The sequence below is a fragment of the Rhizobium sp. N122 genome (assembly GCF_002211295.1).
Taxonomy (GTDB): Bacteria; Pseudomonadota; Alphaproteobacteria; order Rhizobiales; family Rhizobiaceae; genus Rhizobium.
On the sequence record NZ_LOKU01000012.1, the window covers coordinates 55893 to 286578 of the forward strand.

The 230686-nt window shown below is 62.3% G+C and carries 204 protein-coding genes, 1 tRNA gene, 1 other RNA gene and 2 pseudogenes (2 of these 208 only partly in view); 91 read left to right on the forward strand and 117 right to left on the reverse strand.

Annotated elements, in window-relative coordinates:
* Window positions 1-359, forward strand: the 3' portion of a protein-coding gene (locus tag ATY75_RS10675) for a DUF1345 domain-containing protein (protein WP_088937524.1). Its footprint begins 307 nt before the window's first position; only the last 359 of its 666 coding nucleotides appear in the window; its start codon lies off the left edge, out of view; its stop codon occupies window positions 357-359.
* A 90-nt stretch (window positions 360-449) separates the two neighbouring features.
* A complete protein-coding gene (locus ATY75_RS10680; RefSeq protein WP_088937525.1) occupies window positions 450-896 on the forward strand; it encodes a DoxX family protein in 447 nt (148 codons plus the stop codon).
* Between the two features lie 69 nt (window positions 897-965).
* Here ATY75_RS10680 and ATY75_RS10685 read toward each other — a convergent pair whose 3' ends face one another.
* The 7 genes from ATY75_RS10685 to ATY75_RS10715 all read right to left on the reverse strand — a co-directional run bounded on the left by ATY75_RS10685 (window position 966) and on the right by ATY75_RS10715 (window position 7910).
* Entirely contained in the window at window positions 966-1139 is a 174-nt protein-coding gene (locus ATY75_RS10685; protein WP_003566688.1) for a DUF1328 domain-containing protein, read from the reverse strand.
* Between the two features lie 175 nt (window positions 1140-1314).
* Window positions 1315-2742 carry a gamma-aminobutyraldehyde dehydrogenase gene (locus ATY75_RS10690; RefSeq protein WP_088937526.1) on the reverse strand — a complete coding sequence of 476 codons (1428 nt, stop codon included), beginning with the start codon at window positions 2740-2742 and terminating at the stop codon, window positions 1315-1317.
* Between the two features lie 13 nt (window positions 2743-2755).
* Window positions 2756-3568, reverse strand: coding sequence for an ABC transporter permease (locus ATY75_RS10695; protein ID WP_088937527.1), 813 nt, complete (start codon window positions 3566-3568; stop codon window positions 2756-2758).
* Complete coding sequence (locus ATY75_RS10700) at window positions 3558-4520, reverse strand: ABC transporter permease (RefSeq protein ID WP_088937528.1); 963 nt, start codon at window positions 4518-4520, stop codon at window positions 3558-3560. The genes ATY75_RS10695 and ATY75_RS10700 overlap by 11 nt, the downstream gene beginning before the upstream one ends.
* Window positions 4517-5503 carry an ABC transporter ATP-binding protein gene (locus ATY75_RS10705; protein WP_088937529.1) on the reverse strand — a complete coding sequence of 329 codons (987 nt, stop codon included), beginning with the start codon at window positions 5501-5503 and terminating at the stop codon, window positions 4517-4519. The genes ATY75_RS10700 and ATY75_RS10705 overlap by 4 nt, the downstream gene beginning before the upstream one ends.
* Before the next feature lie 219 nt (window positions 5504-5722).
* On the reverse strand, window positions 5723-6883 hold the full coding sequence (locus tag ATY75_RS10710) for an ABC transporter substrate-binding protein (protein ID WP_088937744.1): 1161 nt from the start codon (window positions 6881-6883) through the stop codon (window positions 5723-5725).
* A 118-nt stretch (window positions 6884-7001) separates the two neighbouring features.
* Complete coding sequence (locus ATY75_RS10715; protein ID WP_064840780.1) at window positions 7002-7910, reverse strand: LysR family transcriptional regulator; 909 nt, start codon at window positions 7908-7910, stop codon at window positions 7002-7004.
* Window positions 7911-8089: 179 nt separating this feature from the next.
* On the opposite strand from ATY75_RS10715, the gene ATY75_RS10720 reads away from it, so the two are divergent.
* On the forward strand, window positions 8090-8839 hold the full coding sequence (locus ATY75_RS10720) for a hypothetical protein (RefSeq protein ID WP_088937530.1): 750 nt from the start codon (window positions 8090-8092) through the stop codon (window positions 8837-8839).
* Between the two features lie 64 nt (window positions 8840-8903).
* Here ATY75_RS10720 and lysS read toward each other — a convergent pair whose 3' ends face one another.
* From lysS to ATY75_RS10745, 5 genes are all read right to left on the reverse strand, one after another.
* Window positions 8904-10397: a lysine--tRNA ligase gene (gene lysS / locus ATY75_RS10725; RefSeq protein WP_088937531.1), complete on the reverse strand. Its 1494-nt coding sequence runs from the start codon at window positions 10395-10397 to the stop codon at window positions 8904-8906.
* 182 nt (window positions 10398-10579) lie between these two features.
* The gene (gltX, locus tag ATY75_RS10730) at window positions 10580-12034 is read right to left on the reverse strand and encodes a glutamate--tRNA ligase (protein ID WP_088937532.1); all 1455 of its coding nucleotides are present in this window, start codon (window positions 12032-12034) and stop codon (window positions 10580-10582) included.
* Between the two features lie 241 nt (window positions 12035-12275).
* Complete coding sequence (locus ATY75_RS10735; RefSeq protein ID WP_088937533.1) at window positions 12276-13025, reverse strand: TerC family protein; 750 nt, start codon at window positions 13023-13025, stop codon at window positions 12276-12278.
* Between the two features lie 213 nt (window positions 13026-13238).
* Window positions 13239-14078, reverse strand: coding sequence for an AraC family transcriptional regulator (locus ATY75_RS10740; RefSeq protein WP_088937534.1), 840 nt, complete (start codon window positions 14076-14078; stop codon window positions 13239-13241).
* A gap of 104 nt (window positions 14079-14182) precedes the next feature.
* Window positions 14183-14863 carry a TetR/AcrR family transcriptional regulator gene (locus ATY75_RS10745; RefSeq protein ID WP_088937535.1) on the reverse strand — a complete coding sequence of 227 codons (681 nt, stop codon included), beginning with the start codon at window positions 14861-14863 and terminating at the stop codon, window positions 14183-14185.
* Between the two features lie 151 nt (window positions 14864-15014).
* On the opposite strand from ATY75_RS10745, the gene ATY75_RS10750 reads away from it, so the two are divergent.
* The 5 genes from ATY75_RS10750 to xylA all read left to right on the forward strand — a co-directional run bounded on the left by ATY75_RS10750 (window position 15015) and on the right by xylA (window position 22073).
* Window positions 15015-16229, forward strand: coding sequence for an HlyD family secretion protein (locus ATY75_RS10750; RefSeq protein ID WP_088937536.1), 1215 nt, complete (start codon window positions 15015-15017; stop codon window positions 16227-16229).
* Between the two features lie 27 nt (window positions 16230-16256).
* Entirely contained in the window at window positions 16257-17855 is a 1599-nt protein-coding gene (locus tag ATY75_RS10755; RefSeq protein WP_064840772.1) for a DHA2 family efflux MFS transporter permease subunit, read from the forward strand.
* A gap of 206 nt (window positions 17856-18061) precedes the next feature.
* Entirely contained in the window at window positions 18062-19084 is a 1023-nt protein-coding gene (locus tag ATY75_RS10760; protein ID WP_088937537.1) for a LacI family DNA-binding transcriptional regulator, read from the forward strand.
* Window positions 19085-19103: 19 nt separating this feature from the next.
* On the forward strand, window positions 19104-20558 hold the full coding sequence (gene xylB, locus ATY75_RS10765; protein WP_088937538.1) for a xylulokinase: 1455 nt from the start codon (window positions 19104-19106) through the stop codon (window positions 20556-20558).
* Window positions 20559-20762: 204 nt separating this feature from the next.
* Window positions 20763-22073 (forward strand): xylose isomerase, encoded by a 1311-nt coding sequence (gene xylA, locus ATY75_RS10770; protein WP_088937539.1) that lies wholly within the window; start codon window positions 20763-20765, stop codon window positions 22071-22073.
* 75 nt (window positions 22074-22148) lie between these two features.
* On the opposite strand, the gene ATY75_RS10775 is transcribed toward xylA, so the two are convergent.
* Window positions 22149-23180, reverse strand: coding sequence for a LacI family DNA-binding transcriptional regulator (locus ATY75_RS10775; RefSeq protein ID WP_064840768.1), 1032 nt, complete (start codon window positions 23178-23180; stop codon window positions 22149-22151).
* Window positions 23181-23348: 168 nt separating this feature from the next.
* Between ATY75_RS10775 and ATY75_RS10780 the strand changes: the two genes are divergently transcribed.
* From ATY75_RS10780 to ATY75_RS10800, 5 genes are all read left to right on the forward strand, one after another.
* Window positions 23349-24875, forward strand: a complete 1527-nt coding sequence (locus tag ATY75_RS10780; RefSeq protein WP_064840767.1) for a sugar ABC transporter ATP-binding protein — start codon at window positions 23349-23351, stop codon at window positions 24873-24875.
* Window positions 24876-24934: 59 nt separating this feature from the next.
* Entirely contained in the window at window positions 24935-25939 is a 1005-nt protein-coding gene (locus ATY75_RS10785) for an ABC transporter permease (RefSeq protein WP_064840766.1), read from the forward strand.
* A gap of 113 nt (window positions 25940-26052) precedes the next feature.
* Window positions 26053-27000, forward strand: coding sequence for a substrate-binding domain-containing protein (locus ATY75_RS10790; RefSeq protein ID WP_064840765.1), 948 nt, complete (start codon window positions 26053-26055; stop codon window positions 26998-27000).
* 248 nt (window positions 27001-27248) lie between these two features.
* On the forward strand, window positions 27249-28304 hold the full coding sequence (locus ATY75_RS10795) for a sugar phosphate isomerase/epimerase (RefSeq protein ID WP_088937540.1): 1056 nt from the start codon (window positions 27249-27251) through the stop codon (window positions 28302-28304).
* Window positions 28305-28496: 192 nt separating this feature from the next.
* On the forward strand, window positions 28497-29684 hold the full coding sequence (locus tag ATY75_RS10800; RefSeq protein ID WP_088937541.1) for a Gfo/Idh/MocA family oxidoreductase: 1188 nt from the start codon (window positions 28497-28499) through the stop codon (window positions 29682-29684).
* Between the two features lie 76 nt (window positions 29685-29760).
* On the opposite strand, the gene ATY75_RS10805 is transcribed toward ATY75_RS10800, so the two are convergent.
* Window positions 29761-30165, reverse strand: coding sequence for a DoxX family protein (locus ATY75_RS10805; RefSeq protein WP_088937542.1), 405 nt, complete (start codon window positions 30163-30165; stop codon window positions 29761-29763).
* A 262-nt stretch (window positions 30166-30427) separates the two neighbouring features.
* Here ATY75_RS10805 and ATY75_RS10810 point away from each other — a divergent pair, with 262 nt between their 5' ends.
* Window positions 30428-31801, forward strand: a complete 1374-nt coding sequence (locus ATY75_RS10810; protein ID WP_065092524.1) for a GH1 family beta-glucosidase — start codon at window positions 30428-30430, stop codon at window positions 31799-31801.
* Window positions 31802-31979: 178 nt separating this feature from the next.
* Window positions 31980-34190, forward strand: coding sequence for an EAL domain-containing protein (locus ATY75_RS10815; RefSeq protein ID WP_088937543.1), 2211 nt, complete (start codon window positions 31980-31982; stop codon window positions 34188-34190).
* 42 nt (window positions 34191-34232) lie between these two features.
* On the opposite strand, the gene ATY75_RS10820 is transcribed toward ATY75_RS10815, so the two are convergent.
* The 3 genes from ATY75_RS10820 to ATY75_RS10830 all read right to left on the reverse strand — a co-directional run bounded on the left by ATY75_RS10820 (window position 34233) and on the right by ATY75_RS10830 (window position 36621).
* The gene (locus ATY75_RS10820) at window positions 34233-35162 is read right to left on the reverse strand and encodes a rhodanese-related sulfurtransferase (protein WP_088937745.1); all 930 of its coding nucleotides are present in this window, start codon (window positions 35160-35162) and stop codon (window positions 34233-34235) included.
* A gap of 84 nt (window positions 35163-35246) precedes the next feature.
* Complete coding sequence (locus ATY75_RS10825; protein ID WP_088937544.1) at window positions 35247-36155, reverse strand: CHAD domain-containing protein; 909 nt, start codon at window positions 36153-36155, stop codon at window positions 35247-35249.
* The gene (locus tag ATY75_RS10830) at window positions 36133-36621 is read right to left on the reverse strand and encodes a CYTH domain-containing protein (protein WP_064840758.1); all 489 of its coding nucleotides are present in this window, start codon (window positions 36619-36621) and stop codon (window positions 36133-36135) included. Before ATY75_RS10830 ends, ATY75_RS10825 begins: the two co-directional genes overlap by 23 nt.
* 165 nt (window positions 36622-36786) lie before the next feature.
* On the opposite strand from ATY75_RS10830, the gene ATY75_RS10835 reads away from it, so the two are divergent.
* The 4 genes from ATY75_RS10835 to ATY75_RS10850 all read left to right on the forward strand — a co-directional run bounded on the left by ATY75_RS10835 (window position 36787) and on the right by ATY75_RS10850 (window position 39219).
* Window positions 36787-37425, forward strand: coding sequence for a 2-dehydro-3-deoxy-phosphogluconate aldolase (locus ATY75_RS10835; protein ID WP_088937545.1), 639 nt, complete (start codon window positions 36787-36789; stop codon window positions 37423-37425).
* Window positions 37426-37538: 113 nt separating this feature from the next.
* Window positions 37539-38258, forward strand: a complete 720-nt coding sequence (locus ATY75_RS10840) for a tellurite resistance TerB family protein (protein ID WP_088937546.1) — start codon at window positions 37539-37541, stop codon at window positions 38256-38258.
* A 62-nt stretch (window positions 38259-38320) separates the two neighbouring features.
* The gene (locus ATY75_RS10845) at window positions 38321-39016 is read left to right on the forward strand and encodes a GNAT family protein (protein ID WP_088937547.1); all 696 of its coding nucleotides are present in this window, start codon (window positions 38321-38323) and stop codon (window positions 39014-39016) included.
* The gene (locus tag ATY75_RS10850) at window positions 39013-39219 is read left to right on the forward strand and encodes a hypothetical protein (protein ID WP_064840755.1); all 207 of its coding nucleotides are present in this window, start codon (window positions 39013-39015) and stop codon (window positions 39217-39219) included. Before ATY75_RS10845 ends, ATY75_RS10850 begins: the two co-directional genes overlap by 4 nt.
* 2 nt (window positions 39220-39221) lie before the next feature.
* On the opposite strand, the gene ATY75_RS10855 is transcribed toward ATY75_RS10850, so the two are convergent.
* From ATY75_RS10855 to ATY75_RS10865, 3 genes are all read right to left on the reverse strand, one after another.
* Complete coding sequence (locus tag ATY75_RS10855; protein ID WP_088937548.1) at window positions 39222-40298, reverse strand: nickel/cobalt transporter; 1077 nt, start codon at window positions 40296-40298, stop codon at window positions 39222-39224.
* Window positions 40292-40933: a DUF1007 family protein gene (locus ATY75_RS10860; RefSeq protein ID WP_088937549.1), complete on the reverse strand. Its 642-nt coding sequence runs from the start codon at window positions 40931-40933 to the stop codon at window positions 40292-40294. Before ATY75_RS10860 ends, ATY75_RS10855 begins: the two co-directional genes overlap by 7 nt.
* A 130-nt stretch (window positions 40934-41063) precedes the next feature.
* Window positions 41064-41957, reverse strand: coding sequence for a LysR family transcriptional regulator (locus tag ATY75_RS10865; RefSeq protein WP_088937550.1), 894 nt, complete (start codon window positions 41955-41957; stop codon window positions 41064-41066).
* Window positions 41958-42485: 528 nt separating this feature from the next.
* Between ATY75_RS10865 and odc2 the strand changes: the two genes are divergently transcribed.
* The 3 genes from odc2 to ATY75_RS10880 all read left to right on the forward strand — a co-directional run bounded on the left by odc2 (window position 42486) and on the right by ATY75_RS10880 (window position 45559).
* Entirely contained in the window at window positions 42486-43619 is a 1134-nt protein-coding gene (gene odc2 / locus ATY75_RS10870; RefSeq protein WP_088937551.1) for an ornithine/lysine decarboxylase, read from the forward strand.
* Window positions 43620-43713: 94 nt separating this feature from the next.
* Window positions 43714-44304, forward strand: coding sequence for an N-acetyltransferase (locus ATY75_RS10875; RefSeq protein ID WP_088937552.1), 591 nt, complete (start codon window positions 43714-43716; stop codon window positions 44302-44304).
* Between the two features lie 226 nt (window positions 44305-44530).
* Window positions 44531-45559, forward strand: a complete 1029-nt coding sequence (locus ATY75_RS10880; RefSeq protein WP_088937746.1) for a serine hydrolase — start codon at window positions 44531-44533, stop codon at window positions 45557-45559.
* Window positions 45560-45630: 71 nt separating this feature from the next.
* Here ATY75_RS10880 and cysE read toward each other — a convergent pair whose 3' ends face one another.
* The 5 genes from cysE to ATY75_RS10905 form a co-directional block, all read right to left on the reverse strand.
* Entirely contained in the window at window positions 45631-46449 is an 819-nt protein-coding gene (gene cysE, locus ATY75_RS10885; RefSeq protein WP_088937553.1) for a serine O-acetyltransferase, read from the reverse strand.
* An 86-nt stretch (window positions 46450-46535) separates the two neighbouring features.
* Window positions 46536-46982: a GNAT family N-acetyltransferase gene (locus ATY75_RS10890; RefSeq protein WP_088937747.1), complete on the reverse strand. Its 447-nt coding sequence runs from the start codon at window positions 46980-46982 to the stop codon at window positions 46536-46538.
* Window positions 46983-47160: 178 nt separating this feature from the next.
* Window positions 47161-48150 carry a WD40 repeat domain-containing protein gene (locus ATY75_RS10895; protein WP_088937554.1) on the reverse strand — a complete coding sequence of 330 codons (990 nt, stop codon included), beginning with the start codon at window positions 48148-48150 and terminating at the stop codon, window positions 47161-47163.
* Window positions 48150-49241, reverse strand: coding sequence for a GTP-binding protein (locus ATY75_RS10900; protein ID WP_088937555.1), 1092 nt, complete (start codon window positions 49239-49241; stop codon window positions 48150-48152). The genes ATY75_RS10895 and ATY75_RS10900 overlap by 1 nt, the downstream gene beginning before the upstream one ends.
* Window positions 49242-49388: 147 nt before the next feature.
* Window positions 49389-50174 (reverse strand): creatininase family protein, encoded by a 786-nt coding sequence (locus ATY75_RS10905; RefSeq protein WP_088937556.1) that lies wholly within the window; start codon window positions 50172-50174, stop codon window positions 49389-49391.
* A gap of 85 nt (window positions 50175-50259) precedes the next feature.
* On the opposite strand from ATY75_RS10905, the gene ATY75_RS10910 reads away from it, so the two are divergent.
* The 3 genes from ATY75_RS10910 to ATY75_RS10920 all read left to right on the forward strand — a co-directional run bounded on the left by ATY75_RS10910 (window position 50260) and on the right by ATY75_RS10920 (window position 52899).
* Window positions 50260-50772 carry a MarR family transcriptional regulator gene (locus tag ATY75_RS10910; protein WP_064841452.1) on the forward strand — a complete coding sequence of 171 codons (513 nt, stop codon included), beginning with the start codon at window positions 50260-50262 and terminating at the stop codon, window positions 50770-50772.
* Between the two features lie 119 nt (window positions 50773-50891).
* Window positions 50892-51914 carry a LacI family DNA-binding transcriptional regulator gene (locus ATY75_RS10915; protein ID WP_003590238.1) on the forward strand — a complete coding sequence of 341 codons (1023 nt, stop codon included), beginning with the start codon at window positions 50892-50894 and terminating at the stop codon, window positions 51912-51914.
* A gap of 28 nt (window positions 51915-51942) precedes the next feature.
* Window positions 51943-52899, forward strand: coding sequence for a 2-hydroxyacid dehydrogenase (locus tag ATY75_RS10920; RefSeq protein ID WP_088937557.1), 957 nt, complete (start codon window positions 51943-51945; stop codon window positions 52897-52899).
* A gap of 36 nt (window positions 52900-52935) precedes the next feature.
* On the opposite strand, the gene ATY75_RS10925 is transcribed toward ATY75_RS10920, so the two are convergent.
* Window positions 52936-53715, reverse strand: a complete 780-nt coding sequence (locus ATY75_RS10925) for a gamma-glutamyl-gamma-aminobutyrate hydrolase family protein (protein WP_088937558.1) — start codon at window positions 53713-53715, stop codon at window positions 52936-52938.
* 292 nt (window positions 53716-54007) lie between these two features.
* Between ATY75_RS10925 and ATY75_RS10930 the strand changes: the two genes are divergently transcribed.
* On the forward strand, window positions 54008-55114 hold the full coding sequence (locus tag ATY75_RS10930; protein WP_064840744.1) for a TRAP transporter substrate-binding protein: 1107 nt from the start codon (window positions 54008-54010) through the stop codon (window positions 55112-55114).
* Window positions 55115-55201: 87 nt separating this feature from the next.
* On the opposite strand, the gene ATY75_RS10935 is transcribed toward ATY75_RS10930, so the two are convergent.
* Both ATY75_RS10935 and ATY75_RS10940 read right to left on the reverse strand, forming a co-directional pair.
* Window positions 55202-56692, reverse strand: a complete 1491-nt coding sequence (locus tag ATY75_RS10935; RefSeq protein WP_088937559.1) for a TRAP transporter large permease subunit — start codon at window positions 56690-56692, stop codon at window positions 55202-55204.
* 19 nt (window positions 56693-56711) lie between these two features.
* Window positions 56712-57251, reverse strand: a complete 540-nt coding sequence (locus ATY75_RS10940; protein ID WP_064840742.1) for a TRAP transporter small permease subunit — start codon at window positions 57249-57251, stop codon at window positions 56712-56714.
* Window positions 57252-57578: 327 nt separating this feature from the next.
* On the opposite strand from ATY75_RS10940, the gene ATY75_RS10945 reads away from it, so the two are divergent.
* The 6 genes from ATY75_RS10945 to ATY75_RS10970 all read left to right on the forward strand — a co-directional run bounded on the left by ATY75_RS10945 (window position 57579) and on the right by ATY75_RS10970 (window position 64408).
* The gene (locus ATY75_RS10945; protein WP_065092518.1) at window positions 57579-59882 is read left to right on the forward strand and encodes an EAL domain-containing protein; all 2304 of its coding nucleotides are present in this window, start codon (window positions 57579-57581) and stop codon (window positions 59880-59882) included.
* A gap of 143 nt (window positions 59883-60025) precedes the next feature.
* Window positions 60026-60778 (forward strand): hypothetical protein, encoded by a 753-nt coding sequence (locus tag ATY75_RS10950; RefSeq protein ID WP_007631761.1) that lies wholly within the window; start codon window positions 60026-60028, stop codon window positions 60776-60778.
* A gap of 252 nt (window positions 60779-61030) precedes the next feature.
* Complete coding sequence (locus ATY75_RS10955) at window positions 61031-61255, forward strand: aa3-type cytochrome c oxidase subunit IV (RefSeq protein WP_049734747.1); 225 nt, start codon at window positions 61031-61033, stop codon at window positions 61253-61255.
* Between the two features lie 201 nt (window positions 61256-61456).
* Window positions 61457-62605, forward strand: coding sequence for a Re/Si-specific NAD(P)(+) transhydrogenase subunit alpha (locus tag ATY75_RS10960; protein WP_088937560.1), 1149 nt, complete (start codon window positions 61457-61459; stop codon window positions 62603-62605).
* Window positions 62605-63003, forward strand: coding sequence for a proton-translocating transhydrogenase family protein (locus ATY75_RS10965; RefSeq protein ID WP_065092516.1), 399 nt, complete (start codon window positions 62605-62607; stop codon window positions 63001-63003). The genes ATY75_RS10960 and ATY75_RS10965 overlap by 1 nt, the downstream gene beginning before the upstream one ends.
* Before the next feature lie 7 nt (window positions 63004-63010).
* Window positions 63011-64408 carry an NAD(P)(+) transhydrogenase (Re/Si-specific) subunit beta gene (locus tag ATY75_RS10970; RefSeq protein ID WP_071091020.1) on the forward strand — a complete coding sequence of 466 codons (1398 nt, stop codon included), beginning with the start codon at window positions 63011-63013 and terminating at the stop codon, window positions 64406-64408.
* A 57-nt stretch (window positions 64409-64465) separates the two neighbouring features.
* Here ATY75_RS10970 and ATY75_RS10975 read toward each other — a convergent pair whose 3' ends face one another.
* The 5 genes from ATY75_RS10975 to ATY75_RS10995 all read right to left on the reverse strand — a co-directional run bounded on the left by ATY75_RS10975 (window position 64466) and on the right by ATY75_RS10995 (window position 69929).
* Window positions 64466-64948 (reverse strand): DUF992 domain-containing protein, encoded by a 483-nt coding sequence (locus tag ATY75_RS10975; RefSeq protein ID WP_064840737.1) that lies wholly within the window; start codon window positions 64946-64948, stop codon window positions 64466-64468.
* 60 nt (window positions 64949-65008) lie between these two features.
* Window positions 65009-66661 (reverse strand): sensor histidine kinase, encoded by a 1653-nt coding sequence (locus tag ATY75_RS10980; protein ID WP_088937561.1) that lies wholly within the window; start codon window positions 66659-66661, stop codon window positions 65009-65011.
* 258 nt (window positions 66662-66919) lie between these two features.
* Window positions 66920-67786 carry a tetratricopeptide repeat protein gene (locus ATY75_RS10985; protein WP_064840735.1) on the reverse strand — a complete coding sequence of 289 codons (867 nt, stop codon included), beginning with the start codon at window positions 67784-67786 and terminating at the stop codon, window positions 66920-66922.
* A 135-nt stretch (window positions 67787-67921) separates the two neighbouring features.
* On the reverse strand, window positions 67922-68134 hold the full coding sequence (gene rpsU / locus ATY75_RS10990) for a 30S ribosomal protein S21 (protein ID WP_003585885.1): 213 nt from the start codon (window positions 68132-68134) through the stop codon (window positions 67922-67924).
* Window positions 68135-68309: 175 nt separating this feature from the next.
* Window positions 68310-69929 carry an adenylate/guanylate cyclase domain-containing protein gene (locus ATY75_RS10995; RefSeq protein ID WP_088937562.1) on the reverse strand — a complete coding sequence of 540 codons (1620 nt, stop codon included), beginning with the start codon at window positions 69927-69929 and terminating at the stop codon, window positions 68310-68312.
* 218 nt (window positions 69930-70147) lie between these two features.
* On the opposite strand from ATY75_RS10995, the gene ATY75_RS11000 reads away from it, so the two are divergent.
* Entirely contained in the window at window positions 70148-72319 is a 2172-nt protein-coding gene (locus ATY75_RS11000) for an adenylate/guanylate cyclase domain-containing protein (protein WP_088937563.1), read from the forward strand.
* Between the two features lie 6 nt (window positions 72320-72325).
* On the opposite strand, the gene ATY75_RS11005 is transcribed toward ATY75_RS11000, so the two are convergent.
* The gene (locus ATY75_RS11005; RefSeq protein WP_088937564.1) at window positions 72326-73363 is read right to left on the reverse strand and encodes a FecR domain-containing protein; all 1038 of its coding nucleotides are present in this window, start codon (window positions 73361-73363) and stop codon (window positions 72326-72328) included.
* Window positions 73364-73658: 295 nt separating this feature from the next.
* On the opposite strand from ATY75_RS11005, the gene ATY75_RS11010 reads away from it, so the two are divergent.
* The 5 genes from ATY75_RS11010 (at window position 73659) to ATY75_RS11030 (ending at window position 79340) form a co-directional block, all read left to right on the forward strand.
* The gene (locus tag ATY75_RS11010; protein ID WP_064840731.1) at window positions 73659-74912 is read left to right on the forward strand and encodes a sarcosine oxidase subunit beta family protein; all 1254 of its coding nucleotides are present in this window, start codon (window positions 73659-73661) and stop codon (window positions 74910-74912) included.
* 109 nt (window positions 74913-75021) lie between these two features.
* Window positions 75022-75363 (forward strand): sarcosine oxidase subunit delta, encoded by a 342-nt coding sequence (locus ATY75_RS11015; RefSeq protein WP_064840730.1) that lies wholly within the window; start codon window positions 75022-75024, stop codon window positions 75361-75363.
* Window positions 75360-78353, forward strand: a complete 2994-nt coding sequence (locus ATY75_RS11020) for a sarcosine oxidase subunit alpha (RefSeq protein WP_088937565.1) — start codon at window positions 75360-75362, stop codon at window positions 78351-78353. The genes ATY75_RS11015 and ATY75_RS11020 overlap by 4 nt, the downstream gene beginning before the upstream one ends.
* Window positions 78346-78894 carry a sarcosine oxidase subunit gamma gene (locus tag ATY75_RS11025; RefSeq protein ID WP_088937566.1) on the forward strand — a complete coding sequence of 183 codons (549 nt, stop codon included), beginning with the start codon at window positions 78346-78348 and terminating at the stop codon, window positions 78892-78894. Before ATY75_RS11020 ends, ATY75_RS11025 begins: the two co-directional genes overlap by 8 nt.
* A 47-nt stretch (window positions 78895-78941) precedes the next feature.
* Window positions 78942-79340 carry a VOC family protein gene (locus ATY75_RS11030; RefSeq protein ID WP_088937567.1) on the forward strand — a complete coding sequence of 133 codons (399 nt, stop codon included), beginning with the start codon at window positions 78942-78944 and terminating at the stop codon, window positions 79338-79340.
* A 15-nt stretch (window positions 79341-79355) separates the two neighbouring features.
* Here the strand turns inward: ATY75_RS11030 and ATY75_RS11035 are convergent, their stop codons facing one another.
* From ATY75_RS11035 to ATY75_RS11100, 14 genes are all read right to left on the reverse strand, one after another.
* Window positions 79356-79844, reverse strand: a complete 489-nt coding sequence (locus ATY75_RS11035; protein ID WP_064841451.1) for a MaoC family dehydratase — start codon at window positions 79842-79844, stop codon at window positions 79356-79358.
* 89 nt (window positions 79845-79933) lie between these two features.
* A complete protein-coding gene (glgX, locus tag ATY75_RS11040; RefSeq protein WP_088937568.1) occupies window positions 79934-81913 on the reverse strand; it encodes a glycogen debranching protein GlgX in 1980 nt (659 codons plus the stop codon).
* Between the two features lie 12 nt (window positions 81914-81925).
* A complete protein-coding gene (locus tag ATY75_RS11045) occupies window positions 81926-83557 on the reverse strand; it encodes an alpha-D-glucose phosphate-specific phosphoglucomutase (protein ID WP_064840726.1) in 1632 nt (543 codons plus the stop codon).
* 6 nt (window positions 83558-83563) lie between these two features.
* Window positions 83564-85006, reverse strand: a complete 1443-nt coding sequence (gene glgA / locus ATY75_RS11050) for a glycogen synthase GlgA (protein ID WP_088937569.1) — start codon at window positions 85004-85006, stop codon at window positions 83564-83566.
* A gap of 3 nt (window positions 85007-85009) precedes the next feature.
* On the reverse strand, window positions 85010-86272 hold the full coding sequence (glgC, locus tag ATY75_RS11055) for a glucose-1-phosphate adenylyltransferase (protein ID WP_088937570.1): 1263 nt from the start codon (window positions 86270-86272) through the stop codon (window positions 85010-85012).
* 18 nt (window positions 86273-86290) lie between these two features.
* Window positions 86291-88498 carry a 1,4-alpha-glucan branching protein GlgB gene (gene glgB / locus ATY75_RS11060; protein ID WP_088937571.1) on the reverse strand — a complete coding sequence of 736 codons (2208 nt, stop codon included), beginning with the start codon at window positions 88496-88498 and terminating at the stop codon, window positions 86291-86293.
* Window positions 88495-90957, reverse strand: coding sequence for a glycogen/starch/alpha-glucan phosphorylase (locus tag ATY75_RS11065; RefSeq protein ID WP_088937572.1), 2463 nt, complete (start codon window positions 90955-90957; stop codon window positions 88495-88497). Before ATY75_RS11065 ends, glgB begins: the two co-directional genes overlap by 4 nt.
* A gap of 276 nt (window positions 90958-91233) precedes the next feature.
* The gene (locus ATY75_RS11070) at window positions 91234-92463 is read right to left on the reverse strand and encodes a TadE/TadG family type IV pilus assembly protein (RefSeq protein ID WP_088937573.1); all 1230 of its coding nucleotides are present in this window, start codon (window positions 92461-92463) and stop codon (window positions 91234-91236) included.
* Between the two features lie 111 nt (window positions 92464-92574).
* Window positions 92575-93453 (reverse strand): transglutaminase family protein, encoded by an 879-nt coding sequence (locus ATY75_RS11075; RefSeq protein ID WP_088937748.1) that lies wholly within the window; start codon window positions 93451-93453, stop codon window positions 92575-92577.
* Between the two features lie 5 nt (window positions 93454-93458).
* Window positions 93459-95876 carry a circularly permuted type 2 ATP-grasp protein gene (locus tag ATY75_RS11080; RefSeq protein ID WP_088937574.1) on the reverse strand — a complete coding sequence of 806 codons (2418 nt, stop codon included), beginning with the start codon at window positions 95874-95876 and terminating at the stop codon, window positions 93459-93461.
* 29 nt (window positions 95877-95905) lie between these two features.
* Complete coding sequence (locus ATY75_RS11085; RefSeq protein WP_088937575.1) at window positions 95906-99232, reverse strand: transglutaminase family protein; 3327 nt, start codon at window positions 99230-99232, stop codon at window positions 95906-95908.
* Window positions 99233-99330: 98 nt separating this feature from the next.
* On the reverse strand, window positions 99331-100713 hold the full coding sequence (locus ATY75_RS11090; protein ID WP_088937576.1) for a sensor histidine kinase: 1383 nt from the start codon (window positions 100711-100713) through the stop codon (window positions 99331-99333).
* Window positions 100710-101387 (reverse strand): response regulator transcription factor, encoded by a 678-nt coding sequence (locus tag ATY75_RS11095; protein ID WP_064840717.1) that lies wholly within the window; start codon window positions 101385-101387, stop codon window positions 100710-100712. The genes ATY75_RS11090 and ATY75_RS11095 overlap by 4 nt, the downstream gene beginning before the upstream one ends.
* A 94-nt stretch (window positions 101388-101481) precedes the next feature.
* Window positions 101482-103350, reverse strand: coding sequence for an adenylate/guanylate cyclase domain-containing protein (locus ATY75_RS11100; RefSeq protein WP_088937577.1), 1869 nt, complete (start codon window positions 103348-103350; stop codon window positions 101482-101484).
* Window positions 103351-103807: 457 nt separating this feature from the next.
* Between ATY75_RS11100 and ATY75_RS11105 the strand changes: the two genes are divergently transcribed.
* The 5 genes from ATY75_RS11105 (at window position 103808) to ATY75_RS34570 (ending at window position 108492) form a co-directional block, all read left to right on the forward strand.
* Window positions 103808-104854, forward strand: coding sequence for an ABC transporter substrate-binding protein (locus tag ATY75_RS11105; RefSeq protein WP_088937578.1), 1047 nt, complete (start codon window positions 103808-103810; stop codon window positions 104852-104854).
* A gap of 280 nt (window positions 104855-105134) precedes the next feature.
* Entirely contained in the window at window positions 105135-106079 is a 945-nt protein-coding gene (locus tag ATY75_RS11110; RefSeq protein ID WP_088937579.1) for a tripartite tricarboxylate transporter substrate binding protein, read from the forward strand.
* Window positions 106076-106567 carry a tripartite tricarboxylate transporter TctB family protein gene (locus ATY75_RS11115; RefSeq protein ID WP_088937580.1) on the forward strand — a complete coding sequence of 164 codons (492 nt, stop codon included), beginning with the start codon at window positions 106076-106078 and terminating at the stop codon, window positions 106565-106567. Before ATY75_RS11110 ends, ATY75_RS11115 begins: the two co-directional genes overlap by 4 nt.
* Before the next feature lie 86 nt (window positions 106568-106653).
* On the forward strand, window positions 106654-108171 hold the full coding sequence (locus tag ATY75_RS11120) for a tripartite tricarboxylate transporter permease (RefSeq protein WP_088937749.1): 1518 nt from the start codon (window positions 106654-106656) through the stop codon (window positions 108169-108171).
* A gap of 150 nt (window positions 108172-108321) precedes the next feature.
* A complete protein-coding gene (locus ATY75_RS34570) occupies window positions 108322-108492 on the forward strand; it encodes a hypothetical protein (RefSeq protein ID WP_088937581.1) in 171 nt (56 codons plus the stop codon).
* A 164-nt stretch (window positions 108493-108656) separates the two neighbouring features.
* Here the strand turns inward: ATY75_RS34570 and ATY75_RS11130 are convergent, their stop codons facing one another.
* The gene (locus tag ATY75_RS11130) at window positions 108657-109748 is read right to left on the reverse strand and encodes a DUF475 domain-containing protein (protein ID WP_088937582.1); all 1092 of its coding nucleotides are present in this window, start codon (window positions 109746-109748) and stop codon (window positions 108657-108659) included.
* Between the two features lie 345 nt (window positions 109749-110093).
* On the opposite strand from ATY75_RS11130, the gene ATY75_RS11135 reads away from it, so the two are divergent.
* Together ATY75_RS11135 and ATY75_RS11140 are read left to right on the forward strand one after the other, a co-directional pair.
* Entirely contained in the window at window positions 110094-110339 is a 246-nt protein-coding gene (locus ATY75_RS11135; RefSeq protein WP_190241343.1) for a hypothetical protein, read from the forward strand.
* Between the two features lie 59 nt (window positions 110340-110398).
* Entirely contained in the window at window positions 110399-110578 is a 180-nt protein-coding gene (locus tag ATY75_RS11140; RefSeq protein ID WP_064840710.1) for a hypothetical protein, read from the forward strand.
* Window positions 110579-110633: 55 nt separating this feature from the next.
* Here ATY75_RS11140 and ATY75_RS11145 read toward each other — a convergent pair whose 3' ends face one another.
* Window positions 110634-111146 carry an MgtC/SapB family protein gene (locus tag ATY75_RS11145; protein WP_088937583.1) on the reverse strand — a complete coding sequence of 171 codons (513 nt, stop codon included), beginning with the start codon at window positions 111144-111146 and terminating at the stop codon, window positions 110634-110636.
* A 231-nt stretch (window positions 111147-111377) separates the two neighbouring features.
* Here ATY75_RS11145 and ATY75_RS11150 point away from each other — a divergent pair, with 231 nt between their 5' ends.
* On the forward strand, window positions 111378-112100 hold the full coding sequence (locus ATY75_RS11150) for a hypothetical protein (protein ID WP_088937584.1): 723 nt from the start codon (window positions 111378-111380) through the stop codon (window positions 112098-112100).
* 65 nt (window positions 112101-112165) lie between these two features.
* Here the strand turns inward: ATY75_RS11150 and ATY75_RS11155 are convergent, their stop codons facing one another.
* The 3 genes from ATY75_RS11155 to cpdR1 form a co-directional block, all read right to left on the reverse strand.
* Window positions 112166-112657 carry a hypothetical protein gene (locus ATY75_RS11155; RefSeq protein WP_245317556.1) on the reverse strand — a complete coding sequence of 164 codons (492 nt, stop codon included), beginning with the start codon at window positions 112655-112657 and terminating at the stop codon, window positions 112166-112168.
* Between the two features lie 317 nt (window positions 112658-112974).
* Window positions 112975-113049: transfer RNA gene (locus tag ATY75_RS11160), tRNA-Val, on the reverse strand.
* Window positions 113050-113133: 84 nt separating this feature from the next.
* A complete protein-coding gene (gene cpdR1, locus ATY75_RS11165; protein ID WP_003542883.1) occupies window positions 113134-113496 on the reverse strand; it encodes a response regulator CpdR1 in 363 nt (120 codons plus the stop codon).
* A gap of 187 nt (window positions 113497-113683) precedes the next feature.
* Here cpdR1 and ATY75_RS11170 point away from each other — a divergent pair, with 187 nt between their 5' ends.
* Complete coding sequence (locus tag ATY75_RS11170; protein WP_088937586.1) at window positions 113684-114565, forward strand: N-formylglutamate amidohydrolase; 882 nt, start codon at window positions 113684-113686, stop codon at window positions 114563-114565.
* A 154-nt stretch (window positions 114566-114719) separates the two neighbouring features.
* On the opposite strand, the gene ATY75_RS33860 is transcribed toward ATY75_RS11170, so the two are convergent.
* Complete coding sequence (locus ATY75_RS33860) at window positions 114720-114908, reverse strand: hypothetical protein (protein WP_143535289.1); 189 nt, start codon at window positions 114906-114908, stop codon at window positions 114720-114722.
* A 53-nt stretch (window positions 114909-114961) separates the two neighbouring features.
* Between ATY75_RS33860 and hisN the strand changes: the two genes are divergently transcribed.
* Window positions 114962-115735 carry a histidinol-phosphatase gene (gene hisN, locus ATY75_RS11175; RefSeq protein ID WP_088937751.1) on the forward strand — a complete coding sequence of 258 codons (774 nt, stop codon included), beginning with the start codon at window positions 114962-114964 and terminating at the stop codon, window positions 115733-115735.
* Window positions 115736-115762: 27 nt separating this feature from the next.
* Here the strand turns inward: hisN and ATY75_RS11180 are convergent, their stop codons facing one another.
* Window positions 115763-116737 carry an alpha/beta hydrolase gene (locus ATY75_RS11180; RefSeq protein WP_088937587.1) on the reverse strand — a complete coding sequence of 325 codons (975 nt, stop codon included), beginning with the start codon at window positions 116735-116737 and terminating at the stop codon, window positions 115763-115765.
* A 425-nt stretch (window positions 116738-117162) separates the two neighbouring features.
* Here ATY75_RS11180 and ATY75_RS11185 point away from each other — a divergent pair, with 425 nt between their 5' ends.
* On the forward strand, window positions 117163-117633 hold the full coding sequence (locus ATY75_RS11185; protein ID WP_064841446.1) for an Hsp20 family protein: 471 nt from the start codon (window positions 117163-117165) through the stop codon (window positions 117631-117633).
* Between the two features lie 63 nt (window positions 117634-117696).
* Here ATY75_RS11185 and ATY75_RS11190 read toward each other — a convergent pair whose 3' ends face one another.
* Window positions 117697-118701 carry a bile acid:sodium symporter family protein gene (locus ATY75_RS11190; protein ID WP_088937588.1) on the reverse strand — a complete coding sequence of 335 codons (1005 nt, stop codon included), beginning with the start codon at window positions 118699-118701 and terminating at the stop codon, window positions 117697-117699.
* Window positions 118702-118793: 92 nt separating this feature from the next.
* Between ATY75_RS11190 and ATY75_RS11195 the strand changes: the two genes are divergently transcribed.
* On the forward strand, window positions 118794-119648 hold the full coding sequence (locus ATY75_RS11195) for a LysR substrate-binding domain-containing protein (protein WP_088937589.1): 855 nt from the start codon (window positions 118794-118796) through the stop codon (window positions 119646-119648).
* 13 nt (window positions 119649-119661) lie between these two features.
* On the opposite strand, the gene ATY75_RS11200 is transcribed toward ATY75_RS11195, so the two are convergent.
* Window positions 119662-120714 carry a low specificity L-threonine aldolase gene (locus tag ATY75_RS11200; protein WP_088937590.1) on the reverse strand — a complete coding sequence of 351 codons (1053 nt, stop codon included), beginning with the start codon at window positions 120712-120714 and terminating at the stop codon, window positions 119662-119664.
* A 539-nt stretch (window positions 120715-121253) separates the two neighbouring features.
* On the opposite strand from ATY75_RS11200, the gene gltB reads away from it, so the two are divergent.
* From gltB to ATY75_RS11215, 3 genes are all read left to right on the forward strand, one after another.
* A complete protein-coding gene (gltB, locus tag ATY75_RS11205) occupies window positions 121254-125978 on the forward strand; it encodes a glutamate synthase large subunit (protein ID WP_190241344.1) in 4725 nt (1574 codons plus the stop codon).
* Between the two features lie 226 nt (window positions 125979-126204).
* Window positions 126205-127659: a glutamate synthase subunit beta gene (locus ATY75_RS11210; protein WP_088937591.1), complete on the forward strand. Its 1455-nt coding sequence runs from the start codon at window positions 126205-126207 to the stop codon at window positions 127657-127659.
* Window positions 127660-127879: 220 nt separating this feature from the next.
* A complete protein-coding gene (locus tag ATY75_RS11215; RefSeq protein ID WP_088937592.1) occupies window positions 127880-128515 on the forward strand; it encodes a hypothetical protein in 636 nt (211 codons plus the stop codon).
* A 34-nt stretch (window positions 128516-128549) separates the two neighbouring features.
* Here the strand turns inward: ATY75_RS11215 and ATY75_RS11220 are convergent, their stop codons facing one another.
* Entirely contained in the window at window positions 128550-129794 is a 1245-nt protein-coding gene (locus tag ATY75_RS11220; RefSeq protein ID WP_190241345.1) for a DUF459 domain-containing protein, read from the reverse strand.
* A 62-nt stretch (window positions 129795-129856) separates the two neighbouring features.
* On the reverse strand, window positions 129857-131080 hold the full coding sequence (locus ATY75_RS11225; protein ID WP_088937593.1) for a lytic murein transglycosylase: 1224 nt from the start codon (window positions 131078-131080) through the stop codon (window positions 129857-129859).
* Between the two features lie 205 nt (window positions 131081-131285).
* Between ATY75_RS11225 and galU the strand changes: the two genes are divergently transcribed.
* Window positions 131286-132173 (forward strand): UTP--glucose-1-phosphate uridylyltransferase GalU, encoded by an 888-nt coding sequence (gene galU, locus ATY75_RS11230; protein WP_064840699.1) that lies wholly within the window; start codon window positions 131286-131288, stop codon window positions 132171-132173.
* Between the two features lie 131 nt (window positions 132174-132304).
* Here galU and ATY75_RS11235 read toward each other — a convergent pair whose 3' ends face one another.
* Genes ATY75_RS11235 through ATY75_RS11245 form a run of 3 tightly spaced genes read right to left on the reverse strand, consistent with a single transcriptional unit; the run spans window position 132305 to window position 138475 of the window.
* Window positions 132305-133540, reverse strand: coding sequence for an aromatic ring-hydroxylating dioxygenase subunit alpha (locus ATY75_RS11235; protein WP_088937594.1), 1236 nt, complete (start codon window positions 133538-133540; stop codon window positions 132305-132307).
* Between the two features lie 34 nt (window positions 133541-133574).
* Window positions 133575-136028 (reverse strand): FAD-dependent oxidoreductase, encoded by a 2454-nt coding sequence (locus tag ATY75_RS11240; RefSeq protein WP_088937595.1) that lies wholly within the window; start codon window positions 136026-136028, stop codon window positions 133575-133577.
* Complete coding sequence (locus tag ATY75_RS11245; protein WP_088937596.1) at window positions 136025-138475, reverse strand: FAD-dependent oxidoreductase; 2451 nt, start codon at window positions 138473-138475, stop codon at window positions 136025-136027. The genes ATY75_RS11240 and ATY75_RS11245 overlap by 4 nt, the downstream gene beginning before the upstream one ends.
* 133 nt (window positions 138476-138608) lie before the next feature.
* Here ATY75_RS11245 and ATY75_RS11250 point away from each other — a divergent pair, with 133 nt between their 5' ends.
* Complete coding sequence (locus ATY75_RS11250) at window positions 138609-139460, forward strand: LysR family transcriptional regulator (protein WP_064840695.1); 852 nt, start codon at window positions 138609-138611, stop codon at window positions 139458-139460.
* A gap of 185 nt (window positions 139461-139645) precedes the next feature.
* Here the strand turns inward: ATY75_RS11250 and ATY75_RS11255 are convergent, their stop codons facing one another.
* Complete coding sequence (locus ATY75_RS11255) at window positions 139646-141184, reverse strand: outer membrane beta-barrel protein (RefSeq protein ID WP_088937597.1); 1539 nt, start codon at window positions 141182-141184, stop codon at window positions 139646-139648.
* Between the two features lie 143 nt (window positions 141185-141327).
* On the opposite strand from ATY75_RS11255, the gene ATY75_RS11260 reads away from it, so the two are divergent.
* Window positions 141328-142323: a KpsF/GutQ family sugar-phosphate isomerase gene (locus ATY75_RS11260; protein WP_088937598.1), complete on the forward strand. Its 996-nt coding sequence runs from the start codon at window positions 141328-141330 to the stop codon at window positions 142321-142323.
* 10 nt (window positions 142324-142333) lie between these two features.
* On the opposite strand, the gene ATY75_RS11265 is transcribed toward ATY75_RS11260, so the two are convergent.
* The 11 genes from ATY75_RS11265 to ATY75_RS11320 all read right to left on the reverse strand — a co-directional run bounded on the left by ATY75_RS11265 (window position 142334) and on the right by ATY75_RS11320 (window position 154214).
* Entirely contained in the window at window positions 142334-142789 is a 456-nt protein-coding gene (locus ATY75_RS11265; RefSeq protein WP_064840692.1) for an NfeD family protein, read from the reverse strand.
* A gap of 3 nt (window positions 142790-142792) precedes the next feature.
* Window positions 142793-143833 carry an SPFH domain-containing protein gene (locus ATY75_RS11270; protein ID WP_088937599.1) on the reverse strand — a complete coding sequence of 347 codons (1041 nt, stop codon included), beginning with the start codon at window positions 143831-143833 and terminating at the stop codon, window positions 142793-142795.
* A 147-nt stretch (window positions 143834-143980) separates the two neighbouring features.
* Entirely contained in the window at window positions 143981-145015 is a 1035-nt protein-coding gene (hemH, locus tag ATY75_RS11275) for a ferrochelatase (RefSeq protein WP_088937600.1), read from the reverse strand.
* 124 nt (window positions 145016-145139) lie between these two features.
* The gene (locus tag ATY75_RS11280; RefSeq protein WP_088937601.1) at window positions 145140-147128 is read right to left on the reverse strand and encodes a bifunctional UDP-sugar hydrolase/5'-nucleotidase; all 1989 of its coding nucleotides are present in this window, start codon (window positions 147126-147128) and stop codon (window positions 145140-145142) included.
* A 279-nt stretch (window positions 147129-147407) separates the two neighbouring features.
* Window positions 147408-147725, reverse strand: coding sequence for a hypothetical protein (locus tag ATY75_RS11285; RefSeq protein ID WP_088937602.1), 318 nt, complete (start codon window positions 147723-147725; stop codon window positions 147408-147410).
* Between the two features lie 26 nt (window positions 147726-147751).
* Window positions 147752-148120: an outer membrane lipoprotein Omp10 gene (omp10, locus tag ATY75_RS11290; protein WP_088937603.1), complete on the reverse strand. Its 369-nt coding sequence runs from the start codon at window positions 148118-148120 to the stop codon at window positions 147752-147754.
* Window positions 148121-148291: 171 nt separating this feature from the next.
* On the reverse strand, window positions 148292-149743 hold the full coding sequence (locus tag ATY75_RS11295; RefSeq protein ID WP_088937604.1) for a homospermidine synthase: 1452 nt from the start codon (window positions 149741-149743) through the stop codon (window positions 148292-148294).
* Window positions 149744-149929: 186 nt separating this feature from the next.
* Window positions 149930-150214: a YciI family protein gene (locus ATY75_RS11300; RefSeq protein ID WP_088937605.1), complete on the reverse strand. Its 285-nt coding sequence runs from the start codon at window positions 150212-150214 to the stop codon at window positions 149930-149932.
* A 2-nt stretch (window positions 150215-150216) separates the two neighbouring features.
* The gene (locus ATY75_RS11305; RefSeq protein ID WP_088937754.1) at window positions 150217-150846 is read right to left on the reverse strand and encodes an aminotransferase class IV family protein; all 630 of its coding nucleotides are present in this window, start codon (window positions 150844-150846) and stop codon (window positions 150217-150219) included.
* The gene (locus ATY75_RS11310) at window positions 150843-151997 is read right to left on the reverse strand and encodes an aminodeoxychorismate synthase component I (RefSeq protein WP_088937606.1); all 1155 of its coding nucleotides are present in this window, start codon (window positions 151995-151997) and stop codon (window positions 150843-150845) included. The genes ATY75_RS11305 and ATY75_RS11310 overlap by 4 nt, the downstream gene beginning before the upstream one ends.
* Window positions 151998-152360: 363 nt before the next feature.
* On the reverse strand, window positions 152361-154214 hold the full coding sequence (locus ATY75_RS11320) for a M3 family oligoendopeptidase (protein ID WP_064840684.1): 1854 nt from the start codon (window positions 154212-154214) through the stop codon (window positions 152361-152363).
* A 207-nt stretch (window positions 154215-154421) separates the two neighbouring features.
* Between ATY75_RS11320 and ATY75_RS11325 the strand changes: the two genes are divergently transcribed.
* Both ATY75_RS11325 and ATY75_RS11330 read left to right on the forward strand, forming a co-directional pair.
* Entirely contained in the window at window positions 154422-155966 is a 1545-nt protein-coding gene (locus ATY75_RS11325) for a sigma-54 dependent transcriptional regulator (RefSeq protein ID WP_088937608.1), read from the forward strand.
* A gap of 178 nt (window positions 155967-156144) precedes the next feature.
* The gene (locus ATY75_RS11330; RefSeq protein ID WP_088937609.1) at window positions 156145-157983 is read left to right on the forward strand and encodes a DUF882 domain-containing protein; all 1839 of its coding nucleotides are present in this window, start codon (window positions 156145-156147) and stop codon (window positions 157981-157983) included.
* Between the two features lie 161 nt (window positions 157984-158144).
* Here the strand turns inward: ATY75_RS11330 and ATY75_RS11335 are convergent, their stop codons facing one another.
* The 3 genes from ATY75_RS11335 to ATY75_RS11345 all read right to left on the reverse strand — a co-directional run bounded on the left by ATY75_RS11335 (window position 158145) and on the right by ATY75_RS11345 (window position 159622).
* Window positions 158145-158408, reverse strand: a complete 264-nt coding sequence (locus ATY75_RS11335; RefSeq protein ID WP_003585771.1) for a DUF2312 domain-containing protein — start codon at window positions 158406-158408, stop codon at window positions 158145-158147.
* Window positions 158409-158498: 90 nt separating this feature from the next.
* Window positions 158499-158804 (reverse strand): DUF1244 domain-containing protein, encoded by a 306-nt coding sequence (locus tag ATY75_RS11340; RefSeq protein WP_064840681.1) that lies wholly within the window; start codon window positions 158802-158804, stop codon window positions 158499-158501.
* 29 nt (window positions 158805-158833) lie between these two features.
* Window positions 158834-159622, reverse strand: a complete 789-nt coding sequence (locus ATY75_RS11345; RefSeq protein WP_088937610.1) for an N-formylglutamate amidohydrolase — start codon at window positions 159620-159622, stop codon at window positions 158834-158836.
* Between the two features lie 211 nt (window positions 159623-159833).
* Here ATY75_RS11345 and ATY75_RS11350 point away from each other — a divergent pair, with 211 nt between their 5' ends.
* From ATY75_RS11350 to ATY75_RS11360, 3 genes are all read left to right on the forward strand, one after another.
* Entirely contained in the window at window positions 159834-160319 is a 486-nt protein-coding gene (locus tag ATY75_RS11350; RefSeq protein ID WP_088937611.1) for a DUF1036 domain-containing protein, read from the forward strand.
* Entirely contained in the window at window positions 160319-161758 is a 1440-nt protein-coding gene (gene pyk / locus ATY75_RS11355) for a pyruvate kinase (RefSeq protein ID WP_064840679.1), read from the forward strand. Before ATY75_RS11350 ends, pyk begins: the two co-directional genes overlap by 1 nt.
* A 129-nt stretch (window positions 161759-161887) precedes the next feature.
* Entirely contained in the window at window positions 161888-162523 is a 636-nt protein-coding gene (locus tag ATY75_RS11360; protein WP_088937612.1) for a LysE family translocator, read from the forward strand.
* A 2-nt stretch (window positions 162524-162525) separates the two neighbouring features.
* Here ATY75_RS11360 and ATY75_RS11365 read toward each other — a convergent pair whose 3' ends face one another.
* From ATY75_RS11365 to ATY75_RS11375, 3 genes are read right to left on the reverse strand one after another with little or no spacing between them, the layout of a single operon-like run.
* Entirely contained in the window at window positions 162526-163083 is a 558-nt protein-coding gene (locus ATY75_RS11365) for a DUF4865 family protein (RefSeq protein ID WP_088937613.1), read from the reverse strand.
* The gene (locus ATY75_RS11370) at window positions 163080-163484 is read right to left on the reverse strand and encodes a cupin domain-containing protein (protein WP_088937614.1); all 405 of its coding nucleotides are present in this window, start codon (window positions 163482-163484) and stop codon (window positions 163080-163082) included. The genes ATY75_RS11365 and ATY75_RS11370 overlap by 4 nt, the downstream gene beginning before the upstream one ends.
* Window positions 163481-163900 (reverse strand): tautomerase family protein, encoded by a 420-nt coding sequence (locus ATY75_RS11375; protein ID WP_088937615.1) that lies wholly within the window; start codon window positions 163898-163900, stop codon window positions 163481-163483. The genes ATY75_RS11370 and ATY75_RS11375 overlap by 4 nt, the downstream gene beginning before the upstream one ends.
* Window positions 163901-164016: 116 nt before the next feature.
* Between ATY75_RS11375 and ATY75_RS11380 the strand changes: the two genes are divergently transcribed.
* A complete protein-coding gene (locus tag ATY75_RS11380; RefSeq protein ID WP_088937616.1) occupies window positions 164017-164910 on the forward strand; it encodes a LysR substrate-binding domain-containing protein in 894 nt (297 codons plus the stop codon).
* 229 nt (window positions 164911-165139) lie between these two features.
* Complete coding sequence (locus tag ATY75_RS11385) at window positions 165140-165946, forward strand: phytanoyl-CoA dioxygenase family protein (RefSeq protein WP_088937617.1); 807 nt, start codon at window positions 165140-165142, stop codon at window positions 165944-165946.
* Window positions 165947-166033: 87 nt separating this feature from the next.
* Here the strand turns inward: ATY75_RS11385 and ATY75_RS11390 are convergent, their stop codons facing one another.
* The 8 genes from ATY75_RS11390 to ATY75_RS11425 all read right to left on the reverse strand — a co-directional run bounded on the left by ATY75_RS11390 (window position 166034) and on the right by ATY75_RS11425 (window position 172944).
* A complete protein-coding gene (locus ATY75_RS11390; protein WP_088937618.1) occupies window positions 166034-167008 on the reverse strand; it encodes a threonine/serine dehydratase in 975 nt (324 codons plus the stop codon).
* 123 nt (window positions 167009-167131) lie between these two features.
* Complete coding sequence (gene ggt / locus ATY75_RS11395; protein ID WP_088937619.1) at window positions 167132-168868, reverse strand: gamma-glutamyltransferase; 1737 nt, start codon at window positions 168866-168868, stop codon at window positions 167132-167134.
* Between the two features lie 102 nt (window positions 168869-168970).
* Window positions 168971-170026 (reverse strand): alpha/beta hydrolase, encoded by a 1056-nt coding sequence (locus ATY75_RS11400; protein ID WP_088937620.1) that lies wholly within the window; start codon window positions 170024-170026, stop codon window positions 168971-168973.
* Window positions 170027-170142: 116 nt separating this feature from the next.
* Window positions 170143-170757 carry a hypothetical protein gene (locus ATY75_RS11405; RefSeq protein WP_088937621.1) on the reverse strand — a complete coding sequence of 205 codons (615 nt, stop codon included), beginning with the start codon at window positions 170755-170757 and terminating at the stop codon, window positions 170143-170145.
* A gap of 110 nt (window positions 170758-170867) precedes the next feature.
* Window positions 170868-170993: a type B 50S ribosomal protein L36 gene (ykgO, locus tag ATY75_RS11410; RefSeq protein WP_003582204.1), complete on the reverse strand. Its 126-nt coding sequence runs from the start codon at window positions 170991-170993 to the stop codon at window positions 170868-170870.
* Window positions 170994-171158: 165 nt separating this feature from the next.
* Entirely contained in the window at window positions 171159-172235 is a 1077-nt protein-coding gene (locus ATY75_RS11415) for a 5-(carboxyamino)imidazole ribonucleotide synthase (protein ID WP_088937622.1), read from the reverse strand.
* The gene (purE, locus tag ATY75_RS11420) at window positions 172232-172726 is read right to left on the reverse strand and encodes a 5-(carboxyamino)imidazole ribonucleotide mutase (protein WP_037078966.1); all 495 of its coding nucleotides are present in this window, start codon (window positions 172724-172726) and stop codon (window positions 172232-172234) included. Before purE ends, ATY75_RS11415 begins: the two co-directional genes overlap by 4 nt.
* 14 nt (window positions 172727-172740) lie before the next feature.
* Window positions 172741-172944 carry a YdcH family protein gene (locus ATY75_RS11425; protein WP_003566445.1) on the reverse strand — a complete coding sequence of 68 codons (204 nt, stop codon included), beginning with the start codon at window positions 172942-172944 and terminating at the stop codon, window positions 172741-172743.
* A 228-nt stretch (window positions 172945-173172) separates the two neighbouring features.
* Here ATY75_RS11425 and ATY75_RS11430 point away from each other — a divergent pair, with 228 nt between their 5' ends.
* Entirely contained in the window at window positions 173173-173346 is a 174-nt protein-coding gene (locus ATY75_RS11430; RefSeq protein WP_003566443.1) for a DUF465 domain-containing protein, read from the forward strand.
* Window positions 173347-173542: 196 nt separating this feature from the next.
* Here ATY75_RS11430 and ATY75_RS11435 read toward each other — a convergent pair whose 3' ends face one another.
* Window positions 173543-173803, reverse strand: coding sequence for a metalloregulator ArsR/SmtB family transcription factor (locus ATY75_RS11435; RefSeq protein WP_003542830.1), 261 nt, complete (start codon window positions 173801-173803; stop codon window positions 173543-173545).
* 128 nt (window positions 173804-173931) lie between these two features.
* A complete protein-coding gene (locus tag ATY75_RS11440) occupies window positions 173932-174696 on the reverse strand; it encodes a sulfite exporter TauE/SafE family protein (RefSeq protein ID WP_088937623.1) in 765 nt (254 codons plus the stop codon).
* 107 nt (window positions 174697-174803) lie between these two features.
* Here ATY75_RS11440 and ATY75_RS11445 point away from each other — a divergent pair, with 107 nt between their 5' ends.
* Together ATY75_RS11445 and ATY75_RS11450 are read left to right on the forward strand one after the other, a co-directional pair.
* Window positions 174804-175457: a thiamine phosphate synthase gene (locus ATY75_RS11445; protein WP_064840657.1), complete on the forward strand. Its 654-nt coding sequence runs from the start codon at window positions 174804-174806 to the stop codon at window positions 175455-175457.
* A gap of 10 nt (window positions 175458-175467) precedes the next feature.
* Entirely contained in the window at window positions 175468-176550 is a 1083-nt protein-coding gene (locus tag ATY75_RS11450; RefSeq protein ID WP_088937624.1) for a tetratricopeptide repeat protein, read from the forward strand.
* A gap of 32 nt (window positions 176551-176582) precedes the next feature.
* Here the strand turns inward: ATY75_RS11450 and ATY75_RS11455 are convergent, their stop codons facing one another.
* On the reverse strand, window positions 176583-178325 hold the full coding sequence (locus ATY75_RS11455) for a chemotaxis protein (RefSeq protein WP_190241348.1): 1743 nt from the start codon (window positions 178323-178325) through the stop codon (window positions 176583-176585).
* Between the two features lie 343 nt (window positions 178326-178668).
* Between ATY75_RS11455 and ATY75_RS11460 the strand changes: the two genes are divergently transcribed.
* The 13 genes and pseudogenes from ATY75_RS11460 to ATY75_RS11520 all read left to right on the forward strand — a co-directional run bounded on the left by ATY75_RS11460 (window position 178669) and on the right by ATY75_RS11520 (window position 193550).
* A complete protein-coding gene (locus ATY75_RS11460) occupies window positions 178669-178992 on the forward strand; it encodes an STAS domain-containing protein (RefSeq protein ID WP_088937626.1) in 324 nt (107 codons plus the stop codon).
* A gap of 4 nt (window positions 178993-178996) precedes the next feature.
* Window positions 178997-179365, forward strand: a complete 369-nt coding sequence (locus tag ATY75_RS11465) for a response regulator (protein WP_064840653.1) — start codon at window positions 178997-178999, stop codon at window positions 179363-179365.
* Window positions 179362-181407 (forward strand): chemotaxis protein CheA, encoded by a 2046-nt coding sequence (locus ATY75_RS11470; RefSeq protein WP_088937627.1) that lies wholly within the window; start codon window positions 179362-179364, stop codon window positions 181405-181407. Before ATY75_RS11465 ends, ATY75_RS11470 begins: the two co-directional genes overlap by 4 nt.
* On the forward strand, window positions 181404-181916 hold the full coding sequence (locus ATY75_RS11475) for a chemotaxis protein CheW (RefSeq protein WP_064840651.1): 513 nt from the start codon (window positions 181404-181406) through the stop codon (window positions 181914-181916). Before ATY75_RS11470 ends, ATY75_RS11475 begins: the two co-directional genes overlap by 4 nt.
* Window positions 181917-181948: 32 nt before the next feature.
* On the forward strand, window positions 181949-183646 hold the full coding sequence (locus ATY75_RS11480; RefSeq protein ID WP_088937628.1) for a methyl-accepting chemotaxis protein: 1698 nt from the start codon (window positions 181949-181951) through the stop codon (window positions 183644-183646).
* 241 nt (window positions 183647-183887) lie between these two features.
* Window positions 183888-185810, forward strand: a complete 1923-nt coding sequence (locus ATY75_RS11485) for a methyl-accepting chemotaxis protein (RefSeq protein ID WP_088937629.1) — start codon at window positions 183888-183890, stop codon at window positions 185808-185810.
* Window positions 185811-186021: 211 nt separating this feature from the next.
* Window positions 186022-187829: pseudogene (locus ATY75_RS11490) on the forward strand (methyl-accepting chemotaxis protein).
* Window positions 187826-188308 (forward strand): chemotaxis protein CheW, encoded by a 483-nt coding sequence (locus tag ATY75_RS11495; RefSeq protein ID WP_171899804.1) that lies wholly within the window; start codon window positions 187826-187828, stop codon window positions 188306-188308. The pseudogene ATY75_RS11490 and the gene ATY75_RS11495 overlap by 4 nt, the downstream one beginning before the upstream one ends.
* 29 nt (window positions 188309-188337) lie before the next feature.
* Window positions 188338-189195, forward strand: coding sequence for a CheR family methyltransferase (locus tag ATY75_RS11500; RefSeq protein ID WP_088937630.1), 858 nt, complete (start codon window positions 188338-188340; stop codon window positions 189193-189195).
* Window positions 189196-189202: 7 nt separating this feature from the next.
* Window positions 189203-190300 (forward strand): chemotaxis response regulator protein-glutamate methylesterase, encoded by a 1098-nt coding sequence (locus ATY75_RS11505; RefSeq protein WP_088937631.1) that lies wholly within the window; start codon window positions 189203-189205, stop codon window positions 190298-190300.
* 198 nt (window positions 190301-190498) lie between these two features.
* Window positions 190499-191299 (forward strand): inositol monophosphatase family protein, encoded by an 801-nt coding sequence (locus ATY75_RS11510; RefSeq protein ID WP_088937632.1) that lies wholly within the window; start codon window positions 190499-190501, stop codon window positions 191297-191299.
* A gap of 112 nt (window positions 191300-191411) precedes the next feature.
* Window positions 191412-192515, forward strand: coding sequence for a MotA/TolQ/ExbB proton channel family protein (locus tag ATY75_RS11515; protein ID WP_064840644.1), 1104 nt, complete (start codon window positions 191412-191414; stop codon window positions 192513-192515).
* Window positions 192516-192518: 3 nt separating this feature from the next.
* Window positions 192519-193550, forward strand: coding sequence for a peptidoglycan -binding protein (locus ATY75_RS11520; RefSeq protein WP_064840643.1), 1032 nt, complete (start codon window positions 192519-192521; stop codon window positions 193548-193550).
* Here ATY75_RS11520 and ATY75_RS11525 read toward each other — a convergent pair.
* The 5 genes and pseudogenes from ATY75_RS11525 to ATY75_RS11545 form a co-directional block, all read right to left on the reverse strand.
* A pseudogene (locus ATY75_RS11525) lies at window positions 193551-194800 on the reverse strand (DUF6596 domain-containing protein).
* Window positions 194801-194807: 7 nt separating this feature from the next.
* The gene (locus ATY75_RS11530; protein WP_088937633.1) at window positions 194808-195146 is read right to left on the reverse strand and encodes a YciI family protein; all 339 of its coding nucleotides are present in this window, start codon (window positions 195144-195146) and stop codon (window positions 194808-194810) included.
* 266 nt (window positions 195147-195412) lie between these two features.
* Window positions 195413-195601 (reverse strand): YegP family protein, encoded by a 189-nt coding sequence (locus ATY75_RS11535; RefSeq protein WP_012485137.1) that lies wholly within the window; start codon window positions 195599-195601, stop codon window positions 195413-195415.
* A gap of 266 nt (window positions 195602-195867) precedes the next feature.
* Window positions 195868-196860 carry a tripartite tricarboxylate transporter substrate binding protein gene (locus ATY75_RS11540; protein ID WP_088937634.1) on the reverse strand — a complete coding sequence of 331 codons (993 nt, stop codon included), beginning with the start codon at window positions 196858-196860 and terminating at the stop codon, window positions 195868-195870.
* A gap of 142 nt (window positions 196861-197002) precedes the next feature.
* A complete protein-coding gene (locus tag ATY75_RS11545; RefSeq protein WP_088937635.1) occupies window positions 197003-198805 on the reverse strand; it encodes an ABC transporter transmembrane domain-containing protein in 1803 nt (600 codons plus the stop codon).
* 193 nt (window positions 198806-198998) lie between these two features.
* On the opposite strand from ATY75_RS11545, the gene rpmE reads away from it, so the two are divergent.
* Entirely contained in the window at window positions 198999-199220 is a 222-nt protein-coding gene (rpmE, locus tag ATY75_RS11550; RefSeq protein WP_008533100.1) for a 50S ribosomal protein L31, read from the forward strand.
* Between the two features lie 137 nt (window positions 199221-199357).
* On the opposite strand, the gene ATY75_RS11555 is transcribed toward rpmE, so the two are convergent.
* The 3 genes from ATY75_RS11555 to ATY75_RS11565 form a co-directional block, all read right to left on the reverse strand.
* On the reverse strand, window positions 199358-199873 hold the full coding sequence (locus ATY75_RS11555; protein WP_003542804.1) for a DUF1465 family protein: 516 nt from the start codon (window positions 199871-199873) through the stop codon (window positions 199358-199360).
* Window positions 199874-200262: 389 nt separating this feature from the next.
* A complete protein-coding gene (locus tag ATY75_RS11560) occupies window positions 200263-200454 on the reverse strand; it encodes a DUF1192 domain-containing protein (RefSeq protein ID WP_003542803.1) in 192 nt (63 codons plus the stop codon).
* Between the two features lie 73 nt (window positions 200455-200527).
* Window positions 200528-201844, reverse strand: a complete 1317-nt coding sequence (locus ATY75_RS11565) for an MFS transporter (RefSeq protein ID WP_088937636.1) — start codon at window positions 201842-201844, stop codon at window positions 200528-200530.
* 171 nt (window positions 201845-202015) lie between these two features.
* Here ATY75_RS11565 and ATY75_RS34575 point away from each other — a divergent pair, with 171 nt between their 5' ends.
* Window positions 202016-202180 (forward strand): hypothetical protein, encoded by a 165-nt coding sequence (locus ATY75_RS34575; RefSeq protein ID WP_088937637.1) that lies wholly within the window; start codon window positions 202016-202018, stop codon window positions 202178-202180.
* Between the two features lie 15 nt (window positions 202181-202195).
* Here the strand turns inward: ATY75_RS34575 and ATY75_RS11575 are convergent, their stop codons facing one another.
* From ATY75_RS11575 to tkt, 8 genes are all read right to left on the reverse strand, one after another.
* Window positions 202196-203119 (reverse strand): PhzF family phenazine biosynthesis protein, encoded by a 924-nt coding sequence (locus tag ATY75_RS11575; RefSeq protein WP_088937638.1) that lies wholly within the window; start codon window positions 203117-203119, stop codon window positions 202196-202198.
* Between the two features lie 144 nt (window positions 203120-203263).
* The gene (locus ATY75_RS11580; RefSeq protein WP_088937639.1) at window positions 203264-204286 is read right to left on the reverse strand and encodes a class I fructose-bisphosphate aldolase; all 1023 of its coding nucleotides are present in this window, start codon (window positions 204284-204286) and stop codon (window positions 203264-203266) included.
* A 310-nt stretch (window positions 204287-204596) separates the two neighbouring features.
* The gene (locus ATY75_RS11585) at window positions 204597-205799 is read right to left on the reverse strand and encodes a phosphoglycerate kinase (protein ID WP_088937640.1); all 1203 of its coding nucleotides are present in this window, start codon (window positions 205797-205799) and stop codon (window positions 204597-204599) included.
* Between the two features lie 68 nt (window positions 205800-205867).
* Entirely contained in the window at window positions 205868-207742 is a 1875-nt protein-coding gene (locus tag ATY75_RS11590; protein WP_088937641.1) for a potassium/proton antiporter, read from the reverse strand.
* A 294-nt stretch (window positions 207743-208036) separates the two neighbouring features.
* Complete coding sequence (locus ATY75_RS11595; RefSeq protein ID WP_088937642.1) at window positions 208037-208216, reverse strand: hypothetical protein; 180 nt, start codon at window positions 208214-208216, stop codon at window positions 208037-208039.
* A gap of 161 nt (window positions 208217-208377) precedes the next feature.
* A complete protein-coding gene (locus ATY75_RS11600; RefSeq protein ID WP_064840633.1) occupies window positions 208378-208692 on the reverse strand; it encodes a hypothetical protein in 315 nt (104 codons plus the stop codon).
* A gap of 241 nt (window positions 208693-208933) precedes the next feature.
* Window positions 208934-209944, reverse strand: coding sequence for a type I glyceraldehyde-3-phosphate dehydrogenase (gap, locus tag ATY75_RS11605; RefSeq protein ID WP_049734847.1), 1011 nt, complete (start codon window positions 209942-209944; stop codon window positions 208934-208936).
* 81 nt (window positions 209945-210025) lie between these two features.
* On the reverse strand, window positions 210026-211999 hold the full coding sequence (gene tkt / locus ATY75_RS11610; protein ID WP_088937643.1) for a transketolase: 1974 nt from the start codon (window positions 211997-211999) through the stop codon (window positions 210026-210028).
* A gap of 335 nt (window positions 212000-212334) precedes the next feature.
* On the opposite strand from tkt, the gene ATY75_RS11615 reads away from it, so the two are divergent.
* From ATY75_RS11615 to ssrS, 3 genes are all read left to right on the forward strand, one after another.
* Window positions 212335-212610, forward strand: a complete 276-nt coding sequence (locus tag ATY75_RS11615) for a DUF4164 domain-containing protein (protein ID WP_037094330.1) — start codon at window positions 212335-212337, stop codon at window positions 212608-212610.
* Between the two features lie 15 nt (window positions 212611-212625).
* Complete coding sequence (locus tag ATY75_RS11620) at window positions 212626-213003, forward strand: cell division protein ZapA (RefSeq protein ID WP_049734628.1); 378 nt, start codon at window positions 212626-212628, stop codon at window positions 213001-213003.
* A gap of 70 nt (window positions 213004-213073) precedes the next feature.
* Window positions 213074-213232, forward strand: a non-coding RNA gene (ssrS, locus tag ATY75_RS11625) — 6S RNA.
* A 30-nt stretch (window positions 213233-213262) separates the two neighbouring features.
* Here the strand turns inward: ssrS and ATY75_RS11630 are convergent.
* Together ATY75_RS11630 and ATY75_RS11635 are read right to left on the reverse strand one after the other, a co-directional pair.
* Window positions 213263-214234: an NAD(P)-dependent oxidoreductase gene (locus tag ATY75_RS11630; RefSeq protein WP_088937644.1), complete on the reverse strand. Its 972-nt coding sequence runs from the start codon at window positions 214232-214234 to the stop codon at window positions 213263-213265.
* Window positions 214235-214377: 143 nt separating this feature from the next.
* A complete protein-coding gene (locus tag ATY75_RS11635; RefSeq protein ID WP_088937645.1) occupies window positions 214378-214710 on the reverse strand; it encodes a metalloregulator ArsR/SmtB family transcription factor in 333 nt (110 codons plus the stop codon).
* A gap of 84 nt (window positions 214711-214794) precedes the next feature.
* Between ATY75_RS11635 and ATY75_RS11640 the strand changes: the two genes are divergently transcribed.
* The 5 genes from ATY75_RS11640 (at window position 214795) to ATY75_RS11660 (ending at window position 222937) form a co-directional block, all read left to right on the forward strand.
* Window positions 214795-215277: an SRPBCC domain-containing protein gene (locus tag ATY75_RS11640; RefSeq protein ID WP_088937646.1), complete on the forward strand. Its 483-nt coding sequence runs from the start codon at window positions 214795-214797 to the stop codon at window positions 215275-215277.
* Window positions 215278-215409: 132 nt separating this feature from the next.
* Window positions 215410-216441 carry a phosphogluconate dehydrogenase (NAD(+)-dependent, decarboxylating) gene (gene gnd, locus ATY75_RS11645; RefSeq protein WP_064840629.1) on the forward strand — a complete coding sequence of 344 codons (1032 nt, stop codon included), beginning with the start codon at window positions 215410-215412 and terminating at the stop codon, window positions 216439-216441.
* Window positions 216442-216611: 170 nt separating this feature from the next.
* The gene (locus tag ATY75_RS11650; protein ID WP_088937647.1) at window positions 216612-218726 is read left to right on the forward strand and encodes a mechanosensitive ion channel family protein; all 2115 of its coding nucleotides are present in this window, start codon (window positions 216612-216614) and stop codon (window positions 218724-218726) included.
* Between the two features lie 228 nt (window positions 218727-218954).
* Complete coding sequence (gene mprF, locus ATY75_RS11655; protein ID WP_088937648.1) at window positions 218955-221558, forward strand: bifunctional lysylphosphatidylglycerol flippase/synthetase MprF; 2604 nt, start codon at window positions 218955-218957, stop codon at window positions 221556-221558.
* Window positions 221555-222937 (forward strand): AcvB/VirJ family lysyl-phosphatidylglycerol hydrolase, encoded by a 1383-nt coding sequence (locus tag ATY75_RS11660; RefSeq protein ID WP_088937649.1) that lies wholly within the window; start codon window positions 221555-221557, stop codon window positions 222935-222937. The genes mprF and ATY75_RS11660 overlap by 4 nt, the downstream gene beginning before the upstream one ends.
* On the opposite strand, the gene ATY75_RS11665 is transcribed toward ATY75_RS11660, so the two are convergent.
* The 8 genes from ATY75_RS11665 to ruvC form a co-directional block, all read right to left on the reverse strand.
* Window positions 222934-223497 (reverse strand): DinB family protein, encoded by a 564-nt coding sequence (locus tag ATY75_RS11665; RefSeq protein WP_088937650.1) that lies wholly within the window; start codon window positions 223495-223497, stop codon window positions 222934-222936. The genes ATY75_RS11660 and ATY75_RS11665 overlap by 4 nt on opposite strands.
* Before the next feature lie 93 nt (window positions 223498-223590).
* Entirely contained in the window at window positions 223591-224103 is a 513-nt protein-coding gene (locus ATY75_RS11670; RefSeq protein ID WP_088937651.1) for an NUDIX hydrolase, read from the reverse strand.
* 6 nt (window positions 224104-224109) lie between these two features.
* Window positions 224110-225012, reverse strand: a complete 903-nt coding sequence (locus tag ATY75_RS11675) for a metallophosphoesterase (protein ID WP_088937652.1) — start codon at window positions 225010-225012, stop codon at window positions 224110-224112.
* Window positions 225013-226053: a Holliday junction branch migration DNA helicase RuvB gene (ruvB, locus tag ATY75_RS11680; protein WP_037141201.1), complete on the reverse strand. Its 1041-nt coding sequence runs from the start codon at window positions 226051-226053 to the stop codon at window positions 225013-225015. It abuts the gene before it with no gap.
* Window positions 226054-226135: 82 nt separating this feature from the next.
* Window positions 226136-226750, reverse strand: coding sequence for a Holliday junction branch migration protein RuvA (gene ruvA / locus ATY75_RS11685; protein WP_064840621.1), 615 nt, complete (start codon window positions 226748-226750; stop codon window positions 226136-226138).
* Between the two features lie 13 nt (window positions 226751-226763).
* On the reverse strand, window positions 226764-227177 hold the full coding sequence (locus ATY75_RS11690; RefSeq protein ID WP_088937653.1) for a type II toxin-antitoxin system VapC family toxin: 414 nt from the start codon (window positions 227175-227177) through the stop codon (window positions 226764-226766).
* Window positions 227177-227428, reverse strand: coding sequence for an AbrB/MazE/SpoVT family DNA-binding domain-containing protein (locus ATY75_RS11695; protein WP_064840619.1), 252 nt, complete (start codon window positions 227426-227428; stop codon window positions 227177-227179). Before ATY75_RS11695 ends, ATY75_RS11690 begins: the two co-directional genes overlap by 1 nt.
* Window positions 227429-227485: 57 nt before the next feature.
* A complete protein-coding gene (gene ruvC, locus ATY75_RS11700) occupies window positions 227486-227995 on the reverse strand; it encodes a crossover junction endodeoxyribonuclease RuvC (RefSeq protein ID WP_064840618.1) in 510 nt (169 codons plus the stop codon).
* A gap of 242 nt (window positions 227996-228237) precedes the next feature.
* Between ruvC and ATY75_RS11705 the strand changes: the two genes are divergently transcribed.
* Window positions 228238-230553: a methyl-accepting chemotaxis protein gene (locus tag ATY75_RS11705; RefSeq protein ID WP_088937654.1), complete on the forward strand. Its 2316-nt coding sequence runs from the start codon at window positions 228238-228240 to the stop codon at window positions 230551-230553.
* Window positions 230554-230679: 126 nt separating this feature from the next.
* A protein-coding gene (locus ATY75_RS11710) for an LLM class flavin-dependent oxidoreductase (RefSeq protein ID WP_088937655.1) crosses the window boundary here: on the forward strand, window positions 230680-230686 show its 5' portion. 995 nt of this gene lie beyond the right edge of the window; only the first 7 of its 1002 coding nucleotides appear in the window; its start codon is at window positions 230680-230682; its stop codon lies beyond the right edge, outside the window.

Here is a 230686-nt window from a genome sequence, read left to right on the forward strand (position 1 = left end):
AGCTTCATTCGATCAAGGAAGCAACATCTGACGTCGCGCTGGCGCGCGCAGGGGCCGCGGTGCTGACGATCCTGATCTCCTGGATCTTTCTGCACACGCTCTTCACCATCCACTATGCCCATTATTTTTATGGCGGTGCGGACGAGGGCGGCCTCAAGTTTCCTGACGGGATCGAAGAGCCCGGCTACTGGGATTTTCTCTATTTCTCCTTCACCATCGGCGTTGCCGCGCAGACGGCGGATATTGCGGTCAGTTCGACCAGCATGCGCAAGCTGACGCTGCTGCATGCCGTGCTGTCGTTCCTGTTCAATACGACGATCCTGGCGCTGGCGATCAATGTCGGGGCGAGCCTGCTATAATGCGCGCTATCGCAGCGCCGCGGGGTCAGGGCCAGAGAGCCATCACAATCGAAAAGCGGCAGGGACGATAGTTGAACGCAGGAGGGTACGATGGAAAGCGCCTCAAGCCGGCCCGGGCCGGCCGATGTCATTCTTCTCCTGGGCAGGCTTCTGCTGTCGCTGATCTTCCTGCATGAAGGCTGGTCGCTGGCGACGAATATCACCGCGACCATCGACACTTTCGCAGAACTGGGGCTTTCGGCGCCGGTTGCCTTTGCCACCATTGCCCTTCAGATCGGCGCCGGCCTTTCACTCGCGACGGGTTTCCTCAGCCGGCTGGGTGCATTCGCATTGGCACTCTTCTGCCTGGCGACCGCCTTGCTCTTTCACACGAATTTCGCGAGCCAGAACGAACTCCTGCATTTCGAGAAAGACCTGGCGATTGCCGGGGGCATGTTCGTGCTGGCGGCGTCCGGCGCCGGATCGATATCGATCGACAATCTGCTTCAAAAGCGAACAAACAGACTGCATCCCTGGCTGCGGGCGGTGCTCTCCTGAAAAGCCAGGATATCCGGCCGATTGCGGCTAGCGCTTCCGCCGATCTCACCTTCTGTTAGAAGCACCTGCTCATAGGATCGCCTGTCCGGCCATCAGCGCAAGGACGAGGAAGATCAGGAAGATCACCAGCGCGATGCCGAAGAGAACCCGGGCAATGGTCGCGGTGGCCGCGGAGACGCCGGAAAAACCGAAGAAGCCGGCGACGATCGAAATGACGAAAAATATCAGAGCCCATTTCAGCATGACATCATCCTTTGCTTTTGCCTGAGAAGACGCAGCAACCGGGAAATTGTTCCGGATCGCTTCGGATGAGACGGCATTACGGGCTCTGCCAACGAGGCCAATGATCCGGAGCGGCTGTGGGCATTTCCCCTTGGTCTCCCCGACGGCGCCTCCCCGGATCATTCTTTCTCGCCGCTCAGCCGTGATTGATCATCACGTGGCGCACCGCGGTGTAATCCTCGAGCGCATAGGCCGACATGTCCTTGCCGTAGCCGGACTGTTTGAGGCCGCCATGCGGCATCTCGTTGGCCAGCATGAAATGCGTGTTGATCCAGGTGCAGCCATATTGCAGCCGCGCGGCGGTCTTCATGCCGCGGCCGATATCCTTGGTCCAGACGGAGGAGGCCAGGCCGTAATCGCTGTCGTTTGCCCAGGCAACGGCATCGTCGGCATCGGAGAAGCGAGTGACCGAGACGACCGGTCCGAAGACCTCGCGGCGGACGATCTCGTCGTCCTGCAGCGCGCCTGCTATGACGGTCGGCGTGAAGAAGAAACCCTTGTCGCCGGAGACCTTGCCGCCGGTGGTGACCTCCATGTGCTTGTGTTCCGAGGCGCGGGCGACGAAGCTTTCGACGCGGTCGCGCTGGCGCCTGGAGATCAACGGGCCAATTTCGTTTTCGGTGTCGTCGGCCTGGTTGAAGCGGATGCTTGCGACGGCCGAGGAGAGATCGGCGACAAAATTGTCGTAGACCCTGGCGTCGGCGTAGATCCGGCAGGCGGCGGTGCAGTCCTGGCCGGCATTGTAATAGCCGAAGGTGCGGATGCCCGAGACGACGGCGTCGACATCGGCATCGTCGAAGACGATGACCGGGGCCTTGCCGCCGAGTTCCAGATGGGTGCGCTTGACCGTCTTGGCGGCGGCCTGCAGCACCTTCTTGCCGGTGGCAACATCGCCGGTGATCGAGATCATGCCGATCTTGGCATGATTGATGAGCGCGTTGCCGACGCTTTCGCCGCGGCCGAGGATGACGTTGACGACGCCTTCAGGCAGGATGTCGGAAAGCAGCTTCGCCATCTTCAGCGCCGTCAGCGGCGTCTGCTCCGACGGCTTGAAGACGACGGTATTGCCGCCGGCGATTGCCGGCGCCAGCTTCCAGGCCATCATCATCAGCGGATAGTTCCACGGCGCGATCGAGCCGACTACGCCGATCGGATCGCGGCGGATCATCGAGGTGTGGCCGGGCAGATATTCGCCGGCGGCCGGTGCGTGCAGGTTGCGCACGGCGCCGGCGAAGAAGCGATAACAATCGACGATCGCCGGGATTTCGTCGTTCAGCACGGCATTGATCGGCTTGCCGCAATTCAAAGCCTCGAGCGTGGCGAAGCTTGCGGCATCCTTCTCGATGGCATCGGCGATCTTCAGCAGGTAACCGGAGCGTTCGCCCGGCGTCGTCTGCGACCAGCCTGCGAAGGCTTTTTCGGCGGCATCGACGGCGGCGTCGATCTGGGACAGCGAGGCTTCGGGAAGGTCGATCACCGTCTCGCCGGTCTTCGGGTTCAGGATGTGCTCTTCCGTCTCCGTGCCCTTTTCGAAGCGCGAACCGATCAGCATCTGGGTATCCATGATGTTCTCCCTGTTATTTGCCGCCGCCGGCGATCTGGTCGCCGTCGCGGGTGAGGTAATAGGCTGCCAGAATCGGCAGGAAGGTGACGAGCACCACGACCATGGCAACCACATTGGTGACCGGGCGCTGGCGCGGGCGGATGAGTTCTTCGAGCATCCAGATCGGCAAGGTCGATTGCTGGCCGCCGGTGAAGGTGGTGACGATGACCTCGTCGAAGGACAGCGCGAAAGCCAGCATGCCGCCGGCGAGAAGGGCGGTGCCGATATTCGGCAGGATGACATGACGGAAGGTCTGGAAGCCGTCGGCGCCGAGATCCATCGACGCCTCGATCAGCGAACCGGAGGTGCGGCGGAAGCGCGCGACCGCATTGTTGTAGACGACGACGACGCAGAAGGTGGCGTGGCCGAGCACGATGGTCCAGACCGAAAACGGGACGTCGAACAGGCTGAAGGCAGAGCGCAGCGCAATGCCGGTGATGATGCCGGGAAGGGCAATCGGCAGGATGACCAGCAGCGAGATCGCCTCGCGGCCGAAGAATTTCGTCTGGCTGACGGCCGCCGCGCAGAGCGTGCCGAGAATGAGCGCGATCGCCGTGGCAATGACGGCCACCTGCACGGACAGGCCAAGCGCCGACCAGACATCCGGCCGGTCCCAGGCGACGGCGAACCATTGCAGCGTCAGGCCGGGCGGCGGCCATTGATAGCTCTTTTCCTCGGTGGTGAAGGCATAGACGAAGATCAGCAGGATCGGCAGGTGCAGGAAGAGCAGCCCACCGGCGGCGGCGATCTTCAACGGCAGCTGCGATCTCTTGAGGTCAGAGCGCATCGAAGGCCCCCAGTTTTTTGGCGAGCGACAGATAAAGCGCCATGATGACGATCGGCACGACGGAGAAGGCGGCGGCCAGCGGCACGTTGCCGGCGGTTCCCTGCTGGGCGTAGACGGCCTGGCCGATGAAGAGCCTCGACGAGCCGATGATCTGCGGGATGATGTAATCGCCCAATGTCAGCGAGAAGGTGAAGATCGAACCGGCAACGATGCCGGGCAGCGCCAGAGGCAGAAGCACGGTGCGGAAGGTCTGGCGCGGCGTGGCGCCGAGATCGGCCGAGGCCTCGATGAGGTTGCCGGGCACCCGCTCGAGGGCCGCCTGGGTCGGCAGGATCATGTAGGGCAGCCAGATATAGACGAAGACGATGAAGGTGCCGAGATAGCTGACGGACAGCGAATTGCCGCCGACGACGGGCAGATTGAGGATTCCGTCGAGCAGCCAGGCGAGATGGAGCTTCTCGAAAATCCAGGTCAGGATGCCTTCCTTGGCGAGGATCAGCTTCCAGGCGTAGATCTTGACGAGGTAGCTCGACCAGAGCGGCAGCATGACGCCGAGGTAGAAGAGCGCCTTCCATTTGCCCTGTGCATAGCGCGCCGCGTAATAGGCGATCGGAAAGGCAATCAGCGCGGAAGCCACCGTGACCAGCGCGGCCATGACGACGGTGCGGATGATGATGTCGAAATTCGTCGGGCTCAGCAGCTGGGCGTAGGTCGCAAGGGTGAATTCGTAATTCACCAGCCCGGAAAAATCGTCGATCGAGAAGAAACTCTGCAGCAGCAGGGCGATCAGCGAGCCGATATAGATGATGCCGAGCCAGAGCAGCGGCGGCGTCAGCATCAGGAAGAGCAAGAGCTTCGGGTGCCGCCAGAACGTATCCGACAGCCGGCCGAAGAACCCGCCGCGCCCCGGACGGATCGATGTCTTGCCGCTGGACAGGGTGAGCGTCGTCATGCCGCATCGTCCATGTAGTGGATATCGGCCGGCTGCCAGGCGAGGCGGATGCCGGCGCCGAGGTCAGGCACCGGCGCGCCGGCCGGCAGCATGACATGCAGCCGGCTGCCCTTGAGATCGACGCTGAGACGGGTGGCGGCGCCGAGGAAGCTTGCATTTTCGATCGTTGCCTCGACGCCGTCGCTTACCAGGCGGATCGCCTCGGGGCGCAGGCTCGCCCAGCGTTTCTCGCCGCCGAGCGAGGCCATCAGATCCGGCGCGATCACATTCGACGAGCCGACGAAATCGGCGACGAAACGGGTCTTCGGGCGGCGGTAAATATCTTGCGGCGTGCCTTCCTGGACGATGTTGCCATTGTTGAAGACGGCGACACGATCGGCCATGGACAGCGCCTCGCCCTGATCATGCGTGACGAAGACGAAGGTGATGCCGAGCGCGCGTTGCAGGCTCTTCAATTCCTCCTGCATCTGCTCGCGCAGCTTCAGGTCCAGCGCGCCGAGCGGCTCGTCGAGCAGCAACACTTTCGGTTTGTTGACGAGGGCGCGGGCGAGCGCCACACGCTGCCGCTGGCCGCCGGACAGCTGACCGGGGCGGCGGGCGCCGTAGCCCGGCAGCTTGACAAGGTCGAGCGCCTCGCCGGCCGCCTTCATCCGTTCCGCCTTGCCGACGCCCTTGACCATCAGCCCGTAGGCGACATTGTCGAGGATGTTGAGATGTGGGAAGAGCGCGTAGTCCTGGAACACGGTGTTGACGTTGCGGCGATAGGGCGGGATGCCGTCGGCCGTCTCGCCGAAGATCTGGATATGGCCGGCACTCGGCTGCTCGAAGCCGGCGATCAATCTCAGACATGTCGTCTTGCCGGAGCCGGATGGACCGAGCATGGCGAAGAATTCGCCCGGCGCGATCTCGAGATCGACGCCATCGACGGCGCGAACCTGGCCGAAATGGCGCGATACCTGCTGGAAACGGACGGCTGATGTCATTGGGGGACTCCGGGTCTTGCATGTTCACAGAGGGCTTCGGTCCGGGCTTAAAAGAGACCCCGCCCCAGACCCCTCCCCACAAGGGGAGGGGCTTAACCTGCCGCACCCTCGCGAAGAATTCGGCGTTCGGAGAGGGAGTGAGACGGTGCCATTTATAGCCCCTCCCCCTTGTGGGGAGGGGTTGGGGCGGGGTCTTCAACCACACAAGCCGACTTGCAATTACCGCCCGCCGATCACGCCGATATAGTCCGACACCCAGCGATGGTACGGCACGCATTCGCTCTGCGTTGTGCATTTGGCGACCGGGGTCTTCCAGAACTTGATCTTATCGAAGTGATCGAAGCCGTTGGTGGCGCAGCCGGCATCACCCATGAGTTCGTTGCCCTTGCAGGCGGCGGGAACGGAGGGCACGGCGCCGAACCAGGCGGCGGCGTCGCCCTGGACCTTGGGCTGTAGCGAATGTTCCATCCACATATAGGCGCAGTTCGGATGTTCGCTGTCGGCGTGCAGCATGGTAGTGTCGGCCCAGCCGGTTACGCCCTCCTCAGGGAAGGTGGAGGCGATCTTCTGCTTGTCGGCCTGCAGCAGATTGACCTGGAACGGCCAGGAGCCGGAGGCGACAACGCCCTCGTTCTTGAAGTCGTCGATCTGGATCATCGCGTCGTGCCAATAGCGCGAGACCAGCTTGCGCTGGCCGCGCAGCAGGTCGAGGGCGGCCTTGTACTGATCTTCGGTCAGTTCATAGGGGTCCTTGATGCCGAGATCCGGCTTGTGGGCCATCAGATAGAGGGCGGCGTCGGCAATATAGATCGCACCGTCATAGGCCTGGACGCGGCCCTTGTTCGACTTGCCGTCGGGCAGGGTCTGCTCCTCAAAGACGACGTTCCAGCTGGTCGGCGCCTTGTCCTTGAAGGCGTCGGTGTTGTACATCAGTACATTCGGCCCCCAGAGGTAGGGCACGCCATAATGCACGTCGCCGACCGTATACCACGGGCCTTTCTGCAGCCGCTCGTCGACCGTCTTGAAGCTCGGGATCAGATCGGTGTTGATCGGCTGGACACGCTTGCCGGCGATGAGGCGAAGCGAGGCGTCGCCCGATGCCGTGACGAGATCGAAGCCGCCCTCGTTCATCAGCGAGACCATTTCATCCGAGGTGGCGGCGGTCTTGACGGAAACCTTGCAGCCGGTCTCCTTTTCGAAGCCGGTGACCCAGTCGTAATTCTTGTCGGTTTCGCCGCGTTCGATATAGCCGGCCCAGGCGACGATGCTGACCGCTCCTTCGCCCTTGCCGAGCGCCTTCAGCGGTTCGGCGGCGATCACCTGTGTCGCGAAGCTCAGGCAGGCGAGTCCTGCCGTGCAGGATTTCAAGAGATGCGTCATCATCCGTCTCCCGGTCTTGCCACTTTCCGTGGCGGTTTGTTCCCGGATGAAAAGGTGACGCGAAAAGCCCGCTTTCGCAAATTCATTTATCAGAAAGGCGTTATCGGAAATTCCGATATCAGCGGATGCGGCCTGAGCGCAGACTTTCGGCAATGCCGACGAAATCGCGGGCCGCCTGCGGCAGGCTGGAGCCCTTGCGCCAGACCATGCCGACCTGGACGACCGGCAGTGAGCCGGAAACGTCGCGGCTCTCGATGCGGTCGCCTTCCAGCGACCACGGGCGGTAGACGAGATCGGGCAGCAGCGCCACGCCAGCGCCTGTCGCCACCAGGCTGCGTACCGCTTCCACCGAGCGGGTGCGGAAGGCGACATGCGGGCGGGCGCCGAGCGCCGAGAGCAGTTTGCCGGTATTCTCCTCGATTTCGTCGACCGTCAGCATGATCAGCGGCTCGCGGGCGATGTCGGCGACCGAGATGATGTCGGCCGACACCAGTGGATGGCCCATCGGCAGCCAGAGCCGATAGGGCGAGGTTTCGAGGATCTCGGCCTGCAGCGCCATGCGGTCGCGCAGGTTCGAGATTACCATGACAGCGACGTCGAGTTCGCCGCCGACCAGGAGATGCTCGAGATAACCGCCATTGTCCTCGATGGCGCTGACCTCGATTCCAGGGCAGGCGCGCCGGTATCGCGCCAGGAGATCGGAGAGCACGTAGCCGGCGACGAGCGAGGTGACGCCGATGTTGAGTGTGCCGGAAAGCGCGCTTTGCTGGCCGGAGAAGCTGGTGCGCGCATCGGAGACGGAGGCGAGGATCTTCGTCGCGTGACGAAGGAATTGATGGCCATTGTGAGTGATGCTCAGGCCGCGCGGATGGCGCTCGAACAGCGCCACGCCGAGGTCGGTTTCGAGCTCTTTCAGCGCTTCCGTCACCGAGGATTGCGAGATCGACAGGTTCTGTGCAGCGCGCGTTACCGATCCTTGTTCGGCGACGGCGACAAAATATTGAACCTGGCGAAGGGTGAAGGCCATCAGCGTTTAGAGCATGGCGGAACAGGCCGTGGCAAGCGCTCGGAAAATGCGGACCTTTTTTGGTGTTTTTTCAAAATGGTGCAGGCTTCGCACGCCCACTTAAACTTTCAGAAACGTCATTTCCTTAGCATTATCAGCACTTGTCCTGCGTTGGAGTTTCAGATGGCGGAGCAGTTGGCGTGAAGGCCTTACTGCGCATGTTCCGGCCTTCCCGGAAATTGGCAATCATCATCGGTGGAGTCGCTCTTCTGGCGGGCGTTTCCGGCGGCGCGGCCGTTTATGTCGGCAAGGACAGGCTGATGGGTGCCGCCGGTGGCGGTTCCGGGCTCGAATGCAGCGATGTTAATCTGGTGACGATCCGCAAGCAGAACCACATCTGGGTGCGCAAATACATCAAGACCGAACCGACCGACGGGATGACGCGCGTCAGGACCGCGCTTCGTGTCGCCCAGGCCGTTTATGCCGCGCAGAAGCCGGATCTGGTTCAGGTGGTGGTGCTCGACGAGAACGGCCCGACATTGCGCGCCGACATTCGCGGCCGGGCGATCGGCGCCGATGTCGTCTATATCCCGCATCCCGACAAGACCGTTCCCGGCCTCGACGACAAGTCCTACACGGCGCGCTACTATGACGGCAAGGCCAGCGAAAACGGGCTGTTCTTCGGCGAGCGGATCGATCTGCCGGTGGACGAGATCGCCATGATCAGCGCCGGTTTCGAGGATCCAGAGGATTGCGTCGACCCGGTCGCGGTCGGCTCGACGACAAACGCGGCAAAGGGCAAGGAAAAGAAGCCCGCCGGCGGCGCCCATGGCGCAGCGCCGGCGGCTGAAGGTGAGCCCGCGCCCGCCGCCGAGAGCGCCGGCGCCGATGTCGTGGCCGAATCGCCGGCCGAAGAGCCGCCGGAAACTGCGCCCACCAAGACACATTGACCAGACAGCATAAAAAAAGCGGAGCGCCGGGCACTCCGCTTTCGTTTTCCTGCGTCTCTTCCCCTCAGTCGGCCTTGTTGCGGCGGGCCGGGAAGAGGATGACGTCGCGGATGGACGGCGCGTTGGTCAGCAGCATGATCAGACGGTCGACGCCGATGCCGAGGCCGCCTGCGGGTGGCATGCCCTGGTCGATCGCATCGAGGAATTCCTCGTCCAGCTGCTTTTCCTTTTCGCCGCGGGCATGCGCCTGTTCGAGCTGCTCGACCATACGGCGGCGCTGCTCTTCGGGATCGTTAAGCTCCGAGAAGGCGTTGCCGAGTTCCCAGGCGTTGCAATAGGTCTCGAAGCGCTCGACCAGCCGCGGCTCGCCCGGCACTTCCTTGGCGAAAGGTGAGATGTCCTTCGGGAAATGCGTGACGTGAGACGGCTGGATCAGCGTCGATTCAACCTTTTCCTCGAAGATGAAGGCAAGGCACTCGCCCCAGGTCCAATCCTTCTCAACCGCGAAGCCGGCAGCCTTGGCGGCGGTGCGTGCTTCCTCGTCGGTCTTGATCGCCAGGAAATCGATGCCGGTGGCTTCCTTGACGGCGTCGGGCATCGGCACGCGCTTGAACGGCCCCTTGAAGGACAGGCGCTTGTCGCCGAAGTCGAATTCGGCGGTGCCGTGAATGGAGAGCGCCAGGGTCTCGAACAGGCGCTCGACGAGGTCCATCATGTCCTCGTAATCGGCATAGGCCCAGTAGCACTCCATCATGGTGAATTCGGGGTTGTGCCGGGTGGAGACGCCTTCGTTGCGGAAGTTCCGGTTGACCTCGAAGACCTTGTCGGTGAGGCCCGAGACTAGCGTGCGCTTGAGGAACAGTTCCGGCGCGATGCGCAGATACATGTCGAGCTTCAGCGTGTTGTGATGCGTCTTGAAAGGCTCGGCGGTGGCACCGCCATAGATCGATTGCAGCATCGGCGTCTCGACTTCCATGAAGCCGTCATTTTCCATGAAGCGGCGGATGCCGGAGACGATCTTCGAGCGCTGCTGGAAGCGCAGCTTCGAATCCTCATTGGTCAGGATGTCGAGATGGCGCTTGCGATAGCGCAGCTCGATGTCGGAGAGGCCATGCCACTTCTCGGGCATCGGCAGCAGCGACTTGGTCAGCATCTCGATCTTCTGGGCATTGATCGTCAGCTCGCCGCGCTTGGTGCGGCGCACGATGCCGGTGATGCCGATGATGTCGCCGATGTCGATCATCGGCAGCAGAGCGCGGGCCTCTTCCGGCGTCGTATCCTTATGGCTGAAGATCTGGATCTTGCCGCCGGCGTCGTGGATGTCCATGAACATGCCGGAGTTGCGCGAGGAATAAACGCGGCCGGCGACGGTGACGACATCCTGCGTCTCGACATCCGGTTCCAGCGATTCGTATTTGGCGCCGAGCTCGGCATTGGTCATCGTCCGGTGGAAATGCGCCGGGTAGACGTCGCCGATCTGCTCGCGCAGCAGCTTCAGCTTCTGGGCGCGCACCTCAGTCGCGTCGGAGGAAAGGGTGTTTTCGGTCTTGTCGTTCATGTTTTTTGCCTCATCGATGCGGCATGAATTCTAAACCAACGTTCGTTTTACCCGAAGCGTGGCGACTGGCTCGACGCTAACCCTCCCCCTTGTGGGGAGGGTCGGAGCGAAGCGGAGGGGAGGGGTTTTCTGGAAAAAGGCACTCCCCAACCCCTCCCCACAAGGGGGAGGGGCTTCCACTTTCATTTCGAGTCGACGAGGGCGGCGACCGCCTGCGCGGCGAGCTTCAGGCGCTGGCGCACGACGGAGCGGCCGAGGATCGCCATGGAATCGAAGAGCGGCAGCGAACGCGACGAGCCGGAGACGGCGACGAAGAGCGGCGAGACCACGACCTTCAGCTTCTTGCCCATGCGGTCGGAGATTGCGCGCAGCTCCGCCTCGATCGTCTCGACATTCCATTCCAGGATCTTTTCCAGATCCGGCTGAACGGTGTTGAGGATCTCCAGAATCTCTTCCGGCGGCGACTTGATCTTGGCGAAGTCCGACGGCTGCAGGCCGAGATCGGACTTTAGCAGGAAGCCGGCGAGGTCGGGCAGCTCGCCGAGCTTGGAGATGCGCGTCTGCGACAGGCGCAGGCCCGCCTTCAGGCGGTCGTTTTCCATGGCCCAGGTCAGCACCCGCGCCTGGAATTCCTCTTCCGACAGTTTCTCGCGGATCCAGCGGCCGTTCAGCCAATCGAGCTTCTGGATATCGAAGATCGCGCCGGCCTTGGAGAGGTTTTCGGGGTCGAACTTTTCGGAGAGCTCCTCGATCGTCAGCAATTCCTCGCCTTCGGCGATCTGAATGAAGAACAGGCCGAGGAAGTTCATCAGCGCTTCGGGGATATAGCCGAGCGCGGAATAATAGGAGATCGAGGTCGGGTTCTTGCGCTTCGACAGTTTCGACTTGTCGGCATTGCGCATCAGCGACAGATGCATGAAGACCGGCTGGTCCCAGCCGAAATAGCGATAGAGCAGAATGTGCTTCGGCACCGAAGCCAGCCATTCCTCGCCGCGCGCCACATGGGTGATCTTCATCAGATGGTCGTCGATGACGTTGGCCATGTGATAGGTCGGCATGCCGTCAGCCTTGATCAGCACCTGCATGTCGACGGAATCCCACGGGATGGAGACATCGCCGTAGACGCCGTCGGTGAAGTCGCAGGAGCCCTCGGTCGGGATTTTCATGCGGATGACGGTCGTCTCGCCGGCTGCCATGCGCGAGGTCACTTCCTCGGCCGTCAGGCTGAGGCAGAGACCGTCATACTTCGGCGGCTTGCCGGCGGCGCGCTGTGCCTCACGCATCTGTTCGAGGCGCGCGGGCGTGCAGAAACAGCGGAAGGCATGCCCCTTCTCCAGCAGCTCCTCGGCGTAAGGCTGGTACATCGGCTTGCGGTCGGACTGGCGATAGGGCCCGTAAGGGCCGCCGATATCGGGGCCTTCCTTCCATTCCAGCCCGCACCATTTCAGCGCGTCCAATACCTTGGTCTCGAATTCCGGGGTCGAGCGCGTGGCATCGGTATCTTCGATGCGCAGGATGAACTCGCCGCCATGCTTCTTGGCGAAAAGATAGTTGAAGAGAGCGATGTAAGCGGTGCCGACATGCGGCTCGCCGGTCGGCGAGGGAGCGATGCGGACGCGGACGCCGGAAGTTGTCATTGGTATGGCCCGTCAATGAACGCCGGACGGCTTTCCAGAAAAAGCGACGTTCGGCCGAAGGATGCAGATATCTTCATCGGCAAACCGGCCGAAAAAGGGCATGCGCCCGCACTATCCGCCGATCGTCCGTTCGGCTGGCCTTAGGCCATATTCAACCGGGCGCGTCAAGAAAAACCACGTCTGCAAGGCCCGGGGCAGTGAGGACGGCGCGCCGGTTGCGACGTGCCGTCCCGCTTCAGTCTCAGTGGGCGCTCTCGCGTTTCCGCTTGCGGGCATTGCGTGCGAACATGTTCAGCACCTCGACCAACGCCGAGAAGGCCATGGCGGCGTAGATGTAGCCCTTCGGCACGTGGAAGCCCATGCCTTCGGCGATCAGCGTCGTGCCGATCATCAGCAGGAAGGCGAGCGCCAGCATGACGATCGTCGGGTTCCGCTCGATGAAGTTGGCAAGCGGGTTTGCGGCCACCAGCATGACGGTGACGGCGGCGATGACGGCGATCACCATGATCGGCAGATGCGGCGTCATGCCGACGGCGGTGATGATGCTGTCGACGGAGAAGACGAGATCGAGCAGCAGGATCTGACCAATTGCCGATGCGAAGCCGGTCGTGGTGGATTTCGCGATGAAATCCTCCTGATGGTCCACGGGATCGACGGTGTGGTGAATTTCCTTGGTGGCTTTCCAGACGAGGAACAGGCCGCCGGCGATCAGGATCAGATCCTTCCAGGAGAAGCCGTGGCCGAAGGCCTCAAACAGCGGTTCGGTCAGCTGAACGATCCAGGCGACGGTGCCGAGCAGTCCCAGGCGCATGACGAGCGCCAGACCGATGCCGATCTTGCGGGCCTTCTCCCGGTGCTCGGGCGGCAGTTTGTTGGTGAGAATGGAAATGAAGATCAGGTTGTCGATCCCGAGAACGACTTCCATCACCACCAGCGTGATGAGCGCCACCCAGGCGGCCGGATCCTGAATGAGCGTCATGATTTCCTGCATCAGCGTATATCCCTCTTGCGTCACATGCGTGAATGACGCGCGCAATGTAGTGTCGGCAGCCTGCTACGCAAGCGCCGCAAGGGGGTATACGAAATTGATGTGACTTTTATTCCCTGGAACAGGATGATTTAAAGCCGGGCCGGCCTTAAATCATCCTCTAAATTAAAGAGTTAGAGCATGATTTCGTCCGAAAACCGGTCACACTTTTCGGCATCATGCTCTGATGGGCAGCCAGATTTCGGTGACGCCCATGCCGGTATAGGGGTCGAAGCGCTCGTCGTAGCGTTCGAACATGTCGGGCATGGCGCCGTGCTCCAGGCCGGAAGTCGGCCACCACGTGCCGAAAATCCGGTTCATCGTCGCGGAAATGCCGGAGACATGGCCGCGATGGGCAAAGACGACGTAGCGCTGGCCCGGTAGCTTGAGTGTCGTAAAATCCGCCGGCAGATCGCCGGCATCGGAAATTTCGACCGCGGCCATATAGCGGAATTTCTCCGCTTCGCCGTCGATATGCGTGCAGATGCCATAGGCGACGTTGCCTTTCTGGCCTGATATATGGCCGAAATGGGCATTGAACTTCTGCCAGAGAGAGGGAATGGCGGCATTGCCGCCATAGGGATAGATCTCCTGAAGACCGGCCAAGAGCATCGGCGGCAGGATTTCGAAACGGGGCGGTTCGAGGTCGTTGAGGTGGGCGGGGTCCATTCTGATCGGCTCCAGCAAGACAAGGTTACGGGCGTGTCCCTGCCGGCGCACCGCATCCGGCGTCATGCCGAACTGGTCGCGGAAGGCACGGGTGAAAGCCTCGTGCGAGCCGTAGCCGGCACAAAGCGCAACCTCGAGAATGGTGGATGAACCGCCGACCAATGCAGGCACGGCGCGGCTGAGGCGCCGCCCTCTTAGATAACCGCTGATCGAGTGGCCGGTGATGAGTCCGAAGACGCGCGACAGATGATAACGCGACAATCCGGCCGCTTCCGATATCTCTTCCAGCGACAGATCGCTTTCGGAATGGCTCTCTATGAACCATATAGCCCGTGCGATGGCGTTCATCCCTACTCCCCTGGTTGCTCTTCTTCTCTAGAGAAAAGCCGGCAGCCGGGTTTGATCGTTGTTGCGGAGTTTCAGCCGACGGGAAGCGGCAGTCAAGGATGCGGTCAGGCGGTCTCGTGCCGGCGCGCGCCGTAAGCGGCCATGAAGACGCGGATGGCGCCGCGGATGACGCGGTCGATTTCCTCGCGGGACGGCGGTTCTTCCATGCTTCCGAACAGACGGAGCTTGAAGAAACTGCCGCTGGCGAGATCGAGGAACTGGCCGGCGGCCAGATCGATGTCGTCGATCTTCAGCGCGCCTTCGGCGACATGCCGATCGAGGAAGTCGCGCATGATGGTGCGCAGGTTTACCGGACCCTTGAAAAAGCGCTGACAGAGCACCGGCATGCGGTCGCGCACGCCGAGAACGGTGCGCATCGCATTGATGACCTTTTCATCGGTCATATGGGTGACGAAGCTTATCCCGAATTCGTACAGGCCGGCTTCAGGATCGTCATGTTCGGCAAGAGCGGTGCGCACGGCGGCGACGAAGGCGGCGCGCTCGTCCTCGATCATCGCCGAAAACAATTCTTCCTTGTTGGTGAAGTAGACATAGAGCGTGCCCTTGGAGACGCCGGCCTCACGCGTCACGTCGTTCATGCTGGCGGCGTCGAAACCCATCTTCATAAAGACGCGTTTGGCACCGGCGAGGATCTGCTGGCGCTTGGCCGGATCTTCGCCCGCAGCAAACCGGCCTCCGCCAACGGGAGGGCTGAAGACGGCGGCATGGTCGGGTTTCAGCGTCATTTTTCCTTAACCGTGTTCACGGTTTCGTATTTTCTTTAAAGAAATCGAACCGATTGGTTCTATACACCTTGATATGACGGTAAAACAGGTTTAAGTCAACTGAACCGAACCGTTCAGTTCGATTATTTACTCCAAGATCGGTAAAGTGGTCATGTCGAGCAACCAGAAAAGCAACGTCGCGCGGATCGTCAGCGAAAATACCGGAGCCGAAGAGGCAAAGGCTGAAGCCGCAAGCGTTGCAGAAGCTCCGACGGCGGAAGTCCGCGAGAAGCCATCTGCGCCTGCGCAATCGGCGCCGGCTTCGGTCGCCGCACCCACGGCTGCCAAGAAGCGCCGCAGCCCGGTGCTGCCGATCGTCGTGCTCGCCATTCTCGCGGGCGGCGGCTGGTATGGCTACGAATGGTGGACGAACGGCCGCTTCATGGTGTCGACAGACGACGCCTATATCGAGGGCGATATCGCAACGATTTCGCCGAAGGTCACGGGCTACGTCGCTAGGGTGAATGTGGTCGCCAACCAGGAAGTCAAAGCCGGCGACGTGCTCGCCACGCTTGATAACGGCGACTATCAGAACGCCCTCGATCAGGCGCAGGCCCAGATCGCCACCGAACAGCTTTCGCTGCAGCGCATCGACGCGCAGATCGAAGGCGCCGATGCCAGCCTTGCGCAGGCGCAGGCGCAGAAGGTGGCACTCGAAGCGGCCGTTCGCGGTGCCGAGATCACCCAGAAGCGCCAGAGCGAGTTGCAGGCGAAGTCGGTCGGCACGGCTGCCGATCTCGACAATGCCAATATCGCGCTCGACCAGGCCAAGGCCAATCTTGCCGGCGGCGACGCCAACATCACTGCCGCGCAGGCCAACATCACCATTCTGCGGGCTCAGCGCAAAGAGGCCGAAGGCTCGGTGCGGGCGCTGGAAATCTCGCGCGACAAGGCCGCCCGCGATCTGTCCTTCACCGTGCTCAAGGCACCCTATGACGGCATCGTCGGCAATCGCTCGGTCCAGGAAGGCGATCTCGTTTCACCCGGCCAGCGGCTGATGGCGCTGGTGCCGGTGCATGAGCTCTATATCGACGCCAACTTCAAGGAAACGCAGATCCAGCATCTGGTTGCCGGCTCGAAGGTCAACGTCCATGTCGACGCCTATAGCGACCATCCGGTCGTCGGCACTGTCGAATCGATCTCGCCGGCGTCCGGCTCGGTCTTCTCGCTGCTGCCGCCGGAAAATGCGACGGGCAATTTCACCAAGGTGATCCAGCGCGTGCCGGTGCGCATCGCGTTGCCGCAGGATGCGCTCGACAGCGGGCGCCTGCGCGCCGGTCTCAGCGTCGTCGTCGACGTCGATACCCGTACGGCGCCGGGCAAGTAAGCCCTTAGACAAGGCGGAGGTTCTCCGATGGCCGGAAGCGCGACAGCAACAGCGGGGACGATTCCGGCGGTACCTGCCCACGCCGACGAGCGCATGGATCCGAGGAAACTCATCGCCTTCTTCGCGATGGTGCTCGGCATGTTCATGTCGATCCTCGACATCCAGATCGTTTCGGCCTCGCTCGCCGAAATCCAGGCCGGCCTTTCGGCGGGCAGCGACGAAGTCGGCTGGGTGCAGACGGCCTATCTGATCGCCGAAGTGATCATGATCCCGCTTTCGGGCACGCTGGCGCGCATCATCTCGACGCGTTATCTCTTCGCGATCTCGGCGGCCGGTTTCACTATGGCGAGCGCGCTTGCCGCGACGGCGACGAATATCGACCAGATGATCGTCTACCGCGCCATTCAGGGTTTTATCGGCGGCGGCATGATCCCGTCGGTGTTCGCGGCCGCCTTCACCATCTTCCCGGCGTCGAAGCGCAGCATCGTTTCGCCGATCATCGGCCTGATCGCGACGCTGGCGCCGACCATCGGCCCGACCGTCGGCGGCTATCTCAGCCACGCCTTCTCCTGGCACTGGCTGTTCCTCGTCAACATCGTTCCCGGCATCATCGTTACGATCGTCACCTGGAACTTCATCGATTTCGACAAGCCGGAACTGTCGCTCTTCAAGAAGTTCGACTGGTGGGGACTGATCTCGATGGGCGTCTTCCTCGGCACGATGGAATATGTGCTCGAAGAGGGCAATTCGAACGACTGGTTCAACGACAGCTCCATCGCCATTGCCGCTGTCGCCTCCCTCGTTGGTGCCATCGTCTTCTTCTATCGCGCCTTCACGGTGGAGTTCCCCGTCGTCGATCTCAAGGCCTTTGCGAACCGGAATTTCTCCTTCGGCTCGATCTTTTCCTTCGTCATGGGCATCGGCCTTTACGGCCTCACCTATATCTATCCGGTCTATCTCGGCCGCATCCGCGGCTATGATTCACTGATGATCGGCGAGACGATGTTCGTCTCCGGGCTGGCGATGTTCTTTACCGCGCCGATCGCCGGCAAGCTGTCGACCAAGATGGACCTGCGCCTGATGATGGTGATCGGTTTCGCCAGCTTCGCCGCCGGCACATACATCATGATACACTTGACGGCGGATTGGGATTTCTACGAGCTGTTCATTCCGCAGGTCCTGCGCGGTTTCGGGCTGATGATGTGCATGGTCCCGATCAACAATATCGCGCTCGGCACGATGCCGCCCTCACGCATCCGCGGCGCGTCCGGCCTGTTCAACCTGACCAGAAACCTCGGCGGCGCCGTCGGCCTTGCGGTCATCAACACCGTGCTCACCAACCGCCAGGACGTGCATTACGAGCGGCTGCGGGAGAATATGGACTGGGGTAATCCGGCGGCGATCGACCAGATGAACAACATGACCGCCAATTTCAACACCTACGGCATGGATGGCGCTTCGGTCGCGATCAAACAGATGGTCGGCCTTGCCACCAAGCAGGCGGTGATCCTCTCCTTCAGCGACGTCTTCCTGATCTTGACCGGGCTTTTCGTTGCGATGATCTTCGGCGTCGCCATGATCAAGAAACCTGCGCCGCAAGGCGGGGGAGGCGGCGGCGGCCACTGACCTCCGGCCTGCCGCCCCTTGAAAAGGCCCTCTCCGGAGGGCCTTTTTGCTTGCTGCCTTCCGGCCGTTATGTCATCAGCGTGTAATCCTCGGTCGTCGGTCCGAAGCGGGCTGGCCGTGTTGGAAAACAGTGTGCCAATCGGCCTTTTCGATTTTTTGATTTACGTACATCAAATTTGGCGCTAAGGGTCTCGTCAGGAGGAATGATGAGGCCAACTGTTCACGATATCGCCGCCGCTGCCGGGGTCAGTCTTGCGACTGTCGACCGGGTTCTCAACCAGCGTCCGGGCGTGCGCCATGTCACGCGGGCGAAGGTCGAGACCGCAATCCGCGAGCTCGGTTATATCAGGGACGTCGCCGCCGCCAATCTTGCCAAGGGGCGCACCTATCCGCTGGTCTTCATCCTGCCGGCCAGCGACAATTCCTTCATGCATGGGCTGAATGCCGAGATCCGGCAGGCGGTGCTGCGCTCGCCGGCCGAGCGCACCGATATCCGCATCATCGAGGTGCCGGCCTTCGATCCGGCCGCCCTGGTCGCCGTGCTCGAAGGGCTTTCCCGGGAAAGACCTTGCGGCATCGCGATGGTCGCGACCGATGCGCCTGAGGTGCGCGCCGTCGTCGACAAGCTGGTGCGCGAGCGCTTTCCCATCGTCACCCTGGTGTCCGATCTCACCGGGTCGCTGCGCCATCATTATGCCGGTGTCGACAATATCGCGGCCGGCCGCACGGCGGCGCGTCTGCTCGGCCGCTTTCTCGGGCCGCGAAAGGGTGAGATCGCCGTGCTTGCCGGCTCCATGCTGGTGCGCGACCATCGCGAGCGGCTGGAAGGTTTTGCCTCTGTCATGGCCGCGGAATTTCCCGATCTTGCCGTCCTGCCGGTTCTCGAAGGCCGCGACGACCCCGAAGTCGCCCATAGGCTCGTTGTCGATGCGCTCGGGAATGCCGGCATCGTCGGCGTCTACAGCCTCGGTGCCGGCAATCGCGGTCTCATCCGGGCGCTGAAGGAGAAGGCCGTCGATCGGACGCTGACGGTGATTGCCCACGAACTGACCGCCTACACGCGCGCGGCGCTCATCGACAACACCATCGATGCGATCCTCAATCAGGACGCCGGCCATGAGGTGCGCAGCGCCATACGCATATTGAAAGCCAAGGCGGACGGGCTTGCCGTCATCGACGCGCAGGAGCGCATCCGCCTCGACATATTTGTGAAAGACAATCTGCCGTAACGGCAAAGGAGAAGACCCCATGTATCTCGGTCTCGATCTCGGAACCTCCGGCGTCAAGGCGATGCTGATCGACGGCGATCAGACGATCATCGGCTCGGCCAATGGTTCGCTCGACGTTTCCCGCCCCCATTCCGGTTGGTCGGAGCAGGAACCGTCCCACTGGGTACGTGCCACCGAAGAGGCCGTCGCCGGGCTGAAGGCGAAACACCCGAAGGAGCTTGCCGCGGTCAAGGGTATCGGTCTCTCCGGCCAGATGCATGGCGCGACACTGATCGATGCCGCCGACAAGGTGCTGCGCCCCTGCATCCTCTGGAACGACACGCGCAGCCACGTCGAGGCTGCGGTCCTCGACGCCGATCCGCGCTTCCGTGCGCTGACCGGCAATATCGTCTTCCCGGGCTTCACCGCGCCGAAACTCGCCTGGGTCGAGAAGCATGAGCCCGATGTCTTCGCCAGGATCGCCAAGGTGCTCTTGCCGAAGGACTATCTGCGCCTTTGGCTGACCGGCGACTATGTCTCGGAAATGTCGGATTCGGCCGGTACCTCCTGGCTCGACACCGGCAAGCGCGCCTGGTCGTCCGATCTGCTTGCCGCCACCCATCTTTCCAGGGAGCAGATGCCGGCGCTTGTCGAAGGCACCGAGCAGGCCGGTACGCTGCGGCCCGAACTTGCGGCGCAATGGGGCATATCCTGCAATGTCGTCGTGGCCGGCGGCGCCGGCGACAATGCGGCCTCGGCCTGCGGCATGGGGACCGTCAGCGATGGCGCCGCCTTTGTCTCGCTCGGCACCTCGGGCGTGCTTTTTGCCGCCAACGGTTCCTATCTGCCGAAGCCGGAAAGCGCCGTGCATGCTTTCTGCCACGCACTGCCGAACACCTGGCACCAGATGGGCGTCATCCTCTCGGCCACCGACGCGCTCAACTGGCATTCCGGCGTCACCGGCAAGTCGGCCGCCGATCTCACCGGTGAGCTCGGCGAGACGCTGAAGGCGCCGACCGGCGTCACCTTCCTTCCTTATCTCTCCGGCGAGCGCACGCCGCACAATGATGCCGTCATCCGCGGCGCTTTCATCGGCCTCGAACATGAAAGCAGCCGCGTTGTGCTCACCCAGGCGGTGCTCGAAGGCGTCGCCTTCGCCATCCGCGACAATCTCGAAGCGCTGCGCTCGGCCGGCACCGGCATCTCCCGCGTCACCGCAATCGGCGGCGGTTCACGCTCGCATTACTGGCTGGCGTCGATCGCCACTGCCCTCGGCGTTCCGGTCGACCTGCCGGCCGACGGCGATTTCGGCGCGGCCTTCGGCGCCGCCCGCCTCGGTCTGATCGCCGCTTCGGGGGCCGATCCGATTGCCGTCTGCACGCCGCCGGTGACCTCAGGCACGATCGAGCCGGTGTCGGGGCTGAGCGCTGCATACGAGGATGCCTATAGGCGCTATCGCGCACTCTATCCGGCGATCAAGTCGCTGGCGCATTGAGAACTGGAGCCGGCGGCCCCCTCATCCGCCTGTCGGCACTGACCGGGGTCGAGCCACGCGTCTCGACCCGTCCTTCGGACCCCCGCTGGGGAGAAGAGATTCGCGGCGGCGCCTCAGTTCCCTTCGCCCCTGGGGTGAAGGGTCGGATGAGAGGCCGGATGGCACAAACGATAAGACTGAATTACGAACCCCAAGGAGACCAACATGAGCACCGGATTTTTCGGCGATATCCAGAAAGTAAAATACGAAGGCCCCGACAGCACCAATCCGCTGGCCTTCCGCTACTACCAGCCTGATGAAATCGTCATGGGCAAGCGCATGGAAGACCATCTGCGCTTTGCGGTGGCCTATTGGCACACTTTCACCTGGCCGGGCGGCGACCCCTTCGGCGGCCAGACCTTCCTGCGTCCCTGGTTCGAGGACACGATGAAGGCCGCCAAGCTCAAGGCGGACGTCGCTTTCGAATTCTTCTCGCTGCTCGGCGCGCCCTATTATTGCTTCCATGACGCCGATGTGCGCCCCGAGGGCAAGAATTTCGCTGAGAACACCAAAAACCTCAACGAGATCGTCGATTACTTTGCCGAGAAGCAGGCCGCGACCGGCACCAAGCTGCTCTGGGGCACGGCGAACCTGTTCTCTCACCGCCGCTATATGTCGGGTGCCGCAACCAACCCCGATCCCGATGTCTTTGCTTTTGCGGCAGCGACGGTGAAGACCTGCATCGACGCCACGCAGAAGTTGGGCGGTGAGAATTACGTGCTCTGGGGCGGCCGCGAAGGTTATGAGACGCTGCTCAACACCGATATCGGCCGTGAGCTCGACCAGCTCGGCCGCTTCCTCAACCTCGTCGTCGAATACAAGCACAAGATCGGCTACAAGGGCACGATCCTGATCGAGCCGAAGCCGCAGGAGCCGACCAAGCACCAGTACGACTACGACGTCGCGACCGTTTACGGCTTCCTCAAGAAGCACGGACTTGAAAACGAGGTGAAGCTCAATATCGAGCAGGGCCACGCGATCCTGGCCGGCCACTCCCTCGAGCATGAGCTGGCGCTTGCCAATGCGCTCGGCATTTTCGGCTCGATCGACATGAACCGCAACGACTACCAGTCCGGCTGGGATACCGACCAGTTCCCGAACAATGTTCCGGAAATGGCGCTCGCCTATTATCACGTTCTGGCAGGCGGCGGCTTCAAGACCGGCGGCACCAACTTCGACTCGAAGCTGCGCCGCCAGTCTCTCGACCCGGCGGATCTACTGATCGGTCATATCGGCGGCATGGATTGCTGCGCCCGCGGCCTGAAGGCCGCAGCCAGGATGATCGAGGACAAGGCCCTGTCGCAGCCGCTCGCCGATCGTTATGCCGGCTGGGAAACCGCCGAGGCGCAGAAGCTGTTCCGCGGCGAGTATTCGCTGGATGAGATCACCAGCTGGGTCGAGACCAAGGACGTCAACCCGCAGCCGAGATCCGGCAAGCAGGAACTGCTCGAAAACGTCGTCAACCGTTACGTCTGATCAAATACGCCGGCGGCCATCGGCCGCCGGCGTAACTCTTTCCGACCGGGGTGGAAGTCCTCAGCCTCTATTGGCTCAGCGCTTCGACCAGGCGCGCGACGGTGCGGAGACGGAGTTTCGAACCACCAGATCCGGCCTCAGCAGGATCTCGGTTTCGGTCGGCCGGCCATCGGACAGGAGCTCCAGCAGCAGCGCCATCGCCTGTTTGCCGATTGCCGTTCGCGGCTGGCGGATCGTCGTCAGCGGCGGGGATATGAAGACGGCCTGCGGCACGTCGTCGAAACCGGTCACCGAGAAATCCCTTGGAATGTCATAACCTCGCGCGCCGAGGCCGACCATGACGCCGATCGCCGTCTGATCGTTGACGCACATGAAGGCTGTGGGAAGCGTGTCCCGCATGAAAAGCTGTTCAACCGCATGCCGGCCGCTTTCGATCGTGCCGTCGCCTTCGAGCACGATTCTCAAATCGGGCGGGACGCCGGCAGCATCGAGGCCGGCATCATAACCCATGCGGCGTCTGGTATAGGCAAGCCGGGTGCGCGAATCGCCGATGAAGGCGATCTTGCGATGGCCTTCGGCCAGCAGCAGGTCCACCGCCTTCCTGGCGCCCTCGGTATCGTCGACGCCGACATAGGGAATACCGCCATTGAAGACCGGCTCGAACACGCCGACACTGGGTGGCAGCCGCGCCGTCATCGTCTGATGCCCGAAGGGCAGGATGCCGGTGAACAGGATCAACCCGGCCGCCTGGTTGGAATTCAGGAATTTCAGATATTCGAGGCCGCGCTGGGCGTCGTTCTGCGTATGGCCGATCAGGATGCCGTAGCCATGCGCGCGTGCCTCGTTTTCCAGCCCGACGAGAATGTTGGAGAAATTGGGGTCGCCAATATCGGGCGCGACGACGAGGATCATGTTCGAGCGGCCGAGCCTCAGGCTGCGGGCCATGGCATTGGTGGTGTAACCGGTGATGGCGATCGCCTGGTTGACCTTGAGCCGGGTGGAATTGGCGACCTTCTCCGGCATGTGAATTGCCCGGGACACCGTCGCGATGGAGACCTCGGCGATCCGGGCGACGTCTTCGATTGTAGCGGGCGTGGAATTCGACACTGAGTTCTGCCTTGGGGCTGTCTTCGCCGCGACACTACACAGACTTGTCGAGAGGTCAAAGGCGGGCTTCAACTGATCTGTGTAAATCAACGATGTAAACCTTTACACGATGTATGTAAAGGTTTACATAAGTGTTCAGCGGACGGAGAACCGCTTGGGGAGGATCTGATGACCGTGGAGGCTACCGACACTGCACCCGTGGTGCTGTCCGCAAGGCGCATATGCAAATCCTTCAGTGGGGTGCAGGTCCTCTTCAGTGTCAACTTCGATCTCCGTGCCGGCGAAATCCATGCGCTGATGGGGGAAAATGGCGCCGGCAAATCCACGCTCGTCAAGATATTGTCCGGCTTCGAGCAGCCGACTTCCGGCGAGATCTTGCTCGACGGCCAGCCTGTCGTCCTGCCGCCCAACGGTGCTGCCGAGGCGCTCGGCATCGTCATCATTCACCAGGAATTCAACCTTGCCGAACATCTGACGGTGACCGAGAGCCTCTTCCTCGGGCGCGAAGTCACGCGCTTCGGCGTGCTCGACCGCAAATATATGCGCTCGGAGACCCGCAAGGTTCTCGACGTGCTCGGTTCGCATGTCGATGAGAATGCGCTGATCAGCACGCTTTCCATCGCCGACAAACAGATGGTCGAAATCGCCAAGGCGATCAGCCGCGACGCGCGGGTGGTGTTCATGGACGAGCCGACCGCGGTCTTGTCGCGGGAAGAGACCAATATGCTCTTCAGGCAGGTTCGCAAGCTGCGCGATCAGGGCACCAGCTTCGTCTTCGTCTCGCACAAGCTCGACGAAGTGATGGAACTGACCGATCGGGTGACGGTGCTGCGCGACGGCCAGTGGATCAAGACGTCGCCGACGTCCATTCTCGACGGGGAATCGATCGCCCAGCTGATGGTCGGTCGCGAACTGTCCAGTCTCTATCCCGCCAAGGTCGAGCCCGATGTCGACGAGGAGGTCGTGCTCCGCGTCGCCTCGGTGTCGACGGGCTATGTGAGGGATGCGAGCTTCGAGGTGCGCAAGGGTGAGATCATCGGTTTCTCAGGCATGATCGGCTCCGGCCGCACCGAGCTGATGGAGGCGATTGCCGGGTTGCGGACGCGTCTCGAGGGTGAGGTTGTGATCAAGGGGGAAACTGTTCCTCCCGGCGACGTGCATGCCGCCAATCGCTGCGGGCTTGCCTATATGACCAAAGACCGCAAATCGAAGGGGCTGCTGCTGCGCTCGGGCATGATCACCAATCTGACGCTGCAGTCGCTTGGAAGGCATTCTCGCCGAGGCTATCTCAGCCCCGGCAGCGAGGCGGCCGCCATGACAAAGGCCAAGCGCCGGTTCGACATCCGGGTTCGCGACGGCAACATCGTCGCCGGCCGGATGTCGGGCGGAAACCAGCAGAAGCTGTTGCTCGCCAAGGTGATGGAGACCGAGCCGGACATCATCATCATCGACGAGCCGACGCGCGGCATCGATGTCGGCACCAAGCAACAGATCTATCATTTCATCTCGGCGCTCGCCCGCGACGGCCGGTCGATCATTGTCGTCTCCTCGGAGATGCCGGAGGTCATCGGTCTCTGCACGCGGGTGGTGGTGATGCGCGAAGGCCATATCGTCGGCGTGCTCGAAGGTGATGAGATCTCCGAGCAGGAGATCATGCGTTACGCCGCCGGGCTGAAGAAGAAGGCGGCGGCCTGAGGGCCGAAGCGAACAGATAAGATGCCCAAAAAAGATGGGGCGGGAGGTTGGTTTTGGAAATGAGTGTCAACGAGGAGACCAGGGAAATCCGGCGCCGGTCCTGGCGGGATGTCGATCTGCGCGCGGTCGCGCCTTTCGTCGCCCTGGCGCTGCTTCTGATCGTCGGAGCCCTGGTCAATCCCAATTTCATCGGCATCACCAACCTTGCCAATGTCGCGACGCGCAGCGCCTTCATCGCCATTATCGCGGTCGGCGCGACCTTCGTGATCTCGGCCGGCGATCTCGACCTGTCGGTGGGCTCGATGGTGGCCTTCGTCGCCAGCCTGATGATCCTGCTGATGAATTCGGGCGCCATCGAGAACCCGGCGCTGATGCTGACGGTTGCCGTCGTCTTCACCATGGTCGCCGGCTCGCTTTGCGGCCTGGCGAATGGCCTGATCACCACGGTGGGCAAGATCGAACCCTTCATCGCCACGCTCGGCACGATGGGCATCTATCGCGGCCTGACGACATGGCTATCGCAGGGCGGCGCGATCACGCTGCGCTCGGCCGATATCCAGACGCTCTATCGTCCGGCTTATTTCGGCAATATCGCCGGCGTGCCGGTGCCGATTGCGGTGATTCTCGCGGTGACGGCGGTTGCGGCCTTCATCCTCTACCGCACTCGCTACGGGCGCCACGTCGTCGCCGTCGGATCAAACAGCGACGTCGCCCGCTATTCCGGCATCGCGGTCAATCGTGTGCGGACGATCGCCTTCGTAATCCAGGGCCTGTGCGTCGCCATTGCCGTGCTGCTCTATGTTCCCCGTCTCGGCTCGACTTCGGCGACGACAGGCATCCTGTGGGAGTTGCAGGCGATCACGGCGGTCGTCGTTGGTGGCACGGCGCTGAAGGGCGGCGCCGGCAGGGTCTGGGGCACGATCTGCGGCGCCTTCATTCTCGAGCTCGTCGGCAACATCATGCTGCTTTCGAATTTCATCAGCGAGTATCTGATCGGCGCCATCCAGGGTGCGATCATCATCATCGCCATGTTCGTGCAGCGCTCGCTGGTGCGCAAATCATGAAGTGACCGGCTGCTTTTGGGCCGGCCTGAAATTAATCGGGCTTGAAATTGATCGGGCTTACAGGGCGTCCGGTCCCGATATGGAAAAGTCCCTGAATATTGGGAGGAAACAGCATGCGTAAATTGATGTTGGGCCTGGCGGTTGCGGCGGTGACATTCGCCGGCGCCGCTCACGCCCAGGATAAGAAATTCACGATCGGCGTGTCCATTCCGGCCGCCGACCACGGCTGGACGTCGGGTGTGGTCTTTCATGCCGAACGCGTCGCCAAGCTGCTGATGGCCGAACATCCCGGTCTCAACGTCATCGTCAAGACCTCGCCGGATGCCGCCAGCCAGGCAAATGCCGTGCAGGATCTCGACACGCAGGGCATCGACGCGCTGGTCATCCTGCCGTCGGATCCCGATCCGCTCGTCAACGCCATCAAGGAGGTCAAGGGCAAGGGCAAGTTCGTCGCTCTCGTCGACCGCGCGCCGTCGAGCAACGACAATTCCGTGCGCGACCTCTATGTCGCCGGCAACAACCCGGCTCTCGGCGAAGTCGCCGGCAAGTACATCAAGGACACCACGCCGGACGCCGAAGTCGTGATCATCCGCGGTCTGCCGATTCCGATCGACCAGCAGCGCCAGGACGGCTTCGACAAGGGCATTGCCGGCTCGAAGGTCAAGGTTCTCGACCGCCAGTACGGCAACTGGAACCGCGACGATGCCTTCAAGGTCATGCAGGACTACCTGACCAAGTACCAGAAGATCGACGTCGTGTGGTGCCAGGACGACGACATGGCGGTCGGCGTTCTGCAGGCGATCGAGCAGGCCAAGCGCACCGACATCAAGTATGTCGTCGCCGGCGCCGGTTCCAAGGACATGGTCAAGAAGGTCATGGACGGCGACAAGATGATCCCGGTCGACGTTCTCTACCCGCCGGCAATGGTCGGCACGGCCATGGAGCTGACGGCCGCCGCCCTCTACGATCAGGTTCCGGTTCACGGCAGCTACATCCTCGACGCGACGCTCGTCACCAAGGACAATGCCAAGGACTTCTACTTCCCGGATTCTCCGTTCTGATCCATCGTTTGACGACATGCGCCCATTCGAAAGGATGGGCGCATTTTTATGCTCCCATACAGCGTGCAGGTGATAATGCTGCACGTACCTCTTGCCCGCCAAAGCCCATCATGATTAGCTCGCAGCCACATCGCATCCGGCCTTGCGCCAAAATGCTGGTAAGGGCGAGGAGGCGCCTTGCGCCCGTCAAATTGCGTGCTACAACACTTCAGAAACGTTTACGGTCGATATTCAGGGAGGAATCTGACATGAAGACGATCAAGGGCCCCGGCCTTTTCCTTGGCCAGTTCGCGGGCGACGCCGCGCCTTTCAATTCCTGGGACGCGATCACCAAATGGGCGGCCGACATCGGCTACAAGGGTGTCCAGGTGCCGACCTGGGCGAGTCAGTTGATCGATCTGAAGAAGGCTGCGACCTCCAAGGATTATTGCGACGAATTCGCTGGCAAGGCCCGCGAAAACGGCATCGAGATCACCGAACTTTCCACCCATCTGCAGGGTCAGCTCGTCGCCGTTCACCCGGCCTATGACGAAGCCTTCGACGGGTTCGCCGCCCCCGAGGTGCGCGGCAATCCGAAGGCGCGCCAGGAATGGGCGGTCGAGCAGGTCAAGATGGCGTTGACGGCATCGAAGAACCTTGGTCTCAAGGCGCATGCGACCTTTTCCGGCGCGCTCGCCTGGCCGTTCATCTATCCTTGGCCGCAGCGTCCCGCCGGCCTGGTCGAAACAGCCTTCGACGAACTTGCCCGCCGCTGGACGCCGATTCTCAACCATGCCGACGAGAACGGCATCGACGTCTGCTACGAGATCCATCCGGGTGAAGATCTGCATGACGGCATCACCTTCGAGATGTTCCTGGAGCGGGTGAAGAACCATCCGCGCGCCAACATGCTCTACGATCCCTCGCACTATGTCCTGCAGTGCCTCGATTATCTCGACAACATCGACATCTACAAGGACCGCATCAAGATGTTCCACGTCAAGGATGCGGAGTTCAATCCGAGTGGGCGCCAGGGCGTCTATGGCGGCTATCAGGGCTGGGTGGAACGCGCCGGCCGCTTCCGCTCGCTCGGCGATGGTCAGGTGGATTTCGGCGCGGTGTTCTCGAAGATGACCGCCAATAATTTCGACGGCTGGGCCGTGGTCGAATGGGAATGCGCGCTGAAGCATCCGGAAGACGGCGCCCGCGAAGGGGCCGAGTTCGTTGCTGCACACATCATCCGCGTCACCGAAAAAGCCTTCGACGATTTCGCCGGCAGCGGCACCGATCAGGCGGCGAACCGGCGGATGCTGGGGCTTTCCTAAACAGGGCATCTGGTGGGGTGCCCCTCACCCTAACCCTCTCCCCGTAAACGGGGAGAGGGGACTTGCCCGACCAAACGTTGAGAGCGGAAAAGACGCTGCGGCATATCCCCTTCGCCCCGCTTGCGGGGAGAAGGTGGCGGCAGCCGGATGAGGGGCGCGCATCCGCACCAGGCTAAATTTCAGGAGGAATCAATGGCAATCGAAGCATCATCCGAACAGACCCGTGAGCCGCGCATCCGGCTCGGCATGGTGGGCGGCGGCGCCGGCGCGTTCATCGGCGCGGTGCACCGGATCGCGGCGCGCATCGACGATCAATACGATCTCATCGCCGGCGCGCTGTCGTCGACGCCTGACAAGGCGGTTCAGTCCGGCCGCGACCTCGGCCTCGATCCATCGCGGACCTATTCCAGCTACCGTGAAATGGCGATCCGCGAGGCGAAGCTGAAGAACGGTATAGAAGCGGTAGCGATCGTCACGCCGAACCATGTGCACTACGACGCGGCCAAGGAATTCCTGAAGCGCGGCATCCATGTCATCTGCGACAAGCCGCTGACGTCGAACCTTGCCGATGCAAAGAAGTTGAAGAAGATCGCCGACGAGAGCGGTGCGCTCTTCGTGCTGACGCATAATTACACCGGTTATCCGATGGTCCGCCAGGCGCGTGAGATGATCGCCAACGGCGAACTCGGCGACATAAGAGTCGTTCAGGCCGAATATCCGCAGGACTGGCTGACCGAGGCGGTCGAACAAACCGGCCAGAAACAGGCCGCCTGGCGCACCGATCCGGCCCAATCCGGCGTCGGCGGCTCCACAGGCGATATCGGCACGCATGCCTATAATCTCGCCGCCTTCATATCGGGACTGGAACTCGACAGCCTGGCCGCCGATCTCGACAGTTTCGTTCCCGGCCGACGGCTGGATGACAATGCGCATGTGATGCTGCGCTTCAAGGCGAAGGGCTCGGAGAAGCCGGCTAAGGGCATGCTCTGGTGCAGCCAGGTGGCGCCCGGCCATGAAAATGGCCTGATGGTGCGTGTCTACGGCAGCAAGGGCGGGCTGGAATGGACCCAGAAGGATCCGAACTATCTCTGGTACACGCCATTCGGCGAGCCGAAGCGGCTGATTACACGGGGCGGCGCCGGTTCGGGCGCGGCCGCCGGCCGCGTCACGCGCGTGCCGTCGGGACATCCGGAGGGCTATCTCGAGGCCTTTGCGACGATTTACACGGAAACCGCGCATGCGATCAATGCCCGCAAGAAGGGCAAGGCCGTCGACAAGGCGGTGGTCTACCCCACCGTTGATGACGGCGTGAAGGGCGTGGCCTTCGTCGAAGCGTGCGTCGCGTCCTCCAAGAAGAACGGCGCCTGGGTCAAGGTTTGAATTTACCGATCGGCATTGCCCAATGAAAAACGCCGGGGCGGCTCGAAGTCGCCTCGGCGTTTTCCATCTATGATGATCAGGCTGCAGCAGAGCGGTCGCGCTTCAGCAGATTGTCGACGCTGAGCGGTCCCGCACCCGCCGCCACCAGATACAGAAACACGAAGCAGAACAGGATGGCCGCGACGCCGCCGTTCTGTGCGGGGTAGATGCCCTTCGGGGCGTGCCCGATGAAATAGGCGAAGGCCATCAGGCCGGAGAGCACGAAGGCTGCGATCCGGGTCTGGAATCCGACCAGAACCAGGAAGCCGAGGGTGAGTTCGATCAGCCCGGCAATCCAGGAGAGCGAGCCCGCGGGCGGCACGCTGGCCGCCGCCGGAAAATGCAGGATCTTCTGCGTTCCGTAGCTGAACAGCACAAGTGACGAAACGATGCGCAGCAGGCTCAGCAGATGCGGCTGCAGCAGATGGATCGAAGGCAGCATTGGGTTCCTTTCATGTTTGCGATGTCCCGGACGTGTCCGCGATCACCGGTGCGAGGGCAAGTCACGACTGCTGACATTCGCGTTATGAGGGCAGTCAGAGCGGAAAACGCCGCCAGTCAGGGTGATGGAACGGCGCAATCACCGCCGCTCCGCGTCGCTCCTGTAACGTTGCAGTTTTTCTCCTTCCCGGCCTGTACTTTGCTTTTCGGCTTGGCTAAATCCGAACTCAAACGCTCCATTCACGCTGAGACGGGGTTTACAGATGATCGATGCGAAAACGCTTGCAGGCCGCCTTCCCGGCGATTTCACCTTCGGCGTCGCCACCGCCGCCTTCCAGATCGAAGGCGCCGGCAAAGCCGATGGCCGCAAGCCATCCATTTGGGACGCCTTCTGCAACATGCCCGGCCGCGTCCATAATCGCGACAATGGCGACGTCGCCTGCGACCACTATAACCGGCTGGAGCAAGACCTCGATCTCATCAAGGAGATGGGTGTCGACGCCTACCGCTTCTCGATTGCCTGGCCGCGCATCATCCCCGACGGCAGCGGTCCGGTGAACGAGGCCGGCCTCGATTTCTACGACCGGCTGGTCGACGGCTGCAAGGCGCGCGGGATCAAGACCTTCGCGACACTCTATCACTGGGACCTGCCGCTGCTGCTTGCCGGCGACGGCGGCTGGACGGCGCGCTCGACCGCTTACGCCTATCAGCGTTATGCCAAGACGGTGATGAACCGTCTCGGCGATCGTCTCGACGCTGTCGCAACCTTCAACGAGCCGTGGTGCATCGTCTGGCTCAGCCACCTCTACGGTATCCATGCTCCGGGTGAGCGCAATATGCAGGCTGCCCTTCACGCCATGCATTATATGAACCTTGCCCACGGTCTCGGAGTCGAGGCGATCCGCTCCGAAGCGCCTGCTGTGCCCGTCGGGCTGGTGCTTAACGCCGCCTCGGTCATCCCCGGCTCCGGCAGCCCGGCCGATCTTGCCGCCGCTGAGCGGGCGCATCAGTTCCACAACGGCGCTTTCTTCGATCCCGTCTTCAAGGGCGAATATCCGACAGAATTCGTCGAGGCGCTCGGCGACCGCATGCCGGTTATCGAAGACGGCGACATGACGCTGATCAGCCAGAAGCTCGATTGGTGGGGCCTGAATTACTACACGCCCGAGCGGGTTGCCGACGATGCCGAACGCAAAGGCGATTTCCCCTGGACGGTGAAAGCGCCGCCGGCGAGCGACGTCAAAACCGATATCGGCTGGGAAATCTATGCGCCGGGGTTGAAGCTCCTCGTCGAGAACCTCTACCGCCGGTACGAATTGCCGGAATGCTACATCACCGAGAACGGCGCCTGCGAGAACACCGGTGTCGTCGACGGCGAGGTCGACGATACGATGCGTCTCGACTATCTCGGCGACCATCTCGATGTCGTGGCCGATCTCATCAGGGACGGCTATCCCATGCGCGGCTATTTCGCCTGGAGCCTGATGGACAATTTCGAATGGGCGGAGGGCTACCGCATGCGTTTCGGTCTCGTCCATGTCGATTATCAGACCCAGGTTCGTACGGTGAAGAAGAGCGGCAAGTGGTATAGCGAACTCGCGGCACAATTCCCCAAGGGCAATCACAAGGCGGGTTAGCGGGGCATCGACACGCTCCTTGTTTTAATGCCCGTCGCCCGAACCGCTGCCCGGACGACAGGCCTTTAACTTTGCATTGACGGCAAGCGCAAAAATAGATTGCCGGAAATTTCAACAATCGGTTGCTTAAACGTTTTTGAACCCTTGGCTGCCAAAGTCGGACGGTCAGGGAGCTGTAATGCAGAACGTCGGAAAATCGCAGAGCAAGGGGTTGGGAATAGGCCGTCACATCGCCGTCACCGGTGTGCTTTTTTCCTTCGCGGTCATCGTCGCGGTGGCCACCTTCATGGTGTTGACGGCGCTGGAACGCGTGGCCGAAAATGCCAATCTTCTCGATGACGAGCGCTCGCGCGAGACGACGATCGGGGCGCTGCAGACCTTCGAGGACCAACTTGGCGCAACGCTCGACGACTACGCCGCCTGGGACGACGCCGCCGTCAATGTCTATGCGCCCGATGGCATGGCCTGGACGGTGAGCAATTACGGCGAGATGTCGGTCAACAGCGCGCTTTTCGACATGGCGATCGTCATTGATGACGCGAAGAAGCCGATCATGGCCTATCGCGACGGCAAGCCGATGGAGGAGCCGCTCGAAGACTACTTCGCGCCGTCGCTGTGGACCCTGCTCGAGACGGTGAAGGCGGCCGGCCCGGCCGATCGTCCTCAGGCGGTCGGTTTCGTCACAACAAAAAGGGGCATCGCCGCCGTCGGCGTGGCGTTGGTGCGGACAAAATCCGGTTCGCTCGACGTGCCCGCCGGCCGGCACCGCTATCTCGTTTTCGCCCGCCACCTCGACAATGACAGGGTGGCTGCGCTCGGCCAGACCTATGTCGTCAACGGGTTGAAGCTGGCGCCGCCGAGCGTCGAGGCTGATTATCTGGTGCCGATCGTAGATCCCGTGGGCGCGACACTCGGCAAGCTCGTCTGGACCTCGCGTTCGCCTGGCGACATCAGTTATGCCCAGGTATGGCCGATGGTCATCCAGGCGCTCGGCCTTGTCGGGCTGTTCTTCGTGGTGCTGCTGGTCATCGGCTGGCTTGCTGGCCGCCGCTTGAAGGCCGAGGAAAACAGCGCCCGCGAGGAGGCGCTGCGTGACCGGCTGAGCGGACTATCCAATCGCGACGGTCTCGGGCTTGCCGTCGACCGCTTCGTTGTCGAGGCGCGCCAGTCCAGGCGCAACGTGCTGCTCCTCTATCTCGATCTCGATGGCTTCAAGGAGGTCAATGACAGCTATGGCCACGGCACCGGCGACCAGTTGATCCGCGCGGTTGCGGCCGGGCTCGACGTGCTCATCCCGCAAGGCGCGGTTCTCGCCCGCATCGGCGGCGATGAATTTGCCATCGCCTTTCTCTCGGACGGCGAGAATGCCGCAGCCCTGCAACTTTCCGAGCAGATCCTCGATTTTCTCGTCGAGCCGCTGGAGATCGGCCGTCGCGTCGTTGTCGTCGGGGCCAGCATCGGCATCGCCATGTCGCCTGCCGGCACGATCGGGCGCGAGGAGCTGGTGCGCCGCTCCGACCTTGCCATGTACAAGGCGAAGGAAGCCGGCCGCGCGCGCATGACACTCTACGATCCGTCGATGGATGCCGATCGGGAGCAGCGCAATGCGCTGGAACTCGATTTGAGGATCGCCATCGAAAGCGGCGACCTGACGCTCGCCTACCAGCCGCTGATCGATGCGGGCTCCTATGCGCCGACCGGCGTCGAGGCGCTCGTACGCTGGAACCGTCCGGGTCACGGACCGGTCTCACCCGAGGTGTTCATCCCGATCGCCGAGACCAGCGGCCTGATCGAATCGCTCGGGCTGTTCGTGTTGCGCAAGGCCTGTGAGACAGCCAAGCAATGGCCGGAACTCAACGTCTCGGTCAACGTCTCGCCCGGCCAGTTCCGCAATCCCGCCTTCGCCGATTATGTCCGCTACGTGCTGAAGCAGACGAAGATCGAAGCCGGCCGCATCACGCTGGAGATCACCGAAGGTTACATGATCCAGAATCCGCAGCGCACCCGTCAGTCGATCGAACGGCTGAAGGCGCTGGGGGTCAAGGTAGCGCTCGACGATTTCGGCTCCGGCTTCTCCTCGATCGGGTATCTCAGGCAGTTCGGCTTCGACCGGATCAAGATCGACCGCTCGCTGGTCATGGGGGTCAGCGAGGACAAGCGCCAACGCGAGATGCTGCAGGCGACCGTGGCGCTCGCCCGCTCGCTCGACATTCCGGTGACGGCCGAGGGCATCGAGACAGAGGAGCAGGCTATCGCCATGCGCCTCTTCGGCTGCGATTGCCTGCAGGGTTATCTGTTCGGAAAGCCGATGACGGCCGATCGGATTACCGAGATGCTGCACGAGCGGCATGCAGCCGAGCCAAGCCGGCGCCGTCTCGGCGCAGCCTGACGGGCAGATACCTGCAAATACGTCTGATCCGGAAAGGATCTCTCAGCTGCCGATATGCCGTTGGCCGCGTTTCCGGGCGAGGGCGATCTGGTGCTGCCGCTGACGGTAGCGCAGCCGATCCTCTTCCGTGCGCGAGTGGTAGCAATGGCTGCAGGAAACGCCTTCCTCGTAGAGCGGCGAGGTGATTTCCTCTGAAGTGATCGGGTTGCGGCAGGCATGGCACAGCCTGTGTTCGCCTTCCTTCAGCCCGTGCTCGACGGAGACGCGCTCGTCGAAAACGAAACAGGCGCCGTCCCAGAGACTTTCCTCCTGCGGCACTTCCTCGAGATATTTCAGGATGCCGCCCTTCAGATGATAGACCTCGTCGAAGCCCTCGGCCTTCATGAAAGCGGTGGCCTTCTCGCAGCGTATGCCGCCGGTGCAGTACATGGCGATCCTGGGCTTGTTGTGCAGGTCGGAATTCTGGCGCACCCAATCGGGAAATTCGCGGAAGGTCTTCGTCTTCGGGTCGAGCGCGCCGCGGAAAGTGCCGATCGCCGTTTCGTAATCGTTGCGGGTGTCGATGACGATCGTATCGGGATCCGAGATCAGCGCGTTCCAGTCCTGAGGCGCCACATAGGTGCCGACCACCTTGTTGGGGTCGATATCCTCGACGCCCATGGTGACGATTTCCTTTTTCAGCTTCACCTTCATGCGCAGGAAGGGCATTTTCGAGGCGCGGCTCTCCTTATGCTCGAGCCCCGCAAATTCCGGCTGGGCGCGCAGCAAGGAAAGCACGGCACCAATGCCGGCGTCCGGGCCGGCGATCGTGCCGTTGATGCCTTCATGCGCCAGAAGCAGCGTTCCCTTGACGCCGTTCTCCTCGCACAGCGCCTGCAGCGGGCCTTGCAGGCTGGCAAAGCGCGGCACCGAAGCGAAATGGTAGAGTGCGGCCACGAGGAACGGGCCGGTGTGTGTCAGGCTGTCGGTCATGCGGCGGAAATACAGAAAATCGGCGGTTCGCGCAATTGCCTTCACCGGTGGGCGGCCTGGACGGGCGAGCGATTAGGCCACATCTCAACTGCCGGCTGTCAGCCAGAGAAGCTCGATGCGCTGCGCTTCCTCGTCGGGATCGTCGGCAAAGACGGTTTCGGCGTTGACAAGCGCTTGCCGCCGATCCTCCTGCTGGCGGAAGATGATGGCGTCGAGCAGGTGGGCCAGGTCGTCGTTGCGGGTGAAGAGCTGCGGCTCGGCCTCGACCAGTTCGGAGAGCACGGCAAGATCGTGGATATGGCCGAGATCCTCGACCAGTTCCTTGGCCGCATCGCGTTTGGCCTTCATCGCGCCCGGCCAGATATCTTCTAAAAGGCCGTGATAAAGCCGGTAGTCGTAGGTGCGTTTGCGCAGATTGTGGAAATCGTCGGCCGATGCCTCGCCGTGGCAGGCCGCAAGCGCTGCCTTGGCCCTTCGTGCGGTGCGGCGCCAGCTCTTTGCGAGCTTGCGGGCATTCTTGCGGTGGCCGCCGCTAAATGAGACGGCATCCACGGCGGCGATCGCCTCCTTCAAAACGTCCGAGGTTTCCGCCAGCCGCTGTTCCAGGCCGCTTTCGGCGTCCACCATCCAATCACGGCGTCCTTCGAGAATGGCGACGATGCGGCCGAGCGCCTCGCTCTCCTCCGGGTCGCGGGCCGATTGCTGCAGATATTGCGCGGTGCCGATCAGGGCGTTGGCGTCGCGGATCGCCGAAAGGGAGCGTGCGGCATCGCGTAGCCTGGCATTTTCGCAGTCCTGGAAATCCGGCACCTCACGGGCGACGAGCCGGTAAAGCGAGCGCAGTCGCTTCAGATTCTTGCGGAAGGAATGGATCGCCTCGTGCGTGCCGTCCGGCCGCTCCTCGAGAACCGCGATGGCGCGTTCCAGTTGCTCGGTCGCGACGCTGCGGAACTCCCTGGTGAAATCGGCGTCAGGCCGAATGCGATAGGCCATGCCTGTCGTGCCCGTATTCGGTGGCAAGGGCTTGGTTGGAATAGCGGAAATCGCCGGTCACTTCGCGGCCGAGCCAGGCGGGCAGAGCTGGATTGTCGGTTTCCGCCATCATCTCGACTTCGGCAATCACCAACCCGCGATGCTCGCCGGCAAAGACGTCGACCTCCCAGACGAAACCTTCATGCGGAACGCGGTAGCGCGTCTTCTCGATGACGATGCCGATCGCGTTCTGCAATAGTTCCTCGGCATCGGCCACAGGGATGTCGTATTCGAATTCGTCGCGGGTGATGGCGCTGCGGCCGATCTTGATCGTCAGTCTCGCTTTTCTGCCGTCGAGGGTGCGTACCCGGACGGAACGATCGTCCATCGAGGCGATGTAACCCTGTCTCAGGACAGACTTGGTCTCGACGGCGGAGCGCCATCCATCGCTGCGTACGAGAAACTTCCGCTCGATCTCTTTCGCCATATCGGTGAACCTTTTGTGACGATCGGGTCACGGTAGCCCAATTCCCATGGATTTCCTACCCATCTTGTCATGTGAATTGGTTTTGCCTCGACAAGGTTCCGCCGGGGCGTTATTCGGGACCAATTCAATCGTTTCAAACAATCGTTTCAAGGAGGTCGCGCGACCATGGACGAGAAAACAGAGAAGCTCCTTTCCATCCTGAAACTCCAGCCGGTCGTCCCGGTGCTGATCGTCGAGGATGCCAAGTCGGCCGTGCTGCTCGCCCGCGCGCTTGTCGCCGGCGGCCTGAAGGCGATCGAGATCACCATGCGCACGCCGGCGGCACTCGATGCCGTGCGGGCCGTCGCCGCCGAGGTCGAGGGCGCCGAAGTCGGCGCCGGCACGATCCTCAATGCCGCCCATTGGGAAGCCGCCGTCGAGGCCGGTTCGAAGTTCATCGTCAGCCCAGGTACGACGCAGGAACTGCTCGATGCCGCCGCCGATTCCGATGTGCCGCTGCTTCCCGGCGCTGCGACCGCCAGCGAAGTCATGGCTTTGCGCGAGGAAGGCTACCAGGTGCTGAAGTTCTTTCCGGCAGAGCAGGCCGGTGGCGCCGCTCTTCTCAAGGCGCTCTCCTCGCCGCTTGCCGGTACGCTGTTCTGCCCGACCGGCGGCATTTCGCTGAAGAACGCCAATGACTATCTGTCGCTGCCGAACGTGATCTGCGTCGGCGGCTCCTGGGTGGCGCCGAAGGAACTGGTCGCAGCCGGCGACTGGGCGGGAATTACCCGGCTTGCGGCAGAAGCGGCGGCGCTGAAGGCCTGAGTTTCGGCAGGGGGAGGGGTGAGCCTCACGGCACAATTCCCTCTCCTCTGTTTGTATTCCAACCGTCGCAAACCTATGTACTCCTCCAGCTTCAAACAGGGAGATGACAAGGAATGTTCGACGCGAAGAAGCTTCTCGACCAGTTCTTGGGTTCGCAGGTGCCGGGTCTCGGCGGTTCGGTCCGCGACAGGGCGGGCGAGGCCATGCAGACGGCAAAGAACAATCCGATGAAGACCGGTGCGATCGCAGCCGCGCTTCTCGGCACCAAGACCGGCCGGAGTATTGCCGGCAACGCCCTGGCGATCGGCGGTCTGGCTGCCATCGCCGGCCTTGGCTACCAGGCCTACAAGAATTACCAGGCGGGGCAAGCGCCCGCAGCCCCTTCGGACGCACCCTCGGTAAACAATCCGGTTCTCCTTCCGCCGCCGGTCGAATCCGGTTTCGGGCCGGCATCGCCTGCCGGCAGCAATGAATTCGTGCTGATGCTGATCCGCGCGATGATCGCCGCCGCCAAGGCCGATGGCCATATCGATGATGCCGAACGGGCTCTGATCATGGACAAGGTCAAGGCTGCCGATGTCAGCGGAGAAGCTGCGGCCTTCATCGAGCGCGAACTCGCTTCGCCGACGGATATCGATGCGCTCGTCGCTGCGGCGGTGACGGAAGAACAGCGCGTCGAACTCTATACCGCCTCGCGGCTTACCATCGAGCCGGATTCGCGCGCCGAGCGCGGCTATCTCGATCTGCTCGCCGGCAGGCTCGGCCTTGCCGACCAGCTGGTCGACCATATCGAGGCGACGGTGTCGTCCGCCAAGACGACCTTGTCACAGTAACATCTGGGCCGGTTGCCTTTGTCGGGCGGCTGGCCTATCCACTCCTCAGAAAGAGGTGTGACATGCGCGATCTTGCAAATTTCAAGGGCTGCCCGGCGCCGAAGCCGGTGACGCTGAAGGGCCGTTTCGTCACCGTCGAACCTTATCGGCGCGCCGAACATCTCGAGGCGCTGTGGGACGGGCTTGGCGGCATGGCCATCAACCCGCTGCTGCTCTATTTCGCGCAGGACGATTTTTCCGGGATTGACGATTTCGCCAACTGGCTTGAGGCCGTCTACACCAAGTCCGGCTGGCTCACCCATATCTTCCGCGACAATGCCACCGGCAAGATTGTCGGCATGGCGAACTATATGCGCGCCGATCCGGCAAACGGCGTCGTCGAGATCGGTGGGGTGGCGCATGGCGCCGAGATGAAGCGATCGCCGCTGTCGACCGAAGTGCATTATCTGATGGCCAAGCATGTGTTCGAGGAGCTCGGCTACCGCCGCTACGAATGGAAATGCGACAATAACAACGAGGCGAGCAAGACGACAGCCGCACGCTACGGCTTCAGCTTCGAGGGCGTCTTTCGCCAGCACATGATTTCCAAACACCGTAACCGCGACACCGCCTGGTTCTCGATGATCGACAGTGAATGGCCTCTGCTCAACGATGCCTTCGAGGCCTGGCTTTCGCCGGAGAATTTCGACGCCGCCGGCAACCAGATCCGCCGTCTGCAGGATATTCGCGCCGATCTGGAAAAGGAAAGGCTCGTATGAGCCCCGAGAGCCGCTCGCAGGCAACCGCCGCCGCCATCATCTTGCTGGGCGCCGGCCTCGTCCTCTATTTCCTGCCGACCATCGTTCTGTGGATCGGCAATTTCTCGCCGGCGCTGGGTATCGCCGTCGGCGTCTGCCTGATCATGGCATTTTTCGCGGTCTTCTGGCTGCGGGCGCGCTATCAGCGCAGCAAAGGGAAGTAGACCTATCCCTGCAGCGACGCTCCGAGCAGCAGGGCGCCCATCATGATAACCAGCACGGCGCCGAGGATTTCGATGGCGTTGCCGATCCAGACCGAGGCGGCTGAGCCGCGCCCGGAGAGACGGACGGCGGCACTCTTGGCGGTCACGGCAAGGGTGGCAAGCAGCGAAACGGTGATCGCCGTGCCGAGCGACATGGCGGCGACCGACAGCACGCCGCCGAGATAGAGCCCGTTCAGCAGCGAGAAGGTCATGACCAGCAAAGCGCCGGAGCAGGGGCGAAGGCCGACGGCGACGATCGCCGACCATGCCTCGCGGGCGCTGAACTTGTCGCCGGCGAGCAAGGCGGGATCCGGCACATGGGCATTGCCGCAGGTCTCGCAGGCCATGCCGGGAACGAAAGTATGGCCGGCTTCGACGGATTGCGCCTTGCCGTTGAAGGCATAGGCCTGACGTTCGGCGGCATTGTCCTTCCAGTCGAGCATCATGCTGACCGGACCGGCTGACGTCGCCATCAGCCGGCGGCGCGGCATGTTGCCCACCATCGCGCGCAGTTTGCGGAACAGCAGCCAGCCGCCGAAGAGGATGACCATGACGAAGCTAGCGATCTCCATCGCATGGGTCGCAGCCGTCAGCGTGATACCGGTGCCTCGCAGCACCAGCCAGGCGCCGCCGACCAGCGCCACGGCCACCACGCCCTGGATGAAGGCGGAAATGAAGGAAATCACCACGCCGCGTTTCAGCTCGACCTCGTTGGCGATCATGTAGGAGGAGATGACCGCCTTGCCGTGACCGGGACCGGCGGCATGGAAGACGCCATAGGCGAAGGAAAGGCCGATCAGCGAGGCCAACTGCCACGGGTCCTGGCGCATGGCTTTCAGGGCATCGGTCAGCGCCCGGTAGAAGGCCTGCTGCTCGTAATTCACATAGAGCAAAAGCGGCGCGAGCGGTCCGCCGGTCGGCTGGAAGCTCGGTTCCGCCGTGCCGATGCCGAGCGGCGATTGCGCATGGGCGAGGCTTGCCGCCGTCAGAAGCGCCAAGACCGAGGCGGCAAGGATGAACCGCAGGCGTTTCGTCAGCATGTGACCTCCAGCCGGGTGGCGAAGAGTTTGGACATGTTGGTGCCGGTGGGATCATTGAAGAAGGCGTCGGTCAGCGACTGCTTGTTCTGCGAGATCACCTGGTCGGCATCCGGCCGCACCACCTGATGCTTGCAGGCCTTGAAGCCGTCGCCGACGATCGCCAGTTCGTTGTCGCTGGGAAAGTCGATCGAGGTATAGAGCGTCGGATCGTAGACGCCGAAGCTGAGCCTGCCTTTCAGCGGCATCTTCTCCACCGGTTTGACCGCGAAGAACATCAGCAGCTGGCCGTCCTTGTAATCGACATGGATGATGTCGGGCTTCTGAACGGTGATGTTCCTCCCGTCGATCGTCAGGTTCATGTAGTAATCATATTCGGCAAGCGATTGCTTCACCGTTTTCCCGACCTCGGCGAGCTCGTTCGGCTCCAGCTTCAGATCGGTGTTCTTGTCGAAATCCATAACGACCGAGGAGGAGAAAACCTCGTCGAAGCGCCAGACATTGCGCAGTTCCTCGACGCTGCCATCCTTGCCGGCCACGACCTCGAGGCGGGCCTCCACGAAAATATGCGGATGGGCAAGAGCGGCGGCCGGCGCCAGTGAAACAAGCGCGGCCATCAGTATTGTCGAATATCTCATCTAATCCGCTGCCTGTTCGTGATCCTGACTTCTTGCCAGAAATTGGGACGGAATTGGGACCGGATTCCGTGCCGGATTCAGATAGCCGCAGGTTGGGCCGGGGCGCGATGTCGCAGCCGCAGCGGCGGCGCTACGGATGTTTCTTGAACCAGCTGTTGAGGTAATCGACGAAGATCCTGACCTTGGCCGGCAGGTAGCGCCGGTGCGGATAGACGGCGTAGATGCCGCGGTCGGTCGGGAGATAATCGTTGAACAGCGTCACCAGTTCGCCGCTCTCGATCGGCTTGCGGGCGATGAAGTCGGGGATGAGGGCGATGCCGATGCCGGCAAGGGCGGCGCGTAATGTCGCATGCGGGCTGTTGACCTCCATCGGGCCGGAGACGGCGACGGCGAAGAAGGTGTTGTCGGGATTGTGGAAGCGGATGCTCGCCTGGGTGCGCGAATTGGTATCGACGATGAAGGGAACGTTGGAAATGTCGCTCGGATGGGCCAGATCGGGATGGCGCTCGAGGAAATCGGGGGTGGCGCAGAGATGGACGCGGAAATCGGAGATCTTGCGGGCGATCATGCCGGAATCTTCGAGCTTGCTGATGCGGATCGCCACGTCGAAGCCCTCTTCGATCAGGTCGACAAACCGGTCGTCGGCGGCGATCTCCAGCGAAAGATCCGGGTTCTCCCTGGAGAAATCGATCAGCGACTGGCCGACATCGGCATCGACGAAGGTGCGGGGCACGGATATGCGCAGCCGTCCCTTCAGCTGCGCATTGTTTTCGCGCACGAGGTCGGCGAGGTTGTCGATCTCCTTGAGGATATCCGAGGCGCTGCGGTAATAGGTGTGGCCGGCCTCGGTCATGGAGAACTGCCGGGTGGTGCGGTTGAGCAGCAAGGCGCCGAGCTCGTCTTCCAGCTCGCGCACATATTTGGAGAGCAGCGCCTTCGAGCGGCCGGTGCGCCTGGCGGCAGCGGAAAAGCCCTCGGCCTCCACGACATCGATGAAGGCGCGTATGCGGGTCAAGGTATCCATGAATATCCCTCAAGCTGTTTGGGAATGTTGAACAAATCGGCTCTTCCTGTTCAATTATTTTTTTGACCCCGAGATCAAAAAAACGCTTGATTATGAAGGCGAATATTCTTATCTCCACCTCAGCCCAAAGTCGCACGTGCCCATGGGTGTCCGCCGAACCCTCGAATTGGTGAGGAAATCGGTAAGGTACCTGGAATTAACCCCTCCAGTCGCTATTCCGGCCAACCGGAAAATGCGAGGACGCCTGAAGCAACGACGGTGCGGGCCTTTTTGTTCTCTCCCTGCTTTCCATCAGCGGGGGTTACTGAAGAGGCACACCATCATTGCCGGAAGTGCGGTTGGGATTCTCCCTCCAATCCATGGCAGACAAAGCCGAACTTACACCGCATCGCGGCGTTGGTTCACTATCCGCGCATCGAGCGCTTGCTATGGTTCCGGGGTCTCCACCGGCTGGTTCCAATGCGAGTTCTCGTATGCCCTTTGTCCTCCGGCTGATGCCGGAGCTCTGGAACTGGAAGAGGGAACGATATGACCACCCAGCGCATCCGCGACTTTCTCGCAACCCGACGTCCCGACGGTCCCTGCCTTGTGGTTGACCTCGATGTCATCAGCGACAATTTCCACGCCTTTCGTCACGCCATGCCGGACAGCGCCATCTACTACGCCGTCAAGGCCAACCCGGCCCCTGAAGTGCTGAAGCTGCTCGCAGGCCTCGGCTCCAATTTCGATTGCGCATCCGTTGCCGAAATCGAAATGGCGCTCGAAGCCGGTGCGACCGCCGCCCGCATCTCCTACGGCAACACGATCAAGAAGGAACGTGACGTGGCCCGCGCCCATGCGCTCGGCGTCAGCCTCTTTGCGGTCGACAGCCACGAGGAAGTCGAGAAGATCTCGCGCGCCGCTCCCGGCGCCCGTGTCTTCTGCCGCGTGTTGACGGATGGCGAAGGCGCCGAATGGCCGCTGTCGCGCAAGTTCGGCTGCGTTCCGCAGATGGCTGTCGACGTTCTCGTCTATGCCCATCAGCTCGGCCTGCACTCCTACGGCGTCTCGTTCCATGTCGGCTCGCAGATGACCAAGGTCGATGCCTGGGATTCCGCACTCGCCGATGCTAAGCGCGTCTTCGTCTCGCTTGCCAAGCAGGGCATCCACCTGCAGATGGTCAACATGGGCGGCGGCTTCCCGACCAAGTATCTGCGCGACGTTCCGTCCGCAGAAGCTTACGGCAAGTCGATCTACCAGGCGCTGCGCACGCATTTCGGCAACCAGATCCCGCAGACGATCATCGAGCCGGGCCGCGGCATGGTCGGCAATGCCGGTGTCATCAAGGCTGAGGTCGTGCTGATTTCGAAAAAGTCGGACAATGACGATGCGCGCTGGGTCTTTCTCGACATCGGCAAGTTCGGCGGTCTCGCCGAGACGATGGACGAAGCCATTCGTTATCCGATCCGCACGGAGCACGACGGCGACGAGATGGAGCCCTGCGTCATCGCCGGCCCGACCTGCGATTCGGCCGACGTGCTCTACGAAAAGAACCTCTATCCGCTGCCGATCTCCCTTTCGATCGGCGACGAGGTCCTGATCGAAGGCACCGGTGCCTATACGACGACCTATTCGGCGGTCGCTTTCAACGGCTTCGAGCCGCTGAAGGCCTACGTCATCTAGGGCCGTTTCCGCCGGCCCCGTAACCAACCGGGGCGGCAACTTCACAATTTTCCTTCATCGCCGCTGATAACGGTATTGGGTACGGGAGGCCAAGATGGCCGCTGTTCTTGATTCTGTCCGCGCATTCTTTGCGCCCACCACTTTCGCCATCGACGCCGAAAATCCGTCGGATGTCGTCGCCCGTGAAAACCTGCTCGACCGGGTCATGGGCGCCGACCGCCGCAAGAAGTCGTCGGAGAAGATCCGCCGCAACCGTGTTCCGGCCGAGGGCCTGGCGCTGGTCGCGCGCGATCGCGACGGCCATGTCATCGGCTCGGTGCGGCTCTGGAACATCGAAGCCGGCGTCAACGACGAGGGCACGCCGATCAATGGGCTGCTGCTTGGCCCGCTCGCCGTCGATTCCCGTCACGGCGGCAAGGGCATCGGCTCGGCGCTGATGCGCGCGGCGATCCTCGAAGCCAAGAAGCGCGGGCATGGCGCCGTCCTGCTTGTCGGCGATGCCGCCTATTACGAGCGTTTCGGCTTTTTTGCCGAGAAAGCTCGGCATCTTGTCATGCCGGGTCCGTTCGAACGCTCGCGCTTTCTGGCGCTTGAGCTCACGGAAGGCTGGCTTGACGGTGCGGCGGGCATGATCGTCCCCTCGGGGCGCATCCTGGCCGGCGCGCCGGTGCGCCGCGCCGCCTGAGGCTATGCCGATCGGCTGGCCGGGGTTGAACGTCCTTACCCCGGCCGGCAATATCCGCGCCGCTTGACCATGGGGGCAGGCGGGCCTGCCATGGTTGCGGCGCGGATTGTTCTTCGGATGCCACGGTGCGCGGTAACCGGGATGCTCGGCAACCCTGGCAACACAATCGCGTGAAAAGCGCCGCCGCCCCGCGAACATGGCGCCGCGATATCCTATCTTGCGCTGCATGATCCGCGTTGTCTCCCTGCTGCTTCTCTTTTGTCTGCCGCTTGCCGCAACGACGCCGGCCGCTGCCCAGAGCGTGGCCCGCGCCGGCATCGGGCTTGATCCGCGTCTCGATCAGGCCGCTGCTGACCCGGCGATGCGGCCACTCAAAGTGGTGATCGTCGCGCGCGGCGGACGGGTGCTTGCCGAACGCGGTTTCCACGGTCATTCGCCGTCGGAACCGACCAATATCAAATCCGCCTCGAAGTCGATCATTTCGGCATTGGTCGGCATCGCCATCGGCAAAGGCCTGTTGAAAGGGCCGGATCAGAAGATCGCCGCGATCCTGACGGCCGATCTCCCAGCGACGCCGGACCCGCGCATCAACGATGTCACCATCGGTCACCTGCTCTCCATGCAGGCTGGGCTCGACCGCATGTCGGGGCCGAATTACGGCCGCTGGGTCTCCTCGCGCAACTGGGTGCGTTTTGCGCTCTCGCAGCCTTTCGTCGATCAGCCCGGCGGGGAGATGCTCTATTCGACCGCGTCCACGCATCTGCTGTCGGCTATTCTGACCAAGGTCGGCCGGCGGTCGACACTGGCCTTGGCACAGGAATGGCTCGGCCCTGTCGACGGTTTCCGCATCGGCGCATGGGAGCGCGATCCGCAGGGCATCTATCTCGGCGGCAATCAGATGGCGATGAGCGCCCGGTCCCTGCTTGCCTTCGGCGAACTCTATCGTAATGGAGGGCGCACGCGGGAAGGCGCGCAGGTGGTGCCTGCCGACTGGATCTCGCAGTCGTGGCAGCATCGCACCAAGTCGCGTTTCTCGGGCGACGAATATGGCTATGGCTGGTTCACTCGGCAGATCGCCGGCGAGCAGGTGCATTTCGCCTGGGGTTATGGCGGGCAGATGCTCTATATCGTGCCGTCGCTCGATCTGACTGTCGTCATGACCTCGGAGGAAAACGGTCCCTCCGCGAGAAACGGATACCGGGATTTGCTGCACGGCCTGCTGGCGGACATTATCGGCGCAGTGCGGGCCGCCTGATTACGGCGCCGGTGCATCACGGAAATCGGCAGGCCGCGTAACGACCGGGCGAAACCTATCTCGGAAAGGTTCTAGATGTTCTGATCCATGGTCTCGGCCGGGATTTCGTCGGCGCGGTGGACGCGCACAAGCGTTGCCGGCACGCCGGCGACCGTGCAATGTTCGGGAACCGGCTTCAGCACGACGCTGCCGGCGGCAATCTTGCTGAAGGCGCCGATTTCGATATTGCCGAGAACCTTGGCGCCGGCGCCGATCATCACGCCATGACGGATCTTCGGGTGGCGGTCGCCGGTTTCCTTGCCGGTACCGCCAAGCGTGACATTCTGCAGGATCGATACTTCATCCTCGATGACGGCCGTTTCGCCGATGACGATGCCCGAGCCGTGGTCGAGCATGATGGAAGCGCCGATCCGCGCGGCCGGATGGATATCCGGGCCGAAGACCAGCGAGGCGAGATTGGCGAGCCAGGTGGCGATTTCCGGCCGGCCGGCGTTCCAAAGCGCATGCGCAATGCGGTGCGTCAGCAGCGCATGAAACCCCTTCAGGTTGAGGAGGGCGTGCAGGAATGTCGTGCAGGCCGGGTCGCGTTGGCGCACGGCGACGAGATCGGCCTCGATCTTGCGCATGATATCGTCGTTGAGGGTGGACAGGATCAGATCCAACAAATCGCCGGTTTCAACCTGCGCCGCAGCAAGGCGGGCGGCGAGCACGCCGGCGATGATCTCGTTGCTGCTGGAGGTGGCCGTGACCTGCGCGGCGAGCAGCCGCTGCAGGATCGGTTCGCGCGCGGCAAGCTCGAGTGCCTCGGCGCGGATCACCGCCCAGACGAATGCATTGTCCAAGGGCTGCGGCTGTTGCGCGGCCAGACCAAGGCCGGTCGATTTCGGCATTCCCGTTTCCTCTGCCTGCGACTGCGCAGACCAAGCCTGCGTGGACTGATGTTTTGCCCGGGCAAGGCGTTTGGCAAGCCCTGATTTTAGCCGCCGGACGGTCGCAGGCCAGGCGTCAGCTCCGGGAGCCGACGCCAATGATAGCGCACATCAGGTTCTTTTTCCTCATTGTCGGCGCCGTCGGTCTCTTCCTCGATGGAAAAACCGTGCCGCTCGTAGAAAGCGCGGGCGCCGATATTGCGTTGGAACGTCCAGAGCCTGATTTCATCCATCTCCTCCTTGGCGCAGCCGAGAAGCAGGGAGCCGATGCCCATGCCCTGGAAGTCGGGCAGAACGTAAAGCTGCTCTACCCAGTCGTCGCCATAGGCGATGACGCCGATCAAACGGTTTCTCGTGGCGGCGCCGAGGATCGTGCAATTCGGCAACAGATGCCTGCGCCAGTAATGCTCTTCTTCACCAGGCGTATGCAGATCCGGCAGCCAGGGCAGCCGCTGCCACAGCGCCACGCGTCTGATCTTTGCGGCTGCCTGCATGTGGTCGGCGCCGAGTGCCACGATTTCCGCTTCCGTCACGATGTCGTCCTAGAGCATGATGCCGAAAAGTGTGAGCGGTTTTCGGACGACATCATGCTCTAACTCTTTAATTGAGAACAGGATTCAGATTTTAGGCCAAACGGGCCTAAAATCGTCCTGTTCTAGCCGGCAATAGGGCTCAAGCCGAAATATCGATGACGCCGCAATCGCCGGCTTCGGAGGCGAAGGCGAGCAGCTTGCCGTTCTTGCTCCAGCTCATCGCCGTGATCGCGCCCTTGCCGGGGCGGCGCAGCAGCGCCTCCTTGCTGTCGGCGATGCGTACGGCGAGAATCATGCCGTCGATGAAGCCGATGGCGAGGATATCTTCGAGCGGATGGAATTTCACCGCGGTTGCCATGATGTTGGCGCGGGTGCCGAGCTCGAGCGGCGCCTTGCCCATCGGCCCGTCCTTGCCCTGGAAGGGCCAGACGATCGCCGCCGGCGCGCCTGACGAAGCGAGCCATTTGCCCTTGATCGACCAGGAGAGCGATTTCACCTTGGCGGGATAACCGGTCATGCGCATGTGGCGGGCTTCGGAGCCGGGCTTGCTGTCTAGCTTCCAGCCGTGCAGCGCGTTTTCCTGCATCGAGGTGACGAGGAAATTGCCATCGGGCGAGAAAGTGACGCCGGTGTGCGCACCCTTCCATTCGAGGTCGACCGGCTTGGCGGTCATGCCGATCCAGTGCAGCGACACGCCGTTATAGCGCGCGGCCGCGATGCGCAGGCCCTTCGGCGCGAAGGCAAGGCCCTCGACCGTGCGCTCCTCGGCAAATTCCTTGGTCGTCCCGTCGGCAAGGCGCACGAGGAAACTCTTGCCGTAGGAGTAGGCAATGGCGCCTTGCGGGCCGGCCGCGACCTGCGAGATCCACTTGCGCGGCGCAGTGGCGAGCTCGCTGACGCTGCCATCGGCAGTAATGCGCAGCACCTTACCATCCTCGCCGCCCGAAATCAGGCTCTCGCTATAGGGATCGCGGATGGCGGTGAGCATGCCCTGGTGGGCTTCGCAAACCCTGTCGCCGCCATCCAGCCGGTGAAACGTGCCGTTGGCGCTGGCGAAGAAGGGGACATCACCTAAAAATTCGACGGCCAGAACGTGGCCGTCGAGATCAAGCGGTGCAACTGTCGGCATCAGGCGGCTGCCTCGCAGGCCTTGAAGGAAGCTTCGAGCTTCTCGCGGTCGAGATCGCGGCCGATGAAGACGAGACGGCTCTCATGCTTTTCGCCTTCCTTCCACGGCCGCTGGTGATCGCCCTCGATGATCATGTGCACGCCTTGGACGACATAACGCTCGGGATCGTCCTTGAAGGCGATGATGCCCTTGAGGCGGAGAATGTTCGGTCCCTGCGTCTGGGTGACCTTTTGGATCCAGGGGAAGAAGCGCTCGGCGTTCATCTGGCCGCCGCGCAGCGATACCGACTGCACCGTCACATCGTGGATCGCCGACATGGCACCATGTTGATGGGCACCATGGTGATGATGCTCGTGCCCGTGGTGGTCATGGTCGTGATGGTGGTGGTCGTGATCGCAGTCCGGGCCGCAGACATGGTCGTCATGACCCTGCTCGAGGAAATGCGGGTCGTTTTCGAGCGCGCGCTCCAGGTTGAAGGCGCCCTGATCGAGCACGCGGGCGAGGTCGACGCCGGAGCGGCTGGTCTTGTAGACGCGGGCGGCCGGGTTGATGGCGCGGACGATGTCCTCGATCACATCGAGTTCTTCCGGGGTCACCAGGTCGCTCTTGTTGATGACGACGACGTCGGCGAAGGCGATCTGGTCTTCGGCCTCGCGGCTGTCCTTCAGCCGCAGCGGCAGGTGCTTGGCGTCGACGAGGGCGATGACGGCGTCGAGCTCGGTTTTGGCGCGCACGTCATCGTCCATGAAGAAGGTCTGGGCGACAGGCACCGGATCGGCAAGGCCGGTGGTTTCGACGATGATGCCGTCAAAGCGGCCGGGACGGCGCATCAGGCCTTCGACGACGCGGATCAGGTCGCCGCGCACCGTGCAACAGACGCAGCCATTGTTCATCTCGTAGATTTCTTCGTCAGACTCGACGATCAGGTCGTTGTCGATGCCGATTTCGCCGAACTCGTTGACGATGACCGCATATTTCTTGCCGTGATTTTCGGACAGGATGCGGTTGAGCAACGTCGTCTTGCCGGCGCCGAGATAACCGGTGAGCACGGTGACGGGAATGGGCTTCTGGGTGGAGATCGCGTCGGTCATGAGAACCTCTAGGATTAGGCGTGCGGCCGAGCGGTTTCAGATCGGCTGCTTCAAACGGTTGGTCTCATATAATGGCATGGGCGCGGCAGTTCAAAGGGTTTTATAATGTTATAAGATCACACCATTGGCCCGGTGCAGATCACCCTTTCATTTCAGTTGCGTGACGTCGAAGGCATCGACATCCTCCAGCAGTTCCACCAGCCCCTTCACCGCATGCGCAATCAGCGCTTCGCCCTTTTCAGCCGTCGCAGCTGCGGCGTTGCCCGCCGCGCCTTGCGGGTTAAGATCCGACATCTTCCAGCCGAAGGCGTGCGGCCCGTAGGCGCGCAGATGTTTGAAGCGCCCGGCAAATTCGCTCTGTCGCGAGGGGAAATCCGCCGCCTTCGCCATATCGACCTTGCCGGGATGAAGCGCCAGCATCACCGACGTCTCGATATCGCCGCCATGGATGCCGATCGCCTTTTCCTCCGGCGATATCACGCCATCCGGCAGGCCGAAGCGGGTCCAGCTCGTCGCCACCGCCAGCATGGCGAAGCGGATCCGCGCCTCGGTGGCGACGATCGTCATTAGAGGCGAATTGCCGCCATGGGCGTTCAGCATCACCAATTTGCGGATTCCCTGCTTCGCCAAACTTTCGGCGATGCCGAGCCAGCGGTTGACCGCTTCGTCGAAGGCGAGTGTCTTCGTTCCTTCAACATCCATATGCTCTATGGAATAGCCGACGGATTCGGCGGGCAGGAAGGTGACCGGCAGGCCGGCCGGCAAGGCCACCTGCAATCGTCCGGCAATGCCTTCGGCAATCAGCGTGTCGGTTTCGAAGGGCAGGTGCGGTCCGTGCTGTTCGTGAGCGCCGAGCGGCAGCACGGCGATCGGGCGGCCGCCGCGGGCAGAGGCCGGGCCGCTGTCGTCGAAGCGGGGCGAAGGCGTCATCATCCGGTCGTTGCCTCTTGTTTATGACGAGATCCTGGGCAATGTCATAACGCAGCGGCGCCGGCGCTTAAAGATCAAAGGGATGGCTATGGGAAAGAAGCATAAGGACGGCAAGAAGAACAAGTCCAAGAAGAAGGACCAGACGGAGTATACGCTCGTCGACCTCTCCCCGGCACTCACCCAGGCGGCTCGTTCCATGCGCACGGTGCTGTCGCGCAACCTGCTCGAAAGCGGTCTCTATGCCGGCCAGGACGGCGTCATTCTCTCGCTGGCCGAGAGCGACGGCATGACGGCCGGCGGCCTTGCCCAGAAGCTCGGCGTCAAGGCGCCGACGATGACGCGCACGATCGGCCGCATGGAGGCGCAGGGTTTCCTCGAGCGTAAGCCCGATGCCGAGGATGCGCGTCTCACCAAGGTCTATCTCACCGAGCTTGGCCGCGGCAGCGTGCAGGCGATCGAGATGGCGGCGTCCGCCTGCGACAGGTTGGCGACGCAGGAATTCTCCGAAAAGGAAATCCGCAATCTCGTCCGGCTGCTGAAGGCGATCGACGGCAATCTCCAGGCCGAAGCCCTCCATGTCGAAGAACCGGACGAAGAGTGAAATTTCCCTGAAAGACGAATTGCCTCCGCCGGTTAAATCTTTTAATTAAACATTTTAAGGGGCCGAGCCGGTTTTCCGGCGGGGGCTTGCTGTCTTGCGTGCTGCCTGGAGGAGGACACGTGGTCCAGAAGATCAAGCTTTCGACGATCGCCGAAACGCTCGGCATTTCAACGGCGACCGTATCGCTTGCCTTACGCGACAGTCCGCTCGTCGCCGGCAATACCCGGGAAAAGATCAAGGAACAGGCGCGCGCGCTCGGCTATATCTACAATCGCCGCGCCGCCAGCCTTCGCACCTCGCGCTCCGGTATCATCGGCGTCGTCGTGCACGACATCATGAACCCCTTCTATGGGGAAATCCTGAAGGCGATCGAAAGCGAACTCGATCGCAGCCGCCACACTTTCATCCTTTCCAACCACTACGACAATGTCGAGAAGCAGCGCACCTTCATCGAGACGCTCCTGCAGCTCGGCGGCGACGGCGTCATCATGTCGCCGGCGATCGGCACGCCGCCTGAGGACGTGCAGCTGGCGGAAGAAAACGGCATGCCGGCGATCCTGGTCGCCCGTTCGATGGAAGGCCAGGACCTGCCGACCTATCGCGGCGACGACAGCTACGGCATTTCGCTCGCCACCAACCATCTGATCGGCCTCGGCCACCGCTCGATCGCGATGATCGGCGGCACCGACCAGACCTCCACCGGCCGCGACCGCTACCAGGGTTATGTCAACGCGCTGCGTAAGGCCGGCATCGAGGTCGACCCGAACCTGCGCATTCCCGGCCCGCGCTCGAAACAGGGCGGCTTCGAGGCGGCGGTGCATTTCCTGTCGCTGCCGCAGAAGCCGACGGCGGCCGTCTGCTGGAACGATCTCGTGGCAATCGGATTGATGAACGGTATTGCCCGTGCTGGCCTGGTGCCCGGACGCGACATTTCCGTCACCGGTTATGACGATCTCGAGGAGGCGTCGATCGCGACGCCGGCGCTGACGACCGTCTGGAACGGCCAGACCGAGGTCGGTCGCCTGGCGGCGCGGGCGCTGCTCGACCGGCTTGCCGGCAGCCACGAGCCTGACGGCATGCATCTGATCAAACCGGAAATGCGCATCCGCCAGTCCACCAGCCCCCATCGGCCCCGCGCCTGAACCAAGACCGCATCCAAGAGGAAAAGCCATGTCCCGCATCGCCATTCTCGTTCCCGGGAAGATACACGAGCGCGTTCTCGAAAGGCTGAAGGATCGTTTTGACATTATCGCCGTTGCGCGCGAGCATAAACTTGCGCTCGACGCCGAGACCGTCGGCCGCATCCGCGGCGTTGCGGTCTCCGGTGCTTTCCCGGGTGCGTGGATGGACCAGCTGCCTGGCGTCGAGGTGATTGCCAGTTTCGGCGTCGGCTATGACGGCATGGACGTGAAGCGTGCCGCCGAAAAGGGCATCGTCGTCACCAATACGCCCGATGTGCTGAACGACGAAGTTGCCGATACGGCGATCGGTCTGCTGCTGAACACCGTCCGCGAATTGCCGCGGGCCGAAGTCTGGCTGCGGGCGGGCAAATGGAAGCCGGGCACGGCCTATCCGTTGTCGCGCTTCTCGCTCAAGGGCCGCCATGTCGGGCTCTATGGCCTTGGCCGTATCGGGCTTGAGATCGCCAGGCGGCTGGAGCCGTTCAAGGTGAAGATCAGCTATCACACGCGGTCGCGCCATGCCGATGCACCTTATGATTATCACCCGACGCTGAAGGGGTTGGCGGAAGCGGTGGATACGCTGGTCGCCATCGTTCCGAAGACGCCGCAGACGCACAAGACGATCGATGCCGATATTCTGGCAGCCCTCGGCCCGAACGGCATTCTCGTAAATGTCGGCCGCGGCTGGACGGTGGACGAGGAGGCGCTGAGCGCAGCGCTTGCCTCCGGCGCGCTCGGAGCGGCCGGCCTCGATGTCTTCTATGACGAGCCGACCGTGCCGGCCGGTCTGCTGGAACCGGCCAATGCGGTGCTCTTGCCGCATGTCGCCTCGGCTTCGGTGCCGACCCGCAACGCGATGGCCGATCTCGTTGCCGACAATCTCATCGCCTGGTTCGAGAAAGGTGCTGCGCTGACGCCGGTGCCGGAGACGCCGCAAAAGCGTTAAAATAGGCCTGATTTCAGCTTCGCCGGTGTCGCACCGTCAGGCGATCGCCTGCACGGGGGTGACCGGCAGCTTGCCGGCGGCGTAGGCGCGGACCGCGTCGCCGAAAGCTTGAAACAGCTGGTTCGAAGGCTTGTCGGTTTCGGCCCAATATTCCGGATGCCACTGCACGCCGACGGCGAAGGCCTTGGCGTCGATGACGGAGACCGCCTCCACCGTGCCGTCTTCGGCGATCGCTTCCACCTGCAGGCGCGGCGCGGTCCTGGCGATCGCCTGCCGATGCAGGGAATTCACCCGAACCTCACCGGGGCCGAGGATGCCTGCGATGCACGAGCCTTCCTTGACGTGAACGCTCTGGCGGATGGCGTACATGCCGTCGCGGTCGACGCCTTCCGGCCGGCGGTGGTCCGAGATGCCGGGCTGTTCCTGGATCTCGCTTGCCAGTGAGCCGCCGAGCGCGACGTTCAATTCCTGGATGCCGCGGCAGATGGCGAGCAGCGGGATGGCGCGATCGATGGCGCGGCGGATGAGCGGCAGGCTGGTGGCATCGCGGGCAGGGTCGAAGGGACCGTCCCGGTCATTGACCTCGGCACCGTAAAGCGAGGGATGCACATTGCTGGCCGAGCCGGAAACCAGGAGGCCGTCGACGCGGTCGAGGATCGCGTCGGTATCGTAGCCTGCCTCGAAAGTGGGGATGATGAAGGCCATGACACCGGCCGCATTCAAGGCGGCACTCAAATATTGATGCTGCACGGCATGCCAGGTCGCGCCGTCGAAGCTGCGGATATCGGCAGGAATGGCAACGATCGGTTTTGTCATATCAACCCCGGTAAAAATCTTCGTGCTTGCTGTTTTTGGCGCCAGAACGGTCTTGAAGTCAACGCTTGGCTGCGCCGGGTGGCCAAAATACGACGGACGCGGCCCGGTGGCTCCGGGATCGCCGCTAAGCCGCTGATTTTGATAGGCGCACCCGCATTGCCTTATTACCGTCCTGATGCCAAAGGCTAATAGACTAAAGCTTGAATCGCGGCCCCCGCCATGCTTAGGTTTGCGCCGGCTGCGGGTGGGGTGAAGATTGGCCGCGCAGTGCCATCCATACGGGAGGTTTTTGATGGATCGTCGTTCGTTTTTCAAGAAGGCGGGAACCGCCAGCGCCGGCGCGGTCGCCGCAACGGCATTGGCAGCGCCTGCGATCGCGCAGGAGAATCCGAAGATCGCGTGGCGCATGACGTCGTCGTTTCCGAAGAGCTTGGATACGATCTATGGCGGTGCCGAGGATATCGCCAAGCATGTCGCCGCGGCGACAGACGGCAATTTCACGATCCAGCCTTTTGCGGCCGGTGAAATCGTGCCCGGCCTGCAGGCCGTCGATGCGGTCGCCGCCGGCACGGTCGAGGCAGCCCATACCACCTCCTATTATTTCGTCGGCAAGGACCCGACCTATGCCATCGGAACGGCCATTCCGTTCGGCCTGAACAGCCGCCTGACCAATGCCTGGTACTACGAGGGCAACGGCAACAAGCTGATGAATGAATTTTATGCCACACAGGGCATGTATGCTCTGCCTGCCGGCAATACCGGCGCGCAGATGGGCGGCTGGTTCCGCAAGGAAATCAATACGCTCGACGACCTCAAGGGCGTCAAGATGCGCATTGCCGGCCTTGCCGGTCGTGTCATGGAGAAGGTCGGCGTCATCCCGCAGCAGATCGCCGGCGGCGACATCTATCCGGCGCTGGAGAAAGGCACGATCGATGCGGCTGAGTTCGTCGGCCCCTATGACGACCTGAAGCTCGGCTTCCACAAGGTGGCGAAGTACTACTACTATCCCGGCTGGTGGGAGGGCGGCCCGACGGTGCATGGTTTCTTCAACCTTGAGAAATGGAGCAACCTGCCGAAGCACTATCAGGCAGCGCTGACCGATGCCTGCGCCTTCGCCAACACCAACATGTTGGCAAAGTACGACTCGAAAAACCCGACGGCGCTGAAGCAGCTCGTTGCGGAAGGTGCGACGCTGCGCCCGTTCAGCCAGGAGATCATGGAAGCCTGCTTCCAGGCAGCGACCGGCATCTACAGCGAAATCTCGGGCACCAACCAGTATTTCAAGAAGATCTACGACGACCAGACCGCCTTCAAGCGGGACGCCTATCTCTGGATGCAGCTTTCGGAATACACTTTCGATACGTTCATGATGATCCAGCAGCGGGCCGGAAAGCTCTGAGGGCTTCCATCGGTGCATGACATTAACGCATGAAAAAACCCCGGATCGCTTGATCCGGGGTTTTGTTTTGGCCGGTTATTTGGCGAGTTATTTGGCGGGCGGCGGCGGCGCTCCGGGCAGGCCGAGTGGCGGCAGGGTCAGGCCGGGGATCTGCGGCGCGCCATTGCCGCCGCCGCCCAGCGGCGGAAGGCCGAGCTGGCCGCCGAAGCCCGGGACCTCGATCTTGATCGAGTTCGGATCGACCTTCGGGCCGTGATCCAGCCAATAGGTCACCGATTGCGGCCAGAAGATCACGATCGCCACCAGGATCAACTGCATGCCGACCCAGGGCAGGGCGCCCATGTAGATATCCGAGGTCTTGACGTCCTTGCCGGCGATCGAGCGCAGGTAGAACAGCGCGAAGCCGAAGGGCGGATGCATGAAGCTCGTCTGCATGTTGACGCAGATCAGCACCCCGAACCAGATCAGGTCGATGCCGAGATGGGAGGCGACGGGGGCAAGCATCGGGATGACGATGAAAGCGATCTCGAAGAAATCGAGGAAGAAGGCGAGCACGAAGATGAAGAGGTTGACGAAGATCAGGAAGCCGACCGGGCCGCCGGGAAGGCCCGACAGCATGTGCTCGATCCAGCGCGAGCCGTCCATGCCCTGGAAGACCAGGCTGAAACAGGTGGAGCCGATCAGGATCATCACCACCATGGAGGTGATGTGGGTGGTCGATGTCATTGCCTGGCGGATCAGCGGCCAGGTGAGGCGGCGATTCATGGCAGCGAGGCCCATGGCGCCGACGACGCCCAGCGCCCCGGCTTCCGTCGGCGTCGCAAGGCCCATGAAGATCGTGCCGAGCACCAGGAAGATCAGCACGATCGAGGGCACCATGCCCATCAGCACTTTGGCGAGCAGCGCCCAGTTGAAGTCGCCGCGCACTTCCTTCGGCAGCGGCGGCATCGATTTCGGCCGGATGATCGACATCACCAGGATGAAGAGCACGAAGATCGACACCTGCAGGATCGAGGGGCCGATCGCGCCGAGATACATGTCGCCGACCGACCGGCCGAGCTGGTCGGCGAGAACGACGAGCACGAGCGAGGGCGGGATCACCTGGGTGATGGTGCCCGAGGCGGCGATGACGCCGGTCGCAAGGCGCGGGTTGTAACCGTAGCGCAGCATGATCGGCAGCGAGATCACGCCCATGGTGATGACGGAGGCGGCGACCGTGCCGGTGATGGCGCCGAGCACCGCACCGACGAGGATGACGGCATAGGCAAGGCCGCCCGGTATGCCGCCGAAGAGTTTGCCGGTGCCTTCGAGCAGATCCTCGGCCAGCCCGCAGCGCTCCAGCACCGCGCCCATGAAGGTGAAGAAGGGGATGGCGAGCAGCAGGTCGTTGGAAAGGATGCCGAAGAAACGCAGCGGCAGCGCCTGCAGGAAGACTTCGCCGAAATGGCCGGTGACGATGCCGATAATGCCGAAAAACAGGCCGACGGCGGCGAGCGAAAAGGCGACCGGAAAGCCGTAGAGCATGAAGATAACCATGCCCAGGAACATCGCCGGCGGAATGATACCGAAATCAAACAAATCCGTTCCTCCCGAGGCGCTATTGCAGCGGCTTTTCGTATGTCGTGTCGATGCTGATATGGCCGGTGAGGGCGGCAATCCGCTTGATCAGCTCGGAAAGCCCCTGGAGAGACAACAGTCCGAAGCCGGCGACGAGGACCAGCTTGACGGGCCAGCGAATCAGCCCGCCGGCATTGCCCGATATTTCCCCCTGCTGGTAGGACAGCGTGAAGAAGGGCCAGCAGAGCCAGGTGAGGAAGACGCAGACCGGGATGAGGAACAGGATGAGGCCGACGATGTCGATCCAGATCTTCGCCTTGTCGGACACCGCACCATAGATCAGGTCGACGCGGACATGCTCGTTGTTGCGCAGCGCATGCGAGGCGCCGAGCATGACGACGAAGGCGAAGAGATACCATTGGATCTCGAGCCAGCCGTTCGAACTGTAATTGAAGGCGTAGCGGACGATGGCGTTTCCGGCGCTGATCAGACAGCAGAACAGCACCATATATTCGGAAAGTTTGCCCATGATCCGACTGACCGAATCGATCAGCCGGCTTGCCGCCAGAAGTCCCGACATTCGTTTCCCTTGTTCTTGCCCTGCCGTTTTTCCGGCAGCTTTCCCTCTTGCAATCGATGTAGACCACGGCCTTCGAAATTGGAAGGATAAATGCCTCGGCTTGGAGTATAGTCTTAGAGGCGCCGACCGGGCCGTGTGACCATGTAATAATTCGACAACCCTGGCGTGGATAAAAAATTTCAATAATCTCGCCAAGAGGCTGCATTAACGCGTGTAAGCTGTGCGGTTCATCCTCTGGTTTTAGAAAATTTGACCAAATGTTTGATTCCATTGAAATCAATTTTTAAAGGGTTCGGCTTAGAATTCCCGCGCACAGGGAAAGTGTGGATGAAGCCAGATAACCCGAACAGGGTCCCTTTAGATGTGTATCTGTCGTTTGTGAGCTCCCTTTCCGGGAACCGCATGACGCTTCTTGCCGGCGTGATCGTGCATGTCGCAACCTGCCTTGCCGTCGCCGCCAAGACCCAGTCCTTCGTCTACATCCTGCTGGCCGCCGCTTTCCTCCTGGTCTTCTGCATTCGCATGGTCATCTTCCGGCAGTTCGATGGTGTCGACAAGGAGAGCCTGTCGCACGACGGAATCGAGCGCTGGGAGCGGATACTGGTCGCCGGTGCGGCCTGCACCACCGCCCTGCTTGGCCTTGCCAGCGGCTACGCCATCTTCGTCGTACACGATTCCTTTGCCGAACTTGCCTGCATTGCCGTGACCATGGCGACCATGGTTTCCGTCGTCGGCCGCAATTACGGTTCGCGGCTTGCGGTCGACCTGCAGACCTTCTCCTGCTGTCTGCCGATGATCGTCTGCAGCCTGATGGCACTGGATTTCTATCGTGGTCTGCTGTCGATCTTCCTCATTCCCTTCTGGCTGACGACGCGGGCCATGGCGAACGGCGTGCGCGAGTTCCTTTATGAGAATGTCATCGCGCGCCGGGAAATCACCATTATCGCCGACCGCTTCGATACGGCGCTCAACAACATGCCGCATGGCCTGGTCATGGTCGATGCCGAAAACCGGATCCAGGTCGTCAATCGCAAGGCCTGCGAGCTTCTGAAGATCGGCGCGCCGGAGCGGCTGAAGGACCGCGATCTCGGCGCCGTGCTGCGCTACGGCGCGCGCTACAGCTTCATGGACGCTTCGCAGCCGGAGCTCATCCTGCGCCAGCTCACACAGGTCGCCGAAGGCAATCTGTCGCGCACGCTCATTCATTTTCCCGAAGGGCTGTCGCTGGAATTCTCCGCCAGCCGAAGGGCCGACGGCGGCGCCGTGCTGATCTTTGAGGACGTGTCGAGCCGGGTGAAGGCGGAGCAGAAGATCATGCACATGGTCCGCTTCGATGCGCTCACCGGCCTGCCGAACCGGCAATATTTCGGGCAACTGGTGCAGGAGTATCTCGCCAAACATCCGAGAAAGTCCGGGCCGCTCGGCTTCATGGTTCTCGATATCGATGAATTCAAACATGTCAACGACATGCGCGGCCATGTCACCGGCGATCATCTGCTCTGTGCTATCGCCGCCCGCATCAAGCAGGCCTCCGGCAACGCCATTCTCGGCCGGCTGATGGGCGACCAGTTCATCCTGTTCTTCCCGCATGCGAAAGAGCCGGGCTTGCTCGACATCGAGATCCGCCGCGTGCATGCGGCGATCCAGGGCCACTACGAGGTCGATGAGCTGACCTTCCTCGTTTCGCTCAGTGCCGGTTATGCCATCCTCGAAAGCACCGCCTTCGCCATGGACGAATGGAGCGTCAAGGCGGATCTGGCGCTGTTCGAAAGCAAGTCCCGCTTCAAGGGCGGCATCTCCGGCTTTGAACGGGAAATGGACGGCCGCTACATCGAGCAGCAGAAGCTGAAGGCGGATCTGCGCGAGGCGGTTTCGGCGCAGGCGCTGCATCTGGTTTTCCAGCCGATGTTCCGGGCCGACGGTTCGCGGATCGAATGCGCCGAGGCCTTGGCGCGCTGGGTGCATCCGGAGAAGGGCTCGATCCCGCCCGATGTCTTCATCCGGCTCGCCGAGGATATGGGCATCATCTCCGACATCACCCGCTTCGTCCTGTTCAAGGCCTGCAGCGAATGCATGAACTGGCCGGATCATATCGCCGTCTCGGTCAACCTCTCGGCGCGCGATCTCAGGGATGCCGACATTCTTCAGGTGGTCGCCGATGCGCTTGCCCATTCCGGCCTCGACGCGGCGCGGCTGCATCTCGAAGTCACGGAAAGCTGCCTGATCGACGAGCCGGCGGCCGTGCGCGCCATCCTGGCTGAACTCCGGGCCCGCGGCATCACCATCGCCATCGACGATTTCGGGACCGGCTTCTCCAGCCTCAGCTATCTCGATACCCTGCCGCTCGATATCGTCAAGATCGATCGCTCCTTCGTCCGCAATATCGTCGAGGATACCCGCCGCCTCAAACTCCTGCGCGGCACGGTCCATCTCGCCCGCGAACTGGGGCTGAAGATCGTCATCGAGGGCGTCGAGACCGAAGAGCAGCTCGCCCTGCTCAACAAACATCGCAGCACCGACCTCGTACAGGGCTATGTTTTCTCGCAGCCCGTGCCTTCCCAGAATATTCCGCTGTTGCAGCAGGGTATCGGCCGCCGCCCCGTTCAGCGTCGGCGCAGCAAGGTCGCCTAAGCCATCCGCATCGGCCGCTCTTGCACTGACAATTCTCCGCACCGTTAACCTTAATACTTTATAAACGGCCCGAATTATCGGATTTCCTTGCCTAAATCTCGTCGGCATATGATTAATGATCCGTTAACGAGCGGATCGGGAAAATGTCAGAGACACTGTTCAAGCGTAGCGATTTCAGCGCGAAAATTTTGGAAGTTTTGGACCATGTCGAGTATCGCCGCGTCGAAAGCAGCGAAGACATGGAGCAGGTAGAACGCCTGCGCTACAAGGCCTACAAGGCCCACGACGTGCTTGCGCTCGCTCCGAAGGGGCTGCTTGACGACAGTGATTTCGACAGCCACGCCTATATTTTCGGCCTGTATTATTATGGGGAATTGGTCAGCACCATCCGGGTTCATTATGTGACACCGGAGCATCGCCTCAGCCAATCAGGCGGCGCCTTTCCCGAGGCGATGGATGAGCTTCTGGATGCGGGGCTGACGCTGATCGATCCGGCGCGTTTCGCGGCCGACCCCGAACTCACCGCCGATCTGCCCTGGGTTCCCTATCTGACGCTGCGGCCGACCATCGTCGCGGCGGCGTATTTCCGTGCGGACCGGGTTCTGCAGTTCGTTCGGCCGCCGCATGCGGCCTTCTACAAGCGGGTCTTCTATGCCGACACGGTCGTGCCCGGCCGGCTGGCGAAGAATTACGGGATCGACATGACGCTGATGGCGACGAACGTGATCGAGGTCGGGCGCAAGCTGTTGACGCGTTATCCCTTCTTCATCTCCAGCGCCAGCGAGCAGCGCATGATGTTTTCGCGCAATCCCAACGACACCTTGCCGCCGCTCACCATCATTCCGACGGCGCGCTTCGTGCCGCAGGGCGAACTCGGCACCGACCTGCCGCTCTGATTTCTGTTCTCTCGCGGAGAGATTTGAGTGAAAACAATGAGGGGCGATGACAATCACAGTCGTCGCCCCTCGTGTTTTCGCCCGGATAGATAGCATGTCGTTGCGAGGAATCGCTGCACATTTCCGCGCGTTGCCGCGGCATTCTCATGCATTGCGCTTTCGCCTGTCATTGTGTAATTCCTGCAGGCAGGGACTTCCCTCGCCAGCCGAGGGAATCAGGCAGCGCAGAGGCATTTCAGGGAGACGATATTTATGGCCGAACATCATACCGGACCGGTCGAGACCGGCGCGCCGATGGATTACAAGGAACATGAAAAGACCTACGACATGTTCATTACCGCCACGAAATACGGCTCGATGCTTCTCATCGTCCTGCTGCTTGCGATGACCGCAGGTTTCTTCGGCGGCGCCGGCCTTCTCGGCGGCCTCTTCGTCTTCATCATTCTTCTCGCTGCCGGCGTCTTCCTGGTCCGCTGATCGCGGCAAAGGGAAGGCTTCGCCGAAGCTTGTGACTGAAGCGCGTCGCGATCGTTCCGATTCGCTGCTTGCGCTTCAGGTCTTTATTTTCTCGCATATCGTTATCGCAGAACCGCCGGACAGTTTTGCGCGACATGCTTTAGGTGCTTGGCCTGCGCAGGGAAGCCTGCGGCGGTCTGGCTGACCCGGAGGAGGGGGCAGTTGGGCAATATCGTTTTCGTTGCAAGGGAAATTGCGGGCGAGGAGACGCGTGTCGCGGCCTCCGCCGAGACCGTGAAAAAGATGAAAAGCTTCGGCTTCGATGTCGTCGTCGAAGCCGGTGCCGGTGCTGCGTCGCGCGTTCCGGACGCAGAGTTCGAGGCGGCGGGCGCCAGGATCGGCAGTTTTGCCGATGCCGGCTCCGCCGATGTGGTGCTGAAGGTGCGCCGCCCGAGCGAACAGGAAATTTCAGGCTATAAAAGCGGCGCCGTCGTCATCGCCATCATGGATCCCTACGGCAATGACGAAGCGATCGCGGCTCTGGCAAGCGCCGGCCTTTCGGCTTTCGCCATGGAACTGATGCCGCGCATTACCCGTGCACAATCGATGGACGTGCTGTCGTCCCAGGCCAATCTCGCCGGCTACCAGGCCGTCATCGAGGCGGCGGCGGTCTATGATCGCGCCATGCCGATGATGATGACGGCTGCCGGCACCGTGCCGGCCGCCAAGGTCTTCGTCATGGGCGCTGGCGTCGCCGGTCTTCAGGCGATCGCCACCGCGCGGCGCCTGGGTGCTGCGGTCTCGGCCACCGACGTGCGCCCGGCCGCCAAGGAGCAGGTCGCCTCGCTCGGCGCCAAGTTCATCGCCGTCGAGGACGAGGAGTTCAAGGCGGCGGAAACGGCTGGCGGCTATGCCAAGGAAATGTCCGCCGACTATCAGGCAAAGCAGGCCGCACTCGTGGCCGAGCATATCGCCAAGCAGGATATTGTCATCACCACAGCGCTGATCCCCGGCCGCGCGGCGCCGCGGCTTGTTTCGCGCACCATGCTCGCGGCGATGAAGCCCGGCGCGGTCGCCGTCGACCTCGCCGTCGAGCGCGGCGGCAATATCGAGGGCGTCGTCGCCGGCGAGATCGCCGATGTTGACGGCGTCAAGGTGATCGGTTTCTCCAATATGCCGGGCCGGGTCGCGGCCAGCGCTTCGGCGCTCTACGCCAAGAACCTCGTCACCTTCCTGGAGACGATGGTCAACAAGGAAAGCCGGAGCGTCGTCGTCAACCTCGACGACGAGCTCGTCAAGGCGACGATGCTGACCTATGCCGGCGACGTGGTGAATCCCGCCTTCGGCGGCGCGAAGAAGGGAGATCTGTGATGGCCAGTGAAGCAATGGACAGAGCGCTGGAACAGCTCGACCAAGCGGTTAGCGCCGTTGCCACCGCAGCGGCCCACGCGCCGGAAGCGGCCAGTGCTGCGACCGGCGGGGCGATCGATCCCTTCGTCTTCCAGCTGGCGATCTTCGTCTTGTCGATCTTCGTCGGTTATTACGTCGTCTGGTCGGTGACCCCGGCGTTGCATACGCCGCTGATGGCCGTCACCAATGCGATCTCCTCCGTCATCGTCGTCGGCGCCCTTCTGGCGGTCGGCATCTCGACAAGCGGGCTTGCGACCGGCTTCGGTTTCGTGGCGCTCGTACTCGTCTCGGTGAACATTTTCGGCGGATTCCTGGTGACGCAGCGAATGCTCTCGATGTACCGCAAGAAAGACCGGTGAGGAACCGATGACCAATATCGCAGCCTTCCTCTACCTCGTCTCCGGCGTTCTCTTCATCCTGGCACTGCGGGGTCTCTCGCATCCGGCCACCAGCCGTAGGGGCAATCTCTACGGCATGATCGGGATGGGGATCGCCATCCTGACGACGCTGGTGCTGGCGACGCCGAATTTCGGCGGCTTCGTGCTGATCATCCTCGGCCTTGCCATCGGCGGCAGCGTCGGTGCCTATGTCGCCCGCACCATCGCCATGACCTCGATGCCGCAGCTCGTCGCCGGTTTCCATTCGCTGGTCGGCCTTGCCGCCGTCTTGGTGGCGGCCTCGGCGCTCTATACTCCCGCCTCCTTCGGCATCGGCGAGATCGGCCAGATCCACACGGAGGCGCGCGTCGAAATGGCCCTCGGCGTGGCGATCGGCGCGCTGACCTTCACCGGCTCGATCATCGCCTTCCTGAAGCTTGACGGACGCATGTCCGGCAAGCCGATCCTGCTGCCTTACCGGCATATGATCAATGCGACCCTGCTGGTGCTGATCGTGCTGTTCATCATCGGGCTTGCCGCCACCGAAAGCCATTTCGACTTCTGGGCCGTCGTGGCGCTGTCGCTGGCGCTCGGCGTTCTCTTGATCGTGCCGATCGGCGGCGCCGATATGCCGGTCGTCGTCTCGATGCTGAATTCCTATTCCGGATGGGCTGCGGCCGGCATCGGCTTCACACTCGGCAATCTGGCGCTGATCATCACCGGCGCGCTTGTCGGTTCTTCCGGCGCCATTCTTTCCTACATCATGTGCAAGGGCATGAACCGTTCCTTCGTCTCCGTCATCCTCGGCGGTTTCGGCGGCGAGACGGCATCGGGCGGGCCGGACACTTCAGACAAGACCGTCAAGCTCGGTTCGGCCGAGGATGCGGCCTATCTGATGGCCAATGCATCGAAGGTCATCATCGTGCCGGGATACGGCATGGCGGTCGCCCAGGCCCAGCATGCGCTGCGCGAACTCGCCGACAATCTGAAAAAGAACGGCGTCGAAGTGAAATATGCGATCCACCCTGTCGCCGGCCGCATGCCCGGCCACATGAACGTGCTGCTCGCCGAAGCCAATGTTCCCTATGACGAGGTCTTCGAACTCGAGGATATCAATTCCGAATTCGCCCAGGCCGACGTCGCCTATGTCATCGGCGCAAACGACGTCACCAATCCGGCGGCGCGCGACGACAAGACCTCGCCGATCTACGGCATGCCGATCCTCGACGTCGATCGGGCAAAGACCTGCCTGTTCGTCAAACGCTCGCTCGGCTCGGGTTATGCCGGCATTGATAACACGCTGTTCTACAAGGACGGCACGATGATGCTGCTCGGCGACGCGAAGAAAATGACCGAGGATATCAACAAGGCAATCGCGCATGGATGACGCCAATACAGCCGCCCCTCGGGCGGCTGTTCGATTGAGGGGGGATGGCCTGTGCCGTCATACCTCGCCCGGCACGAGCGTCATCTTCTCGACCCCGATGGCGAGGTTCAACCCCTCCTGGGCCTGGACATTGAGCGGCTGCAGCATGAATGCTTTGTTGGTGCCGCCGGCGATCACCTTGGCACCGGCGCCTGCACCGATGCTCGCATCCGCCCCGACGCCGTAATATTCGCCGGCCAGCGCGAATTGCGGCATATCCGTGCCGGTTTTTGCCAGCACCTGCCAGATCATAACGCTCTTGCCGGTCTGGCCGATGTCGAGGCCGAACTTCTCGATTTTACCGGCATACACGGCCTTGGCGCCGCCTGATGCCGGCGTATAGGTGCAGATCAGGTTCTTCTGCGAAGTGATGATCAGACCCTGGCCGCCATCCGATCCGCAGACCAGGCGGCCAAGCGTGACATAGCTTTCCGCGCCGGCCGGATTTGCCCAGGCAGCGGCTGCCAGAGCCGCGGCTGCGATCATCGTTTGCTTGAACATGGTCTTTCTCCTTGGGAACGACCTGTTCGAAACGGGTAGAGGTGGCGATTGTTCCGGGAGCTAGTCCCGCTGTAGCGTGGCGCGCTGGGCCGTGAGCACCCACAACAGTCCCTCGGGCCGGAAATCGACCTGCACCGTGCCGCGGAAGGCGGAGGCGGCATGGGCCTTGATGACGGTTGTGCCGAAGCCGGAGCGGGTCGGTTCTACCACAGGCGGGCCGCCGCGCTCCTCCCAGGTGAAGCGGAGCAGGGCATCCGGCTTGTCCTCCTCCCTGACATCGTGCCATTCGAAGCGGACACGGCCTTGCGGGACGGAGAGCGCACCATATTTCACCGAATTGGTGGCGAGTTCATGCAAGGCAAGGCCGAGATTCTGCACCGCATCCGGCTTCAGAACGAAATCTTTGCCTGTGATTTCAATCTGTTCACGCGATTGCGGGAAGGCCTGCAGGTGGATGTCGACAACCCGCCGCAGCGATACGCCTCCCCATTGCTCGCTGGTCAGAAGTTCGATCGACCGCACCAGCCCTTCGAGGCGGTCGGCGACGGCGGCCTGGAAGGTCTCGACGCTATCGGCCTGTTTGGCGAGCTGGCGCATCATGGCCTGGGCCAGCGTCAGAAGGTTTTTGGTGCGGTGGACGAGTTCGTGCATGACGAAGCGCAGCCGGTCTTCGGTCTGGCTGCGATCGAAGGAGGCATTCGAAAGGGCGATCGCCACCTGGTTTGCCTCGATGACGCTGGTCTCGACCGGCGAGACGATATGGCCTTCGCCCATGCGGTTGGCCATTTCGGCGATATCGCGGATGGTGGTGCGAACCTGCCTCGCCACGGCATAGGCGCCGAGCACGGCGACGAGCACCAGGGCGACGCCGCCGATGATGAGGAAACGCCAGGTGCTGAGGATCGATGCCTGGGCGATCGGTCCCCAGATCACTGTTTTCCACGACCAACCGGGAATTCTGGAATAACCGAGCAGCATGTGCGGCAGGATCGTCTCGTCCTGGAAGACACCGCGCGAAGCGGTGAACGCCGGCAGGATGCGTGGATCGAAGGGCGTGCCGGGTTCCAGATTGGCGGGGCCGGTGGCGGCGACTACATGGCCGCTCTGATCGATGACGGCGGCCGACCAGCCAGGAGCAAGGCCCTCGGTGGTCACCAGCTTGCCGAGATCCTTGGCGTCCTGCGTAATGATCAGGGCTGCGACCGGATCGTTCTTCCGCGGCAGGGTGACGTTATAGACCCAGTCGCCGCTGGTGCGGCCGCGAAAGACGTCGGAGGCCTCGATGCGACCGGTGGTCATGACTTCCTGGAGGGCCGGGATATTCGCTATCTCGCCGAGCGGGGTGCCGAACGCCCGGCGCGTATTCAAGAGTTGCTGACCCGTGCGGTCGACGGCGATGACGAACAGCGAATTGTCTCTGAGGGCGGTTTCCGTGCGCTGGTGAAAGGCGGCGAGATTGCCGTCTTCGAGTTCCGGCGAACTCGAAAGCAGCCGCAGCGTCGTTGCCATGTCCTGAAGCTGGCGGTCGATGATGCGCGACAGGGCGACCGCATCCTGGGCCGTCTCGCGCCTCAGCGTCGAGCGCTGATTGTCCTCAAGCTGCAGCAGCAGCAGGGTTACGAAAGCGAAGATCGGCAGTGCGATCGCCACCGCCATGGCGACGAGATAGGTGCCGATCGAGGCCTTGGGAAAGAACAGTGCGACGATTTTCATTTATTGCGCCACATCGCATGCAGCAGCGGGCAACGGTTTTCGCGAGCGGTCAGGAAAGCAAAGATCCGCATCTCTCGCAAGCCGCCCTCAACATGGTTCGAACGCCCGATAGCAGGCTATCGAAGCAGCGCCATGTTAGGTGGAGCAGGAGCAGGTTGCAACATACTATGATATGTCATCGAGGCCGAAGGCAGGTTTTCGGCTTGTCGTTTCGAGGCCCGTGCGGCGGCCGATATTTCGGCCGCCCGTCTCGCGTCCTTAGCCGGCTGAGGCGCCGACGCGGGTGAGGCCATCGCGGGCCGGCTGGTACTTGGGATCAAGGCCGACGGCATGGCGATAGGACCGGGCGGCCTTCGCCTTGTCGCCGCGCCGCTCGTAAACCAGCGCCTGGTTGGCCCAGGATTCGGCGACGTTGCCGTTGAGTTCGATCGCATGGTTGAAGTCGGCAAAGGCGTTGTCGTTGTCGTTCAGCGCGATATAGGAAATGCCGCGGCCATTATAGGGCTCGGGCGAATTCGGCGCGAGCGAGATCGCCTTCGAGAAATCGTCGATCGCCTTGTCCTGCTGATTGCGCTTCTGGTAGATCAGGCCACGATTGTGATAGGCGCGGCCATCGGTGGTGCCGAGCTGTATCGCCTTGTCGAAATCGTTGAAGGCCTGGTCGTCCTGGCCGGCCATGCGATAGACGTTGCCGCGGCCGATATAGGCGACGTCGTAGCTCGGATTGATTTGCAGAGCGGCATTGTAATCGCTGATCGCCTGGGCCTGCTGGCCCATATTGCGATAGACCAAGGCGCGGTTGGCATAGGCCTGGAAGAACCGCGGATTGATCTGCAATGCAGTGTTGAAATCGTTCAGCGCCTGGCGGAACTGGCCGCCGCGGCCATAGGCGGAACCGCGGACGTTGTAGCCTTCGGGATCCTTGGGATTGGCGTTGATGACAGCCGTTAGCGAGGCGATATTTTCTTCCGAACCCTGCGCCTTGTCGATGCGGATCACGGCATCCGTGGTGTTTGTCGTCTCACAGCCGGCAAGGCCAAACATTGCGGCCATCGCCAAAGCGGGCAGGAATGCGGTTTTCTGCAGGCGCCAGGCGCGGGACGGATTGAAGGTGTTGACAGCCATTCGGGCTCGCTTTCCCCATGCGGCATATCCGATACCGGGATATGCGATCTTCAGCGGCAAACTAAAAAAGGCGGTGGCGAACCCATCGCCCCCGCCACAATGCATCTGAAAACGTCGAAAAAACGACGGCAACGCTCAGCGTGCGACCAGACCTTCGCGCTGGGCGCGCTTGCGGGCCAGCTTGCGAACGCGGCGAACAGCCTCGGCCTTTTCGCGTGCACGCTTCTGCGACGGCTTCTCGTAGTAGTCGCGCATCTTCATTTCGCGGAAAATGCCTTCGCGCTGCATCTTCTTCTTGAGAGCGCGGAGAGCCTGATCGACATTGTTATCGCGGACAAGTACCTGCACGAGAATCACGTTCCTTTGGTTGGTGATGCCTGCGGCGGCGCAGCGCCAGTGGGCAAAAATATAACGTTCGCGCGGCCGCAGCCTTGCGATTGGTGATGCGAGATAGCAGATCGGCTATAGGAAGTCCAGATGGATATGGGAAGCGGGTGGAAAAATCGCGCTTGACCCTATCCGGTCACGATCCGGCTGTCTCGGCCGCGGTTTCGTCCAGCGCTGCGATGGCCTCCTTGAGAGCCGTTCTGACCCGGAGGCGATCGGCCGGCTCCAGCCGGCTCATATCGAGATGCAGGTCAAGGCCCGATAGGTGTTCACTGAGCACGCGGCTCTTATGGTCGGCGCCGAGCGTCAGCCCATCCACCGCATAGGGCACGATCTCGCGCTGTATGCCTTTCATCGTGATCGGCGGCAGTGGGTGGGCGTCGACGATGTCCGTCACCAGCGCATAGGTTTCGTAGCTGATGACGATCTCGCCTCCCTGGGCGATCGATTGCAGCCGGGCTGCGAGATTGGCCTCAGCCCCGATGATCGTATAGTCCATGCGGTCGCTGCTGCCGAAATTGCCGACGTTGCAATAACCGCTGTTGATTCCCATGCGGACAACGAAAGGCTCTTCGGTGCCGTTTCTGCGCCATCTGTCCTTGAGTTCGCCGAGACGGCGCTGCATGTCGACGGCCATGCGCAGACAGGCTTTGGCATCCTCTTCCGGACCCTTGGTTTCCGGGTCGCCGAAAAACACCAGCATCGCGTCGCCGATGAACTTGTCCACCGTGCCGCCATGTTCCAGGGCGATGTTCGACATCTCCGTCAGATATTCGTTGAGCATCTCCGTCAGCGCTTCCGGCTGCAGCCGCTCGGTGGTGGCGGTGAAATCCTTGATGTCGGAGAAGAAGATTGTCAGGCGCTTGCGCTCGGTATGGACCACCACATCCTTCTGCCCGGAGAAGATGCTCTTGTAGATCTGCGGTGAGAGATAACGCGAAATCTTCAGGGAAACGCTGGCGAGGAACTCGTTCGCCGCTTCCAGATCCTGGTTGGCACTATGGATCGCCCGTGTCTGCTGCCGCTGGAGCAGGATGAAGCTGATGCCGATGAGGGCGACGAACAGAAAATAGCAGAGCAGGTATTTGAAGGCGAAGACGTTGCTGACATAGGGCTGCCGGATGATGACCTCCTGGATGCCGCGCACATCGCCGACTTTCCAATCGGTCTTCGGGCTTTCCGGATGGCTATTGTGGCAGGCAACGCAGGCCTGGCCCATGACGACGGGGGTGATGAACCGCAAGGTGTCGGTCAACCCGACACGGGTGAGATCGTTCAGGGTCTGCTGCGGATTGGCCCGCAGCGCGGCGAGAGCCTTGTTCTCGAATTCGTCGAGTTCGTGGGAGGCGCGGCTCTTGAACGGCAGGTCGGAGACGAAACGGTAGGTGATGTTGGCCTGTTGCTCCTTGATGACGTCGCCGAGTTCCAGGGAAAGGGTGGCCGGCAGCGGAATGGCGCCTGGTACATTGGCGTAATTGTGCGAGACGGTCGTGCCGTCGGTCGCACCGCTGGCGTGGGCAGCGAGAACACGGCCCACGACGTTGGCGGAATAATAGGCGCGGATGCTGGATATCAGCGAACTCATATCGCGCGCCTGACGCCGCAAGGTATTTCCCGAGAGATCGCTGATATCGAGCCAAACGGCCAGCGGCAATCCCGCGAGCATTGCCAGCACGACGACAATCAGCCAATAGCCGCTCCGGCGCGCGGCGGTTTCGGAAATCACGGCGACCCCTCGTTCTTCTCTGGAAGGCATTCGATTTTCGACTGCTACAAGAACATTTCGCCGGCTGCCCGGCAAGATCGAAGCCCTGCCATATAGCCAAAAGCCGGCCTAACCCGGATGTGTAGCGCGGCCCATTGAAAGAGAGGACCGCCACGGCATGTCCGAATGGCGTTTGGAGCGAAAGCGGCGTAGCCTGCCGGCAGGTGCGGGCCACTCTGCGGGCCGTGGAGGGGACACCCGGTGAGATCATGACGCGAGTCCAGCAATTCGGTGTCGTTATCGGCCTGGCGATCGTGGCGCTGCTCACGATCCTGCGGGCGGAAGATCCCGGGATTTTCAAGCTGATCCGCGGTGTGACCTTCGACGAATATCAGCGGTTGGTTCCAAGGACCTTCGAGCCGATGCCGGTCCGAGTCATCGATATCGACGAGGCCTCGTTGCGCGAATTCGGACAATGGCCCTGGCCGCGGGACCGGCTCGCCCTGTTGGTGGACCGGCTTTCTCAAATGGGCGCTTCCGCCATCGCCTTCGATATCCTGTTCTCGGAGCCGGACCGGCTGTCGCCGCGCAACGTCGTGCGCGAGGCCGCAGGCGTCGATCCGTCGCTTGCCGAGAAGCTGCCTGACAATGACGAGATATTCGCCCGGTCGATTGCCGAGAAGCCCGTCGTGCTCGGCTTTGGCCTTTCCAATGAGGGCAGTTATCGGCCGCCTGTCAAAGCGGGTTTCGCCTTCACGGGCGAAAGCCCTGTCTCGGCTCCCCCCTATCTCGGCGCCTCGACGCCGCTCAGGCCGCAATTGGAGGCGAATGCGGCCGGGCTCGGCCATATCAGCCTCAATCCCGGCAATCCCTCGCCGGTGGTGCGGGCGGTTCCGCTGTTTTTGACCGACAGCCAACAGCTCTATCCCAATCTCGCCATCGAGGCGCTGCGCGTCGCGCAGGGGGCGTCGACCTATGTTCTGTCGGGCGCGCCCGATCGCGCCGGCATCATGACATCGGCGAAGATCGGCGATTTCGTCGTGCCGCTGACGGCGGCGGGCGAACTCTGGCTCTATGTCAGCCCCGACCGGGCCGAGCGGTACATATCCGCCCGGCAGGTGCTTGCGGCCGAAGGAGCCTCTCCCGAAGTCGCGGCCGCCATCGACGGCAGCATCGTCTTTGTCGGCACTTCGGCGGCCGGCCTGCAGGACATCCGCGTCACGGCGCTCGGCGAGAACGTTCCCGGGGTTTCGCTGCATGCCCAGGCGGTCGAGCAGATGCTTTCCGGCCAGTTCCTGTCGCGGCCGGACTGGGCGGATGGACTGGAAATCCTGACGATCGCCGTGCTCGGCTGCCTGCTCGTCGTGGTGACGACCTTCGTCAGCCCCGCCGTCGCGCTGATCTGCGGCCTGCTGATTACGGCCATGGCACTCGTCGCCTCCTGGCTCTCCTTTCTCTATGCCGGGCTTCTTTTCGATCCGCTGGCGCCGATCGTCAGCGGATCGATCATTCATTTTGCCGCGACGTCCTTCCGGATCCTGGTGATCGACCGGGAGCGGCGGGCGGTGCGGCGCGCCTTCGGGCATTATCTTTCGCCATCGCTGCTCCATCGTATCGAGCACACCCGCGATGCCCTGCGCCTCGGCGGCGATGACCGCGAACTGACGGTCATGTTCGTCGATGTCCGGAATTTCACCGAGATCAGCGAGCGGCTGGCGCCGACCGACGTCGTTGCCTTCCTGAATACGCTGCTCGATGCGCTGAGCCGCCATGTGGTGGCCAATGAGGGCACACTCGACAAGTTCATCGGCGATTCGATCATGGCGTTCTGGAATGCGCCCGTCGATGTGATCGATCATGAAACCAAGGCTGTCCGCGCAGCGCTTGCCATGCGCGAGACGCTCGCCGAATTGAACGCCGGCGACGCCTTCGGCTTCGGACCCGGACAACAGGTCGGGATCGGCATCGGCATCCATACCGGCCTTGCCTGCGTCGGCAATATGGGGGCCAAGACACGCTTCAACTATTCGGCGGTCGGCGATGCCGTCAACGTCGCGGCCCGCATCGAGTCATGCTGCAAGGAGGTCGGCTTCGATATACTCATCTCCGACAGCACGGCGAGGTCGGTGCAGGGGATGGCGCTGATCGAGGCCGGCGCCCTACCGCTCAAGGGAAAGAGCAGCCGGACGCAGATCCTTGCCGTCGTCGGTGATGAGCGGGTCGCGGCATCTCAGCAATTCGCGGCGCTAGAGGTCGTTCACAGGCAGTTGATGGAGGCCTTGCAATCACATTCGCGGAACAGCCGGAAGCTGATCGGTGCCGTCAAGCTCAGGGCGGTGCAGGTGACCGGCGCTCTGGCGGAATTCTACCAGCGCATATCCGGCAGGGCCGATCATTTTCGCGAGGCGCCGGAGGGGAGCGAAAAGAGCGCTGCCGACTGAGGGACTTCAGCGGCCGCGATTGAAGTTCCGGCCCCTGTCGTTGGCCCGGTCTCTGTTATGATCACGATCGCGATCACGATGATCACGATCGCGATCGCGGTCTCCGTCATGATGGCGGTCATGGTCTCGATGATCCTCGCCATGATTTCCCGGCTTGCCGTCGTTGTCATGCCGGCCATGGCCATCATGCTTGTCGGGCTTATCCGGCTTGTCGTGATGCGGTCTGTCATGATCCGGTTTGTCATGATGCGGTTTGTCGGGCTTGTTCGGCCGCTCCTTTTGCGGCTCGGCCTGTCTCTGCGGCGGATCCTGCTTTTGCGGCGCAGGCGCTATTGCCGGCGGAGGCCGTGTCCGATCTTTTCTTTCCGGCGCGACAGAGGCCATATTGCAGCCGCCGAGCATGCCGATGCCGCCTGAAAGCCGCTGATTGCCGGAGAGGAAGGGGAGCGCGCGGGGATTTCCGAGCGTATCGAGAATGCTGGGATCCACCCGGCGTGCCGCCGACATGTTGCCGTTCGGCTTGGCCACCACGCAATCGCAGCGTTGCTGCAATTGCCGGCAGCCGCCCGGGCCGCAAAACCGGGCGGCGCCGTTCAACAGGACGACGGCGGTCGTGCCATCGGGGCCGACATAGAAATCGAAAGCGGTGCCGCGCACGCCGATCGTGCCGGCGGGTGTGAGGATCTGGTAGGCGGAGGAATTGGAACTGCCGCTCACCCAGCGAAACGTGCCCTTTGCCGCTCTGATGGTGAGTTTCTTGACCGATTGGGAATCATCGAAGACATATTTATCGATCACGACCGACGAGCCCCAGCCGACCGCGAGCTTCGTGCCGTCACGAAACAGGAACTGGCCAAGCCCTGACGGGGAGGTCTTGATGCGTTCGTTGCGATGGACGCTGGTGTCGACTTCGATGGGGCCGCTCTGTCCCGTCACCTCCGTCTTGATGACGACAGCCTGGCCGACCGGCTCGGCGGCGAGTGCCGGTTGCGCGACGGCAACCACAATGCAAAGCGCCTGGAGTAGTGAACGCCGACCCCACATGATACAGGAACCCCGGGAACATGGGGTGAATTAACATTTTAGTAACTGCTTGTCTTCTCGCCCACTTGGATTAGCGCCGTGCGGCGGCTCCAGGGAAGGCCGGTTTTGCCTCATCCCGCCGAACAGCCTCGGAAGCCGCGCGCTGTCTGCGAAAACCGCGCAGTTTTCGGCATCATGTCGCTCAGTGTCAAAAGCAAAGCATTTGGCTGTCGCAAAAGAACCGTTGTGCCGCTTTTGGATTTGCGATTTGTATGGGCGCGGAGAACAGCCCTTGCCCTATAGGAGAAGAAGGCGGATGCGGAAATATTCGGTTTTTGCCGTGGCGCGGGAGGCCCTTCGTGGCCACAAGGGCTGGGAGAAGCAGTGGACTTCGCCTGAGCCGCGCGCCGAATACGACGTCGTCATCATCGGCGCCGGCGGTCACGGGCTGGGTGCGGCCTATTACCTCGCCAAGGAGCACGGCATCACCAATGTAGCGGTGATCGAAAAGGGTTGGCTCGGCGGCGGCAATACCGGGCGCAACACCACCATCATCCGCTCGAACTATCTCTATGAAGAGAGCATGCAGATCTACGAGCATTCGATGAAGCTCTGGGAAGGGCTTTCTCAGGAGCTCAACTACAATGTGATGTATTCGCCGCGCGGCGTGATGATGCTCTCGCACAATATTCACGACCAGCAGTCGTTCAAGCGGCATATCCATGCCAACCGGCTCTACGGCATCGACAATGAATGGCTAACGCCGGAGCAGGCCAAGGCCTATTGCCCGCCGCTTGATATCTCGGCGAGCGCCCGCTATCCGATCAACGGCGCGGCGCTGCAGCGGCGCGGCGGCACGGCGCGGCACGACGCGGTCGCCTGGGGTTATGCCCGCGCAGCCTCGGACCGCGGGGTGCACATCATCCAGAATTGCGAAGTCACCGGCATCCGCCGCGGCCCCGATGGACGCGTGACCGGGGTCGAGACCTCGCGCGGTTTCATCGGCGCCAAGAAAGTTGCCGTGTCGGCCGCCGGCCATACGTCGACGATCATGAAGATGGCCGATGTGCGCGTGCCGCTGCAATCGAGCCCGCTGCAGGCGCTGGTCTCCGAGCCGCTGAAGCCGATCTTTCCATGCGTCGTCATGTCGAACACGGTGCATGCCTATATCTCCCAGTCCGACAAGGGAGAGCTCGTCATCGGCGCCGGCACCGACCAGTATAATTCCTATTCGCAGACCGGCGGGCTGCAGATCATCACCCATACGCTCGACGCCATCTGCGAACTCTTCCCGATGTTCCGGCGCGTCAAGATGATGCGGCAATGGGGCGGCATCGTCGATAATACGCCGGATCGTTCGGCGATCCAGTCGAAGACGCCGGTTCCCGGGCTCTACGTCAATTGCGGCTGGGGCACCGGCGGCTTCAAGGCGACGCCTGGCTCGGCCAATCTCTTCGCGCATCTGATTGCCCGCGACGAGCCGCACAAGTTCAATGCCGGGCTGACGCTGGAGCGCTTCCGCAGCGGTCGGCTGATCGACGAGGCGGCGGCGGCGGCGGTGGCGCACTGATGATGCGTGTTGTCGCTCAGATGCTCGCTCCTTTCGTTGCTCACCCCCTCATCCGCCTTGCAGGCACCTTCTCTCCGCTGGAGAGAAGGGGAGGAGAAGGAAATCATACATGCTGCTGATCCATTGCCCTTACTGTCAGGAAGAGCGCTCGGAGCTTGAATTCCGCGGCGCGGGTGACGCGCACATCGTGCGGCCCGCCGATATCGCCTCGGTTTCGGACGAGGAATTCGAGGCCTATTTCTTTCTGCGCGACAATCCGAAAGGCCTGATCTTCGAACGCTGGCGGCACATCCATGGCTGCGGGCGCTTCTTCAACGCGGCGCGCGATACGGTGAGCGACAAGTTCATCGTGACCTACAAGGCGGGCGAGCCGAAGCCTGAGATCGGCGCTAAGGCCGAAAAGCACGCGCCTGTCGAGACATATGAAGCCGTGGAAGGAGAGGCGCAATGAGCGGCGTGAACCGTATCGTCGGCAAGGGGCGCCTGACGCCGGCCAAAACCGCGCGCTTCAGCTTCGACGGCGAGACCTATACCGCGCTGGAAGGCGATACCGTCGCCTCGGCGCTGATCGCCCACGGCGTGCATCTTTTGGGACGTTCGTTCAAATATCACCGCGCTCGCGGTATTCTGTCGGCCGGCGCCGAAGAACCGAACGCGCTGATCGACGTCGCCCGTGATAAGGCGCGCAAGCAGCCGAACGTGCGCGCGACGGTGCAGGAAGTCTTCGACGGCATGATCGTCAACTCGCAGAATCGCTGGCCCTCGCTTGCCTTCGATGTCGGTGCGGTCAACAATCTGATGTCGCCGTTCTTCGCCGCCGGCTTCTACTACAAGACGTTCATGTGGCCGCGCGCGGCCTGGAAAAGCGTCTACGAACCGCTCATCCGTCGTGCCGCCGGCCTCGGTGTCGCGCCGACGGAGGAAGATCCGGATCATTATGCCAGCCGTTATGCTCATTGCGACGTGCTGGTGGTCGGCGCCGGCGTTGCCGGACTTTCGGCGGCCCTGGCCGCGGCCGGAACCGGTGCCAAGGTGATCCTCTGCGACGAGCAGGCGGAAGTCGGCGGCGCATTGCGCTACGATGCCGGCGTGACGATCGACGGCCAGGAGGGTTATGCCTGGGCGCAGAAGGCTGTGGCGCGGCTGAAGGCGATGGACAACGTCGAAGTGCTGGTCCGCACCACCGCCTTCGGCTACTACAACCACAATTTCGTCGGTCTCGCCGAGCGCGTGACGGATCATATCGCCAAGCCTTCTCAAGATCTGCCGCGCGAGCGGCTCTGGCAGGTGCGGGCCAAGCGAGTGATCCTCGCCAACGGCGCGATCGAGCGGCATATGGTATTTCCGAACAACGACCGGCCGGGCATCATGCTGGCTTCGGCGGCGCGGATGTATCTCAATCACTACGGCGTCGCCGTCGGAACGAAGGTTGGCATCTATACGGCGCATGACTCGGCCTATGAGGCGGCTTTCGATCTGAAACGGGCCGGTATTTCGGTCGCTGCCATCGTCGATTGCAGGCAGGCGCCGGGAGCGGCGGTGCTGGAGGAGGCACGTGCGCTCGGCATCGACGTCCTGACCGGGCAGTCGGTGATCAACACGGCGGGGCGGCTGCGCATCTCGTCGATGACGGTGGCGCGCAACGGCGGCGGTTCGCCGCGCAAGATCGCAGTCGACGCGTTGCTGGTTTCGGCCGGCTGGACGCCGTCGGTGCATCTGTTCTCGCAGTCACGCGGCAAAGTGGCCTTCGATGCTGAAAGCCAGCGTTTCCTGCCCGGCTCCTATGCGCAGGACTGCCTTTCGGTCGGCGCCTGCAACGGCACCGACGATCTGCAGCGGACGATCGAGGAATCGCTTGCCGCGGGCGAGCTGATGGCGCAGGCCACCGGCAGAAGCAGCGGCGAGAAGATCGCCATTTCTGCCGAGCAGGCCTATGACTGGACAGGCGGCATGATCGGCGCTGCCGAAGGCGCCGGCCCGAAGACCAACGCCAAAGCCTTCATCGATTTCCAGCACGATGTCTGCGCCAAGGATATCCGCCTTGCCGTGCGCGAGGGCATGCATTCGATCGAGCATATCAAGCGCTTCACGACCAACGGCATGGCCTCGGACCAGGGCAAGCTTTCCAACATGCACGGCCTGGCGATCGCCGCCGAAATGCTCGGCAAGGAGATCCCGCAGGTCGGGCTCACCACTTTCCGCGCGCCCTATACGCCTGTTACCTACGGTACGCTGGTCGGCCATTCGCGCGGAGAGCTGTTCGACCCGACACGCAAGACGCCGCTGCACAACTGGGAAGAAGCGCATGGCGCCGTCTTCGAGGATGTCGGTAACTGGAAGCGTGCCTGGTTCTATCCGCGGGCCGGTGAGAGCATGCACCAGGCGGTCGCCCGCGAATGCCGCACAGCCCGAGAGTCGGCGGGTATTTTCGACGCTTCGACGCTCGGCAAGATCGAGGTGGTGGGGCCGGATGCGGCGAAGTTCCTCAACCTCATCTACACCAATGCCTGGGACACGCTGAAGCCGGGCAAGGCCCGCTACGGCATCATGACCCGCGAAGACGGCTTCGTTTATGACGACGGCGTCGTCGGGCGATTGGCCGAGGACCGTTTCCATGTGACGACGACGACCGGCGGAGCGCCGCGCGTTCTTCACCACATGGAAGATTACCTGCAGACGGAATTCCCGGACCTGAAGGTATGGCTGACCTCGGTCACCGAGCAATGGGCGGTCATTGCCGTGCAGGGACCGAAGGCGCGCGCGATCGTCGAGCCGCTGGTCGAAGGGGTCGACCTCTCGAACGAGGCCTTCCCGCATATGAGCGTTGCCGAGTGCACGGTCTGCGGCGTGCCTGCGCGGCTGTTCCGTGTCTCCTTCACCGGCGAAATCGGTTTCGAAATCAACGTGCCGGCCGATTATGGCCAGTCGGTGCTCGAAGCTGTCTGGGCCAATGCCGAACCGCTCGGCGCCTGCGTCTACGGCACGGAGACGATGCACGTTCTGCGCGCCGAGAAGGGCTACATCATCGTCGGCCAGGATACTGACGGGACGGTTACCCCGGATGACGCGGGTGTTGCCTGGGCCGTTTCGAAGAAGAAGAAGGACTTTGTCGGCATTCGCGGCCTGCAGCGCCCGGACCTGGTCAAGGAAGGGCGCAAGCAGCTCGTCGGCCTTGTCACCAAGGATCCGAAGCTGGTGCTCGAGGAAGGCGCGCAGGTCGTCGCCAACCCGAACGAGCCGAAGCCGATGACAATGCTCGGCCACGTCACCTCGTCCTACTGGTCGGAAAACTGCGGCCGGTCGATCGCCTTCGCGCTCGTCGCCGGCGGCCGGGCCCGGATGGGCGAGACGCTCTACGTGCCGATGCCGGACCGGACGATCGCCGTCGAGGTGACGGATCTGGTGTTCTTTGACAAGGAAGGAGGCCGCATCCATGGCTGATGTCGCAATTCGCAAGCCTGTGCTTGCCGGCCGCCTCGGCGGCTCCGCAACGGTACGGCTGACCGTGGCACAGGCAGCGAGCCGGGTGGCGCTGCGCGCGCCAGCGGGTTCGCTTGCCGCGCTTTCCAAAGCGCTCGGTCTGTCCGTTCCGACCGTCCCGAAAACATCGGGGCGGGCCGGCGCCCGATCGGTGCTCTGGATCGGGCCGGACGAATGGCTTGTCATCGACGAGGACGGCGCCGATCTGATGACGGTGCTTTCCGGGGTCAGCGCCGTGCATTCGGCGACCGACGTTTCGCACCGCAATCTCGCGATCATCGTCTCGGGACCGGGTGCGGAAAAGACGCTTGCCGCCGGCTGCCCGCAGGATCTGTCGTTGTTTTCCTTTCCGATCGGAGCCGCGTCGCGGACGATCCTCGGCAAGGCGGAGATCGTGCTTCTGCGCACGGATAAAGACACGTTCCGGGTGGAGTGCTGGCGGTCGTTTTCGGATTTCGTCTTCGGGCTGCTCGACGAGGCGGCTCATGATGCCGGCCATTGAGGCCGGACCGATCCCGGCTGCGTAAGCCGCAATCAAGGGATAGGTAAATGCTGCACCATGCCTCCCTCGGCGTTTCCGATATCGAGCGGTCCGCAGCATTTTACGATGCCGCCCTTGGTGCTCTCGGCTATGTCAGGGTCTGGGACGACATCAGGCCGGGGCAGACGGGACAGGCGGTCGGCTACGGCCTTCCCGGCGGCGGAGACAAACTGGCGATCAAACATCGGCCGGATGGCCAGCGCCCGGCCGGCCCGGGTTTTCATCTGGCCTTTGCCGCCCCGAGCCGCCAGGCGGTCGATCAGTTCCATGCCGCGGCAATCGCACATGGCGGCGATGACAATGGTGGTCCAGGCTTTCGCCCTCACTACGGCCAACACTATTATGCGGCGTTCGTGATGGATCCGGACGGGCACGCACTCGAAGCCGTCTGCAAGTCGGCCGAGTAGCAGACGGCGTTTTGCTCAAACGTCCTCGGGACGATCCTTCGGGTCGAATTGGATGATGGTGATCCATCTTGCCGTCAGCGCCGGCTTCTTCTCGTTTTCGATCTCGATCGAAGCGTCATAGGTGGTCATCAGCATGCCGCCGCCGCGAAAGCGGGCGTCGGCGAGCAGGAAGCGGCCGCGGACGCGGGTGCCGCTCTTGACCGGTGTCATGAAGCGGACGCGATCGAAGCCGTAATTGATGCCCATGGTCTGCTCGCGCACTCTCGGCAGACAGTTGTAATTCATCGCCGACAGCAGAGACAGCGTCAGGAAGCCGTGGGCGATGGTGCCGCCGAACGGGCTTTCGGCGGCTGCGCGCTTGGGATCGACGTGAATGAACTGATGGTCGTCGGTCGCCCCTGCAAAGGCGTCGATCATCGTCTGGTCGACGGTGATCCAGTCCGAAAGGCCTGTTTCCATGCCGATCAGTCCCCGCACGTCGGAGAGTGAAATTTCCGTGACCATGAATTCCTCGTGAAATAGGCCGCCGGCCCAAGCCTTATCGTGCATTTATGACGATTGCGACAAGGATTTGCGCAAGCGGGGAGAGCCGGTCAATTTTCTACGAAAAAGGCGACGGAGCGTGGCTCGACGGTCACTCGGGCGCCGGCTTTGTTGGCTCCATCCGGCGTCAATTGACGCCAGCCCGGTTCGGTTCCGGACGGGAGCGTGAAGGATTGCCGGTCGCCCGAACGATTGAAAAGCACGGCAAGCCGGGTCTGCCTGCCGCGCGCGGAGAGGTCGCCTGTGGAAAGCAGCATGCCGAGGGTGGAAAGCGACGGCGTTTCCCATTCGGCGACGGTCATCGGTTCCCCCGAAAGCGATAGCCATTCGACATCGCCGTTTCCCGACAGGAAGCCGGTTTCGGAGAAGACCGTGAAGCGGCGGCGCAGCCCGGCGACGAACGCGGTATGGGCGACGAGGTCTTTGTCCAGCGCCTTCCAGTCCAGCCAGGTGATCTCGTTGTCCTGGCAATAGGCGTTGTTGTTGCCTTGCTGGCTGCGGCCGCCCTCATCGCCGGCCGTCAGCATGATGCTGCCGCGAGTGGCAAAGAGCGTCGATATCAGCGCCATCACATCGTCCCGGCGACGCTTGCGGATCGAGGGATAGAGAGTTTCCCCCTCGACGCCGTTGTTCCAGGAGTGGTTCTCGTTGTGGCCGTCACGATTGTGCTCGCCATTGGCATCATTGTGCTTGCCGGCGTAGGAAACGAGATCGCTCAGGGTGAAGCCGTCATGGGCGGCGAGGAAATTGACGCTGCGCGTCCCTTTGCCGTCGTTGCGGGAGAAGATGTCGGAGGAGCCGGCGAGTGCGGTCGCCAGCGCCCCGGTCTTCCACTGGTCGCCGCGCCAGTAGCAGCGCAGATCGTCGCGAAGCCGGTCGTTCCATTCCAGGAAGGGGCTGGGGAAATTGCCGAGTTGGTAACCGCCGGGGCCGATATCCCAGGGTTCGGCAATCATGATCCGGTCGGCGAGCACACTGTCGGAAAGGATGGCGGCCAGCGTTCCGCCGTCGCGCTCGAAGCCTGTCGCGGTGCGGCCGAGCACGGGGGCGAGATCGAAGCGAAAACCGTCGACGCCTGAATTGAGCACGAAGTGGCGCAGGCTGTCGATAATGAGACGGCGAACCTCGGGATGATCGCAGGCGAGCGTGTTGCCGGTGCCGGTGTCGTTGACGAGTTCGCCGGGGCTGTTCCGGGTGTGGCGATAATAATGCAGGTTGTCGAGGCCGCGCAGCGACAGCGTCGTCCCGTAACGGTCGCTCTCGCCGGTATGGTTGAAGACGAGGTCGAGGATGACAGCGATGCCCTCGGCATGGAGCGCTGCGACCGTCCGGCGCAGTTCCGCCATGCCGCCCGGCGCCAGCCGCGGATCGAGCGCCATGAAGGCGACCGGATTGTAGCCCCAGCCGTTGGTAAGGCCGAGCGGCGGCAGGTGGCGCTCGTCGATCCAGGCGGTGATCGGCATCAGTTCGACGGCATCGACCCCGATCCGCTTCAGATGGGCGATGACCGAGGGATGCGCAAGAGCGGCCACCGTGCCGCGCAGAGCCTCCGGCACATCGGGATGGAGGATAGTGAAGGGCCGGACCGCCACCTCATAAATGAAGCCGCCCGGTTTGAAGAGCGGCCTGCCGATTTCGGCTGGGGTATCGGTGGTGACGATCGCCTTCGGCATCAGATCCTGGCTGTCCTCGCCATAAATGCCGAGGCGGGGATCGTAGCGGAACGGCCTGTCGATCTCCTTGGCGTAGGGATCGACCAGCAGTTTGGAAGGATCGTACCAGAGGCCGCTGTCGGGGGCGTAGATACCGTCGGCGCGATATCCGTAGCGTGCGCCCGCCTTCAGGCCGTCGACAAACAAGCGGTGGACGTGATTGCTGTCGCGCGCCATCGGCAGCCGCGCGAATTCCCTGTTGCCGTCATCCTCGAAGAGGCAGAGTTCGATCTGTGCGGCATGATGCGACCACACGGCAAATCCGACGCCGGTCTCGAAGACGATCGCGCCGCATTGCGCCGAACTTTCTCCCCGCATGTTCCCCCCGGATCAGGTGATCACGGTTGGCGCATCGCGTCCCGTGCGTTCACGAATGCTGGCAATGCTTTCGGCGGCGGCGATCAGATCGGCGAGCGCTTCCTGCGTTTCGATGTTGTGGCGAGTCGAATCCGGCTCGTAGCGCTCGATATAGACACGCAAGGTTGCGCCAGACGTGCCGGTTCCGGACAGGCGGAAGACGACGCGGGAGCCGCCCGCAAAGAGCACGCGGACACCCTGATGCTCGCTCACCGATTTGTCGATCGGGTCGTGATAGGCGAAGTCGTCGGCCTTTTCGACCTTCAGGCTGCCGAAGCTCTTGCCGGGCAGGGTGGAAAGCTGGCTGCGGAGATTGTCCACCAGGCCGTTCGCCGCATCGGTGTCGAGGCCTTCATAGTCATGGCGCGAATAATAGTTGCGGCCGTAGGTCTGCCAGTGCTGGGTGACGATATCGGCGACGCTTTCGCCGCGCACGGCAAGGATATTCAGCCACAGCAGCACCGCCCAGAGGCCGTCCTTCTCGCGGACGTGACTGGAGCCGGTGCCGGAGCTTTCCTCGCCGCAGATCGTCGCCATGCCGGCGTCGAGCAGATTGCCGAAGAACTTCCAGCCGGTCGGCGTTTCGTACATGCCGATGCCGCGCTTTTCGGCAACGCGGTCGGCGGCACCCGATGTCGGCATCGAGCGGGCGATGCCGGCCAGGCCGCCGGAATAGCCGGGGGCGAGATTGGCGTTGGCGGCCAGGATCGCCAGGCTGTCGGACGGGGTGACGAAGATGCCGCGGCCGATGATCAGATTGCGGTCGCCGTCGCCGTCGGAAGCGGCGCCGAAATCGGGCGCGTCATCGCCCATCATCTCATCGAAGAGTTCCTTGCAGTGAACCGGGTTCGGGTCCGGGTGATGACCGCCGAAATCCGGCAGCGGCATGAAATTGCGCACCGAGCCCAGGGGAGCGCCGAGGCGATTTTCGAAGATTTCCTTGGCATAGGGGCCGGTGACGGCGCTCATCCCGTCGAAGGCAATGCGGAAGCCAAGGCTGATCAGATTGCGGATGGCGCCGAAATCGAACAGTTCTTCCATCAGCGCGGCATAGTCCTCGACCGGGTCGATGACCGAGAGGATCATGCCGCCGGGCAGCTCGTCCTTGCCGATGCGGTCGAGATTGACGTCGGCGAAATCGGCGATCTTGTAGCTGTCGATCGTCTTCGAGCGCGCATACATCGCGTCGGTGATCTTCTCCGGCGCCGGGCCGCCATTGTTGATGTTGTATTTGATCCCGAAGTCTTCGGTCGGGCCGCCGGGATTGTGGCTGGCAGACAGAATGATGCCGCCGAAGGCTTTGTACTTGCGGATGATGTGGGAAGCGGCCGGCGTCGACAGGATGCCGCCCTTGCCGACCATGACCTTGCCGAAGCCGTTGGCGGCGGCCATCTTGATCGCCTTCTGGATGACTTCGCGATTGTAGTAGCGTCCGTCGCCGCCGATAACGAGGCACTTGCCCTGAAAACCTTCCAGCGAATCGAAGATCGACTGGATGAAGTTCTCCGCGTAGTTCGGCTGCTGGAAGACCGGAACCTTCTTGCGCAGGCCCGACGTGCCGGGTTTCTGGTCCAGATAGGGCGTGGTGGGTACGGACTTGTTCATTTTAGTTCACATGCCTTTCGAGACGAGGCTTGAATAGAGGGCAGCGTAGCGTTCGGCGCTCTTCTCCCAGGAGACATCCGATTTCATGCCTTGCTTTTGCAATTGGGTCCAGAGTTTTCGGTCCGCGTAAAAATGCATCGCACGGCGGATTGCCTGTAGCATGCCCGTTTCCGTCACGGGTGAAAATTGTATGCCGGTTGCCACTTTCGCCGCAAGTGCGGCGTGATTGGCGTCGATCACCGTGTCGTTCAGTCCGCCGGTACGGGCGACGATCGGCACGCAGCCGTAACGCAGGCCGTAAAGCTGGGTCAGGCCGCAGGGTTCGAAACGCGAAGGGATGATGATCGCGTCGCAGCCGGCCTGCATCAGGTGCGACATCGGCTCGTTGTAGCCGATCGAGACGCCGATACGACCGGGATGACGGCTGGCGGAGGCAAGCAGTGCGCCTTCGAGTGCCGCGTCGCCGGAGCCGAGCACGACGAGCTTGCCGCCCATGGCGACGATTTCGTCGGCGACGTTGGCGACAATGTCCATGCCCTTTTGCCAGGTGAGCCGGCTGATGACGCAGAAGATCGGGGCGTCGTCATTGTCGAGATGGAAGAATTCGGCGATCGAGCGGCGGTTCTCCTCGCGGTTCTTCAGCGACGTCGGGCCATAATGGGTGTGGACGACGGGATCGGTCGCCGGGTTCCAGATATCGGTGTCGATGCCGTTGACGATTCCGTGCAGATTGTCGATGTGGCTGGCAATGACGCCCTCGAGTCCCATGCCGAATTCCGGCGTCAATATCTCGTCGGCATAGGTCGGGCTGACCGTGGTGATTGCGTGGGCGGTCTGCAGGCCGCCCTTGAGGTAGCCGACGGTGCCGTAATATTCGATGCTGTCGGTGGCGAAGGCATGGCCCGGCAGGCGCAGGCCGGGAAAGATCTCGGGGCCGAACTGGCCCTGGAAGGCGATGTTGTGGATGGTCAGCACGCTCGGCAGTTCCGGCGTCGGATAATAGCGCATATAGACCGAGGTCAGCGCCGCCTGCCAGTCGTGCGTGTGGACGAGATCGGGCCGCCAGCCGGGCAGCAGTCCGGCGGCGATCTCGGAGGCGGCGAGCGAAAGAGCGGCGAAACGCCGCCAGTTATCCGGATAGTCTTTGCCGAGCGGATCGACATAGGGGCCGCCCGGCCTGTCGTAATAGGCCGGCGCGTCGAGGACGAGCAGATCGAGGCCCTCATGCTGGACCTCAAGCACGGTCGCCGGCTCACCGAGCAGATCGGGGAATTCGAGCCTGACGACCGGGTCGCGAATGACCTTCATGACGGCGGGATAGCCGGGGAGAAGGGTCTTGGTCTCGACCCCGAAGGCTTTGAGAGCGATTGGCAGGGCGCCTGACACATCGGCCAGGCCCCCTGTCTTGATCAAAGGGAAGACTTCGGATGAAACCGAAAGAACTTTCATAAGTCAGATATCCAGCTTGTCGATCATCGGTTGAGTGATCAGGCAGATGCCGCTTTCCGTCCGCCGGAAGCGCTTGGCGTCGAGTTCGTCATCCTCGCCGACAACAAGGCCTTCCGGAATGACGACACCATGGTCGATCACCACATTCTTGAGCTGGGCCCGCCGGCCGATCTTGACGTTCGGCAGGATGACCGCCCCTTCCAGTTTGGAGAAGGAGTTGGCCCTGACACCGGTGAAGAGCAGGCTGTTGTTGAGGCTGGCGCCCGAGATGATGCAGTCGCCCGAGACGACGGAGGAGGTGGCCGAGCCGCGACGATCCTCGTCGTCGTGGACGAATTTGGCCGGCGGGGTGATCTCGGCATAGGTCCAGATCGGCCAGGACTTGTCGTAGATGTCGAGTTCCGGAACGATCGCCGTCAGGTCGATATTGGCCTGCCAATAGGCGTCGATCGTGCCGACGTCGCGCCAATAGGGCTCATGCTCGAAATCGGAGCGGACGCAGGACTTGGCGAAGCGGTGGGCGACCGCCTTACCGTTCTTGACGATATAGGGGATGATGTCTTTGCCGAAGTCGCGGCTCGAGTTCGGGTCGGCGGCGTCCCGGCGCAGCGCATCGAGCAGGAATTTGGTGTGGAAGACGTAGATGCCCATCGAGGCGAGGGCGAAATCCGGCTTGTCGGGAATGGGCGGCGGATCAGCCGGCTTCTCGACGAAGGCGATGATTTCGTCCTTGTCGTTGACATGCATGACGCCGAAGCCCACCGCTTCCATGCGCGGCACTTCCAGGCAGCCGATGGTGACGTCGGCGCCGGAATCGACGTGCTGCTGCAGCATCCATTCATAGTCCATCTTGTAGACATGGTCGCCGGCGAGAATGACCATGTATTCGACACCGTAATCCTCGATGATGTCGATGTTCTGATAGACGGCGTCGGCGGTGCCTTCATACCACTGCGTTTCCGAAACGCGCTGGCTGGCCGGCAGGATGTCGAAGCTTTCGTTACGCTCGGGGCGGAAGAAGTTCCAGCCGCGCTGCATGTGGCGGATCAGCGAATGCGCCTTGTATTGCGTCGCGACGCCGATGCGGCGGATGCCTGAATTCAGGGCGTTCGACAGGGCGAAATCGATGATGCGGGCCTTGCCGCCGAAATAGACGGCGGGTTTGGCACGCCGGTCGGTGAGTTCCTTGAGGCGGCTCCCCCTGCCGCCGGCCAGAACATAAGCCATTGCATCGCGGGCAAGTGGCTGAACACGCTTTTCTACCATTTTCTCCTCCCACCAGTACTAATTTTCAGGTTCAAGCATGATTGTCGCCAAGGGCGGCAAGGTGATCGAGCAGGTGATGTCGCCGCCGGCATCGACGGCCTGCACGCGCCCGCCATTGCCCTTGCCGCTGCCGCCGTAAATGTCGGCATCGGTGTTCAGAATTTCCCGCCAGCGGCCTGCGGACGGCAGGCGGATCGTGTAGTTCTCGCGGTAGACGGGGGTGAAATTGGTGATGACGGCGACGGGCTTTTGGCCCGGTGCCTTGCGCAGCCAGGCAAAGACGGAATTCTGGTGGTCGTCGGCAACCAGCCATTCGAAACCTTCGCCCTCGCAGTCACGCTCATGCAGCGCCGGCTTGCTGCGATAGGTGAAATTGAGGTCGCGCACCAGGCGCCGCATGCCCTCATGCATGCGATATTGCAGCAGGTTCCAGTCGAGCGATTTCGCCTCGCTCCACTCGCTCCACTGGGCGAATTCCTGGCCCATGAACAACAGCTTCTTGCCGGGATAGCCCCACATATAGGCGTAGTAGGCGCGCAGATTGGCGAATTTCTGCCAGTCGTCGCCCGGCATCTTGGCGATCAGCGAGCCTTTGCCGTGGACGACCTCGTCATGCGAGAGCGGCAGGACGAAATTTTCCGAATAGGCGTAGAGCAGGCCGAAGGTGAGCTCGTTGTGATGGTGCCTGCGATGGATCGGATCGCGGCTCATATAGCTCAGCGTGTCGTGCATGAAGCCCATGTTCCACTTGAAGCCGAAGCCGAGGCCGCCTTCATGCACGGGCTGCGAGACCTTCGGCCAGGAGGTCGATTCCTCGGCGATGGTCATGACATTGGAATGATTGCCGTAGAGACGGATGTTGAGATCCTGCAGGAAGCGGACCGCTTCGAGGTTCTCGTTGCCACCATATTCGTTCGGGATCCATTCGCCGTGTTTGCGGGAATAATCGAGGTAGAGCATCGAGGCGACGGCATCGACGCGCAGGCCGTCGAGATGGAATTTCTCGGCCCAGTAGAGCGCGTTGTTGACGAGATAGGAAACGACCTCGGTGCGGCCGAAATTGTAGATCGCCGTGCTCCAGTCCGGGTGGAAGCCCTTGCGCGGGTCTTCGTGCTCGTAGAGCGCCGTGCCGTCGAACCAGCCGAGGCCGTGCTCGTCGGTCGGAAAATGCGCCGGCACCCAGTCGAGGATGACGCCGATGCCGACCTTGTGGCAGCCGTTGACGAAACGGGCAAAACCCTCCGGCTCGCCGAAACGGGCGGTCGGCGCGTAGAGGCCTGTCGTCTGGTACCCCCAGGAGGGGTCATAGGGATGCTCTGTGATCGGCAGGAATTCGATATGGGTGAAGCCCATGTCGGCGCAATAGGGGATGAGGCTGGAGGCGAGTTCGTCCCAGGACAGCATCGTGCCGTCGTCCCGGCGCCGCCAGGAGGCGGCATGCACCTCGTAGATCGAGATCGGCTGGCGGCGCTTGTCGGTCTCGCGCCAGTGTTTCAGATGGGCTTCGTCTTCCCACTCCTGTTCCAGATCGGCGGCGGTGATCGAGGCGGTCTTCGGCCTCAGTTCGCTGCGGCGGGCGAAGGGATCGGCCTTCAGCGGCAGCAGCACGCCGTCCTGGCCGCGGATCTCGAACTTGTAGGCAACGCCGATCGGTACGTCAGGGGCAAAGATTTCCCAGATGCCGCTATCGGAGCGGAAGCGCATGACGTGGCGGCGGCCGTCCCAATTGTTGAAATCGCCGACGACGGAAACGCGCTGCGCGTTCGGGGCCCAGACGGCGAAATGGATGCCCTGGGCGCCGTCATGTTTGATGAGGTGGGCGCCCATCTTGTCGAACAGGCGCAGGTGCGAGCCCTGGCGGGCGAAATAATCGTCCATCGGCCCGAGCACCGGACCGAAGCTGTAAGGGTCGGTGACGGCCCATTCGGCATCGCCGCGCCGGGCGCGGTAACGCACCGGCTGGAGCTTGGTGAGGGAAACCGGGCCGGCGAAGAAGCCGTCGGCATGCAGTTGCTTCAGCTCGCCGATGACGCTGCCGTCGAGCGCCATGGCGGTCACTTCTTCCGCACCTGGGATGAAACACCGGGCGACGAAGGCGTCGCCTGCCTGGTGCACCCCTAGGACGGCAAAGGGATTGGAATGCGAGCCGGCAAGGATCGCCGCGATTTCTTCTGCCGAAATTTCCCAGGAAAGCGTTACTTCAGGGACGTTTTTCGGCGTTTTCATCCGGCTCTCCAGATTTCGTCTGCATATTGCCTGATCGTACGGTCGGACGAGAACCAGCCCATCCGCGCCGTGTTGTTGATCGTCTTGCTGTACCAGGCGGACTGGTTGGTCCAGATCTGATCGACTTCGCGCTGGGCCTGGGCGTAGGCGTCGAAATCGGCCGCGACCATGAACCAGTCGTGCGAATAGATGCCGTCGATCAGCGAGGTGTAGCGGTTGCGGTCATCGGGCGAAAAGACGCCGGAGCCGATGGCTGAGAGCGCCTGGGCGAGCTCGCGCGAGCCTTCGATGATGGCGCGGGGATTGTGGCCGTCGCTGCGGACCTTGGCGACCTCGTCGGCCTTGAGGCCGAAGATGACGATATTGTCTTCGCCGACATTGTCGCGCATTTCGACATTGGCGCCGTCGAGCGTGCCGATGGTCAGCGCGCCGTTGAGGCCGAACTTCATGTTGCCGGTGCCGGATGCTTCCATGCCAGCGGTCGAGATCTGCTCGGAGAGGTCGGCGGCCGGAACCATGACTTCGGCGAGCGAGACATTGTAATTCGGCACGAAGACGACCTTCAGCAAGCCGCGCACCGACGGATCGTTGTTGATGGTGCGGGCGACGTCGTTGATCAGCTTGATGATCAGCTTGGCATTGTAATAACTCGGCGCCGCCTTGCCGGCGAAGAGTTTGACGCGCGGCACCCAGTCGAGCTCGGGATGCGAGCGGATCTGGTCGTAGAGCGCGACGGCCTCGATGATGTTCAGAAGCTGGCGCTTGTATTCGTGGATGCGCTTGATCTGGATGTCGAACATCGCCGACGGATCGAGCTTCACGCCCATGCGGCTGGCGACGAGGTTGGAGAGCGCCACCTTGTTGGCGCGCTTCACCGCTGCGAATTTCTGCTGGAAGCTCGGATCCGAGGCATGCGCCTCGAGCGGGCGCAGCTTCTCGGCATCGTCGAGGAATTCGTCGCCGATCGCCTCGCGGATCAGGCCGGTGAGACCGGGATTGCACTGCTGCAGCCAGCGGCGCGGCGTGATGCCGTTGGTCTTGTTGTTGATGCGATCGGGATAGAGCTTGTGCAGGTCGGCAAAGACCGTGACCTTCATCAGGTCGGTGTGCAGGGCCGAGACGCCGTTGATCGAATGCGAGCCGACGAAAGCGAGGTTGCCCATGCGCACGCGGCGGTCGCCGCTTTCATCGATCAGCGAGATCGAGCGGATTTCGCCATCGGAGAAGTTCTTGCCCTTGCGCGCGTCGAGCAGAATCTTGGCGTTGATCGCATAGATGATCTGCATGTGGCGCGGCAGCAGACGCTCGAACAGCGGCACCGCCCAGCTTTCCAGCGCTTCCGGCAGCAGCGTGTGGTTGGTGTAGGAGAAGGTATGGCGGGTGATTTCCCAGGCCTGGTCGAAATCCATCCCATGAACGTCGCAGAGCAGACGCACGAGTTCGGCCACCGAGACGGCGGGATGGGTGTCGTTCAGCTGGATCGCCACCTTATCAGGCAGCGAGGTGAAATCGTCATATTGCTGCAGATGGCGGCGCAGGATGTCCTGCAGCGAGGCCGACGAGAAGAAGAATTCCTGGCGCAGGCGCAGTTCCTGGCCGGCCGGGGTGGCGTCGGCCGGATAGAGAACCCGGGTCAGGCTTTCGGCCTTGTTGCTTTCGCGCAGCGCCCCGATGTGGTCGCCGGCATTGAAGGCATCGAGCAGGATCGGATCGATCGGCTGCGCCGACCAGAGGCGTAGCGTGTTGACGCGCTTGCCGCGCCAGCCGACGGCCGGCGTGTCGAAGGCGGCGGCGATGACGCGCTCGGCCGGTTTCCAGACGTAGCGCGGCTGGTCGTCATGGGTGGTGATGAATTCGACGGCGCCGCCGAAGCCGATTTCATAGGCGCTCTCGCGGCGCTCGAACTCCCAGGGATTGCCGTGGGCGAGCCAGTTTTCCGGCAGTTCCACCTGCCAGCCATCGGCCAGCTGCTGGCGGAAGAGGCCGTGCACATAGCGGATGCCGTAGCCATAGGCGGGGACGTCGACCGTCGCCATGCTCTCCATGAAGCAGGCGGCGAGACGGCCGAGGCCGCCATTGCCGAGGGCGGCATCGGGCTCCAGGCCGGCAATGACGTTGACGTCGACACCGAGCGAAGTGAGCGCATCGCGCACCTCTTCCATCAGGCCGAGGTTCGAGACGGCATCGCGCATCAGGCGGCCGATCAGGAATTCGAGGGAGAGATAATAGACACGCTTGGCGCCGGTCGCATAAACCTCGCGGGTGGAGGCCATCCACTTGTCGATGATGCGGTCGCGCACTACCAGGATCGTCGCGGTCAGCCAGTCATGCGGCTTTGCCACCTTGGCGTCCTTGCCGATGCGGTAGGTCAGGCGTTCGATGATTTCTTCGGCGAGAATTTCCGGCTTCGAGCTGCGCGGGGCGGGGGAGGGAATAATCGGCTTGGAAACGGTGTTCATTGTCAGATCTCGCCAATTTTAATTTGGTTTCAGGACGTTATGCCTGATTTAATCGATTTGTCGCTTGTGCCGACGACAGTTTATGCATCGTTACTAAGCACTTGCAACAAAGGATTTGGGCAAACGAAAAATTTGCGAAACCTTCAGAATCACCGGGTTCGAGGGAATTGATTTCAAACGCTTTTCCCGATCAGATGGATGGGATAGCGATAACGAAAAGCCGCGCGGGTTTGTTCCGGCGCGGCTTTGTATCGACCCCCACACCGACTTCGTGACTTAGTTCGTCAGACGGGTGATCGAGCTTGTAGCCTTTGCGGCGATGTCGCCGAAATCTTCGACCAGCTTGGCCATGTTGTCGGGAGCATAATAGTTCGCGGTACTGCTTGCGCAGGCCTGGAGCAGATCCTTGCCCCTCTGCGGAGCCATGAAGGCAATGGTAAAGATGGTAATGCCATCGCTTTTTACCACAGTGCAGAGATCGCGGACTTCCTTGTCGAGTGAACTATTCCACGAACTACCGTTGCCCGTCATTTCACCGTCGGTCATCAGGATAATATATCGTTGGAAACTGTTGTGATTCTTGGATTTGTGCTTCTGGGTCTCCGTATCGGTGCCCTCGGTCGAGGACTTCAGAGCCTTGTAGGCCGTATCAAGCGCATCGCTCGCATCTGTGCCGCCGGTCGGCAAATAGGGGAGAGCCGAGACGTAGCTCGCCGCGTCCGCAGTGCCCCAATTGATCGCTTTGGCCGCTTGTTGTTTGTCCGTATAGGAGACAGCGCCGACACGCACGAGTTCGCTCGTTGGATCGGCTTTGTTAAGTTCGGTGAAAAGCCCAGCAGCCGCTGTCTGTAACGCCTCTATCTTGCGGATATAGCAGTAGGACTTCAAATCTTTGTCCGGATCCGGCCAACTGTCTTGTGTGTAGTTGTCACATTTCGACGGCTTCGTTTTCTTCTGATCGGTTATGAAAGACATCGAACCGGAGCGATCGAGGACCAGATACATCGAGAGTGCGCCTTGTGTATCGGTCTGGCCGTTCTCGCCGCTACTTGTCGCGCTGATGGTCTGCGTCGCTTTACCGAAGACGCGCATCAGGGGACTGAGCGGGAGGTCGAAGGAGGTGTTGACATCGACCTTGAAGATCTTGCTCTTTGTACCATTTGCCGTGGTCGTGACGTTGACGTTCGTTTTATCCTTGATCGAGCCTTGAATGGAGTTCTTCGCAAGAACCTGTGCCATCTGTCCGGCGACAAAATCCTTCGCAAGGCTTTTCGCGCCGGCCTCGTCGATCTTCTCATTGGCGAGCGCAGTCGCTGCGGCGATAGCCGCCGAGTCCGTGGCTTCCTGCAACTCGCGCTTCGACAGCGCCATATTCGAATAGTCGATCGCCATGCCGGCAGCACCGACAAGAACGGGCAGCAGGATAGCCGTCATGATACCGAAATTGCCGCCACGGTCGCTCAACATGCGACGCAGGCAGGGATGCAAGAAGGAGGTGCGCATCATGTTCACCCGAAATGGACCCTGTGGGTTACATTAGGCGTCGCTACTTCTTTACGCCGTCCTTACGGCGTCCATTCAATTCTAACGAATCGGCGGATTTTTCCAGTTTTGGGATTATTTCAGCGGGATTACGTCGACCGCCTGGACGGCGCGCTGGCCGCCATAGCTTTTCAACACGCCGATGACGGGGACGACGTCGGAATAATCGCGGCCGTAGGCGACGACGATGTGGTCGGTGCCGGCTGAGATGTCGTTGGTCGGATCGAGTTCGATCCAGCCGATGGTCTCGCCACACCAGATCCTGACCCAGGCATGCATGGCATCCGCCCCTTCCAAGCGTTCCTTGCCGGGCGGCGGGATGGTGCGCAGGAAACCCGAGACGTAACCCGCCGGAATGCCGAGACTGCGGAGCGCCAGGATCATAATGTGGGTGAAATCCTGGCAGACGCCGCGCTTCAGCCTGAATGCCTCGATCGGCGTCGTGTCCACCGTCGTCGCGTCGGCGTCGTAGCTGAAATCCTTGTGGATGCGGGCACAGAGCGCATAGGCGATCTGCATCGCGGTCAGATCAGGCATGGCGCAGCTTCGCGCATAGTCGGCGATCTCGCGCGTCTGGGTCAGGCGCGGGCTGTCGCCGAGGAAGTGGTGCGGCGAATCCGGCGCCAGAGACCAGATGCCGGCTATTTCCTCCGGCAGGTCGGCCAGCAGCGGCGAGAAATCGACGGCGATCGGCTGGCTTTCCACCTGCACACGGGCCTGCATGCGGATGTCGAGCGTCTCGTGCGGCGCGCGCAGCATGAAAGCGGTGGCGGGATGATCGAAGAAATCGACGAAATGCGACTGTTCGTCCGGCGTCGGCGATATGGTGATCGAGCCGGCGACCAGGCGCTGCCGGTTGGTCAGCGATAGCGGCATAAGCCGCATGATGTGGCGGGCGCCGGAGGCCGGCACGTCGTAGCTGTAACCCATGCGCAGCGAAAGATCGTAAAGCATCGCCGTCACCCGAGATAGGTCTGCGCGAGCAGATCGGAAAGCTGCTCCAATTCGCGTTCGAGCCGCTGATAGACCTCGACCCCCATGCCCTCCGGCGTCATCACCGCCAGACCGGAATGAAGCCTCATCGCCTCGCGGTAAAAGGGCGACATCTGGCCATTGATCAGCGCATTCGGCAGTTGCTCGACCTCATGGTGGATCTCGTTCACCTGGAAGAGGACCGAGCGAGGGTTGAGGGGATCGAGCGCCAGCAGGTCGGTGACGGTCAGCCGCGCGGTGTTGACGTTGTAGCGGCGGCGGTGGGTCATGACGCTGTCGCCGATCTCGAGCAGCATGTCGAGGGCGCCGTCGGGCGCTTCCGGGCCGGACATATGGCCGAGCAGCCGGGTCATGTGCAGGCCGCGCTCGATATAGCGGCCGAGCGAGAGGAAACGCCAGCCCATGAAGCGGTACATGTTCTCGTGCACGAGGCCGGCAAAGCCTGCGAGCTTGCGCAGAAGGATCGTCATCGCATGGCTGGCGTCGTCGCCGGCCGAGACGGTAACGCGGAAGCGGCGGGCGGTCTTGGCGAGATCGTTGAGCGCCAGCCAGCCGTCCGGCGAGAAGCGGTCGCGGATGTTGCTCGCCGAATACACGGCGCTGTCGATGTTGCGCAACAGCGTTTCCGGCACGGGTTCGGCGGTATCGATATCGACGGCGGCGAGATAGGCGGAGACGTCGGCGAGCAGCGGCTGGCTCGGATCGGCGGCTTCGGCGTAACGCGCATGCCAGGCGCGCAGGATGCGCAGCGCCCCTTCGGCGCGCTCGATGTAGCGGCCGAGCCAGAACAGATTGTCGGCCGCCCGGCTCGGCAGGCTGCCCGGCATGTTGCGGGTGAAACTGCCCTCGGCCGGCAGCAGCGTGTGGCGTTCGACCGGCTTGTCGCTGACGATCCAGACGTCGGCGGCCGCGCCGCCCGACTGCATGGCGATCGCCGCGACATCGGCGCCGGAGCCGATGCGGGCAAAACCGCCGGGCATGATCTGCCAGCCGGTCGCCGTGCGGGCGGCAAAGACGCGCAGCGACATCGGCCGCGGCACCAGCTTGCCGTTCACCCAGGCGGGCGTCGTCGACAGCGTCACGACCTCCTGTCCCACAAGTTTCGGGCCGTCCGAACTCAGCCAGTCGGTGATGGAATCCTTGGCGGTCGCCCGCAGCGACGAGCCGAGCACGGATTCGCCGTCGTCGTCGAAGAAGGGCGCGCGGGAATAGGCCGGGCCGATCACCATCTTCTCGATATTCCTGGCGACGTGCTCGCGTTCTTCCTCCTGGCCGCACCACCAGGTGGCGATCGAAGGCAGCTGCAGATCCTGCCCCAGCAGACGGCGACAGATGGTCGGCATGAAGGCCAGAAGCGCCCGGGTCTCGAGAACGCCGGTGCCGAGCGCATTGACGATGGTGACGCTTTCGGCGCGCAGCGCCTCGACGAGGCCGGGTGTGCCGATATGCGAATTCTGGTTCAGTTCCAACGGATCGGCAAAGGCCGAATCGAGACGGCGCCAGAGCACGCCGATCGGCTTCAGGCCGGCGACGGTGCGCACCATGACGCGGCCCTTGACGACCGTCAGATCCTCGCCCTCGAGCAGCATGAAACCGAGATAGCGCGCGATATAGGCGTGCTCGTAATAGGTCTCGTTGGCCGGGCCCGGGGTCAGCACGGCGATGCGGTCGTCGCCCGAATGTTTCATGCCCTGCAGCGCATCGCGGAAGCCGCCGAAGAAGGAGGCGAGGCGGTGGACCGGGGTTTCGGCATAGATATCCGAGAAGGCCCGGGTCGTGGCGACGCGGCTTTCCAGCGCGAAACCGGCGCCCGACGGCGCCTGCGTCCTGTCGGCCAGCACCCACCAGTTGCCGTCGGGCCCGCGGCCGATCTCGAAGGCGCAGAAATGCAGATAATGGCCGGATGCCGGCCGGATGCCGGCGAGCGGGCGTTGGAATTCGGGATTGGCGGCCATCAGCGCCGGCGGCAGCACACCTTCTTCCACGAGCCGGTTGTCGCCGTAGATATCGGCGACGATCGCCTCCAGCAGGTCGGCGCGCTGGACGAGGCCGGCCGACAGCGTCTGCCATTCGCGTTCGTCGATCAGCACCGGGATATGCGAGATCGGCCAGGCGCGTTCGCCGGTGCCCTTGCTGCCATAGGCACGGTAGAAGACGCCGGCGTCCCGGAGGTAGCGGTCGGCGCGGGCGAAACGCTCGGCAAGATCCTTTTCCGGCATCGCGCTCAGATGCGAGAGGAAATGCTGCCAGACCGGGCGGACCCTGCCCTTGTTGTCAACCATCTCGTCGGCGGTGTCGGGAAGCGGCGCATAGTCGAAGGCCGCACGTTTGCCGGTGCGGTCCACTGCCTCTTCCCTGCGCTCTGCTGCCGGCCTCTTACCCATCAAAACCCAAGCTACCCCTCACCCCGGCCTCAAATTCCAGCAGGCCGCCGCAGATCCAGCGTCAGCGGGAATTCCAGCGAACCCGTCTCGGCGCGGGGAATATAGCCGCCCGCCGTATGTCCCCACGGCTCGAAGCGGGCGAGCCGCCTTGCTTCCGCCTCGTTGCCGTTGACCGGGAAGGTGTCATAGGTCCGGCCGCCCGGATGGGCAACATGATAGATGCAGCCGCCGATCGAACGCTTCGACCATGTATCATAAATGTCAAAAGTCAAAGGCGTGTTGACGGGCAGGACGGGATGCAGGCCGGAAGCCGGCTGCCAGGCCTTGTAGCGGACGCCGGCGACCGACACGCCCGATGTGCCGGTCGGTGTCAGCGGCAGGATGCGGCCGTTGCAGGTGACGGTGTAGCGTGCCGCATTGCTGGTTTCGAACCGCACCTGAAGGCGCTCGACGGAACTGTCGACGTAGCGCACCGTGCCGCCGACTGCGCCTTCCTCACCCATGACATGCCACGGCTCCAGCGCCTGGCGCAGTTCCAGCTTCGATCCCTCGTATTCGACTTCGCCGCAGAAGGGGAAGCGGAATTCGAGCTGGGCCTTGAACCATTCCGGGCTGAGATCGAAGCCGTTTTGGCGAAGGTCGGCAAGCACGTCGAGGAAATCGGCCCAGACGAAATGCGGCAGCATGAAGCGGTCGTGCAGGGTCGTGCCCCAACGGACGAACTTGCCGTCGACGGGGTTGACCCAGAAACGGGCGATCAGCGCGCGCACCAGCAATTGCTGGGCAAGCGACATGCGCGCGTTTGGCGGCATCTCGAAGCCGCGGAACTCGATGAGGCCGAGCCTGCCGGTCGGGCCGTCGGGCGAAAACAGCTTGTCGATGCAGATCTCGGCGCGGTGGGTGTTGCCGGTGACATCGGTCAAAAGGTTGCGGAACAGCCGGTCGACGAGCCAAGGCAGCGGCGGCTGGCCGCGGCCGGGAGCCGCGATCTGCGCCATGGCGATCTCCAGCTCGTAAAGGCTGTCATGGCGGGCCTCGTCCATGCGCGGCGCCTGGCTGGTCGGGCCGATGAACATGCCGGAGAAGAGGTAGGAGAGCGAGGGGTGGCGCTGCCAGTGGAGGACGACGCTCTTCAAGAGATCGGGACGGCGCAGGAAGGGGCTGTTGTTCGGATTGGCGCTGCCGACGACGACATGGTTGCCGCCGCCGGTGCCGGTATGACGGCCGTCGATCATGAACTTGTCGGCGCCGAGCCGGGTGGCGCGCGCCTCTTCATAGACCGCCGTGGTGATGTCGACGCATTCCTTCCAGTTCGAGGCAGGATGAATGTTGACCTCGATAACGCCGGGATCCGGGGCGACGCGGATGACGTTGATGCGCTCGTCCTGCGGCGGCGGATAACCTTCGATATGGACGGGAAGCTTGAGTCCGCCGGCGGCGTTTTCGGCCGCGGCGATCAGTTCGAGATAGTCCTCGATGCGCTCGACCGGCGGCATGAAGACGCAGAGCCTGCCGTCGCGCGGCTCGACCGACATGGCAGTGCGCACGGCGCCGCCGATCTCACCGAGCGTCTGTTCGATCCGGCTGCGATTGCTCTCGCCGGCGTGGAAGGAAGCTTCCGGCATGGCGCGGCCGGCCGGTATGAAGACATCGGGCAGCGGTTCGCGCGGGATCGTCGGATCGGCAGGGTGGATATAGGGATAACGCGCCGGGGGGACATAGGGCAGGGTGCCGAGCGGCAGGCGGTAACCGATCGGGCTGTCGCCGGGAACGAGGAAGATCTTACCGCGGCGGGTGCGCCATTTCTCGCTGACCCAGACCCGGCTTTCAGCGGCCCTGGCGTTCCATGCCTGGACCGGCAGTATGTAGCCTGTGGGGACGGTGAGGCCACGATCGAAGACGCGGGCGATGCGGTTGCGTTCTTCGGGATCCTTCAGCTTCGAATTCGCCGGATCGACGTTTTCGGGAAGATTGCCTTCCTTGATGATCCAGTCAGCCGGGTCCTCAAAGGCCGGCTGCACCATGTCGGGCTTGATCGCCAATTCTTTCGCGATCGCCGTCAGGAGCTTTTCGGCATCCTCTGAAGTGACGCCGGTATCCTTGCCTTCGACGGCGACCAGATCGAGGTTCTGCCAGACCGGCTTGCCGTCGCGGCGCCAGTAGAGCGAGAAGGTCCAGCGCGGCAGGCTTTCGCCCGGATACCACTTGCCCTGGCCGTAATGCAGGAAACCGCCGGGGGCGAAGCGTTCCTGCAGCCGGCGGATCAGGCTGTCGGCCTTTTCACGCTTGGTCGGGCCGACGGCGGCGGTGTTCCACTCCTCGGACTGGAAGTCGTCGATCGAAACGAAGGTCGGCTCGCCGCCCATCGTCAGATGCACGTCCTCGGCCTCGAGGATGTGGTCGACCCTCTCGCCGAGTTCGTTGAGCTCCTCCCAGCTTTCATCGGAGAAGGGCTTGGTGATGCGCGGGTGCTCGGCGACCCGCGAGACCTTCATGTCGAAGGCGAATTCGGTTTCGGCTTCGCCGAAGTAACCGCCGGAGATCGGGGCGGCGTTGCGGTAATGCGGCGTGGCGGCCAGCGGGATATGGCTTTCGCCGGTCAAGAGGCCGGAAGTGGGGTCAAGGCCGACCCAGCCGGCGCCGGGCAGATAGACCTCGGCCCAGGCATGCAGGTCGGTGAAATCGACTTCGGTGCCGGAGGGACCGTCGAGCGCTTTCAGATCCGGCGTCAGCTGGATGAGGTATCCGGAGACGAAGCGGGCGGCAAGGCCGAGATGGCGAAGGATCTGGACGAGCAGCCAGCTGGTGTCGCGGCAAGAACCCTTGGCGCTTTCGAGCGTCTCCTCCGGCGTCTGCACGCCGGTTTCCATGCGGATGACATAGCCGATCTGCCGCTGCAGGCGGGCATTCAACCCGACGACCATATCGACCGTCGCCTGGCCGGGCGACCAGTCGAGCGTCGGCAGCAACGCCTTCAGCCGCGGGCCGGCCGGTTCCGGCGTCATATAGATCGACAGATCCTCCTGGATCGTTTCCGGATAGCCGAAGGGCCACTTGGTCGCCTCTTCCTCGACGAAGAAGTCGAAGGGATTATAGACCGTCATGTCGGCGACGAGATCGACCTCGATCTTGAATTCCGTCACCGGGTCCGGGAAGACGTAGCGCGCCAGGTAATTGCCGTAAGGGTCCTGCTGCAGGTTGACGAAGTGGTTGGAAGGCGTGACCTTCAGCGAGTGGCTGAGCACCCTTGTCTTCGAATGCGAGGCAGGTTTCAGCCGGATGATCTGGGGGCCGAGGCGGACCGGCTTGTCATAGGTGTAATGCGTCAGATGATAGATGCTGGCTTTGATCGACATATTGCTCTTTTTATCCGGCGCGCATCGTCGTGCGGCTTGCTGTTCCCGACATCAGTGTGTGCAATGCAGCGAAAGAAAGCAAGGAGGGCCAAAGGCTTTTACGCCGCCTTGGCGAAGGTGATGGCCGCCTTCAGGCCCTTGCCGTCCCGGCCTGGCTCAAGCGTCAGGTCGGCGTTGAAAAGATTGGCGATTTCTTCGACGATCGGCAGGCCGAGGCCGGTGCCTTGCGCCCCTGTCTGATTGCCGCGCGAAAAACGGCCGCGCACTGCCTCCAGCTTATTGCGGGGAATGCCGGGGCCGTTGTCCTCGACTTCGAGGCGGATCGTCTCCGCTGACGCGATGACGCGGACGGTAACCTCCGCCCCTTTTCCGGCATAGGCGATGGCATTTCCGGCAAGGTTGCGCAGCATTTCGCCGATCAGCAGCGGCTCGGCGCGGATCATCGCCGGGCTCTCGCCCTCGAAACCGAGATCGATGCCGGCGCTGGCCGCCGTCGGGATCTGCTCGCCGGTGATGTCCTGGGCGATGGCGGCAAGATCGATGGCGGCGGCGGTCAGCGCCTCCTTGGCAGTGGCGGCGTCGATCTTTGCCATCAGCAGAAGCTGGGCGAGGATGCGCTCGGCATGCGCCACGGCCTGATCGCCCTTCAGCGCTGCCGCCTGCGCCTCCTCAAGCGAGCCGGCGCGGGCGGAAAGGGCAAGCTGGGTGCGGATGATCGCAAGCGGCGTGCGCAGCTGGTGGCTGGCATTGCCGGTGAAATGGCGCAGCGCATCGAGTGCCGATTGCAGGCGGACCATGAAGCTGTTCACCGTATCGACCAGCGGCTCGACCTCGCTCGGCACGGTCTGCGCGATCGGATGCAGGTCATCGGGGCTGCGTTCGCCGATGGCATCGCCGAGTTTGTAGAGCGGGCGCAGCGCCACGGTGACCGAGATCCAGACGATGACAGCGGCACCCGCGATCATGAAGGCGAGGCGCAGTGCCGAGCGGACGAGGATCGCTTGCGCCAGCTGCCGGCGGGCGATCGTGGTTTCGGCGACCGTGACCACGAAGGGCACGGAGCGGATGCCGGTCGAGGCGGAGCGTTCGAGCGTGGCGACGCGGATCGGCTCGCCGCGGAAGGTGTCGTCGGCGAAGGCGGCGGCATTGGCGGGCGTCTTGTTCAGGACCGGCAGGGACTGGTAGCCGGTGATGAATTTACCCGGCGGACCGTCGACGCGGTAGAAGACGCGGTCCTGCGCGGCCGAGGTCAGCATTTCAAGCGCGACATAGGGAATATCGACCTGCAGCGTGCCGTCTTCGGCGACGACGACGCGTTCGGCGATCGCCAGCGCCGAGCCGGCGAGCACCCGGTCGGAGACGATGTTCGAGGTCTGCACAGCCTCCCGGTAAGTATCGGCAAGCGCCAGCGTGCCGATAACGGCTGTGGAGACGAGCAGCCAGAAAAGCAGCCGGCGCCTGAGGGAATAGGCGGCTTTCATGAGACCTCGGGGAGCTTGTCGAGATAATAGCCGATGCCGCGGGCGGTCTTGACCGTCAGGCCGTGCGGCGAGAGGCGCTTCCTCAGGCGGCTGACATATTGCTCGATGGCATTTGAAGAAATGTCGTCGTCGAAGGCGGTCAGCGACTGGATGATCGCCTCTTTGGCGACGACCTTGCCGGCCCGCATGAAAAGAATTTCGAGCAGCCCCAGTTCGCGGGCGGGAATATCAAGCGGCGTGGCGCCTGCCGAGAAGGCGCGGGAATTGAGATCGAAAGAGATGCCGCCAAAACTGACGGTCGCCGAGCGCAGCCCGGCCTGACGGCGCAGCAGCACGCGCACGCGGGCCTCGAATTCTGATATGTCGAAGGGTTTGATCAGATAATCGTCGGCGCCGAGATCGAGGCCCTTCACCCGTTCTTCCGGCGTGCCGCGCGCGGTCAGGATGAGGACGGCTGCCTGGTTCTGCCGGGCGCGCATGGCGCGCAGCACGTCGAGCCCGTCCATCTCGGGCAGGTTGAGGTCGAGAATGACAAGATCGAAATTTTCCGCGGCGATGACCGCATTGGCGGATGCCCCATCATGGACGACATCGACGGCATGGCCTGTGCCGCGCAAGATCGCCGACAGGCCGTCGGCCAGCGCGATATTGTCTTCGGTGAGCAGGATGCGCACGGATGTCCCCCTGTTTTCAACGGAAGTTACAGGGGCGACGAGAGGTTGTCACAGCGATTTTGAAGATTGGTGAACGGCCGTGGGAAAGCCGATTTCAGCTCCCGGTCCTTTCGATCCGTTCGCGCTGAATCATTGCGGCGGCCAGCAGCCTCTGGAAGCGTGGATCGTCGCGGATGTTGTCGAGATCGGAATCATTGTTGAACCATTTGATATGGTACACGGAGCTGTGCGGCAGCAGCCTCTCAAGAAGATCGATCGCCTGGCCGACGTCGCCGAGGACGGAATAGACGCAGGCGAGATTATACTGCGCGACGATGTCGTCGGGATCGATGGCGATGGCGCGGGCGGCCCAGTCGCGCGCCCTCGTCACATCGCCCATATGGGCAAGCGCCAGCGCGCCACGATGAGCCGGGCCGGAATTTTCCGGATTGAGGTTGAGCGCGCGCTCGGCGCGCAGCAGGCCGAGACGCGCCCAGTTTTCGGTATCCAACACACGGCCGAGCGAGCGGTAGGCAGACATCAGGTGGATCGGCGAGACGTAGTCGTCGGGACGGATCGCGGCGGCGCGGGTGAAGTATTGAACGGATTCGGCAAAGTTGCCGTGCATGAAGAAGAATCGGGCATAATGGAAATTCGCCTCGAATAGGTTGGGGTCGAGCGCCAGGGCACGTTCGAAGGCCGCCGCTGCCCTGTCATCGTAGCCGCTCTGATGCAGGGCCAGACCATGGGAGGCGTGGGCTTCGGGAAGGTCGGGATCAAGTGCCAGCGCGCGGGCGCTCATCTCGAGGATGCGCCTCAGCGGCACGTCGTCGGGTGCCCAATCGCGGATCGCCGCGTCGCAATCGGCGATGCCGGCATAGGCGCGGGCATAATCCGGATCGAGTTCGACCGCCTTGCAGAACATCCGCCTTGCGAGCTGGAGATAGGATTTGGTCCAGGTGTGGGAGAGCTGGCGGCCGCGGAGATAATAGGTATAGGCCTCGACATTGGCGGTCGGCTCATTGGCGATCGCCTTCTTCTCCTCCGGCAGCAGACGCACCTTCAACTGGCCGACGATCGCATGGGTGATCTCGTCCTGGATGGCAAAGATGTCGGTCAGGTCGCGGTCATAACGCTCGGCCCAGAGGTGATCGCCATTGGCGGTGTCGATCAGCTGGCCGGAAATGCGCACGCGATTGCCGAAGATGCGCACACTTCCCTCGAGCACGTAGCGCACGCCAAGTTCCTGGGCGAGCCGCTTCACCTTCACCGATATGCCCTTGTAGGTGAAGATGGTATTGCGCGGCACGACGTGCAGGCTGGAGATCTTGGAGAGATCGGTGATGATGTCTTCGGTGATGCCGTCGGAGAAATAGTCCTGGTCGGCATCGCCGCTCATATTGGTGAAGGGCAGCACCGCGATGAAGCAGGTATTGCGGTTCTGCGCCACCAATTTCGCCGAGGAGGGCGGCGCCAGGGTGACGGTATAGACCTGAACCGGCTGCCGGATGTTTTTGAGCACATGCTCGCCGATGAATTCGAAGCCGAGATTGAGGCGCGCGCCGACCTGATCGCGCACCGAGGCCGACACGGCGATGCCACCCGGGGGCGCGATACGCTCAAGCCGGGCGGCAAGATTGACGCCATCTCCGAAGATATCGCCGTTCTCGACCACGACGTCGCCGAGATTGATGCCGATACGGAATTCGACTCGCTCGTCCCTGGGCACGTTCTCGTTGCGGGCCGCCATGCTGCGCTGGATTTCGGCCGCGCAGGCCACCGCGTTCACCACGCTCTGGAATTCGGCAAGGATGCCGTCGCCGGTGAGTTTGACGATGCGGCCCTTATAGTCCGAAATACGAATGTCGACCAGTTCGCAGCGGTGGCGGTTCAGCGCCTGCAGCGTGCCTGCCTCATCAATGCCCATCAGTCGGCTGTAGCCAACGACATCCGCAGCGAGAATAGCGCTCAGTCGTCGTTCCATGACCCCTCCCATGGATCTTCCCAGATTAGTCCTAGCTTTTTATAGAGTTTTTGTCGCGTAGAGTCGTCCCACGAATGACAAAATTCGGGCGGTTTCGACGGTTTGACACGGCAGCGCGACCATATAGCGTCGCCGATCTTCATCAATACTCTGAATGGGTGAAGGATGGCGTTCGACGCTAATCCTTTGTGGTGAAAGGGCGATTATAATCGGAGGAATCGGAGTGATGTGCTTTGGACGATGCTTCGGGGTCGGTCTTGGATAAAGTGCCCTCGATCGGTTTGGGAGCTTAAGTCGAACCTCGGCAGCACCTGGATTTGCGCTGCTAAAGCCGAAGTTGCCAAGGCTTGTTGCTGCGTGCGCAGAATGCTCTGATGGGTAGCGCTCGCCTAGTTCCGGCGCCCTTGCTCCCCCCGGCATGCTGAGGCATTGTTGCTGCATGAGGAGAGTTTTCATCTTGCTGCTGGCGTTCTGGCCGGGCTTTTCGCTGGCCGATCAAGCCTTCTATCCGGCGAAATCGGGCAATGCGGATGCGCCGGTGCTGACGGTCTATTCCTCGCTCGACGAGCCGTTGGCGCAGCCGATGATCCGGGGTTTCCAGGAAGCCAATCCCGATGTCGCGGTCAAATACGAGGACATGCTGACCGGCGATATCTACGACCGGATCGTCAGGGAGACGGATGCCGGCAAGAAGACGGCGGATTTTGCCTTTTCCTCGGCGATGGACCTGCAGGTGAAGCTCTCCAACGACGGATATGCGCAGGTCAGCAACCTGCCGATGAGTGCCGCATGGCCGAAATGGGCGAACTGGCGCAACACCGCCTATGCGCTGACCTTTGAGCCGGCGGTGTTCGTCTACCACAAGCCGAGCTTTGTGCATGAGCCGGTGCCGCGCTCGCGGGCGGAATTCGTCGATTACCTGAAGCGCAAGGGCAACGAGGTCTATGGGCGGATCGGCACTTACGACATCGAGCGCTCCGGCGTCGGTTTTCTGTTCATGGCGCGCGACCAGGAGCAGTTCGGCGATATCTGGTCGGTGATCGGAGCGATGGGGGCTGCTGGCGTCAAGCTCTATTCGACGAGTTCTGCGATCCTCGAGCGAGTTGCCGACGGGCGCTTCGTGCTCGGCTACAATATTCTCGGCTCCTATGCGGCCGACTGGGCGTCGCGATACCCGGACGTCGGCATCGTGCTGCCGAAGGATTATACCGTGGTGATGTCGCGGATCGGGCTGGTGCCGCAGGCGGCCGCCGAGCCGGAACTCGGCCGGCGTTATCTGACCTTTTTCATGTCGAGGGAAGGGCAGACGATCATGGCGCGCGAGCTGCAAATCCCGGCCGTCAGCCCCGAGGTGGCGGGAGAAAATACCGCCAATACGCTGCAGGAACTGCTCGGCGCCCAACTGCGGCCGGTGCCGGTCAGCCCCGGGCTGATGGTCTATCTCGACCAGGTGAAACGGGCGCGGCTGATCGCGCACTGGAACGAGGTTCTGCGGGCGCAGTGAAGGCGTCAGCTTTCGGCCGGTCCACACATAGGACCGGGTTTGGGCCGGCGCCCGGCAATTACGGCAAAAAAGTGGCCTCTTCTCCTGGATATCTCGCCGATGTCAGCTAAATGACAGCTTGTTGTGGTGGCTTTGGCTACTTCTTCTCCGTGGAGGCGGAGAGCTGAAGCCTTGGGAGGTATTCTGCTCGTCATCAGGACAATCACGTCCGCTGCCGGCCATTCCTTCCGATTCCAGAGAATAACAGGCGGTTCGCTCAGCCGCCCACGGAGGACACATCGTGAAGCATACTTTCATCGCAACCCTTCTTGCCGCGACCATCGCGCTGCCGGCCTATGCGGCCGACTACACCATCATCGCGCCGGCTGCGCCCGGCGGCGGCTGGGACCAGACGGCCCGTTCGCTGCAGACAGCGCTGCAGCAGGAGAAGATCTCCGGCAACGTCCAGGTTCAGAACGTGCCCGGCGCCGGCGGCACCATCGGCCTGGCGCAGTTCAGCAGCCAGGCTGCCGGCAATCCGAATTCGCTGATCGTCGGCGGCTATGTCATGGTCGGCGCAATCCTCACCAACAAGTCGCCGGTGACACTCAAGGACGTCACACCGATCGCCCGTCTGACCGGCGAATATGAAGCCGTCGTCGTTCCGGCCGCATCCGAGATCAAGACCATGGCCGATCTGGTTGCGGCGCTGAAGAAGGATCCGGGCGCGGTTTCCTGGGGCGGCGGTTCGGCCGGCGGTACCGACCACATCACGGTCGGCCTGATCGCCAAGGCCTCCGGGGTCGATCCGACCAAGATCAACTATGTCGCCTTCTCCGGCGGCGGTGAAGCGCTCGCCGCCATTCTCGGCGGCCAGGTCACGGCCGGCGTCTCGAGCTACAGCGAGTTCGAATCGCAGGTGAAATCCGGCACGCTCCGGCTTCTCGCCGTCTCCAGCGACAAGCGCATCGACGGCGTCGATGCCCCGACGCTGAAGGAAGCCGGCACCGACGTCACCATCCAGAACTGGCGCATGGTGGCCGCAGCCCCGGGCCTCTCGGTAGAACAGGTGGCAAGCGTGACCGCCGATTTCGAGAAGCTGCATAGCTCGGCGACCTGGCAGGAAACGCTGAAGACCAAGGGCTGGGCCGACACCTATCTGTCCGGCGACGCCTTCAAGGCGCAGCTCGAGAAGGATGTCTCCGCCACCGAAGGCATTCTCAAAGATATCGGACTTGTTCAATGAGCGAGGATAACACCTCCTCGGCAACGACACGCCGCCCTGATTGGGCGGCGTTCATCATTGCCGTTTTCCTCTTCGTCATCGCCGGCGTGATGGCCTGGGATGCCTCGCATCTGAAAACGATCGCCCAATACGACCGCATCGGCCCGGCGACCGTGCCAGAAGTGGTGGCGTTCGGCCTCTTCTGTCTCGGGATCTGGACCGCCGCCGAAGCCTGGCGCGGCGAGTTTCCGGAGCGCGATCAGCAGGAAGTGGCGCCGGTCGTCTGGATCGTTGCCGGTCTTGCCGGCCAGATGCTGCTCCTGCGCGTCGCCGGCTTCTCGATCGCCACCGGCATCCTCTTCGCGCTGACGGCACGCGGTTTCGGCAAACGCAAGCTCTGGCTCTCGCTGCCGCTCGGCATCCTCCTCAGCTTCGTCGTCTGGGCGATCTTCTCGCAGCTGCTGCAGCTGACGCTGCCGGCCGGCCCGCTCGAACATCTGTTCTTCTGACCGCGCGCGACGCGCTGTCAGCTCTTTTGATTTTACGCGGCGCCTGACCCGATCGCATGGTCTGGAACGCCGCTTGGGACACCAAGATGAGCACATTCGAATTCCTATGGCAGGGTATCCTGGTTGCGATGCAGCCGATGAACCTGGTTTATGCGCTGGTCGGCGTCACACTCGGCACTGCCGTCGGCGTGCTGCCCGGCATCGGCCCGGCGCTCACCGTGGCGCTGCTGTTGCCCGTCACCTACAAACTCGATCCCGGCGGCTCGCTGATCATGTTCGCCGGCATCTATTACGGCGGCATGTACGGCGGTTCGACCACCTCGATCCTGCTCAATACGCCGGGTGAAAGCGCCTCGATCGTCACTGCGCTCGAGGGCAACAAGATGGCGCGCGCCGGGCGCGGCGGACCGGCGCTGGCGACAGCGGCGATCGGCTCCTTCGTCGCCGGCCTGATTGCGACGCTCGGGCTTGCCTTCATCGCGCCCTATATCGTCAAGCTGGCGCTGGTCTTCGGGCCGCGCGAATATTTCGCGCTGATGGTGCTGGCCTTCGTCACCGTCTCCTCGGCCTTCGGCGATTCAGCCCTCAGGGGTCTGACCTCGCTGTTCATCGGTTTCGCGCTCGCCATGGTCGGCATCGACCAGCAGACGGGGCAGGCGCGGCTTTCCTTCGGCATTCCCGACCTGCTCGACGGTGTCGAGGTGACGACGCTTGCGGTGGCGATGTTTGCGATCGGCGAGACGCTCTATATCGCCGCGCAGGGCAACCGGATCGCCGAGAAGGTCGAGGCGGTCAAGGGTTCGCTGTGGATGACGGCGCAGGACTGGTCGCGTTCGTGGAAGCCCTGGCTGCGCGGCACGCTGATCGGCTTTCCGATCGGCGCCATGCCGGCGGGCGGCGCCGAAATCGGAACCTTCCTCTCCTATGCCACCGAAAAGCGGCTGGCCAAGAACCCGGAAGAGTTCGGCCATGGCGCGATCGAGGGCGTGGCCGGTCCAGAGGCTGCCAATAACGCCTCGGCCGCCGGCACGCTGGTGCCGCTTCTGACACTCGGCCTGCCGACGACGGCGACGGCGGCGATCATGCTTGCCGGCTTCCAGCAATACGGCCTGCAGCCGGGGCCGCTGCTGTTTGCCACCAATCCGCAGCTTGTCTGGGGTCTGATCGCCAGCCTGCTCACCGCCAATGCAATGCTGCTGGTCTTGAACCTGCCGATGATCGGGCTCTGGGTAAAGCTGCTGACGATCCCGAAGCCGTGGCTCTATGCCGGCATCCTGCTGTTTGCGACGCTCGGGACGATCGGCGCCAACCCATCGGTGTTCGAGCTCGGCATGCTGCTCGCCTTCGGCCTGCTCGGTTACGTGATGCGGCTCTTCGGCTATCCGATCGCGCCGACGGTCGTCGGCCTGATCCTCGGGCCGCTTGCCGAGCAGCAGCTTCGCCGCGCGCTGGCGATCAGCCAGGGCGACGTCACGACGCTGGTGATGTCGCCGATCGCGGCAGGCCTGCTGATCGTTGCGGCGGCGGCCTTCCTCATCCCGCTGATCCTGCGAATTCGCGGCCGCGGCCAGGTGCTGTCGCAACTGGCGGCAAACGAAGATTAAAAAGACGACATTACCCCTCCCTCACGGCCGGCCATGGAGACATGCGCCGGCCTCTTCTTTTTGCATGGCTGCGGTGATTGTCTGGGCATTGTGGAGGTATGTGCGCGACGCCATCTACAGGCGGTCAATCAAAACAAGAGGAAATGGACAATGTCCGCCATCCGCAAGTCAGTCCGCACAGGTTTCTTCGGTCGCGCATTTGCCGTGCTGGGCGCCGCAAATGCGGTCAGCGCCGCAGTTGAAGCCGGTCGCCGGCCGCAGGCCCGCGATCTGAAGGAACTCGGCATCGACCCGACCTCCTTCGGTCAGGTCTCCCGCTAAGACCTTCAAGTCATGCATGAATGAATTAGCCCGCAACCGGATGGTCGCGGGCTTTATTTTGTCCGAAAGACGGTGCCGCAAGGGCAGCGCTGCGGCCTTGGTCTTCGTTTGCGCCTGTCGACCCGGAACCGCTACCCAGCTCCGGGCGGCATGCATTGTCAGCGTCAGGCGTGAAGCTCGTCCTGCCGACCGGCGTGATCTTCCAGCCGCTCGCGCTTGTTGTGGCGGATCGACGACCAGAGCGACAGGCCGATCAGCGTCGCGCCGCCGAGACCGGTAATCACTTCGGGGATGTGCACCAGGGTCTGCGCATACATGATCACCGAGAGGATCAGGATGGCGTAGAAGGCGCCGTGCTCGAGATAGCGGTATTCGGCAAGCGTTCCCTTCTCCACCAGCATGATCGTCATCGAGCGCACATACATGGCGCCAATGCCGAGGCCGATCGCGATGACGAAGAGGTTCTGCGTCAGTGCGAAGGCGCCGATGACGCCGTCGAAGGAGAAGCTGGCATCCAGCACCTCGAGATAGATGAAGGCGCCGAGGCCGCCCTTGGCGGCAGCGCTCATCGTCTGCTGCGACGCATCGAGCAGTTCGCCGACGACCTCGACCGCGAGGAAGGTGAGCAGGCCGTAGATGGCGCAATGGACGAAGATGCTGGCTTCCTCGCCGCCGATCAGCCAGGAGAAAACAAGCATCAGCGCCAGCACGAAAGCGATCTCGATGCCCCTGATGGTGGCTGAGCGCGCCATGACCTTTTCCAGGCCGCGGAACCAGTGGATTTTCTTCTCATTGTCGAAGAAATAGCTGAGACCGACCATCATCAGGAAGGTGCCGCCGAAGGCTGCGATCGGCAGATGCGCGTCATTCATGATGCGGGCATATTCTTCCGGCTCACGGGCGGCGAGCACAAGCGCATCCCAGGGGCCGATCCGCGCCGCGATCGCAACGATCGCCAGCGGAAAGACGATGCGCATGCCGAAGACCGCGATGATGATGCCCCAGGTGAGGAAGCGCTTCTGCCAGACCGGCGTCATCTCCTTCAGCTTGTTGGCGTTGACGATGGCATTGTCGAAGGACAGCGAAATCTCCAGCACCGCAAGCACTGTGCAGATGAAGAAGACCGTCGCCATGCCGCCGATCGTGCCTGTCGTTTGCCAGCCGAGCACGGCGCCGAGAATAAGACCGAGAGCGGTGACGATGAAGGCCCAGCGGAAATAGCTGAGCGAGGAATGGTGGGTCGCGGGCTGGTTCATGGCCGCACCTCGCGGCCGCAAATCGTGGTGGAGAGAGTGGAGAGTGAGAAACGCGGCATGCCACAACGGGCATGCGGATAAGGCATGTTGAGCTTGTTCATCGATGAAAAATCCGCCGGCTAAGCTGCAGGCGGTACCGACATCACGAGAGCGCCGTAAAAACTCTCGCCAGAGGGGCCCGGCACCAAATTACCCGTAGCCGATGTCTGGAAGGCTGCGGGACAGGCCTTAGTTAATCAACTTCCCCGGCCAGTCAAGTCCGGCGGCCGCATGGAAATGAAGTGTTTTTTTGGAACCATCCCGGTGCCTGCCCGTTAGACCATGGTTGAGCTGAAAAGGAGGCCGATGATGCACACTTCGACCCATGTTCCCGACAAACGCACAGAGGCGTCCGACCGCATGAAGCGGGCGAAGCCGAACCGCATGCAGAAGGCGCAAGTGCTGCCGCCGCACCATGTCGACCTGACGTTGACGCCCGGCATCTATCACGACATTCACGTGCCCGCCCACGTCACCGGCGCCGATCTTTCCAAGGGTGGCCCAGACATCAAGGGCGCCGACTTCAAGGGCAATGCGGCGAGCAAGAAATAACCGGCATTCCGCACGCGTCTTTGGCGCGTCGACAGTCAATTCGAACAGGTGAGAAATATATGACGATCAACTTTGTGCCCCGCGAGATCTTCATCCGGCACGAAAATGAATGGCAGGCCGCACGCGAGGCGGCGGACGAGCGCATCGATATCGGAAAAGGCCAAAAGCCGCTCGCCCCGTCCATCGGCGCCAAGGCATCGGTTGGGAAAAGCGATCCTTCGGCCACACGCTCGGAATGAGCAGACCGGCCGTCACGCTGATACGGACGCCGGGCATTATGCCGGGCGTTTCGCCTTATCGAGGTTTATCCTCATCGACACGCTGCCCGGAATTGTAGCCGAGCCGTCGTTCGAGCTTACCGAAGGCAAAGAGCACGCAGATGGCGGCCAGCGCCGTGAAGAAGGCGATCGGCCAATAACCGAAGCCCATGGCAAGGCCGATCGCGCCGGAAAGCCACATGCCGGCCCCCGTCGTCAGCCCGTGCACCCGGCCTCTGGCAAAAACAATCATGCCGGCGGCAAGGAAAGCGACGCCGGCGGTCACGGCTTCGATGACGCGCAGCGGATCGATCCGTACCTGCTCATCATCGGCAAAACCCGGCATGTGCACCGCTTCGATCGAAATGATGGCAAAGAGGGCCGCGGCAAGACTGATCAGAATATGGGTGCGGAAGCCTGCCGGGCGGTCGCGTGCCTCACGCTCGAAGCCGATCAGCCCGCCGAAGACAATGGCGCCGAGCAGGCGGGCGAAGATGACGGGATAATGAATGCGCGACGCCGGTATCATGTCGGCGATGATCAGTTCCATGGATTTTTTCCTACCGCATATGAATTTTTCGCTGGCTAACGTGTGAGCGCTAGATTTGTTCGGCTTTTTTCACCGGTGCGGGTGGATTGCCCCACGGGCGTCTCCACTGACGGTCGATGCCTGCGCGACACTCGAGGCACAGATCGGTGAAACCGGCATCATCCTGTCGCCGCGCCAACCTTTCAGAAAGGATTGGGCGGCGATAATTGCGGCCTCACGGGAATCGGACAGATGGCCAAGACAGCGACACGCGGCCGCCGCAGGGCGCCGGCGAGAGGAAAGAGCAAAACGCGCAGCAGCGGTGGCGGATTGTTGCCCTGGGCGGTGATCGGCATTGCCGCGATCGGCGGTATCGTCGCCCACGACCATTGGAAGAGCATCGAGCCGATGCTCCCACGGCAATCGGCGCCGATCGCACGGGACGCAGCGGAGCCGGGGCCTGTCCGGAAGGATGTGCCGCCGAAGCAGGTGGCGCTTGCCACACCCACGCCGAAAGCGGCACCGCCGGTGAAACAATCGCAGTTGCTGCCGCCGGCGACGATCCCGACGCCGACGATCCAGCCGGTCAAGGCGGCGCCGTCCCCGGTTTCCCCTGCCGCTCCGGAAAGCGGGACGGTCGCCTTCGGTTATTGCGGCCAGGGCGCGCATATCAACTGTGTCGGCGACGGCGGCGTCTTCTGGTACAAGGGCGAGAAGATCGTGATCGCCGACATGGCAAGCCCCGCCGTCGACCAGGCGCGTTGCGACGGCGAACGCCGGGTGGCCTTTGCCGCCAAGTCGCGGCTGCTGGGGCTCCTGAACGCCGGACCGTTCACGATGAATGCCGCGGGCAAAGCCGAGCCTTCAGGCGCGCCGCGCGTCGTCTCGCGTGACGGGCGCTCCTTCGGCGCGCAACTGATCAATGAGGGGCTGGCGCGTAAGCCGGGGGCTGCCGGCGGCGCCTGGTGCGCCTGACGGCATCCGGCTTTTTCAGCGAAGCATAGCCGCAAAGCTCTGGCGCAGTCTGCCGGAGCTTCTTGCTATTTACCTTTCTTCACCAGCTTGCCGCCGGTGCGGAAGCTGCCGGTAAAGGAGGAATCCTTGCTTTCGGCCGTGCATTCAATGGCGATCGGCTTGCCGGCATAGGGATTGCCGAAGGTGCAGAAGCCGGCGACCTTGACCTCTCCGGTCATCTTGTTGCCCACACCGGTGGTGACGAGGCTGAGCGGCAGGCGGGCATTGCCGTTGGAAGCGGGCTTGATGCCGCTGCCGTCGCCCTGAAAGCCGAGCGCCTTGCCCTCCGAGGTGAAGATGAAGGTCACCACGCCATTGGCCAGCGTGACGCTGGCAAGCTCGTTCTTGCAGCCCTTGGTGGCGTCGAACTTGGCGACAACCAGCTTGGCGCATTTGCCGGAAAGGGTAATGACGCCGGGTGCGCCGGGAAAGGTCTCAGGCGGAGACGCCGGCGCGGCGAAGGCCGGCAAGGCAAAGGCGGCGGAAAGCGCGGCGGCGACAAGCGTAGATAATTTCATTTCGATCTCGAACCCCATGTCCTGGCGAGGCGAATCACGACCTCAGCCTCGATTCGCCATGGCATGGTTCTGTGTCCGAATTTGGCTCCGTCGGCAACGGCACCAAGATTTCATCGACTGCCAGGCTGGGTCAGCGATCGGTGGCGGGTGAGCGAAAGGTGGGTCCCACAGCCAATTGAAGCCGACCCGGATCATGTACGGGCTCTTCACCCGCAAGCCCCTTGCACTGCAACGGGCCGGATTTGGGAGGCGTTCCGGTCTCAAGAATTCGAAAATCCCCGTGGCGGGGATTTATCAACGATGTCAGGGAGATCGGATGGTGGGCGTGACAGGGATTGAACCTGTGACCCCTACGATGTCAACGTAGTGCTCTCCCGCTGAGCTACACGCCCATCCGATGGCGGCGCATAGATCACAAAACCTTTGGAGCCGTCAATAGGCTTTTTGCAGTTTTGTGACGCGCCGCCCGGCAAGCCTTATGCGGCAAGCATTTTGTTGACCTCGTCGACGAGGTCGCGCAGGTGAAATGGCTTGGAAAGGACCTTGGCATCCTTCGGCGCCTTCGAATCAGGGTTCAGCGCCACGGCGGCAAAACCGGTGATGAACATCACCTTCAGGTCGGGGTCGAGTTCGGTGGCGCGGCGCGCCAGCTCGATGCCGTCCATCTCGGGCATGACGATATCGGTCAGCAGCAGAGAAAACGGCTCCTCGCGCAGCCGGTCATAGGCACTGGCGCCATTGTCATAGGAAAGGACCTTGTAACCGGCCTTTTCGAGCGCTTTCACCAGGAAGCGGCGCATGTCGTTGTCGTCTTCTGCGAGAAGTATCTTCTGAGTCATCAATCCAGACCGCTGATCAATAAGTTTTTGGTGGGTGCCCGGGGTTTACACTAGTCTTTACCCGGTAAACAACCGGTGAATTGCCTGTGCGCGACCGCCATCCCGTCTACATAGTATGGACTTGGGGCCGGGCAACTGGCAACATGGGCAAAGCAGTCAGTTCATGACATGGTAAAGAGGGCCGAAAGTGCCGGAGATACGCGAATACGAGCTTTTTGAGGTTCATGAGCCCGTGTCGCAGACCATTCCCTTCGTCTACAACTCCCCTCATAGCGGCCGTATTTATCCACCGGAATTTATCGCGCAGTCCAGGCTCGAGGGCATCGCCATCCGCCGTTCCGAGGATCATTATGTCGACGAGCTGTTCGGCTCGGCCGTGGCACTCGGCGCACCGCTGCTGGCCGCCAACTTTCCGCGCGCCTATCTCGACGTCAATCGCGAGCCCTACGAGCTCGATCCGCGGATGTTCGACGGACTGCTGCCGCCCTATGCCAATATCAATTCGCTCCGGGTCGCCGGCGGGCTCGGCACCATTCCGCGCATCGTCGCCGAGAACATGGAGATCTATGCGCGGCGGCTGCCGGTGCAGGAGGGGCTGGATCGGGTCGAAGCGGTCTACAAGCCCTATCATGCGACGCTCCGGCGGCTGATCGCGCGAACGCATGTGCAGTTCGGTTTCGGGGTGCTGATCGACTGCCATTCGATGCCCGGCAATGTGCGCGTCGCCGGCAGCACCGCGCGGCCGGATTTCATCATCGGCGATCGTTACGGCACCAGTGCTTCGGCCGAACTTTCGCGCGCCGCCATCGCCATCCTCGAGGAAATGGGCTTTGCGGCGATCCGCAACAAGCCTTATGCCGGCGGCTTCATCACCGAACATTACGGCCGGCCCTCCCGCGGGCTGCATGCGCTGCAGATCGAAGTGAACCGGGCGATCTATGTCGACGAGGTAACGCTGGAAAAACGCGCCGACTTCGCCGCAGTGGCCGAGGCGGTCACGGTTTTCATGCAGCAGATGGCGGATTATGTCGAGAAATTCGCCGGCGACCGGGCGCTGGCTGCCGAATAAATCTGCATTTCGATTTCGGTGACGTTGGCCCCAGTCTTGCCGGCCAAAAAAAACCGCGCTGTAAGCGCGGCTAAGTCTAGGGAGGAAACACCCAAGGAGGGTATTTACAGTCAGAAGACTGTACTAAGGACGCTACTATTGCGTTGCACAAATGTCAAGCAATATATTGCGCTGCGACATCTTTGGGCAGGCGAGCTGGCGCGTCGCGACCTTTCAGCTTTGCTCCTCGCCCTTTAGCCTTTTGTTTTTGCACATGTCGTTGCGCCAAAAGCGCTTCGCGCTTTGCCTGGGGAAAACCGCTGCACCCTTTTGCGCGACATGCTTCAGCCGCCAGCGTTTGCATTCCTGCCGCTTTTCGCTATGAAAGCCCACTCCCCGCCAGCAAATGGATCGACCATGCTTCCTGATCGCTCGTTCTTCAACCGTCTGGCGGAGGCCGCCAAGGCGGAGACGCTGCCGCGCTTCCGCTCCGGCCTCGATATCACCAACAAGCTTTCTTCCGGTTTCGATCCGGTGACCGAGGGCGACCGGGCGGCCGAACTCGCCATCCGGGCGCTGATCGAGGAGAATTTTCCCGATCACGGCATTCTCGGCGAGGAGCACGGCAATGTCGGGCTCGACCGCGACTACGTCTGGGTCATCGATCCGATCGACGGCACGCGCGCCTTCATCTCCGGCCTGCCGGTGTGGGGAACGCTGATCGGCCTGCAGAAAGAAGGGCGAGCGATCATGGGCATGATCGAGCAGCCTTTTACCGGCGAGCGCTATTTCGCCGACCAGAACGGCTCGATCTATAGCGGGCCGGAGGGCGAGCGGCGGCTGGCGACGCGCCCATGCGACGCACTTTCCAACGCCATTTTGTTCACCACCTCGCCGCATCTCTTCGCCGGCGCGGAGATGGAGAAATACCGCAAGATCGAGAGCCAAGTGCGGCTCTTCCGTTACGGCTGCGACTGCTACGCCTATGCGCTGCTTGCCGCCGGCCATATCGATCTCGTCGTCGAAAACAGCCTGAAGCCCTATGATGTCGGCGGCATCATTCCTGTCATCGAAGGGGCGGGCGGCATCATCACCACTTGGGACGGCGGACGGCCCGAAAACGGTGGCTCGATCATCGCCGCCGGTAGCCGGGCGGTCTACGATCAGGCGATCGCCATCCTGCAGCGTTGATCCCCCGGTCAGCTTTGCTGATCCGGCTCAGGTGCCGAGGGCGGCGACGTCCTGGTTTTCTTCGGCATCGCTGCCGGGAATGAAGGCGTTGAAGGCGGCGAGGGCGGCGGCGCGATAGGTATCCCGTTCCTGGAAGATCTCGTGGCGGGCGCCGTTGATTGGCACTAGCTGGCCGGCGCGGAAATAACGCGAGAGCCGCTCCTGCGCCGTATAGGGCACAACGCCGTCACGCGTCGGGGCGATGACGATGGTCGGGATGGTGATCGAGAAGAGATGGTAGGGCGACGTGACCCGGTCCATCGTGCGAAAAGCCTCGGTCAGCCAGCGGGCCGTCGGCGGCCCGAGCGTCAACTCCGGATGGGCCTTCATCATCGCGACATTGCGCTCGAAGCGGGTTTCGTCCGAGGTCAGCGGGTTGTCGCGGAAATCCGGCTCCTTCAGCTTCGAGGTCAGCGGCAAGGAACCAAGGCCGATTGCCGTCAACGTGCCGGCCAGGGTGCGGATGACGCGGGGCGAGGCCGACTGGCCGGTCAGGCCGATGAAGGGCGCCGACAGCACCATGCGATCGATACGGGTGGTAAGATAGGGCGCGGCCGAGAGCGCGATCAGCCCGCCGGTGGAGTGGGCGAGCAGGTAGAAGGGCAGGCGGGTATCCGGCAGCACCACCTTTTCGAGGAAGGTGTCGAGATCACGCTCGTAATCGACGAAGCGGCGGATGTGGCCGTGGTTGCGGCGCTTCAGGAGCCGTCCAGAACCGCCCTGGCCGCGCATATCGAAGGTGGCGACCCAGAGGCCTTTGGCCGTCAGGTCGCGGATCGTCTCGAAATATTTCTCGATATATTCGTTGCGGCCATGCAGGATGACCACCGTGCCCTTGGCGACCTGGGCGCCTGAGCGGAAAACGGCGTAGCGCAGCCGGTGGCCGTCATGGGTTTCGAAGAACCCTTCCGTGCGGTTTTCCGGGGCGGGATTGTCGGGCGTCGAATAGAGAACCTGATCCATGACTTTGCCAATGCACCGCTGCTGACTGCTTCGCATCAGGGATAGCGCATGGCATCCGGCTTGGAAAGCGGCGACCCTGCAAGGCTGTAAAGCAACGAAAAGGGCCGGCAGGAGCATGAGGGTGCTCACAGCCGGCCGAGTTTGAGGCTGAAGAAGAAGGGACGATGCACTTCAGCCATCGGGACCAGATTCACCCGACGCGGCTATCTCTAGGCGGATGGGTGTGAATGGGCTCCGAACCGGCCGTTCATGCGGGGTTCACGGGGCCGATCGGGTGATTTCGAAAGGGTCTTGAACTCGTCAAATTCCATCACCATCTCCTTGCTGCGGGTGCCGAAGAGGGCCCGCGCAACCGTCCCGAGGCCGCCAAAGATGGGGTGTCAGGGGCATTTTATCGCAACACGTCGCTTCCACAGGAGGACATCATGCGTCACGTAGACTTCTCTCCCCTTTATCGCTCGACCGTCGGTTTCGACCGGCTCTTCACCATGCTCGACAGCCTTGCCCAGCCGGAGCAGGCCCAGACCTATCCGCCCTATAATATCGAGCGCACCGGTGACAATACCTACCGGATCACCATGGCGGTGGCCGGTTTCGACGAGACCGAACTTTCGATCGAAGCCCATGCTCATGTCCTGTCCGTCAAGGGTGAAAAGAGCGAGGAGCCTGCCGAGAGCGGCGAATTCCTCTACCGCGGCATTGCCAAGCGCGCCTTCGAGCGCCGCTTCCAGCTTGCCGACCATGTCGAGGTGACTGCCGCTTCGCTGAAGAACGGCCTGCTGCACATCGACCTTCTGCGCAACATTCCCGAGGCCATGAAGCCCCGGAAGATTACGATTGCCGCAGAGCCGGTCGAGGCTCCGAAGGCTATCGAGGCGCAGGTCATCAACGACTGATCACTTTCCCTTAACGGGAAAAATGAACGGCGCTCCGATCGGGGCGCCGTTTTTTATTGTGACTCAGGCCGGGCTGGCGGCTTCGTCTATTTCCTTTTCGGTTGCGCGGCGGGCCGCGGCGGCGGCGTATTTCTGGGCGATAACGGCGCAGACCATCAGCTGGATCTGGTGGAACAGCATCAGCGGCAGCACGATGGCGCCGATCGACTGGCCAGCGAAGATGACGTTTGCCATCGGCACGCCGCTTGCGAGGCTCTTCTTCGAGCCGCAGAAAGTGATGGTGATCTCGTCGGCCTTGCCGAAGCCGAGCCAGCGGCTGCCGAACATGGTCAACACCAGCACGATGCCCAGAAGAAGCATATCGGCGACGATGACGACGGCGATATCGGCGAGCGAGAAGGTGTGCCACAGTCCCTCGACGACCGCCGTCGAGAAGGCGAGATAGACCACCATCAGGATCGAGCCGCGATCGACAGGCATGAGGATTTTCTTCTTGGCGCGGATCCAGTCGCCGATCCAGGGCTGCAGGATCTGGCCGACGATGAAGGGGGCGAGCAGTTGCAGCAGGATCTGCTGCAGCGCGTCGAAGGAGAAGCCGCCATGGCCGCCGACGGAAAACAGCAGGCCGACGAGCAGCGGCGTCAGGAACATGCCGAAGATGTTGGAGGCCGAGGCCGAGCAGATGGCGGCAGGCACATTGCCGCCGGCCATCGAGGTGAAGGCGATCGACGACTGCACCGTCGACGGCAGCACGCAGAGGAAGAGAATGCCGAGATAGAGCGGCTGCGGCAGGATCGTGTCGGGGATGAAGCCGAGGCCGAGACCAAGCAACGGGAAAATGCCGAAGGTCGTCAGCAGGATGGCGAGATGCAGGCGCCAGTGCAGCAGGCCTGCAATCACGACGTCGCGCGAGAGGCGGGCGCCATGCAGGAAGAACAGCAGCGCAATGGCAAGATCGGTGGCGATGCCGAAATAACCTGCGAATGCGCCGCTCGCCGGCAGCAGCGAGGCGAGAATGACGGTGCAGACCAGCAGGGTCGTGAACGTGTCGGGCAGAAAGCGGCGCATGGCGGTCTCGCGGCTTGATAAATTTGAATTGTTTTGTCGTCCATTATGATCCACGATGCAAGGAATAACAGTTATTAAGAAACTGGATTAAAATGCTGGACCTTTCGCAACTGCGCAGTTTTGTCGCCGTCGAACAGATGGGCAGCTTTACGCTGGCGGCGGAAAGCCTCGGCCTCGGCCAGTCGACGGTGAGTCAGCACATCCAGCGGCTGGAGGCGGCACTCGGGCGCAAGCTCCTGGCGCGGGACACGCATAAGGTCATACTGACCGGCGATGGCGAGGCGCTACTGTCGCATGCGCGCAGCATGCTTTCGATCGAGGGGCAGGTGCAGTCGTTGTTTCGCAGCAACAGCCTGCGCGGCAGCCTGCGGCTCGGCGTGTCGGAAGATTTCGTCACCAGCCAGTTGCCGGCGGTGCTGGAGGATTTCGTTCGCTCGCACCCTTCAGTCGACCTGGAGCTGACGGTGGCGCTCTCCGGCGTGCTCTACGAGATGCAGGACAATGGCGAAATCGATTTGGTGCTTGCCAAGCGCCGGCTCGGCGATGCCCGCGGAAAGCTGGTCTATCGCGAGCCGCTCGTCTGGCTGGCGCGCGATCCGGAGCGTGTGCTGGCCTCCGGACCTTTGCCGCTGATCGCCTTTCCGCCGCCGAGCGTCACCCGGGCGATCGCCCTGGAGGCGCTGGCGCGAAATGGTGTGGCGTGGCGGATCGTCTGCACCTGCGGGAGTCTCAGCGGATTGACCGCGGCTGCGCGGGCCGGGATGGGCGTGCTGGTGCAGCCGCGCAGCATGGCGCCTTCAGGGCTGAAGGAGATCGCCGCGTCAAAACTTCCGCTGCTGGAGGATGTGGAATTCGTGCTGGTGCCGCGCAAGGGGGCGGACCAGGCGCTGGTCGCCGCCCTGTCGGACGATATCCTGCAGAAGGTGCGGCGGCTGAAGTCAGCGTGAGTGATTGCCGTAGTCAGGAAGCCAGGCACTTCAGGAAACCATCCACATCCGCTTCCGTCGTCGCGAAGCTGGTGACGAGCCGGATCAGGATTTCGTTTTTGGACACCAGTTCGGGCGCTGCCGCCGGCACCGGCCATTCGTAGAATTTAGCGCCTCTTTCCTCGGCGGTTTGTGCCGCATGTTTGCTGACTACGGCAAAGACTTCGTTGGAAGCGGTCGGCCAGGCAAGGCGGGCGGCGTTGCTGGCGCCGATGCCGGCGCGCATGCGGTCCGCCATGCCGTTTGCGTGGCGGGCAAGATCAAGCCAGAGGCCGTTTTCGAAATAGGCATCGAACTGGGCGGCGATGAAACGCGATTTGGAAAAGAGCTGGGCGGCGCGCTTGCGGATGAAGGGCATGTCGCGCGCCCGCTCCGGATCGAAAAAAACGATCGCCTCAGCACACCAGCAGCCGTTCTTGGTGCCGCCGAAGGACAGCATGTCGACGCCGCGTTTCCAGGTCATTTCGGCCGGTGTAGCACCAAGGGCGACCAGCGCGTTGGCGAAGCGGGCGCCGTCCATATGGAGCGGCAAGTTGCGCTTTCCGGCGATGGCGGCGATCTCGCCGATTTCCGGCAGGGAATAGACGGTGCCGATCTCGGTTGTCTGAGTGATGGTCACCGCGCTGGCGCGTCCGTGACGGAGGGCGTCCTCGGGAAAGTTTGCGATTTTCGCCGAAAGTTTCGCCGGATCGATCTTGCCGGCCTCGCCGTCGACGGCGACGAGGCGGGCGGAGCCGGAGAAGAATTCCGGCGCGCCGCATTCATCCTCGATCACATGCGCCTCGGAATGGCAGAAAGTAATGCCGCCAGGGCGTTGGACGCTTGCCAGCGACAGGGAATTGGCGGCCGTGCCGGTGGCGACGAAGAAGACGGAAACCTCGCGTTCGAAGATCTCGCAGAAGCGGGCCTCGACTTTTTTGTCAAGATCGCCGGCGCCATAGGCCGGGGCAAAACCAGCCGATTCCGCCAGCAGGCGTTCGGCAATGGATCTGTGGGCGCCGGCCCAATTGTCGGATGCAAAGAACATAGCGGAGACCGTGGGGAGTGAAACAGATTGGGAGGTTCGCAGCGGAGATTACGTCAATCCTTCACGGGATCAAGGCTATTGCCGATAATCCATCACGAAAAGCGAACGGCGCAATCAATAAATAAAATAAGCCGTGTTGACGTAATTTTATTTCGCCATTGCGACTTATTTGGTAATCTTCCTTCGCAAAATGACGATTTTCGACATGGCGCTCTTGCGAAGCCAAATGCTTTCTGGCATAGAGCAGATGAATTAGGACAGTGTTGCTGTCCTATTTTGGCCCTTGCGGCCGAAGAGGCGCCAAAAGCCCTGGAACAGGCGGGCTTTCACGCTATAGTTCTTTCGAGCGCCAAGCCCCAGGACGGGTGGCGCGCGGAGGCGAATGGCAGGCGCGGAACGCGACGGTTTGCTTTCCTTATAAGCAGATGTCTGCGGCCGATCTTCACAATGCAACAGCGCTGTCATGCGCCGAACCTATTTTGGTTGCGGCGCGCGACGAAAAACCGCCCGCGGCCCCGCGGGCTTCGACAGGAGGAAAGATGATGACGAAGACGCCATCCATGGAATTTGACCGGTTCGCTGCTGCAGAGGTGCGCGCGACGGCCAATAAGTCCAAATCCGCCTCCGGCCTGCCGAAGAAACAGGGCCTTTACGATCCCCGCAACGAACATGATGCCTGCGGCGTCGGCTTCGTCGCGCATATGAAGGGCGAGAAGTCGCACCAGATCGTCAAGGACGGCCTCTTCATTCTCGAGAACCTGACGCATCGCGGCGCCGTCGGCGCCGATCCGCTGATGGGCGACGGCGCCGGCATCCTGGTGCAGATCCCCGACCGGTTCTTCCGCGAGGAGATGGCCGCGCAGGGCATCACCCTGCCGCCGGCTGGCGAATATGGCGTCGGCCATATCTTCATGCCGCGCGATGAAAAGCAGATCGAGCACTTCAAGAAGGTGATCAAGGACGTCATTGAAGAGGAAGGCCAGGTCCTGATCGGCTTTCGTGACGTGCCGGTCGATAATTCCTCGCTGTCCAAGGCGCCGGCAATTGCCGCGACCGAGCCGCACCATGTGCAGGTTTTCATCGGCGCCGGCGAGGATGCCGAAAACAACGACGAGTTCGAGCGCCGGCTGTTCACGCTGCGCAAGGTGATCTCCAACCGCATCTATGACGAGTTCGATGGCGAGGAGAGCAATTTCTATCCGGTGTCGCTGTCGTCGGCGACAGTGGTCTACAAGGGCATGTTCCTGGCCTATCAGGTCGGCGCCTATTATAAGGATCTGGCGGACCCGCGTTTCGAAAGCGCGGTCGCCTTGGTGCATCAGCGCTTCTCGACCAACACCTTCCCGTCGTGGAAGCTCGCCCATCCCTACCGCATGGTCGCCCATAACGGCGAAATCAACACGCTGCGCGGCAACGTCAACTGGATGGCGGCGCGCCAGGCCTCGGTCTCCTCGCCGCTGTTCGGCGAAGACATCTCCAAGCTCTGGCCGATTTCCTATGAGGGACAGTCGGACACCGCCTGCTTCGACAATGCGCTCGAATTCCTGGTGCGCGGCGGCTATTCGATGGCTCATGCCGTCATGATGCTGATCCCGGAGGCCTGGGCCGGGAACCAGTCGATGGCTCCGGAACGCAAGGCCTTTTACGAATATCACGCCGCCCTGATGGAGCCCTGGGACGGGCCGGCTGCCGTTGCCTTCACCGACGGCAAGCAGATCGGCGCGACGCTCGACCGCAACGGCCTGCGGCCGGCGCGCTACCTCGTGACTGACGACGACCGCGTCATCATGGCGTCCGAAGCCGGCGTGCTGCCGGTTCCGGAGGAGAGGATCATCCAGAAGTGGCGCCTGCAGCCGGGCAAGATGCTGCTGATCGACATGGAAGAAGGCCGTATCATCTCCGACGACGAGGTGAAGTCCAAGCTTGCGACGGCGCATCCCTATCGCAGCTGGCTCGGCCGCACCCAGTTGATCCTCGAAGAGCTGAAGCCGGTGGAGCCGCGGGCGCTGCGCCGCGACGTGTCGCTGCTCGACCGCCAGCAGGCCTTCGGCTACACGCTCGAAGACACCCGCATCCTGATGTCGCCGATGGCGACGACGGGCCAGGAGGCGATCGGCTCGATGGGCACGGACACGCCGATCTCGGCGATGTCGGAAAAGCCGAAGCTGCTCTACACCTACTTTAAGCAGAACTTCGCCCAGGTGACGAACCCGCCGATCGATCCGATCCGCGAAGAGCTGGTCATGAGCCTGGTCTCCTTCATCGGCCCGCGCCCGAACATCCTCGACCACGAAGGCATGGCGAACGCCAAGCGCCTCGAAGTGCGCCAGCCGATCCTGACCAACGGCGATCTCGAGAAGATCCGCTCGATCGGCCATACGGAGGACCGCTTCGACACCAAGACGCTCGATTTCACCTATGATATCGAGCGGGGTGCTGCCGGCATGCCCGAAATGCTCGACCGGCTCTGCGAGCGCGCGGAAGCGGCCGTCAAAGGCGGCTACAACATCATCGTGCTCTCCGACCGCCAGATCGGGCCGGATCGAATCGCCATTCCGGCGCTGCTGGCAACGGCGGCAGTGCACCATCACCTGATCCGCAAGGGGCTTCGCACCTCGGTCGGCCTCGTCGTCGAGACCGGCGAACCGCGCGAGGTCCATCATTTCTGCCTGCTCGCCGGCTACGGCGCCGAAGCGATCAACCCCTATCTTGCCTTCGACACGCTGCTCGACATGCATGCCAAGGGCGAATTCCCGAAGGAAGTCGACGCCTCGGAAGTCGTATACCGTTACATCAAGGCGGTCGGCAAAGGCATCCTCAAGGTCATGTCGAAGATGGGCATTTCGACCTATCAATCCTATTGCGGCGCGCAGATCTTCGATGCGATCGGCCTGTCGTCGGAACTCGTCGACAAGTATTTCTTCGGCACCGCGACGATGATCGAAGGCATCGGCCTCGAGGCGATCGCCGAAGAGACCGTCGCGCGCCATAACGCGGCCTTCGGCACCGATCCGCTGCTGGCCACGACGCTCGATATCGGCGGCGAATATGCCTACCGCATGCGCGGCGAAAGCCATGCCTGGACGCCGGATGCGGTTGCCGCCCTGCAGCACGCCGTGCGCGGCAATGCCGAGGACCGCTACCGCGAATTCTCCGAGATGGTCAACGATTCGGCGCTGCGGATGAACACGATCCGCGGGCTGTTCAACATCAAGAGCGCCGAGGCGCTCGGCCGCAAGCCGGTGTCGATCGACGAGGTCGAGCCGGCGGCCGATATCGTCAGGCGGTTCTCGACCGGGGCGATGTCCTTCGGCTCGATCTCCCGCGAGGCGCATACGACGCTGGCGATCGCCATGAACCGGATCGGCGGCAAGTCGAACACCGGCGAGGGCGGCGAGGAATCCGACCGCTACATGCCGCTCTCCGATGGTTCGAGCAACCCGGAACGTTCGGCGATCAAGCAGATCGCGTCGGGCCGCTTCGGGGTCACGACCGAATATCTGGTCAACGCCGACGTGCTGCAGATCAAGGTGGCGCAGGGCGCCAAGCCCGGCGAGGGCGGCCAGCTGCCGGGTCACAAGGTCGACGCGACGGTTGCCAAGACCCGCCACTCGACGCCGGGTGTCGGCCTGATTTCGCCGCCGCCGCACCACGACATCTATTCGATCGAGGATCTGGCGCAGCTGATCTACGATCTGAAGAACGTCAACCCGACCTCCGATGTCTCGGTCAAGCTGGTCTCCGAAGTCGGCGTCGGCACGGTTGCCGCCGGCGTCGCCAAGGCGCGCGCCGACCATATCACGGTCGCCGGCTTCGACGGCGGCACCGGTGCGTCGCCGCTGACCTCGCTCAAGCATGCCGGCAGCCCGTGGGAAATCGGCCTTGCCGAAACCCAGCAGACGCTGGTGCTGAACGGCCTGCGGTCGCGTATTGCACTGCAGGTGGATGGCGGCCTGAAGACCGGCCGCGATGTCATCATCGGGGCGCTGCTCGGCGCCGACGAATTCGGCTTCGCCACCGCGCCGCTGATCGCGGCCGGCTGCATCATGATGCGCAAGTGCCATCTCAACACCTGTCCGGTCGGCGTGGCAACTCAGGATCCCGTGCTGCGCAAGCGCTTCAAGGGCACGCCGGAGCACGTCATCAACTACTTCTTCTTCGTTGCCAACGAAGTGCGCGAAATCCTCGCTTCGCTCGGGTTCACCCGGCTCGACGAGATCATCGGCGCCTCGGAGCTGCTGGAGAAGGACGAGATGCTGGCCCATTGGAAGGCAAAGGGGCTCGACTTCGGCCGCATCTTCCATAAGGTCGATGCCGCCAAGGAAGAGACTTTCTGGACGAGCCGGCAGCAGCACCCGATCGACGATATTCTCGACCGCGCGCTGATTGCGCAGGCTGAGCCGGCGTTGACCGACAAGACGCCCGTCGCCTTCGAGGTCGACATCAAGAACGTCGACCGTTCGGCAGGCGCGATGCTGTCCGGCGAGGTCGCCAAGCGTTATCGCCACCGCGGGCTGAAGGAAGACACGATCAATGTCACGCTGCGCGGCACGGCGGGTCAGAGCTTCGGCGCCTTCCTGGCGCGTGGCATCACCTTCAACCTGATCGGCGACGGCAACGACTATGTCGGCAAGGGACTTTCGGGCGGCAAGATCATTATCCGGCCGCCGGAAAATTCGCGGATCGTCGCCGAAAACTCGATCATCGTCGGTAACACAGTGCTTTATGGCGCAACCGAGGGCGAATGTTACTTCCGCGGCGTGGCGGGCGAACGGTTCGCTGTCCGCAACTCGGGAGCGATCGCCATCGTCGAGGGTGTCGGCGACCATGGCTGCGAATACATGACCGGCGGCGTCGTCGTCGTGCTCGGCGCCACCGGCCGCAACTTCGCGGCCGGCATGTCCGGCGGTGTCGCCTACGTGCTCGATGAAACCGGCGATTTCGCCAGCCGCTGCAACATGGCGATGGTCGAGCTCGAGCCGGTGCCGGAGGAGGACGACATGCTGGAGAAGCTTCATCATCACGGCGGTGATCTCATGCACAAGGGGCGTGTCGACGTCTCGGGCGACATGACCCGTCATGACGAGGAGCGCCTTTACCAGCTGATCTCCAACCATCTGCACTATACGGGCTCCACCCGCGCCAAGCAGATCCTCGATCACTGGGCCGACTACCGTCCGAAATTCCGCAAGGTCATGCCTGTGGAATACCGACGTGCGCTTGAGGAAATGGAGCGCAGCCGGATGGGCATCGCCGCCGAGTGATTTGCACCGGGATATTCGCCACGGGCTGATTGCAGGTGGCGAATATCGGAAACGTCTCGATGATCCGTGACGATCATGCCGGCGGCCGATGGCCGTCGAGATCGCCCGGAAGTTTCAGGGGATATGTTCCAATGACGGTCAAGAGAAGCAACCCGCCCGGAATGCCGGGACTGACGACAGACAATTGGCCGCGGATGAGGCGGTCATGAGGGTAAGGGACGAAGAGATGGGTAAGGTAACAGGGTTTCTGGAAATCGACCGGCAGGTGGCGAAGTACCAGCCGGCGTCGGATCGTATCCGCCATTTCCGCGAATTCACGATCCCGATGTCGGATCCGGAAGTGCAGAAACAGGCCGCGCGCTGCATGGACTGTGGCATCCCCTACTGTCACGGCCCCACCGGTTGCCCTGTGCACAACCAGATCCCCGACTGGAACGACCTCGTCTACAACAACAACTGGGAAGCGGCGATCCAGAACCTGCATTCGACCAACAACTTCCCGGAGTTCACCGGCCGTGTCTGCCCGGCGCCTTGCGAGGAAGCCTGCACGCTGAATCTCGAAGATGCGCCGGTTGCCATCAAGACGGTCGAGCAGGCGATCGCCGACAAGGCCTATGAACTCGGCTTCATCCGGCCGCAGCCGGCCACCGTTCATACCGGCAAGAAGGTCGCGGTGATCGGCTCCGGTCCCGCCGGCATGGCGGCTGCCCAGCAGCTCGGCCGCGCCGGCCACGAGGTGCATGTCTATGAACGCGAGACGAAGCCGGGCGGCCTGCTGCGTTACGGCATTCCCGATTTCAAGATGGAGAAGAACTTCATCGACCGCCGCGTCGAGCAGATGAAGGGCGAGGGCGTCACCTTCCATTGCGGCGTCAATGTCGGCGTCGACATCAAGGTCGAGCAGTTGCTCGCCGATCACGATGCCGTTCTCTATTGCGGCGGCTCCGAGACACCGCGCGAGGCGGGCATTCCCGGCACGGACCTTGCCGGCGTGCATGACGCGATGCCTTATCTCGTGCAGCAGAACCGCCGCGTCGGGCGCGAGAACATCGACAGCGTCGGCTGGCCATCGGACCCGATTCTGGCCGGCGCCAAGCATATCGTCGTCGTCGGCGGTGGCGACACGGCTTCGGACTGCGTCGGCACGGCGTTCCGCCAGGGCGCCGTCAAGGTCACCCAGCTCGACATCCGGCCGCAGCCGCCGGAGAAGGAAGATAAGCTCGCCGTCTGGCCCTTCTGGGCGACGAAGATGCGCACCTCCTCCTCGCAGGCCGAGGGCGCCGTGCGCGAGTTCCAGGTGGCGACGCTGGAATTCGTCGGCGAAGACGGGGTGCTGACCGGCGTCAAGTGCTGCGAGGTCGACGAGCGCCGGCGGCCGGTTCCGGGCACGGAATTCGTCATCCGCGCCGATCTCGCCTTCATCGCCATCGGTTTCCGCGGGCCGTTCACGACAAGCGTGCTGAAGGAGCTTGAGGGAAAGCTGACGCTCAACACCGACAGACGCGGTTCGACCAATGTCGTCGCCAACGACCGCGACTACAAGACGTCGGTCGACAAGTTCTGGACGGCGGGCGATGTGCGCCGCGGCCAGTCGCTGGTGGTCTGGGCAATCCGCGAAGGCCGCCAGGCGGCGCGCGCCATCGACGAGGCGCTGATGGGGTCGAGCGTTCTGCCGAACTGACCGCAGGCCGCATAGAGCGAGACAAAACTCCGCCTTTCCGGCGGAGTTTTTTATTGGGGGGATGCGCTGGTGCGACCGCCGCTGGTGCGACCGCTTGACGCGGAGGCATCCGCCGCAAGCCTCAAGCAATGCCGGGAGGCGAGATTTTCCAGCGGGCGCCGAGCTCAGGAGGAGCCGGCCGCGACCGACGCCGCACAGGCATTTCACCAGGATTTTTCACATGGTTTCCGCAGTTGACAGCACCCGGCTGGTTTCGGCCCAATATGCCCTGAAAAACCTTCGCAGCTCCGACGACGACAGTTCGCAGGATAGGCAGAGTTCGTCGGTCGCCAGTATCCTGAGCGCCTACGGGCTCGATTCGAGTTCCGCTTCGCTGCTTTCCAATCAGGCACTGTCCGGGCTGCTCGACACGCTTTCATCCCAGAGCGATACATCAGATCGGACTGACGCGACCGAAGACGGCGCCGCCGTGACCAGCGCTTCCTTCATGTCGATGCTGAAAGAGCAGTTGCAGGATGCGGCTGCGGCCGAAGGCGAGAGCGGCAAGGCCCATGATATGCTGGCCGCGCTGGAGGCCGGCACGCTGACCATCACCGATCCGACGCAGGGCGTATCGATTACCGCCTGGGACGTCGACGATCCCGACGAGGCCGATACTGAAAGCAAAGCCGGCAAGGCGATCGATGTCAGCGGCTGGAGCGATTTTCTCGGTGCGCATCTGGAGCGCGGCGCCGATGGCGCTTTCGTCAAGGAGAACGGCAGCTATGTCGATCAGACGACCGACAGCAACGCCTTCTTCGGCCTGATCGGCTCGAACTATTATTATCTGAGCTGGCCGCAGGCGGCGTCGACGTAAACGGAACGAAGAGGAAGGCTGCCGCGCGGACTTTTTATTTGACCGAGACTTCGGCTGGCGTCTTTGCCGCAGGCAGGCGGTAATCATCGACGCGGCCGGGCGGCGCCGGCGTCATTTCGCCCTGGTCGACCAGAAGGTCGCGGGGCGATCGCGTCAAAGCCGTTGGCGGAGGCCTGGCGCCGAGAAGCTCGGCGCCGCCGTCGAGATTAGGGTCGGAGAGGCTAATCGGCACGGTATGTTCGACCGGATTGGTGGGAAGGCCGAGGCCGGGCAGATTGCTTTCGTCCAGGCGGACCAGATCGGGGCTTGCCTGGGTGCCGAGAAGGCGGCGCGCCGGTTTTTCCACATAGAAGGCAATCTTGCGCCGGCCGGCCTGTGTCAGGTTGATGCCATCGGAGGTGCGCAGACGCACCTGCTGGCCGTTCACATCGGAGCCGGTGACGATGTAGTTGCCGTTTTCATCGACGAAACCATCCCAGATATCGACGAATTCGCCGCCAATGCTTTCGACCTGGTTGCGGTAAAGCTGGTTCATCTGAACGGCATCGGCCGTCATCTGATCGGATTCGAAGGCGGGCAGCCCGACCCAGAGCAGCGGGATCTTGCGGTCGGTGACTTCTTTGCCGAAGGATAGGACGCGGCTTGTGTATTCGGTAAACCAGCCGTCGGTGCGGAATTTTTCCTTGGCGGTATCGGTCATCATCTGCTGGCGGTCGTTGGCGCCGATCATGACGACGACCATTGCCGGCTTCAGCTCGTCGATCATCTTCGGCAGCTGTTCCGGCCAGTCGTAATAATCGTCGCGGACGAGACCCGATGAGACATTGCCGCGGGCTTCGACGACGACGCCGGGCGAGGTTTCGAAGGCGGCGGTCAGACCGTCGCCGAGGCCGCTGGCGAGGAAATCGCCGACGATCAGGATTTTCTTGGCATCGCCGAGCTTCTGCACAACCGGCTCGTCTTGCACGGGCGGCCGCACCGGCGGCGCGGTGCGGGTATTGACCACCGCCTTCTGCGCCGGCGGGCGCTTGCGCTGCTGCTGCTGGCGCCTCGGCTGCGGGGCATCCGGGGCCTGCGGACCGTCATCGAGATAGCGCCGGCCTAGGAAGAAATCGAGGATCGACCGGCGTTGGTAGCGCTGCTGCTCCTGGGCCTCGGCGACATGCACCGGCGCAAGCGCGCCGATGCATAGCGACGCCGCCGTCAAGGCGAGCATCAGCCAACGGACTGGGGTTCGATCAATTTTCTTCATCATGGGCAGTTCCGCATCTGCCGGCATTTTGCACGCAGGGCAGGCCAGCGTCCACTCCCGCTGTTATCTAGGTCACGATTCCGCCGCTTCTAGCGACGAAGGGCGTTCAGAAGCGGCAATGATGGTTCGCCATCCGGTTGCATGCCGATGCGCTGCTGCACGGCTGAAATCGCCGCCTTCGACCCGGAGCCGAAATTGCCGTCGACCTCGCCATTGTAATAGCCGAGTGTCTTCAGACGGGTCTGCAGCTCGAATTTTTCGGTGATGTCGAGGGCGCCGTCCGGGCGCGGCCAGCGCTGCTGCATGCCGCCATAGCCGGCGATCTGGTCGGCCAGCAGGCCGACGGCAAGCGCGTAGCTGTCCGAGGCATTGTAGTTCTTGATGGTGAAAAAGTTGGCGGTCATCAGGAAGCCCGGGCCGTTCGGTCCGGCCGGCATTTTCAACATGGCCTTGGTGGCGCCTTCGCGGAAGGCCTTGCCGTTCGGACGGGTCAGGCCGAGCGCTGCCCATTGGGCGAGCGTATGGGTCTTGCCCACCTGCTTGGCGGCTGCGGCGGGAACGACAGCCTCGTAGCCCCAGGTCTTGCCGGTATCCCAGCCGTTCTTCATCAGCAGATTGGCCGAGGTCGCCAGCGCATCGGGCACGGAGTTCCAGATGTCGCGATGGCCATTGCCGTCGGCATCGACGGCGTAAAGCAGGTAGCTTGTCGGAATGAACTGGGTGTGGCCCATGGCGCCCGCCCAGGAGCCGGTCATCTCGCGGGCCGGCACGTCGCCGTTCTGCAGGATCTTCAGCGCGGCGACCAGCTGCTTCTTGGCGAATTTGGCGCGGCTCGGATCGGCATAGGCAAGGGTTGCCAGCGCGCGCGGCACGTAGTGCAGCCGGTCGTCCTTGTCGAGGATCGCACCGTAGTTCGATTCCATCGACCAGATGGCGAGCAGTATGGTCTTGTCGACGCCGAATCGCTGTTCGATCGCAGCGAGCGTTCTGGCGTGCTTTGCGGCCATCTCACGGCCGATCTTGACCGTATACGGATTGACGCGGGAATCGACGTAGTCCCAGATCTTCGAAGTGAATTCAGGCTGGTAGGCCGCCTTTTCGAGCACGGTCGGATCGGGCTCGCTCACCCCAGAAAAGGCCTTTTGATAGGTTGCCTTACTGATGCCACTCTGAGCGGCTGTTTGGTAAAAATCCGCGATCCATTTCTGGAACCGGGAATCGGCTTTCGCGTTGTCGGGGACCAGTCCCACATGGGCGGCGACAATGAGGGCGAGAGCAAGACCACGAAGGGAGTATTTGTGATTCTGGGTCATCGACAGTCTTATCCGTCATCTTCAGTTTCTGGCGCAGCGGCGCATCATGTCCGCCCAGACCCGAGACTACAGGAACGGAGTCAACAAATTCTTTACCATGGCGATCCGCTGCGGTCACCATTTGCAAAACAGTAGCAATTCTATACTAGTTAAAGCTAAAAAGCTCCATTTCCAAAGCGATATGAATCGAAGCAGGAGGCCGGGTGTGGCTCAACACAACAAAGTTCGTAAAGCAGTATTTCCGGTTGCCGGGTTGGGAACGCGATTCCTCCCTGCAACCAAGGCTGTTCCGAAAGAAATGTTGACCGTCGTCGACAAGCCGATCATTCAATATGTCGTCGACGAGGCGATCGAGGCCGGGATCGAACATCTGGTTTTCGTCACCGGACGCAACAAGCACGTCATCGAAGATTATTTCGACATCCATTTCGAGCTGGAGCAGACGCTCAAGGAGCGCGCCAAGAAGGCTGAGATTACCCTTCTCGCCCAGCAATTGCCGAAGGCCGGCACGGTGAGCTTCACCCGCCAGCAGGAGCCGCTCGGCCTCGGCCACGCGGTCTGGTGCGCCCGCGAGATCGTCGGTGACGAGCCCTTCGCTCTGCTGCTGCCCGATATGATCATGAAGGGCGACAAGGGCTGCATGAAGGGCATGATCGACCTTTACGGCCAAAGCGGCGGCAATATCATCGCCGTCGAGGAATGCGCGCCCGATCAGGCGCATAAATACGGCATCGTCGGCGTCGGCGAGGCGATCGGCGAGGGCTTCCGAATCACCGGCATGGTGGAAAAGCCCGCCAAGGGAACGGCGCCTTCCAACTTCTTCATCAACGGCCGCTACATCCTGCAGCCGGAGATTTTCAAGATCCTCGAAACCCAGGAGCGCGGCGCCGGCAACGAGATCCAGCTCACCGACGGCATGCTGAAGCTGCTGAAGGAACAGGATTTTGCCGGGTATCACTTCCGCGGCACGACCTACGACTGCGGCGCCAAGGATGGCTTCATCCTGGCAAATGTCGCCTATGCCCTCGAACGCGCCGATATCCGCCCGACCGTCGAAGGCGGTTTCAAGGAATTGCTGGCCGGCCTGCGGTAAGTTTTCCGCACAGCTTTCAATGACAAGCGCCGCGCATCCTCCCAGATGCGCGGCGCTTTAGCTTGTTGTTTTATGCATGCCGTTATCCCGGAACCGCTGCACACTTCCGGGCGACATGCATTAGCACTCGATCAGTTCGGCCGGCTGATCTCGTCCAGATACCAATCGATATAGCGCAGCTCGTTCTGCTCCATCGGCGCGATCGGTCCCGGCAAAAAATAATGCGAGAGAACGCCGCGCGAAGTATGCTCGATGATGGCCTTGTCCTCGTCGGTCGTCACCGTCCAGAGCCACACGAGCTTGGCGAGATCATAGTCTCTGCCCTCCTCGGCTTCACTGTTGACGAGCCAGATCAGTTCCATCTCGCAAGCTGTCGGGCCCTTCGGAATAAAGCGATAGATCATGCCGTGGTCGGGATAGCAGACGAGAAATGAGGTGCCGCCGAGATGGACTGAGGTGACGCCGCCATCAAATTCCGTAAATCGGCCCATCAGCATGCTGAGCGGCGAGCCGTCCTGGCTGCCGGTCTTAACACCGTCATAAAGCGCATAGCGGAACGCGTGGATGGCTTCTCTGCCCGTCGCGGATGTCTGCCAGTGATCGCCGGAACCGACCGCGATGCCGAGGGCGCATGTGCGTTCCTCCATCGCGGCGTTCAGCGCCTCGATCATGTGCAGCGGCTGTTCCAGCGCATGAGTCTGCGAATATTCGGGGTGCGCCGGGCCGCAATGGTAGCATTCCACATAATTTTCCACCGCCAGCTTCCAGTTGGCGTCGACAGGATAGGTCTGCCGATGCGCCACCTTAGCCTGCCGCCAGCCATATTGGCCGCAGGTCGCATGGAGCAGATTTTCGACCTCGGAGAAATCGAGCGGGTCGTCTGCGAAGGAAATGAAGATCAAGCCTTCGACCACACGGACATGCAGCGTCTTCAGTCCGTAATCCTCCCGCTTGAAATCTTTTGGCATCAGCCTTGCTGCCTTCAGGCTTCCATCATTGCCATAGGTCCAGGCATGGTAGGGACAGACGAAGATACGGGTATTGCCCTTATCCCGGGTGCAGACCTCGGCGCCGCGATGGCGGCAGACATTGAGCAGCGCATGAATTGTTCCATCGGCATGTCGCGTGACGATCACCTGCTCCGAGGCCATGCGAAACACTTCGAAGTCATTCGGCTTCGGAACAACGCTCTCATGCGCGAGGCAATGCCAATGGCGGCGGAACACGCGCTCCAGATCACGCTCATAAATGTCCGGATCCATGTAGAATGGCCGGGCAAGACCGTGGCCCGGCTTATGAGCCGCAATGAGCTGATCGATGCGGTCGACCGATGGCGCAGCCGGTGTTTGGGTTTCATGTGCTAGCATGGGAATGTCTCCGGAAATACCGATAGGTCCGTCATCACATCCGGACCCTCGCGGCATTCGGATCATACATCGGCGCAAGGGATGGCTCGGCTCTCACCCTCGTTCCTGCAATCTCGATCTCGTAAAATGAGCCAAGCACTTTCGCCACGCTCTCACCCTCACAGGGCACGTAACCCAGCCCGATCGCACCGCCGAGGAAATGGCCGTAATTACCGGAGGTTATCGTGCCGACGATCTCTCCGTCGCGGATGATTGCCTCGTTGTGAAAGAGCAACGGTTCAGGATCTGTGAGCTTGAATTGCACCAGCCGGCGATCAAGGCCCGTTTCCTGCTTGCGCAAGACGGCATCGCGGCCGATGAACTCGCCTTTGCCCGTCTTGACGGCGAAGCCAAGACCCGCATCCAGCACATGATCCTCATCGGTAATGTCATGGCCAAAATGGCGGAACCCCTTCTCGATGCGGCAGCTATCGAGCGTGTGGATGCCGCAAAGCTTCAGACCGAGGTCCAGGCCTGCCAGTTCCAGCGCCTCAAAAACGTGGGCGGCCTGGTCGGTGGAGATATAAAGCTCCCAGCCGAGTTCGCCGACATAGGTAACGCGGTGAGCGCGAGCCAGTCCCATGCCGATCTCGATTTCCCGCGCAGTGCCGAAGGGATGAGCGTCGTTGGAGAAATCGTCAGGGCTGATCTGCTGCATCAGATGACGCGACTTCGGACCCATCACGCAGAGCACGCTTTCGGCGGCCGTCATATCGGTAAGCACGACATTTTCATCGGCCACGTGCCTGCGCAACCAGGCAAGATCCCGCTGCAGTGTTGCACCTGGAACAATGATCAGGAAGGCGGTTTCGGTCAGCCGGGTTGCGGTGAGGTCACTTTCGATGCCGCCACGACGGTTCAGCATCTGCGTGTAGACGATACGGCCGGCGGGCACGTCTATCTGGTTCGCGCAGAGCCGTTGCAGGAAGCGACAGGCGTCGCGCCCTTCGACCCGGATTTTGCCAAAGGAGGTCATGTCGAAGAGACCGACGCCGGTCCTGATTGCCAGATGTTCCTCGCGTTGGTTTTCAAACCAGTTCTGTCGCCGCCAGCTATACTTGTATTCTCGCTCTTGCCCGTCCGTGGCAAACCAGTTTGCGCGCTCCCAGCCAGCCACTTCGCCGAACACGGCGCCACGCGCCGCAAGGTGCTCATGGATCGGCGAGCGGCGTATACCGCGCGCAGTCGCCATCTGCCGATAAGGGAAATGGTCCGCGTAAAGCAGGCCGAGCGTCTCCGTGACACGCTCCTTCAGGTAGAGCCGGTTCTTCTGGAAGGGCTGGGCGCGGCGGATGTCTACCTCCCAGAGATCGAAGGGCGGTTCGCCGTCGTTCATCCATTGAGCAAGCGCCATACCGGCGCCGCCAGAAGATACGATGCCGATCGAATTGTATCCGGCCGCCACCCAATACCCTTTCAGTTCCGGCGCCTCGCCTAAATAGTATCGATCGTCGGGCGTAAAACTCTCCGGGCCGTTGAAGAAGGTGTGGATGCCGGCAGTTTCCAGCATCGGCATCCGGTTGATCGCCATTTCGAGGATCGGCTGGAAGTGGTCGAAATCCTCCGGCAATTGGTCAAAGCAAAAGTCCTCGCGGATCGCCTCGCCCGCCGGCGGCCAGGGCTTGGCGACCGGCTCGAAGGCGCCGATGAGCATCTTGCCGGCATCTTCCTTGTAATAGGCGCACTCGTCCGGCACACGCAGCACAGGCAGAGACTTCAGCCCCCCAACCGGCTCGGTGACGATGTAGAAATGCTCGCAGGCATGCAGCGGCAATGCGACGCCGGATTGCCGAGCGAGATCTCTGCCCCACATGCCGGCGGCGTTGACGACGTTTTCCGTCTCGATGCTGAAACGCTCGCCGGCCTGCTCGCAGACGACGCCGACGACTCGACCATCCCTCGCGAGCACCTCGATGACCTTTACGCCTTCGATGATGTTCGCACCGTGCTGCCGAGCTCCCTTGGCGAGCGCCATGGCGATGTTTGTCGGGTCGCATTGTCCGTCGAGCGGCAGGTGAACCGCTGCCTTGATGTCACCGATGTTGAGATGCGGGTAAAGCGCCTTCGCCTCTTCCGGCGAAATCTCGCGAACGTCGATTTTGAACGCCCGGGCCAACGAGGCTTGACGGTAGATCTCTTCCTTACGCTCTTCGGTCAGGGCTACGGTGATCGAGCCATTTTGGCGCATGCCGGTGGCGATGCCGGTTTCGGCCTCCAGCCTGGCGTAGAGGTCGGCCGAATATTTGGCGAGGCGCGTCATGTTTTGCGAGGCGCGGAGCTGACCGATGAGGCCCGCCGCGTGCCATGTGGTGCCTGAGGTGAGCTGTTTGCGTTCGAGCAATACGACATCGGTCCAGCCAAGCTTCGCCAGATGGTAGGCGATGGAACAGCCTGACACCCCGCCGCCGATGATCACCGCGCGTGCCTTTTGGGGGATGGGTTTCGTCATGCTCGCAGCCTCTCGTTTTCGGGATCCCACAACGGCCGGTCGGGCTGGACGACGGCCTTGAACCGGTCGCCGAAAATTTCAACCTCCAGCTCCGTGCCAGGCAGCGCCAGATCCGACCGCAGCATGCCGAGCGCCACGGATTTGCCGACGCGGTAGCCCCAGTTGCCCGACGTTGTCTCTCCGACCACCTGACCGTCGCGCCAGAGCGTCGACATATAGGGGGCGTCACATTCGCCGGCATCGACGGCCAATGTGACGAAGCGCTTCGTCACACCCTGCTGCTTCTCGTGCTCGAGCGCCGCCTTGCCTTTGAAATCGGGTTTTGCCCAGTCGACGAAACGCTCCAGCCCGCCCTGCAGCACGGTGTAATCGGTCGAAAGGTCGCCCTTCCAGGCGCGGTAGCCCTTCTCGATGCGCAGGCTGTCGAGTGCTTCCATGCCGAATGGCTTCAGGCCATGCTTCTCGCCTGCAGCCCAGACCGCGTCGAAGACCGTGGTCGTGTCGTCCACCTTCGTGTGAAGCTCCCAGCCGAGCTCGCCGACGAAGGAAACGCGCACCAGCTGCAGCCGGCGGCCTGCTATCCGGCAGGACTGGTGTGTCAGCCACGGCTTGGAAAGATCGGCATCCGTGATTTCTGCGAGGATGGCACGCGATTTCGGCCCTGACAGGATCTGGCAGGCCAAACTGTCCGTCACATCGTCGAGGGTGAATCGCGCGTCGTTCGGCAGATGCTTCTGCAACCATGCGAAATCGTGCCACTGCGCCGTCGCTGCGGTGGTCAAGAAGAGAAGGTTCTCTTCCAGCGCCATCACCGACATTTCGGTGACGATACGGCCTTTGTCGTCGGCAAAATAGGCAAGCCCGATGCGGCCGGGTTTCGGCACCTTGCCAGTGATCAGGTCGAGCAGCCAGTCGCGGGCGCCCTCACCCTGCAGGCGGTAGCGGGAAAAGCCCGGCAGATCGAGAATGCCCGCAGCATCACGCACTGCCAGGCATTCCTCCTCGATCCGTTTCTGCCACGGCCCCGCCCGATTCCAGGTCTGCGTTGATTGTTCTGAGGTGTCATCGCCTGATTTGGCATACCAGTTGGCGCGTTCCCAGCCATTATAGGGCTTGAATTGCGCACCAAGCGCCGCGATCCGATCATGGATCGGCGAGAGTTTCCTGTTGCGACCGGCAGGCCAGGCGTGTTTCGGGAAATGCATCGCATATTCGTGGCCGTAAACTTCCATGCCCTTGGCGACGCAGTAATCCTGGTCGGAAGCAAAGCGCGTGTAGCGACGTGGGTCGCAGGACCACATGTCCCATTCGGTCTGCCCTTCGGTCACCCATTCGGCCAGCACCTTACCGGCGCCGCCCGCCTGGCAGATACCGAAAGTGAAGACGCAGGCCTCAAACGCATTCGGCACGCCCGGCATCGGCCCGATCAGCGGATTGCCATCCGGTGTATAGGGAATAGGCCCGTTGATCATGCGTGACAGACCGGCGGTGCCGAGGATCGGCACGCGCTCGACTGCGTCATTGAGATACCATTCGAGCCGCTCGAGATCGTCGGGGAAAAGCTGGAAGGAGAAATCCTCCGGCATCGGATCGTCGGGCGTCAGCCAATGCGCCTTACAATTGCGCTCATAGGGACCGAGGTTCATTCCGGTCTTTTCCTGCCGCAGATAATAGGAGCTATCGACGTCTCGCAGCAGCGGCAGCTTGTGGCCTACCTCCTTCGACCAGGCCGCAAGCTCAGGAATTTCTTCGAACAGCATGTACTGATGGCTCATCACCATCATCGGCACCTCGCGGCCGAACCATTTGCCGACTTCGCGGGCGTAATAGCCGGCGGCATTGACGACATATTCGCAGCGGATGTCACCCTCCGGGGTGGAAACGACCCATTCGTCGTTTTCCCGGCGCGCGCCGGTTGCGGGACAGAAGCGGAAGATCCTCGCCCCCAGATCGCGCGCGCCCTTTGCCAAGGCCTGGGTCAGCTGCGCCGGATCGATGTCGCCGTCATGCGGATCGTGGAGCGCGCCGATGAGGTCATGGGTCTCGACAAAAGGGTATTTCGACTTGATCTGCTCGGGCGATAGGATGTCGAGGTCCATGCCCTGGTAGCGTCCCATGCCGACCACACGCTTGAATTCCTGCAGCCGCTCGTTCGAGTGGCCGAGCCGGATCGAGCCGGTCACGTGGTAGTTCATCGGATAGCCGACCTGAGCGCCCAGCTCGCGATAGAGCGAGGCCGAATAGCGCTGCATGTTCATGATCGACCAGGAGGAAGAAAACGTCGGCACATTGCCGGCCGCATGCCAAGTCGATCCGGCAGTCAATTCGTTTTTTTCCAGAAGCACCGCGTCGGTCCAGCCCGCCATGGCCAGATGATAGAGTGCGGAGACGCCGACAGCGCCTCCCCCGATGATCACAACACGCGCTTGAGACGGCAAATTCGACATGGCTGCTCCTCGTTCGAAGGGAAGTGTGGCAACGAACGCCAGCAGCATCAAGCGGAGGAAACTTGCTTTATTGATCGAAGAATTCGATTAGAAAAATGCAAGGTTGCCCTCGCGCAGTGAGCCAAGAAAGAACATGCAGATTGATCTTATCGAGACTTTTCTCGACCTGATGGAAACCCGCAGCTTCAATCGCACGGCCGAACGGTTGAACATTACGCAATCAACCGTTTCCCATCGCGTTAAGGCGCTGGAGGCGCAATTCAACCGAAAGCTCTTCACGCGCAACAAGGGTGGCACCGCGCCGACAGCGTCGGGCCTGCGTTTCCTCGATCATGCGAAAGCTCTGCAATACCAGTGGCATGAGGCAACCCGAGCAGTCGAGAATGCGGGCGCCTATGAGCGATCCATGCGGCTTGGCATCCAGCACGACCTTGCCGAAATCTTTGCCGGGCGCTGGCTTTCCGCGGTCCGCGCCGAGCTGCCTGCGACATCGATCTACGTGGAAGCGGACTACTCGATCCAGATGAACCGAGACCTCGCAGCTGGAGATCTCGATCTGGCCGTTCTCTATACTCCGCACTACCTGCCCGACCTTCACTATGAGAGAATCGGGGAAATGACATATCATCTGGTCAGCACCGTCGCCTGCACCGTCGGCGCACTTCGACCCGAAACCTATATCCAGGCCATTTATTCACCGGCCTTCGACCGTGCCCACAGACTGGCTTTGCCGCATCTGTCGGCAGCACCGCTGGCGTCGGGGCAGAACACCGCCATCACGGGTTTGCTGACGACGCTGGGAGGCGCCGCCTACGTCATGAAAAGCAGCGCCGCGCGACTTGCCGAGGAGGGTGTCGCTTTCCCGATAGAGGACGCTCCACCCATTCAACAGACGGTCTATGCCGCAACCAGCATCCGCACACGTCACGCCCATCAGCACCGCCGCATCATCGGCATCCTGCAGGATCTGATAGCATCAGCCTGAGCCGGTGACAGATCACTTCGGAGCAATTTCGGATGACGCTTTTGCGTGTGGTCTGGGGCAGGTACCGCTGCGCTAGAACATGATGATTTAAGGCCGGGTCGGCCTTAAATCTGAATCCTGTTCTAACTTAAAGAGTTAGAGCATGATGTCGTCCGAAAACCGCTCACACTTTTCGGCATCATGCTCTAGCGTTTGAGCTTCAGGCCGACGCCGGCGCGGAATTGCTGCGAGTCGTCGCCGTCCTTGCGCGTGGTCAGCTCGTAGCCGAGCGTGCTGGTCAGATCGAGATAGCGGTTGATATTCCAGGTCAGCCCAGTCGCCGCGGTGTAGACGAGCTCGTCGTTGATGGTGCCGTCAGTGGGATAATCGCGCCATATGACGCCGCCGATCATCGTGCCCACCAGATTGTCGCGCAACTGATGGGTGACGGTCGTCGTCAGCGCGTGCGAGACGTAGCCGCTTTCGCCCGCGGTGGTCGAGGGCTGGATGCTCGTCTGCAGGTCGAAATTGACGTCGGTGCCGCGGATCGGCGACCAGAGCAGGCTCGCATCGAGCGTCGCGGTATCGATCGAAGACAGACGGCTGTCTTCAAAATCGGCCATCGCGTAGCCGACACCGACCTCACCCTTGAGCTTTTCGCCGAGATCGACTTCGACGCCGGCTTTGGCGCCATAGCTGTGGCCCGAACGTTCGTAACCGGCGGAGTCGCGCGTTTCGTCATAGAGAGTACGGCCGACCGTGGCTTCGATGAAGGGGATGAGCGCGGGCGACAGCTCATAGCCGACGCGGCCGCGCAGCGTGCCCGTCGTCTGGTCGCGGTCGCTCAAGGTCACGGTCGTGCCGTTCGAAAGCGTGGCATCGGAATAGATCGAGCGGCTCAGCGCCAGTGCCGTCGTGCCGCGCAGGATGCCGAAATCGCGTTGAACGGAGGCGCCGGCTGTGAATTCCTGCACGTCGGACTGTTGCGCGGCATTGGCAATGGCGTCGGGGTCGTCTGTATCTTCCCGATAGAAATTATAACCGGCGGTGAGGTGGGCGACCGTATCGTCGGGAAGATCCAGCCTGAGATCGCTGTTGATCTTGAAGGAAGGTTGCTCCTCGCCTTCGCCGCTGACATTCTTTTGCCAGGCGCCTTCCGAGGTTACTGTCAGCTGGTGTAGGCCCCAGTCTGAGGTCAGCGTCGCGGCCGCATCGGTTTCGAGGAAGGAGCGCTGCTCTCTGGTATTGCCGTCCTTGGTGGTCTCGGTGTTGATGCTCTGGGTGACGCTCGGGCGCAGCACGAAGGTGCCGATCGGAATGCCCGGGGTTTCCGCCGTCGAGGCGCTTTCGGCAGCCTTGCGGCGCGGCAGCGTGTCGTCGATCGGCGCTTCGCGGGTGTTCAGCCGGCGAATGTCCTCGTCGAGGATGGAGCCGGTAATGTCGTCGCCGGATTGCGCGTCCGGTATGGCGGGACTCTGGGCATCGTCTGCGTTTGTGGCCGCACTGTTTGCCGCCGGCGCGGCCAAACCGTCGCTCCCGTCATCGAAACCGGCTTCGGATGCCGCACCGGTCGTAGCGCGATTGTTCTCGGAGGATACTGCGCGACTGGTCGCCGACTGCAACGAAGCGGACTGCGCGAAAGCCGGTGTCTGGCCGAGAAGCAGGCTGCCGAACGCAGTAAAGCAGACGGCACGGCTCATGGCGCGGAGCGGCATCACACTGCTCGTCTGTTTTGGTTGGCCCATGCAATTCGCGCCTGACATGCTTTCGGTTCTTACCCAAAGGTAAAGCCTCGTGGTTAATCATTCGTTGCCGACGGCGGGCGCCGTTCACATTTCGGAAAGAGTGCGGGGTGGACTTGGAAAGTGAAAAGGTCTAACGCAGCTTCATGAACAGAAGAGCGATAAACCTCGTTGAAAACAGCGTGCTCAAATCGGCAAAACGCACGATAGAGACCGAAAGACGCGGTCTTGAGGCGCTCGAACAGGCCTTCGACAATGGATTGGCCGGCCCCTTCACACGCGCCGTCGAAACCATCGGAGACATCTCCGGCCGCGTCATCGTCACCGGCGTCGGCAAAAGCGGGCATATCGGCGCCAAGCTTGCGGCGACGTTCGCGTCAACCGGGACGCCTGCCTTCTTCGTGCATGCGGCGGAGGCCAATCACGGTGATCTCGGCATGATCGCGCCCGACGACGTGGTGTTGGCGATTTCCAAAGGCGGCGAGAGCGCCGAGCTCAAAAGCATCATTTCCTTTACGCGACGTTTCTCCATTCCGCTGATCGCGATCACCTGCAGCGACCGTTCCTCGCTTGCAACAGCCGCCGATATCGTCCTTCTCGTGCCGAACGAGCAGGAGGCATGCCCGAACGGGCTGGCGCCGACAACCTCGACGCTGATGCAGCTTGCAATCGGCGACGCGCTGGCCGTGGCGCTGTTGGAGGCGCGCGGCTTTACCGCCACGGATTTCCACGTCTTCCATCCCGGCGGCAAGCTGGGCGCGAGCCTGATGCATGTCGCCGATATCATGCATACCGGCGAGCGGCTGCCGCTCGTGGCCAGGGGCACGGCGATGCCGGAGGCGATCACAGTGCTGTCGCGCAAGCATTTCGGCTGCGTCGGCGTGCTTGACGAGGATGGGCGGCTCTGCGGCATCGTCACCGAAGGCGACATGGCGCGCAACCTGACCCGCAATCTTGCCGAACTTGCCGTCGACGACATCATGACGCGGACGCCGAAGACGGTGAAGCCGACAATGCTGGCGACCGCCGCGCTGGCGCTGCTCAACCAGCATCACATCGGCGCGCTGATCGTCATCGACGACGAGCGCCGCCCGGTCGGGCTGGTGCATTTCCACGATCTGCTGCGGATCGGCGTCGCCTGATCAGAGCTGTTCAGACGGGTTCGACTCTGAGATCGCGACCGTTGCTCGAAACCACCTTCACCTGCGTTCCCGCCGGCAGGTCGGGTCCCATCACCTGCCATAGCGTATCGTCGAGGCGGATGCGGCCGCGGCCCTCGCGGATCGGTTCGTGCAGCGTCGCCGTGCGGCCGACGAGGCTCGCGCCGCGCTGATTGAGGAAGGGCTCGTCGGTCGTCGAATTGCGCAATGTCAGCCGGCGGCCGGCAAAGGTTGCGGCGACGGCGAGCAGCGCAAAAAGGATCGCCTGCAGCTCCCAGACCCAGAAGGCGCTGTCCCAGAAGATGAGCGACAGCGCGCCGACGATCAGGGCGGCAAGGCCGATCCAGACCAGGAAGAAGCCGGGCACGATCATTTCGGCGGCGAGCAACACGAGGCCTGCGACCCACCAGCTCCACGGACCAAGTTCGGCGATGATCTTCGCCAGCATGGTTTAGCGCTCCTGATCGGGATTGAACGGATTGGGGGTCGACGACGGATTGATCGGCGGCGTCGAGCGTGCCGGTGCCTGGCGAGGACGCGGCAAGGGCGGCGGTGATGCCGGGTTGTTGCCCGCATCGCCGAACACTTCGCGCGCAATGGCGCCGATGCCACCGAGCGAGCCCAGGATGGAAGAGGCTTCCATCGGCATCAGCACGATCTTGGAATTGGATGCCGAACCGATCGAGGTGAGCGCCTCGGTGTATTTTTGCGCGACGAAATAGTTGATCGCCTGGATATCGCCGGCGGCGATTGCTTCGGAGACCATCTTTGTCGCTTTGGCTTCGGCCTCGGCCAGGCGCTCGCGGGCTTCGGCGTTGCGGAAGGCCGCCTCGCGCTGGCCTTCGGCCTGGAGAATGGCGGATTGCTTGGCGCCTTCGGCCCTGAGGATCTGTGCGTTGCGTGAACCTTCGGCTTCCAGCACCTGGGCACGCTTCTCGCGCTCGGCCTTCATCTGCCGGGCCATCGCATCGACGAGGTCGCGCGGCGGCTGGATGTCCTTGATTTCGACGCGGGTGACCTTGATGCCCCAGGGCTGCACGGCTTCGTCGACGACGCGCAGCAGCCGGTCGTTGATCGCATCGCGGTTGGAGAGCAGTTCGTCGAGATCCATCGAGCCCATGACCGAGCGGATATTGGTCATGGTCAGATTGAGGATGGCGTTTTCGAGGTTGGCAACCTGATAGGCGGACTGGGCGGCGTTCAGCACCTGGTAGAAGGCGACGGCATCGGCCGAAACCGAGGCATTGTCCTTGGTGATCACCTCCTGGGTCGGCACGTTCAGCACCTGCTCCATCACGTTCAACCGAGCACCGACGCGCTCGATGAAGGGGGTGATGAGGTTGAGGCCGGGCTCCAGCGTGCGGGTGTAGCGGCCGAAGCGCTCGATCGTATAGCGATAGCCCTGCGGCACGGTCTTGATCCCGGCAAAAAGCACCAGGATGACGAAGATGACGAGTACGATCACGACGATGTCGAAGCCGCCGAACAGCATGAATTCCTCCTATCGGCGCATGCATGCGCGCCTCACAACTGATGTGGTGAGGTAGCATGTTCTTTGCGAGGAAGAAATGACCCACGGATGCCCCACCTCCAAGGAAAAGGAGGATGAGTCAGGGCAGGTTTTTCAGCGTGGAATCTCTCAGATCCAGCCCTGCAATTCGCGGCGGACGACCTTTTCCAACACCGTCATGCCGTCCTCGCCGTCGTTGAGGCAGGGGATATGCGCGAACTTCTCGCCGCCATTCTCGTGGAAGGAATGGGCCGCCTGTTCGGCGATTTCTTCCAGGGTTTCCAGACAGTCGGAGACGAAGCCGGGATTGATGACGGCGATGCGCTTGACGCCGTCCTGGGCGAGCTTCTCCACCGTCTTGTCGGTATAGGGCTGCAGCCATTCCTCCGGCCCGAAGCGGGACTGGAAGGTGACCATGAAGTTTTCCTTGGTGAGCCCGAGGCGCTCGCGCAGCAGCCGGCCGGTCTTCTGGCATTGACAGTAATAGGGATCGCCCTGCTTGAAATAGGACATCGGAATGCCGTGGAACGAGGCGAGCAGCATTTCCGGCTTCCAGTCGAGCGTCGCAAGATGTTTCTCGACGGACTTTGCGAGGGCTTCGATATAGGTCTCGTCGTCGTGATAGTCGGGCACGGTGCGCAATGCCGGCTGCCAGCGCATCGAAAGCAGCTTCTGGAACGCCTTGTCGTTGACGGTGGCGGTGGTCGCCGCCGCATATTGCGGATAAAGCGGGAAGAGCACGATACGGTCGCAGCCTTCCTGCTTCAGCGCGTCGATGCGCGAGGCGATCGACGGCGTGCCGTAGCGCATTGCCCAATCCACTTTGACCGTCGCCAGATCCTTCAGACGCTCGGCCATCAGCTCGGACTGATTGCGCGTATAGGTGCGGAGGTAACTTTCGTTCTTCTGCTTGTTCCAGATCAGCTCATAGGCCTTGCCGACCTTTTGCGGGCGGGTATTGAGCACGATGCCGAACAGGATCGGATACCACTTCCAGGGCGACCATTCGATGACGCGGCGATCGGTGAGGAACTCCCGGAGATAGCGGCGCATCGACGTGTAGTCGGTGCCATCGGGCGTGCCGAGATTGACCAGCAGGACGCCGATCTTGCCTGACTTGACGGCCGGATGATCTGCCGGGCGGAGTGAAATATCTGCTGTCATTCTGGCCCCAACGCTCTTTTGTCTCGTCGGCTCATACGCAGCCCCGAAATCGTGGTTCACCCTATAGAAAGAAAAACCGGCCCGGGAAAGCCCGGGCCGGCCATGGAAATCGGGACATATCGTCTTACTTGGCGGGAACCTCGATCTCTTTGCCGACCGTCAGATGGCGCGGGTTCGGCTTCCCGTTGGCCTCCGAAAGCTTCCGCCACAGCGTGCCGTCGCCATAGAAGGTCACGGCCAGATCCCAGAAGGTATCGCCCGCGGCGATGACATGGGTGGACGGCGTCGTTGCGGCAGGTGCGGAGGCTGCCGGCGCGGCTTCCGCAGCGGGGGCGGGTGTTGCCGGTGTTGCTGGTGCCGCCGGGGCAGGCGCGGTGGCTGGTGCGGGTGCTGCCGGTGCTGCAGGGGCGGGGGCGGGTTCGGCGGTTGGTGCAGGGGCTGGCGGCGTTGCCGGTGCGGGAGCGGCCGGTTCGGCAGACGGCGCCTGCGCCTGCGCCTGCGCCACAGCTGCGCCGTTTTCGGTGACGCGGCCGTCTGTATAGGGCTTATAGGGCGAGTGGGCGGCCAGATATTCGGCGGTCACGTCGGCAAGATCCGGACCAAAGTCATAGGCGTTCTTGCCGTCCTTGAAGATCGAATAGCCGTCGCCGCCGGCCCGCATGAAGTTGTTGGTGGCGACCTTGTAAGTCTTGGCCTGGTCGATCGGAGCGAAGCTGTCGCCCTCCTTCACCTGGACATTGCTGACGCGGCTGCCGACAGGCTTCGACTGGTCGAAGGCGAATTTCAGGCCGGCGACCTGCGGGAAGCGGCCGGCGCCCTGATCGATCTGGCTGACGCCGTTTTCGAGCGCCTTGACGACATCTGCGCCGGTGGCCTCGAAAGTGGCGAGCGTATTCTGGAAGGGCAGGACGGTGATGACTTCGCCCTGGGTAACCTCACCGCCGTCGATCGATGCGCGCAGGCCGCCGCCGTTCTGGAAGGCGATGGTGACGCCCTGATTTTGGGTGCGATCGAGCATAGCGTCAGCCACCAGATTGCCCATCGAGCATTCCTTGACGCGGCAGACCTTGCGATCGCCATCGATCGGGGCTTCGGAGGAACCGATGACCTTCTTGCGCAGTTCTTCGATCGGTTTGGCGAGTTCCGCGATGCGGGCAACGACAGCCGGATCGGGCGTGAAGCTGGAATCGATCAGGATCGGATCGCCCTTGGCATCCTTGACGACGCCGCTATCGTCGAAATTGACGACGAGATCGCCGAGATACTTGCTGTAGGAGGCGGCCTGGACGACCGGCACCTTATAGCCGCCCGGGTTGTCGACCATCGTCGGATAGGGGCCTTCGGCTTTGGGGTCGGTGTTGGAAAGTAGGCTATGGGAATGGCCGCCGACAACGACGTCGACATCCGGGATCTTGGCGATCAAAGCGAGATCGCGGGGGTAGCCGACATGGGTCAGCGCGATGATCTTGTTGACGCCCTGGCCCTTCAGATCCTGAACGGCCGAGGTGATCGCCTGGACATCATCGGCGATGGTGACGTTCGGGCCGGGGGAGGACAGTTCCGCTGTATCATTGGTGACCGCGCCGACGATGCCGATCTTCTGGCCGCCGACATCGAGCACCAGCGAGGGCTTGATACGGTCGCCGAGCTTGGAGGCGGCTGCTGCCTTGACGTTGGCGGTGACGACGGGGAACTGCACCTTGTCGAGGAAGGTCGCAAGCCCGTCCTCGCTGTCGTCGAATTCATGGTTGCCGACGGTCATGGCGTCGAACTTCATCAGGTTGAGGAATTCGGCTTCCGCAGCGCCCTTATAGGTGGTGTAGAACAGCGAGCCCTGAAAATTGTCGCCGGCATTCAGCAGGAGGACATTCTTGCCGGATAGCGCCTGACGGCGCTGGTCGATCGCGGTCTTCAGGCGGGCAGCACCGCCGAAGCATTCCTTCTTGCCTTCTTCCTCGGCCGAGCAGGTGGAGTCGAACTTGTTGATCGATTCGATGCGCGAATGGAAATCGTTGATATGAAGAATATTGAGTTCGTAATCGGCAAAAGCGGCGCCCGCGCTCAGCGCCAGCATGGACGCGGTCAAAAGACCGAAGCTAAAAGACTTCGTCATCCCTGTTCTCCTGATTGAGGCGAGAGATCCCCCTGATCCTCGCCAATCCCTTCCTTAAAGCGCGTCGCATCAAACTTGATTCATGTGACGCGCTTTAGCTCTTTGTTTTTATGCATGTCGTTATCCCGGAACCGCTGCACACTTCCGGGCGACATGCATTAGTCCGCCGGGGCGGTTCCCGGCCTGCGGATGTTCCATCAGACGATGGGCGACCGCAAGAGAAAGCTGGGCCAAGCCGGGCGCTTTCCAAGGGGGCGGGGCAAAAAAGCCGGGTGGCTATTACAGGCATTCGCCGTCGACGGCGTTTCGGTAGAGTTCGTGCACGGCCTCCGCGATATTCACAACCGTGGCGAGGGCGACGATCAGACAAAGAAGAAAAACGAGGCGGTGAAAGCGCTGGCCGGCCCGATAGGCAAAGAGCGCGCCGGCGCCGTAGATCAATATTGTCGGCACGGCCAACATCAGCACCTGGCCCGGTCCGTCGCAATCGAGAGCGGCGATGCCCTGGGCACGATAGACGTTGGCCGGAAAAAGGATGGCAAGCGTCGCGAGCGGCAGCGCGAGCAGCAGCACGAGGTAAACGGCGAGGGCGCGCATGGTGTGCTTAGCCTATCGCCTTATCTTCAGCCTCGGCGGGAAAGTGTGAACTGCGCGCCGGAGTCGGAGGTGCAGTTGAGCTGGCTCGGGTTGACGAGGGCGCAATTGACCTTGGACTGGGTCTTGCGCACCAGCGAGGTCATGTTGATCTCGACCAGGGTCGGCGAGGTATTGATATAGGTGCCCGAGGCAAGAAGCTGGTTGCTGTCGGTCGTGCGGGTGGTGAAACTACCGCCCTGGAAGGTGGAAACGATGCCGTTCGGATCGCTCCAGTTGCCTTCGACGCCGGTGGCGGCGGGCGCGACTGCAACCGGCATGGGGCGCGGTCCTGACGAAACACAGGCGGCAAGGGCGGCAGTTGCACCGACAAGAACGAGACCAGTTCTGATTTTCATAAGGCTTCTCCCGGCGATTCGGTGTGGCGGACAGCCGCCAAGTTCGGGCAAAACATGGCGCGCGCCTGTCGCGAAGGCAAGCCTTGGCGGGGTGCCGGGCGGCATTTAGACAGCAGGCGTTACAAAAATGCCCGCCTTGCGGCGGGCATTTTTAAACTTGCACGAGTGATCTCAGCGAACGAGAATGTTCCTGAACTGCCACGAATCCTTGGTGTCGATATCCTCAGGGAAAAGGCCCGGGCGGCCATCGAGCGGGGTCCAGTCGGTGTAGTGTCCCTCGACCGGGCCGAGATAGGGCATCTGCACTTCGAGGCAGCGCTTGTAATCGATCTCGTCGGCTTCGACGATGCCGGCAGTCGGGTTTTCCAGCGCCCAGACCATGCCGGCGAGAACGGCTGAAGTGACCTGCAGGCCGGTGGCGTTCTGGTAGGGCGCGATGCGGCGCGTTTCTTCGAGCGACAGGCGCGAGCCGTACCAGTAGGCGTTCTTCTCATGGCCGTAGAGCAGGACGCCGAGTTCGTCGATGCCGTCCTCCAGCTCGTCCTCGTCGAGAACGTGGTGGACCGGCTGCGGCGTGCCGCCATTGCCGAACATTTCATGCAGCGAAAGCACGGCGTCGTTGGCCGGATGGTAGGCATAATGGCAGGTCGGGCGGAAGGTCACTTCGCCGTCCTTGTCGCGAACCGTGAAGTAGTCGGCGATCGAGATCGACTCGTTGTGGGTCACGAGGAAGCCGTATTGCGGGCCGGGCGTCGGGCACCAGGTGCGCACGCGGGTATTGGCGCCCGGCTGCTCCAGGTAGATCGCCGCCTTGTTGCCCTTCTTGTGCTTCTTAGCGTTCTTCGGCATCCACTCTTCATGCGTGCCCCAGCCGAGTTCAGCCGGCTGCATGCCCTCGGAGATGAAGCCTTCGACCGACCAGGTGTTCCAGAAGACGTTGAGCGGCTTCGGATGCTTGGTGCGCTGGGTGTCGCGCTCGGCGATGTGGACGCCCTTGACGCCGAGCTTCTTCATCAGCTTGGCCCAGCCTTCGCGATCGTGCTGGTCCGGTTCGTCGAACTTCAGGCCGGTGTCGTTGGCCAGGTTGACGAGCGCCTGCTTGACGAACCAGGAGACCATGCCCGGATTGGCGCCGCAGGTGGAGACGGCGGTGGCGCCGCCTGGGTTCTTCGCCTTTTCCTTGCGCACGGTTTCGCGCAGCGCATAGTTGGTGCGGTCGGCATTGCTCATGCCCTTGTCGAAATAGAAGCCGAGCCAGGGTTCGACGACGGTGTCGACATAGAGCACGTCATGCTTGCGGCAGAGCTTGATGAGGTCGAGCGAGGAGGTGTCGACCGAGAGGTTGACGCAGAAACCCTGGCCTTCGCCTTCCGTCAGAAGCGGCTTCAGCAGCTCCTTGTAATTGTCCTTGGTGACATATTCCTTGATGTGGCGAACGCCGTGCTTCTTCAGGATCTCCATGTCGGAGGGCTCTTCGCGCGGGTCGATGACGACCATCCGGCTCTTGTCGAATTTGAAGTGGCGCTCGATCAGCGGCAGGGTGCCGCGACCGATGGAGCCAAAGCCGATCATCACGATCGGACCGGTAATTTCGGCATATACCGGATAGTTCTGTTCCGTCATTCTTTTCTCCTGTGGAAGAGGACGAAGGCGTTCAGCCCGAAGAATTCTTTTGAAATTGCCGCAGAAATTGCGAGGTGACCGGCTCTAACCACAAATCGGCGTCACAATAAAGAGTGTTGAGGGGGAAAGCTCAAATATCGGGCGGGTGAGAGGTCGGCGAAGTCATCTGACCGGCCTCCTGCAAAATCAGCGTTTGAGGATTTCCAGTCCTTCGACCGTCGTCGTCACGGCAAGCTCGGTGATGTCGTATTCGGCGACGCCGTGGAGGGTGAAAGGATCGGCGGCGACATGGGTCTCGATTGCGGCGCGGTCGCCGATTGCGAGGATCGCGCCGCCGGTGCGCGGCACCTTGCGGCCGGAAGCGAGGAACCAGCCGTTGGCATAACCCTCCTTCACCCAGGCCATATGCGGCTCCATGTGCTTGTCGGCTTCGTCGTTGGATTTGAGATAGGTGAGGGAGAGAATGAACATGGTCAGTTCCTCAGAAGGTCGGCGCGGATCAGGCCGCGCAGCGAATTGCCGATATAAAGCGTGCCGGCATCGAGATCGGCAAGGGTGAGGCGGCCGACGCGGGCCTTGCGCGCGCAAATGAGTTCGGTGCGCAGCACGCCGGCGAGCAGGCCGCAGGAGACGGGCGGGGTGCGCAGCATGCCGGTGCCGTCATCCAGGAAGATCGAGGTGATGGTGCCCTCGCAGACTTCGCCATGCTCGTTCAGGAGGATGACTTCATCGGCGTCGGCAGACGGATATTCGGCGCGCGCGGCCTCGTAGGCGGCCCGGCGCGTGGTCTTGTGACGCAGCAGCTTGTCTGCGGAGTTCAGACGGGTTTCGGAGATGCGGACGGTCCAAGTGGTGCCGGGGGTCAGCGGAACGAAGGCGGCGCTCGTCACCTCCATGCGGCCTTGAGCGTCGAAGGTCAGGCGGACGCGCAGCGGACCGACGGCAGCTGAAACGGCTTCGTCAAGCCTTGCCACGGCATCGATCGGCTGCGGGAAGCCAAGGCGGCGGGCGGAGCGGGAAAGCCGGGCGAGGTGCAGCCGCAGGCGGATAAAACCGTCGCCGGGCTGCCAGCGCAGCGTCTCGACCAGCCAAAAATCGTTCATCGCGCGATCCATTGATCGCCGACGGCGAAGCGGGCCTTGAGCAGGCATTCCTCATATTCGGCCTCGGCGGTGGAATCGAAGACGATTCCGCCGCCGACATTGAAGACGGCCCGGCCGCCGTCAAACAGCGTTATGGTGCGGATGGCGACGGAGAACCGCATGGCGCCGCTCGGCGAAACCATGCCGATTGCGCCGCAATAGGCGTCGCGGGGCTCATCCTCGAGCGCGTGGAGGATTTCCATCGCGCGGATCTTCGGCGCGCCGGTGATCGAGCCGCAGGGAAAAAGCGCGGAAAAGATGTCGCGGATCGAAAGCCCGGGGATGAGCCTTGCCTGCACATGGCTGACCATCTGATGGACGGTCGGATAGGTCTCGATGTCGAAGAGCTTCGGGACGTCAAGCGTGCCGACCTCGGTGATGCGGGAGATATCGTTGCGCAGCAAATCGACGATCATGCGGTTTTCCGCCTGCGTCTTGATATCGCGGCGCATGGCCGCGACAATCTCGGCATCCTCCGTGGCGTTGGCGCCGCGTTTCGCCGTGCCCTTCATCGGATGGGTCTCGATCCAGCCCTCTTCATCGGTGCGGAAGAACAGTTCGGGCGACCGCGACAGGATGACCGGACCGCCGAGATCGATCAGGGCGCCGTATTTGACCGGTTGGCGTTCGATCAGCGACCAGAAGGCAGCGCGAGGATCGCCGTTCCAGCGGGCCTCGACCGGCATGGTGAGGTTCGCCTGATAGGCGTCGCCGAGCCTGAGATGCTCGTGAAGCCGGTCGAAACGCTCTTTATATATAGGGAAATCCCAGGCGGCTTTCGGGGCGGTGAGGAACTCTTCGTTTTCGAGACGCTGTTTCGGCCGGGCAAGCGGGTGTGTGTCCGGGTGGGGCGCGTCGAAGACGCCGAAAAGGAGAAGAGGAGTTTCGCGATTTTCCCCAGCGAAGGAGGCGAGTTTTTCTTCGAAGAGATATCCGGCCTCGTAGGCCATGTAACCGGCAAGCCATTTGCCTGCGGCCTTGGCCGCTTCCATTCTGATAAGGGCGGTGAAGAATTCGGTGCGCGTTCGCGCAATGATGATCTCGGCCGGTTCGGTGAAAAGCATCGCCCGGCTGGTCGTATCGTCGCGGAAGAGAATGTAGGGGTCAGACATGGTTGCGCCGCATCTTGCTTATCTATCCGAGAGCTGCGGCGGTTTTGTTCTTTGGGATGCAGCGGCAGGCTGAGACTCCACGCTCCACGCTCCACTCATTCCTGTCCTCGGGCTTGACCCGAGGGATGTCACAGGAATCCGGCCACGGCGCGTCCGCGCCGTGAGTGACTCATTTCCGGCAGACAAGGAGTCTCCTGCGCCCAAGGACTTGGGCGCGCTGGATTCCTGTGACATCCCTCGGGTCAAGCCCGAGGACAGGAATGAGGGAGATGGGGGTACCGCCATGATTCCTCGTGGACGTTGCAGAATGCGGTTGGCGGATGATTGGCCACCATGGCATTCGCTCTAAAGTCTGGCCGAGCCTTACGCCCTATCCAAAGCCTCCAATTCGTCGATCAGCCCTTCGATCATCGACAGGCCCTGGCTCCAGAACGACGGATCGGTGGCGTCGAGGCCGAAGGGCTTCAAAAGCTCCGAATGATGCTTGGTGCCGCCGGCCTTCAGCAGCTCGAAATACTTCTCCTGAAAACCCTTCTCGGCCTTCTGGTAGACGGCATAGAGCGAATTCACCAGGCAATCGCCGAAGGCATAGGCGTAGACATAGAAGGGCGAGTGGATGAAATGGGGGATATAGGCCCAATAGGTCTCGTATCCTTCCGAAATGCTGATCGCCGGCCCGAGGCTTTCCGACTGGACCGACAGCCAGAGTTCGCCGATATCGTCGGCTGTGAGTTCGCCCGCCTTGCGGGCGGTGTGCAGCTTGCGCTCGAATTCGTAGAAGGCGATCTGTCGCACGACCGTGTTGATCATGTCCTCGACCTTCTGGGCGAGCATCGCCTTGCGCTCGCGCTTGTCGCTGGTCTTTTCCAGAAGCGCGCGGAAGGTCAGCATCTCGCCGAAGACCGACGCCGTTTCGGCAAGCGTCAGCGGCGTCTGGCACATCAGCGCCCCTTGCGCGCCGGCGAGAACCTGGTGCACGCCGTGGCCGAGTTCATGGGCAAGCGTCATCACGTCGCGCGGTTTGCCCATGTAGTTGACGAGCACATAGGGGTGGGCCGAAGGAACCGTCGGATGGGCAAAGGCGCCGGGCGCCTTGCCGGGGCGGACCGGGGCGTCGATCCATTGCTCGTCGAAGAAGCGCCGGGCGATATCAGCCATCTCGGGGGCGAAATTGCCGTAGGCCGACAGCACCGTATCCTTCGCCTCGGGCCAGGAGATGACGGCGCTGGAGGTTTCCGGAAGCGGCGCGTTGCGGTCCCAGAAATTCATCTGCTCCATGCCGAGCCATTTCGCCTTCATCTTGTAATAGCGGTGCGAAAGCCGGGGATAGGCTTCACGCACGGCTGCGGCCAGCGCATCGACGACCTCGCGCTCGACGCGGTTTGCGAGATGCCTGGAGTCGGCGATGTCCTCGAAGCCGCGCCAGCGGTCGGCAATATCCTTGTCCTTGGCAAGCGTATTGGTGATCAGCGTGAAGATGCGGATATTGGCCTTGAAGGTTGCCGCGAGTGCCATGGCAGCCTTGCGGCGCACCTCGGGATCCTTCTCCTGCAGCATGTTCAGCGCCACTTCGAGCGGCACTTTCTGGCCATCGATTTCATAGCGCAGTTCCGCCATGGTTTCATCGAAGAGGCGGTTGAAGGCGGCTGCCGAGGTCATCGACTTTTCGAGGAAGAGCTGTTCCAGCCGGTCGTCGAGTTGGTAGGGCTTGTCTTTCCGGAGGTCGACCAGCCAGGGGCGATAGTGGCCGGCAGCGGGGTCTTTGGCCATGCTGGCATCGATCACCGCGTCGTCGATGCGGTTGAGTTCGAGCGCGAAGAACAGCAGATGGCCGGAGAATTCGGTGATTTTGGTCTGCACGTCGCCGTAGAGCTTGCCGTTGGCCGGATCGGTGGTGTCGGAGAAATAGGTGAGGCCGGCGAAGGAGCCGAGGCGGCCCATGATATCGTCCAGCGCCTCATATTCCTTCAGCGCGGCGCCGATGCCTTCGTCGCCGGCTTTCGTCGCCGCCTCGGCGAGTTTGCCCTTCCATTTTTCTTCAAAGGCGATCGCGGCCTTGCCGGCCTTTTCCATGTCGGCGACGAAGGCGGTCGAGGTGGCGGAGGGATAAAGATCCTGCAGCCTCCAGACCGGCAGATCGCCGAGCCCCGGATCGGAGGGCCCGGCTGGCGCTGCTGCCGACAAAAGAAGGCGGGCGTGCGGGAGCTCGATTTTCATGGGGCAATTCCTCTCCACTTTCATAACAGGTCTGCTTGAATAAGCGCGAGAAGGCCCGGCATCAAGGGCCTTTCGGCGCATGAAAGGCGTCGCTTCGGCACGAAAACGACCCGTTCCAATCGTTAAAATGCAATTGTTTCTCAAAACTGGATGTTCAAGCCTTCCTGTCAGAGTGCGCTTCATGGTTTCGCATGAAGTGAGGCGACAATGACCGGTTACAATGAGCTCAAGGGAGCAGGGCAAATCCTCGTGGTCGAGGACGACCCGGTGCAGCGCCGCCTGCTCAAGAACGCAATCGAGCGTCACGGCCATGTCGTGCACCAGGCGGAAAACGGCCGTATCGGCCTGGAAATGGTCAAACGCGACAGCGGCCTTTTCAACGTCATCGTGCTCGACCTGATGATGCCGGAGATGACCGGCCTCGAATTCCTCGACGCGCTTCATGAATTCGGCACGCAGATTCCCGTCATCGTGCAGACGGGGCAAGGCGGCATCGAAACGGTGGTGCAGGCAATGCGCGCCGGCGCCTTCGATTTCGTCGTCAAGCCGGTCTCGCCCGAACGCATCGCCACCTCGATCTCGAACGCGATGAAGCTCGACCAGCGCGAAGTGAAGGCACGGGCCGGACGCCGGTCGCGCTCGGGCTCGGTCGGCTTCGACGACATCGTATCGGCAAGTCCGGCGATGCTCCGCGTCATCGATCTCGCCCAGCGGGCGGCGCAGTCCAACATCCCGGTCGTGCTCGAAGGCGAATCCGGCGTCGGCAAGGAACTGGTGGCGCGTGCCATCCAGTCCGGCGGCGACCGCTCGAACAAGCCTTTCGTCACGGTCAATTGCGGAGCGATCCCGCACAATCTCGTCGAGAGCATTCTCTTTGGCCACGAGAAGGGCGCCTTCACAGGCGCAACCGAGCGCCATATCGGCAAATTCATGGAAGCTGACGGCGGCACCATCTTCCTCGATGAGATCGGCGACCTGCCGCTCGAGGTGCAGGTGAAGCTGTTGCGCGCCGTGCAGCAGGGCGAGATCGAGACCGTCGGCGCGCGCACCGCGCATAAGGTCAATGTCCGGCTGATTTCGGCGACCAACAAGGATCTGATCGAGGAGGTCAAGAACGGCCATTTCCGCGAGGATCTTTACTATCGCCTCAACGTCTTCCCGATCACCATTCCGGCGCTGCGCAAGCGCAAGGAAGACATTCCGCATCTGGTGCGGGTCTTTGCCGACCGCTTCTCCAGCGAGCAGAAGAATGGCCGCCGCATGACGGTGAACGCAGGCGCGCTGGCCTTGCTGACCGCCTATGACTGGCCGGGCAATATCCGCCAGCTCGAAAATGCGATCTTCCGCGCAGTCGTTCTCGCCGAAGGGCCGGAGCTGACCGAGGGGGACTTCCCGCAGATCGCCGCCCAGCTGCCGGAATACGAAGTCGTGGATCACCTGGCGCTCGTTGCCGACAATACCGGCCTCGATCCCGACGACAGCTATGGCGAGGAGTTCAAGGCGTCGATCTCGGGCGAGGTGCACCACCGTCTGTCCGAAACCTCGGAAAACGCCATCGCCAGCGTCAATCCCGCCGGCGACGTGCGCAGGCTTGCCGATGTCGAGGAGGAGCTCATCCGATTCGCGCTCAAATTCTATCGCGGGCAAATGAGTCAAGTGGCGCGCAAACTTGGCATCGGCCGATCCACACTTTATCGCAAACTGAAAGATTACGGCATAGACCCCGATAATCCCCAGAAAGATGCGGCTTAAGCGCTTTTTGTTAAGACTAAGGCAACCACGATTTGTTACTGATCATAAACCACTTGTTAGTGGCCCGTTCACTATGTAAAGAAAAGGTTGATCATGTGTGGCATTTTTGCCATCGTGTGACCGCATTTGACAGTCATCTGAGACAGTACGGGACATTGTCTGTCTGACGGGGATCGAGTTGCCGAATCTGAATGGGAATTCCAAGCCTTCGCGCTTGAGCTGGCGTTCGTTGTGCGCCGACATCTGCGGAAAGGTAGCAAGGACGGCAGCGGCCGCCCTTCTTGCGGTCGCGGTTTCCTCACCGGTATTCGTTAGTACACCTTCTGAGGCTGCGGGCGACACCCGTAGCCTCAAACTCTATTTCATCCATACCGGCGAAAAAGCCGTGATCACCTACAAGCGCAACGGCAAGTTCGACCCCAAGGGTCTGGAGCAGCTGAACCGCTTCCTGCGCGACTGGCGCAAGAACCAGCCGACGAAGATGGATCCGCGGCTGTTCGACCTGATCTGGGAAGTCTATCGCCAGAGCGGTTCGCGGGATTATATCAACGTCGTCTGCGGTTTCCGTTCGCCGGGTACCAACGAGATGCTGCGCGGCCGCTCGCGCAACTCCGGCGTCGCCGAAAAGAGCCAACATATGCTCGGCAAGGCGATGGACTTCTTTATTCCGGACGTCAAACTCGCGACTTTGCGTGGGATCGGCATGAAGATGCAGGTCGGCGGCGTCGGCTTCTATCCGAAATCGGGTTCGCCCTTCGTGCATATGGATGTCGGCGGCGTTCGCGCCTGGCCGCGCATGAGCCGTGACGAGCTGGTCCGGCTTTTCCCGAACGGCAACACCATTCATATTCCGGCTGACGGTAAGCCGCTGCCGGGCTATCAGCAGGCCATGGCCGACTATAAGCGCCGCGTCAGCGGCACGCAGATCGAGATCGCCAGCGCTTCCGAATCGGCGCCGAAGCACAAGACGCTGTTTGCTGCGCTGTTTGGCGGCGGAGCGGACGAGCAGGAAGACGATTCGGACGATTCGACGCCTGTGGCCGTCGCCAAGGCAACGCCGCCGAAGGCTGCGCCCGCGCCGGCGCCTGTCGAGCCGCAGCAGACCGAAGTCGCCGATCTGAACGCGCCGGTGCCGCAGGTTCGCCCGGCATTCAGCAATCAGCCGGCCGGCAGCGACGTGGCGAGCGCGCTCATCGCGCCGCCTTCGGGTAACGCCGCGCAACAGGCTCTTGCAGCGGCCCTTCCGGCCGATCAGGCCCAGCCGCAGCAGTTTGCCGATCTCAGCGCCTACAGCATTCCGGTTCCCTCGCTTCTCGGCCCGCGCCGCGCGCCTGGCGATGCCGAGGTTGCGTCGCTGATAGGCAACAACGGCCTGCCGGTTCCGACGCCGATCGAACGCCCTGCCGTTGCCGAGAACCTTCTTGCCGCGGCCGATGCCGATCCGGAAGCCGAGGCCGACGAAGCCGAACAGGATGCTCTGTCTCCCGCCGTTGCCGATGCGCTCGAGCAGCAGCGCAACGAGGGGGAAAGTCAGATCGCGAAGGCGCCTGAGATGACGGTGGAGCAGGCGATCAATGCCGCGATGACGCAAAAGGCGCCTGCCGCAAAGCCGCCGCTCGAGCTCGCAGCCCTGGCGCCGCCGATGACCAAATCGGCAAGCTTTGGCGACGGCTTCGACCAACCGGCCGCCGATAGCGCCGCGAGCCAGGGACTTCCCGCCAAGGGCCGCCGCCCGACGCAGAAGGAAGCCGCCGCAGCCGATGCCAGCCGCACGACGGTTCGGACCGAGCCGAAGCTGACGGAAAAGATGATCTCGCAGTGGGCACTGACCAATGCCCGCCTCGAAATGGCCTCCAAGCAGGTCAAGGCACCGCGTTTCGTCAGCCAGACGATGCGCGCCCAGCCGACCGCTGTCTATGCCGAGGGCTTCAATGTCAAAACCGCTTCGGTCGATCCTGCCCGCTTCAGCGGCACGGCTGTCAACTTCATGGAAGTGCGCAAGTTCAATACGAACTGAGTTCGCCGATCAGGAAATATCAAAAACCGCCGGAGCGATCCGGCGGTTTTTCTTTTGGCGGGTCGACACGGCAGATGGCTGTCGAGCCGGCGCCTACGGACAAAGGAAAGCCGCCGGATCGCTCCAGCGGCTTGTCGGCATTATCAGCGGTGCGAGGCGTATCAGCCTTCCGGCGGCGACTCGATCATGCCCAGCGCGTGCAGGTAGGTGTCGAGGATAGCTTCCTCTTCCATGCGCTCCTGCTCGTCCTTTTTGCGCAGCGCCACGACCTTCTTCAGGATCTTAGTATCGAAGCCCATTCCCTTGGCTTCGCCATAGACGTCCTTGATGTCGTCGGCGATGGTCTTCTTTTCTTCTTCCAGCCGTTCAATGCGCTCGATGAAAGCGCGAAGCTGGTCGCGGGCGACGCCATGAGCATCAGACATCGTGTTCTCCTGGTTGGGGATGATCAATTTTGAAGGCACGTGACTGCCGTGAAGCGGCGTCACGGTCAAGCCCGTTGTCGGCCGCCTAAGCTATTTGTGCGGGTTGTTCAGTTCAAAAGCAGCCTTTTGCACAGGCGAGGCCTCGTTCTGGTGAAGATTCTTCCAGTCTTCATAAGGCATGCCATAGACCATCTCGCGCGATTCGTCCTTGGTCATCGGGACGCCATCGGCCTCGGCGGCTTCGCGGTACCAGTTCGACAGGCAGTTGCGGCAGAAGCCGGCCAGGTTCATCAGGTCGATGTTCTGAACATCGCCGCGGTCGCGAAGATGCGCGAGGAGGCGGCGGAAGGCGGCGGCCTCGAATTCAGTCTGCTGTTTCTTGCTGAGCGTGCTCATCCCGCTCTCCTTTCTATTAAGAGGGGCCTTTAATAAGGACCCGTGCGCGAGAGGTGGACGTCATATTCGTGCAAGGCGGGATCGGCATTCATCGCCGCAAAGATCGGCGTCAGGCGTTCGGCCCATGCGGATATGCCGGCCTCGTCCGCAATCAGATCCTGGCGCACCTCAAGCAGCGCGTGCGGAATGCCTGTCATCATGCAGTGGCGGTACATGGTATCGCCCTTCAGCGCGCCGTCATAGGGTTCGTTGTCGCCGACGATGAGATCGGGATCGGCGCGCAGCAGGTCGAGCAGCGGAGCGACGGCTCGGCCGTCGCTGTCCCAGAGCACAGCGGCGTGCCAGGGGCGGGGAACGCCCTTCCAGGCCGGCGTGAAGGAATGCAGCGACAGCACCAGCGGCGCCCGGCCGGTGGCGTTCGCCACACTGTCGATCGTTGCGGCCACGGCATGGTGATAGGGGCGGTGGAAGGTTGCGATCCGGTCGTCCCATTCCTGCGGCGTGATCGGATGATTGCCTGATATGACGGCGCCGTCGGATATTTTCATGATCAGCGTCGGATCGTCCTCGCCGCGGTTCGGGTCGATCAGCAGGCGCGAGAAGCCGCCGAGCACCGCTGGGACGCCGAGGCTTTCCGAAAGCTGCCTCGTAAGACCCTCGATGCCGATGTCATAGGCGATGTGACGGGCGAAAGCCGTCTCGGGCAGGCCGAGCCGGCCATATCTCGCGGGAAGGCGGTTCATCGCGTGATCGGCGAGGATCACCATGCCTTTGTCATGTTTGCCGGATAGGATTTCGAAGGATTGGAAGTCGTCCATCAGGAATTACCGATCGTCATTGGGTCGTCGGGCGCGGTCGGGCGCAGTGATCGCATCCGTCTGCGTCACGTTCAAGCGCCGCAGTCGGACAGAGGCTGAGCCGAACCCTCGACGGGCGGTTTGTGAAAGGAAATATAATCGATTAGCATTGCGTTGACTTTCGCTTGACGGCGGCGCAAGAAGACACGGATACGAATAACCGTGGAGCTATTTGGGAGCCGTGTTGATCCAAGCCGCGCCAAGTTTCCTCACGCGGTCCGGACCGCTGGTCCGTCTCGCTTTGTTCGCTCTTGCAGCTGTCATGCCGTTTTTTATTGCAGATGCCGCACGCGCCGATTTTCGCGTCTGCAACGGAACGCAAAATCTCGTCGGCGTCGCGATCGGCTATCGGGCCAAGGATGGCTGGATGACTGAAGGCTGGTGGCAGGTGCCGGCAACGACCTGCGCCACGTTGATCGAGGGAGAATTGCAATCGCGTTATTATTACCTCTACGCAGAGGACGCCGCCCGGGGAGGACGTTGGACGGGTGACGTGCAGATGTGCGTGGCGGAAAACGAGTTCAAGATCACGGGTGTGCAGGATTGTTATGCCCGCGGTTACCAGAAGATGGGATTCAAGGAATACGATACGGGCCGCCAGGGCAGCTGGATGGTCCAACTCTCCGACACCCCAGGGACGCAAGAAAGCCAGAATTGATGAAGCGTAATCGCAAAATTAAAATCCTCGCCACCCTCGGGCCCGCCTCCGCCGAGGAATCGATGATCGAGAAGCTGCACCAGGCCGGTGCCGATGTCTTCCGCATCAATATGAGCCATGCAAACCATGACATGATGCGTACGCTGATCCAGCGCATTCGCTCGGTCGAAGCCCGCTCCGGCCGGCCGATCGGCATTCTCGCCGATCTGCAGGGACCGAAACTGCGTGTCGGCAAATTCGTCGACAGCAAGGTCGACCTGAAGCCCGGCCAGACCTTCACGCTCGACAACAACGAAGCGCTCGGCGATCAGAACCGCGTCTATCTGCCGCATCCCGAAATTCTGGAATCGGTGCAGCCTGGCCACCGCCTGCTGATCGACGACGGCAAGCTGGCGCTGCGCGCCGAAAAATGCGACGGCAAGAGCATCGTCACCACCGTTATTTCGGGCACGCGCATATCCGACCGCAAGGGCGTCAGCCTTCCCGACACGCTGCTCGGCGTCGGCGCTCTGACGGATAAGGACCGCGCCGATCTCGACGCCGTGCTCGCCACCGACGATGTCGACTGGGTGGCGCTGTCCTTCGTCCAGCGTCCCGACGACCTTGCAGAAGTGCGCAAGATCGCCCGTGGCCGCGTCGGCCTGATGTCGAAGATCGAAAAGCCGCAGGCCCTTGAACGTATCGAGGAAATCATCGAGCTTTCCGACGCATTGATGGTCGCCCGCGGCGATCTCGGCGTCGAAATGCCGCTTGAATCCGTTCCCGGCATCCAGAAGCAGCTGATCCGCGCCTGCCGCCGTTCGGGCAAGCCGGTGGTCGTCGCCACGCAGATGCTGGAATCGATGATCTCCGCCCCGGTGCCGACGCGCGCCGAAGTGTCCGACGTCGCGACCGCCGTCTTCGAAGGCGCCGATGCCGTCATGCTCTCGGCCGAATCGGCCTCGGGCGACTATCCGGTCGAAGCCGTCTCGACCATGGCGTCGATTGCCACCGCCATCGAGCGCGAGCCGCATTATCCCGGCATCATCTATGCCCAGCGGGCCCAGCCGGAAGCGACTGGCGCCGATGCGATCTCGCTCGCCGCGCGCCAGATTGCCGAAACGCTGAAGCTGTCGGCGATCGTCTGTTACACCTCGTCGGGCACGACAGGCCTTCGCGCCTCGCGTGAGCGTCCGCAGGTGCCGATCCTGGCGCTGTCGCCGATCATCAAGACGGCACGCCGCCTTGCAGTCGTCTGGGGCCTGCATTGCGTCGTCACCCATGACGCGACCGATCTCGACGACATGGTCAACCGCGCCTGCCGCATCGTCGCGGACGAGGGCTTCGGCAAACCGGGCGATCGCATCATCATCTCGGCCGGTGTGCCCCTCGGCACGCCCGGCGCCACCAACATGATCCGCATCGCCTATATCGGTTCCGACGGCCAGAGCGGCATCTGATCCGATCGCATCCGTTCGAAGCCCGCCGCCTCCCGCTTGCGGAGGTGGCGGGCTTTTTCGTTGACGGGGCGGCATTGCCAAGGGCTGCGGTGCATGCAAGTTTCGCTCCCTGGATTGGGAGGGATCACTATGAATATCGTCACGCTTCTGGCTTTCGCAGCCGTTTCCTTCGTCGGCATCGCCACACCGGGGCCGACGGTGCTGCTGGCGCTGACCAACGGTTCGCGGCATGGCCTGCGGCGGGCAGCTGCCGGCATGATCGGCGCGGTGCTTTCCGATTTCGTGCTGATCGGCGCCGTCGCGATCGGGCTCGGCGCCTTGCTGGCGGCATCGGAATTCTGGTTCTCGATGCTGAAATGGGCGGGCGCTGCCTATCTCGCCTTTCTCGGCATCATGCTGCTGCGCTCGAAGGGCACGATCGATGCAGTGCTGAAGTCCGGCGCGCCTGCGGGGGCGGTGTCGCCCGTTTCGATCGCACTGAAGAGCTTCATGGTCGCGGCGACCAATCCGAAGGGCTATTTGTTCTTCTCGGCCTTCCTGCCGCAGTTCATCGACCCCGCCCTGCCGCAGGCGACCCAATATGCGCTGCTGGCGCTCACCTTTGCCGCCCTCGATTTCCTCATCATGTTCGGCTACGCCTTCTTCGGCTCGCAGGCGGTACGCTTGCTGAAAACCTCAGGCGCCCTCTGGCTGGAGCGTGCCTGCGGCGGTGCGCTGCTGGCGCTGGCCGGTTCGCTCGCCCTCTATCGCCGGGCAACCGTTTGAGTTCAGGTTCGAGCCAGGGATAGGTGACCGAGGCGATAGGCCTGCATGTGCGCGCCGCACTCGGGGATCGCTCGCCATAGGCTGAAGCGTACCCGCGTCCATGTCGTCGGTTCGAAACCGCAGACGGAGGCAAGGGCGCCGCCTGTCGCAACATCGGCTTCAGTCTCAGCGCTTTCGGCGCGGCGGATCTCGGCAAGCGGCGCGTACGGCTCGATTTGCTGGATCTCGCGGGTGGCGAACCTGGCTGCAGCGATATCGGGCGAGATTTCCGCCTGCCAAATGATCCAGGTTTTTACCTGCGGCCAGCCGAAAGCGCCGGTGAGCGCCGCAAATCCCGGGCCGCAGAGGAAGTCGCTCGCTCCTTCCGGCCTTTGCCAGAGGTAGAAGGGCGCATAAAGATTGTCCCGGCTGCCGAATTCGCCCTTACGGGCGCTGAGATAGGCCTTGAAGCCGAGATTGGGAAAACCGTCGAGCAGCGGACCTTTGTCGCGGATGCGCCGGTCGATGATCGACATGTCGTAATCGGCGGGCAAGGTGAAGCTGTACTGCATGGCGATCATGATCGTGCCTCCACCGGCTGCAGCCATTCGACGATGCTGCCGTTATCCGTCGCCTGGATGCTGAGATAGCTGAAGGGGCTGTCATCGGCAGCACCGTGCCAATGGCGCTCGCCGGGCGCAAACCAGACGGCATCACCTGCGCGCAGTTCCTCGACGGGACCATCCCTGCACTGCGCCAGCCCATGTCCCGAAAGCACGTAGAGCAACTGGCCTCGAGGGTGCGTATGCCAGCGGGTGATGGTGCCGGGATCGAGTGTGGCGCGCATCGCGGTGTTTTCGCCGTCGGCGCTGCCTTCAAGCAGCATCTCGACCCAGAAAGGCGCGGTTGCGACACCGTCGGGCGAGTGGATCGCCTTGCCGGGGCGCCTGACGGCCATCGTCTTCGGGTTCGAAGCGCTCATCTTTGGCCTCCGGCCGCCTGCGACCGCCAATCGGCGTTGGTCATCTGGGCAATGCCGTCGCCGAAGGACCAGTCTTCCGGGGCGCTTGTGCTGATGACGATCATCACGTCCTCGGGCCGCAGGCCCGGCGATTGGCTGAGCAGATCGGCGAGCCGCCGATAGAGGGCCGCCTTCATCTCGGCAGTGCGGGGCCTGCCGATGGTGATCGAGATATAGACGAAATCGGCGGAGCGCGGGCCGGCGAGATAGCCGCGGTCGAAGATCAGCTCGTTCTCGTCATGCTGATGGATCGCCTGGAAACGATCGTTTTCCGGCACGTCGAAGGTCTCGACCAGGGCGCGCTGGATGGTGTCGGCGAGCGCGGTGAGATAGTCCGGCGACTTGCCTTTGCGAAGGGAAATGCGAACGAAGGGCATCGGGATCTCCATGGTTCAGGCCGTCGTCGGCCTTGACAGCAGCACCATCGCACGGCACGGTGATGCTGAAAATCAGAATATTATGAACAAGTGATCCTAAAAATCAGGACTATGTAATGCGACGGACGATCTTCGATCTCGATGTGCTCCGCACCTTTTCCACCGGCATGGAGCTCGGCAATTTCGCCAAGGCGGCCGAAAAGCTCGGACGCTCAACCTCGGCGGTCAGCGCGCAGCTGAAGAAGCTGGAGGAGCAGGCGGGCACGCCGATCTTCCGCAAAGCGGGACGCGGGCTGGCGCTCACCGATGCCGGCGAGACGATGCTCGGTTATGCCAGGCGGCTGCTGGAGTTGAACGACGAGGCGGCTGCGGCCGTGCATAGCATCGAGCTGGAAGGCTGGGTGCGGCTCGGCCTGCAGGAAGATTTCGGCGAGACCCTGCTGCCGGAGGTGCTCGGCCGCTTCGCGCGGGCGCATCCAAAAGTGCGGATCGAGGCGCGGGTGGTGCGCAATGCCGAACTGCTCGAGCGCGTCACCGCAGGCAAGCTCGATCTGGCGCTTGCCTGGAGCGACGGCGCGCTGACGGCGCATTGCGAGCGGATCGGCGAGGTGCCGATGCGCTGGATCGGACCTGCCGAGGGATCGCGTGGCTGGCATGCGGCCAGCGGCGAACCGATGCCGCTCGCCTCGCTGGAGGCGCCGTGTCTGATGCGCAGCGCGGCGACCCGGGCACTTGACGAGGCGGGCATTTCCTGGCGACTCGCCTTCGTCAGCCCAAGCCTCGGCGGTCTCTGGGCAGCGGCGGCGGCCGGTCTCGGCATCACTATCCGCACACCGATCGGCCTGCCGGCAAAGGTCCGGCCGCTGGCGCCGGAGACGATCGGCCTGCCTGATTTGCCAAAGCTCGGTCTGGTCCTGCATCGCGCCGAAGCCGAACCGCAGCCGGCTGCGGCCCGGCTTGCCGAGCTCGTGCTGCAGTCGGTGCATGGCGCGCTCAGCGAGACGGCCTGACATCTTCGCATTGACCCTGCGGTCGCGGGGCTATAGCTTTGGCTTGTTATGAAGATGATCACTGTCAATATCGCCACGGCCTTCTTCTTGAGCCTTTAAAGCTCTGCCTTCGGGCATCGGAAGATGCGGTCGCTTACCAGCCTTCGCGGCTGGCGCGTTGCCGTTGGTGTAACCACCCTGCATCTGGCCAAGGAAAGGGCCTGCAGGTTTGGCGATAGAGAGATATTTCATGACATCAAATGTTTACCCGCCGGCGCTGAGCGCTGCGCAGATCGAGCAATTCATCGAGGATGGCCTTATCCGGATCGATGAGGCTTTTCCCCGCGAATTGGCGGAGGAAGCTCGTGCCATCATGTGGCGCGATATACCCTTCGATGCGGATGAGCCAAGAACGTGGACGCAGCCCGTCGTGCGGCTTGCCGGCTATGGAGGAGGACCGTTCGAGAAAGCCGTCAACACACCTTTACTGCATTCGGCGTTCGACCAGCTTGTCGGAAAAGGGCGCTGGGAGCCACGCACCGGGCTTGGCAGTTTCCCGGTGCGATTTCCCCATCCGGACGATCCCGGCGATACCGGCTGGCATGTCGATCTGAGCTTTCCCGGTGTGGATTCCGATCCGAACGAGCAAGGGGATTTTTCCGCCTGGCGGGTGAACGTCACCTCGCGCGGGCGGGCGCTGCTGATGCTTTTCCTGTTTTCGGATGTCAGAGAGGAGGATGCGCCGACCCGCATCCGCATCGGCTCGCACAAGGATATCGCCCGCCTTTTGGCACCGGCGGGCGAGGCGGGTATGGCGCATCTGAGGCTGGAGCATGTCGGCGAAGACCGGCCGTTGGCCTTGGCGACAGGGCAGGCGGGCACGGTCTATCTGTGCCATCCGTTCCTTATCCATGCAGCGCAAAAGCATCGCGGCAAAAAACCGCGCTTCATGGCGCAGCCCGGCCTGGCACCTTCCGAACCTCTTCGGCTTGAACGGGAGGACGGCGCCTATTCGCCGGTCGAGATGGCAATCCGCCGGGCGCTTCACTCCATCTGACGGCTGAATGCGGCATCCGGCTTGTGAGAGCCGGATGCCCTACTTTATCATCGGACGTTGCCGGCGGCCGGTTGCCTGACGATGTCCTCAGCCGAAGCGTTCGAGTGCCATGGCGAAGATGTCGGAATCGACGTTGCCGCCCGATGTGACGGCGACGATCGTGTCGCTTTCCAGCGCTTCGCCATGGAAGAGGGCGGCGGCGAGTGCTACGGCGCCGCCGGGCTCGACGACGATCTTCAGCCTGACGAAAGCGAGCGCCATGGCGCGCAGCGCCTCCTCGTCGGTGACGACGATGCCGGCGCCGGCGAGGCGCTTGAGGATCGGGAAGGTGATATTGCCGGGCTGTGGCGTCAGGATCGCATCGCAGAGCGAGCCTGATATCGACGCATTGCGTTCGATCCGGCCGGAGGCGAGCGAGCGGGCGGTGTCGTCGAAATCCTTCGGTTCGCAGGGGCGGACGCGAAAGCCGGGAGCGCTGGCTTCGAGCGCGAGCGCGATGCCGGAGGTCAATCCGCCGCCGCCGCAGGGCACGAGGACTTCGGCTGATTTCACGCCTTCCTCTTCCGCCTGCTCGGAAATTTCGAGGCCGGTCGTGCCCTGGCCGGCGATGACAAGCGGTTCGTCGAAAGGCTTGATCAGCGTCAGGCTGCGCTCGGCCGAGAGCTTGGCGCCGATCGCGTCGCGATCCTCGGCAACACGGTCGTAGAGCACCACTTCGGCGCCGAAGGCGCGGGTGTTGGCGATCTTCAGCTTCGGTGCGTCGCTGGGCATGATGATGACGCAGGGTACATCGTGCAGCTTGGCGGCAAGCGCGACGCCTTGGGCATGGTTGCCGGAGGAAAAGGCGATGACACCCCTCGAGCGTACCGCCGGATCGAGACCGGAGACGGCCGACCAGCCGCCGCGAAACTTGAACGAGCCGGAATGCTGCAGGCATTCGGCCTTTACGAAAAGGCGCCTGCCGGCGATCTCGTTCAGAAAGGGAGAGGAGAGAAGCGGCGTGCGCCTGACGTGACCGCGCAGACGGGCGCGGGCGGCGACAATCATTTCAATGCTGACCATTCGGGAATCGTCCTGCTTGCGGGGTTCGCTCATGCTTAGGGTGCGGCAAGCCAATTGTGAACGGCGACTTTGTCACCGTGACATGAATGGAGTCTTCGATTGCCGCCCACGCTTCCCCAGCCGTCAGTAGCCGCTTGCCGAGCCTTCCGCTGCGCGGCTGTCCATGGCGCCATTGTACCGGGCACCGCCGCCCTTTTCGATGGCGGCGAGACTTTTGCCGCCGACGAGGATGCCGGCGGCCTGGCCCCAAAGCGGCGCATCATTGCCGCCGTCGAAGCTGTAACCCATGGCGGCGAGGGTCTTTTCTGTGTCGGGCGAAATCGCATAGGGTTCGAGATAGACCTTGTCGGGCTGCCATTGATGGTGGATGCGCGGCGCGTTCACCGCCTGGCTGATATCCATGCCGAAATCGACGACGTTGAGGATCGCCTCCAGCGTGATGGTGATAATGCGCGAGCCGCCGGGACTGCCGATCACCATGAAGGGCTTGCCGTCCTTGGTGACGATCGTCGGGCTCATCGAGGAGAGCGGCGTCTTCTTCGGTGCGATGGCATTGGCTTCGCCCTGCACGAGGCCATAGAGGTTCGGCACGCCGGGTTTGGAGGTGAAGTCGTCCATCTCGTTGTTGAGCAGCACGCCGGTGCCAGGGGCCACGACGGCGGCGCCGAAGGAACCGTTCAGCGTGTAGGTGACGGCAACCGCATTACCCTCGTCGTCGATGATCGAATAATGCGTCGTCTCGGTGCTTTCCTTGCCGCCGAGCGGTTTCAGGTTGGCCGAAATGCCGGCCTTGTAGGGATCGATCTTGGCGGCGATCTCCTTGGCATAGGCCTTGTCGGTGAGCTTTGCGACCGGGTTCTCGACGAAATCGGGATCGCCGAGCGCAGCGTTGCGATCGACATAGGCGTAGCGCATGGCCTCGACCATGACATGCACAGTATCGGCTGACCCGTAACCCAGGTAGGAAAGCGGATAAGCTTCGAGAACGTTGAGGATCTCGCAGATGATGACGCCGCCGGAGGAGGGCGGGGGCGAGGAGATGATGTCGTAACCGCGATAATTGCACTCGACCGGCTTCAACTCGCGCACGGCATATTCCTCGAAATCTTGCCTGGCGAGGATGCCGCCTTTGGCCTGGCTTGCCTTGACGATCTCCTCGGCGGGCGCCGCCTTGTAGAAAGCGTCCGGACCTTTTTCGGATATGGCTGCCAGGACCGCGGCAAGGTCGGGCTGCTGGAGCGTTTCGCCCGATGCATAAGGTTTGCCATCGGCTTTCAGGAAGATCTTCGCCGCCGCCTCGTCTTTGGCGAGGCGCTTGGCGCTGCCGGCGAAACTTGCGGCATCGCCCTGTTCCAGGGTGTAGCCTTCCCTGGCGAAGCGGAGCGCCGGCGCGATCAGATCCTGGCGCGGCTTTGTCCCGTATTTCTCGCGTGCGGTTTCGAAGCCCATAACCGAGCCAGGAACGCCGACGGCAAGATAACCGTCCAGGCTGGCGCGCGGCACGATATCGCCCTTGGCATCGAGATACATGGTTTTCGTGGCGGCAAGCGGCGCGCGTTCGCGGAAATCGAGAAAGGTCTTGGTGCCGTCCTTCAGCCGAATGGTCATGAAGCCGCCGCCGCCGAGATTGCCGGCCGAGGGATAGACGACCGCCAGCGCATAACCGACGGCAACGGCCGCGTCGACAGCATTGCCGCCGCTCTTCAGCACCTCGACGCCGACATCGGTCGCCAGATGCTGGGCGGTGACGACCATGCCGTGCTCTGCCTCGACAGGGGCCGGCGAGGCGGCGAAGGCCGAGGTCAGGCTCAGCGACAGTGTCGCAATGACGGAGATCGTCCCGATATGCAGGCGGCCCATGAATTCCCCTCCTATGGACAATGATGGAGAGATATGGGGCTGCGGCAGCTAGCGGCAATGCAAGCGATTGGTTTTATGTGACGAGTTCCGAAGCCGACGAAGTCATGCGCCGTGCAGGGCGCCTGGCCTCAACGACGGCGTCGTCGCGACCGTCCGATCGGGGGATGCGGCGGCGAGCCGCTCCTCGGCGCCGCGGGCGATCGCCTGCAGGTCGCGCGGCTTGCCGGCGATCTTCTCGATGGCGGCAATGGCGACATCGGTTGCAAGATAATCCGGCTTGTGGCCGACGCCGCGAACGGTGATGAGTTCGGAGCCTGCTATATCGCGGGCCAGGCCGCGCGAATGCAGGTGCTCCCAGACGATCGCGTCGCTGTCGCCTGTGATGATGACGGTCGGTGCGGTGATCTGCGCATAGAGCGGCGACTGTTGCTTCACATAGGCAAGCAGTCTTTTTAAATCGGCGGCGTTGTTGTGGAAAGCGTCGGGTCGCAGCACCAGCGACGGACCGGTCTTTTCGATGTAGTCGGCCGGGCGCGGATTGGGGCGGAAGACGTTCAGCGTGCCGCGCTCCAGCCGGCTCAGCCCAAGCGGCACGACGATCGCGTGGTTGAAGAGCCAGCCGAGAACCGGCACGGTGGCCACGTGATAATACCAGTCGATGCCGCCCGGCCAGGGATGGGTAGCGGGCGCCAGGAAGAGCAGACCGGCGGTCTTGTCGGGATGGCGCAGGCCGAAGGCGGCGGTGATCGCGCCGCCGAAGGAATGGCCGACGATGATAGCTTTTTCAATGCCGCGCTTTTCCATCAGCTTGGCGACCGCATCGGCCTGACCGGAGGGCGCGGCGTTGTCAGGGCCGCCGCGTTCGGAATAACCGTGACCGGGACGATCGACGAACAGCATTTCCGCCCGGCCTTCGAGTGCGGCGCGGAAGGCGACGACCTGGTCGAGCAGATTGCCGCTGGCGCCGTGAATGAAGACGAGGGCCGGCAGATGGGCATTTTCGGGAGGCTCGATATGGACGGCATTCATGCGGTAACCGCCGACATCCGTCAGTTCGCCAATATTCGGATAGGTACGCTCGAATTGCCGCGCCTTGTAGGAGGAGCAACCAATGGCGGCGGCGAGCGGGGCGAGAAGAGCGGAAACTTCTGCAAGCATGATCTTAACGGGCGATAGTTGTGGCTATCTTGCGGAGAGCGGACGCCTTGCGTCGTTTCCCGTCTCCGGTTCTAGATTGCGCGGCTTGACCGGCGATCAAGATCACGCCCCGAGGATCAAGTGCGGTTGCCGGCGAGTTTTTCCGCAAGCGTGTTGGCCTGTTCCTGCGCGGTACGTTCGGCGGGATAGATATCAAGAAAACGCTCCCAGGCCTTCAAGGTCAGCTGGTCGTTGCCGGAATTGCTGAGGATCGCCGCCAGGCCGGAGAGCGCGCCGAAATGGCGCGGCTCAAGATCGAGCACGCGTTCGATATCGGACATCGACTTGCGATAATTGCCCATGACGAAATTCAGCGTGGCGCGACGGTTCCAGCTTTCGGCATAATCGGGTTTCAGCGCAATCGCCTCGTCGAGGAAGTCGAGCGCGGCGGGATTGCGCTTTTCCTCGATCGCCTTGTCGGCCCACTGCATCAGCAGGTTGATGGTGGCGCTGCCGGAATCGTTCCATTCCATGCGGATCTCATTGGCGATGCCGCTGGCTTTGTCGGGGTCGCGCTCGCGTTTCAGCTGGCTGAAGAGCTGGTCGAGGTGCTGTTTCGGGGAGGAATTGACATCCGCCTGCTCGACGATAACGTCCTTTTCCGCCGCAGTGGCCGGAAAGGTGGCGGTGAAGAGGATGAGGGCGAGCGGCAGCGCCGCTGACGTCAAAGCAAAAAAGCGCATGGCGGACATATTAGCCCGCCAACGCCGAAGATCAAACAAATTTGACGTGATCACCGCAATGACCCACCGGATATCTGCCGACGCAAGCCGCGCGGGCGAAGCGATCCGGACGCGCGAAATCAGCCCTGACGAGCCTTGTAGCGCGGGTTCAGCTTGTTGATGATGTAGATGCGGCCCTTGCGGCGAACCAGACGGTTGTCACGGTGGCGAGCCTTGAGCGACTTGAGCGAATTCTTGATCTTCATTTTTCTGATCCGCGATCTCTGTGGGGGAATTCACATTCGCCCGTATCTTTTAACAATCAAAAGCGCGCCGTCGGGCGCGCTGTTTAGGTGGGGGAGCAGATACCCCGTCACCTTTTCCGTGTCAACCGCATGACGGTGTTTTTCCCAAGGCGCAAAGGTGTTTTCTCAGGCCGAAACCGGTGATTTCGGCGTCACGGTGGTGACATGGCCCATCTTGCGGCCGGGACGCCATTCGGTCTTGCCGTAGAGATGGACCAGCGTATCGGAGCGCTTCAGCCAGTCGGGAACGGCCAGGATATCGTCGCCGATCAGGTTCTGCAGGACGCAGTCGGAATGGCGATCGGCATTGCCGAGCGGCAGGCCGGCGACGGCACGGATATGTTGCTCGAACTGGCTGACCACGCAGGCGGCCTCGGTCCAGTGGCCGGAATTGTGGACGCGCGGCGCCATCTCGTTGGCAATCAGGCTGCCATCGGCAAGCACAAAGAATTCGATGCCGATAACGCCGACATAATTCAATGCTGCGAGGATCTTTTCGGCCGATCGGCGCGCGGCGTCCGCCGTCGCAGGCGAGATCGCAGCCGGAACCGTCGAGGTGTGGAGGATGCCGTTGCGATGGACATTTTCGGCGGGATCGAAGCAGACGACCGTACCGTCGGTGGCGCGGGCGGCGATGATCGAGATCTCGCGCTCGAAAGCGACGAAGCTTTCGAGGATCAGCGGCACGGCGCCGAGCGCGGCATAGGCGCCATCAGCGCTGTCGGCCACCGAGCGGAAAACCTTCTGGCCTTTGCCGTCATAACCGAGACGGCGGGTCTTCAGCACGCCCTGGCCGCCGAAATCCTCAAGCGCGGCTTCGAGATCGGCCTGGCTGTCGACCGCGTGGAAGCGGGCGGTCGTTATGCCGCAGCCATTGATGAAACGCTTTTCGACGAGGCGGTCCTGGGCGGCTTCCAGCGCCTTTGGCGGCGGATAAACCGATACGCTTGCGGAGAGCATCTCGGCGGCTGCGACCGGCACGTTTTCGAATTCGTAGGTGACGACATCGCAGAGATCGGCAAGTTCGGCCAGTGCCGTCGGATCGTCATAGGCGGCGGTAATCTGCCGGTTGGCGAGCTGGGCGGCCGGGCAGTCCGCCTGCGGCTCGAGAATGACTGTGTGAAAATTCAGCCTGGCGGCGGCAATGGCCAGCATGCGGCCGAGTTGGCCGCCGCCGATGATGCCGATCGTTCTTGCCGTCATAGGTCGTCCATCGGGTATTCGGCGACGGCAGCACTCTGGCGCTCGCGCCATTCGTCGAGCCGGTCGGCGATTTCTTCGTCGGAAAGGGCAAGCACGGCGGCGGCGAGCAGGGCGGCGTTGACCGCGCCGGCCTTGCCGATCGCAAGCGTTCCCACCGGAATGCCGGCCGGCATCTGCACGATGGAAAGAAGGCTGTCCTGGCCTGACATGGTTTTGGATTGGACCGGTACGCCGAAAACCGGCAGCGGCGTCATCGATGCGGCCATTCCCGGCAGGTGGGCGGCGCCGCCGGCACCGGCGATGATGACTTTGAAGCCCTCCGCCCGCGCGCCCTTGGCAAAATTGACCAGCCGGTCGGGTGTGCGATGCGCCGAAATGATGCGCGCGTCATAAGGGATCTCAAGCGCCTCCAGCGTGTCGGCGGCGTTCTTCATCGTCTCCCAGTCTGACTGGCTGCCCATGATGATGGCGACGGACGGTCTGTCTGTCATCATTGTTATCCCCCTCAGGCGATGATGTCAGGGATGATCTGATCTTCCAGCTTCGAAAGCCTGTCCTTGATGACGAGCTTCTTCTTCTTCATGCGCTGGATCCGCAGAGCGTCGCATCCGATCTGGATCATGGCGTTGATCGCGGCGTCGAAATCCTCGTGCTCCTGGCGCAGCCGCGCAACTGTGAGCCTGATTTCCGCCTGTTCCTGATCGGCCATATGCATTCCCCGTTGTCGTCCTCGGACCTTGTCCGATCTGCCGATGATTTCCGCAAGCTCCTATCACCAAATACGGGTAACGGCTAGTTAGTCTTGATCATGAAATTGCCATCCAGTCTTCATCTTTTGGCCTTCGACAAGCCTTCAAAAATATGTCACAGTCCGCCGCGTTGACACCTTGATCCCCGACGATGTTGGCCGGGGAGGGTAAGAGGAAGGAAGGGTCAAATGACAGTTCAAGCTCATCTTGAATCACTCCAGAAAAAGCATGTCGCTCTCGAAGAGGAGCTGCACGCGCTCAGAACAGCTCCCTCTATCTCCGATACGGAAATCGCCGAATGCAAGCGCCGCAAGCTGCGCATCAAGGACGAGATTATGCGTCTCAAGTCATCCGTCCACTGATCTTCCCAAGGGTCGCCGGTCGATCATCTTGCGAAAGAAAAGGTAAATCCATCCATTCCGCCTGAAATCAGCAAGACCCGGTGATTTTACACCAGAATTGCGCCAGCCCGATGCCAGCGGCATCGCGGCTGGCGCTTTTGCGAGCGGCCAGCTTCAAATCACATCATAATGAACAGCGCCGTCATGAGAGCCTGTTTCAAGCCCAGAACTGATCCAGCCATAAATTGAGCTTGTCGAAACCGCGGTTGTTGACGGTGTAGATGCGTTTCGTGCCTTCGGATGTCACCGAGACGAGGTTGCTGTCGAGCAGCGCCTTCAGGTGTTGCGACACAGCGGGGCGGCTGATCGGCAGGCCCTCGGCGAGCTCGTTGACGGTCCGGGGCGCACGACGCAATTCCTCCAGCAGAAACCGCCGGTTCGGATCGGCAATCGCAGAGAAAGGGTCCGTGTTCGACATGACGGGAAAGCTACGTCAAACCGGCCGTTCCAGCAAGGAAATTGTGCATTGCAGCGTGGTACAGCGCTGCGCGTCTGTTCAGATGCGCTAAGGACGCTGTTACGCTTAGAATTGCTGCAGGGCGGGCTTTACCAGCCAAGACCCTCTCGCATGATGAGGAAGGCGGCGATCAGGGCCATTGCGTACATGAAGGGGTAGAAGATCGCCGGCTTCATGCGGCGCACGCACCAGGCGCCGGCAAGGGTGGCGAGCGGGGCGAAGGGCAGGAGCGTCGCGGAGGTCGCGAGGTTCTGGGTGTCGAGCTGTCCGAGCGCGAAATAGGGGATCAGCTTGATGGCGTTGAGGATCGCGAAGAAGCGCACGCTGGTGCCGGTATATTCGCGCGGCTGCAGCTTGAGCGGCAGCGCGTAGATCTGGAAGGGTGCGCCGCCGGCATGGGCGACGAAGCTGCCGTAGCCGGAAAACGTGCCCCAAAGGCCGGCGGCCACCGGCCGCTGGCCGCGCGGCGGCACGATCTTGCCGGCGCCCGGGCCATAATTGTTCCAGAAATAGCGCAGGCAGAAGAGGATGGTCACCGCGCCGATGACGATGCGCAGCATATTGCCGGGCACGAGTGCCGAGGTCGCCCAGCCCAGCGCGATGCCGAAGACGGCACCCGGCAGCATGATCTTCAGCGTCGCCCAGTCGCCGTGCTTGCGCCAGATCACGAGCGAGATCATGTCCATGAAGACCAGAATCGGCAACAGGATCGCTGCCGCCTCGACCGGCGAGACGACAAGGGCGAGAAAGGGCAGGCCGATCAGCGACAAAGCGTCGCCCATACCGCCCTTTGCCAGGCCCACCAGCAGAACGGCGGGCACGGCGGCGTAGTAGAATGACAAATCCTGCGGCATGCTTTCGACGTCCTCCTCTTGCAAGCCTCGTCTAACGGAACTACTCACACAAAACGAGTGCGGATCCCTGATCTCAACGGGGAAATCGCAGGAAACGGAAAGACCTGATGACCGAACCTGAAAACCGCTGCCGCCTTGTGCTCATCGCACCCGATATTGCCGATGCCGATGAACAGGCAAGGATCGTTGCCGATGCGCTGAAGGGCGGCGATGTCGCCTCGGTGATCGTGCCGCAATACGGGCTCGACGACGGGGTCTTCCAGAAACACGCCGAAAAGCTGGTGCCGCTGATCCAGGATGCCGGGGCGGCCGCGCTGATTGCGGGCGACAGCCGCGTGGCGGGGCGGTCAAAGGCCGATGGCCTGCACCTTTCCGGCAATGCCGAGGCACTTTCCGAAGCGATCGAAAAACATGCGCCGAAGCTGATCGTCGGCGGCGGCAACGCAGCCGACCGGCACAATGCGCTCGAGATCGGCGAAGTCAGGCCCGACTATATCTTCTTCGGCAAGCTCGACGGCGATATCAAGCCGGAGGCGCATCCGAAGAACCTGGCGCTCGGCGAATGGTGGGCGTCGATGATCGAGATTCCCTGCATCGTCATGGGCGGCACCGATCCGGCCTCGGCGCTCGCCGTCGCCGAGGCCGGAGCGGAATTCGTGGCGTTGCGGCTGGCGGTGTTCGGCGAGCCCAGCCGCGCGCCGTCTATCGTCGCTGAAGTCAACGCCTTGCTTGACGAAAAAGCGCCACGGTTTGAGGATTGAAATCCCGCTCATGCCGATCCCGACCGCCCGCCTGTTGAAATTTACCCTTGCCAGCATGGCCGCCCTCGTTGCGGCCATGCCGGGTGTCGTCTTGGCGCAGGCCAGCGACAGCGTCATCAGCCAGCCGGGTTCGGCGCCGGCTTCGACCTTCCGCACCGACCGGCCCTCCAGCCCCGATGTGCGGCCCTCCGATGGTGTCGGCGTGTTCGACCGCATGGGTGCGAAGCTGCCGGACCTGCCGCCGGAGAAGGACTACAAGGGACCTGTCGACGAGGCCTACGGCGCCTTCCAGCGCGGTTATTACCTGACGGCGATGGACAAGGCGCTGCCGCGCGCCCAGCTCGGCGATGCAGCGGCGCAGACGCTGATTGGCGAAATCCTCTCGCAGGGGCTTGGCGTCAAGAAGGACGTGAAGAATGCCGCCTTCTGGTACGGCAAGGCGGCCGAAGGCGGCGATGCGGCGGCAATGTTCAAATATGCCCTGATCCTGATGGAAGGCGAGGGCGTGCCGCGCGACAAGGTCAAGGCCGACGAATACATGCGCAAGGCCGCCGAGGCCGGCAATCCTTCGGCGGAATTCAACTGGGCGCAGCTACTCATCGCCGATAATCCCGGCGAGAAGGGATTGAAGCTCGCGCTGCCATTCTACGAGAAATCGGCCGAGCAAGGCATTGCCGATTCGCAATACGCCGTGGCGCAGCTCTACGCGACGCTGAAGGACCTGCCCGAGGAAAAGAAGCAGCTTGCCCGCGAGTGGATGGTACGTGCGGCGCGCGCCGGTTTCGACACGGCCCAGCTCGATCTCGGCATCTGGCTCGTCAACGGCGTCGGCGGGCCGAAGGATTATGTCAAAGGCTTCGAATGGCTGAAACTTGCCGCCAATGGCGGCAACGTCGCGGCACAGAACAAGCTCGCCCATCTTTATATCAACGCCATCGGCACGGCGCCCGATCCGGTCGAGGCGGCGAAATGGTACGTCCTGTCGCGCCGGGCCGGCCTCGCCGACCCGTCGCTCGAAGATTTCTATCTCGGCATCGAGGACGATCAGCAGAAAGCGGCGATCGAGGCCGCCAACAAGTTCCGGCGGCGATAAATTATAGCGCCACGCGTCCCCGCGGAGCGGCTCTAAAACAGCGCGTCGGCGAAAAGATCCTCGTCGCTTTCGACTTTGGCGGGTTCGGCGGCCGCAGGGGCAGGAGCGCTGTCCTCGCTCGCCGGGATAATGTCGCGATGAATGCTGCGCTCCTGAACCATTGTATAGTGCTTGAAGATCTTGCGGTCGAGCGGCGCTATCACCTCGGTGAGATCGGAGATATCGGCGACCTCGGTGCCGGCCGCCTCATCAAGCACATCGGCGCAGCGGGCAAAGACTTCGCCGAGATCGCGCTGGAAATCGAGCTTGCCGATCAGCAGGCCGATCTTGGCGGCGACCTCGCGACCGTTCTCGGCCAGCACCTTCAGCTCGTTTTCCATGACGTCGGCTGCGGAGTGGATGTTGCCGACGGCTGACGTCAGACTCTCTCCCAGGCCGCCGGCATCGGCGGCGGGGGCGATGCGTCCGGCAGCGGCTTCGAGCACCGGCAGGCCGGTGACGATAGCATCGGCGGATTCGTCGAGCTTGCCGGCGAAAATGCGCAGCTCGGCCGTGACGACGTTGATCGACCTGCCTTCCTCGCCGAGACGGCTGCAGCGCAGGTTGGTGTTCAAAGCCATATAGTGGATGTCGGTCTTGACAGCACGGATATTGGCGATCGATTCGGAAAGCTTGGCGGCCGTGCCGATCGTCGACTGGCTCACCTGGTCGGCCTGCCGGCTTGCCGTATCGACCTGCTGGACGATTTCGTGGGCGGCCGAAACGCTGGATTCCAGCGCGCGCATGAAATTGCTGCCGGATTCGCCGCTCGCTCCGCTCATCTGGTCACGCAGCTTGAGGATCTCCCGCATGTCGTGGTCGAAACTGGCAATCGTCGTGACGACGTTTTCCGATTCTCGCTGGAAATTGGCGCACATGTCGCTCATCTGCGCTGCCGTCAGGTGGTGAACGACGTTCTGGAGACGCTTGCGCGCGCCGGCATCGAGCTTGGCGCTCTCTTCGCCGGCAAAGAAATCCTCAAGCAGCGAAAGGGTCGCCTGCACATGCTCGATGCGCTGGCGGGTGATGTCGCCGATCTGCAGGGCCGAGAGCGTCGAGGCGACCTTGCTCTGGACGCCGCGTGCGATTGCGCCGACCTCACGGGCGATGACGCCGAGATGCTTGCGGTGTTCGGCAATCTTGGCGGCATCGTCGCGCAGGGCGGCGGCGACGGCCGGAACGGTATCGGCGTAACCCTTGGAGACACTGGCGCCGAAGGAGGCGGCGAGTTTGACCTCCTTGTCGAGACTGTCGAGATGCGTGGCGAAACGGTTGACCTCATCGGTGCCGGAATAGATTCGCTCCAGGATCTCCTGTGCGAAGCCGGCGAATTCGGCAATGCCGGCGCCGGTGATCTTCACGGTCACGGCGAAAGTTCTGAGATAACGCATCGTCTCCTGCATGTCGGAGACGTGTTTGCGTAGGTCCCTGCCGGTCTGCGCCAGCGAGAGGAGTGCCTGCTGGCGATTTTCTTCGGTGACCGGCAGCGCCGTCAGGCTCTGAACCGTGGCACGGAGATCGGCGCCGGTATCGCTCGATTCCCCATTGTCGAGCGCTGCGGTGACACTCTCCAGAGAATTCAACAATCGGTTGAGAACATCCATCACCGAGAGCAGCACGGTGCCGCCTTCAAGAAAACGTTCCTCGACCCGGCTGCGCGCCGATTCCAGGGTCCGGCCGATGTCCCGTCCGGATGTGTAGGCTGCAGCGATCGGCGATACCAGAGCGTGTGCCAACATTTGTACCTTTTCTTAAACCCAGGCTTATTTGACACTATTTCTACGGGCAGGATGGAAACGTCCGGTAAACGCGCCAGACTCGTCAGCGTTGTGATTAACGAAAGATGTGAATGGGGCGCCGGCCCAAATCTAGCATCTGGTTAATGTTGCTTAACATATTGCTTTTATTTTATTTGTTTCTAATTTTTGAGAAAAAGATACAACTTATTCCGGATGAGAAATTGGGAGTCCCAGGACTCGTTATACGACAGTTTCATACAACCGCTGTTTACCCCGCATTAACGCTGCCGTGAGAGTCCTTTAAAGGTCGTCAAGTATTTCTCCGGCCGAGGGGGCTGCATTGGATACTCCTAAGCAATATTACGAATCTATAAATTTGCCAGAAACGCTGAGTATTCGCACGGTATCCGAACTATATTCAAAGTTTACTGACGCAATTCGCGCCAAAGATACAATCACAATTAGCATTCCAGAAAGTGCGGAAGCGGATCTGAGTTTCGTTCAACTCATCGAGTCCTCGCGCCGCCAAGCAAAAGCTGAGGGGAAGACATTCAAACTTTCTACGCCTGCCAGCGGCTCGGTCCTGAAGGTACTTGAGCGCGCGGGTTTCGTCGACTCCTTCGATCGAGAAGATTCCAAGTTCTGGTTGCATAAAGAGGTATAAAGTTATGAGTGCAAACATCCTGACCGTTGACGATTCTGCCAGCATCCGCCTGACCACCAAGGTCACACTCACCAATGCCGGTTACAGCGTCACCGAGGCCGCCGATGGGGCCGAGGGCCTGGCGACGGCCAAGAGCAGCAGCTTCGATCTGATCGTGACCGATCTCAACATGCCGGTGATGGACGGGCTGACGATGATCGAGGAACTGCGGAAACTGCCTGGGCAGGCTGGCGTTCCGATCATCTTCCTGACGACGGAATCGGACGCCGATCTCAAGGCGCGGGCCAAGGCCGCGGGTGCTACGGGTTGGCTGACCAAGCCGTTCGATCCGGAAAATCTGGTGAAGATCGTGAAGAAGGTTCTCGGACGATGAGCACGCTCGATCCCGTTGCCGTGTTCCGCATGGAGGCCGCCGAATGCCTTGAAGCGATCGAGGCCGGTCTTCTCGACCTCACTCACCAACTCGACAACAAGGATCTCGTCGACGCCGTGTTCCGCGGGCTCCACACGCTCAAGGGCTCCGGCGCGATGTTCGGCTTCGAGGCGCTCGCCGCTTTTACCCATCATTGTGAAACCGCTTTCGACCGCGTCCGCAAGGGCGAGGTCGCGGCGACCAGCGAACTCGTCGCCGCCGTTCTTGCCGCCCGGGACCATATGCGTGCCCTGGTCGACCAGCCGGACGCCAATCACGGCGATACCGGCAGCAAGCTTCTGGCGCAGCTGCAGGCTGCCGTCGGCGGCAAGGCGGCGCCTGTTGCCGCACCGGCTGCTGTTGTCGCGCCCGCGATCGTACGGGAGGTCTCGGCGAAGAAGAAAAACAGCTGGCGCATCCGCTTCAGCCTGCCGGCCAATTCGATGGCCAACGGCACCAACCCGCTCGGCCTGCTGGACGAGCTGCGCGATCTCGGCGAATGCACCGTGCGCGCCAACACTGCGGCCATCCCGCCGCTCGGTGAACTCACGCCGACGGAACTCCACATTTCCTGGGAGGTGATGCTGACCAGCGAGCAGGATCGCTCGGCGATCGACGACGTCTTCATCTTCGTGCTCGACGATATGGAGCTCAGCGTCGAAGAGATCGACGGCGCGGCAACCGCGGCTCCGACCGTGGAGAAGGTCGCAGCCGCACCGGCCGCCCCCGTATCGATGGCCGTTCCGCCAGCTGCCGTTCCGGAGTTTCGCGCGGTCGAGGCGGTCCCGGTCCGGCGCGAGGCGCCCGCCGCCGCCAGCCAGGCGAAGTCGGCCGAGAATGTCCGCGTTCCGGCCGAGCGTCTCGACGAGCTGATGGACCGGGTCGGCGAGCTCGTCATCGCCCAATCGCGTCTCAGCCAGCTCGCCAGCGCCAGCGCCGATATTGCGCTGCGCTCCGTCTCGGAGGAAATCGAACGTCTCTCCGGCGAATTGCGCGACACGATGATGGTGCTGCGCATGGTGCCGGTCGCTACCCTCTTTTCCCGCTTCCGCCGCCTCGTTCACGATCTCGCTCGCGAGACGGGCAAGGTGATCGAGCTGGTGATGGAGGGCGAGACCACCGAAGTCGATAAAACAGTCATCGAACGGCTGGCCGATCCGCTGGTGCATCTGGTGCGCAATTCGATCGATCATGGTCTCGAGATGCCTGCCGACCGCCTTGCCGCCGGCAAGACGGAAGCCGGCACGGTGATCCTTTCGGCCCGCCAGGCCGGCGGCGAGGTGATTATCTCGATCAAGGACGACGGTCGCGGCATCAATCGCGAACGGGTTCGCGCCAAGGCGGAATCCTCCGGCCTTATTCATCCCGGCCAGCCTCTTTCCGATTCCGAGCTGCTGCAGCTGATCTTCGCTCCTGGCTTCTCGACGGCTGCAGCGATCACCAATCTGTCAGGGCGCGGCGTTGGCATGGACGTGGTCAAGAAAACGGTCGAAGCGCTTCGCGGCGCGATCGATGTCGTCAGCGTGCCGGGACAGGGTTCGGAAGTGTCGCTGCGCATACCGCTGACGCTTGCCATCATCGACGGCCTGCTGGTGCGTGTCGGTTCCGGCCGCTACGTCATTCCGCTCTCGGCGGTCGAGGAATGCCTCGAACTGTCGCTCGAGGAAGATCTCCGCTCGCGCGGCCGCAGCTTCATCTCGCTGCGCGACAGCCTGGTGCCGTTTTTGCGCCTGCGCGATCTCTTCCGCACCGGCACCAAGCCCGACGTCCATCAGAAGGTCGTCGTCATCTCCACAGGTACCGAGCGTGTCGGCCTCGTCGTCGACCAGATCATCGGCGACCACCAGACGGTCATCAAGTCGATGTCGAAACTGCACAATAACGTCGCGACCTTTTCCGGCGCGACCATTCTCGGCGACGGCAGCGTCGCCCTCATTCTCGACGTCGGGCACCTGGTTGCCGCGGGTCAGCACCAGGAGGCGCAATTGCGGGTAACAGGATGAGCGCAACAGCAGCAACGGCAGCACGATTTGACAATCACTGGAGCTATGCCGAGGAAGTCGAGGTCCTGACTTTCGATCTCAACGGCGAAACTTTCGCGCTGGAAGCGGTCATCGTCCAGGAAATCCTGGATCTGCTTCCGGAGACCGCCGTGCCGGGCAGCCAGCCTTTCGTCGCCAGCGTCATCAACTTCCGCGGCAAGGTCATTCCGCTCGCCGATCTGCGTCTCGCTTTCGGGATGGAGGCGGCAGAGGCGACGATCGACAGCCGCATCATCGTCATCGAGATCGATCTGCAGGGCGAGCAGACGCTCGTCGGCCTCAGAACCGACAAGGTGAACGAGGTGACGACACTGGCAAAGTCGGCGAGCGAGGCGCCGCCGAGCATCGGCATGCGCTGGCGCGCCGACTACATCAACTGCCTGGTGAAGAGGGGCGGAGAGTTCATCATTCTCCCCAATCTTCAGGCAATTTTTTCATCGAAGCACGACGCGGCGGGGGCCGCCAGCTGACGTCGGCTGAGTTCAGGTTGGGGGTTAAACCGATGCGATTGACAATCAAGACAAAACTGGTGACCGCGTTCACCTTCATCATCCTCATGCTGATGGGCACCGCTGCCTACGGCATCGTCAGCCTTGGATCGCTGAACGACACGATCGGCAATCTGCTTGCCGGTCCGGCAGCCCGTCTCGACCTCGCGCAGCAAATCAACATTGCCCAGCTCGAGGCCATCCGTCAGCAGAAGAACCTGCTGACTGCCCGCACCCCCGAGGAGACGGCCGGTGCAATCGCCAAGGGCAATCAGGCCCGCAAAGACTTTGCCGATGCCTTTGGCCACGTGCTGACGCTGGCAACTGAAGAAGGCAAGGTTCGCTGGGCGCGCATCGCGGAACTTTCCAAGGCCTTCAATGCAGCCGACGACCAGATCCGCGACTTTGTGAAAGCCGGGAACGCCGAAGGCGCAAATACAGTCTCCGTCACATCAGCCCGGGCGGCTGCCAACGATATCGACGCGACGCTCGGCGAAATCCTGGCTCTCGAAAAGCAGCGCATGAAGGCTGCGGACGAAAGCGCCGACGCGCAGTATGCGACCACACGCACGATGATGATGGCAGTGGCCGCCATTGCCCTGCTGGTTGCGGCGATTACCGCCTTCTGGATCGCCAGCACGATCAGCAAGGGCCTTAGCCGAGCCAATATCGTGGTTCGCGAAGTGTCGGAAGGCGATCTGACGAAGATGGCCGATATCACCAGCCGCGACGAAATCGGCGAGCTTCTCGGCAACGTCAACATCATGATCGAACGCCTGCGCGGCGTCGTCGCCGATGCGTTGTCGGCTGCCGACAACGTCTCGTCCGGCAGCCAGGAGCTTTCGGCAAGCTCCGAGCAGGTGTCGCAGGGCGCCAGCGAACAGGCGGCTTCGGCCGAAGAGGCTTCCGCCTCGATGGAGCAGATGGCCGCCAACATCAAGCAGAATGCCGACAACGCCGCACAGACCGAAAAGATCGCCCGCCAGTCGGCCAAGGACGCGGAGATGAGCGGTGAAGCGGTGACGCGCGCCGTCGACGCCATGCGCACGATCGCCCAGAAAATCGGCATCGTTCAGGAGATCGCCCGCCAGACCGACCTTCTCGCCCTCAACGCCGCCGTCGAAGCCGCCCGTGCCGGTGAGCATGGCAAGGGCTTTGCGGTGGTCGCTTCGGAGGTGCGCAAGCTTGCCGAACGCAGCCAGTCGGCTGCTGCCGAAATCAGCGCCATGTCGGGCGATACCGTCAAGGCCGCAGCCGATGCCGGCGACATGCTCGGCCGCCTGGTACCGGATATCCGTAAGACCGCCGAGCTGGTTTCGGAGATCAGCGCCGCCTGCCGCGAGCAGGATATCGGCGCCTCGCAGATCAACGAAGCGATCCAGCAGCTCGACAAGGTGACGCAACAGAATGCCGGTGCCTCCGAGCAGATGTCTGCGACCTCGGAAGAACTCGCCTCGCAGGCCGAAGAACTGCAGGCGTCGATCGCCTTCTTCAGGGTCGATACGGCAGGCAGCGCGCGGTCCGGCGTCAGCAAGGCACAGCCGAAAACTCCGGCCAAGGGCCTGCATCCCTCGGCCGCCGTCCGCAAACCCGCCCCGCAGGCCTACGGCCAGACGATTTCGGCCCAGCAGCAGCGTCTCAAGGGCTTCGCTCTCGACATGTCGATGGGCGGTCCTGACGCCGGCGACGACGACTTCAAGGAGAGCGCGTAAGCGCTCCCCTTGGGGAAAGCGCGTAAGCGCCTTCGCCCATGTGATCCCTCGGGTTGCTCCGGCGACCCGAGGAGGGAATACCCCCAACGCGTGTAGGCGTTGGTGCTGCGATCGATCGATGTCGGCCACCGGGAGGCGAATGAGTCGTTTTCCCCTTTCAGACCCATCCTTCCAAGCTCGACGTCCCGCCAGGGGGACATGTCTCTCTCCATTCGTTTTGACCGCAAATCGGGGGTATCGCATGCGTTTCACCATCAAACTCAAACTGGGTCTTGCCTTCGGCATCATGACGCTGCTGCTGATCGGCATCGCGGCGTATGGAAGCTTCAGTCTCGGCACCTTGAACGAGGCGAGCGGCGCCATGATCGACGGCTCCGTGCGCCGCCTGGAACTGGCGCTGAACGCCAATATTGCCGAAGTCGACGCCATCCGCGCTCAGAAGAACGCTCTGCTTTCCACGGATCCCGAGGCGGCCGCCGGCTTCTATAAGGAGGCCGACCAGAAATTGCAGGCGATGTTCGATGCCGTCGATGCCGGTCTTGCGATTGCTTTGCCGGAAGGCAAGCCGCATTGGGAAAAGCTGCGGACGATCGGCGGGAAATTCCGTGAGAAATCCGCCGAGCTGCAGCAACTCGACGCCAGGGGCGACAAATCCGGTGCACTGGCGCTTTCACTCGGCGACCTCAGGACGATGACCGACGAAATGGGTGGAGCTATCGCTGCCCTTACCGAGATCCAGCGCAAGGGAATGCAGGCGACGGACCACGCCAATACCGAGCTCTATAACTCGACCAAGCTGATCCTCACTATCGCTTCCGGCATCGCCGTGCTCGTCGCGCTCGGCGCCGCATTGTGGATAACGCTCGGAATCAACACCGGCCTCAGGAAGATCACAACCGTCGCAAACGCCGTCGCACTCGGCGACCTCAACCAGAAGGTCGATGTCAGAACCAATGACGAGATCAAGGATTTGATCAATACGGTCAATACCATGACCGCCAATCTGCGCGCCACGGCGGCCCTTGCCGACCAGATCGCCACGGGCGACCTCAGCACCGATGCCAAGCCGCGCTCGGACAAGGATACACTCGGCATCGCGATGCAGAGCATGATATCCAACCTCAGAACCACCGCCGGAATCGCCGACCAGATCGCCAACGGCGACCTGACGGTGTCTCCGAAGCCGCTTTCCGACAAGGATGCGCTGGGTATTGCCCTGGAGCAGATGGTCGAGCGGCTGCGCGGCGTCGTCGCCGACGCGATCTCGGCTGCGGAAAATGTTTCGGCCGGTAGCCAGGAATTGTCGGCAAGCTCCGAGCAGGTATCGCAGGGTGCCACCGAACAGGCGGCTTCGGCAGAGGAGGCCTCCGCCTCGATGGAAGAGATGGCTTCCAATATCAAGCAGAACGCCGACAACGCCGCTCAGACCGAAAAGATCGCCCGCCAGTCGGCCAAGGATGCGGAAGCCAGTGGCGATGCGGTGACACGCGCCGTCGATGCCATGCGCACGATCGCCCAGAAAATCGGCATCGTTCAGGAAATCGCGCGTCAAACCGATCTGCTGGCTTTGAACGCCGCTGTCGAAGCGGCCCGTGCCGGCGAGCATGGCAAGGGCTTTGCGGTGGTCGCTTCGGAAGTGCGCAAGCTTGCCGAACGCAGCCAATCGGCTGCTGCCGAAATCAGCTCGATGTCGAGCGATACCGTGACGGCTGCCCAGGAAGCGGGCGAAATGCTCGGTCGACTGGTGCCGGATATTCGGAAGACGGCCGAACTGGTTTCCGAGATTAGCGCGGCCTGCCGCGAACAGGATATCGGCGCTGCCCAGATCAATGAAGCGATCCAGCAGCTCGACAAGGTAACGCAGCAGAATGCCGGCGCATCCGAGCAGATGTCTGCGACCTCGGAAGAACTCGCTGCACAGGCCGAAGAACTGCAGACCTCGATCGCCTTCTTCAAGGTCGACATGGCGGGCGGACGCCGTGAGCGCGCGCCGGCGGCAAAAGCCACCGCCCGCAGCCGGCCTCAGGCCACGCCGCGCAAGCCGGCCACCAAGTCACCGGCCAATACGGTCGTCGGCCAACAGGCCCGCGTGAAGGGCTTTGCCCTCGACATGTCGATGGGTGGTCCCGACACCGTGGATGACGAGTTTCGGGAGAGCGCGTGAACGCTTCCTGGGGGAAGCTTAGGCATTCCCCTTCGCAACTGTCGTGGGCCGGCTGGCCCGGCCCGCGACGCAGGCTTTCGGCGCTCGGGGAAGCGATATCGAAGCTTATTCATTTCTGCCATCGGCTTTCGCCGGATGGAATTTATTTGCTGCATGATGCCGCGATACTTGGACCATATTTATTGCTTCGCTCTCTGAGAGGAATATTGAGATGCGTATTACGATCAAACTCAAACTCGCGGCTGCATTCGGCTTTGTTATATTGTTGCTGGTGGGCAGCGCGGTTTATGGGATCATCAGCCTCAGCTCGCTGAACGATGCTGTCAGTGACCTTATCTCCGGTCCTGCAAAAAGGCTGGAGCTGGCTCTGGAAGCGCAAACCGCCGAGCTCGACGCCGTCCGCTGGCAGAAGAACGCCCTTCTGGAAATGGATCCCGAAATCGCCAGGAAGGACTATCAGAATTCGGCGAAAAGCGTGGATGAAATGCTCACCCTCGTGACAAGCGGCCAGCAGCTCGCAACTGCTGAGGGCAGGCCCAATTGGGACAGGCTGGTCGAGCTGGCCAAACGCTTCGATCAAGGTTCCAACAAAGTCGCCTCCGCGCAGGAGAGCGGCGACAGGGCAGGCGCCGTGGCGCTTTCCTCGGGGGAGGTCCGCGCCCTCGTCGTGGAAATGGAGGACGTTTTTGGAAAACTCGTCGCGCTCCAGCAGAAGTCGATGGCGCAAGCCGATAACGACACCGACGTTCTTTATAGTTCGACGAAGAACCTGTTGATCGGCATTGCAATCGGGGCGTCCGTCATCGCTTTTGCCGCTGCTCTGTGGATCGCGCTCGGCGTCAACAGCGGCCTGCGCAAGATCATGAATGTCGCCAGCGCTGTCGCCATCGGCGACCTGAACCAGAAGGTTGAGATCAAGAGCAATGACGAGATCAAGGATCTGGTCAACATGATTAACACCATGACGGATAATCTTCGCGTTACCGCCGACATCGCCGCGCGGATCCCGACGGCGACCTGACGGTGTCTCCGAAGCCGCTTTCGGACAAGGACATGCTCGGCATAGCGCTCGAGCAGATGGTCGAGCGCCTGCGTGGCGTCGTCGCCGATGCGATCACGGCCGCGGAAAATGTTTCGGCCGGCAGCCAGGAACTGTCTTCGAGCTCCGAGCAGGTATCGCAAGGCGCCAGCGAACAGGCGGCTTCGGCCGAAGAGGCTTCCGCCTCGATGGAAGAGATGGCCGCCAACATCAAGCAGAACGCCGACAACGCCGCGCAGACCGAAAAGATTGCCCGCCAGTCGGCCAAGGACGCGGAGATGAGCGGCGAAGCGGTGTCGCGCGCCGTGCAGGCGATGCGGACCATCGCCGAGAAGATCAGCATCGTCCAGGAGATCGCCCGCCAGACCGACCTGCTGGCACTCAACGCGGCTGTGGAAGCAGCACGCGCCGGTGAACACGGCAAGGGGTTTGCTGTGGTCGCTTCGGAAGTGCGCAAGCTTGCCGAACGCAGCCAGTCGGCGGCCGCCGAAATCAGCTTGATGTCGGGCGATACTGTCAAGGCCGCCCAGGACGCCGGCGACATGCTCGGCCGCCTGGTGCCGGATATCCGCAAGACGGCCGAGCTGGTTTCTGAGATCAGCGCTGCCTGCCGCGAGCAGGATATTGGTGCCGGCCAGATCAACGAAGCGATCCAGCAGCTCGATCGGGTGACGCAACAGAATGCCGGTGCCTCCGAGCAGATGTCGGCGACCTCGGAAGAGCTTGCCAGCCAGGCCGAAGAACTGCAGGCTTCCATCGCCTTCTTCAAGGTCGATACGGCCGGCGATCGCCAATCCCGCACGCCGGCCGCCCGGGTGACCGTTCGCAGCTCGGCGCCCGTCACAAGCCGCAGCCTCGGCGGCAGGAAGCTCGCCGCCAACAGCGTCGCCGGTCAGCAGGCGCGAGCAAAGGGCTTCGCTCTCGATCTCTCCATGGGCGGTCCCGATGATGGCGACGCCGAATTCAAGGAAAGCGCATGATCATGGCCACGACATCTCTGGAAGCGCAATTCGTGACCTTCAGCCTCGGCGAGGAGATTTTCGCCGTGCCGGTTGAGGTGGTACGGGAAATCCTCGACTATGCCGAAGCTTTCAAGATTCCGAATGGTCCCGACTATTTGCTCGGCCTGCGCGATGTGCGCGGGCAGGGCGTGCCGACGATCGATCTTCGGTTGAAGCTCGGTATGACGAAGACCGAGCCGACACCGCATACGCGGGTGCTGGTGCTCGACGTGCCGATGGAAAGCCGGCTCCTGACCCTTGGGCTCGTCGCCGACCGCGTCTTCGAGGTCACGCCGTTCCGGCGCGAGCAGATCGAGGCGGCGCCCGACATCGGCGTGCGCTGGCGTTCGGACTATATTGCCGGCGTCGTTCGCCGTGAAAACGGCTTCGTCGTCATCATCGATCTCGCGCGGCTGCTGTCGCGCGAGGACGCCTCTGCATTGCAATCGGCGGCCTGACCGCGCGCCAACCCGGAGTAGTGCGTCTCATGAGTATGGCAGCAGCGGTGGAAACCCAATTGCCGGGCGACCGGATCAGCAAGCGCAATTTCGAAAAGCTTGCCCGGTTCATCTATGACTATAGCGGCATCAAGATGCCGCCGACCAAGCTGACGATGCTCGAGGGGCGGCTGAGGCGCCGCCTTCGCGCAACCAACCATTCGACCTTCGACGATTATTGCGACTTCCTGTTCAATCAAGACGGGCTTGCCCAGGAAAGCGTCTACCTGATCGACGTGGTGACGACCAACAAGACTGACTTCTTCCGCGAAGCCAAGCATTTCGACTACATGCAGAGCGTGGCGCTGCCGGCGATCGCCGGCAGCGGCGTTCGCACCATTCGCACCTGGAGTTCGGCCTGCTCGACGGGAGCCGAACCCTATACGATGGCGATGGTGCTGGCGGAATTCACCGAAGGTCGCAACGACCTCTCCTACAGCGTGCTGGCGACCGATCTTTCCACCGACGTGTTGCAGACCGCGCGCCGGGGCATCTATCCGGAAGATCTCATTGCGCCGGTGCCGCGCGACCTGCAACGCAAATACGTGCTGACGGCCAAGCGGCCGGATCGGCGGGAGGTGCGCATCACGCCGAAACTGCGCAGCAGGATCGGTTTTGCCCGCATGAACCTGATGGACGAGAAATACCTGATCGGCGAGCCGATGCACGTCATTTTCTGCCGCAACGTGCTAATCTACTTCGACAAGCAGACTCAGGCCGGCGTGCTCAACCGTCTCTGCGGCTGCCTGGCGAAGGGCGGCTATATGTTCATCGGCCATTCCGAATCGATCACCGGCTTCGATCTGCCTTTGAAGCAGGTCTCGAACACGGTGTTTCAGCGCATTTAGAGGCTTCATGGCTAAGAAAATCCGCGTTCTCATCATCGACGATTCCGCCAGCATCCGTCAGACGCTGACATATGTGCTGGAGCAGGATCCCGATATCGAGATCATGGCGGTGGCATCGGACCCCTTCGTGGCGGCGCGCAAGCTGCAGGAGGAGATTCCCGACGTCATCACGCTCGATGTGGAAATGCCGCGCATGGACGGCATCACTTTCCTGCGCAAGCTGATGGCGCAGCGGCCGATCCCTGTCGTGATGTGCTCGTCGCTGACGGAAGCGGGCTCGGAAACATTGCTCCAGGCGCTGGAGGCTGGCGCCGTCGATGTTATCCTGAAATCGAAGATCGGCGCCGCCGACGGCCTTGCCGAAGACGCCATGCGCATCCGCGAAGTCGTCAAGAGCGCCTCGTATGCACGGCTTTCCAATGTTCGCCGCGCCGCCGGCACCGTCCGCTCGGCTCCAGCGGAGGGGCCGGCCAAAAAGCTGACGGCGGATGTGATGCTGCCGCCGCCGACGGGGCGGGCCATGGCGAAGACGACGGAGATGGTGGTCTGCGTCGGCGCCTCCACCGGCGGCACCGAAGCGTTGCGCGAATTCCTGGAGGAATTGCCGGCCAATGCGCCCGGCATGGTGATCGTCCAGCATATGCCGGAGAAATTCACCGCCGCCTTCGCCAAGCGGCTGAACGGCCTCTGCGAGGTCGAGGTCAAGGAAGCGGTCGATGGCGACCCCGTGCTGCGCGGCCATGTGCTGATTGCACCAGGCGACAAGCACATGCTGCTCGAACGCCAGGGTGCGCGTTATCATGTCAGCGTCAAGACCGGGCCGCTGGTGTCACGCCACCGGCCGTCCGTCGACGTGCTCTTTCGCTCGGCGGCGCGCTCGGCCGGCTCGAACGCCATGGGGATCATCATGACCGGCATGGGCGATGACGGCGCGCGCGGCATGCTGGAAATGCATCAGGCCGGTGCCTACACGGTGGCGCAGGACGAGGCGAGCTCCGTCGTTTTCGGCATGCCGAAGGAGGCGATCGCCAAGGGCGGCGTCGACCGTATCCTGCCGCTCGACCAGATCGCCCGCGAAGTGCTGATGACGCAGCAGAAATTCTGAGACTGTTTCGAGCGGTGGTCCGGTATCAGCGCCGGTTTCCGGCAGAGGATGGCAGCCATGCGCGCCGGCCCTTGAAATTTCCCTGATTTTGTGGTCTTGAGGCCGCCAATCTTTGCAGCGCTGCCTGTCATGCAAGTTCAGGGACACTTCCCGCCCCTGGCAGCGCGCACCCCGTATCAGTCCCAAGGAAATGCGCCGATGGCCCGTTCAGCTCTTCTCAATGTCATGGTTCAGGCTGCCCTCAAGGCAGGAAAATCGCTGGGACGTGATTTCGGCGAAGTGCAGAACCTGCAGGTTTCCGTCAAGGGACCGGGCGACTTTGTTTCCACCGCCGACCGCAAGGCCGAAAAGATCGTCAGGGAAGAGCTGCTCAAGGCGCGCCCGACCTATGGCTTCCTCGGCGAGGAAAGCGAGGAGATCAAGGGCACGGACGGCGCGCATCGCTGGATCGTCGACCCGCTCGACGGCACGACGAACTTTCTGCACGGCATCCCGGCCTTCGCCGTCTCGATCGCGCTTGAACGCAATGGCGAGATCGTTGCCGCGGTGATTTTCAATCCGGCCACTGACGAACTCTATACCGCCGAGCGCGGCGGCGGCGCCTTCCTCAACGACCGGCGCCTGCGCGTCGCCGCGCGCCGTGCGCTCTCGGATTGCGTCATCGGCTGCGGCGTGCCGGCGCTCGGCAAACGCAATCACGGCAAGTTCCTGGTCGAGCTTCGCCACGTGATGGGCGAAGTGGCGGGTATCCGCCGCTTGGGATCGCCGACGCTCGATCTTGCCTATGTCGCCGCCGGGCGTTTCGATGGTTTCTGGGAAGCCGAGCTTGCGCCATGGGACATGGCAGCCGGCATCCTGCTCATCCGCGAAGCCGGCGGCTTCGCCACCGATTGGGACGGTGGGGCGGCGATTCTGGAGAGCGGCGCGATCGTTGCCGGCAACGAAGCCATCCACAAGGCGTTGATCGAAGTCGTCAAGCGGCCGATTCCCGCCAAGTAGGCGCAGGAAAATCCGGCTGTTGTAAAGTCACGGTTTTCGCCCCGGCATACTTCAATTCGGCACAATGTTGCTCTAGTCTCCGCCAGCAATGACTCCGGAGGCAGCGGACCCTATGGAAAATGTGAATGTGGCGGAGATCGGCTCCACCGAAAAGACGGCCGGCGGTTATGCCTACAGGCTTTCGAGCCCCATGCCCTTCCTCTGGACCATGCTGCTTTTCCTGGTCATCGTCGGTTTTATCGCCGCCATCCTCTTCCGGCAGACGCAGACCGCCTTCATGCACAATCCGGGCCTTAACGGCCTGATCGTCGGTGTTCTCGCAGTCGGAATCATTCTAGTTTTCAACCATGTGCTGGCGCTTCGCCCCGAAGTGCGCTGGTTCAATTCGTTCCGCGCCGCCGGCAGCGCCGACAAGGTCAACCGCAATCCGCGGCTGCTCGCGCCGATGCGGGCGCTGATCGGCAGCCGCAAGTCCTCGGTGGCGCTGTCGACGACGGCGCTGCGCTCGATTCTCGATTCGATCGCCACCCGCCTCGACGAATCGCGCGATGTCTCGCGCTACCTGATCGGGCTCCTGGTTTTCCTCGGCCTGCTCGGTACCTTCTGGGGCCTCATCGGCACGATCGGTTCGATCAGCGTCGTCATCCAGTCGCTCGATGCCGGCTCGAACGGCACGGGCGACGTGCTCTCGGCGCTGAAGGAAGGGCTATCCACGCCGCTTTCCGGCATGGGCCAGGCCTTCTCATCCTCGCTGCTCGGTCTTTCCGGTTCGCTCATTCTCGGCTTCCTCGACCTTCAGGCCGGCCGCGCGCAGAACCGTTTTTACATGGAGCTGGAAAACTGGCTCTCCTCGGTCACCGATGTCGGTTCCGACCTGGCGCCGGCCCTCGACGCTGTTTCCGGCGCTTCCTCGGACGACATGCGCGCGCTCTCCGATTATCTGCGCAAGGTCTCGGAAGAGGGGGGCGCCGGCACCCAGCGTTCCGTCGCCGCCATGGCGAGTCTTGCCGAAGGCATTCAGGGCCTGGTCAAGAATATGCGCAACGAACAGCAGATGCTGCGCGACTGGATCGAGGCGCAGCAGGATGAGGCCAAGGCGATGCGCCGCACGCTCGACCGGCTGGCCGAACGCATCGGCGTTCAGGAGCGCACAGGCGACCGGAGCGAGCGCATGCGCGACCGCGCCAGCCAGGCAGAAAAGAGCGAGGGCAAATAAGCCATGGCTCTTGCCCGCAACCGGCGCCGCGAACGCAGCGTGGATTATTGGCCGGGCTTCGTCGATGCGCTGTCGACGCTGCTCATCTCGATCATGTTCGTGCTGACGGTCTTTGTCGTCGGGCAGTTCATCCTCAGCCGCGAGATCACCGGACGCGATGAGGTGCTCAGTCGCCTCAACAGCCAGATCAACGAGTTGACGCAGCTTCTTGCGCTCGAAAAGGGCAGCAATCAGGATCTCCAGGATTCCGTCGCCAATCTGCAAGCCTCGCTTGCCAGTGCCGAGGGCGATCGTTCGCGGCTACAGGCGCTGCTGAATGCCGGGTCGGGCGGCCAGGACGCGGCGCAGAAGCGGATCGGCGCGATGACGCAGGAGCTCGACGAGCAGAAGCAGGTCAGCGAGCGGGCGTTGAGCCAAGTCGAGTTGCTGAACCAGCAGATAGCAGCGCTTCGCAGCCAGATCGCCGCCGTCGAAGCAGCTCTTCAGGCTTCGGAGGAGAAAGATCGGGTCTCACAGACCAAGATCGCCGATCTCGGCAGCCGCCTCAACGTTGCGCTCGCCGCGCGCGTGCAGGAGCTGAACCGCTACCGATCCGACTTCTTCGGCCGTCTGCGCGAGATCCTTTCGGACCGCGAGAATATCCGCATCGTCGGCGACCGGTTCGTCTTCCAATCGGAAGTGCTGTTTCCCTCGGGCGGCGCCGATCTCAACCCGGAGGGACAGACCGAGATGGGCAAACTCGCCGCCGCCCTTCTTGATCTCGCCAAGGAAATTCCGCCGGAGATCAACTGGGTGCTGCGTGTCGATGGCCATACCGACAATGTGCCGCTTGCCGGGACGGGCCGCTATCGCGACAATTGGGAGCTCTCGTCGGCGCGCGCGATTTCGGTTGTCAAGTTCCTGATCGCCCAGGGCGTGCCGGCCGACCGGCTGGTTGCCGCCGGCTTCGGCGAGTTCCAGCCGATTGCGCCCGGTGAAACGCCGGATGCGCGCGCCACCAACCGCCGCATAGAGCTGAAGCTGACCGAGAAGTGATCAGTCTGACGTAGCTTGCCGCGTCTCCTTCAGCCTGTCGGTGAGAAAATCGCGCAAGGCGGGGCTGTCGGTGAGGCCGGTCGCCGTCACGTGGCTTCGATTGCTGCGGCATTGTCGCCGGCTCGTGCCAGAAGAAAGGCGCGCACGGCCCAATAGGGCTGATAGACCGCAACCTCGCCTGGATCGAGCCTGTCGAGTTGTTCCAGGCCGGCGGCAGCGCTCAAGGACCTGCCGAGCACCGCAGCCCGGGCGACGCGTGCCCCGAGCGTGGGTTTCATCGTCACTAGCCCCGCGTAGAGTGTCGTCAGCGCCTGCCAGTCGGTGGCCCCCGAAAGCCGGCGCGCCGCATGCACGGATTGAATTGCTGCCTGACACTGAAAAGGGCCGAAACGGTCGAAACCTCCGGCCTTGCGCAGCAGCGCATCGGCCTCGGCGATCATCATCGCGTTCCAGATCGCCGTATCCTGCTCATCCAGCGGCACATATCGACCCTCGCCGCTGCGTCGAGCATTATGGCGGGCTTCGCAGTGAAGCATCAGCGAGAGGAGGCCCATCGCCTCCGGCTCGTCCGGCAGCACCGTCAGAAGCGCCCGGCCGAGCCAGATCGCTTCGCCGGCAAGCGAATGACGCTCCTCCTCGCCGTCGAGCCCCTCCCATCCGAGGCCGTAGGCGGCGTAGATCGCCGAAAGCACGGCGGCGAGCCGTCCCGACAGAGCGGGGCGAGGCGGGATGGCGAAAGGAATGCCGGCATCGCGGATCTTCACCTTGGCCCGTACCAGCCGCTGGCTCATCGCCTGCGGCGAAACGACGAAGGCCCGCGCGATGGTTTTCGCCTTGATGCCGAGAACGGTCTGCAGCATCAGCGGCGTATGCACGGAGCTGTCGATGGCGGGATGGGTGCAGGCAAACAGCAGCTTCAGCCGCTCATCGGGAAAGACGGCGTTGCCGGCCGCGTTCATGCGTTCCTCGGCTTCCTCGAAGGCGACCGTGATCGTCGTCTGCGCATTGGTTTCGACTGTGCGGTGGCGGGCGGCCTGCATGAGGTTGCGGCGTGCGGCCACCAGCAGCCAGGCTTCCGGGTTGCCGGGAACGCCGCGCTCCGGCCAGACGCGAAGGGCCGAAGCCAGCGCTTCCGACAACGCGTCTTCCGCCGCCGGCACGTCGCGCGAGCGGGCGGCGAGGAAGGCGATCAGCTTGCCGTAGGACTGACGCGCCACCTTTTCGGCGACGCGTCCGGCATCGGGCGGCATTGCTGCCTCACATCTGCAGGCGCGGGCGGACCTCGACCGAGCCCTTGTCGGAGATCGGCACGCGGGTTGCCCATTCCAGCGCCGTGTCGATGTCGGGAACGTCAATCAGATAGAAGCCGCCCAGCTGTTCCTTGCCTTCCGGATAGGGGCCGTCCTGAACGTCGTGCTCCTCGCCTCTGCGGCGTACGACCGTGCCGGTCTCCGGTGCCGTCAGCCCGGCGCCACCGGTCATGATCCCCGCCTGGGCAAGCGCCTTGCTGTAGGCGACCCAGCCGTCGCGATAGGCGGGATCGCTGCGGTTGGCGAAATCCTCGGCGGCTTCACGAATGATGAGAGCATATTGCATGGAAAACTCCTGATCTCGTTGTGGCGTTGATCCGGGCATCCGCGATATCGGGAATATCCCGAAAGCCATGACGCCGGCGGAGCGGTTCAGCCGTTCCGAGACAATGAGGCGCGGCCAGCGACCATTTCGACATGGTTTTCAAGAAATCTGCAAAAAAGAGAAATGGCGCAGAGATGACAAGCAAACAGGCCCGGCTTGAGATGCCGGCGCTGCTTATCGGCGCGCGGAGAGGCAGGGCGGCGTTTGCGCCGCCGCTGCCATTCTGCTCAGGCTTCGGCTTTCGTCTGGTCGACGACGTCGGCGCCCGGCGTGTTCTTCTTGATCGATTCGATGGCACTCATGGCGGACGCCTTCGCCTTGTAGCCTTCGGAAAGGAACATGGTTTCGCCGTTCGATGCCTTGAAGCGGAAGCGGAACTCGCCTGCCTTATCCTTATAAACTTCGAATTTATACATGGATGTCTCCCGAAACGCTGAATTGCAACCATCAGCGTCAGGGAGGCTAGATCAAAATGGCGAGCTTTTCCACTACCTTAATTAGAATTGGCTGCTTAAAGCATGATGCCGAAAAGCGTGCGCGGTTTTCTCAAGACATCATGCCCTGGCTTTTTAATTTAGAACAGGATTCAGATTTCAGGCCAACAGGACCTAAATCATCCTGTTCCAGTGTCCAACTGTCACTGTTTCCATCGGAGCAAACTAAGGCGCCCGCGCCGCCGGCATCACTCCATCTGGATGTTCGCGCCCTTGACCACCGGACCCCATTTGGCGAGCTCGGCCTTCACATGGGCGGCGAGTTCATCCGGCGTCGAGCCGACGATGGTGGCGCTGAATTCCTTCATCCGTTCGGCAACGGCGGGGTCTTTCAGCGCCTTGTTGGCCGAGGCGTTGAGACGCATGACGACCTCGTTCGGTGTCTTGGCCGGAGCGAAAAGCGCATTCCAGGTATAGGTCTCGTAACCCGGTATGCCTGACTCGGCGACCGTCGGCACGTCGGGGAAGGAGGGGGCGCGCGCGGCCGTGGTCACCGCCAACGCCCGCAAAGTGCCGGCCTTGATGTGGCTCGATGACGAGGGCAAGTTGTCGAACATGATCGGCACCTGATTGCCGATGACGTCGTTCAAGGCCGGGCCGGCACCCTTATAGGGAATATGCTGCATGCTGACACCGGCCATGGATTTGAACAGTTCGCCGGACAGGTGCAGCGGCGTGCCGTTGCCCGACGAGGCATAGCTGTATTTGTCGGGCTCGGCCTTCAGCAGCGCGATCAGCTCCTGCACGGTCTTTGCCGGCAGTTCCGGATTGACGACCAGGACGTTCGGCACAACGACGAGCAGCGAGACCGGCGCGAAATCCTTCTCGGGATCATAGGGGGTCGATTTGAGGATCAGCGGATTGAGTGCGTGGGTGGCGACCGTGCCCATCAGAATGGTGTAGCCGTCAGGTTCGGCGCGGGCGACGTTACCGGCGCCGAGATTGCCGCCGGCGCCGGCGACGTTCTGGACAATCACCTGCTGGCCGAGATCCTCCGACATCTTCTGGGCGACGATGCGGGCAACGACATCGGTCGAGCCGCCGGCCGCGAAGGGCACGACCATGGTGATCGCATGATCGGGAAAATCCGCAGCAGCGGCAGATGTGCCTGATGCAAAGGCCGCAAGCACACCGAAACCGAGCGCAAGGCCCGCACGTCGCGTCATATCGAAAGGCGCCATTCCTATCTCCTCCCAAGCATTTCAACAGCGATATCCCCACCCCGGGGCATGAAGAGGGTAGGGCAGGAGACGCGAATGGCAACCGCGCGGAGTCGCGTGACGGGTGAGACTTTAGTCGTTATCGGGGAGAGTGGATGGCCGCCTATTTCGCGCCGGCGAGCACATCTTCGTGGGCGGCGTCGAATTGCAGTCGCGCCAGCCTCGCATAGATGCCGCCGTGGCGGATCAGGCTCTGATGCGTACCCTCCTCGACGACGCGGCCCTGATCCATGACCAGGATGCGGTCGGCCTTCAACACCGTTGCCAGGCGATGGGCAATGACAAGCGTTGTGCGGCCGTCGACGAGGCCGTCGAGCGCCTTTTGCACCAGCGTCTCGCTTTCGGCGTCAAGCGCGGAGGTCGCCTCGTCGAGCAGAAGCACAGGCGCGTTCTTCAGGATGGCACGCGCGATGGCGATGCGCTGGCGCTGGCCGCCGGAAAGGGTGATGCCGCGTTCGCCGACCTCGGTCTCATATCCCTGATCCAGCCGCGTGATGAATTCATCGGCCTGGGCGGCAAGGGCTGCGGCGCGGATCTCCTCACGTGAGGCTCCGGGACGGCCGAAAGCGATGTTGTCATGGATCGAGGCGGCAAAGATGGTGACATCCTGCGGCACGATGGCGATGCGCCGGCGCAATTCGTCGGGCGTCGTCAGTTGCGCGTCGACACCATCGATCGTCACGCTGCCCTGCTGCGGATCGTAAAAGCGCAGCAGCAGCGAGAAGACGGTGCTTTTGCCAGCGCCGGAAGGGCCGACGATGGCAACGGTCTCGCCGGGCGCAATAGTGAAGCTCAGGCCATGCAGCGCCGATTTGCCGGGCCGCGAGGGATAGGCAAAATGCACGCCGGAAAATTCGACGCGGCCATGGCTGGGCGAAGGAAGAGCCTGCGGATTGGCGGGGGCTGTGATCGGCGAGACTTCGTCGAGAAGCTCGGTCAGCCGGTCGGCGGCACCGGCTGCCTGCGAGAGTTCGCCCCAGACCTCCGACAGTGCGCCCAGCGAACCGGCGGAGATGACCGCATAGAGCAGGAACTGGCCGAGCGTGCCGGCCGAAAGCGTGCCGGCAAGCACGCTGTGGGCACCGACCCAGAGCACGGCGACGACACTGCCGAAGATCAGCGTGATGGCGATCCCGGTCAGCAGCGCGCGCGAGCGGATGGCGGCGCGGGCCGCCTCATAGGCGGATTCGACGGCGGTGCCATAGCGCGTCGCTGCGGCATCCTCGCCGTTGAAGGCCTGGACGGTGCGGGTCGCGGCAATCGTCTCGTTGGCGAAGGCGGAGGCATCGGCGAGCGTATCCTGGGCGGCGCGGGAGCGTTTGCGCACCGAGCGGCCGAAGGCGACGAGCGGAAAGACGATCAGCGGGATCGCCCCGATGACGAGGCTCGAAAGCTTCGGCGAGGTGACGATCATCATGCCCATGGCGCCGATACAGAGGATGAGGTTTCTGAGCGCCACCGAGGCCGTGGCGCCGACGGCGGATTTGATCTGCGTGGTATCGGCGGTCAGCCGCGAGACGATTTCGCCGGACTGGTTGACGTCGAAGAAGGAGGGCGACAGCCGCGTCACATGAGCAAAGACATCACGGCGGAGATCGGCGACAATGCGCTCGCCAATGGTGATGACGAAATAATAGCGCAGCGCGCTTGCGACCGCGAGCACGACGGCCATGATCATCAGCATGGCGAAGTAGCTGTTGATGAAGCGGCCGTCGGACTGGGTGAAGCCGTGGTCGATCATGCGACGCACGGCGAGCGGCAGCGCCAGCGAGGTGATGGCGGCAAGCGCCAGCGACGTCAGCGCACCGGCCACCAGGCCGCGATACCGCATGACGTAGGGCGTTAGCCTGCCGAGCGGCCGCAGCGACCGCCTTTTGTTTTCCTCAGCCCGTGCCTGCTCTGCCAAATCGTCTCCGATCACCCGCAGGACCCGCGCAATGCGGCCTGTTGGCTCTTGTTATCTAAGCGTCCTTCATGTATAGGCACGCCATCCTAATGGGAAGCCGTAGCCATCACGACTGCGGCTTCATTTATTCAATCGGTTCGGTGGCCGCAACTGCATGCGGCAAATTGAACTCCGGTATCGCAGGAAGATTGTTATGAAGGCAGGCATCCATCCCGACTATCACGTGATCAAGGTGGTCATGACCGATGGCACCGAATACGAAACCCGCTCGACCTGGGGTTCGGAAGGCGCTGTCATGAACCTCGAAATCGATTCCAAGTCGCACCCGGCCTGGACCGGCGGCAACCAGCAGCTCATGGACCGCGGCGGCCGCGTTTCCAAGTTCAACAAGCGTTTCGGCGGCCTCGGCCTCTAATTGCTTCTGCCCGACGGAATTCGAAAAGAGCCCGGTTCTGCCGGGCTTTTTTGCGTGGTCGGGAAGGGCGTTTTCAGGCAAAGAAAAACCGGCCGCGTCGGACGCGGCCGGTTTGTATGGAATTCCCGCAGATCTGGTCAGTTGTTGCCGAAGGCGGTCTGCAGCAGCGAAAGCTGGGCCTGGACGCTGTTCTGATTATCGTGAACGATCACGGCTTCGGACGGGCGGTAGATCTCGCGGTCGAGCAGGGCAATGCGGTTCTGCAGACGCAGCGAGCGCTCGACGAGGTCGCGGAAGGATTCCGGCAGGTCGCCCCAGCCGGGCGCGGCACGGTCGACATTGAAGCCGTCGAGGCGAACCTTGTTCTTTTCGGCCAGCACCTGGTCACGGGACATTTCGCCGTTGTTGACGGCGCGCTGCAGCAGCAGCCAGGAGGCCATCTGCATGAGGCGGGTGGTGAGACGCATCGATTCCGCGGCGTAGAGAACCGAGGCCATCCGCGGCAGAACCTTGGAAGCGGCCCGGCCCTGGCCGTCGAGATAGGCGGCGGTCTCTTCGACCAGCGACATGCCTTCCGCATAAAGTGCCTTGAACTGCGAGGATGCAGCGGCGCGGCCTGCAAAACTGATCGTGTTCAATCCAACTTCCGACATCGCAATAGTCCCTGTTGCACGCAGCTACATATGGTCAGGTAACGCCGGCACCGACGGAAAAGTTTCCGAGCCCGGTTTTTGTGTCTTTAAGATGGTATCATTAGCCCAATTGCGCAAGCCGTTTCTTAAGAAAGGGTTAATCTCCACAGTTTCGTGGAAATGCGCCGAGCACAAGGAAAAAGAAGAGCCGCAAAAGCGGCTCTCAAGGTAAAACAGGGAGAAAAATCAGACCAATTCACCGCTTGGAAAACTGTCTGAGATCCAGAGAAAATCCGGATGAGTACAGTAATACCTTATAAAGCTTAATATTTTATTAACATTGTGCCGAAGAAAGACTTGGAGTGGGCTCGTTTATACGCCTATATCCTTGTTTTCGGGGGGTTATCGGATCACGAGCGGAAGAAGCTTTCGGCCGCCTGTCGCCCGGAGGCCTTGCGAGCGGCCTCGGCTTCGAGCCGGGCGATCTCCGTCTTCAGCAATTCCACCCGGGCCTTCAGCTCGTCCACCGAAAGCATGGAGAGATCGGCGCCGATCTCGTGGGCGACTTTTTTCTGCGGCCGGTCGTCATCAATGAAGCTCATGGGTTCGTCCTCCGTTGCTGCCTCGAAAATAAGACCCAAAGCGCGGAGCGAACCCGAAAGATCGCGACGCGCTTTAGCCGAACTTTACAGCAGGATCGCTGCTTTCGGGAGACTTCCCCGCTTCAGAAGGTTTGCCGGTTTCGGGCGGCTTGCCGCTGCCGCGATCGGCGAGCGACATGCTTTGCGGTGTCAGCATCGGCGAGGTGCCGGTCGGGATCGTCGTGTAGGCGTCGCGATCGCTGGCAGGGACGGCGGCGCGGATGCGGCTCCGGATGATGGCGTAAACGGTGATGAGCACGTGGGCGATGGCGGTGACGAGGAAAAGGGCATGCGGGGTGATCACCGACATGACGGGGCCGCCGATCGTCGGGCCGATCACCGTGCCGATGCCGTAGAGCAGCAGCAGACCGCCGGAGACCTTGACGAAATCCTCCGATGCCGCGAAGTCGTTCGCATGGGCGACGGCGATCGGATAGAGCGTATTGGCCACCGCGCCGTAAAGGACCACGAGCCCGATCAGCAGGGCGGGCGACGTCGGATGGATTAAGAAGATCAGCAAGCCGGCAAGGGCGGCGACCCCGGACATGGCGGCGAGCACATAGCGCCGGTCGATACGATCGGAAAGCCGGCCGGCCGGCAGTTGCATCACTGCGCCGGCGAAGATGGTGGCGCTCATCATGACGGCGATGCTGGTGTCGGAGAGGCCGGCGCCCGCGCCGAAGACGGCGCCGAGCGTGCCGTAGGCGCCGTTGGCGATGCCGACGAGCAGGATGCCGAGGCAGGAGACCGGCGAATTGCGATAGAGCGCCGGCAGATCGAGGCGCACCGCTTTCAGCGGCTGCGGCGAAGCGGCCGTCGAAAGCGTCGTCGGCAGCATGGCAATGCAATAGAAAATGCCGCAGATCATGAACAGCACCGGCGTGCGCACATCTTCGAGCGGGATCATCATCTGGCCGCCGACGACCCCGAGCAGCGTGATGCCGATATAGAGCGAGAAGATCGCGCCGCGGCTCTCGTTGCTGGCGCGCTCGTTCAACCAGCTTTCGATGATCATCGAGGTGCCGGCGGTGGAGAAGCCGGTGACGGCGCGCAGCACCACCCACCAGATTGGATGGATGATAATGCCGCTCACCAGCGCGATAATGGCGATTATCGAGATGAAGCCGGAGAAAGCTCTGACATGGCCGACGCGGCGCACCAGTTTCGGCGCCACCAGGCAGCCGATGACGAAGCCCCCGGCCCAGGAGGTGCCGAGCAGGCCGAGTGTCGTGGTGGCGTAACCTTCGAGATTGCCGCGCACCGGAAGCAGGATGCCCTGCAGGCCATTGCCCATGAAAAGGAAGAGCGTGCCAAAGAGCAACGCGGCGACGGACAGCAGATTTCTCTTCATTTCCCCAGACTCGGTCTCAGCGATTGTACACGGACATAAGGCAAGACCTGCGTCTGCCCAGCCTCAAGATGATTGATTGTGCCCCGGAATCTCTTTACGGCGTGTCGGATCCTGTGTTCGCGCGGAAAAATGTCCGTCCTGTGACATTCCGAAAAATGGAAAAAATAAAGCATGACAAAGCTGATAGCCTTGCTGCTCATCCTTGCCATGGCGATACAGCTGGTCAAGCCGCTCGGGTTTCCAGGCCTCCGGCGGCGCATGGATTTCTGGAAGATCGCGCTGATCGCTTTTGGGGTCTGGGCACTGGATCTGCTCTTGCGCGACTTCCTGATGTAAGCCGATATGCTGTCGTCAGTCCTGCAGAACAATTTCTCCGCGCATGACGAAAACGCAGGTTCCGGAGATGACGACATCGGTGACGATGCCTTTGGATTTCACGACATCGAGGGTGATGACGCTGCGGCGACCCATTTCGACGCCCTGTTCAATGGTGACGCGGACGGTCATATCGGCGTCGGGTGCGAGCGAGACGAGATAGGCGCCGAGGGCGGCTGAAGCGCTGCCGGTTGCCGGGTCCTCGGGCACGTTGTCGAGCGGTGCGAACATGCGGGCGCGAATAGACCACGGATTCTCAGCTGTTCTGGCATAGACGAAGAGCGAGAAGTCGTGGCCGCTCGTCGTCTGGCGGCCGGCAGCCGCCTGGAAACCGGCAAGATTCGGGCGGGCCGCGACCAGCGCGTCAAGCCCGCTCATTTCGGCAACGGCGAAGTTCAGGCCGACCGAGGCAAAGACCGGTGCGTGGGTGGTTGTGACGATGGCGCCGGGCTCGAGCGAGATGCAGCGGGCGATGATTTCCTCGGAGATGGTATCGCCGACCATCAGCGGCTGCGGCGCACGGATGGCGGTGGCCGCGATCTTTCCGCCGCTGCGTTTCAGGTCGACTTCGACGATGCCGGCCTTTTCTTCGAAGCGCAATTTCTCGCCGACCGGCCTGCCGAAAATCTCTGCCTGCTGGCCGAGCACATAGGCGGTGCCGACATTCGGATGGCCGGCGAAGGGAATTTCCATCGTCGGGGTGAAGATGCGCACGCGGGCCGAATTCCGCGGATCTTCCGGCGGCAGAACGAAGGTGACTTCGGAATAGTTGAATTCGGTGGCGATCTCCTGCATCGCGGCATCGCTCAGGCCCCGTGCATCGGAGATGACGGCTAGCGGATTGCCCTCGAAACGGGTGGAGGTGAAGACATCGACGGTGATGTAGGAGAGGGTGTCCATGGCGGCTCCTGTTGTGGCGGGCCGCTATGAGTAAGCATGGTTGTTAAGGGAATGAAGCGGTTTCTTGTCGCTGTGACAATGCAAGAGGGGCCGCAACGATGTGCCGCCGCCCCCTCTTCGTCTCACTCGAGGCTGCTGAAAAAATCAGGCGGCCTTTTCCAGGTCTTTCTTCCAGCTGCCCTTGGCGGCGAGGCTGTTCATCTCGGCGCGGTGGGTGAATTCGCGCTGGCCGGCGGCGACGTTCTCAGGCTTGCCGTTCCAGGCCTTGAGGGCGCTGTCCTGCAGGGCGCGGCCATAGGAGAAAGTGACGAGCCAGGGCAGGTCAAAACCATTGATCGCGGAAAGATGCGCCGTCGCCTCTTCCGTGGTCTGGCCGCCGGAAAGGAAAGCGATGCCGGGAACCGCAGACGGAACCGTGCGCTTCAGCACCTGAACGGTGCGCTCGGCAACTTCCTCGACCGAGGCCTTGCGGGCGTTCTTGCCGTCGATGACCATGTTCGGTTTCAGGATCATGCCTTCGAGGCTGACGCGGGCCTCGGCCAGTTCCTCGAAAACGATGCGCAGGGTGGCTTCGGTGACTTCGGCGCAGCGGTCGATGTTGTGGTCGCCCGGCTTGCCGTCCATCAGGCATTCGGGCTCGACGATCGGCACGATCTTGGCTTCCTGGCAGAGAGCCGCATAGCGGGCGAGCGCCTGAGCGTTGGCGCGGACCGAGCCGCGCGTCGGCAGCGAGGACGAGATGGCGATGACGCCGCGCCATTTGGCAAAACGGGCGCCGGCTTCATAATATTTGGCAAGGCGTTCGCCGAGGCCGTCGAGACCCTCGGTGATGGTTTCGCCGGGAAATTTGACCATCGGCTTGGCACCGGTGTCGACCTTGATGCCGGGAATGGAACCGGCAGCGCGGATAAGGTCGACGAAAGGCGTGCCGTCGGCAGCCTTCTGGAACAGCGTCTCTTCGAACAGAATGACGCCGGAGATATATTTCTTCATCGCCTCGTCGGAGCGGAAGAGCATCTCGCGGTAATCGCGGCGGCTCGTTTCGGTCGATTCGAGATTGATCGTGTCGAAACGCTTCTTGATGGTGGAGGTCGATTCATCTGCCGCAAGCAGTCCCCGGCCGCCTGCAACCATCTGCACTGCAATGTCTTCCAGTCGTTCGCTCATTCTCGTTCTCTCCACAGCATTAAACATCGGCGGTTTAGAATATAGGACGGCGATAACAGAAGTTCATAGGGAGGAAAATGGAAGCCTAACTCACTGAAACGATTGAAATCAATTCAATCGGTTAAAAAAATGGGATTTTTTCCGGCCCGTGAGCAAAAGACCGCGGAAGGCTCCTCGCCGCCGCGGTCTATCCACATGTAAAACCTGTTAAATCGGGCTTGCGGCGCCCGCCGCCTCATTAGACGCGCGAAGGACGCTGCAGCATTCGAACGGACGCATCGGCCCAGATGTCGGGCCGATGCGCAGGCCGTTACCGGCCGGCGTTCAGAACGGCGACACCGGGAAGTTCCTTGCCTTCCATCCATTCCAGGAAAGCGCCGCCAGCGGTGGAGACATAGGTGAAATCGTCGGCAACGCCGGCATGGTTGAGCGCCGAGACGGTGTCGCCGCCGCCGGCAACGGAGGTGAGTTTGCCGGCTGCGGTGCGGCCAGCGGCATATTTCGCGGCAGCGACTGTCGCGGCATCGAAGGGCTCGATCTCAAAGGCGCCAAGCGGGCCGTTCCAGACGAGCGTGGAAGCGCGATCGATCCAGGCATTGATGGCCTGGACGGATTTCGGGCCGACGTCGAGCACCATGGCATCGGCGGGAATGGCCTCGATATCGACCGTCTCGTTGGCGGCACCCGCCTTGAATTCGCGGGCAATCACGCCGTCTTCCGGCAGGATGATGGCGCAGCCTGATGTCGCGGCCTCGATCATGATCTGCTTGGCGGTTTCGGCGAGATCATGCTCGCAGAGCGACTTGCCGACATTGGTGCCGCGGGCGGCGATGAAGGTATTGGCCATGCCGCCGCCGATGACCAGCGCATCGACCTTCTTTACGAGGTTCATCAGGAGGTCGATCTTGGTCGAGACCTTGGCGCCGCCGACAATCGCGACGACCGGGCGGGCGGGATCGCCGAGGCCCTTTTCCAGCGCCTCCAACTCGGCCTGCATGGTGCGGCCGGCATGGGCCGGCAGGTGGTGGGCGAGCCCTTCGGTCGAGGCATGGGCGCGGTGAGCGGCGGAGAAGGCGTCGTTGACATAGATGTCGCCGTTGGCGGCGAGCGCCTTGGTGAAGTCGGCGTCGTTCTTTTCCTCGCCCTTGTGGAAGCGGGTGTTTTCGAGAAGCAGGATATCGCCGTCATTCATCGCGGCGACGGCGGCGGCGGCGGCCTCGCCGATGCAGTCGGCGGCCGTCGATACGGCGTGATCGAGCACTTCCTCGACCGAAGGGGCGATCAGCGACAGCGACAGATCCGGCGAAGGGCCGTCCTTCGGCCGGCCGAAATGGGCCAGCAGGATCACCTTGGCGCCCTTCTCGGACAGTTCGAGGATCGTCGGCGCCACACGCTCGATGCGCGTCGTATCGGTGACCTTGCCGTCCTTGACCGGGACATTGAGATCGACGCGGACGAGAACGCGCTTGCCGCGGATATCAGTGAGATCGTCGAGGGTCTTGAAGGAAGGCATGGGAGATCCAGTCTTGGTTGGCGGAAATTGCGCCGACCATAGCAAGGATCATTCGAGACGCAAGGCGTTCAGCGACCGTTTTCGTGTGTGCCTTCGTCGCGTCCGGCCGCTGCTTTCGGAGCGGCTTCGGAGGCTGCGGCCTCTCGCCTCCGGCGTCCCTTCAGGCGGTCGCGGATGCGCTGGATGATGTCCTTGAGGTTGATGAAGATCGGCAGGGTGATCGCAGGTTCGACGGCTTCGAGCGACATGCCGACGGAGGTGACGTGGTCATGCTCATCGAGATCGCGGACGATCAGGATGATCGAACCGAGACGGACGCGGTCGGCATAATCGGCTTTGCCGCCGAGGCGCTGGCGCATCAGTTCGGCGATGGTCAGGCCCTTTTCGGATTCGTTGAGCAGGCCAGGGCCATATGCGGCGTCGAGATCGGCGGCAGGGCGGGCCGGCGAGAGCGCGAAGGCGCCGAAGAATTCGGCATCGTCCTCATCGACCGGCGCACGGCTGGCAAAGAGCCGGTCGAGCAGACGGGAGTAGCTCGGCACGATGAACAGATAGACGAGATCGTTCTCACGCAGCCGCCCGGCATATTGGTAGCGCATCGATTTGCCGTCGCGGATGACGAGCGAGGGGGTTGCCCAGCGCGGAATGCGCTCGCCGCGCAGCACCGGGCTATCCTTGATGACGCGGTAGGAGAGCAGTTCGTGGTTGGCCGCACCCGGCAGGTCGACCTCGACCTTGTCGACGGCGCCGATACGCGGCGGAATGATCAGGCCGAGCTTTTTGGCGACGGGTTTGATCGTCCAGCCCTGGACGAGAAGCGAGACCAGCACGATGATGAAGGCCGTGTTGAAATAAATCTGGCCGTTTTCCAGGCCGCCGAGGATCGGCATGATGGCGAGCAGGATGGAGACGGCGCCGCGCAGGCCGACCCAGGCAACGAAGCCGATCTCCTGCTGCGTGTAATCGAAGGGGAGCAGCGACAGCCAGATCGCCAACGGCCGGGCGATGAAGATCAGGAAGAGGGCAAGCAGAATGGCCGGCACGATGATCACCGGGAATTGCGACGGCGTGGCGAGCAGGCCGAGCACCAGGAACATGATGATCTGCGCCAGCCAGGTCATGCCGTCCTGGAAGCGTTTGATGGTGCCGATCGCCTGCATCTTGCGGTTTCCGGCGTAAATGCCGGCGACATAGACGGCGAGGAAGCCGCTGCCGCCGACCGCGCCGGTGAAGGAGAAAACGAGCAGGGCGAGCGCCAGCACGAAGATCGGCGTCAGGCCGCGGTCGGTGTCGAGCTTGCTGACGATCAGCACGATCATCATGCCGCCGAGCAGGCCGAGGATGACACCGAGCCCCATCTGCTGCACGAACATGGCGAGCATGCCTATATTGATGCCGGCGTAGCGCTCGCCGCTGGCCAGCACCTCGACGAGGGCAATGGTGAGAAAGATCGCCATCGGATCGTTGGTGCCGGATTCGACTTCGAGCGTCGAGCGCACCTTGTCGCGGATATTGATGCCGCCGATGCGCAGCAGGAAGAAGACGGCGGCGGCGTCCGTCGAGGCGACGATCGCGCCGAGCAGCAGGCCCTCCAGCCAGGTGAAGTTCAAGAGCCACATGGCGGCGAAGGCAAAGAGCGAGGCGGTTATCAGCACGCCGAGCGAGGCGAGCGCTAGCGACGGCACCGCCGCGAGCCGGAAGGCGTGCATCGGCGTGCCGAAGCCGGAATCAAACAGAATGACGGCGAGCGCAATGGAGCCGAGAATATAGGCGAGGTAATTGTTGCTGAACTCGATGCCGAGGCCGTCGACGCCGGCGGCAAGGCCGATCATCAGGAAAAGCAGCAGGAGGGGCGCGCCGAACCGGAAGGCGAGCAGGCTTGAAAAAGCGGCAAGAAGCACGAGCGCCGTCGAGACCAGCACCACGATATAGAACGCTTCCATGCCCACCCCTTTCCATGACTGCTTCGCGAATACGGCCAGGTCAGGCCGACCCGTCTTCATCCAACCCCTCCTCACGCGCGGCGGCCCATCAGTAAACGGCAAAACGCCAGAGAAGGGTAGGCCTTGCGGCTTAACCTCGTCGCGATGCTGCATCATGCTGCTGAACGGTTGCCGGACGGCCAACCGACACGGAATGCTACGGGAGAAATTCTCTATAAAGAATGTATAAGAAAATCAGGCGAGAGCAGGGCAAAAGAGACGGGCACGGATTTTTCCTGCCGGTCGGCCGCTCTGCTATCCCAACGTTGCCTGAGTGATGATGACGGCGAGAAATGCGAGGCCGATGAACGCGGCAACCCGGATGACCAGGCGATTAGCCTTTGCCAGCACGGCGGGTCTGACGTCCCGCTTGGGGTGAAACCGCTGCCGCCGCTTGAGAGTGGAGGGGGACAAGCGTTTTTGTGCCTCTGCCATTTGTCGCCTCCACTTGGATCATTTCAGCCATTGTGCAGCGCTGTGCATGTCCTTACTCTATCATGCCTGGCCAGCGGATGGCCAATCCGTGATTGATCCTTGCCTGCGAGTGGCAACGCCACACCGGAGCCGTCGCTTCGATGTGGCTATAAAAGCCGGTCTCAGTCTTCGCTGTCCTCGTCTTCGTCGGTCAGATCCGCGACCGGAACGAGGAAGACGACGAACTCGTCCTCGATGGTTCTTTCGGGGTCGTCGTCGAACTCATAGGCGTGCTCGACTTCGCTTGCCTCTTCGGCGGTCGCCTTGCGCAGGCTCAGCGTAGCCTTGCGGTCCCACAGGGGCTTGCCCTCGGACTCCAGGATGGTCAGATCGTCGCGAAAATCTTCCGCCTCGAAGAAATGCGTCGCGTCCTCATCATTTTCGGAGCGAAAGCTGGCAACGGCGCGGCCGGCGATTTCTACGGTAAAATAATCCATTCATCTCTCTCATGTTGGCGACAGCGCTGCCGCACGCACTGATGTCCGCGCCTGGTTGGTGGCCGATGCGGCGCGATGAAACTGGGCATTTTGGAACGCCCAGTTCAGTTATCCTATCAGATCTCGTCCCGGCAATGGACGAAAAGATACCGGTACGGGGAAGATCGGTTTCGTTCGCGGCATGGCAACAAAAAGCGGCCCGGTTTCCCGGGCCGCCTGCATAATGATGCCTTGCGTGTGCTCAGATGAGCTTGGCGAAAGCGACTGCCGTGTCGGACATGCGGCTGGAGAAGCCCCATTCGTTGTCGTACCAGGACAGGACGCGCACAAAGTTGCCTTCCATGACCTTGGTCTGATCGGTCGCGAAGATCGACGAGTGGCTGTCGTGGTTGAAGTCGCGCGAGACCAGCGGCTCGTCGGTGTAGCCGAGGATGCCCTTCAGCTTGCCGTTGGCAGCAGCCTGGATGGCTTCGTTGATTTCGCCGACGCTGGTCGCCTTCTTAGCGACGAACTTGAAGTCGACGACCGACACGTTCGGGGTCGGAACGCGGATCGAGGTGCCGTCGAGCTTGCCCTTCAGATGCGGCAGAACGAGGCCGACGGCCTTGGCAGCGCCCGTCGAGGTCGGGATCATCGAAAGGGCGGCGGCGCGGGCGCGATACAGGTCCTTGTGCATCGTGTCGAGCGTCGGCTGGTCGCCGGTGTAGGAGTGGATCGTCGTCATGAAGCCGTGGTCGATGCCAACGGCGTCATCGAGGACCTTCACCACCGGCACCAGGCAGTTGGTGGTGCAGGAGGCGTTGGAGATGACCAAGTGCTCCTTGGTGAGCTGGTCATGGTTGACGCCGAAGACGACGGTGAGGTCGGCGCCGTCTGCAGGCGCCGAAACGATGACGCGCTTGGCGCCGGCCGTCAGGTGGGCGGCAGCCTTGTCGCGGGCGGTGAAGATGCCGGTGCATTCCATCGCGATGTCGACGCCGAGTTCGCGATGCGGCAGCGTCGCCGGATCCTTGATCGCGGTGACCTTGATCGGCTTGCCGTTGCCGACGATGATCGTGTCACCCTCGACCTTCACCGTTGCCGGGAAGCGGCCGTGGATCGAGTCGTAGCGCAGCAGGTGGGCGTTGGTTTCGACGGGGCCGAGATCGTTGATGGCGACGACTTCGATGTCGGTGCGGCCGGATTCGACGATAGCGCGCAGGACGTTGCGGCCGATGCGGCCGAAGCCGTTAATGGCAACCTTGACTGTCATGTTCATTCACTCCCGATAGAATAGAGCCCGATAGAGCGGGCCTGGAATTGAGGAGATGGAGAGCGCCTCAAGGCGCTCTCATTAAAGCTTTGCTTCCGCGGCCGCAACGACGGCGTCGGCGGTGATGCCGAAATGCTTGTAAACATCCTTCACCGGGCCGGAAGCGCCGAAGCCCTTCATGCCGATGAAAGTGCCTTCCGGTCCGATGAAGGCATCCCAGCCTTCGCGGACGGCGGCTTCGACGGCGATCTTGACCGGCGAGTTGCCAAGCACTTCCTTGCGATAGGCGTCCGGCTGCTCGAAGAACAGTTCCGTGCAGGGAACCGACACGACGCGCACCGTGACACCCTTGGCTTCAAGGGCTGCGCGGGCGGCAACGGCGATTTCGACTTCCGAGCCGGAGGCGAAGATCGTCACCTTGGCGTCGGCATTGCCGGCCAGTGTATAAGCGCCCTGCTCGCAGAGATTCTTTTCGCTATATTCGGTGCGGACCGGGCTGAGGTTCTGACGTGTCAGAGCAAGGCCGGACGGACGGTTGTGGGTCTTGACGGCGATCTGCCAGCATTCCGCCGTTTCCGTGGCGTCGGCCGGACGGAAGACCATCAGGTTCGGGATGGCGCGCAGGCCGGCGAGCTGCTCGACCGGCTGGTGCGTCGGGCCGTCTTCGCCGACGCCGATCGAGTCATGCGTCAGGACGTGGATGACGCGGATGCCCATCAGCGCAGCGAGGCGGATCGGCGGGCGGCAGTAATCCGAGAAGATCAGGAAGCCGCCGCTGTAGGGAATAAGGCCGCCATGCAGCGCAATGCCGTTCATGGCCGAGGCCATGCCGTGCTCGCGGATGCCCCAATGCATGTACCGGCCGGCGAAATCCGTCGGCGTGATCGAGTGCATCTGGCTGGTCTTGGTGTTGTTCGACGGCGTCAGGTCGGCCGAGCCGCCGAGCGTTTCCGGCAGGAAGCCGTTGATGACCTCGAGCGCGTCTTCCGAAGCCTTGCGGGTGGCAACGGTCGGCTTGGTCTCGGCGAGCTTCTTCTTGTAGGTGCTGATTGCGGCATCGAAGCCTTCCGGCAGCTCGCCTGCCATGCGGCGGGTAAATTCAGCCCTGGCCGGAGCCTTGGCCACACCCTGCTCCCAGGCGTTGACGAGATCGGCGGAACGGGCGCCGGCGGCGCGCCAGCTGTCCAGGACGTCCGACGGGACGACGAAAGCTTCGGATTCCCAGTTCAGCGCCTTGCGGGTGGCGGCGATTTCCTCGGCGCCGAGCGGGTTGCCGTGGACCTTATGGGTGCCCTGCTTGTTCGGGGCGCCGAAGCCGATGATCGTCTTGCAGGCGATGAAGGTCGGCCGGTCGGATTTGTGGGCGGCTTCGATCGCGGCGGCGATGGCTGCCTGATCGTGACCGTCGATCTCGATCGTGTTCCAGTGAACGGCCTTGAAACGGGCGATCTGATCGGTGGAATCCGACAGAGACACGGCGCCGTCGATGGTGATCGAGTTGTTGTCCCAGAACAGAACGAGCTTGTTGAGCTTCAGGTGGCCGGCGAGTGCGATGGCTTCGTGGCTGATGCCCTCCATCAGGCAGCCGTCGCCGCAGATCGCATAGGTATAGTGATCCTGAAGATCGGAGCCGAATTCCTCACGCAGCTTGCGTTCGGCAATCGCCATGCCGACGGAATTGGCAATGCCCTGGCCGAGCGGGCCGGTCGTCGTTTCGATGCCGGTGGCGTGACCATATTCCGGATGGCCGGCGGTCTTCGAGCCGAGCTGGCGGAACTGCTTCAGATCCTCGATCGTCATGTCGGGATAGCCGGTCAGATACAGCAGCGAATAAAGCAGCATCGAGCCGTGGCCGGCCGAGAGCACGAAGCGATCGCGGTTCGGCCAATGCGGCCTCTTCGGATCGAACTTCAGATATTTGGTGAACAGGACCGTTGCCACATCGGCCATGCCCATCGGCATGCCCGGGTGGCCGGAGTTCGCCTTTTCGACGGCGTCCATGGCGAGGAAACGGATCGCATTCGCCATCCGGTCGTGTTGTTCGGGAGAGGTCATGGCTTTTCCGCAAGTTCCGGGTGTCGGGGGGATGGCCTCGAGCCTCCAAGACCATCGAGTGAAAGCGGCAGACACATAGCAGTTGGCGCTGGCAAGTCAATAAATGGGGCGCCAAATCCGGGCAGGCCGCCGCGATTTTTGACATTTGATCGCATGGTTGTACAAAAGACAAATCTTGCTGGGCGAGGACATCTAAAACGCTCATCCACAGGATAGGCCGGTGGGCAAGTGACAGGATTTATTGACGGGCCGTCGGCGAGCTGCATATCCTTTTTGAAATCGCAGGATCGGCGCGGCGTGCCGATTCGCGGATCCTGCGCGGGAATCGGGAAGGCATGATGCCCACAGGCAAAACCATGGAAGCAGCGCTCAACGAATTGAGGCAGGCGATTTCGAGCCTCGAAAACGCCGTCGACATGCGTGTCGAGCGTGAGCGCGAGCAGGGCGAGATCGAGGGCGAGGTGCGGCGCGTGCACGCCGACCGCTCCCGGCTGGCGCAGGAGCTCGATCAGGCCGAATTCCGCGCCAACCGGCTTGAAGAAGTCAACCGCGAGGTGTCGCGGCGGCTGGTAACGGCTATGGAAACGATCCGCGCGGTTCTGGATCGCTGACAGAAAGAGTTTGGCATGGCGCAGGTAACAGTAACGATCGACGGCAAGGCCTATCGCATGGCCTGCGAGGAAGGGCAGGAGGATCACCTGACCGATCTCGCCACCCGTTTCGACCGCTATGTCGGCCATCTCAAGGGGCAGTTCGGGGAAATCGGCGATCTCAGGATCACTGTTATGGCCGGGATCATGATCATGGATGAGATCGCCGAGCTGACGCGCCGCGTCGCCGGGCTGGAATCCGAACTCGAGTCCCTGCGCGGCAACCGCGACACCGTGCTTGCAGCCACCGCCCGAACCGAGGAAAATCTCGCGGCGGCGCTCAGTGAGGTTTCAAGCCGCATTCGCGGCATCACCGACAAGCTGAATGGCCGGCCCGCCCCCGACCTCAATTGATCTTCAATTAAATAAGAACGAGCTGCCGCCGCCACTGGCGCGTCAGCGCAAACGACCTTATATATCGCGATGCGGTCTGCGCCTCTCGACAGGAACCACAATCCCTGGGGCCATACTCGATCCAAAGGGAGCTGTCCCTGGCCAGGCCCGTGGGCCTGGACACACGGCGCCCACCTACGTTTGTAGGCACCCAGGATCGTAAACATCCATCGGTGGTCGTGGATCGCGCCTTTTCCTTTCCTCTTCGGAAGACGCCGGACTAATCGACCGGATAAGGCCCTTCGTCGTGATAGCCTTTCGAGCCGACGTCCAGTGCCAGCGGACTTCGCCATTCCCTGTCGTCGCCGAGGCAATCGAGCACGAAGCGGAAATCATATCGCGGCTGCCAGCCGAGTTCCTGCCGGGCGCGGGCGTTGACATAGACGCGGTCGAGCGTCGGAAACATCTTCCAGCCGCGTGATGCATAGAGGGCGCCCGCACCCGGGAACAGACGTTCGACGGCGGCGGGCGCATCGCGCCTTATCTCGGCGAGATCGTTCGCCGAAAACGGCGTCGTGGCGGAGACGATATAGCGGCCGAAGCCGATTGACGGCGCCTTGTCGAGCGCCAGCAGATGGGCGCAGACCACATCCGCGATATCGACGCGGCGGTGCAGAAGTTCGTTGGCCTGTGCATTCTCCGCCGAATAGCCGCCGCGAATGTCAGGATTGTCGTCGCTTTCGGGAAAGAAGCGCGATGTCCTCAGAATAACGACCGGCAGGCCGGAGCTGCGGGCGAAGAGTTCGCACAGGCCTTCGGCGGCGAGTTTCGTTACGCCGTAGATGTTTCTGGCGACCGGGAGCACGTCCTCGGTCACCCATGCCGCCGGTGCGCCAGCCGCCGGGGTCAACGCCGCGCCGAAGGCGCTGGTGGTGCTGGTGAAGACGAAGCTCGCAACCTTGGCGGTGACCGCCTCTTCGAGCAGGTTCAGCGTACCGCCGGCATTGGTGTCGAGGAAATCGCGATTGCGGTGGGTTGCCACATGCGGCTTGTGCAGTGTGGCGGCATGGACGACGTGGCGGATGCCCGACATCGCCTGCCGGAGGAAAGCGCGGTCAGCGATCGAGCCGACCATGTCGGTGAAGGCCGAGGGTTTGATGTCGATGCCGCGCGCCGACCGGCCTTGCGCTCTCAAGCTGCGCATCAGCGCCTCGCCGAGGTGGCCGGCGCTTCCCGTCACCATTATCGTCATCGCACCGCCTCCGGAATGTTTGGAGCCGGAGGCTATGAAGGCCGGGCTTTCCAGGCAACGCATAAATTATGCACGAGGGTGCAGGAAAGCTGCAGGCTCGGTCGATGGCGTGGCGGCGGCCGGGAGGTCTGACCGTCCGGTCCTTATTCCGGCGGGCCTTCGAGATCGCTTTTCAACCGGTCGAGGATCGATAGAGCGTGCCCGGCATAGGCGCTGATCCAGCGGTCATGGATGTGCTTGATCGGCAGGCTGTTCAGGTGGTTCCAGCGTTCGCGGCCCTCTTTCCTGGCGATGACCAGGTCGGCTTCCTCCAGCACCTTCAGATGCTGCATCACGGTGCAGCGGTCCATCTGCGGAAACATCTCGCAAAGCGTTCCCGTGGTGCGGGGGGCATCCTTGAGCAGGTCGAGGATTTCACGGCGGCGGTGATGCGCCAGCGCCTTGAAAACGGGATCGTCGGTCGATTCGCTTGACATGTTATGTTTTTATAACATAATGGCGCCGAGTACAATGGAACAAGTACAATGGAAACAGGCACAATGGAGAAAAGGAGAAAGAGCATGTCTCTCGGAATCCGCGTTTCCGGCCGGATCGGCCGCCCCGTCGCCGAGGTGTTCGACGCCGTCGTCAACCCGAAGAAGCTCAGCAGCTATTTCACCACGATCGGCGGGGCGAGCGCGCCGCTCGTCAAGGGCAAGACGGTGACCTGGTGGAAGGACGCCCAAGTGGAGGTGGTCGAACTCGTGCCGGAAAGCCGCATCGTGCTCAGCTGGGACGGCGGCACCGGCGACGACAAGACGACCTACAAGACGTCGGTGGAGATGAATTTCAAGCCGCTGGAGGATGGCGGCACCTTGGTAACCATCGCCGAGACCGGCTGGCGCGAGGACGAGGCCGGCCGGCGCGGCACCTACCTCAACTGCGAAGGCTGGACGCAGATGCTCTGCTGCATGAAGGCTTTCGTCGAATACGGCATCAATCTGCGCGAGGGCATGTTCCTCAGCGAAATGAAGGGGGAGCCGGCCAGCGCGCCGGATGCCTGACCATCGGTCTCGATGCGATCGGCGGCGCAATCGTCGCATTCGCCATTGGAGTCGAGACTTCTCTTGCCTGTCACACTGCCGGTGCTAATTTCCGGATTCGATACTTCATCTCGATTTCCAGGAGATTTCATTATGCAGCTTGGCATGATTGGTTTGGGCCGCATGGGCAATTACATGGTCCAGCGGTTGATGCGGGGCGGTCACGAATGCGTCGTCTACGACGCCAGGCCGGAAAGCGTTGCCGAACTCGCAGGCCTCGGTGCGACCGGTAGTGCTTCGCTCGAAGAGTTCGTCTTGAAGCTCACGCATCCGCGGGCGATCTGGCTGATGCTGCCGGCGGCGATCGTCGACAAGGTGCTGGCGAGCCTTTTGCCGCTGCTTGAGAACGGCGATATCGTCATCGATGGCGGCAACTCCTATTACCACGACGATATCCGCCGCGGCGCCGAGCTCATCACCAAGGGGATCCATTATGTCGACGTCGGCACCAGCGGCGGCGTCTTCGGCCTCGAACGCGGCTATTGCCTGATGATCGGCGGCGAGAAGAGCATCGTCCAGCACCTTTCGCCGATCTTCGCGACGCTCGCGCCCGGCGCCGGCAAGACGGAAGCCTCGCCGAACCGCAGCGCCGAGGCGGCTGCGGCGAGCACCGCCGAGCAGGGTTACCTGCATTGCGGCCCGCATGGCGCCGGCCATTTCGTCAAGATGGTGCATAACGGCATCGAATACGGCCTGATGGCCGCCTATGCCGAAGGCATCAACATCCTGAAACACGCCAATATCGGCGCCGCCTCGCATGAGGCCGACGCGGAAACCGCGCCGCTCGCCCACCCGGAACATTTCCAATACGACTTCAATCTGCAGGACGTCGCCGAAGTCTGGCGCCGCGGCAGCGTCATCACCTCCTGGCTGCTCGATCTCACCGCCGATGCGCTGCATGCCGATCCGGCGCTGTCGAAATATGCCGGCCGCGTCTCCGACAGCGGCGAAGGCCGCTGGACGATCATGGCGGCAATCGACGAAAGCGTGCCGACGCCAGTGCTGAGTGCGGCGCTCTACGGCCGCTTCTCCTCGCGCGACAACGACGAATTCGCCAACAAGGTGCTGTCGGCAATGCGGGCGGGTTTCGGCGGCCACGTGGAAAAGCCGGCTCCGAAATCCTGAAGGCCGGAGGCTTTCGGCGCCTTCTGACAAGGAGGCGCCTCAGCCTTTCCTAGCCATCGGTATGGTTTCCCTACGGCTTGCTGGCGGCAGTGCTCGCGAGTATCCATTGCTGAAAAGGGAAATGCCGGGGCTGCTTCGTCCAAGCGGCCGGCATTCCATTGGAGGCGGTCATGGCGCGTGGCAGGGCAGGGGGCTTGAAGGCCGCCATATCGGGTGTGCTGGCATTCATTGCGCTTTTGGGGGCGGTTTCACCAGGCCTTGCCCAGACACCACCCACGCAAACGCCAGCCGCGTCGACCCCGCCGGCCCAGGTGCGTGAGATGATGCAGCTCATGCAGACGCCCGAGGTCAAGCAGTGGATGTCGACGCAGATGGCGGCGACGCCTGCGTCCGATACGGCGGCCGAGAACCAGATGTCGGTGCTGTCAGGACTGCTGCAACATGCCCGCCGACATGTCTCGATGATCTCCGATGCAGCAATGGTGCTGCCATCGCAGGTCGGCAACGCTTCCTCGCTGTTCTTCGGCGAAATCGCCGCGAACGGCTGGCCGCGCATGACAGCACAGTTCCTGGCCATCTTCCTGCTCGGCGCGATCGTCGAAAGCATTGCCCGTTATGCCTTCCGCCGCCGCCGTCGTCGCCTGGCCGAGATGGCCGGCATGCATCTGGCGCCGCGCGTCATCCCGGCGCTGATCTTCGCAGCGGCAACGATGCTTGCGCTTCTCAGCCTCGGCTGGCCACCGCTCAGCCAGAGCATCGCGATCGTCTGCGTCGTCGCGCTCATCGTCCAACGCTTCACGATCTGCCTCGGCGGTGTGCTGGTCGATCTCATCGGACTGGCGCGGACCGAGGAAGAACGGCAGGGCATCACCGCTCTGACCATGCCGGGGCGTGACGTCGCATTGTTCTGGTACCGGCGTTGCGCGACCTTCGTCATTTATTTCATGCTCGGCTGGGCGGTGATCCAGTCGATGGAACCACTCGGCTATTCCCCCAGCGCGCGGCTCCTCGTCGGCTACGTCCTCGGCATCGGCCTGCTCCTGATCGCGATCGAAGCGGTCTGGTCGCGGCCGCATAAGGACGAGAAACGCGGTCACGGGATCTCCTGGGCGCTCACCGTCTATTTCCTGCTGCTCTGGAGCCTCTGGGTCGCAGGCTTCAACTGGTTGCTCTGGCTCGGCATCTATGTGCTGCTGCTGCCGCGCGTGCTTGCCGTCTCGACGATTGCGGTGAAATCGCTGCGGCAGACCGAGGCGAGCTTCCTGGCGACGCGCCGCATAGCCGCCGTGCTGCTCGACCGTGGCGTGCGGGCGCTGATCATTGCTGTTGCCGCCATCTGGCTCGGGCACATGCTCGGCGTCGGCGCCGATACGATGGCGGCGGGCGACACCATGGTCGACAAGATCGCGCGCGGCGTCATCGGCGGCATCGTCATCCTGCTTGCCGCCGACCTGCTCTGGCATGTCATCAAGGCCTATATCGACGGCAAGCTGCTCGATTCATCCGTGGATGGCGGGGCAACGGATGAGGAGAAGGCCAAACGCGCACGGATACAGACGCTGTTGCCGATCTTCCGCAATATCCTTGCCGTCGTCATCGCCGTCCTTGCTGTCTTGATGGTGCTTTCCGGCCTTGGCATCGAGATCGGGCCGCTGATCGCCGGCGCCGGCGTTGTCGGTGTGGCGGTCGGCTTCGGTGCGCAGACGATCGTCAAGGATGTGATCAGCGGCATGTTCTATCTCTGGGACGATGCCTTCCGCATCGGCGAATATATCGAAAGCGGCAGCCACAAGGGCGTGGTCGAAGCCTTCAGCCTGCGCTCGGTGAAGCTCAGGCATCATCGCGGGCCGCTGACGACGGTGCCGTTCGGCGAACTCGGCGCGGTGAAGAACCTCAACCGCGATTGGACGATCGACAAGATCAGCCTCAACGTCAAATACGATACCGATCTGGTCAAAGCAAAGAAGGTGATCAAGCAGATCGGCCAGACACTGCTCGAAAATCCGGAATTCGGCCCTCATATCATCGAGACGCTGAAGATGAAGGGTGTCGAGCAGTTCGGCGAATTCGCAATCGAAATCCGGCTGTCGATGATGACGAAGCCCGGCGAGCAATTCGTCATCCGCCGCAATGCGCTGGCGATGATCCGCAATGCCTTCAGGGAAAACGGCATCGAATTTGCCGTGCCGACAGTGCAGGTGGCGGGTGATCGCAACGCGGAGGTGGATGCTGCCGTTGCGCGCTACGCCGCCCATGCGCGGGCGAATGGCGAGCCGGCGGCATGAAGCGCGCTTGCAAATCCCCTCCGTGGCGGGGCAAGTCCCTTCATAAGCTTACGAAAATGCAATGCGGCGTTATGTCCGCCTGCGCAAATTCGCCCCAATTGAGGGTAATGGAGGCCCAGGCGGCGGGGCTGGGTAACGGTGGCATGGCTTCATGGAGCTTATATGCCTCTCATGTTACGTCTTTCAAAAATGATTCCCGCCGAGCTGGCAATTGCAGCAGGATAAGACATGTCGGGTCACGACAATTTGAAAGAGATGGAAGACGCGGACGGATTTTCTTTTCGCGGTTTATTCAGACGTTACAGAACACCGCTGACGGCAGCGGCGACACTCGTGGTCTTCTGCCTCGTCGGCTATGCTATCATGCAGCTGACCAACGAGGTGCGCTATGACGACGTCGTTGACGCGCTGGCGGCAACCAGGCCGAGCGCCATCCTGCTTGCGCTGGTCTTCACCGCACTCAGTTTCCTCTCGCTGGTCTTCTACGATCTCAATGCGATCGACTATATCGGCAAGAAGCTGCCCTTTCCGCATGTGGCGCTGACGGCGTTCAGTGCCTATGCGGTCGGCAATACCGCCGGTTTCGGGGCACTGTCAGGCGGCGCGATCCGCTATCGCGCCTATACGCGTCTAGGGCTGTCGCCTGAAGATATCGGCCGGATCATCGCCTTCGTCACGCTCTCCTTCGGTCTGGGGCTTGCGGGCGTCGGGGCGATCGCCCTCATCATCATCGCCGACGAGATCGGCCCGCTGGTCGGCGTCAGCGCCTTGCTGCTGCGGTTGATCGCCGGTTCGATCGTCGCCATTCTGGGTGCGGTGATGATCATCGGCCGCGACGGGCGCGTGCTCGATCTCGGCCCAGTCGCGATCCGCCTGCCGGATTCGCGTACCTGGTCGCGGCAGTTCCTCGTTACCGCCTTCGATATCGCCGCCTCGGCGTCCGTGCTTTACATGCTGCTGCCGCAGACGGCCATCGGCTGGCCGGTCTTCCTCGCCGTCTATGCGATCGCCGTCGGTCTCGGCGTGCTCAGCCACGTTCCGGCTGGGCTCGGCGTGTTCGAGACAGTGATCATCGCCTCTCTCGGCAGCGCCGTGAACATCGATGCCGTGCTCGGATCGTTGGTGCTCTACCGGCTGATCTATCATGTGCTGCCGCTGCTGATCGCCGTGCTCGCGGTCTCGGCGACGGAGCTGCGTCGGTTCGTCGATCATCCTGCCGCCTCCAGCGTCCGGCGCATCGGCGGGAGACTGATGCCGCAACTGCTGTCGGCCTTGGCGCTACTGCTCGGCGTCATGCTGATCTTTTCGAGCGTCACGCCGACACCGGACCAGAACCTCGAATTCCTCTCAAACTATCTGCCGCTGCCGATGGTGGAAGGGGCGCATTTCCTGTCCAGCCTATTGGGGCTCGCGCTCGTCGTCGCTGCGCGCGGCCTCGGCCAGCGGCTCGATGGCGCCTGGTGGGTGGCGGTATTCTCGGCCCTTGCCGCACTGACTTTGTCACTCCTGAAAGCGATCGCGCTCGTCGAAGCCGCGTTTCTCGCCTTCCTCATCTTCGGGCTCTTCGTCAGCCGGCGGCTCTTTACCCGCCATGCCTCGCTGCTCAATCAGGCGCTGACGGCATCCTGGCTGATGGCGATTGCGGTCATCGTCGTCGGCGCCGTCGTCATCCTGCTCTTCGTCTATCGCGATGTCGAATACAGCAACCAGCTCTGGTGGCAGTTCGAATTCACCGCCGAAGCGCCGCGGGGCTTACGCGCCGTGCTCGGCATCACCATCATCTCGTCGGCGATCGCCGTCTTCAGCCTGCTTCGGCCGGCGGCCTTCCGGCCGGAACCGGCGACTGAGGAGGCGCTGGTGCGCGCCGTCGAAATCGTCGGCAGGCAGGGCAATGCCGACGCCAATCTGGTGCGCATGGGCGACAAGAGCATCATGTTCTCGGAAAAGGGTGACGCCTTCATCATGTATGGCCGGCAGGGCCGGTCCTGGATCGCGCTGTTCGACCCGGTCGGCGAACATCGCGCCGTGCAGGAGCTCGTCTGGCGTTTCGTCGAAGCGGCGCGTGCCGCCGGCTGCCGCGCCGTGTTCTATCAGATCTCGCCGTCGCTGCTTTCCCATTGCGCAGACGCTGGCCTTCGCGCCTTCAAGCTCGGCGAACTGGCAGTGACCGATCTTCGAACCTTCGAGATGAAGGGCGGCAAATGGGCGAACCTTCGCCAGACCGCAAGCCGCGCCCAGCGCGACGGGCTGGAATTTGCCGTCGTCGAACCCGAGGACGTGCCCTCGGTGATCGATGACCTCTCGGCCGTCTCCACGGCCTGGCTCGAACATCACAACGCCAAGGAAAAGGGCTTTTCGCTGGGCGCCTTCGATCCCGGCTACGTCGCTTCCCAGCCGGTCGGCATTTTGAAAAAAGACGGCAGGATCGTCGCTTTCGCCAATATCCTCGTCACCGAATCCAGGCAGGAAGGCACGATCGATCTCATGCGCTTCTCGCCGGATGCGCCGAAAGGCTCGATGGACTTTCTCTTCGTGCAGATCATGGAATATCTGCGCGGCCAGGGTTTTACCCACTTCAATCTCGGCATGGCGCCTCTCTCCGGCATGTCGAAACGCGAGGCGGCGCCCGTCTGGGACCGCATCGGCAGCACCGTCTTCGAACACGGCGAGCGCTTCTACAACTTCAAAGGCCTTCGGGCATTCAAATCAAAGTTTCATCCGCACTGGCAACCGCGCTATCTTGCGGTCTCCGGAGGGGGCAATCCGATGATCGCGTTGATGGACGCGACATTTCTGATCGGGGGCGGATTGAAAGGGGTAGTGAGAAAATGATCAGGACAATCCTTCTTGCCACGGCATGCGCCTGCATGCTCGCGGCCGCACCGGTTCATGCCGCCGAGGAAACCACGCAGAGCTTCGAAACCGGCCTTATCCCGTCGCCGCACATCTTCCTGCCGGAAGGAGAGGTCAAGGGCACGGTGATGCTGATCTCGGATGCCGCCGGCTGGGGCGACTATGAGAAGGGGGAGGCCGACAGGCTGGTCTCCGAAGGCGCCGTCGTCATCGGCGTCGACTTTCCCTCCTATATCCAGGCGCTCAGCCGATACGATGTCAGCCTCAACGACGGCTGCGTCTACATGGTTTCGGACATCGAGTCGCTCAGCCAGCAGGTGCAGCGTGCGACCGGCAACAACGCCTATCACCTGCCAATCGTCGCCGGCATCGGCGAGGGCGGGGCCCTGGCACTGGCGATTGCGGCGCAAACGCCGGATGCGACGATCGGCCAGACGCTTGCCGTCGATCCGAAGGCCGGCATTCCGCTGACCAAGGAACTTTGCACGCCGGCATCGAAGAAGGCAGTTGGCGACCGCATGGTCTACGGGCTCAGCGACGGCGCGTTGCCGGACCCCGTCATATCGGTCTTCACGCCCAATGCCGATAAAGATGGCAGGACGCATGCCGAAGCGCTGAAGAAAGTCCATTCCACAATCGAAATCCGCGAGTCAACCGACGATGCGCAGATGGTGTTTGCCGATACGCTCGACGACCTCGTCACTGCCTCCGGCGCCTTCGGCAATCCGCTCGGCCTGCCGCTGGCGATCCTCGAGGCGACGCCTGCTCTCGATACGATGGCGGTGATCTATTCCGGCGACGGCGGCTGGCGCGACATCGACAAGGAAGTCGGCGGCACCCTGCAGAAGGAAGGCATTCCGGTCGTCGGCGTCGATTCGCTTCACTATTTCTGGTCGGAGCGCAAGCCGGAGGAGACCGCTGCCGATCTTTCGAAGATCATCGATTTCTACCGCAAGCAGTGGAAGGTAAAGCATGTGCTGCTCGTCGGTTATTCCTTCGGCGCCGACGTCGTGCCCGCCACCTATCAGCTCCTCAAACCAGCCGAGAAGTCGGCGGTGGCGCAATTGTCGCTGCTGTCGCTCTCCCACCAGGTCGATTACGTCATCTCCGTTCTCGGCTGGCTCGGCCAGAAAACGGAAGGGGCTGGAGGCGATCCCGTCGCCGATCTGAAGAATATCGATCCGAAGCTGGTGCAATGCATCTACGGCAAGGACGACGATGATGATGTCGCTTGCCCGGCGGTGAAGGAGAGCGGCGCGGAAGTCGTCGAACTGCCCGGCGACCATCACTTCGACGAGAATTACGATCTTCTCACCAAGACGATCATCGACGGACTGAAAAAACGGCTGCAGAATTAAAGCATCAGCGTTTCTTCACTCCAGCCGAGTCCAGCGAGTTCGCGCCCGCGAAATTTCGCATCGTCGGCGACGATGAATTCGTCGAGCTGCGGCGGAGCGACGCTGGTGCTGGAGAGCATCGCATGCACCTGGCCGCGATGATGGGTCTGGTGCTGGAAGAGGTGGGCGAGTACGTCGTCCATCCGCTCCTCCTGGATGCGGTCTCCGCGATGGAGGCGGACAGTTGACGTGAGCTTCTCCGGCGTCAGGGTCTCGCAAAGCGTCGTCAGCCGCTGGTCGACCTTCGCCTGCGCTTGCGCCAGCGATGTGATGTCGTCGAAGGGTTCGTCGACCTCGAAGGCCTGGTAGCCGAGCGTGCCGCCTTCCAGTCCGTCGACATAGAACCAGTCGACCGTGATGATGTGGTTCAAGGTTTCCTTGATCGAGGGGAAAAAGCTCGTGCGTGGTGCTTCGAATTCGCCGGGCTTCAATGCCGTGCAGGCCTGAAGCAGACGGTGGTTGGCGAGAGCGTTGTTATAGGCGAGCTTGCGAAATGATCTGATGGGATCGTAGGTCGGCATCGGCGCATCTCCTCTTTGAGCGCTTTTGGCCGCAGCGCCGCGCGCCTTTTGAGGCGCGCAAGGGAACGCTGTAACCACTTTGAATTGCCTGCATCAGTTCTTCTGATCGAGATTGCCGTCGCGCCAGACGAGATGACGGGGTGCTACTGGCAGGTTCTCGATTTCATCGGCGATGAAATAGGGCGGGATGTCGAGCTCGGTCAGGGCCTGGCGCGTCGCAAGCACCCATTTGAATTCGAGATGGTTGTCGCCGTCTTCGACGCGGTGAATGATTTCGCCCGGCCTAAAGGGGAATTCCAGGGGGATGTCCATCAGGTAATAGAGGCCGAGTTCATGCCAGTCGCGCTCCTCGTAGCGGAAGAAATTCTCGACGACCCAGAGCAGGCGGGAGACGGTGACTTCGAGGCCGAGTTCTTCCACCATCTCCCGTTTCAGCGTTTCCTCCGACGTCTCGCCGATCTCCGCCCTGCCGCCCGGAAAGGTCCAGAAGGGCTCGTGCACGGCGCGATGAACGAGCACGTGGCCATCGCGAAAGCCCAGGCCGGCGATGCGATAATTGAAACGCTCAGCGCCCGCAGTCAGGCGGATGAGGGTGCGCTTGCTCATGTCATTCTATCCGAGATCGATCACGACGACTTCCGGCGGCACGCCGAAGCGCACCGGCGCAATGGAGCAGCCGAGACCGCCGGAGACGATGATATTACGGCGCTCCTCGACAATATGGCCGTAGGCGTAGCGATTGCCGTAACGCGAGGGGACGATCGGCGAACGGCCGAGGAAGCGGATCTGCCCGCCATGGGTGTGGCCCGACAGCGTCAGCGAGACCCGCTCGGGCACGCGCGGAAAGATATCGGGCTCATGGGCGAGCAGGATGACGGGCGCATCGTCGGTCACCTGCGCCATCGTGCCCTCGAGGTCGTCGAGGCCGAGCATGCGCGTGCGGCCCCATTTCCTGCCGGGCAGCAGCGCCAGCTGGTCTTCGAGGCCCGCGAGCCAGAAGCCGCGGCCGTCCTTTTCGAGCCGAACGGCGCGGTTGCCGTAGACCGGGATGCCGACATCGGCAAGCGCCCGGTGCCCGAATGTTTCCATGCCGCCGTTCTTCTGGGCGGTCCTGTCCTCCCACCAGTCGTGGTTGCCCATGATCGCATGGACGCCGAGAGGCGCCTGCAGGGTGGAGAGCGCCTTCGACCATTGGCTCGAATGGACGTATTGGGTCACCATGTTCATGCCCGAGGCATAGTCGCCGAGCAGGACGGTGACATCGCCTTCGAGTTCATTGGCCCTGCGGCAGATCGCGGTAATGCGGCTTGCCGACATCCAGGGTTCGCAGGCATGGATATCGGCGAGCGCGACGACGCGGAGTTTCAGCCCCGGCGTCCATCCGGGCGGCGTCAGCCGGTAGCGGGCGATGCCAAGCCTCGCCAGCGGTTCATAGGCGAAGGCGTAACCGCCGAGCGACATGACGCCTGCGATACCGCCGCCAAGAACCTTGAAAAATCCGCGGCGGGTGATCACTCAGTCGTCCTCCTGGAACAGCCGGAACTGCGCAGCCTCCATTTCCTTGGGCGGTTGCATTCCGAGATGTTTCCACGCGATTGCGGTCAGAACACGGCCGCGCGGCGTGCGCTGAATGAAACCCTGCTGGATCATATAAGGCTCGATGATGTCCTCGATCGCGTCGCGCGGCTCGGAAAGACCGGCGGCGATGGTTTCGATACCGACCGGGCCGCCGCCGAAATTGACGGCGATCATGTTGAGGTAGCGTTTGTCGAGCTGATCGAAGCCGACATTGTCGACGAGCAAGCGAGTCAGCGCCTCGTCGGCGATCTCGCGGGTGACGGCCTCGGCCCTTGCCACCTCGGCGAAGTCGCGCACGCGCCGCAGCAGGCGGCCGGCGATGCGCGGGGTGCCGCGGGCGCGTCTGGCGATCTCGCGGGCGCCCTCTTCGGTCATCGGCAGGTTCATCAGCCGCGCGCCGCGGCGCACGATCAGTTCCAGCTCCTCGACGGTATAGAAGCTCAGGCGCACCGGTATGCCGAAGCGGTCGCGCAGCGGCGTTGTCAGCAGGCCGAGACGGGTGGTGGCCGCCACCAGGGTGAATTTCGACAGGTCGATTTTGACCGAGCGCGCGGCGGGGCCTTCGCCGATGATAAGGTCGAGCTGGAAATCCTCCATCGCCGGATAAAGGATTTCCTCGACGGCCGGATTGAGTCGATGGATCTCGTCGATGAAGAGCACGTCGCGTTCTTCGAGATTGGTCAGCAGGGCGGCGAGATCGCCGGCCTTGGCGATGACAGGACCGGATGTCGAGCGGAAGTTGACGCCGAGCTCCTTCGCCATGATCTGCGCCAGCGTCGTCTTGCCGAGACCGGGCGGGCCGACGAATAGCACATGGTCCAGCGCCTCGCCGCGGTTCTTCGCCGCCTCGATGAAGACCTTGAGATTGGCGCGCGCTTCCGCCTGGCCGGTGAACTCGTCCAGCGATTGCGGGCGCAGGGTGATGTCGAGATCTTCGCCCCGCTTTTCCGGCGATATCAGGCGGGCGGGTTCGCTCATGCTCTCATTCCGTTCCGAAAACTCTCACACCAATACACCAAAAAACGGTCGCCTCGATATTCAACCGTCGTTTTTCCCGGCTTCACCGCGCCAACTCCTTCAATCCCAGCCTGATCAGCTTGGCGCTGTCGGCGCCATCGCCCGCCGTCTTCATGGCTGCGGCAACCGCATTGGCCGCCTGGTCTCTGCTATAGCCGAGATTGGTCAGCGCGGAGACTGCATCGGCCACCGGTGCGGCCGCGACACCTTCGCCGAGTTCCTGCTTGAGGCCGATATTGATCGCCTCCCCGGCAAAGGCCGGCGCCCGGTTCTTGAGCTCGGTCACGAGACGCATCGCCACTTTCGGGCCGACGCCCGGCGCGCGAGAAACGGCGGCGCGGTCCTGCAGAGCGATCGCATTGGCGAGTTCGCCCGGCGTCAAGGTCGAGAGCACGGCAAGCGCGACCTTGGCGCCGACCCCCTGAACGCTCTGGAGCAGGTTGAACCATTCCCGCTCCAATGCGGTCATAAAGCCGAAGAGCTTCAACTGATCCTCGCGCACATAGGTCTCGATGAACAGCACGCAGGCCTCGCCGGCCGAGCCGAGCTTGGACAGGGTACGGGCCGAGCAGTGGGCGACGTAGCAGACGCCGTGTACATCGACGAGCACATAGTCTTCGCCGATCTCGTCTATGGTGCCTTTCAGCTTGCCAATCATGGGGCGCGGTCTCTCAAGGGTGCGTTTCGGGCGTGATAAGTTCAACGGAGGGGAAATACGATCGGTATCCGCCGGGGTCGCGGGTCAAAATCTTGTAGCCCCTAATCGCCGCATGGGCGCCGATGAGGAAGTCTGGCAATATCCGTTCGCGTCCTCCGCCGGCGCGACGGTAAAGCCGGGAGGCTTGAGCCGCGGCGAAGACAGCCGGCCAAGGCAGGTTCTCGCGGCGGAATTCATCCTGCGGAAGCAGTTGGTCGACTTCGTCCATATCATCGTAGCGAACGGAAAATTCGGAATAGATGATCGGATTTATGAGGACCGGGCCATCTCTAAAGACGTCGAGCATTTTCCGACGCGACCAACCGTGCCAGTACGAACCGGTCACAGCCAGGTCGACGAGTATGCTTGTATCGACAAGCGTTGCCATCAGCGATCACGGGTCATCGACATGAGGTCTTCGGCATTGATCGCCTGATCGCCGGTTCCTTCCAGACGGCGGATCGTCTGCAGGAAACGGTCGAGCCGCCCCCGATCCTCGATCTCCTGCTTGCCGTTCTTCGGCGAGAGAACCAGCTTGCCGTTCTCGATCGAGAAGATGACCTCGCTGTTGGGCTCGATGCCCGCAAGTTCTCTGAGATCGCGAGGAATGGTCACCTGGCCTTTGGACGTGACGCGCATCTTGCTGCTCCTTCGAAGTAAGAATTATCCTTACTATCGGAACAAGTCAAGAACAGATTAGCCGGCCAGTGCTTGCCGCATCCGGTTGCTCCCGCGGTTGTGGGCATGGCAGATGGCGATCGCCAGGGCGTCGGCGGCATCGTCGCCCTTGAATTCGACTTTCGGCATCAGGATCTTCAACATCATGTGAATCTGATGTTTTTCACCATGGCCGACGCCGATGACCGCCTTCTTGACGGCATTCGGGGCGTATTCTGAGACGTGCAGCCCGGCGCGCGCCGGCACCAGCATGGCGATGCCGCGGGCTTGGCCAAGCTTCAGGGTCGCCACCGCATCCTTATTGACGAAGGTCTGTTCGACGGCGGCTTCATCCGGCTTGTAAGTATGGACGACCTCCGCCAGGCCGTCATGCAGCTGGCAGAGGCGGGAGGCGAGATCCATGTCGCCATCGGAGGTCACGGTTCCGGAGGCCACAAACCGCAGGGAATTGCCCAGCGTGTCGATGATTCCCCAGCCGGTGCGACGAAGGCCGGGATCGATGCCGATGATGCGAATCGTATTTTGCATGGTTCAACCTATAGCGACTGCGAAATAACTGCCATCGATATGTGAACAAAACAAAAACATTCTCGGATTTAAGACCCTCCATTTACCGCGAATTAAAACAGATGCTTGAATTCTAGTGTCAAATACGAAGGGGGTCTCGTGTCGCAAGGAGATAAGCCCCCCGATGTTCTGTTCAAAGATCGGTCGATCAGGCATGCGCTGCGTGCCCACGCCGGCAGGTGCGTCAGAGGGGTTCGTCGTACATGGCTCAGAGATTTCAGTCCCTGTCCTTCAAGGTCATTGCCACATTCATTCTGCTGACTGTGCTGTCGATTGCCGTGATCGACGTACTTGCCTATTTCGCCAGCAGCCGGATCTCCGACGAGCAGGCGCTGAAGGCCAAGGAGAGCGTGCTGATCTTTCGCGGCGACATGCTGCAGGACCAGCTGACGCAGCTCGAGAACCAGGCGAATTCCATCGCGCGCATCGAAGCGCTGCAGATGTCGATCACCAGCCTGAAGAGCGGCTGGAAGACGATCGAGAAGACCTCGGGCGACGCCCGCGCCGAATTGAAGAAGGTTTTTATTGCGGGCAATCCCAACCCGGCTGACCAGCGCGAGAAGCTGATGAAGCCGGAAGGGCCGAGCGGCTTTTATTATTCGAACCACGAGAAGACGCAGGGCGAAGTCGCCCGCGATCTGGAGGATACCGCCTTCAGCGACCTGCTGATCGCCGATCTCGACGGCACCGTGCTTTATTCCTACAAGAAGCAGGACGACTTCGCCGAGAACCTGAAGTCGGACGCCTGGAAGGCAACCGGCGCCGGCATCGCCTTCGGCAAGGCAATCGAGAATACCGCCAAGGCGACCGACGACGCCGCGCCGACAGGTTTTTCCGGCCTTCGCGTCGATGCCGCCAGCGGCAAATCGACAATCTTCTATGCCGTGCCGATCGTCAAGCTCGGGGCGGCCAAGGGCATCTTCCTCTTCAAGGTGCGCGACGACATCGTCACCAGCATCCTTGGCAAGGGCATCGTCCAGGACAGCACGGCGCGGGCGGCGATCGTTTCCGGTGACGGCTCGGCAGTCGGCCTCGACCCGAGCGGCAAGCTCGCGACGCTCGATGCGACCCCTTTCACCTTCATCAAGGACGCGCTTGCCAGTTCGGCGATGACGGTTGCCGATTTCGACAGGGCGGACGGGCCGGCCCGCGCCTATGTCCGCGGCATCGACTACCGCGGCGACCGCTTCCTCGTTGTCGAAAGCGTGCTCTTGAGTGAACTCAATGCCGGCTCGATCGAGATCGCCACGCTGCTGACGATGATCGGCATCGGCGTGCTCGTCGTCATGGCGGTGGCCACCGGCCTCGTCACCAATTTCCTGTTTTCGCCGCTTGCGCGGCTTGCCGGCGTCACCCGCGATGTTGCGGACGGTAAGCTCGATAGCGAGATCGGCAGCCTCAACCGCAAGGACGAGATCGGCACGATGGCGAACGCGCTTGCCCGTTTCCGCCAGTCGCTGATCGAAAGCCGCGAACTCGAAGCTGCCAGCGAAGAAACGCGCCTGCAGGCCGAACAAGACCGCCAGCAGAATCTGGCCGAGCGCGAAGCCGAGGCCAAGACGCTGCAGCAGGTGGTCGGAGCGATCGATGAGGGCCTGCACCATCTGGCGGCCGGCGATCTCGCCTACCAGATCGACACCCGTTTCCCGAACGAGCTCGAAAGCCTGCGCGTCAATTTCAACGAGGCGCTTGCGACGCTGAGTGAAACCATGACGGCAATCGGCGGCAACTCGATGGCGGTGCGCGCCGGCTCCGAGGAGATGCGCACCGGCGCCGACGAGCTTGCCGGCCGCACCGAGCGCCAGGCCGGCTCGATCACCGAGACGGCGAATGCGATCAGCGCCATCACCCAGTCCGTCCGCCAGCAGATCGAACGGGCCGAACAGGCCGAGCGCATCGCCCGCGACGCCAAGAAAGAGACGACCGGCTCCGGCCAGATCATGCGCGAGACGATCGCGGCGATGGAGGCAATCCAGACCTCCTCGCGCCAGATCAACACGATCATCTCGGTCATCGACGACATCGCCTTCCAGACCAACCTCCTGGCGCTCAATGCCGGCGTCGAGGCGGCGCGCGCCGGTGAATCGGGCAAGGGCTTCGCCGTTGTCGCCATGGAAGTGCGCGAACTGGCCCAGCGCTCGTCGAGTGCAGCAAAGGAGATCTCCAGCCTGCTGCAGAAATCGACGCATGAGGTCGAAAGCGGCGTGTCGCTTGTGGAAAAAGCGGGCGTTGCGCTGACCGGCATCGGTGCCCGTGTCGAGGCGATCAACGCACAGATCAACGACATCATGGGTGCGACGCGCGAGGAAGCCAATACGCTGCGGGAGATCAACAGCGCTGTCGCCGAACTCGACGCGATGACGCAGCAGAACGCCTCGATGGTCGAGGAGACCACGGCTGCGATCCACCGGCTGGCGACGGAGGCACTGGAAATGGACCGCCAGCTCGGCAATTTCACGCTGCCGCCTGACCACCACACGCCGAGCGCCGAGGTGCATGTGCTCCGCCGCCATCGGTAGTCACCATTTCCAGTATTGCAAAAAAGGGTCGCGCTCGCGCGGCCCTTTTGATTGCGCGCATGGTTTGGAATGGCGCGGGCGCGAACCTACATAGGCTGCATCCTTCACTTGCCCGGCAGGTTTCCCATGGTTC

Coding starts and splice junctions, on each gene's coding strand:
- ATY75_RS10680 (WP_088937525.1), top strand. CDS start 450: ATGGAAAGCGCCTCAAGCCGGCCCGGGCCGGCCGATGTCATTCTTCTC.
- ATY75_RS10685 (WP_003566688.1), bottom strand. CDS start 1,139: ATGCTGAAATGGGCTCTGATATTTTTCGTCATTTCGATCGTCGCCGGC.
- ATY75_RS10690 (WP_088937526.1), bottom strand. CDS start 2,742: ATGGATACCCAGATGCTGATCGGTTCGCGCTTCGAAAAGGGCACGGAG.
- ATY75_RS10695 (WP_088937527.1), bottom strand. CDS start 3,568: ATGCGCTCTGACCTCAAGAGATCGCAGCTGCCGTTGAAGATCGCCGCC.
- ATY75_RS10700 (WP_088937528.1), bottom strand. CDS start 4,520: ATGACGACGCTCACCCTGTCCAGCGGCAAGACATCGATCCGTCCGGGG.
- ATY75_RS10705 (WP_088937529.1), bottom strand. CDS start 5,503: ATGACATCAGCCGTCCGTTTCCAGCAGGTATCGCGCCATTTCGGCCAG.
- ATY75_RS10710 (WP_088937744.1), bottom strand. CDS start 6,883: ATGACGCATCTCTTGAAATCCTGCACGGCAGGACTCGCCTGCCTGAGC.
- ATY75_RS10715 (WP_064840780.1), bottom strand. CDS start 7,910: ATGGCCTTCACCCTTCGCCAGGTTCAATATTTTGTCGCCGTCGCCGAA.
- lysS (WP_088937531.1), bottom strand. CDS start 10,397: ATGAACGACAAGACCGAAAACACCCTTTCCTCCGACGCGACTGAGGTG.
- gltX (WP_088937532.1), bottom strand. CDS start 12,034: ATGACAACTTCCGGCGTCCGCGTCCGCATCGCTCCCTCGCCGACCGGC.
- ATY75_RS10735 (WP_088937533.1), bottom strand. CDS start 13,025: ATGCAGGAAATCATGACGCTCATTCAGGATCCGGCCGCCTGGGTGGCG.
- ATY75_RS10740 (WP_088937534.1), bottom strand. CDS start 14,078: ATGAACGCCATCGCACGGGCTATATGGTTCATAGAGAGCCATTCCGAA.
- ATY75_RS10745 (WP_088937535.1), bottom strand. CDS start 14,863: ATGACGCTGAAACCCGACCATGCCGCCGTCTTCAGCCCTCCCGTTGGC.
- ATY75_RS10750 (WP_088937536.1), top strand. CDS start 15,015: ATGTCGAGCAACCAGAAAAGCAACGTCGCGCGGATCGTCAGCGAAAAT.
- ATY75_RS10755 (WP_064840772.1), top strand. CDS start 16,257: ATGGCCGGAAGCGCGACAGCAACAGCGGGGACGATTCCGGCGGTACCT.
- ATY75_RS10760 (WP_088937537.1), top strand. CDS start 18,062: ATGAGGCCAACTGTTCACGATATCGCCGCCGCTGCCGGGGTCAGTCTT.
- xylB (WP_088937538.1), top strand. CDS start 19,104: ATGTATCTCGGTCTCGATCTCGGAACCTCCGGCGTCAAGGCGATGCTG.
- xylA (WP_088937539.1), top strand. CDS start 20,763: ATGAGCACCGGATTTTTCGGCGATATCCAGAAAGTAAAATACGAAGGC.
- ATY75_RS10780 (WP_064840767.1), top strand. CDS start 23,349: ATGACCGTGGAGGCTACCGACACTGCACCCGTGGTGCTGTCCGCAAGG.
- ATY75_RS10785 (WP_064840766.1), top strand. CDS start 24,935: ATGAGTGTCAACGAGGAGACCAGGGAAATCCGGCGCCGGTCCTGGCGG.
- ATY75_RS10790 (WP_064840765.1), top strand. CDS start 26,053: ATGCGTAAATTGATGTTGGGCCTGGCGGTTGCGGCGGTGACATTCGCC.
- ATY75_RS10795 (WP_088937540.1), top strand. CDS start 27,249: ATGAAGACGATCAAGGGCCCCGGCCTTTTCCTTGGCCAGTTCGCGGGC.
- ATY75_RS10800 (WP_088937541.1), top strand. CDS start 28,497: ATGGCAATCGAAGCATCATCCGAACAGACCCGTGAGCCGCGCATCCGG.
- ATY75_RS10805 (WP_088937542.1), bottom strand. CDS start 30,165: ATGCTGCCTTCGATCCATCTGCTGCAGCCGCATCTGCTGAGCCTGCTG.
- ATY75_RS10810 (WP_065092524.1), top strand. CDS start 30,428: ATGATCGATGCGAAAACGCTTGCAGGCCGCCTTCCCGGCGATTTCACC.
- ATY75_RS10815 (WP_088937543.1), top strand. CDS start 31,980: ATGCAGAACGTCGGAAAATCGCAGAGCAAGGGGTTGGGAATAGGCCGT.
- ATY75_RS10820 (WP_088937745.1), bottom strand. CDS start 35,162: ATGACCGACAGCCTGACACACACCGGCCCGTTCCTCGTGGCCGCACTC.
- ATY75_RS10825 (WP_088937544.1), bottom strand. CDS start 36,155: ATGGCCTATCGCATTCGGCCTGACGCCGATTTCACCAGGGAGTTCCGC.
- ATY75_RS10830 (WP_064840758.1), bottom strand. CDS start 36,621: ATGGCGAAAGAGATCGAGCGGAAGTTTCTCGTACGCAGCGATGGATGG.
- ATY75_RS10835 (WP_088937545.1), top strand. CDS start 36,787: ATGGACGAGAAAACAGAGAAGCTCCTTTCCATCCTGAAACTCCAGCCG.
- ATY75_RS10840 (WP_088937546.1), top strand. CDS start 37,539: ATGTTCGACGCGAAGAAGCTTCTCGACCAGTTCTTGGGTTCGCAGGTG.
- ATY75_RS10845 (WP_088937547.1), top strand. CDS start 38,321: ATGCGCGATCTTGCAAATTTCAAGGGCTGCCCGGCGCCGAAGCCGGTG.
- ATY75_RS10850 (WP_064840755.1), top strand. CDS start 39,013: ATGAGCCCCGAGAGCCGCTCGCAGGCAACCGCCGCCGCCATCATCTTG.
- ATY75_RS10855 (WP_088937548.1), bottom strand. CDS start 40,298: ATGCTGACGAAACGCCTGCGGTTCATCCTTGCCGCCTCGGTCTTGGCG.
- ATY75_RS10860 (WP_088937549.1), bottom strand. CDS start 40,933: ATGAGATATTCGACAATACTGATGGCCGCGCTTGTTTCACTGGCGCCG.
- ATY75_RS10865 (WP_088937550.1), bottom strand. CDS start 41,957: ATGGATACCTTGACCCGCATACGCGCCTTCATCGATGTCGTGGAGGCC.
- odc2 (WP_088937551.1), top strand. CDS start 42,486: ATGACCACCCAGCGCATCCGCGACTTTCTCGCAACCCGACGTCCCGAC.
- ATY75_RS10875 (WP_088937552.1), top strand. CDS start 43,714: ATGGCCGCTGTTCTTGATTCTGTCCGCGCATTCTTTGCGCCCACCACT.
- ATY75_RS10880 (WP_088937746.1), top strand. CDS start 44,531: ATGATCCGCGTTGTCTCCCTGCTGCTTCTCTTTTGTCTGCCGCTTGCC.
- cysE (WP_088937553.1), bottom strand. CDS start 46,449: ATGCCGAAATCGACCGGCCTTGGTCTGGCCGCGCAACAGCCGCAGCCC.
- ATY75_RS10890 (WP_088937747.1), bottom strand. CDS start 46,982: ATGCAGGCAGCCGCAAAGATCAGACGCGTGGCGCTGTGGCAGCGGCTG.
- ATY75_RS10895 (WP_088937554.1), bottom strand. CDS start 48,150: ATGCCGACAGTTGCACCGCTTGATCTCGACGGCCACGTTCTGGCCGTC.
- ATY75_RS10900 (WP_088937555.1), bottom strand. CDS start 49,241: ATGACCGACGCGATCTCCACCCAGAAGCCCATTCCCGTCACCGTGCTC.
- ATY75_RS10905 (WP_088937556.1), bottom strand. CDS start 50,174: ATGATGACGCCTTCGCCCCGCTTCGACGACAGCGGCCCGGCCTCTGCC.
- ATY75_RS10910 (WP_064841452.1), top strand. CDS start 50,260: ATGGGAAAGAAGCATAAGGACGGCAAGAAGAACAAGTCCAAGAAGAAG.
- ATY75_RS10920 (WP_088937557.1), top strand. CDS start 51,943: ATGTCCCGCATCGCCATTCTCGTTCCCGGGAAGATACACGAGCGCGTT.
- ATY75_RS10925 (WP_088937558.1), bottom strand. CDS start 53,715: ATGACAAAACCGATCGTTGCCATTCCTGCCGATATCCGCAGCTTCGAC.
- ATY75_RS10930 (WP_064840744.1), top strand. CDS start 54,008: ATGGATCGTCGTTCGTTTTTCAAGAAGGCGGGAACCGCCAGCGCCGGC.
- ATY75_RS10940 (WP_064840742.1), bottom strand. CDS start 57,251: ATGTCGGGACTTCTGGCGGCAAGCCGGCTGATCGATTCGGTCAGTCGG.
- ATY75_RS10945 (WP_065092518.1), top strand. CDS start 57,579: ATGAAGCCAGATAACCCGAACAGGGTCCCTTTAGATGTGTATCTGTCG.
- ATY75_RS10950 (WP_007631761.1), top strand. CDS start 60,026: ATGTCAGAGACACTGTTCAAGCGTAGCGATTTCAGCGCGAAAATTTTG.
- ATY75_RS10955 (WP_049734747.1), top strand. CDS start 61,031: ATGGCCGAACATCATACCGGACCGGTCGAGACCGGCGCGCCGATGGAT.
- ATY75_RS10965 (WP_065092516.1), top strand. CDS start 62,605: ATGGCCAGTGAAGCAATGGACAGAGCGCTGGAACAGCTCGACCAAGCG.
- ATY75_RS10970 (WP_071091020.1), top strand. CDS start 63,011: ATGACCAATATCGCAGCCTTCCTCTACCTCGTCTCCGGCGTTCTCTTC.
- ATY75_RS10975 (WP_064840737.1), bottom strand. CDS start 64,948: ATGTTCAAGCAAACGATGATCGCAGCCGCGGCTCTGGCAGCCGCTGCC.
- ATY75_RS10980 (WP_088937561.1), bottom strand. CDS start 66,661: ATGAAAATCGTCGCACTGTTCTTTCCCAAGGCCTCGATCGGCACCTAT.
- ATY75_RS10985 (WP_064840735.1), bottom strand. CDS start 67,786: ATGGCTGTCAACACCTTCAATCCGTCCCGCGCCTGGCGCCTGCAGAAA.
- ATY75_RS10995 (WP_088937562.1), bottom strand. CDS start 69,929: ATGCCTTCCAGAGAAGAACGAGGGGTCGCCGTGATTTCCGAAACCGCC.
- ATY75_RS11000 (WP_088937563.1), top strand. CDS start 70,148: ATGACGCGAGTCCAGCAATTCGGTGTCGTTATCGGCCTGGCGATCGTG.
- ATY75_RS11005 (WP_088937564.1), bottom strand. CDS start 73,363: ATGTGGGGTCGGCGTTCACTACTCCAGGCGCTTTGCATTGTGGTTGCC.
- ATY75_RS11010 (WP_064840731.1), top strand. CDS start 73,659: ATGCGGAAATATTCGGTTTTTGCCGTGGCGCGGGAGGCCCTTCGTGGC.
- ATY75_RS11015 (WP_064840730.1), top strand. CDS start 75,022: ATGCTGCTGATCCATTGCCCTTACTGTCAGGAAGAGCGCTCGGAGCTT.
- ATY75_RS11020 (WP_088937565.1), top strand. CDS start 75,360: ATGAGCGGCGTGAACCGTATCGTCGGCAAGGGGCGCCTGACGCCGGCC.
- ATY75_RS11025 (WP_088937566.1), top strand. CDS start 78,346: ATGGCTGATGTCGCAATTCGCAAGCCTGTGCTTGCCGGCCGCCTCGGC.
- ATY75_RS11030 (WP_088937567.1), top strand. CDS start 78,942: ATGCTGCACCATGCCTCCCTCGGCGTTTCCGATATCGAGCGGTCCGCA.
- ATY75_RS11035 (WP_064841451.1), bottom strand. CDS start 79,844: ATGGTCACGGAAATTTCACTCTCCGACGTGCGGGGACTGATCGGCATG.
- glgX (WP_088937568.1), bottom strand. CDS start 81,913: ATGCGGGGAGAAAGTTCGGCGCAATGCGGCGCGATCGTCTTCGAGACC.
- ATY75_RS11045 (WP_064840726.1), bottom strand. CDS start 83,557: ATGAACAAGTCCGTACCCACCACGCCCTATCTGGACCAGAAACCCGGC.
- glgA (WP_088937569.1), bottom strand. CDS start 85,006: ATGAAAGTTCTTTCGGTTTCATCCGAAGTCTTCCCTTTGATCAAGACA.
- glgC (WP_088937570.1), bottom strand. CDS start 86,272: ATGGTAGAAAAGCGTGTTCAGCCACTTGCCCGCGATGCAATGGCTTAT.
- glgB (WP_088937571.1), bottom strand. CDS start 88,498: ATGAAAACGCCGAAAAACGTCCCTGAAGTAACGCTTTCCTGGGAAATT.
- ATY75_RS11065 (WP_088937572.1), bottom strand. CDS start 90,957: ATGAACACCGTTTCCAAGCCGATTATTCCCTCCCCCGCCCCGCGCAGC.
- ATY75_RS11070 (WP_088937573.1), bottom strand. CDS start 92,463: ATGATGCGCACCTCCTTCTTGCATCCCTGCCTGCGTCGCATGTTGAGC.
- ATY75_RS11075 (WP_088937748.1), bottom strand. CDS start 93,453: ATGCTTTACGATCTTTCGCTGCGCATGGGTTACAGCTACGACGTGCCG.
- ATY75_RS11080 (WP_088937574.1), bottom strand. CDS start 95,876: ATGGGTAAGAGGCCGGCAGCAGAGCGCAGGGAAGAGGCAGTGGACCGC.
- ATY75_RS11085 (WP_088937575.1), bottom strand. CDS start 99,232: ATGTCGATCAAAGCCAGCATCTATCATCTGACGCATTACACCTATGAC.
- ATY75_RS11090 (WP_088937576.1), bottom strand. CDS start 100,713: ATGAAAGCCGCCTATTCCCTCAGGCGCCGGCTGCTTTTCTGGCTGCTC.
- ATY75_RS11100 (WP_088937577.1), bottom strand. CDS start 103,350: ATGGAACGACGACTGAGCGCTATTCTCGCTGCGGATGTCGTTGGCTAC.
- ATY75_RS11115 (WP_088937580.1), top strand. CDS start 106,076: ATGAGCGAGGATAACACCTCCTCGGCAACGACACGCCGCCCTGATTGG.
- ATY75_RS11120 (WP_088937749.1), top strand. CDS start 106,654: ATGAGCACATTCGAATTCCTATGGCAGGGTATCCTGGTTGCGATGCAG.
- ATY75_RS34570 (WP_088937581.1), top strand. CDS start 108,322: ATGTCCGCCATCCGCAAGTCAGTCCGCACAGGTTTCTTCGGTCGCGCA.
- ATY75_RS11130 (WP_088937582.1), bottom strand. CDS start 109,748: ATGAACCAGCCCGCGACCCACCATTCCTCGCTCAGCTATTTCCGCTGG.
- ATY75_RS11135 (WP_190241343.1), top strand. CDS start 110,094: ATGATGCACACTTCGACCCATGTTCCCGACAAACGCACAGAGGCGTCC.
- ATY75_RS11140 (WP_064840710.1), top strand. CDS start 110,399: ATGACGATCAACTTTGTGCCCCGCGAGATCTTCATCCGGCACGAAAAT.
- ATY75_RS11145 (WP_088937583.1), bottom strand. CDS start 111,146: ATGGAACTGATCATCGCCGACATGATACCGGCGTCGCGCATTCATTAT.
- ATY75_RS11150 (WP_088937584.1), top strand. CDS start 111,378: ATGGCCAAGACAGCGACACGCGGCCGCCGCAGGGCGCCGGCGAGAGGA.
- ATY75_RS11155 (WP_245317556.1), bottom strand. CDS start 112,657: ATGAAATTATCTACGCTTGTCGCCGCCGCGCTTTCCGCCGCCTTTGCC.
- cpdR1 (WP_003542883.1), bottom strand. CDS start 113,496: ATGACTCAGAAGATACTTCTCGCAGAAGACGACAACGACATGCGCCGC.
- ATY75_RS33860 (WP_143535289.1), bottom strand. CDS start 114,908: ATGCAAACGCTGGCGGCTGAAGCATGTCGCGCAAAAGGGTGCAGCGGT.
- hisN (WP_088937751.1), top strand. CDS start 114,962: ATGCTTCCTGATCGCTCGTTCTTCAACCGTCTGGCGGAGGCCGCCAAG.
- ATY75_RS11180 (WP_088937587.1), bottom strand. CDS start 116,737: ATGGATCAGGTTCTCTATTCGACGCCCGACAATCCCGCCCCGGAAAAC.
- ATY75_RS11185 (WP_064841446.1), top strand. CDS start 117,163: ATGCGTCACGTAGACTTCTCTCCCCTTTATCGCTCGACCGTCGGTTTC.
- ATY75_RS11190 (WP_088937588.1), bottom strand. CDS start 118,701: ATGCGCCGCTTTCTGCCCGACACGTTCACGACCCTGCTGGTCTGCACC.
- ATY75_RS11195 (WP_088937589.1), top strand. CDS start 118,794: ATGCTGGACCTTTCGCAACTGCGCAGTTTTGTCGCCGTCGAACAGATG.
- ATY75_RS11200 (WP_088937590.1), bottom strand. CDS start 120,714: ATGTTCTTTGCATCCGACAATTGGGCCGGCGCCCACAGATCCATTGCC.
- gltB (WP_190241344.1), top strand. CDS start 121,254: ATGATGACGAAGACGCCATCCATGGAATTTGACCGGTTCGCTGCTGCA.
- ATY75_RS11210 (WP_088937591.1), top strand. CDS start 126,205: ATGGGTAAGGTAACAGGGTTTCTGGAAATCGACCGGCAGGTGGCGAAG.
- ATY75_RS11215 (WP_088937592.1), top strand. CDS start 127,880: ATGGTTTCCGCAGTTGACAGCACCCGGCTGGTTTCGGCCCAATATGCC.
- ATY75_RS11220 (WP_190241345.1), bottom strand. CDS start 129,794: ATGCCGGCAGATGCGGAACTGCCCATGATGAAGAAAATTGATCGAACC.
- ATY75_RS11225 (WP_088937593.1), bottom strand. CDS start 131,080: ATGACCCAGAATCACAAATACTCCCTTCGTGGTCTTGCTCTCGCCCTC.
- ATY75_RS11235 (WP_088937594.1), bottom strand. CDS start 133,540: ATGCTAGCACATGAAACCCAAACACCGGCTGCGCCATCGGTCGACCGC.
- ATY75_RS11240 (WP_088937595.1), bottom strand. CDS start 136,028: ATGACGAAACCCATCCCCCAAAAGGCACGCGCGGTGATCATCGGCGGC.
- ATY75_RS11245 (WP_088937596.1), bottom strand. CDS start 138,475: ATGTCGAATTTGCCGTCTCAAGCGCGTGTTGTGATCATCGGGGGAGGC.
- ATY75_RS11250 (WP_064840695.1), top strand. CDS start 138,609: ATGCAGATTGATCTTATCGAGACTTTTCTCGACCTGATGGAAACCCGC.
- ATY75_RS11255 (WP_088937597.1), bottom strand. CDS start 141,184: ATGGGCCAACCAAAACAGACGAGCAGTGTGATGCCGCTCCGCGCCATG.
- ATY75_RS11260 (WP_088937598.1), top strand. CDS start 141,328: ATGAACAGAAGAGCGATAAACCTCGTTGAAAACAGCGTGCTCAAATCG.
- ATY75_RS11265 (WP_064840692.1), bottom strand. CDS start 142,789: ATGCTGGCGAAGATCATCGCCGAACTTGGTCCGTGGAGCTGGTGGGTC.
- ATY75_RS11270 (WP_088937599.1), bottom strand. CDS start 143,833: ATGCTGTTCGGCGGCTTCGACATCGTCGTGATCGTACTCGTCATCTTC.
- hemH (WP_088937600.1), bottom strand. CDS start 145,015: ATGACAGCAGATATTTCACTCCGCCCGGCAGATCATCCGGCCGTCAAG.
- ATY75_RS11280 (WP_088937601.1), bottom strand. CDS start 147,128: ATGACGAAGTCTTTTAGCTTCGGTCTTTTGACCGCGTCCATGCTGGCG.
- ATY75_RS11285 (WP_088937602.1), bottom strand. CDS start 147,725: ATGCGCGCCCTCGCCGTTTACCTCGTGCTGCTGCTCGCGCTGCCGCTC.
- omp10 (WP_088937603.1), bottom strand. CDS start 148,120: ATGAAAATCAGAACTGGTCTCGTTCTTGTCGGTGCAACTGCCGCCCTT.
- ATY75_RS11295 (WP_088937604.1), bottom strand. CDS start 149,743: ATGACGGAACAGAACTATCCGGTATATGCCGAAATTACCGGTCCGATC.
- ATY75_RS11300 (WP_088937605.1), bottom strand. CDS start 150,214: ATGTTCATTCTCTCCCTCACCTATCTCAAATCCAACGACGAAGCCGAC.
- ATY75_RS11305 (WP_088937754.1), bottom strand. CDS start 150,846: ATGAACGATTTTTGGCTGGTCGAGACGCTGCGCTGGCAGCCCGGCGAC.
- ATY75_RS11310 (WP_088937606.1), bottom strand. CDS start 151,997: ATGTCTGACCCCTACATTCTCTTCCGCGACGATACGACCAGCCGGGCG.
- ATY75_RS11320 (WP_064840684.1), bottom strand. CDS start 154,214: ATGAAAATCGAGCTCCCGCACGCCCGCCTTCTTTTGTCGGCAGCAGCG.
- ATY75_RS11325 (WP_088937608.1), top strand. CDS start 154,422: ATGACCGGTTACAATGAGCTCAAGGGAGCAGGGCAAATCCTCGTGGTC.
- ATY75_RS11335 (WP_003585771.1), bottom strand. CDS start 158,408: ATGTCTGATGCTCATGGCGTCGCCCGCGACCAGCTTCGCGCTTTCATC.
- ATY75_RS11340 (WP_064840681.1), bottom strand. CDS start 158,804: ATGAGCACGCTCAGCAAGAAACAGCAGACTGAATTCGAGGCCGCCGCC.
- ATY75_RS11345 (WP_088937610.1), bottom strand. CDS start 159,622: ATGGACGACTTCCAATCCTTCGAAATCCTATCCGGCAAACATGACAAA.
- pyk (WP_064840679.1), top strand. CDS start 160,319: ATGAAGCGTAATCGCAAAATTAAAATCCTCGCCACCCTCGGGCCCGCC.
- ATY75_RS11360 (WP_088937612.1), top strand. CDS start 161,888: ATGAATATCGTCACGCTTCTGGCTTTCGCAGCCGTTTCCTTCGTCGGC.
- ATY75_RS11365 (WP_088937613.1), bottom strand. CDS start 163,083: ATGATCGCCATGCAGTACAGCTTCACCTTGCCCGCCGATTACGACATG.
- ATY75_RS11370 (WP_088937614.1), bottom strand. CDS start 163,484: ATGAGCGCTTCGAACCCGAAGACGATGGCCGTCAGGCGCCCCGGCAAG.
- ATY75_RS11375 (WP_088937615.1), bottom strand. CDS start 163,900: ATGCCCTTCGTTCGCATTTCCCTTCGCAAAGGCAAGTCGCCGGACTAT.
- ATY75_RS11380 (WP_088937616.1), top strand. CDS start 164,017: ATGCGACGGACGATCTTCGATCTCGATGTGCTCCGCACCTTTTCCACC.
- ATY75_RS11385 (WP_088937617.1), top strand. CDS start 165,140: ATGACATCAAATGTTTACCCGCCGGCGCTGAGCGCTGCGCAGATCGAG.
- ATY75_RS11390 (WP_088937618.1), bottom strand. CDS start 167,008: ATGGTCAGCATTGAAATGATTGTCGCCGCCCGCGCCCGTCTGCGCGGT.
- ggt (WP_088937619.1), bottom strand. CDS start 168,868: ATGGGCCGCCTGCATATCGGGACGATCTCCGTCATTGCGACACTGTCG.
- ATY75_RS11400 (WP_088937620.1), bottom strand. CDS start 170,026: ATGCTTGCAGAAGTTTCCGCTCTTCTCGCCCCGCTCGCCGCCGCCATT.
- ATY75_RS11405 (WP_088937621.1), bottom strand. CDS start 170,757: ATGTCCGCCATGCGCTTTTTTGCTTTGACGTCAGCGGCGCTGCCGCTC.
- ykgO (WP_003582204.1), bottom strand. CDS start 170,993: ATGAAGATCAAGAATTCGCTCAAGTCGCTCAAGGCTCGCCACCGTGAC.
- ATY75_RS11415 (WP_088937622.1), bottom strand. CDS start 172,235: ATGACGGCAAGAACGATCGGCATCATCGGCGGCGGCCAACTCGGCCGC.
- purE (WP_037078966.1), bottom strand. CDS start 172,726: ATGACAGACAGACCGTCCGTCGCCATCATCATGGGCAGCCAGTCAGAC.
- ATY75_RS11425 (WP_003566445.1), bottom strand. CDS start 172,944: ATGGCCGATCAGGAACAGGCGGAAATCAGGCTCACAGTTGCGCGGCTG.
- ATY75_RS11430 (WP_003566443.1), top strand. CDS start 173,173: ATGACAGTTCAAGCTCATCTTGAATCACTCCAGAAAAAGCATGTCGCT.
- ATY75_RS11435 (WP_003542830.1), bottom strand. CDS start 173,803: ATGTCGAACACGGACCCTTTCTCTGCGATTGCCGATCCGAACCGGCGG.
- ATY75_RS11440 (WP_088937623.1), bottom strand. CDS start 174,696: ATGCCGCAGGATTTGTCATTCTACTACGCCGCCGTGCCCGCCGTTCTG.
- ATY75_RS11445 (WP_064840657.1), top strand. CDS start 174,804: ATGACCGAACCTGAAAACCGCTGCCGCCTTGTGCTCATCGCACCCGAT.
- ATY75_RS11450 (WP_088937624.1), top strand. CDS start 175,468: ATGCCGATCCCGACCGCCCGCCTGTTGAAATTTACCCTTGCCAGCATG.
- ATY75_RS11465 (WP_064840653.1), top strand. CDS start 178,997: ATGAGTGCAAACATCCTGACCGTTGACGATTCTGCCAGCATCCGCCTG.
- ATY75_RS11470 (WP_088937627.1), top strand. CDS start 179,362: ATGAGCACGCTCGATCCCGTTGCCGTGTTCCGCATGGAGGCCGCCGAA.
- ATY75_RS11475 (WP_064840651.1), top strand. CDS start 181,404: ATGAGCGCAACAGCAGCAACGGCAGCACGATTTGACAATCACTGGAGC.
- ATY75_RS11480 (WP_088937628.1), top strand. CDS start 181,949: ATGCGATTGACAATCAAGACAAAACTGGTGACCGCGTTCACCTTCATC.
- ATY75_RS11485 (WP_088937629.1), top strand. CDS start 183,888: ATGCGTTTCACCATCAAACTCAAACTGGGTCTTGCCTTCGGCATCATG.
- ATY75_RS11495 (WP_171899804.1), top strand. CDS start 187,826: ATGATCATGGCCACGACATCTCTGGAAGCGCAATTCGTGACCTTCAGC.
- ATY75_RS11500 (WP_088937630.1), top strand. CDS start 188,338: ATGAGTATGGCAGCAGCGGTGGAAACCCAATTGCCGGGCGACCGGATC.
- ATY75_RS11505 (WP_088937631.1), top strand. CDS start 189,203: ATGGCTAAGAAAATCCGCGTTCTCATCATCGACGATTCCGCCAGCATC.
- ATY75_RS11510 (WP_088937632.1), top strand. CDS start 190,499: ATGGCCCGTTCAGCTCTTCTCAATGTCATGGTTCAGGCTGCCCTCAAG.
- ATY75_RS11515 (WP_064840644.1), top strand. CDS start 191,412: ATGGAAAATGTGAATGTGGCGGAGATCGGCTCCACCGAAAAGACGGCC.
- ATY75_RS11520 (WP_064840643.1), top strand. CDS start 192,519: ATGGCTCTTGCCCGCAACCGGCGCCGCGAACGCAGCGTGGATTATTGG.
- ATY75_RS11530 (WP_088937633.1), bottom strand. CDS start 195,146: ATGCAATATGCTCTCATCATTCGTGAAGCCGCCGAGGATTTCGCCAAC.
- ATY75_RS11535 (WP_012485137.1), bottom strand. CDS start 195,601: ATGTATAAATTCGAAGTTTATAAGGATAAGGCAGGCGAGTTCCGCTTC.
- ATY75_RS11540 (WP_088937634.1), bottom strand. CDS start 196,860: ATGGCGCCTTTCGATATGACGCGACGTGCGGGCCTTGCGCTCGGTTTC.
- rpmE (WP_008533100.1), top strand. CDS start 198,999: ATGAAGGCAGGCATCCATCCCGACTATCACGTGATCAAGGTGGTCATG.
- ATY75_RS11555 (WP_003542804.1), bottom strand. CDS start 199,873: ATGTCGGAAGTTGGATTGAACACGATCAGTTTTGCAGGCCGCGCCGCT.
- ATY75_RS11560 (WP_003542803.1), bottom strand. CDS start 200,454: ATGAGCTTCATTGATGACGACCGGCCGCAGAAAAAAGTCGCCCACGAG.
- ATY75_RS11565 (WP_088937636.1), bottom strand. CDS start 201,844: ATGAAGAGAAATCTGCTGTCCGTCGCCGCGTTGCTCTTTGGCACGCTC.
- ATY75_RS34575 (WP_088937637.1), top strand. CDS start 202,016: ATGACAAAGCTGATAGCCTTGCTGCTCATCCTTGCCATGGCGATACAG.
- ATY75_RS11575 (WP_088937638.1), bottom strand. CDS start 203,119: ATGGACACCCTCTCCTACATCACCGTCGATGTCTTCACCTCCACCCGT.
- ATY75_RS11580 (WP_088937639.1), bottom strand. CDS start 204,286: ATGAGCGAACGACTGGAAGACATTGCAGTGCAGATGGTTGCAGGCGGC.
- ATY75_RS11585 (WP_088937640.1), bottom strand. CDS start 205,799: ATGCCTTCCTTCAAGACCCTCGACGATCTCACTGATATCCGCGGCAAG.
- ATY75_RS11590 (WP_088937641.1), bottom strand. CDS start 207,742: ATGGAAGCGTTCTATATCGTGGTGCTGGTCTCGACGGCGCTCGTGCTT.
- ATY75_RS11595 (WP_088937642.1), bottom strand. CDS start 208,216: ATGGCAGAGGCACAAAAACGCTTGTCCCCCTCCACTCTCAAGCGGCGG.
- ATY75_RS11600 (WP_064840633.1), bottom strand. CDS start 208,692: ATGGATTATTTTACCGTAGAAATCGCCGGCCGCGCCGTTGCCAGCTTT.
- gap (WP_049734847.1), bottom strand. CDS start 209,944: ATGACAGTCAAGGTTGCCATTAACGGCTTCGGCCGCATCGGCCGCAAC.
- tkt (WP_088937643.1), bottom strand. CDS start 211,999: ATGACCTCTCCCGAACAACACGACCGGATGGCGAATGCGATCCGTTTC.
- ATY75_RS11615 (WP_037094330.1), top strand. CDS start 212,335: ATGATGCCCACAGGCAAAACCATGGAAGCAGCGCTCAACGAATTGAGG.
- ATY75_RS11620 (WP_049734628.1), top strand. CDS start 212,626: ATGGCGCAGGTAACAGTAACGATCGACGGCAAGGCCTATCGCATGGCC.
- ATY75_RS11630 (WP_088937644.1), bottom strand. CDS start 214,234: ATGACGATAATGGTGACGGGAAGCGCCGGCCACCTCGGCGAGGCGCTG.
- ATY75_RS11635 (WP_088937645.1), bottom strand. CDS start 214,710: ATGTCAAGCGAATCGACCGACGATCCCGTTTTCAAGGCGCTGGCGCAT.
- ATY75_RS11640 (WP_088937646.1), top strand. CDS start 214,795: ATGTCTCTCGGAATCCGCGTTTCCGGCCGGATCGGCCGCCCCGTCGCC.
- gnd (WP_064840629.1), top strand. CDS start 215,410: ATGCAGCTTGGCATGATTGGTTTGGGCCGCATGGGCAATTACATGGTC.
- ATY75_RS11650 (WP_088937647.1), top strand. CDS start 216,612: ATGGCGCGTGGCAGGGCAGGGGGCTTGAAGGCCGCCATATCGGGTGTG.
- mprF (WP_088937648.1), top strand. CDS start 218,955: ATGTCGGGTCACGACAATTTGAAAGAGATGGAAGACGCGGACGGATTT.
- ATY75_RS11660 (WP_088937649.1), top strand. CDS start 221,555: ATGATCAGGACAATCCTTCTTGCCACGGCATGCGCCTGCATGCTCGCG.
- ATY75_RS11665 (WP_088937650.1), bottom strand. CDS start 223,497: ATGCCGACCTACGATCCCATCAGATCATTTCGCAAGCTCGCCTATAAC.
- ATY75_RS11670 (WP_088937651.1), bottom strand. CDS start 224,103: ATGAGCAAGCGCACCCTCATCCGCCTGACTGCGGGCGCTGAGCGTTTC.
- ruvB (WP_037141201.1), bottom strand. CDS start 226,053: ATGAGCGAACCCGCCCGCCTGATATCGCCGGAAAAGCGGGGCGAAGAT.
- ruvA (WP_064840621.1), bottom strand. CDS start 226,750: ATGATTGGCAAGCTGAAAGGCACCATAGACGAGATCGGCGAAGACTAT.
- ATY75_RS11690 (WP_088937653.1), bottom strand. CDS start 227,177: ATGGCAACGCTTGTCGATACAAGCATACTCGTCGACCTGGCTGTGACC.
- ATY75_RS11695 (WP_064840619.1), bottom strand. CDS start 227,428: ATGCGCGTCACGTCCAAAGGCCAGGTGACCATTCCTCGCGATCTCAGA.
- ruvC (WP_064840618.1), bottom strand. CDS start 227,995: ATGCAAAATACGATTCGCATCATCGGCATCGATCCCGGCCTTCGTCGC.
- ATY75_RS11705 (WP_088937654.1), top strand. CDS start 228,238: ATGGCTCAGAGATTTCAGTCCCTGTCCTTCAAGGTCATTGCCACATTC.